The following is a 230686-nucleotide window of genomic DNA, read 5'->3' as shown; positions in this document are numbered from 1 at the left end:
TTAGCACTGACGCGAAAAGAATCGGCCAACACCGACGAAATCTATCAATACTGGTTAACCCCCGACCTGATTTCCCCTTTCATAGAGCAAGCGCAAAGCCAATTACAGCAAGAGCAAGCTGAGGCGCTCGCAAAAAAATTAGCCATCGAAAAAGCGGAAAAAGAGAAGATGTTGACGGATATCTACAATCAGCGTGAGCACAGCTGGCAGCAAGCACAAGAGCAAGCGAATCGCACCTGCGCCAGTGGCTATGATGAGGCAGCACGCTATTTGCATCAGCTGTTTGAGGCCTATCAGTTTAAAGCGGATAACGTGGCGTTTGAGCAACGTTTTAAGCGCTTTGTTGTGACTAATAATGGTCGTAAAGCGCTGTTAAACCGGTTAAGTGATTTGCTTTAAATAATGGGGTTACAGACAGGCCAAGCGTTGTTAGCAAAAAATATCGTTCAGTTTTGATTGGCTGAAAGCTTGTATGCTCCTTAGGTCTACAGATTGTTACTCATAAAGTCACTTTGTGTAGACCTCGGGATGCTAAGCAAGGCTCTTTACCATCTCTGTGGTAAATACTGGGTGAAATACAAAGGCATTACAATATTGGTTTGTTCTAACGCCGATGAGCCTTGTGTGCCAGTTAACTTAAAGGTTTTACTTGGAGCACATTTTTCAACGTAGGATGCCAACGATTTAGCTCTGGTACGTTTGCCACTTTTGACTTCAACAGGGATGATATCGCCTTCATCGGTTGCCAAAATAAACTCGATTTCGGCGCGAGCGTCATTCCATGAATAGCTTGGGTCAACGCCAATAGCAGTGAGCTCTTGTTGTACAAAGTTTTCAGCCACATAGCCTTTGTATTCGTAATTTTGTTGCTTAATCTCTTTATAACTGCTGCCCAGCATATGATTGAGCAGCCCCACATCAAATAGAAACAATTTAACCATATTTTCTTTTTTATAGGCCGCCAGCGGCGATTTCGGCAGCCCTTCAATAGGGTAGTTTGGCAAGGCTAAGCGGCAGCAGTGAAGCCAATGGATCGCGGTCTCAAAATCGCTATAACGCGATTTACGCTCATGCACATGTTTAAATTTAAAGCGTTTAACGGACTCATCGCTGACAAGTGATAGCTGCGCTGGAATACTGTTAAACACAGATTCAATCAGTGTGGCATCGACCTTGCCCGCGTACTTGCCAAAATCGCGGCGATAACCTTCAACTAAATCGGCATGAATTTTTGTGACTTTTTCAACCCGCTCTAAAATGCTCGCATCTTTCAACCTATACCAAGCGGAAACGGCTTCTGGCATACCACCGGTAAAAAAGTAATCTGTAAGTTTATCCATCAATTTAGTGTGCACCGCCGGTGTGCTTGCTTGGGCTTCAAACGCTTTGATCAGTGCTTGCTCGTTGGATGCGTAAATAAATTCTTGGAAGGTCAGAGGTCGTAAATTGTATTGTTCTACCTTACCTACAGGGAAGGTGTTGAGCAAACCAATGTTCGAGCCGCTTGCCGCGACAAAATAGGACGGTGCTTTTTCAGCAAAATACTTTAGTGAGGTAACGGCACGCTCACATTCGCCAATTTCATCTAATATCAGCAGATCGGTTTCTGGGTTGAACGCCTGATTGGTCAACAGCTCAATGTTCATTATTAGCTCGTCAGGTGACAGTGAGCCATCGAATGCTTGTTTGTAGGCGGGATTTTCAAGAAAGTCGATACGCAGGATGTTGGTAAAGGTGTTACCAAACAACTCTTGCAGCAGATAGGTTTTACCCGTTTGCCTTGCGCCATCGATCAATAATGGCTTGCGCACAGGTTGGTTTTTCCATGCTATTAAGGCGTTGAGTAGGTTGCGCTGCATTGTCATTTCCCGTCAATTAAGATTGTTAACGGCCTATACTATAACTCATTCTACACTTTTGTGCGCATAAAAGTGCGGAATTTTACACTTTTATGCGCATAAAAGTGATGGCCCGATCTGTTTCATGCATGTTACTCTTTATTTAATTCAAAATTAACGAGTTACCGATTGTTCAATTTATAAAATCAAAGTCAAAGTCGTGGGGTTTCATCCCCTGATTTTTAATCAAGAGTCGACCAAGAAGGACTGCTCGTCCTATCCTCCTTTGATTATGAAGTTTGCTATTGGTCACTTAAAGCATCAAAGAGTTGTGGATGTTCTGTTTCACCCACAAAATTTAACAGTGGGTGTCTCGTTAAACTCTTTCGCTGCCAAGTGACTTGTCGTTGCTGCCTGCCCCAAAAAAGTACATTATGTTGCTGTTTTATAATGGATGGCCTGATTTATTGGTTAAATAGATTCTAGGAGGCTTCATTGAAAGGTTGTGCACTATTTCAGTTCTTTTACCCTGGAAATATTCGAGTTCTGCCCGGTGAAGCTTCATTCGATTATGAAGGGGAGTGTTTTGTTCTGGGCATTGGTAAGCCTATGAATTCCGTAAACACCTTATCAGTGAATGACAGGATAATCAAAGTTGAACATGATAACTCTGAGGGCTTCAAATATGCTTTTGAAGCATCACGACAGACAGGAGACAACCAGATTTGCAACGCTGTTCAGCGGGATGATGGTTCAATTGATGTTAGTTTATTAATGGATACTGAAAATGGGCACACACAGTTTAGTAGCTCCAGTATCACCACACTTGTGCGTGTTGCCGTTGAAGCCGATGGCCTTTCCGAAGATTTAGAAATTAAAGCTTTAGATGCCCTGAATCATTTTATCAGGGTCTATCGTTACGCCACACTAGACACGTCAATCAAGGAGGTAGCCTTTATGACGGGCTTTAAACCCTACATTGTTACTGGGTTTAAGCCGTACAACGAACAACACTTGGCGAAAGACCCTGATCAACGAGTCAGTGAACTGTTCGATGATTGGGAGCCTGATGCTCAAAGGTTCACTTCTTTACAACCGATGAACCTAGCAGATCATGAATTGCCTAACTTCAACCGTGCTAGAAGCACTAGACACATTGCCCATTACCTTACGACAGGGGACTTTCCTAGCTGGCGTGTAACTCTGATGCGGGCATATGAAATGGCGAATGAACAAGATAATTACAGTGCGGCTGTGTTGGAGTCATTCATTGCACTTGAGTTGTCTTTGTACAACCTACTAAACGTCTACAGAGCTAAAGGTAATAAGATCAAAAAGTATGGGCGCATTCATGATGTGATAACTGAAGCTTTGCCAAATTTGTTTAATAAAGAAGTGGATGGTTTGGTGAAGCAATTGCTTAGGTTCAAGGATATAAGGAACGACGTCGTTCATGATGGCTATAAACCAACTGAAACAGAGTGTTCAGAATGTCTTTCGATAGCTGATGAAGCATTCCATTTTTGTGATTCTAAAGCCTGATTATTGAAGGCAAACCAACCAAAAAAATCTAAGGGAAGCACCAAACAAATTAACGAGCCACCCATTGTTAAATTTTCAGAGTGCATGCTTGTAAGAATGGGTTCAGATTACTGTTGGGGTTGGCAAGATTAAGCGCTGTCATGGAAGTGACCGTTGACGGCATGGATGCCGTCGTCGAGCCTATAGGGACATATTCACGGCGTGTCACTGGAATGACAGTGCTTAATCGTTGAAACAGAATGATGAACACCCTTTCTATGAATCATTAATACAGCTTTGCCCTTGTTTAATTCCTACTCGAGACAAAGAGCTGGATTCCCGCTCACAAGCATTGCGGGAATGACAGTGCTTAAGAATGGACTGTTCCATACCGATCATCTTATGGCTATTGTCTCGTACCTCTTGGCTTATGCCTCTTGTCTTGTGGATCAGGCGCGCAGGTGGGATTTCTTCTGTTATAATGCCCCCTCGATTTTTTGGAGGCGAGAATGGACGTATCTTCTTTACTAGACGGCCTGAATGATAAGCAGCGCGAGGCTGTCGCGGCACCGCAATCTAGCATGTTAGTGCTTGCGGGGGCGGGCAGTGGTAAAACGCGGGTGTTAACCCACCGTATCGCGTGGTTAATGCAGGTTGAACAGCAGAGTCCTTACTCGATTTTAGCCGTGACGTTTACCAATAAAGCTGCGGCCGAGATGCGTGAGCGGGTTGAAAAAGTCGCTGGCACCAATATGGGGCGGATGTGGATTGGCACCTTCCACGGGCTGGCGCATCGTTTATTACGCACTCACTTCCAAGATGCGGGTTTACCGCAAAGCTTCCAAATTCTTGATTCAGACGATCAGCTGCGCTTGCTGAAACGCATCCTTAAAAGTTTGAATCTGGATGAAAAACAATATCCTCCCCGTCAGGCGCAGGGTTATATCAATGGTAAAAAAGACCAAGGATTAAGACCAAAACATATCGATGCGGGTGGTTTTCCGATTGAACAGAATCTACTGAAAATTTATCAGGTTTATCAAGAGTCTTGCGATCGCGCTGGCCTTGTCGACTTTGCCGAAATCCTATTACGTGCCCACGAGCTTTGGCTCAATAAGCCGCATTTGCTGGCACATTATCAAGAGCGCTTTAAGCATATTCTGGTAGACGAGTTCCAAGATACCAACGCCATTCAATATGCCTGGATCCGCGTGCTGGCCGGCCAAACTGCCAATGTGATGATAGTCGGTGATGACGACCAATCTATTTACGGTTGGCGTGGCGCTCAGGTTGAAAACCTGCACCGCTTCCTGAAGGATTTCCCCACGGCGACCACGATTCGCCTCGAACAAAATTATCGCTCCAAGGGCAATATTTTGAAGGCGTCGAACGCCCTTATTGCCAATAACCCCGAGCGTTTAGGTAAAGAGCTGTGGACCGACGAAGCCGATGGTGAGCCGATTTCCCTCTACTGCGCCTTTAACGAAATGGACGAGGCGCGCTTTATTGTCGGCCGGATCAATGATTGGTACGAAAAAGGCGGCAATTTAAGTGATTGCGCGATTTTATATCGCTCAAATGCCCAGTCGCGTGTGCTCGAAGAAGCCCTATTACACAAAGGCTTAGCCTATCGGATTTACGGTGGCCTGCGCTTCTTCGAACGCCAAGAGATTAAAGACGCTATGGGTTATATGCGGCTAATCAGCAATAAAAATGACGATGCCGCCTTCGAGCGCGTGGTGAATACGCCGCCCCGTGGCATTGGCGATCGCACTCTAGATATTTTACGCACTACCGCGCGTCAGCAAGAGCTCACGTTATGGCAGGCCTGTTTACGGCTGCTGGATGAAAAAGTGCTTGCGGGCCGCGCAGCCTCAGCGGTGAGTGGCTTTATGGATCTTATCGTCACCCTGCAGGAAGAAACTCAGGATATGGCGCTGTACCGGATGACGGACACAGTGATCCAAGCCTCTGGCCTCAAAGCCATGTACGAAGCGGAAAAGGGCGAAAAGGCCCACGCTCGTATCGAAAACTTAGAGGAACTCGTCACCGCCGCGCGCACCTTCGAAATGCCTGAAGAACTCGAGGATATGGGTGAGCTTAACGCCTTTTTATCCCATGCGGCCTTAGAGGCGGGCGAAGGTCAGGCCGACGCCTTTACCGATGCGGTGCAACTGATGACACTGCACTCGGCCAAGGGGCTGGAGTTTACTATGGTGTTTATGGCGGGTGTCGAGGAGGGGATTTTCCCGAGTAAGATGGCGCTCGAAGAGGGCGACAGACTCGATGAGGAACGCCGACTCTGTTACGTGGGCATGACCCGCGCGATGGAAAAACTCTATATCACCTATGCCGAGTCCCGCCGTATTTATGGCCGTGAAGATTACGCCCGTCCATCGCGTTTTATTAAGGAAATCCCGCCGCAATATGTGGACGAAATTCGCTTAAAGGCGCAGGTGTCGACGCCGATGGCCAATAATCGCTTCAGTGCGCAAAAGTCGGCGGTCGCCAACGATACTGGCTTTAGCGTCGGCCAAAGAGTGCATCATCCAAAGTTTGGTGACGGCAAAGTGACTAACTTTGAAGGCAGTGGCGCACAGGCGCGGGTACAGGTGAATTTTAGTGATTTTGGCAGTAAGTGGCTGGTGGTGGCTTACGCGCGCTTAGAGGCGCGTTGATTGGTATGAATGTCATGATTTTGTGACAGTTTCAGCCTGCGCAAATTCGCTTAAAAGGGGGCTAGGGTATATGATGTTTACCCTAGCAACCGAGATAAAAAATTAGGTTTGGGAGTAGTTAGTTAATGAATCTAAAGCAGAAGTGGGACGTGTATTCCCGCCTGACTCGACTCGACCGTCCTATCGGCACCTTGTTATTACTCTGGCCGTGTTTGATGGCGCTGGTGCTAGCAGCAGGTGGTATGCCCGATCTTAAGGTACTCATTATCTTCATTATTGGTGTGGTGATTATGCGTGCCTGTGGCTGCATTATTAACGACTATGCCGATCGCGATCTCGACTCCCATGTTGAACGTACCAAATCCCGCCCTCTCGCCAGCGGCGAAATCAGCACCAAAGAAGCGTTATTACTGTTTGTGATCTTAGGTTTAGCCGCTTTTGGTTTAGTCTTACTGCTCAATGGCTTAGTGGTTAAATTATCCGTTGTAGGCATTATCCTCACCATTATTTACCCCTTTACTAAGCGGGTAACAAACATGCCGCAGATGTTTTTGGGTGTGGTATGGAGCTGGTCTATCCCCATGGCCTATGCGGCGCAAACCGGTGAAGTGCCCATCGAAGCCTGGTGGTTATTTGCGGCGAATTGGTTTTGGACTGTGGCCTACGACACCATGTACGCCATGGTCGATAGGGATGATGATTTAAAAGTCGGTATCAAATCAACCGCCATTCTTTTTGGCCAATATGACCGTCAAATCATTGGATTATTTCAACTGGCTGCACTGCTGTGTTTTATCGCCGCGGGTTGGAGTGCCGACCGTGGCCTGCTTTATGGTCTAGGATTGCTGACCTTTGTTGGTTTTAGCACTTACCAACAGATGTTGATTTTTGGCCGCGAAAGAGCCCCTTGTTTTAAAGCCTTTCTCAACAATAACTGGGCAGGATTAGCACTGTTTGTTGGTTTAGGTGCCGATTACCTGTTTTAGTTTTCCTCACCGTTTGAATGAGTGCTATCAGGCGTGTCGCCTGATAGCCGCTCAAAAATTAGCTCAAGCCGCGACTCACTGACTCGAAGTGGTATCCTGCGTCGCATCAATTTGCGGATACTGACTGGCTGAACTTTGGATGTCAGAGCATTGGTAAGCATTTCCCATCATAGTCACAGAGCCTAAAAACTTAAGCGGTTGATAGAGATAAACAGTATCGGCGCCGAGCGCATGGCTTTTGATGCGCATCTCGTTGAGTGTACCCCACACCATATCCCTATCACTGTGCAGCCAATAATCATAGAAATGCCCCTGCGAACCAATCACTGTGCCTTTATAAGTACAGTTTTCAATAGCTGCGGAGTTTTCCCATAATATTTTAACGTGTGCCGATTCCTCAGTAGGAAAGGTAACACACGCTGTTACATTAAGGCCGAGTAATAACATTAATATTGTGCGAAAATTCATTTGTTTATGACTCATATTCAGACTATTAATAAAAATCGGCTAGCTGAAAGAATATTATTAGCTGATTAATACTTATTGTTGATGACTTAAGTTATTTACGTCCTAATACTTTTATCCCAGCTTTACTACGATCTGAGTTTCCATATACTTCAATTTTTTTAACACAGCGGCGGGAGCCTAATGATTTCCATTCCGAGTGTTCGTCTTTCTCGATATCGGTATCAAATTTGATGGTGCGGGTTTTATCATCCCCATAGGTGACGACAACGCGATCGATACTCACATCTCTTTCTGCTTTGATTTTGATATATTTTGCCTGTCGGCAAATGATCAAAGGTATGGTGGCTGGATGATCGCCAATGCCGAGTAATATGGTGCGGCCAAGGGTGATTTCATCGTCATTATCATCTTTTTTTGCATAGGCAACGGATGTGGTAAACATCAAGAGTAAGCAGATAATTATTCGATTAATATTGAACGTCGAAAATAGACTAGATTTTATTAACATATGGCCTCCAAAAAATGGGGGCGAATCATAAAGTATTTAATGTAACCTAAATAGTTTTTTTATCGCTTAGTGCGGTTGATATCACGGGTTTTATTTGAATAAGGTCAATAAGTGTTTTGCATTATGATACAAATGTAATTTAAATTATGCCGATATTATTTTTACTTTTAATTAGACTTAAATATCCCTTAAGGCATGACATTTTATGATCTAAGCCAATTTACCGATTTTCAATATTTGGCAAATACTACAAGTTGCGTGCAGTTTTCTGGTAGATTGTGATAAATGCCACTCAGTTTGGTGGTAGTCGTTGTTTAAGCTGGCGGTCTCGGAGTGAGTAACTGCTGCGGAGTGAGTGACAGCAGGATTAAGTTCAAAGGAGGTGAAGTACTGAAGGATCCCCTCATAAATCAGCCATAGCATAGCCATATTTGAGCAACTGATTGGCGAATAATACCCAGGCCGCCAGCAATTCTTTCTCCGTGATTTGATAATCAGGCCGCCTGAGCACCTCCAATCCCAAGCGAATCGTTGAGAGTACCGTTCGATGCCCAATGGTATTGGCCTGAAAATGCTTATCCCAGCCCTGTTGCTGTGCGTGTAAACCAACTAGCCACAACAGGCATTGAACCATCAACGCTATCAGTAGGATGATGTCGAATCGCTCTGGACTGTTGGTACGACTTTGGCGTAAGCCAAAGCCGTATGCCGGGCTTTTGAGGTCACGAAAGGTTTCCTCTATTTGCATACGTTTGGCGTACAGGTTTACCAGCTGCTTTGGGCTCCGAGATTCTGGTGGTAAATTGCTGGCTAACACCCAAGGCTCTTTCGCCGATGTTGAGTACGTTTTTGCCGATGGATGGTGGCAATTAGTCCTCGTTGAACGCTGATTTGTACGCCCCTTAGGTTTGCTACGATAAAGCGTGAGATGGCAATTGATAGGGTTAGTTTTGGTCAAGGTCTTACAACCCAGGCTCTTCGCTTGACCGTTGGCCAAGTCATGTGTACTGCGAACTGCACGCCAATTTTCAGCGCCAATATCTGCAAATTGAACTGTACCGCGAATACGGCTTAGCCAAAACCAACCATGCGCCTCAACCTCTTTGTACCAAGGCACTTTGAACCCCGCGTCAGTCACGATGAGAGGGGTAACATGCAAAGGTAAAATCTTGGCTAAGTCCGCTAAAAAACCGTTGTGGGAGGCCTTAGAGCATTGTTCTGATAGGGGATAGGACTTCTCATACAGGGTAATAGAGCGGCCATTGAAGGCTATTGAGGCGCGCAGAGCCATGATGCGTTTATGCTCTCGGATGTCTGACCAATCGACGAGCACAATCGGCATAGGGTTACCAGAACAGATGAGGCTGGCATGCCATTGGTAGACAGCTAACCGTTCTTGATGCAGATGCGTGTTGCCGAGCAAACGATCAATGCGCTTGATGTTGTGCTTGGTTCGGGCCGTGGTTGGTAAATTTCGACCTAACTCAGTCAAGGTCAGTGTCTTACATTCAATCAGTGCCTTAGAGGCCAGCATCAAGCTGTTTAATCGTTTTAGGTGAAGTTCTGGGCAGTATTGGTGTAAAGAATGTTGTAGGATATTGGCTTCGCGCATCTTGTTGTCCAAGTGTAGTTTTTAGCGAAACCATTTGATCATGCAACAAGATGCGCTTCCACTCTAATTTGATGATTTATTTGTAAATCATCAGGGGATTCTTCAGGGTGAAGTATGCCGTGTCGACTTACACGATTATTTGGGATTGAATTTCCGATTATTCAAGCGCCTATGGCAGGAGTGCAAGGCAGTACGCTTGCTATCGCCGTGTCTGAGGCGGGTGGTTTAGGTTCATTACCTTGCGCCATGTTATCCCTCGAGGCGCTTGAAGCTGAGTTAACCGAAATCCGAGCTAACACGACTAAACCTATCAATGTGAACTTCTTTTGCCATAGCGAGCCTCTGCCACAGGCGGCCAAGCAAGCGACTTGGCTCGAACAGTTAGCCCCCTATTTTGCGGAATTTAATCTCGACTCAAGTGTGCAGCCTGCTGGCACCCAGCGTACACCCTACAGCAAGTCACAGGCCGAGGTGTTAGCCAAATTTAAGCCCGAGGTGGTGAGTTTTCACTTTGGTTTGCCCGATGAAGAATTGCTGCTGGAAATTAAAGCTTGGGGATCAAAAGTTATCTCTACGGCGACAACCGTCGAGGAAGCACTCTGGCTTGAGGCCCACGGCGCCGATGCGATTATTGCCCAAGGCCTTGAGGCGGGTGGGCACAGAGGACACTTTTTATCCGAGGATTTAACCGAGCAGCTCGGCACTTTTAGCCTACTGCCGCAAATTATTGCGGCGGTGGATATTCCTGTGATTGCCGCAGGTGGCATTGTCGATGTAGCCACAGTGCGCGCAGCCATGACGATGGGCGCTTCGGCCGTGCAGGTGGGGACGGCCTATTTGCTCTGCCCTGAGTGCAATACCAGTGCAATCCATCGTGAGGCGTTGCAAAGCGATGCCGCGCAACATACAGCGCTGACTAATTTATTTTCTGGTCGACCTGCGCGCGGCATAGTAAACCGCTTTATGGCTGAAATGGGGCCGATGAATGAGGCTGTACCGGATTTCCCCTTGGCATCCTCAGCGGTTGCAGGCTTAAGGACGGCGGCGGAGCGACAAGGATGTGGCGATTTTAGTCCGCTGTGGTGCGGGCAAAATGCCAGTGGTTGCCAAAACATTCCCGCAGCTGAACTGACACGGCAATTGGCTTTAGGCTTTGGGTTTAATATCCAATAAATAGTTACAGGTGCAAAGCCTGCATCTACTGTTTACTTCCAAGGCTCAAGGCCGCGCCATAAGGATTTTCAGCCATTCGGCCTTCGAGACATTCGAATACCTTTGGGGATGCAAGCACCACTGATACACTACTCACGCTTTTGTTAAATGTCGTTGCCCATGGAAAGCACTGCGCAATAAACTGGCTAACAGAATGGGGAAGACCCAAAGGCTGGTTGTTGCTTGGCACTCTGCCGAGTTTTTCACCTTGTTGTTGGATTCTATTGTGGGAGTATGTGGATGGCACAGATTATCAGTAATGCTGCGGTGGGTCGTACCCTATTGATTTTATTGCTGTGTGCTGGTGTTTTCTTTTTTATCGATTTTTTAGTTCCCGCCTTGGCCGCCCTGATTGTCTGCTTCTCCAGTTGGCCGCTGTATCAAAAATTATTGGTTAAATGCGGTGGTCGCTCGGCGCTGTCTGCCACTATCGCGTTAGTTTTGATTATTGTCGGGCTAATTACACCGCTGATATTTGTTTTTTCCTATGCTTTACAAGAGATTAGGATATGGGCTGAATGGTTGGTGTATGCTAACCAGCATGGCGCGCCCGTTCCCCTTTGGATTAAGGATTTACCTTGGGTTGGTGCGTGGTTTACCCAGCAATGGCAACAGTTTATCGGTGAACCCCATGAACTGGGCAAGATAGTCAGTGCAATTAGCGGACAAAATTTGACAGGCATTTCTCGTTGGGTGCTGCAATTGGGCTGGAATACTTTAGGCTTGCTGCTGACCTTGTTGTTTATGCTGATCACCTTGTTTTTCTTATATAAAGATGGCGCGTCGGTGGCGAAGCAGATTGATATTGTCGGTGAGCGTATTCTACCCGCCCGCTGGTATCGCTTTTCCCGCGTGGTGCCCGCGACGGTAAGTTCAACCGTTATCGGCATGACGCTTATCGCCATCGGTGAAGGCATAGTGCTGGGGATTGCCTACTGGATTGCTGGCGTGCCTTCGGCCGTGGCCTTTGGGGTGTTGACTGCTTTTATGGCCTTAGTGCCAGGCGGCGCGCCAACCATGTTTACCCTGATCTCACTGTATTTAGTTGGCACTGGCGATATGACCGCTGGGATCGGCTTATTCCTCTGGGGCAGTATCGAGCTGTTTATCGTCGATAAAACCCTGCGCCCTAATCTGGTTGGTGGGCCTATTAAGCTGCCTTTCTTACCGACTTTTTTCGGCTTGATTGGTGGAGTGAAAACCATGGGCTTTGTGGGTCTGTTTGTCGGCCCCGTGTTGATGGCGCTGTTAGTCGCTATCTGGCGCGAATGGTTAAGGGATGACCCTGATAGTTCGGTTGTAACTGAATCCCTTGAATCACCGCAGGAACACGGTCATTCAAATTAAGGATGAGTGAGTGCTTGTTTGCGCTCCTCGGTATAAAACCACCAAGGTTGAGGATCGTCGCCCGCCATAAAGCGGGTAATCGAAATAAACACATCGAGCATACAGGGATCGTGGATTTGCCCCGTTTTGTCACACAGGGTTTGATACATTTCATAGGGATTTCTCCCAAGCAATTGCGCCGGAGTCTCTATGCCGAGCAGACGTAGATCCGCCGCGCTCGCTTTACCAATATTCGGTAAATCCGTTAATTGTTTGACCTTGGCACGCACCACTTTTGCTGGATTCATGTAGTTTTCCTAGTGATAAAAGCATTGGCCGCCAGTGCAAGAGAAGATTCACTACACGTTACGCTTTTACTAACTGAGTTAAATCCGCTGGGCGATAGTACACCGACTTTAATACCTTGCCTTGGCGCACGACTTTACCGGCCATTTCTACATCTTTAGCGCATTTGGCGATGATAAATTCGCCCTTTTTACTGCCGACGATGTCAACGCCTTGCTCGGCATAAAAAGCAATGGTTTCGGCTAGCTCTTGCTCGTTGCGGCACACTTTGCTCATATTGCTCGAATGGACTTCGTCCCAGCAGGCGATAAAGTCAATTTCACGGTTTTTGGCGACACACAGCAGCAAGTCGATAAGGTAGCTGATTTCTAATTTGTCATGCATGTGCTCGGCGCCTAAGTGCACTAAACGCCCCATCAACACATACACTGAATCGACAATCGCATCGGCTTGTTCGATACGGCTATCAGCTTCGGCAAGTTCAGTTAACTCTTCAATAATCAGCGAAGTATGTAAGGTGTCAGCCTTATCATCTAATGAGCTGGCATCGTTGACGGCGAGGTCGAAGGTACTGCGAAACTCACTGATATCACGATACAAGTGGTCATAAATAGGTTGAGTTAAACAGCTGAGTTTCATCGGAGTGCCTTAGATTTTATCAATAGGTTTTACAAATAGATTGGTGAAATCGATTTATGGATAACTGCGGCAATTCTAAAGAAAGGTGGCGCAGAATACAAAGTGTGCTGGCCTTGAAGTAAAAAATACCCGCTGCCAAATCGGGGAGCAGCGGGTTTCGGCAAAGATTAGGGTGGACACCGAATGGAGATTTGATTAACAGGCTCGGACTAAGTCACTAAAGACCTCGTCATTGACCGCTGGGTTAACGGCTTATTGCGCGTATTTGGCGATCAGCTTATCCAAATAAGGGGCAACCTCTTTGTCAGACCAATCTAAATAGCCACGAACAAATCCAACAAGATTACCTTTTGCATCAAATAAATAAGTCGCAGGAACCACATTGGCAGGAATGATCTGCTCGATATTTTTGTTGGGGTCGAGCCAAGTGCTGTATTGATTAAAACCATGCTGATTAAGAAACGGGCGTACTTCTTTTATCTCTTCATCAATTGAAATTGGCACAATAGCGATTTTTTTATCGGCAAATTGCTGTTGTAGTTTTTGCAGCTCGGGGATTTCCCTTAAACAAGGGACACACCAGGTTGCCCAGAGGTTTACTAGCGTAAGCTTACCTTGATGTTGTTTGAGGCTTTGTGCTTGCCCAGCTTCATCCATAAAAGGCACTTCGGGTATCCCGCGGGCATGTTGCATCTCAATAAAACCCGTCATGACTCGTGGTTTTGGAATTGCTTCGCCAGTGTCATAGAGTTTGTTTTGCAGAGAATGGGCTTGCACGACGCAGCTCAGCAGCAATGAAGTGCAAAGGAGGGTGAGCTTGGCTGTGGATGATTTCATGGGTTTGTCCTTATATTCAAACTGAGCGAGTCGCGTTGTTAGCGGCAGGTGACTTGCGTTTTATCAGGGTAAGACCTAAGCCTAACCCTATGATTAATAACGCCAGTGGGCCTAGCCAAAGCGCCAGTGTTGAGGGTTTTAATTCTGGCTGATAACGGATTTTTTCACCGTAGCGCTGTACCATAAAATCGAGGATCTCATCCCGTTTATAGCCTTGTTCAAGCAGCGAAAAAATTTGCCCCTTGAGCTCATGGGCGATAGGTGCCTGTGACTCGAATAAGGTTTGGTTGGTCGCCATTGGGCAACGCAGTACTTTGCTGATCGCTATTGCCTGTTGCTGATAGGATGTGCCCATATCCGAGCTTTCCTGTGCCGTCGCGAGAAAGGTTGTCCCGCCAAAACAGAGGATGAGTGACAACAACCAAAACAATAAACTCAAATAGGGGGAGCGAAATAATGGATTCATGGGGTTACAGTCTCCCTAGCTGAGGGGTGCCTGCTGCCCTCAGTGCTTCTGTGTGTTCGACATGGCGAACTTGTCTGACGGGCCACGCAGCGATTGCTCCTGCGAGCATCATCAACATGGCGCCTAGCCAAATCCAAGTCGCCAATGGTTTATAGCTAATGCGGATCAGGTACTCAGTGTCGCTCAGTTGCAGTCCCATTGAGACGTAAATATCGCGCCAAAAACCGTGGTCGATGCCCGCGTGGGACATTTCCATACCATTGCTTTTAAAGGTTTGTCTTTGTGGTTGGATATAGCCCAGTACTCGATCGTCCTGCTTGGCATCGCGTACACTGATATTGGCTTGAATAGCAGTAAAACTTTGGCTCTCAACTTGCTCGGTACTCTCATACACCAGCACATAATTCGCTAACGGTTTACCCTGGCCTGGCCCCATTCGTAGCAGGGCTTCCTGTTCGAAAAAAGACACCGATGTTGCGCCGATAATCGTCACTACAACCCCGAAGTGTCCGAGCATCATGGCGACCCTTGCGCGCTTTGATGCTGACGGCTGGATTGGTCGTGCTGTGGGTAAGCGTTCTGGGGCGCCGCGTGGTGGCTTGAGTATCATCTTTAGACTCAAACCAAGGCATAACAATAAAAATAACGCGCTGGCACTGCCAAGAACGAGGAATAATGCGCCATCGCCTTTAGCTTGATAACCCAGCACTGTTGCAATAATGGCAATGGCTACAGTGGGGACAGCCAATACCTTGAGTGGTTTGTGGGTGGATTGCCCCCAATTGAGTAGCGGGGCGAGGCCCATTAAGACGACAGCGATAAAGGTCAATGGGACAAAAATCGCATTAAAATAAGGTGCGCCCACCGATAAAGTACCTAGGTTTAACAGCTCATATATCAGGGGATAAAAGGTGCCAAGTAGTACGGAAAAAGCCGCGACTACCAGCACGATCACCCCAAGCAGTAATAAGGTCTCTTTGCTTAATAGCGCATGGGTGACTTCTCGTCTCAGTGCGGGGGCTTTTATCGCAAAAATAAATAGGGCAGCACCAACAAAAAGCACTAATAAACATAGGATTGACATACCTCTGGTTGGGTCAGCAGCAAAGGCATGTACCGATTGCACGATACCGGAACGCACCAAAAAGCTGCCTAACAAACTAAGGGAGAATGCTAATAAACATAAAAACAGTGTAGTAAGAGTAAAGCCCTGTGTTTTTCGGGTGAGCACTAAAGAATGCACCAGCGCTGTCGCAACCAGCCAAGGAATAAATGATGCGTTTTCAACGGGATCCCAAAACCACCAACCGCCCCAGCCCAGTTCGTTATAAGCCCACCAAGAACCAAAGGCATTGCCCCCTGTGAGGAAAATCCACGCCAATAGCACCCAAGGGCGCATGTATTCGAGGTGGCGAGTCGGTAACTTTCCTCCCAGTAACGATGCCAGTGCTGCGGCAAAGCAAACCGTTAGCCCGACATATCCCAAAAACAGCATAGGTGGATGCAGTATTAAGCCTATGTCCTGCAATATGGGGTTAAGGTCGCGCCCTTCGACTGGAATATTTGGTAGCAAGCGGGCAAAGGGATTGGAGGTAAAGAGTAAAAACAAATTAAAGCCGAGGATCACTAAGGCCAAAATTGCGAGGACTCGGCCAAAGTAAGCCTTATCAGCCTGTAAACTGGCACTATCGAGATTAACCTTATTCGTTGCTTGGCGCCAATTGATCACTGCGCCCCATAGGGCAATGGCGAACACCCAAAATAACATTGAGCCTTCATGGCTGCCCCACACGGCCGCAATTTTATAGCCCACAGCGAGTTGACTATTAGAATGGTTGGCAACATAGGCGACTGAAAAATCATCGCTAATAAAGCTAAATATTAAGCTACACAGTGCGGCAAATAAGGTAATAAATAGTGCGTAAAATAATTTATTGCCAAAGTGGATTAGGTAAACGTTATTCCGATAGCTACCAATTAAATGATTCGTTGCCGACAATAATGCAAAAACAGTGCTCATGATTAGCAATATGTGCCCTATTTCTGGAATCATATTTATCATTGATATTTCCTGCATGGCATTAGTTATCGATTTACATTAATACTGAAATTAATGAGAGGTTACTTTTTAGCGGTTAATCGGTACAGACTTATTTGTTTTTATCTAGGTAAGTTAGATGTGAAGTCTTTACCCATTCCACGATTGGCTTGCAGGGTAACTGAGTTTTAACGGAAGGAATGTGATCTGTCTCGGTATTAAAATCGTCATTTGTGGCTTTGGTTCTTTTTGAAAAATCAAAGCTGTTTTTAGGTTTTTTTAGATGTAAAAAAACAGATTTAAAATCTAAAAAATCACTAATAAAATTTTATCAAGTTTATGATTTGTTTGTATTTTTTGGTTTTTAGCTCTATTGATTTCTGAATCAAAATTTAATGTGCTCTAGCGCAGATTTTTTGCTTTTTCTCTCATTCATTATGCCGTCACTGGTCAATTGTTTATGTCGTTCAGTGAACAGTTAGGTTCAGTGGAAAATATAAAACTAATGATAAATTAGGAGTGAATGATGAAGCGATGGAAAACCAAAACAGCCTTAGGCGTGCTGTTTTGTTTAGGTTCTGCCGTAAGCGCTACCACAATCGCATCCGATGCTAAATCGGATGGTAAAGTGGTCCCTGGTGTGGGTAATAAACAACAAACTCACTATACTCAAGATATCTTGGCTAACCCCAATTTAAATGAAAATTTAATGGAGAAATCCCGTGGTGTTAAAACACTGCAGGATTATATTGTTCAAGAGCAAGAATTGTTTGATTTTCTATTTGAAAATCACCCAGTTTTTAAATATGACGCAGAAGGTCGTTTAAAAGGCACTTATAAAGTCAGTGATCGTGGTGAAGAATATTTACACGGTGGTGACAGTGTTGCTTACAGTAAACACAGTAAAGAAGTGAACTCAACTGATGGCACCGCTGTACGTTATAGTTCTTATAACGATGGTCAGCGTCCAAAAGCACTGCAATACCGTTTAGGGGCAAAATCGATTTTAGATTTCCCTAACAAGTTTGTGGGCCCAGAAAAATGCGGTGAGTGTCATGGGCCGCAATACGAAAAATGGAGACGTTCACGTCACTCTAAGACGATTCGCTTCCCTGGCGAACATCCAGAAGTCGATAACGACCTGAAAAAAACCATGTATACCACCAAAGATACCACGATTCTGCCATCGGGTATTACGCCAGACGCTATCTACGCGACTGTGGGTACGCCACGTACTAAATATGGTTTTATCGACGCCTACCTAGTGCGCGGTACTTACCATGTGAAAGACGGTCTGTTGAAAGATGGCACTGGTACTATGGTCGCTGGTGGTAACCAATTCTCCCGCGGTTGGGCTGAGTGGTTAACTCCTGAAATGGCTGCAAAAATTAACAAAGCTATTCCAAGTTTCCCCGTCAAAATGGAAGATTTTGGTACCAGCGGTTCACACCAATGGGGCATGAGCTCATACGGTGCTAAGTATGAGAAGGAATTCCTATTCCAACCAGCTAGCTCCTATTGCGAAATGTGCCATAGCTTCAAGTTTGACTTCCAAACGAAAGATGAATTCTTCGCTGCTTTAGGCAACCCGAAAGAGCTGCAAAAACACACGATTTCTAAAGGGATTACCTGTGAAGAGTGTCATGGCGCAGGCGGCCACTTAGACGGCGGTATTGGTGGCGGTATGCCATCTAACTGTGAACGTTGTCACCAACGCTTCAACTTTGTTGAAGAGTTAGCTGAAACGCCACAGGGTAAAGAGAAGCTGGAATATGCCTTCAACGTGAAGATGAAATCTTCTTGCCCATCTTGCGGTACTGAAGGTTCACAAATGTTTGCCTCTGCTCACTATGACAAAGGTATGCGTTGTTCAACCTGTCACGATCCTCACGAAGTGACCGATGGTGATTGGAAGTCAGGCATTACTAAACCAAAAATCATCAAAGAGTGTACTGAGTGTCATACGGCTCAAGCCGAGATTGCTAAGAACACTAACACCCACAGCAACCAAACTTGCCAAAGCTGTCACATGCCAAACATGGGAAGCTGTGAAAACTTCACTGCGATCCAATTCCCAGATATGGCGGGCTTCGACAACGTTCGTAAGTCACACATGTGGAAGATTGATGTCGATCCACTGCGTAAGACCCTTAACCCACCAGAAGGTAAGTCTCGCGATGCGACGACCAAAGGTTGGACTGTGGCGAAAGATGAAAACGGCTACAACTACCTCGACCTAATGTGGACCTGTGCCCGTACTTCGGCTTCAGACCACGATGTAGTGGAAAACAAAGGTTGTCACAGCCAGTTCCAATCTGAACTTGAAGTGGGTCTGCACTTTGAAGACCAGATGGAAATCTACGGTGAAGTTCAAAAGTGGCAAAAACCAGTTAAAGAAACTTTTGCCCAAGTAGAACAAGCCCTTGCCCGTATCGACAAGCTGTTAGAAGTCACCAAGCTGTCGGTAGAAGACAAGACTCAAGTGCTGATGTTGACCGACAAAGCCCAAGATGTTGTTCGCCTGATCAAGGCTGACGGCTCATGGGGTGCGCACGGCCCAACTTACTCACTGAAACGTCTCGATGCAGCCTTAACCTATGTCACTCAAGCCCAAGCCATTATCGATGGTAAAGGTCTGAGCGCACAGAAAATCTAGTTCGACTCGAGTCTAACTTGTCCCCGGCACATCCGTGCCGGGGAATATACGAGGCCAAATAATGAATAACGTGATCCGACAAAGCCTGATAGGCGGCTTAATGGCACTGAGCTTGGGTGGCATCAGCCTTCCAGCCATTGCAGGGGGCGGTTCTGATATTTCTGAAGCACCCTATAACGAAATTCAGTTGAATCCTATTTCCATGCGGGAAGCAGAGACCTTAGTCGGTAAGCAAGGGGTTTATTTTTTCGACGTAAACACGCTGGAAATCTGGGCGGAAGGTTTTATCCCCGGGGCGGTTTTTTTCAATGTTCAAAATTGGAGAGAGTTACTTCCAAAGAATAAAGATGCGGTGATGGTGTTTTATTGCGCTAACCGCCTTTGTACCGCCAGCAACATGGCTGCACGGGAAACCATGAAGCTAGGTTACACCGGTGTACGCCATATGGCCGATGGTATTTTCGGTTGGCGCATGTCTGGAAGAACAACAGAAAAACCCTAGTAATCAAATAAATATATTAATCGGTTATGGGCAATGTCCATACGTTTTCGGCTAACGCACCAAGCCCTAGGGCTAAATTGTAGAGAACATAAAATGAAAACATCTATGCCAACGTCTTTTATCCCAAAAACCATCACAGTGGCGACCTGCGCCGCACTGTTTGTGTCTATGGCGAGCTTTGCCGCCCCAAGCCTTAAAACCGATGCAGATAAAGCGTCTTACAGTATCGGTGCCTCTGTCGGTAACTACATTTCTGGCCAGGTTTATAACCAAGTGGAACTGGGCGCAGAAGTGAATGTGGACTTAGTGGTTCAAGGTTTTGTGGACGCGCTGAAAAAACAACAGCAATTAACCGATGAAGAAGTGGTGACGTATCTCAATCAACGCGCCGAAGAATTAAATCAAGTGAGAAAAGCCAACGCTGAAAAATTAGCTGCTGAAAATACCAAGGCGGGTGAAGCCTTTCTTGCTGAAAACAAAAAGAAAGCTGGCGTGATTGTGACTGAATCTGGCCTGCAATATGAAGTGTTAACCCAAGGTACCGGTAACAAACCTAATCCTGAGGACGTGGTCACCGTTGAATACGTTGGCAAGCTTATCGATGGTACTGAATTTGAAAACACCGTTGGCCGCAAAGACCCTACGCGTTTTGCCTTAATGACGGTAATCCCTGGTTGGGAAGAAGGCTTAAAACTGATGCCTATGGGCTCTAAATACCGCTTTGTTATCCCAGCAAACTTAGCCTATGGCAATGAATTTGTGGGTGAAATTCCACCGCAATCTACCTTGATCTTTGAAATCGAACTGAAAAATATCGAAAAGCCAAGTGAGAAAAAAGAAGCCCGCATGATGGGCATGATGCCTGCTCACTAAGAGCAAACATCGGGGACTGAGCGTTCGGTTTTGTTCGCTCAGTCATAAGCTTGGAGCGGCAAGCAAAGAGGTTAGGTATGGCAAGTTTAGGGTTCACCATCGCACTCCTATTAAGCGGATTTGTTGCTTGGATATTTTGGCAACACGCACGCTTAAATCAACAGCAAACCGTTGCGGGGCTGCCTTTAGTCTCCTCTGGGTTGCCAGTGCTGTGCAGTGGTGTATTGCTTGCTATGACGCTCGCTATCTACAGCCAAACGGGGCGTTACCAGGATTGGGATAAGGGCATAGTCAATGAACATATTGACTACTTAGTGGCAGCCGATATCACCAAAGCCGTTCGCCTGGTGGACGATCAACCACAAAACCCGCTGGCATTGATGTCACTTGCCCAGGCCTATAGCGCGGGTGGTTTATATAGCGATGCGGTGCAGACCTTGGACAAGTTGCTTGCGTTGGTGGGAGAGGATGCCGAGGTGCTCGGTGCTAAAGCGAATGCACTCTATTACCGCGATGGTCGCCAAATGACGCCGCAAACCCAAGCGCTGATTGCACAGATCTTGGCATTTGCGCCCTTTGAGCCGCAGACCCGCATGTTACAGGCCACCGATGCGTATCTTCATGGGCGTTACCAAGAGGCGATAGACCATTGGCAGGCACTACTGTCACAGCCAACGGCAGAGATTAATCGTGAGGCCATTTTAAACGCCATTGGCAAGGCCCAAAGCAAATTGAATGAAAGTGGATATTAATCAAGTCGCTAGCCATTTTCAGGCATGTAGGAACGATAACGATATAAATAAAAACGTCGGTATAAAACCGATAGATGGAGGATGTTGTGAGTGAAAATATAGAGAGACGGAGGTTCCTTAAAAGCGCTGGCATGTGCTCTTTGATGTTAACACCTTTAGCGGGTTGTTCGGTCAAAGAAGATGCTGACAGCGCCCATAAGTCCCATTACGTCATGGTGTTTGACCAAAATAAATGTGTCGGTTGTGGTGATTGTAAAACCGCCTGTAACCAAGCAAACAACTTACCCGCGGGTGTTTCTCGGGTGATCCTTGAGCAGCAAAGTGGTCGTGTTGAAGGCCAAGCCTGCCCTCATTGCGGCAAGATGAGTTGCGACTGTGAGCGTAAGTTTGTGCGGGTTTCCTGCCAGCAGTGTAAAAACGCCCCCTGTGTCACTGTTTGTCCAACGGGCGCGGCGCACCGCGACGCGAAAACGGGCATCGTGACTATGGATGCGAGCAAATGTGCGGGTTGTAAGTACTGTATTGGTGCTTGCCCTTACAACGCTCGTTACATCAACAAAGAGACGGATGTGGCGGATAACTGTGACTTCTGTTTGCATAGCAAGCTGTCTAAGGGCGAGCTACCCGCCTGCGTGCAGAGCTGTAAGTACGACGCGCTGATCTTTGGTGATGCCAATGATCCTCAGTCCTATGTGAGTAAGTTATTGGCGGTAAAAGACTCAGTGCGGATTAAGCCGCAGTTTGGTACTGAGCCGAGCTTACGTTACATACCAATCGTCAAACTGGGAGTGTAAATATGGATACCAGTATGGAATTTACCCTCGGCTTATCCCAAGGCGTTGCTTGGCCTTGGCCGATTGCAGTGTATTTATTTTTCGCGGGGATTTCGGGCGGGGCGTTAACCATTGCGCTGGCGCTGCGTTTTTACCTAGGCCAGGTTGAAAATACCGCCTTCTTAAAAGCCGCGACCTTGCTGTCCTTTGTGACCATAAGCTTAGGGATGTTATGTCTGGTACTCGACTTGACTAACCCCTTATTCTTCTGGCGAATTTTGGTGTTTTATAACTTAAATTCTGTGATGTCGATTGGTGTTATTGCGCTGTCGGTATATATCCCGTTAGTGGCAGTGGTAGCACTTTTAGCCCTCGAAAAAGAGCTGATGGCCATCCCACAATTGAAGTTTTTAGCGCCGATTATTGCCAAGTTAAAAGGCTTTAGACGCCCAATGGAAGCGCTCGTTTTAATACTGGCGTTATCAGTGTGTGCTTACACAGGCTTCTTGATTTCTGCGCTGATCCGCTTCCCGCTGATCAACACCTCGGTACTCCCTGCGCTGTTTATTGCCTCGGGTCTATCCGCGGGTGGCGCTTCAGCCAAAATGCTGGCGGTGTGGTTATTTAAAGAGCCCCTGCACAGCGGCGAAATGAAGATCCTGCACGGCGCTGAGTGGCCCATTATGTTTGCCGAAGCCATGTTTATTTTCATGATCGCGACAGCACTATTAACGGGTAATGCCGGTGGTCAATTTGCTTTTGCCGCCTTCCATGAAGGTGTGTGGGCAAGCGTATTCTGGATTGGTGTTGTGGGTATCGGCTTTGCCGCGCCACTGCTACTGAACTTTGCGACGGGTAAACATTTTAGCCATTCGGCCAAAGCGTTTTATATGTCGGGAATGTGTGCGGTAGTGGGGATGATGTGTCTACGACTCTTTATCCTGTTAGCGGGCCAAAACTACGCGATTTAACGATGTACTAAGGCCTCGGCCTTTGATGAACCATTTTTTTATCAACCCTCGTCGCAAGAGGTCTGTCCCTGCAAGGTGCCTTGGCGAGGCGTTGATATTTTTCAAAGGATTAACAGTATGAAAAAGTTCTTTGGGTTGTTACTACTCGCTCCTTTGTTATTAGGCTGCAATAAGAGCGAAGCGACCGATCACCAACACAAAGCCGAGATGATCCACGAGCATGATCGTTGCCACCTATGCGGTATGGTGATCACTAAATACCCTGGACCAAAGGGGCAAGTACACCTTAAGGCCGAGAAGATGGTGCCTAAGTTTTGCTCTAGCCGCGATATGTTTAACTTTGCCTTACAGCCTGAAAATAAAAGACAAATTGCTTACATGATGGTGCATGACGCCGCGACAACCGATTGGGAACAGCCTGACGATGGCGCCTTTATCGATGCCGCCAGCGCATTTTATGTTTACGGCACCAGTAAAAAAGCCGTGATGGGGCCAGCCGTCGCACCTTTTAGTACTAAAGCCGCCGCCGAAGCCTTTGCAAAGGAATACGGTGGACGCGTATTAACCTTTGAAGATATCACTCTCGAATTACTCGCTGGCGATAAGTAGGCGATTGATCATGCTGCGTTTATTGCTCCTCTGTTGGCTCTGCACCTTATCCTTTATCGGTGTGACGCAGGAGTTAAGGGTTAAAGATACTGCCTCTTTAACCCAAGCATTGGCGCAGGCGCAGGACGGTGACACACTCGTACTTGATACCGCAGTGTATGAAGGTAATTTCAGTGTCACCCGCTCCATTCATATTAAGGCCGAAGCGGGCGCGACCCTCGATGCCCTACGCCAAGGCAGCGCCCTCACCATTACTGCACCCAAAGTGATTGTCGAAGGACTCAATATCCGCCATTGGGGGCGGGATCTTTACTATCACGATGCAGGCATTTTATTGCTGCCTGGGGCTGACGAGGTGCTAATCAAGGGCAATCGTTTCGTCGGTGATGGCTTTGGGATTTATGGCGAACAACTCGCATCGCCCCGCATTCTTGAAAATAGCATCAGTGGCAATGGCGCCATCTATGTCTTGGACAGGGGCGATGGGATTTTCCTTAAGCATGTGACCGCGCCCGATGTGCAACAAAATCATGTTATCTTTGTCCGCGATGGGGTATATCTCGAGTCGGTGACGGACAGCAAAATTCACCATAATCAATTCGCTAAGCTTCAATACGGCATCCACTACATGTATACCCGAGGTGATGAAGCCTCAAACAATCAAGCGATTAGCGTCGACGGCGGCTACGCATTGATGAATTCACAACAAATCTACCTGCACCATAATCGCGTCAGCCAAGCGCGGGACTTTGGCATTCTGCTCAATATCACCAACGACTCTCATATTCAGGCGAATATCGCTACAGACGTGAAGCATCCCCAAGGTTCGGTAGAACTCGGTAACGAAGGCAAGGGCATTTTTATCTACGCCGCGCAGAATAATCGCATTCAAGATAATGAATTTAGTCACAGTGATACTGGGATCAGCATGGCGATGGGCGGTGAAGCAAACCGCCTTTGGCATAATCGTATTTTGGCCAATCAGACCCAAGTTAAGTACGTCGGCGAGGCGCAGCTGGAGTGGAGTTATCAGGGGCAGGGCAATTACTGGTCTGAATACCGCGGCTGGGATGCTAATGGCGACGGAGTGGGGGATGTTACCCACAGACCTAACGACAATTTAGACAAGCTATTTTGGCTCTATCCCGAGGCGAAACTACTGATGGAAAGCCCGGTGGTATTGCTGCTGCGTTGGGTAGAGCGGCAGTTTCAGCCAACGAGTGTCAGCGGTGTGAGTGATAGTTTCCCCTTAATGCGACTGACCACAGAGGGAGATGGAATATGAGCCATTTTACCAACAACGCTATTAATCCACAGGCACTGACATTAATGACAAAGCAAACTGCTGCCCAAGGGCAAGTGGCTGTTAAGGCCGTGGGATTGAGTAAGCGGTATGCTGAGTTTGAAGCGGTAAAAGATCTTAATTTTGAGGTGTGTACAGGCCAAACCTTAGCGCTGCTAGGCCATAATGGTGCTGGTAAATCTACGCTGATCAAAATGATTTTAGGCTTGGTATCCCCAAGCGCGGGCCAGTTATTTGTGCAGGGGCAAGAGGTACAAGCCAAGCGGGTCAATGCGAGTTTATCTTTAGGCTATTTGCCTGAAAATGTAAGCTTTTATGACAATATGACGGCGCATGAACTCTTAAGCTACTTTGCCAAGCTTAAGGGCGTTGCACCTGTGCGAGTCAACCTTTTACTGGAAGAGTTTGGCCTGATGGCGGCTAAGGATAAACGGCTGCGCACCTTTTCCAAGGGGATGCGCCAACGTTTAGGCTTAGCCCAAGCGGTGCTTGCTGATCCTAAAGTGTTGCTGCTGGACGAACCGACAGTCGGGCTCGACCCTCTGGCATCGGCCTTTTTGTATCAAAAAATGGCGCAACTTAAGGCCCAAGGCTGTGCGATTATTATCAGTACCCACGAGTTAGGTTTAGTGCAAGATCAAATGGATAGCGCGCTGATTTTAGGCCAAGGCCAGATGCTTGCCTCAGGGAATTTGCTCAGTCTTAGGGCTGCAACCTCGCTACCCAGCCTGATTGAATTGCATCACTTTACGCCGCTGCAATATCAGCAGTTGCTAAGCCAAGCGTTGTTCGCCTCACTGTTAGAACCCTCAGCCTCAGACCGAGTGTGCTTAAGGGTGCCTGATGCGCTAAAAGCCAAGGTGATACAGCAATTACACTCCCTGAAGATCCATGAGTTTTCTATTGTGCCGCCGAGTTTACAGGATATTTTTCATTGTTATATGGCGAATCTTCACCCCCAGAGCGCGTCCAGTTGCAACACCTTTGCTGGTACAGAAAACCTTAATTCGGAGTTAGTGGCATGAGCCAAATCTGTCAGTTAGAAAAGCAGCAAGGCTTGTCGAGTTTTCGTCCTCCTATGGCGCTGACATTGATTCAAGCCGTTGCGGTAAAAGAATTTAAAGACAATCTGCGTAACCGTTGGTTATGGCTTATGGCGGGTATGTTATTGATTCTTTCGCTGTGTGTGAGTTTTATGGGCAGCGCAGTATCGGGCAGTTTAGTGGTATTTGAGAGCGCGCAAATTTTTTCTGGTTTAGTCACGCTCGCGGTGTTTATTTTACCTTTGGGTGCCATTTTACTGAGCTACGATAGCTTTGTTGGTGAGCGGGAATCGGGCACCTTGCTGTTGTTGCTGACTTACCCCTTGGCTCGTTGGCATTTGGTTTGTGGCAAATTACTCGGCCACGCCTATGTGATGGCCACTGCCTGTTTATTGGGATTTGGCTTAACGGCCTTGTTGCTGCTTGTCCTTGGAGCCGAACACGCACGGCTGGCCTTAGTGATTGGCTTTATTCATCTGATGGGTAGCGGAATTTTATTGTCCTTAGTGTTTGTACTCTTAGGTTACTGCGTGAGCCTGTGTGTGCGGGAAAAAGCCAAAGCTTTAGGTGTATTACTGCTGCTTTGGTTTGTGTTGGTGTTGGTCTACGATTTGGTACTATTAACAGCCCTCGTCAGTATGGCTGAAGTACTGAATCGTCAACTATTTAACCTATTGATTTTAATCAATCCTACCGATCTTTTCCGGGCTTTAAACTTACTCGCAAACCCTGCCGATACCTTATCGGCAAAGAGTACTCTCGCCCTAATTTCCCAAACGGGTATGGGCTTGCCCTTAATGTATGGTGTATTTGTGGGCTGGTTGACTGTTTTGCTACTGGTTTGTTGCGTTATTTTTAATCGCCAAGAAGTTTAGATACCCCTGCATTAGTTTAAATTTACGCTTAAAAAACAATAGGTAAACTGAGTGTAGAGTCACAGTATTTTATGTTGTTAAAAGGTAAAATAAGCCATCTTGATTTGGTAGCCACAAGTCACGGTTGCTCTCGGGTGAAACTGAGTTTCACTGTGTTTGCCCGTTGTTAGCGCAATCATAGTCTATTGTTTTGGCTTAGTTTTGGGCGCTTAACATGCATAAAATTACTTCATACCTCATGCTAGATGAACAGGCCAAGCTGCTGGTTGACCATGTTCATGGAACCGAGATCGGCCTGACTTTTTCAGAAGCCGCCGTACTCGTGTTGCTGCTGTCATCGCCGAATGCCATTTTTACCAAGGAAGAATTGCTGCAAGTAGGCTGGCCAGATCGCGTGGTCGCACCAACCTCTTTGACCCAATGCATCAGCACATTACGTAAAAAATTAGAGCCTTATACCGAGGTACAGCTCAAAACTGTGGCGCGCCGCGGTTATCAATTACATGTCTCAGAACAGTCCCATGTAAAAATGTTGGCGATTAACGATGCCGATGCTATCCGCGATGCGATTGTGGGTGTCTCTGCTTGGACTAAGGTTGCTGGTATCGTCATGCTGGGGATGATCCTCACCTTGATCTGGTACTGGAGCGATCACCATGCTGTGGTGAAGCATGTCGCGAAATGGAATGCCGATAAATATATCAGCCTGAATATTGGTGGCACCTTAGGTACGGCGCAGGTGTTGTATATCGATGATGAAGAGCATTTACACCCCTCGTGGTGGCAAAAACATTTAGCCCCAGAAGGCAATCATATCGATGGCTTACCTTATTTCAGTGCCTTTGCGTCAACGGATGGTAAAAACTATTCGATGGCAATATGCCCTGCGTTAGATGCCAAGGATTGTACTGGCAAAGGCATCATCAATATCACTTCGATTGATGCTAAACCCGCTGGCCTGAGTATGGCGGAATTTATTCCACTTAGTAAAAAGATGGAAGAGCGGATCCGCTATAACCGCGTAGTCTTACCTGTTGATGATAAAGGGGTTGGGGAGCTACTGGAGCATAACTACCATGCGGATATTTATTTTCCGGTGGCGGGTGAGTTATTGGTTCGCACGGATCTCAGCATGTCGCTGGTGTACGAGGGGCAAAGTCGAGGCAAGTTTTACTCCACCTCATGCATTACCGATCAGGACTGTTTAACCACACCGATTAAGTACACCATTCGGGGCGATTTTGAGCAATATCAAACCCAGATAGGTGATCTCAATGTGGATGTTTTTCATGTCAAAGTATCACAAAAAGAGCTGACCAAACCCGATGAGGTGAGTCACTCGGCCATGCAATTTTACCGCGCGATTCGTAAGCACGATATTCGCGATGAAGATCTGTTCTATTATCGGGTTTATCAAAATAAGGACACTGCCGTTTGGATAGTCCCGCAAATGGGGCAACTGCTGGCGTGGACTCAGTACACTCAAGTTAAGCTCTAACTGCTCATGTTACTCAAACAGCCGATAGTCATCGGCTGTTTTGTTTTGGGCTCGCCGCTCAAAAGCGTGTATTAAAGACTTTGCATTAACTTTCTATCATAAAGTGTGAGTTTCTTTTACATCCCACCATATCGCCAGTTACACTGCCAGACCATGCTAGCAAGCATCTAGATTAGCCAAAATACCAAAAATACAAGAATAACAACGGAAGGAGTCTCTTATGTCGGACCGCCTGATCCCCGCCTTATTACTGTCAACAACAGTACTGACGGGATTAACTGCCTGTGGTGATAACACCAATCAAACCGTCGCCAGCGACAATGCTGCAAAAGTACAAACCAGTGCTGTGCCCGACGCCAGCGAACCCGCTATGCCGATTGGCATTAACCTCGCGGCCATGTCGCCCAAGGTGAAACCCGGTGATGACTTTTATACCTACGCCAATGGCGAATGGATGAAAACCACAGAGATCCCCGCCGATCGCTCAAGCACGGGCGCCTTTTTAGTGGCTTTCCAAGAGACGGAAAAGCATAAGACCAGCCTGATCGCCGACTTAGTCAAGGCCGAACACGCCGCTGGCAGCGATGATGCGCGCATTGCCGATTTCTACAAGGCGTACACTAACACTGCGGCAATCGATGCGGCGGGCATAAAGCCAATGGAAGCCGATTTAGCCCGTTATCAAGCCATTGCGGACAAAAAAGACCTGTCGGCGGCGCTCGGGGCCAATCTGCGCGCCGATGTGGACCCGCTCAATGCCACCGACTTTTTCACCGAAAACCTCTTCGGTATTTTCGTCACCCAAGGTCTGGCGACTCCGGGTGAAGTATTACCTTATTTTCTCCAAGGCGGTTTAGGTTTACCCGAGCGCGAATACTATCTGTCGGACGATCCTAAAATGGTCGAGATCCGCACCGCTTACCGCGCTTATATCGAAACCCTGCTGACCGATGCGGGTATTAGCGATGCTGCTAGCCGTGCAGATCGTATTTTTGCTCTCGAACACAAGATCGCTAGTGCCCACGCCAGCCGTGAAGACAGTGAAGATTTCACTAAGGCATCGGGTGTGTGGAGCCGCGCCGACTTTGACGCTAAAGCCCCGGGTATAGACTGGGCCGCCTTTTTAGATGCCGCCCAGCTTGGCAAGCAAGACAGATTTGCCGCTTACCATGCCAGTGCCATTACTGGCCTGTCGGCGTTGGTGGCCTCTGAGCCGTTGGATGCGTGGAAAGACTGGCTGGTGTTCCACCATATCAACAGCCACGCCGATGTATTGCCATCTGCTATCGATAACGCTTCTTTTGCCTTTAATGGCACTAAGCTGTCAGGCACACCCGAGCAGCGCAGCCGTGATAAACGCGCATTGAGCGCCTTGGATCAATACCTTGGAGATGCCGTGGGCCGCGCCTACGCCGAGCATTATTTCCCGGCCTCGGCCAAGGCCGAAGTCAGCACTATGGTGGATAACATCGTCAGTGCCTTTGGTAAGCGGGTCGAAAAACTCGAATGGATGGACCCTTCAACCAAGAAGGAAGCCTTAGCTAAGGTCGCGACCATCGCCGTTGGCGTGGGTTACCCTGATAAATGGCGTAATTATGATGCTTATGCCGTATCGCCAACCAATGCCTACGCCAATGCCATCAATGGTGAAAAGGTGGAATATGCCCATCAACTCGCCAAAATCGGCAAACCAATGGACAAGGGCGAGTGGTGGATGACGCCGCAAGTGGTTAACGCAGTTAACCTGCCGGTGCAGAATGCGCTTAACTTCCCTGCGGGGATTTTACAGCCGCCATTCTTCGATGCTAAGGCCGATACCGCCTACAACTATGGTGCGATTGGTGCTGTGATTGGCCATGAAATCAGCCATAGCTTCGATAACAATGGTGCGGCGTTCGACTCGACGGGCGCGATGCGTAACTGGTGGACGCCAGCGGACTTTGCTCAGTTTGCCAAACAAGGTGAGGCACTGGCTAAGCAGTTTGATGCCTATGCGCCATTCCCAGATTTGCATGTAAACGGCAAGCTGACCTTAGGTGAAAACATTGCCGACGTGGCGGGCTTAGCGGCCGCACTCGATGCTTACCATGCTTCACTTAATGGCAAACCCGCGCCGGTTATCGATGGCTTTACCGGCGACCAACGCTTCTTTATCGGCTTCGCCCAGACTTGGGCAACCAAGATGCGTGACGAAGCCCTGCGTGCCCGCGTGGCGACCGATGGTCATGCCCCTGGCATGTACCGCGCGCTGACCGTGCGTAACTTAGACGCTTGGTACACCGCATTCGATGTGAAGCCCGGCGATAAGTTGTACTTAGTGCCAGAGGATCGTGTGAAGATCTGGTAAGTTCATCGTCTTAAACAGCATCAACTAAGGGGAACATATTGTTCCCCTTATACTTTGCGCTATTCAGCTATTAGAATATTTAGCGGTTCGCCGAAGTCCTGTAAGATGATGCTTGAGTATTTACATTGTGATTAAGGGATGAGGCATGAGTGTAGAAAACCGCTATTTTTACGAGCCGAGTAAGGGACATGGGTTATCGCACGATCCCTTAAATGCCATTATAGCCCCCAGGCCCATAGGTTGGATCTCCTCCCGCAATGCACAGGGGCAGCGTAATCTCGCGCCCTATAGTTTTTTTAATTGTTTCAACTACAAACCACCGATCATTGGCTTCGCTAGTACGGGCTGGAAAGACAGTGTTGCTAATATCGTCGAGACAGGGGAGTTTGTGTGGAACCTCACTACCCGCAGCCTTGCCGAGAAAATGAATCAAACTTCCGCCATGTTACCCCGTGGGGAGGACGAGTTTGCCTTTGCCGGACTCACCCCAAAGGCTGGCACTATCGTTCAAGCCGAGCTGGTGGCCGAAAGCCCAGTGAATTTTGAGTGTAAGCTTTCTCAATGTATTCAATTAACTGCCGCCAATGGCGACAAGATTGATACTTGGCTAGTCTTAGGTGAAGTGGTTGCCGTACATATCGCCAAGCATTTACTCGATAGTGAAGGGGTGTATCAAACCGCCCTCGCCGAACCCGTACTGCGCGCCGGCGGCCCATCCGCCTACTATGGGATTTCGGAAGAATTAAGGTTTGATTTGCATAGACCTCAGGTGTAAGGGTTGCTCTGGTGCCGCAGGGCTGTGGGTGTTCAAACTTCATTTGAGTTTTAGGCATTAGTTTAACTGTTAACTTTTTAAATCAAAATCTAAGTCAAAGTCGTGGGGCTTCACCCCACACCCGACCAAGGAGGACTGCTCGTCCTATCCTCCTTGGATGCTCCAAGACGCCCCTAGCGAAGTTACATGCATTGATTAGTGGCTTCGTGCTTATTCGAAAATCGCTAACGCTTCCGATGGGTCCGCTTTACATCCCTGTAAAGCACTCCAGTTCGGCAGTCCCTGCCTCTCGCTCATAAGCTCGAAAATCACTGATTTTCATTCGCCCCTTCCCCGAAAGCTACGCAGACTTCCTGTCTGCGTTACGCGATTTTCTTCAACGCCCTTCAGCAACTTCGCAGGGGAAGGTGAACTTCTGTAACCTTGGTGTATTGTTCATCTCCAAAGAGTTATGCCAGTCCTATCTTTTTTCTGTTAGATCCTCTCGACCCATCCAATCAAGAGGGGATGCCAACTCGACAAAGTCTTTATATTCATCCATACCGATATCTTCGAACTGATTTCTAATATAGAGAAAATTAGCCCACAGAATAGCTGACGTTTGGAATAGATTATCATCGTATTTAGAACTACGACTTTTCTCAATAAGGGCCCTACAAGATTTCTGTAACGGAGTGTCTTCTCTTTCTGTATGTCGGGACGTATCGTTTATAAAAAAAACAGAAAGATGTCTAGTTGTTGAGCCAAAGTGAGAAGAGAAAATTTCTTTCAGGTATTCAAGTAAATTAAAACTATATGAGCCTGAGTGATAAGGTATATTCATCGACTGACGATGTGAACCATATGTAAACAGATTATCCGCATATTGCTGTGGGTCGAAGTTCATTTCAATAAGGCGGTTATGAGAACTTGTTGGTATGTAACTTTCTATCCACTCAGCTAAATAGATAGTTTTAGTACCATCACCTTTCTGGATAACTTTTTCAAACTTGCCATTTACGATTTCTTCAAAAAGTTTATTGTCCTTTTCTTTAATACAAAGCAAAGTCGTCAACATCAATATATCGAGCTTGGAACCTCTGGGCATGTTTGATATGGTCGCCAGTATTCTATCTGTGATTTGAATTGCTGTGCGCGGAGAGGCATTAAAGGCCTCAAGAACAATTGATATATTTTTAAGTGTTATTTTAGCATCAATATTAGGAGGGAATATTTCAATGTTGACTCTCTTTAAATAATCCTCTGAAAGCTTGTTGGCATCGCTGTGTACGTCTAAAAAATTTTCTAAATTAGGTGACTTGAGGCTATAACGACTATTGAAAAAGCGGCCTAGGTAAATTTTGGCGTCAAAACCCTCGCCGTATACCGCTTTAACGGCATGCTGAAGCTGCTCTGTGTCTGTTGCAACGACAAATACAACCCCTTCAATATCAAAAATATGTTTAATGGTTTCTAGCATTTCAACAGCATAGCTAGGCCTGCAACGGTCTAGTTCATCAATAAAAATGAAAGCGGGATAGCTATTTTGTTTATGGCCTACAACAGCTCCAACCCATTCAGATACACTTTTTTTAAGGCTATCAATCGCTTTGGATTTTGCATCATGTTCATCAATTAGATACTTAACCGCTTCTGAAGCGGCAAAGCTCATATCAATTGGGTTACTATTCGTATCTAATAGATCTTGGCCATTTTCCCCCTTGATGTGACCAATATTTTCATTATCGTCATCTGCATTCATAATTTCGACAGGATCTATGCCGACATATCGCTTAAATAATCCTCGACCAATACCAGGGGCCGCTGCCTTTAATAAGCCGATCAACTTACGAGGAGCTTTGAATTCTGGAGAATCTTTATCTTTTCCTGCTTGCTTTCTTAATTGGTCAATAATGGATGAAATGACTGTCATCAAAGGGTCATCTGAGTAGTCCTTTTTCCATGCATCTACATATACGACAGGATAATGCTCTTTTAGGTCTTCGGACCAGCGTTTGAGAAAGTAGGTTTTGCCTGCACCCCACTCAGCATTGAGATTAAGCACATAATTCCGTTTTTTGTCACCATCAGTTCTCTGGTCATCATAACCTTGAGAGGCTAGCAGTTTAGTTAGAAAAGTAGCGTACTTTTCTCTTCCTAGCTTATCTTCTGGAAAGAATTCATCATCAATAATTTTTCCTTGAGTCCAATCCAAGATAACTTGCTTAACCATTTAATTATCCGAGTGTTATTATTTAATAAGTTCGGAGTTTATGACTATTTATAACAGGCTGCAAAATATATTTTTGGGTAGTTGATTGATACTCTTTGATATTAAATTTCGCGCATATATTAAAATGGTTTCGTTCAAAGAAATATCGGACTTGCACAACTCTTTTGAGATTGAGGGCCAATGCCGAGATCACAGAAGTTCACCTTCCCCTCGGGATGCCGCAGGTACTGGTCCTGCTGCATTTAAAACAACCCTACTGCGAAAAACGGTATATCTGCAATCTTCTTTAGTGAAATGTTGTGTTGGGTATTATTTCATATGAAAGATGTTGTGTTAGCGCTATGGCACATACCTAGTTTACAGATAAATGCTTCCACGACTTTCTAATCGCTAAAATCTAGGTTATTACCCGACATTCCGCAGCTAATTTAGGAATAAACTACCTCATAGAATCTACCGAGTAATTTGAGTAGTTGTGTTTGGTGATCTTGAAGTCCAGTGATGAACCTTTGGCCGTTAATCTCTAGCGTATCTATGCCTTCGAATTGCAAGAAGACCCAACGTGCCGTCGGTCTGGAGGTCGTCTTGTTCTTTACCATACTTGGGAAGAACGCTTCGGTTTGTGCGAGTTGTTCTCTGATTTTGTGTTCTAAACTAGCGTAAACAAGCAAGCTCAACGTCATTATCATTAGCAACGCTTCAATGCGCTCAGGCTTTTTCAAGAAGATGGAAGAGGTTAAAAACTCAGGGCTTTTTAGAAAACGGAAGCCGCGCTCGACTTTTTGTTGCGATTTGTAATGTGCTAGAAGAGCCGCCATGGTGAGTGCTTCATTGTCGGTGTCATTCGTCGCGAGGATAAACATGCCTACTTTGAGCTTAGCCAGTTTTACTTTTTCTAGGTCGGTGAAGGGGGCGGCTTCGATAAAGTATTGGTATCCTGTCGGTGCTTCATCTGTCTTTGGGCGGCCCGAATGAGAGTAAGTCGGCTGTTTGATGAGAGTGCCTTGTTCAAACCCAAGTAAGTCACATTGTTTCTTGAAATCGTTAAACGCTAATTCTGCGTCAACTTCACAAGCGAATGGTTTTTTACTTAGCTTTTCCAACGCTTTGATTTCTTTTGCTATGTTTTTCTCTAAGTTCTTGAAGAAAGTGATTTCTTCCCGCTTGGTGGCCTGTTCACTGTGAACGAGCAACCAACGTTGATTGACCTTTCCGTAATCCGAGTCTATCCAACATCCTGAGTAGCCATGACCGATAGTGCTTAATTGCTCTGGCTCTAGCGCAAGTAGTGCTTGTTTTGCGAGCTTGATGGTCATGGGGACACGGGTAATGAATTTTTGATTTTGCTCATCTAGCGAGGAGATGCTTTCTTCGGTGTACAAAGCGGCATCAGCGATAAAGTAACGACTATTTTGCGCGGCTTTTAGGCAATGTATGTGTCTTTTAGTGACTTCAGCGAATGCCTTGGCATCATTGGTGTTACCACTCAGTGCTTGCATGTAAACAGGAATACCTGCTTGGTTTTCACAGATGAGTTCAAGCACGACTTGGTTAAGCTCTGGCCTATGATCCCGACTATAACCTCTTACAAGCTTAATCACGTTGGTGTTTTCATCTTGTGCATACTCACCATCAACGTGGAAGCTAGTGATATCAAGATGAACAGAATCGGTCGTCAAGCCCAGTTTATCAACAACACGCTCAGCAATAACCTGATAGAGCGCTGAGACATCGGCTTCGTATAGAGCATCTAATGTGCGGCCTAGTACATCATCAGTCAGGTGGTGTGCTTCAATGTCTTTGGCGAGTAGCTTAGATACAGGCTTGGTCTTAAAAAAGTCCGAGAACATGTGCAGTGTTCTGCTATGAAAGCCAAGTCCATTTAGGAGCATGGCCAATACCGCGTCACCATGAGAAACATTGTGGTCAGAATATTTTGGGATAACGGCATCTATCATCCGTGGCAGGCCAATTTCGTGACAAAAGGCGGCAATGAGACCAAGGTGATCTAAGCGTTTAATAACAGGATGGGTAGACATATTTTGAGACCGTCAAATAGCAGTAATAGATCAAAACTGTCGATCGCGGTCAAGATGGTGTCGTAGTTTTTATGAAAAGCTGATCGCCAGATCACACTATTTAAATTCTGGAATTAGCTGCGGAATGACGGATTACTATTCTATCAGTAAGATAAAGTGAGTTCTGTTGTCACTGTTTGAGTCGTCGATACGGGCTGCCTTGTCGTGTCCACTGTGGAAGGCTGTTGGTTGGAATACTACCTAGGAGAAGGCCCGCTTATCGCGGTGTTCATCCTAAAAACAAATTATTAATCAGTGCAGGAGCAAATATGAAAAAAGTGGTAATGATTGCCATGGCGACGGTCTTACTGGGGATGGGTGGATGCTCGGTAAAGGAAAGGGCGATGAGTGGGTTTCAAGTTGTGCCCTTTGATGCGTTCAAAACGAGTGAAACTAATCCCAATCAGCGTATTTATAAGGAGCAGGGTGTAGATCTGCGCCAGTACAATCAAGTGTTGCTCGATCCATTACAGTTTATTCGTCAAGAGAATGGCCAGTGGTATCTATTAACGGCTAATGAGCAGAATGAGATTGGCCGTTATTATCATACGAAGTTTAAAAATGAATTGACGAAAAATGGAGTCAAGATTGCGACTGAGTCGGGCCCAGGCGTGATTAGAGTTCAGGCTGCGGTGACAAATTTCGATTTAACTCGACCAGAGCTTAAATTACGCGATCTATTACCCGCGAAGATTGCCATTGATGTGACAAAAGAGGCAATAGGTATGGAGCCTTACTTGCTCAAGGTTGGCAGCATGTCGCAATTGCTCGACTCACAAAGCGGTAAGTTATTAGTGCGAGTTTTAGATGCTCGCGAGAGTGAAGACACTACCCAAAAAGATACCCCAATTAGTGCAAGCGAGCTGGAAAAGATGATTGACCAGTGGGCTGCGAGTCGCGCTAAACAGTTAGCTGATAATTTGGGAAAATAAGCGTACAAGTCTATTCCTAGCCATCAGTGATACTTGTCGTTGTTGATCAATTAATATAAACCCCAGTAAAAACTGGGGTTTATATTTTATCGATAGGATAATACTCGAGCCGTGACAACAAAAAAAGCATGCAGTGGATAACCTGCCTTTAGTGATGCTCACAGATATTGAGCGTTAGGTTGCTGGGTAAGGCGAGCCAGCGTATTGCGGAGCATAAAACGTCCTTGTTTAATGCTTGTGCAAGACACTTCGGAGATTAGCAAGTAGCAGTATGAAGGTGTGTTTATGCCTCTTCCTCTATTTTAGGGCGCTGGGCACTGCAACATTGATCCTGTAAAAAATGTACGAGTCCTTGTAATAATTGATAATCGGGTACGCAGTACAATACTCTTCCTTCACGTCGCTGCGAGATAATCCCCGCTGATACTAAGGCGCTAATATGATGCGAGAGTGTAGAACCCGGGATCTGCAACTCTTCTTGTAGTTGCCCCACGGCAACGCCTTCGTAGCCACCCTTAACCAATATCCTGAACAGGGCAAGACGAGTAGGATGTCCGAGTTCTTTCAATACTTTAGCTGCATTTTCAATATTCATATTGATACTGTTGTTTTCGTTCATGCCATCAATTTATTCGATAATACCAGAATTATCTATCTTTAAGCGGCTTCAAAAAGCACTGCCATCCCCAATGAGTATGAACTTTATCTGTTGTTGATACTGTGTTCACACTATATTTCTGCATTTATGGAAATTTAGTGTTGAAAATTGTCGTTATCATAACTATTATTCTAGAAAATTCGAAATGTTTTAAGGGTAGAAATGAATCCACAGCTCATCACTATGCTAAAAGAAACGGTAAATATGTTTGCGTTTCTTGCGCTTGAGTTAACCTTGTTATTCCTTGTGATTAGCTATCTCGTTGGTATGCTTCAAGAGTTTGTTACCCCTCAAAAAGTGCAATCCATTTTGAGTTCGCGTAATGGCAAAGGATATTTGATTGCTGCTTTACTTGGATCTATTACGCCATTTTGCTCTTGCTCAACGATCCCATTCTTAAAAGGTTTACTCAGGGCTCGTGCTGGCTTTGGTCCTATGATGGTGTTTCTATTTGCTAGCCCATTACTAAACCCTATCATTGTGGGATTATTCGTGGTCACTTTCGGAGTGAAAGTCGCGGTATTTTACTTTGTCATGGCAATGGGAGTATCGGTCATTGCGGGCTATACCCTTGAAAAACTAGGATTCGAACGATATGTGCGTAAAGAGGCTTATGGTCAAGAAAATGTAGAGCACTCAAGTTGCTGCGATACAAAAGCAGCACCAGCCTTATCTTCATGCGTTGAAACCACTAAATTAGCGCCGATTGTATCCCTGTGTAGTGATGTAAAGTCTTCACCTAAGATGTTCCTTTATGCTGATGTTAAGCCTACTTCAGCACTATCTTCCTGCTGTGAAACCAAACCTGCACCGTTAGCATCTTCCTGCTGCGAAACCAAGCCTGCACCGTTAGCATCTTCCTGCTGTGGGACAACATCGGCGTCGGTTACTCCTGGTGCTGATATCCCGACTGTACCGCCTAAACTCGATATTGTGAGTCGTTCATTGCGGGTTTGGCGCACCACGTGGAAGGACTTTAAGCATGTATTACCCTATCTTTTTGTCGGGGTGTTACTCGGCTCATTTATCTATGGCTTTATTCCCACTGAATTTATCGTGAACTATGCCGGCGAGGCCACTTGGTATGCCATTCCTGTTGCTGCGGTTATTGGCATTCCCCTTTATATTCGTGCCGAAGCCGTCATCCCTCTCACTGCGGCATTAGTTCAAAAAGGTATGGCAATGGGCTCTGTGATGGCATTTATCATCGGCAGTGCTGGCGCGAGTATCACTGAAGTGATTTTGTTAAAAGCAATCTTTAAAAATCAAATGATTGCTGCCTTTCTCGGCGTTATTTTAGGTATGGCTATCGCATCAGGATTTCTTTATGGTTTAGTCTTTTAAATTAAGCCTTCTATCCACAGTAAACCTAATACGCTTTTGATGTGTCTTTAAGTGGTGCGAATGGAGAGGCTTGGGGAGTAACCAAGTCGTTAGATATGGGCGTTGTTCGACAAGGACTCTCGTTCGTGAGTCGGTTAAAAAAGCGATCAAACCTAAAAGCAAAACCCCAGTTTTCACTGGGGTTTATTGTTTGAGCCTAGGTTGGCAAAGGTTATCCTGCCAAGCTAATCAATGCGTTATTTGATAAACGCGAAGGCATCGCCGTAGAGATGGGCTTCTTCAACACCCATTTCGCGGAAGATTTCGCGGGCGGCACCGACCATATCGAAACGACCTGCGATATAGATGTCATAGCCATTGAGGCTAATAAAATCCTGTTTGATTTGCGCGAGCAGATTGGCGGTTTTGCCTTGCCAGTTTGCTGGGGCCTCTTCAATAACGGGCACAAAATGCAACCAAGGGTGAGCGTCGTGCCATGCGCGGGCGATGCTTTCGTAGTACATCGCATCTTGGGTGCGGCAACCCCAATACAAGGTTGTTTCGACCTGTTGGCCGAGGGCGATTTGTTGCTCGACAATACTCTTGATGTAAGAGAAGCCTGTGCCACCGGCGATCAATAAACGTGGGCGCAGGCTGTCGTGGCGTAGGTGAGCGTCGCCACCTGGCGCTTCGATGTCGATATGCGTGTTATTACGCAATCTTTCAACTACTTGCATTGGATAACTTTCGCTGACGGCCGCACCAATATGAAGCTCAATCACTTCGGCATTAGGGGCGGACGCGATAGAGAAGGGACGTTTATCTTTTTCACCCATCACAACACACAGGTATTGTCCCGCTTGAAACTCCAAGGGGGTATCAGGCTTTAACCACACCTGATATACGGCGTCGTTAAAGGGGGTTACTTTCTCTATCTTACAACGTATGGTTTTCATCAAACTTCCTTTGCACCTTTTTATCTAGTTAGAGGTGTCACATTAAGGCCATTCGCGGCCAATTCTCTTGGCTTAAGTGGGTACGTCGTGCTTAAGCTGAATTATAGGGTTGGGCTGTCGTCTATGCCTAACTCATCCCAGATTGAGTCGATCTTTTGCTTAACCTTAGGGTCCATCACAATCGGCGTACCCCATTCGCGGGTGGTTTCGCCTTCCCACTTATTGGTGGCATCGAGACCCATTTTGGAGCCGAGGCCCGCTACGGGAGAGGCAAAGTCGAGGTAATCGATAGGGGTATTATCGATCATCACGGTGTCGCGTTTCGGGTCCATACGGGTGGTAATGGCCCAAATCACATCGTTCCAGTCGCGGCAATTCACATCGTCATCGACCACCACAATAAATTTGGTATACATAAACTGGCGCAGGAAGGACCACGCGCCCATCATCACCCGTTTCGCATGGCCGGGGTATTGTTTGCGAATCGAGATCACCGCCATCCGGTAAGAACAACCTTCAGGAGGCAGATAAAAATCAATAATTTCAGGATATTGCTTACGCAAAATCGGCACAAACACTTCGTTGAGTGCCACGCCTAACATGGCGGGTTCATCCGGTGGACGGCCAGTGTAGGTGCTGTGGTAAATCGGATCTTTACGGTGAGTAATATGGGTCACAGTAAAGACGGGGAATTTATCCGTCTCGTTGTAGTAACCCGTGTGGTCGCCGTAGGGGCCTTCTTCGGCCATTTCGTCAGGATCGATATAGCCTTCAAGGATAATCTCGCTGCTGGCGGGCACTTCTAAATCGCAGCTTAAGGCTTTGCAGACTTCGGTGCGTTCACCGCGCAACAATCCCGCAAAGGCGTATTCGCTCATCGCATCAGGTACTGGGGTTACCGCGCCTAAAATAGTCACTGGATCTGAGCCTAAGGCTACAACTACAGGGTAACGCTCACCGGGGAATTGCTCTTTAAAATCAGCAAAATCAAGCGCGCCACCACGGTGGGATAGCCAGCGCATAATGAGTTTATTCTTACCTAGCAATTGTTGGCGATAGATCCCAAGGTTTTGGCGATTCTTACGCGGGCCTTTAGTAATGGTTAAGCCCCAAGTGACCAGTGGCGCGACATCGCCCGGCCAACAATGCTGAATCGGTAACTGGGTTAAATCGACTTCATCGCCAGTTTTTACCACTTGCTGACAGGCGGGATTACGCACCGTCTTGGGCGGCATATTCAAGGCTTGCTTGAACATAGGGATTTTTGAAATCGCGTCTTTAAAGCCGCGTGGTGGCTCAGGTTCTTTTAAAAACGCTAATAGCTCACCGACTTCGCGCAGCGCTAACGGGTCGTCTTTACCCAGCGCCATGGCGACACGTTTTGGAGTACCAAAGAGGTTAGCCAGCACTGGCATGGAATGATTGGTTGGATTTTCGAACAGAAGTGCAGGGCCTTTGGCACGCAGAACGCGATCGGCGATCTCTGTCATTTCTAAATGAGGATCAACGGGGTAGCTAATGCGTTTGAGTTCGCCATTGGCTTCCAGATGATCGATAAAGCTGCGTAAATCCTTAAAACTCATGTGGAAATAGCCTCTGCAGTGGAAATCCGTGTGGCGCGCACTATAGCATTTTTCTGTTTTAGGGTTAACCTATTCAGTGATCTTCCAGCTTTGGAAGCGTAAAATACTTGTCCTAGGTCGGTGTTTATTTGACCAACGCCCGGTATATCGAGGTTTATATGAGATTCTATTCATTCCTTGCTAAAGATAAATGCCTTAAACATCAATCGGTTTGCTTAAGTAAGCACGCGGAGCCTTGGCATAAAACAGGCTTGGCTTTGTCTTTACTCGGCGCCTTGTTGATCGGTGGTCTTGCCGCGCCAGATTGGGCGATTGCGGGGGATCGAGGCACAAATGATCGCTATAGCGAGAGTTATGGGCGCCAAGATAATCACTATAAAAAGCATCATAAACATAGTGATAGCCATCGTTACTATCGCCCATATTACCGTCCCTATTATCCTTGGGGATTGGGTTTAGGAGTTGGCTTAGCGACGGGCTGGAACCTTGGCTATGGCTGGAATGATGGGATATGGAATGACGACTGGCGTTGGAATCGCGAGCGTTACTGGCATTCGCCTTATTCGGGCATCGGTTTGTCGATCCCGACGGGCTATGATGATACGCCAGTGGCCATTTCTGCGCCTGTGCGTGTTACCACCAGCATGCAATATTCGCCGAGCGAAGGTCGGATGGTGTCGAATATGCCAACCAATAGCGCAACTGTAATGTCGGCGGCCTCGACGGCGAGAGCTTCAACAGTCTCAGCGGAGCCAACTGCCGCAGTTCCCCGGGCGCGGGCGGCGCGCAGTGTATCTAGCCTGCCGAGCAATGCCAGAATAGTGCAGCAAGATGGCCGTACCTTATATGAATGGCAAGGCACGCTTTATGCCTTTGATTGGAATAGCCAAACCTATCAAGAACAGTTAGTTAAGTAATCCTTTTTTATCAACGCTTCTATAACTGGAGCCCCGAGTGGGCTCCTGTTTTTTTCTTAGCCAGTTGTCGTTTTACAGAATCGCGGAGAAATCGTTTGCAAGCAGTTCAACCCAACTCTCAACCCCCAGCCCAAAGCAGCGCGCTTTGGGTGTTGTTAGCCTTGGCATTAGGCACTTTTGCCCTAGGCACCACAGAATTTGCCGCCATGACCTTAGTGCCTTATATCGCCAGCGATTTAAGTGTCGATGTCGCCCATGTGAGTTATGCCATCAGTGCCTATGCCCTTGGGGTGGTGGTGGGATCGCCCATCATTATGGTGCTGGGGGTGAGGATTAAGCGGCGCACGCTGTTAATCGCCTTGGCCGCCATGATGGCGGTTGCTAATGGTTTAAGTGCCTTGGCGCCCAGCTTGAATTGGTTAGTGTTTTTCCGCTTTTTAAGTGGCTTGCCCCATGGTGCATATTTTGGTGTCGCTATGTTACTGGCGGCTTCCTTAGTGCCGCCAGAGATGAAGGCTCGAGCGGTTTCTCGGGTGATTATCGGCTTAACCTTAGCCACTATCGTTGGCGTGCCCTTTGCGACTTGGATGGGGCAAACCGTCGGTTGGCGCTCAGGTATCGGCATAGTGGCGATTATTGCCGCCGTTACCGCCGTGATGCTGTATTTTCTCGCGCCGAATGTCGCCGTACCGCAAAATGCCAGCCCTAAAAAAGAGCTGCAAACCCTTAAGAACCGTGAAGTTTGGCTCACGCTCGGCATTGCGGCTATCGGTTTTGGCGGGATTTTCTGTGTGTATACCTATCTGGCCGAGACACTGATCCAAGTCACCCAAGTCGAGCCCTTTAAAATCCCGGTGATGATGGCGGTCTTTGGGATTGGTGCCACCTTAGGCACTTTAGTCTGTGGCTGGGCGGCGGATAAGTCGGCGCTGGCGGCGGCATTTTGGTCGCTGGTGTTAAGCACCTTAGTGTTGGCGTTGTATCCAAGTTTGACGGGATCTTATTGGGCATTAATGCCAATTGTATTCTTTGTGGGTTCGGGGATTGGTCTGGCAACCATAGTGCAGGCGCGATTAATGGATGTGGCCCCCGATGGGCAAGCCATGACGGGCGCTTTAGTACAATGTGCCTTTAACCTTGCTAATGCCATTGGCCCTTGGGTTGGCAGCTTAGTGATCTTATCTGGCCAAGGTATTGCCGCGACTGGCTATGCCGCAGCACTTTTATCCCTCGGCGGTTTAGTCATGTGGTGGTTAACCCACAGAGAGAGCCGCCGCGCTGACAATCTTTGTACTGCAAACTGCATTGATTAAGCTGACCATGACGGCGCAGCTCTATATCTGCGCCGCCTATCGGTTAACTCTTAACTTCTTTGAATGGTGATATCGGCGATATAACCGTGCTCAGTAGCGAGTAGCGCTTGTTTTAGCATGCCTGCGGCCTCATCGGCGGACATAAAGCTTGAGGTATCTAGACTCTTACCACTGCTTGGCCAAAAGCCGGTATCCATACCGCCGGGATAAACTGCTATCAACTTCATCGGACTTTGCTTGAGCTCCAAACGTACCGATTCGATAAAGCCCCGCACCGCCCACTTGGCGGCGCAGTAGGTCGATTCACCCGCTTTGGCGGCGAGGGCGGCGGTGGACATAACGATCACCACCTTAACCGCTTGCTGCTTATAGCGTTTCACCAATTCACGCACCAGCAGAATCGTTGAGGTGACATTGTTATTCAGCAGCGCTTGGATTTCGCTCGCACCTTGGGTTTCCAGTGCGCCAAAGTAACCACTGCCAGCGCAGTGGATAACCGTATCGGGGGCATCGGTAAGGCCATCGAATAGCGCTTCGACACTCGCTTCGTCTGCTAAATTGGCACTGATGGCGCTAATGCTTTGATTCGAAAATGGGCTGAGGGCATTAGCCACAGTATGAAGACGGTTGGCATCGCGTCCCGTCAGTGTAAGTGCTTGGTTATCCTTGGCATACAGGGCGGCTAATGCTGCGCCTAAGCCACTGCTTGCGCCAGTAATCAGTATCATCTTTACCTCTAAATTCTATTTCGAAGTCTAAGTTTCGATCAGAGTGAACAGCGGCTGGTCGAAGGCGACCTCATCTCCGTCTTTCACCCAAATAGCGCCGACTATACCGTCACGCTCGGCCTCGATGGGATTTTGCATTCGCATGGCTTCGATAATGCAAAGCGTGTCGCCGCGAGCCACCCGTTGACCGATGCGCACCAAGGGCGCCTCGGTTTGGCCTTGCGAGGTATGGAAGGTGCCCACCATGGGCGATACTTGCACAAAACCTTCAATCACAGGTAAGGCGTCACGGGTTTTGGCAGGCTTTGGGCTCGATGCAGTGGAAGGCGGAGGATTATGCGCGCCTTCGAGTGTGCTTACTGTATGTGGGCCGTAGCGGGTGATGCGAATGGACTCTTCCCCTTCGGTAATCGCCAGTTCTGCAATCCCAGATTCCTGCACTAATTCAATCAGTTTTTTGATCTTTCGAAGGTCAACCGCCATGGCTTGTGGCTCCCTGTACTCACGCTAATCGCGTTTATGCCTTCAATCTCTTAATCGCCGCCGCGAGGGCAAACTCATAGCCCTGGGCGCCGAAACCACAAATCACCCCAATGGCCTTATCGGACAAATAGGAGTGGTGGCGGAATGGCTCGCGGGCATGGACATTGGATAAATGCACTTCAAAGAAGGGAATATCCACCCCGAGCAGTGCGTCACGCAGGGCCACACTGGTGTGGGTAAAGGCTGCGGGGTTGATAATAATCATCTGCGCATCGGTAGCATGGATCGCGTTGATCAGTTCAAATTCGGCATTCGATTGAATATGCTCAAGTTCAACACCTGCTGCTTGAGCTTGTTCACTCAAAATGGCAACGATATCGGCTAAGGTTTGATGACCGTAAACACTGGGTTCGCGGCGGCCAAGGAGGTTTAAATTGGGGCCATTGATGAGCAGAACTTTATGATTCATTACGCTTTCCTTTTACGACATGCCTTAACGGGTTGAATGCCATTAACTTAACCTGTTCGGGCGGATTTTGCATTATGAATATCGTTACTGTGCAAGCTGGGTTAATCCAACTTAATCTGGCGCATAGCCTTAGTGGCACCACGTTGTTTTTTGGTGTCTAAGCGTTTGGTTTGGCTGCTTTTGGTCGCACGGGTGGGGATACGTTTTTTGGGCACTTCGGCCACGCTGGCAACTAGGGCGATAAATTGTTCCAATGCGGTTTGCCGATTCGCCTCTTGGCTGCGGCTCGCCTGACATTTGATAATGATTTTGCCGCTGGCGGTAATCCGATGATCGGCTTTTTGCAGCAGGTGCTGCTGATAAAACTCGGGTAATGACGAGTTTCTGATATCAAAAATCAATTGGGCGGCGGTGGAGACTTTATTGACATTCTGCCCGCCAGCGCCGCTTGAGCGGATAAATTGCCACTCGATTTCATTTTCCGGAAGTTCCACACGGTTTGAGATTTTTATCATGGCAGACTTAGGGTTTTGTCCAATTGCTTTGAGAAGCGAGCAATAACTGCTTATGGCTTTTCAATAGATTTGTTATCATCGGGCGCATTCTTGCAGGGCAGGCGTGGTTGCCCGTTCGCAAAATAGTGTTCTCGTTTCGGAGTGCCTTTATGTTATGCCAAATCCCCGATATTGCTAAGGGTGTTATCAGTCTTTTCGCCAGTGGTCGACTCTCTTCAACCGATTATCGTACCCGCTTACAGCCGGCCATTAAGAGTTACCGCAAGGATTGGGGACAGGTTTGCCTGTATATTGAGGCGGACGTCTTACTTGAAGGTTGGGAATTTGAGTCGCTAACGGGCAGTGGTGAAGTCCAACTTCCTAATTTTGAAGCTTTAGTATTTGTTGGCGGCCCAGATTGGGTGGGTAACGCTGTGCGCTTACTCGGCCCCTTTATGCAGGGCGAAGTGGCTTGGTTCCCCTTGGAGCAGAAAGCCAAAGCCATTGCGTGGATCGCTAAACGTTCAACTTTTTAATGACCCATGGTGGGTATAACTTATAGGGAATTAACTATGTCTTTGTTGAAAACTATGACTGCCAAACCGACCGCTAAATTAGGCGCTATCGCCCTAGTGTTGGCCTTTACCGCAGGCTTAAGTGCCTGTGCGCCAGAGGTAGGTAGTGATGCTTGGTGTAAACAAATGAAGGAAAAACCTAAAGGTGATTGGACTGCGAACGAAGCGGCCGATTACGCCAAACACTGCGTGTTTAAGTAAGTTTTTCAAGCGAATAGTGTCACAGCTTGACAGATTAATCCTTGCAAGCTGTGAACTTATGCTTAAAATCCCTGTCTTAAGTTTGCACAAGCTATTGCTGAATTATGACTAAATCGTCCAAAGGTGATATTTGATTTCGACCGCTAAGCCATTCTTTAGCCGAATGGTGACCCTACTGATAGCCATTATCGTGCTGCAATTTGCGGGCGCGAATTTGGGTGCCCATCAGTTACATGCGGGCAATGGCGTAGAAGAAGCCGAGAATCATCCCCACCTACAATTTAGTGCTCCTGTGACCACCTTAGCTCAATGTGTGGATTGTGTGTGCCCCAATGAGCAGACTCCCGGATTCAGCACCGAGCAGTTTGGTGAAGCCGCATTCAATGCGGGCGTATCGACTGCCAGTGCTAGTAGCCACTCTCATTTAGTGCAAACCACTGAAATTCAAAACTTTGACCTTTGCCTTGATTGCCAATGCCATGGCGGCCATGTGGCGTTACTATCTCATTTTGAAAGCCAAACCCTAACGGCATTCGAAACGGCTTACATGCCAACGGATTTAGCCTATTTCCCTCCAGATCAATTACCTAAGTACCGCCCACCCATCGCTTAACCCTCAATATCTGCTTATTTCTGGTTGCGTATCTATTGTTCGGGCGCGCCGCAATAAGCCCTTAATTTATCCCCAAAGCAAAGGTTTTATTAACCTCGAACGTGTTTGGCTCGCGCTAGCGCTTTGAGCTTATTCGACATTTTGCCTCTGGGGAGCATTCGATTGGTATCCGCACGTCGATGGCGTAGGGCCAATCCTATTTAGATATTGTTAGGAATTGCGATGAAGAAAACCATTATCGCCCAGACCTTGTTTGGCCTGTTGAGTACGCTAGTGCTCGTTGGTGGACAGGTGAATTACGCTGTTGCAGCAAGCTCAAGCCTAGACGTCAAAGAGCTAGATGCAGTAGCGCAAGGTGAACTTTTAACCCAAGAAACTCAAACCTCGCTGAATCAGTGGTTACCAGAGTTACTCAAGCAAATTAACCAGTTGCCAGAGGTGCAGGCGCAAATTGCTCGGCAGCAACAGGCGGAGCTGGTGATTGCCGCGGCGGATCGCGCCGTCTATAACCCTGAACTTGGACTCAATTATCAAAATGCCGACACAGATACCTACAGCCTAGGGCTGAGCCAAACCATCGATTGGGGCGATAAGCGTGGCGTAGCAACCCGCCTTGCCCAGCTTGAGGCGCAGATCCTGTTAGCGGATATACAGTTAGAACGCAGTCAGATGTTGGCCGAGCGTCTATTAGCGCTGGCCGAGCAGTCGCAAAGCCACAAGGCGCTTACTTTTGCAGAGCAGCAATTAAGATTTACTCAGGCACAGCTCAATATTGCCGAGCAGCGCTTTGCCGCGGGAGATTTGTCTGATGTTGAGTTGCAACTGCTTAAACTCGAACTGGCAAGCAATACCGCCGACTATGCTCTAGCCGAACAAGCGGCCTTAGTCGCCGAAGGTAAAGTGATTGAGTTACTTGGGGTTGATAAGCTCAAGTTTAGGGAGTTCATCTCTGATATTGGCCAATTTGTGTCGATGATTGCCCCGAGAGCGGAATTACCCGCATTGACCAGTGCCCATCAGCAGGTGTTATTGGCAAAGGCCAATGCCATGAAGGTTAAGGCTGATACAGCGGCGGATCCCACCATCAACCTTGGTCTCGAACGGGAAGGCTCTGACAACAAGTTTGGCGTCGGTGTGGCTATCCCCTTGCAGGTTCGTAATAACTACAGTGAGTTACAGTCGGTTGCAGATAAGGGCATCGCTATCGCAGAGCAGTCCTACTTAGCCCGTGAGCGAGTGCTTACTGCTAAACAGGCGCAATTTAACAATGCCTTACCCCGTTTACTGGCTCGTTACCAAGATTGGCGTGAGCGAGTCGCAGCCTCGGGGAGTAAAGCCGCTAAATCCTTAAGTGAACAGTGGCGCTCGGGCGATGTGAGCACCAGTGAGTATTTACAGAGTCGGCGACAACTTGCGGCCAGTTATTTGGTCGGTTTAAACCTCGAAACGGCGATTTATCAGAGCTGGTTAACCTGGATGGGGGACAGCGGTCAACTGCTGCCCTTTATCGATTCGTTAACAGCCACTTCTCCCACTAACGCCGTGCCAGCCAAGTCAATCGTGAGGTCACACTAATGAATTCAACTTTTCCTAAATCTGTTTTTCACTCTTTCGCCAATGTGTCTGCAGCAGGTTTCATATCGGTGTTTACGCCATCACGTTTAGCGTTGGCACTGATGCTCACCTCGTTAACCTTGATTACGCCAACGTCAGCATTTGCTGGTGACGGCCATGATCATGCTGGCGAAAAACAAGTTAACAACGCAGCGAAGAGTACTGCTGCCGAGCAAGCACCGGATGACCATAGCGAGCAAGCGTTAACCTTTACGCCGGCACAGTTGGAGCTGGCGGGAATTCGTTTGTTACCCTTGAGCAGCGATAGCTTAAGTCTTGCCAATTTAAACCTCGATGTTCGAGCAACGGCTTCTTTAGTGGTTGACCGTGATAGAACCGCGACCTTAGCGCCACAGCTCGATGTTCGCGTACAAGCGCGCCATGTGGTACCAGGCCAAGAGGTGAAAAAAGGTGAGCCTTTACTTACCTTGGGTGGCGCAGCCGTTGCGCAGGCACAGGCGGACTACATTAATGCCGCTGCTGAATGGAGTCGAGTCAAGCGCATGAGTGAAGGCGCTGTGAGTGTGAGTCGCAGAATGCAGGCTCAAGTCGATGCCGAACTGAAACGGGCGATTTTAGAGGCGATAAAAATGACCCCTGAGCAAATTCGTACCTTAGAGTCGACCCCTGAAGCTATCGGTAGCTATCAACTGTTGGCGCCTATCGACGGCCGTGTGCAGCAAGATATCGCCATGCTAGGCCAAGTGTTTAGCGCAGGCACGCCATTAATGCAGTTGACCGATGAGTCGCACCTTTGGGTTGAGGCTCAGCTAACGCCTGCCCAGGCAGTCAATGTGAAGGTGGGTGCCCCAGCGCTGATCCAAGTGGGAGATAAAACCTTAGCAGGTAAGATTATCGGCCGCTCCCACGAGCTGGATAGCGTGACACGTACTGAGCAAGTGTTAGTCAGTATGCCTAATCCTGATCATGTGTTGCACGCTGGGCAATTTGCCGAGCTGTACTTTGCCGATGCCTCTCAAAACATGGCTGCGGCGAGTAGCGGGTCAGGTATTTCATCGGGAATTGTATTACCCGATGCAGCGTTAACCCGTAGCAGTGATGGCGATTGGCAGATTTTTATTCAGGATGAGGATGGTTTTGAAGCCATTGAGGTGGAGCTGGTGCAGCGTCAGCGCAGCTTGAGTTTAGTGCGTGGCAGTGAGCTGGATAAAGCACGGCAGGCACAATTAAAGGTGGTAGTTGCAGGGGCATTTTTCTTGGCATCGGAGCAGGCGAAAGCTGGTTTTGATATTCATGCCCACTAATCGCGATGCCTATCACTGTGCCTATGATTCTCGCTTAAGGAATTCTTATGTTGCAAAAAGCAATCGAAGCCGCGATTAAAAATCGGCTATTAGTGGTGTTGGCGCTGCTGGCGGCGGTCGCTGCCAGTGTGGCCATGTTGCCCAAGTTGAATCTCGATGCCTTTCCCGATGTCACCAACGTACAGGTGACCATCAATACCGAGGCTGAAGGTTTGGCTGCTGAAGAGGTAGAAAAACTCATCAGTTATCCGGTCGAATCGGCCATGTATGCTTTGCCAGCGGTGACTGAAGTGCGTTCGTTATCGCGCACTGGCTTGTCCATTGTGACGGTCGTCTTTGCTGAGGGCACGGATATTTACTTTGCCCGACAGCAAGTGTTTGAGCAGTTACAGGCGGCGCGGGAGATGATCCCAAGCGGGGTGGGTGTGCCAGAAATTGGCCCTAACACCTCTGGATTGGGGCAGATTTATCAATATATTTTGCGGGCGGATCCAAGTGCAGGCATCAATGCCGCCGAGCTGCGTAGTCTTAACGACTACCTCGTCAAACTTATCTTGATGCCCGTTGGCGGCGTGACCGATGTGTTATCTTTTGGCGGCGAAGTTCGCCAATATCAAGTGCAGGTCGACCCTAATAAGTTGCGTGCTTATGGCTTGTCGATGGCGCAGGTGAGTGAGGCGCTCGAAAGCAATAACCGTAACGCTGGTGGCTGGTTTATGGACCAAGGCCAAGAGCAACTAGTGGTTCGAGGCTATGGTATGTTGCCCGCCGGAGAGGCAGGGCTTGCCTCAATTGCTCAAATTCCACTCACTGAAGTACGTGGCACGCCTGTGCGAGTGGGTGACATTGCAAAGGTCGATTTTGGCAGTGAGATCCGCGTAGGTGCCGTGACTATGACGCGCCGTGATGAGGCGGGGCAGGCGCAAGCCTTGGGCGAAGTGGTCGCTGGCGTAGTGCTTAAGCGCATGGGCGCTAACACTAAGGCGACGATTGATGATATCGATGCGCGGATTAATCTGATTGAGCAGGCGCTGCCGAAGGGCGTGTCCTTTGAGGTGTTTTACGATCAAGCGGATTTAGTGGATAAGGCCGTTACCACAGTGCGCGATGCGCTGCTGATGGCTTTTGTGTTTATCGTGGTGATCTTAGCGCTGTTCCTTGTGAATATCCGCGCCACCCTGTTGGTGTTGCTGTCTATCCCTGTATCCATCGGTTTGGCGCTGATGGTGATGTCCTATTACGGACTGTCGGCCAACTTGATGTCCCTTGGTGGTTTGGCGGTAGCCATTGGTATGTTGGTCGATGGCTCAGTGGTGATGGTTGAGAATATTTTCAAACATTTAACCCAACCGGATCGCCGTCATTTAGCTGAGGCAAGGGCGCGTGCCGATGGTGAAACTGACCCGTACCATGGTGATGAGGATGGGGGTGTTAACGCTGATGATGACGAACATCAGGGGAATATGGCCGTGCGCATTATGCTGGCAGCGAAAGAAGTGTGCAGTCCTATCTTCTTCGCGACCGCCATCATCATTGTGGTGTTTGCGCCGCTATTTGCGCTGGAAGGAGTTGAGGGCAAGCTGTTCCAACCTATGGCCGTCAGCATTATTTTGGCGATGATTTCCGCCTTGCTGGTGGCATTAATTGCGGTGCCAGCCTTAGCGGTATATCTGTTTAAACGTGGAGTTGTGCTGAAAGAAAGTGTGATCTTAAGGCCGCTGGATAGTGCATATCGCAAACTGCTCAGTGCAACGCTAGCGCGTCCTAAAATGGTGGTACTCAGTGCGGCGCTGATGTTTGTCATGAGCATGACATTGCTGCCTAGACTCGGCACCGAGTTTGTGCCCGAGTTAGAGGAAGGCACGATTAACCTGAGGGTAACGTTAGCACCCACCGCCAGCCTTGGCACCTCTTTGGATGTCGCACCTAAGCTTGAGGCTTTGCTGCTGGAATTCCCCGAGGTGGAGTATGCCTTAAGCCGAATCGGTGCGCCCGAATTAGGCGGCGATCCTGAGCCTGTCAGCAATATTGAAGTCTATATCGGCCTAAAACCCATCGAAGAATGGCAATCGGCCAGTTCGCGTTTGGAGTTGCAACGGCTGATGGAGGAAAAGCTCAGTGTCTTCCCTGGGCTGCTACTCACCTTCTCACAACCGATTGCGACTCGGGTCGATGAGCTGCTTTCGGGGGTTAAGGCGCAGTTAGCGATTAAACTCTTTGGCCCCGATTTAGAAGTCTTATCTGAAAAAGGCCAAGTGCTGACCGATCTGGTGGCGAAAATCCCTGGTGCTGTGGATGTGTCCCTCGAACAGGTGAGTGGTGAGGCGCAGCTGGTAGTGCGGCCTGACCGTTCGCAGCTTGCCCGTTATGGCATCAGTGTTGATCAGGTGATGACACTCGTCAGCCAAGGTATTGGTGGCGCCAGCGCTGGCCAAGTCATCGACGGTAACGCCAGATACGACATTAATTTACGCCTTGCCGCCGAGTTTCGCAGCAGTCCAGATGTGATTAAGGATTTGCTCTTGAGTGGCACCAATGGCGCAATTGTGCGCTTAGGCGAAGTGGCCAGCGTTGCAGTGGAAATGGCGCCGCCGAATATTCGCCGTGACGATGTGCAGCGCCGCGTGGTAGTGCAAGCGAACGTGGCGGGGCGAGACATGGGCTCTGTGGTAAATGATATTTACGCGCTGGTGCCAAAGGCCGATCTACCTGCTGGATATACTGTGATTGTGGGTGGTCAGTATGAGAATCAGCAGCGGGCACAGCAAAAGCTGATGTTGGTAGTGCCAGTCTCAATCGCCTTGATTGCCTTGCTGTTGTACTTCTCCTTCGGCGCGGTTAAGCAGGTATTACTGATTATGGCGAACGTGCCGTTAGCACTCATCGGCGGTATTGTGGCGTTGTTTGTTAGTGGTACTTATCTGTCGGTGCCAAGCTCCATTGGCTTTATCACGCTGTTTGGGGTGGCGGTGCTCAACGGAGTGGTATTAGTGGATTCGATAAACCAACGCAGGCAGAGCGGCGAGTCGCTCTATGAATCGGTTTATGAAGGCACTGTGGGCCGCTTACGACCAGTATTGATGACGGCATTAACCTCTGCCTTAGGGTTAATTCCGATCTTAGTGTCATCGGGTGTGGGCAGTGAAATCCAAAAGCCGCTAGCGGTGGTGATCATTGGCGGTTTGTTTAGCTCAACGGCGTTGACCTTATTGGTATTACCGACCTTATACCGCTGGTTATATCGACACGATAAATTGCTTGACTAGTTGGGGCTGAGTCTTGGCATGATTTTGTGGTAAGTCTCAATGTTAAAGTTTAAAAATCAGCGAGCTATAGTGTGTGATATAGGCTAGGCTTAGCGCTGGTATTAAGGATAAGTATCTCTGGAGAGAGTATGATCGCAGTCATTTTTGAAGTCGTTCCCACGAAAGAAGGAAAGGAAGAGTATCTGCATGTGGCCGCTGAAATGCGCCAGTATTTAGAAGGCCGCAAGGGATTAATTTCGATTGAACGTTTTCAGAGCTTAACCGACGATGGTAAGGTGCTGAGCTTATCGTTTTGGGATGATATGGCCTCTATTACCCAATGGCGTAATCAAATGGCCCACAGCATTGCCGAGCAGACTGGCATAGTTCCTTGTTTGTTTAACGCTTATCGCATCCGTGTCGCCGAAGTGGTGCAAGATTATAGCGAAACCGTGCACGAAGCCGCAGAGTAATCGATACCTGACAGGTTAAAAACAAAACCCATCGAAATCGATGGGTTTTTTATGTTCAATACTCTGCCTAAGTGACTTTTGAGGCTTATTTTTCCTGTTGAGCTTTAAGCAGATCGCGGATCTCAGACAGTAGTTCTTGATCTTTGGTTGGTGCGGGCGGAGCAGAAGGCGCTTCTTCTTGTTTACGTTTTAAGCTGTTAATGGCTTTTAAGCCCATAAAAATCGCGAAGGCGATAATGGTAAAGTCGATAACGGTTTGGATGAATTTACCGTAAGCGATGACGACCGCAGGTGCATCACCTTGGGCAGCGAGGAGCACAACGCTCAGATCACTAAAATTCACCCCCCCTAAAATGATCCCAATCGGCGGCATAATGATGTCGGCCACAAAGGATGAGACTATCTTGCCAAAAGCGGCACCGATGATTATACCCACCGCCATATCGATTACATTGCCACGGGACGCAAAAGCCTTGAACTCTTTAAGTAAGCTCATTAGGTTTCCTCCGAAAATATGATTAAATGTTAAATTTTATTGTATTAACTGTATCAGGAAAACCTTAGGGTCTTTTGCTGCCTGTTACCTTGCCAAGCTTATAGGGGCTTAAGGATTAAGGCAATTCTGAGATTAAGGATTTATTCTGTACTGGCAGATTTCACACTCTCAAGGTTACAGTTGTTAATTTGGGTGTGAATGGGTCTATTTTTGCTGACCGATAAATTCTGGCACTTCTAATACTTGTGATCCCCAGCGTTTAAACAAAGAGGCGTAGATAAACTCGATAAAAACGCGGTATTTGCGCGGCAGATAGGCTCGCTTGGGATAGCTGAGTACCACCTTGGTTTGCACCATAGGATAATCGTCAAGGAGTCGCACTAAATAGCCTTTCTCTATCGCCTCTTGGGCAATAATCGACGGCACGGCCGTAATGCCAAGCCCTGCAATGGCAGCTTCGCGGGCAATGGTGACATTATTCACTGTTAATTGCGTGACGGGCTCAATGACTACCCAAGTTTTACCATCAAATAGCTTCCATGCCCCTTCAATATGGGCCGACTGTAAACGAATCGCTTTATGTTTAGCCAAATCCTGTGGCACTTTGGGCGTGCCATGTTCGGCCAAATATTTAGGGCTGGCCATTAAGGATTTATAGGCGTTAACTAAGGAATAACTTTGTAGGCGGGTATCACTCGAGTCAGCGATTTGGAATAGCAGATCCACACCTTCTTCTATCACATCCACTTTACGGTTAGTGAGCTCGGCTTCTATGGTGATATCGGGATAAAGGGTTAAAAACTGGGCGAAGATCGGCCCAAGAAACAGTTGACCTAATTCAATAGGGCATACGATTCTTAGGTTACCTTTGATTAATTGCTGGTGGGCACTGAGCTGATTTTCGGCGCTTTGAAGATCACTTAAGATCTTATTGATTCGATTGTAATAACTCGAACCCGCTTCTGTGAGTTTGAGTGCGCGAGTCGTTCGGAATAATAGCTGAGTACCCGTATCGGCTTCTAGTTCGGCAATTTTGCGACTGACTGTTGCCTTAGTGAGTCCGAGGGCTTTAGCTGCCCCAGTAAAACTACCTTGCTCTACCACTTGAGCAAATATTTGCACCCGATTGAGATCCATGATTGTTACACCTGTGAAACAGTGGGTTGATTTTTAACTACCTAATAAACTTGATGAGACAGTAGTACACTAGTACTCACTAATCAAGGAGTCATTCATGTCCAAAAGTAAGCTTATTATCGCCGTTCCACTTTTACTCGCCGCCGCTGCGGGTGGCGGCTATTACTGGTGGACGCAAGTACGTTTTATCGAAACCACTGATAATGCTTATGTTGAGGCCGATATCTCCCATGTGAGCGTAAAAGTACCAGGTTATGTGGTGTTATCCGATGTGACCGATAACCAGCATGTGCGTAAGGGCGAGTTATTGGCGCAACTTGAAGATAACCAGTTTAGCGCCAAAGTCAGCCAAGCTGAGGCTGCACTTGCCAGTGCCAAAGCCGATCTACAAACCTTAGCCGCTAAGGTGGATCTGCAACATGCGCTGATCAGCCAAGCGAGTGCGGGTGTGGTGGCGGCGCAGGCTGATAAAATTCGTGCCGAGCAACAATTAAGCCGAGCGAAAAAGTTAAAAGTCAGCAATTACAGCTCACAGGACGATGTCGACCAATTACAGGCGGGTTTTGATTCTGCTGCTGCGCGCCTCGATGAAGCCAAGGCGCTGTTAGTGGCTAAAGAACGTGAGCTTGCTGTGTTTAATGCTCAGCTTAATCAAGCCAGCTCTGTGGTTGAGCAGTCGAATGCGGCATTGGAGCTAGCTAACATTCAGCTCAATGATACCCGTGTGACCGCGCCCTTCTCTGGGGTGATTGGTAAACGCGGCGCGATGGTGGGGCAGTATGTGCAGCCCGGCCAAGCACTCTTTAGTTTGGTTCCGGACGGGGCTGTGTGGATCTCGGCGAACTTTAAAGAAACCCAAATCCAACATATGCAACCCGGGCAGTCGGTGCAGGTCAGTCTCGATGCGTTTCCCGACAAAACCTTTACAGGTGTAATCGATAGTCTGTCGCCAGCGTCCGGAGCCAAATTTAGTCTGCTGCCCGCCGAAAATGCCACGGGTAACTTCACCAAAATCGTGCAGCGTATTCCAGTGCGGATCCGTTTAGAGCTCTCAGAAGAAGAGGCGCGAGTGGTCCCCGGGTTAAGTGCGGTGGTGAAGGTCGATACTGCGTCGCATCCGACGACAACTATCGCTGCAAACGTCGGTCGCTAAGTAGGTCGTTAACATGAGCACAATTGCTGCTGCACCTGAGGCTATCGCCGCGGGGGCTACGCCGAGCGAATATGAGCGCGGTAGTCGCCGTTCGTGGATTGCCGTTTTTGGTGGTTTGATTGGCGCCTTTATGGCGATCCTCGATATTCAAATCACCAATGCCTCGATGAAGGAAATCCAAGGCAGCCTTGGGGCAACGCTTGAGGAAGGCAGCTGGATTTCAACGGCTTATCTGGTTGCCGAGATGATTGCGATTCCGCTCTCGGGCTGGTTAAGCACAGGGCTCTCGGTCAGGCGTTATCTGCTGTGGACCACAGCTGCCTTTATCTTTGCTTCTATCCTGTGTTCGATTTCGTGGAACCTCGAGGCCATGATCGCCTTTCGGGCGTTGCAGGGCTTCTTTGGTGGCGCGTTGATCCCGCTGGCCTTTCGGCTGATCTTAGAATTTTTACCCGAGAATAACCGTGCCGTGGGGATGGCGCTCTTTGGTGTGACAGCCACGTTTGCGCCCTCGATTGGCCCAACCTTAGGTGGTTGGTTAACTGAGCATTTTAGTTGGCATTACCTGTTTTATATCAACGTACCGCCCGGATTGCTGGTGATGGCGATGTTGGCCTATGGTCTCGAGAAACGGCCTGTGGTGTGGGATAAACTGAAAAATGCCGATTTAGCGGGCATTGTCACTATGGCGCTGGGCATGGGTTGTCTCGAGGTTGTGCTTGAGGAGGGCAACCGTAAGGATTGGTTTGGCTCGGATTTGATCCGCAATCTCGCCATCATTGCCGCGGTGAATTTAGTGCTGTTTGTGTGGATCCAGCTCAACCGTAAAGATCCTTTAGTGAATTTACGCTTACTCGGTAAACGTGATTTTGTGCTTTCAACCGTGGCGTATTTTTTACTGGGGATGGCGCTCTTTGGCGCGATCTATTTGATCCCACTTTATTTGTCTCAAGTGCATGATTACACACCACTGGAAATTGGTGAGGTGATTATGTGGATGGGCTTTCCACAGCTGTTGGTATTACCCTTAGTGCCACGTTTAATGCAACGATTCGACGGACGTTACTTAGCCGCCTTCGGCTTTTTTATGTTTGCCCTAAGTTATTACATGAATAGCCAAATGACCGCCGATTACGCTGGGCAGCAGATGATTGCCTCCCAAGTGGTACGCGCCTTAGGCCAGCCGTTTATTTTAGTGCCTATCGGAATGCTCGCGACTGCGCATTTAAAACCCCATGAAAACCCATCAGCTTCGACCGTACTGAACGTGATGCGTAACTTAGGTGGGGCCTTTGGTATCGCGTTGGTGGCGACCTTAACCGATAACTTGGCTCGCAGCCATTTGGCCCATGTGAAGGAATCTTTGCCAGCGGTCAGCACGCAGGCGCAGGACTATTTGAATCAGAGTGCCAGTATGTTGCAACAGGGTGGCTCGGATCCCTACACCGCCTCTATGCAGGCCAAGGCATTGTTAGGGCAAACCATGAGTCAGCAGGCCTATATTCAAGCCTATAACGATGTGTTTTTGATTATGGGGGCCCTGTTGTTAATTGCCGTGGTGGCTGTACTGCTTATCCGTAAACCACAAGGCCCAGTCGCCCACGATGCGGTGATCGAATAACACTGAGTCAGTTTTCGCAATGCGTAACCCTTGCGTCTTAATTCCCCCCAGAATTAAGGGCGCTTTTTTATGCGCTGAGCTGTGATAGACTCGAGCTCTTTTCCTGTTGTACGCAGAGCCTTTTTATGTCTATACAAGATTCAGTTGAGTGGCACATTCTTAAATTTAATCAATTAACTGCCAACACCTTATATGAAATCCTTAAACTGCGAGTCGATGTGTTTGTGGTCGAGCAGGCCTGTGCTTATCCAGAGCTTGATGATAAAGATAGACACCCTGAAACCCAGCATTTAATCGGCCTATCACCTGCGGGCGAGTTACTCACCTATGCCCGTATTTTGCCTCCGGGGCTGAGTTATCCCGAGGCCAGCATTGGCCGAGTGGTGGTGTCACCTGCTGGACGAGGTAAAGGATTGGCAATGCCGTTGATGCAGCGGGCGATCAAATCTGCACTCAGTACTTGGCCCAAGGCGGGGATCCAAATTGGTGCTCAGGATTATCTGAAAAACTTCTACCAAAAACTCGGGTTTAACATCTGTTCTGAAATGTATTTGGAAGATGGCATTCCTCATATCGACATGCGCTACCAGCCTAAGTAATCTAGTTTTAACTAGCTGAATTTACATCTTATTAAGGAAATCAAATGACTACTGTTGCGGACTATAAAATCAATCAACAACAACTCGTTTGCGTCGCGAGCTTTTTAGCTAAGGAAGGCAAAACCGAGGCCTTGATTGCGGCGCTCGCCTCGCTGATCCCCGATACACGCCGTGAAGCCGGTTGTATTCGGTATGAGCTCAACGTCAGCCGTGATGAACCGCGCCGCGTGACCTTTGTGGAGAAGTTTGTTGATATTACTGCCTTCGATGAGCACTGCGCTAAAGAGGCTATTCAACATTATTTCCACCAAGTGATGCCTGAGTTGGTTGAGTCGTTCCAAGTCGAAACCTATCATCAGGTCATCGTCTAAGTGTTTTACCGTGTTATCGCTTAATAAACCTTATGTCGTCAGTAGAATGTATTAATTTACATTGTCTTTGCAGTTTATAGCATTGTATCAGGAGATTTTATTGGTTAGCTTACTGTCTTCGCTATTCAATGCCGCAACAAAATGTTAAAAACCAATTAACTCACGGATGTATACAATGCTAAAAACATGGACACTGAGCCTTATTCCCCTCGTATTTCTCGGTTTGAGCGGTTGTGCATCGACAAATGCTGATACTAACTCTAACTCGAAAGTTACAAATACTGCTGAAAAGAAAGCTGCCAAGGAGTGTGACAAAGTTGCATCTATTGGCTCCAATATTGGACGTTGCAAAAAATAACATCCTGAAGCTTTGGGTTATAAGCATTCTCAATTCAGCTAAATCTGCAATCAATTAGATCAAATTTGTGCGACTGTCTGGTTTGCGATCAGCAGCTACTGATTGACTCCTAAAACACCTGATGAACCCCATCGGGTGTTTTTATTTAAAGGTGTAATTCGGCGGTTAATCGCTCAAAGGAAATGGCAAAACCTGACGCATCAATCAGCTTTATTTATTAAAAATCAATTGTTTAATTTTTTGTATGGTTGATGTTTAAGAGTATGGTGCAGAGAATTGAGCTTAACTTATTAGATAATACTGATATTGAGTTGATTCAATCAGTCGTCAAGAGTTGTAATGGAAGAATTTGGCATTACAGTAAGTAGGCTTATCAAACTGTAATGCCAAAATTTATCGCGGGCAGTACTAAGCGTTATTTTGCCGCTTGATATACCTTAATTCGATTTCTTTCAAACGACGATTAAAGTCTTCTAAATGTGCCAACATGGCGGCTTCGGCTTTGGCTTCATCTTTTTCGATAACGGCTTGAACGATAACATCGTGTAAGCCTAAGGGATGGATTTCATCCGTTGGTGGCTCAAACTTTATTGTTTGATTTTTAAGTAAAATCAATAGTGATTTTACAATTGCCTCTAAGAAACGGTTGCCTGACATTTCTGCTAATAAATAATGCACTTCAGAGCGTAAAGCGACAGTCTCGGGATATGCGTACGAGTCATTTTCATGTCGCAATGCTTCATGCAGCGCAATTGCTTGTGCTGGTGTGCAATTTTTAGCTGCCATTCTGGTGACTTGAGGTTCAATCAAAATGCGCGCTTGGCATAATTCGGGGAGTGATAACTTTCCCATCATAAACATGTCATGGCAGGCATCACTTAAACGCTCAAATGTCAGATGTTTAACAAATGCACCACCCGTTGCACCTTGGCGAATTTCTACCAAGCCGCTCGCTTCAAGGCTCTTAATGGCTTCCCTGACAACGGTTCGACTCACTTGGAATAATTCTATGAGTTCGCGTTCGGATGGTAGTTTATCACCAGCTTTATAATCGCCACCTAAAATAGCATTTTTTAGCTGTTGTCCAACTTCACTAGATGCTTTTATCTGCTTAATTGGCTTGAAGTTATGCACTAGTTTGCCCTCAATATGCTTAGTTCCGCCATCTTAACATAAAAGTACTTTTGAGGCAGAAAATGTACTCTCGCATTTCCTATATTAGTGATTAAAAAACATTCATTTTTGTTGATCGAAGTAACATCTCTATAAATTTCGCAACTAGTTTCTCATATTTGTTCAGTCTTCATTGTTAAGTAAGGTTATACGTCATACATTTCTCCAAAGTGGTTTGGAGTCTGTTTCTTAACCAGTATAGGCATGGCAAACATGTCAACTAATAACAGGAAGATGATGATGAAAATGAAAAGCCTATCTTTTTTTGTGCTGTCTGCTCTTTCTGTATCTGCGTTCGCAGATACAACGATTGATAAAATGTTTAGCGATGGAACTGTTAAAGGAGAATTGCGGTTATTTGATTTTACGCGTGATTATGATGGCGCAACGAATAAAAAACATGATACGTCATTAGGTGGGCTGTTTTATTATAATACTGCTAAAGTTAACGGAATTAGTTTTGGTACTAGTTTTGCCTCTGCTAATCCTATTTGGACTAATGATTCTGATAGTGTTTATGGTTTGGTTGCTCGAGATGAAAATGGCGACCATGATAGTGTCAATCGATTACAAGAATATTTTATTCAAGGTGATTGGTGGAATACTAAATTTAAACTTGGAGCTCAAGAATTAAGAACTCCGATGATGAATCCTCACGATATTAGAGCCATTCCAAGAACCTTTCGTGGTTTTTCTGTTGAAAATAATAGCGTAAATAATCTCACTCTTTCCGCATTGTATATTACGGATTCAATGGGATGGTCTGATAACAGCTTCATATCGGTTAAAGAAGCTGTACAAAGTGAGCTAGCCAGAGCGGGTGTGATTACTGAGGTGGCAGATAACCCTGTTTATGCTCTGGGTGCTAAATATCAGTTACCTTTCGAAGCGGTCAAAACCGAGGTTAATCTTTGGCATTACCGCATGGAAGATGTTTTTAATCAAACCTATGCAAAAGTAAAATTTTCCACTGACATCAGTGCAGTTAATTTTTATCTCACTCCATCTTACTTAACTCAGAAAGCAACGGGTGATGAAACTGGCGGCCCACTAGACACATATCAATATGGTTTCCATCTCGGTGCCAAGTTTGCTGGTGCTGATATCACTTATCTATATGCTAAAACTGGTGATGACACTGTGCTCTGAAGGATCCCCTCATAAATCAGCCATAGCATAGCCATATTTGAGCAACTGATTGGCGAATAATACCCAGGCCGCCAGCAATTCTTTCTCCGTGATTTGATAATCAGGCCGCCTGAGTACCTCCAATCCCAAGCGAATCGTTGAGAGTACCGTTCGATGCCCAATGGTATTGGCCTGAAAATGCTTATCCCAGCCCTGTTGCTGTGCGTGTAAACCAACTAGCCACAACAGGCATTGAACCATCAACGCTATCAGTAGGATGATGTCGAATCGCTCTGGACTGTTGGTACGACTTTGGCGTAAGCCAAAGCCGTATGCCGGGCTTTTGAGGTCACGAAAGGTTTCCTCTATTTGCATACGTTTGGCGTACAGGTTTACCAGCTGCTTTGGGCTCCGAGATTCTGGTGGTAAATTGCTGGCTAACACCCAAGGCTCTTTCGCCGATGTTGAGTACGTTTTTGCCGATGGATGGTGGCAATTAGTCCTCGTTGAACGCTGATTTGTACGCCCCTTAGGTTTGCTACGATAAAGCGTGAGATGGCAATTGATAGGGTTAGTTTTGGTCAAGGTCTTACAACCCAGGCTCTTCGCTTGACCGTTGGCCAAGTCATGTGTACTGCGAACTGCACGCCAATTTTCAGCGCCAATATCTGCAAATTGAACTGTACCGCGAATACGGCTTAGCCAAAACCAACCATGCGCCTCAACCTCTTTGTACCAAGGCACTTTGAACCCCGCGTCAGTCACGATGAGAGGGGTAACATGCAAAGGTAAAATCTTGGCTAAGTCCGCTAAAAAACCGTTGTGGGAGGCCTTAGAGCATTGTTCTGATAGGGGATAGGACTTCTCATACAGGGTAATAGAGCGGCCGTTGAAGGCTATTGAGGCGCGCAGAGCCATGATGCGTTTATGCTCTCGGATGTCTGACCAATCGACGAGCACAATCGGCATAGGGTTACCAGAACAGATGAGGCTGGCATGCCATTGGTAGACAGCTAACCGTTCTTGATGCAGATGCGTGTTGCCGAGCAAACGATCAATGCGCTTGATGTTGTGCTTGGTTCGGGCCGTGGTTGGTAAATTTCGACCTAACTCAGTCAAGGTCAGTGTCTTACATTCAATCAGCGCCTTAGAGGCCAGCATCAAGCTGTTTAATCGTTTTAGGTGAAGTTCTGGGCAGTATTGGTGTAAAGAATGTAGTAGGATATTGGCTTCGCGCATCTTGTTGTCCAAGTGTAGTTTTTGGCGAAACCATTTGATCATGCAACAAGATGCGCTTCCACCCTAATTTGATGATTTATTTGTAAATCATCAGGGGATTCTTCAGCACTGTGCTCACTCCATGGGGAGATGAAAACAGGGCGACCGCATGAGTGTCTACATTTTAACCACATGACTAAAACCAGCGCTTAATACCTCCTCTAGCATGGTTGTGCTCATCATGCATCGCTTTTGTTTACCAACAATGCTTAGCTTGGTTGGCTCTGCTCGAAGCATATTCAAACTCATATGGCGTAAGCAAGACAGATTTTCTGCACCATGACCTTTATATATCTGGCACGCATCTTCATTCATGGTGACATCAAGCACCCAGTGCATTGACTCTATGCCCCAGTGGTCTCTGACTGCTACCGCAGCTTGCTCTGCACTAAGCGCTTTGGAACTGATGTAATAACGGTACTCTAGCTCGACAGATTTGCCTTTCTCAAAGCGGAAGTTTTCAACCATGATAATGTTCTTCAACCCTTTCCAGCGAGAGAAGTCACCATCAAGGTTGGTACTGGCCAAAACATAGCATTGGCGAGACTCTATACGTCCATGCCCCTGTTCAAGGTTGACAGTGTCTGCCACATTGGCTCGCTGAGATGAGAATGCTTTTTCCATCGCTTGTCGGAGTTTTCCTTGATTGCTCTTTACTGCAAGCAAGTAATCACCACCTTGCTCTACAATGGCTTTGGCTATACTAGTCTGACAAGCCATTGCATCAATGGTGACTAGGGCTCCCCTGATATCAAGCATCTTTATCAGCTCAGGAATGGCCGTTATTTCATTACTCTTTTGCTCAGTTTTTAACTGTCCCAACACAAGTTTGTTTGATGATGCATAAGCACTGATCATATGGATAGTGCTCGACCTATCTTCGCGATTGTATGAGCCTCGAAGTGTTTTTCCGTCGATCGCAACGACTTGACCTTGGGTAAGAGTATGTACTGACGACATCCAGTTGATGAAGCACTCATGAAACGACTCTGGTTCAATCGTCGATATTATGCGAGCAATAGTGTCATCAACAGGAATGCCGTTCACAAAGAGGCCATTACGCTTAAACCAATCATGATGACCGAGAATGTATTCACGAATATCAAACCAGCCTTTCGCGCCTGCAATCACCGCACATAGCGAGCCAAAAAGGACTTCAAACAGGCAATATGTGACCTTTGCACCTTGGCGTTGGTCGATAATCGTTTGAAAATGTTCTTTGAAGTGGTCAATGTGCATGGTGCTCTCCCTAAAAAGGGAGTATATGATCACAGCTAAATGTGATCGTCAAATCGATCATGAATTTGGTTAAAAAGTGTTCGCGATCTCACCCTGGAGATGAAAAAGTGGTTATTCAACAGGTATATCAATCTGCGCGTGCTGATGAAGAAGTCAATGCATTAAAACTAGCCTATGATTTTGAGAAACTGGGCCTTAATGGATTAGAGGCCTATGCATATTATGGTCAATATGATGTGCCAGAAAATGCTGGTAGTGATTTTAGCGAAATGAACTATTCAATTAGTTATAAATTCTCTGGAGCACTTTCCGGTTTAGGGTTAAAAGCTCGTTATGCCACTATTGATTTTGATCAAGGTGAGAATTTCAATGATGTTCGGTTCTATATTAACTATAAATTTACTTTAGGTCATTAGTACTGAAAACTGCTCCCCTGCAACTTTTTAAGGGTATACCATTTTTTTGGGTATACCTATTTTTTCTTGTGAAATGAATTTTAAATTACTTTTTAATTAGATAATTAAAATTAGAGTATTTATCTATTAAATGGTGAGTTTGAAAATAGTCTGAAGTTGCTTATTAAATAAGGTTAGTTTTTCCATAAATTAAATATTTTGTGAAGTACTGCAAAGATGTTGCTAATACCTCTTTTTATGTATTGTCATATGTCATACATTTAATTGTCGATTGATTGGGTGTTCTTAAGTCAACGCAGCGGTTTTTAGCTTCTAAATACACGTAAAAAATCTGGGCACGAATAGACCCAGCACCATTGTGAGTGCAATACCACTCGCAATGAGGGCAAAGGAGTATCAAATGAGTAATAAATCGAAAGAAATTGATCAATACACAGCGAGTGTGCTTCAAAACGGGATCTCTCGAAGAAGTTTTCTGACTCGGGCGGCAATGGGCAGTGGTGGTTTAGCTTTTGCCTCTTTAGGAATGGGGTCTGCCAGTGCTGCACCACTGCAAGTGGGTGCTGAATGTGCCGAGATTGGCGGTGCTGCCTTAAGTTTTTTACCTAAACCTAAACCGATCGCAGATAAAGATATCGCAACGACTCAAACCTTTGACGTTGTTGTTGTTGGTGCCGGAGCTTCTGGTGTTCCTGCGGCATTATCTGCCAGAGAAAATGGCGCCACAGTTGCCTGTTTACAGAAACAAGCCATTCCTGTTTCACAGGGAAACACTGGTGCTGGTATTGATCTGAAAAACAGTGATAAAGCGGCTATTGAGGCGTTAGTAAGCCGTTTGATGGCTGATAATGCTCACCGCTCGCATCCTGGTTTATTAAGACAATGGGCTTACAACTCCGGTGAAGCAGTCACTTGGGTGATTGATCGAATGAAACAAAGTGGTGGCCAAGTGGTCGATCAGGGTACCAAGGTACAACATGGTATTCGTGGTATTGCGGACCAATCTGATCGTTTAAATTTTGTGACCTCATTCTGTGGCCCTAAACCCTACACAACCGGTGATGGTATTCGTGCACTGGCAAAAACAGCGGAAAAGGCAGGTGTAAAATTCTTCTTTAACACTCCTGCACAACAACTGATCCAAGACGAATCAGGCAAAGTGATCGGTGTTATTGCTCAAACTCGTGATGGTAAGTACCACAAATACATGGCGAAGAAAGGGGTCATCCTGTCTTCTGGTGATTACCAAAATAACAAGGCCATGTGTGATTTCTTTATTCCAGATTTGAAAAACTTTGAACGCAAACAAATGGACCGTACGGGTGATGGCTTTGCCATGGCGTATTGGGCCGGTGGGGTTATTGAACCTGTTGGTCATACCAAAATGTTGCATGACTTCGACGCGGGCCCTGCTTCAATGTGCGATATGCCTTTCTTAGCCGTTAACCGTAAAGGCGAACGCTTCGTTAATGAAACAGTTGAAATGTCATTAATGAATAACTACCTGAAAGATGAGTATAACGCGGGACATTACTCTCAGGTATTTGATTCGGATTACATGACACAAGCGAAGGATTGGCCTGGTCATCTTTATTCTCCAGAGGAGCTTAAGGTTTATATGCCTGAAGTGCCCGGCGAGAAAAAAGGTGTATTCCCTTCTTTGACCAATACCTACGCCGCCAACACCTTAGAAGAATTAGCTGTGAAGCTAGAATGTGATCCCAAAACCTTTGTTGCAAGCGTGAATCGTTACAACGAATTGTGCAAAAAAGGTAAAGACGAAGATTTTGGTAAACCAGCCAGCAAAATGGTTCCAGTGCTTAAACCGCCGTTTTACGGCATTCATCGTCGTATGAGAATTTCAACCTTATGTTCAGGAATTCTGGTGAACGAAAATCATCAAGTACTGGATGCGGATGGTAAAGAAATTCCTGGCCTGTTTATTGTCGGCAACTTGGGTGCGGGCTTCTATGGTGGTGTTGATTACCCATTAACAGTATTCGGTCTGTCTCTGGGACGTTGCTACACCTTTGGCTACTTAGCGGGCAAATACGTCGCGAAACTTTAAACGCCAAATTATCAATAGCGGCTGCTTTTAGTTGGCATCCAGTGACATGAATGATGGAATTTAAAAATGAAAAATCTCACAATTATTTTGGCTCTTGTCTTGGGCATTTTCGCAGCAAGTGCGATAGCAAAAGACAATGTTCTACTCGATCAAACCCATGCTGCAAAAGGGATTAAATGTAACAGTTGCCATGGAACAGGAGAGCGCCAAGCTGTGCCTATGCTTAAGTGTGTGCAATGCCATAACACTGAAAAGCTGGCGCTAAAAACTGAAAACCTGAAACCGACTAACCCCCATAACAACCGTCACTTTGCTACCGAGACGGATTGTGCTAAGTGTCACCACGTACACCAAAAGTCAGAAAATTTATGTGTAAGTTGTCACCCAAGGTTTGATTTGGTTACTCCCTAGAACCTTATCAGCATTAACTTGATATAAAGTATTGCAAATCGAAAATGCCAGTTAATGCTAACTGGCATTTCTTTTGGTCGGGTTTCACGACTTTATGCCTGAGTAACCATTTTTTAATCGCCTTTCCAATGGGTTATTTTCGTACCTACATCATCATCTTCAACGGTTAAGGTATTTATTTTTATGTTTGTTTTATTAAGCCAGTGAGTGGTTTCTACAAAAATAACTATACATATATGTTTTTTCATATATATTAAATTCCATATGTAATTTTATCTACCTTTGGACTAAACCATGCAACCTGTCGCATTTTTTAAGGCGCTTGCCGATGAAACTCGGTTGAAATGTCTGCTGCTGATCCAGCGGGAAGGGGAATTATGCGTGTGTGAACTGATGGCTGCGCTGTCTGAAAGTCAGCCCAAGGTTTCGCGCCACTTGGCTCAGTTAAAAAAAGCCCGGCTGTTAGTCGATCGACGTCAAGGACAATGGGTGTTTTATCGGATTAATACTGAGATCGCGCCTTGGTGCCAGCAGGTACTTGCCCAAACCTGTGATGATAACGACATCTTTTTGCAGGAGAACCTGCGTAATCTCTGTCAAATGGGTGGGCGGCCTGAGCGAGCAAAAGCGTGTTGTTAATATAGCTTTTGAAACGTACTGGATTGGAGTTTGTCATGGCGGCTATAGAACAATATGTGGAGCTAACCCCCGATTTTAACGTGCTTTTTTTGTGCACACATAATGCTTGTCGGAGCATTTTAGCGGAGGCTATTGCTCGGCAACTGGCATTGGGGTTGCCACTGACTTTTATGAGTGCTGGCAGCGCTCCGTCGGGCAAGGTCCATCCTATGACCCTGAAACATCTTCAGCTACAGGGGTATTCAACCGCAGGCCTTCACAGTAAAAGTTGGGAGGCGTTAGCTGACTTCTCGCCGGATCTGGTTATCACCGTTTGTGATAGTGCAGCGGGCGAAACTTGCCCTTTATGGCTAGGAAATACCCCGAAATTGCACTGGGGATTACCCGATCCAAGCCAGCTGAACGTTGAAGATCAGGATGTCTTATTTTTTAAAATAATCAGATTGTTAGAGGGACGGATAGGTGCTTTGCTGCGTGTTGATTTAAAGGCCGAGCCTAGGGTTTTATCGGCAGCATTACAGCAAATTGTACTTGCCCACCCGTTAGTCGATTAAGAGGTTTATATGGGAATTTTTGAGCGTTATTTAAGTGTTTGGGTCGGGCTGAGCATTATTGCTGGGGTTGTGTTGGGGAATGTTGTCCCCGGTGTATTTGCTGCTGTAGCCGCGCTTGAATATGCCCATGTTAATTTAGTCATCGCCCTGTTTATCTGGGTAATGATTTATCCCATGATGGTGCAGATTGATTTTTCTGCGGTGAAAGATGTTGGCAAAGCGCCGAAGGGATTGATGTTAACGCTTTTCATCAACTGGCTCGTTAAACCTTTTACTATGGCATTGTTAGGCTGGTTATTTTTCAAGTTGCTATTTGCCGACTGGGTTGATCCACAAACCGCCAGTGAATATATCGCGGGAATGATATTACTCGGTGTGGCGCCTTGTACTGCAATGGTGTTTGTGTGGAGTCAACTGACGAAAGGTGACCCGAACTATACGCTAGTGCAAGTCTCTGTTAACGATATCATTATGGTGTTTTTATTTGCGCCACTCTCGGCATTATTACTCGGTGTGAGCGATATTCAAGTGCCATGGGAAACTCTGTTACTTTCGGTTGTCCTCTATGTGTTATTGCCTTTGATTGCGGGTGTTGCGACTCGAAAACGCCTTGAGACGCGCCATGATACGAGTGCTGTGCCGCTGTTACTGGCTAAACTCAAACCTTGGTCTGTGATTGGGCTACTCGCGACGGTTGTGCTGTTATTTGGTTTTCAAGCGAAGACCATTGTGAGTCAACCACAGAATATTCTACTCATAGCTATCCCTTTGATTATTCAAAGCTATGGCATTTTTATCTTGGCCTATTGGCTAGCCTTAAAACTAAAACTTACCCATGCGATTGCGGCACCAGCGAGCATGATTGGCTCTTCTAACTTTTTTGAGCTGGCGGTCGCTGTGGCTATTTCATTATTTGGTCTGCACTCGGGAGCGGCTCTCGCGACTGTGGTTGGGGTATTAGTTGAGGTGCCTGTGATGTTGTCGCTGGTGTATTTTGCGAATCGCACTCGGCACTGGTTTCAATCTTAATAAATCGCAGGGTGTAGGTCTGCATTGTTTTAAGGAGCGCTATGTTCCAAATATTTACTGATTTTGCGACTTGGCTAGTGTTTGGCGTGTTTGGCCTCGATGCTGGTTCGGCCTTGGGCGACGCAGTGCATTTTTTTGTTGAAGATGTCAGTAAAATTTTCGTATTGCTGGTGGTGATGATTTATGTGATCGCCCTGCTGCGGGCGTCCTTAGATGTTGAGCGAGTCCGCAATTATTTAGCGGGCAAGAATAAGGGCATGGGTTATTTGCTGGGGTCGATTTTTGGCGCCATCACGCCTTTTTGTTCTTGCTCTAGCATACCAGTGTTTTTAGGTTTTACCTCGGCGGGTATTCCCCTTGGGATTACTATGGCCTTTTTGATCACTTCACCTTTGATCAATGAAGTCGCTGTCCTATTACTCATGAGTTTACTCGGTTGGAAATTTACCTTGCTCTATGTGGCTGTGGGGATGGCAGTGGGTATGCTCGGCGGATTATTGCTAGATGCGATGAAGGCTGAGCGTTGGTTGCAATCCTTCGCCGCCGAAGCCCTCGTTCGTGGGCGTCAGATGACAGCATCAAATGCTGTTTCAACGACTCAGCGAGCCCTCTCTTTTTCTGAACGTCACCAATTTGCCAAAGCTGAGGCGATTGATATTTTTGGCCGCGTCTGGAAGTGGGTCATTATCGGCGTAGGTCTTGGCGCTGCCCTGCACGGTTTTGTACCTGAGGGTTGGGTTGAAACCCACTTAGGTCAAGGCCAATGGTGGTCAGTGCCCGCGGCTGTATTAATCGGCATTCCCCTTTATTCGAATGCGACAGGCATTATTCCTGTCATGGAAAGCTTGCTAGCAAACGGTCTGCCAATTGGCACTACGCTAGCATTTTGTATGAGCACTGTGGCAGCCAGTTTCCCCGAATTTATTTTACTCAAACAAGTTATGCAGTGGCGCCTGTTGGCGCTGCTGTTGATTGTGCTATTAACGGCATTTACGTTAGTAGGTTGGATGTTTAATTTTGCAGCACCGTATCTTTAAGGAAATAACATGAAACAAGTCAAAGTATTAGGTAGTGGTTGCGCTAAATGTAGTAAAACCGCTGAAATGATTGCGGATATATCTGAAGAAATGGGTATAGATGTGATTGTGAAAAAGGATGCCGATCCGCAAACCCTATTGAAATTTAACGTAATGAAAACCCCAGCGGTTGTGATCGATGGTGAGTTAATCCACAGCGGCTCAGTACCGACCCGAGATGAAATTGAAGGATGGCTAAGGGAGTAAATTAGTAGCCATTATCATTGAGCAAGACTTGCTTTTGGCCTAGCAATAATCGTCGTTAACAAGATGCGCCATTGTCATCCAATAGGGTTGGCAATGGTGATGTTATCGATTAAGTAAAAAGTCCGTCTTATTCATAACATATTAAAAATTAATAATATAAAACTCACAATCAGCATATTGGAATATCAGCATGGCAATCAAAATCGGCATTAATGGCTTCGGCCGTATGGGGCGTTTAGCCCTGCGCGCGGCATGGGAATGGGATGAGGTGGAGTTTGTGCAGATTAACGATCCCGCGGGGGATGCGGCCACCTTAGCCCATTTGCTTGAGTTTGATTCTGTCCATGGCCGCTGGTGTTATCCCGTGACAGCGAATGCCGATGCGATCCAGATCCAAGATAAAGCCATTCGCACCACACGTAATAAAACGATTGCCGAGACCGATTGGTCTGGATGCGATGTAGTGATTGAAGCCTCTGGGGTGATGAAAACCAAAGCCTTATTACAAGCCTATTTAGATCAAGGTGTTAAGCGGGTTGTAGTCACTGCGCCAGTCAAAGAGGAAGGAGTGTTAAATGTGGTGATGGGGGTGAATCACCAGTTGTACGATCCGGCTATTCATCCGATTGTGACCGCGGCTTCCTGTACCACCAACTGCCTTGCGCCTGTGGTTAAAGTGATCCACGAGCAGATCGGCATCAAGCACGGTTCTATGACTACGATCCACGATATTACTAACACCCAAACCATTCTCGATGCGCCACATAAAGATTTACGCCGCGCCCGCGCCTGTGGTTTGAGTTTAATCCCCACCACTACTGGCAGCGCGACGGCGATTACCCATATTTTCCCCGAGCTTAAGGGCAAGCTAAATGGCCACGCCGTGCGGGTACCACTGGCTAATGCCTCGCTGACGGATTGTGTATTTGAGCTTGAACGCAGCGTGACCGAAGAAGAAGTGAATGCGCTGCTACAAACCGCCGCTGAGGGGGAGCTTAAGGGGATTTTAGGCTATGAAGAGCTGCCGCTGGTGTCGGTGGATTACAAAACCGATCCGCGATCGAGCATTGTCGATGCGCTCTCGACCATGGTGGTGAATGGTACTCAGCTAAAACTCTACGTGTGGTACGACAATGAATGGGGATATGCCAACCGCACCGCCGAGCTTGCCCGTTTAGTCGGTCAGCTTGATGTGCCACGTTAGGAGAGCATAGTGCCTGCTGCCAAGCTATTTGAACAACTGATGCAATTGCCCGCCGCCGTGCGGCAATATTTGCTGATCACCTTCAATTATTGGAGTTTTACCTTAACCGACGGCGCGCTGCGGATGTTGGTGGTGCTGCATTTTCACGATCTCGGTTATACGCCATTCGCGATTGCGATGTTGTTCTTGTTCTATGAGATTTTTGGCGTAGTGACTAATCTGCTTGGCGGCTATCTCGGTGCGCGTTTAGGGTTAAATCGCACCATGAACCTAGGTCTTGGGATGCAGGTGTTGGCATTAGGAATGTTATTGGTACCTGCCGCCAGTTTACCGCTGTGGCTCGCGGGCGTGCCTTGGGTGATGGCGGCGCAGGCGCTTTCTGGAGTTGCTAAAGATCTCAATAAGATGAGTGCTAAAAGCGCGATCAAACTGCTAGTACCAAAAGGCGAGCAGGGCAAGCTTTATAAGTGGGTTGCCTTGTTAACGGGTTCTAAAAATGCCCTCAAGGGCGCGGGATTTTTCCTCGGTGGTGTTTTGCTTGCCTTACTTGGATTTGAGCTGGCGATCGCCACTATGGCGAGTATGCTCGGACTCGTATGGCTACTTAGCTTAGTGATGCTGAAGAAGGATTTAGGTAAAGCCAAGAATAAGCCTAAATTTACGGAGATTTTCTCTAAGAGTCGCAGTGTGAACATTCTCTCGGCGGCACGATTATTCCTGTTTGCCGCCAGGGATGTGTGGTTTGTGGTGGCGCTGCCTGTGTATCTAGCGAGTAAATTTGGCTGGGATCATTGGGCGGTGGGCGGCTTTTTAGCTGTGTGGGTTATCGGCTACGGTATAGTACAAACCTTGGCGCCTAAGATCACTGGGAATCACCAACACCAAAGCTTAGCCGTCGGTGCTGTACCCGATGGTCGCAGCGCGTTAATTTGGGCCAGTATCTTGGCCTTTATCCCAGCATTGATTGCCAGCGCGATACAGTTCAGTTTTTACCCTGAAGCCAGTTTGTTGCTGGGCTTAATGCTATTTGGTGCTCTGTTTGCGGTGAACTCGTCGCTGCACAGTTATTTGATTGTGAGTTATGCCAGCGAGGAGGCGGTATCCCTCGATGTTGGATTTTATTATATGGCCAACGCTATGGGGCGTTTGGTGGGAACCGTGCTTTCTGGCTGGGTGTATCAGAGTCATGGGCTGGTGGCCTGCTTATGGATGTCGACAGCCTTTATCGCGACTACGGCCTTGATTTCTATTAAGTTGCCTCGACAATCGAAGGAATAATAAGATGTTAATCTGGCGAAAGCACTTCAAGGGGAAGAGTTCGATTGGCTTAGTCTGTATTGTTTCGCTACTTGCAGCCTTTGTTGCGCCACTCTGTGCATCGGTTTCCCCAACGTTAAGTCCCAAAGAGGCCGACATGCCCAATCTCGCTTCAACATCCATTCGAGATTGGAAAAATCCAGCCTACATCACCCAAGCTTTCGATGAGATAGCCCTTAAAAATGAATACGATAAAGATAAGCACCGAGTACGAAAATGGCATAAACCCGTGCGCGTCTTTGTTGAGCACCAAGTTGGCGACAATGTGCTGCATGCGCAATTGGTGCAGATGCATCTAAGTCATCTTGCGCAAATCACGGGTCACAGTATTTTGCAGGTAGATAAGCTCGAAGAGGCTAATTTACATTTAGTCTTTACCCGCCAATCCCAATGGGCCGATGAGGTGATGCGCCTCATGGGCGCGAGTGCAGCCAGTAATATTCATGGCTCTGTTTGTATGGGTAAATTTGCCCTCAACTCTCAGAATGAGATTGAGCGCGCCTGGGTAATTATTCCTGTGGATCAGGCAAAAATGCATGGTAAGTTAGTGGCTTGTATCGTCGAAGAAATCACTCAAGTACTTGGGTTACCCAATGATTCTGAAAAAGTATTTCCGTCCATCTTTAACGATAAAACCCCGCAGGACTTACTCACTGGGCTCGATTATATTTTGCTGAAATTACTCTACAGTCGCCAGATTAACGCGGGGATGACGGCAAAAGAAGTGCAACCCATCATTCAAGAGCAACTCGTTCAATGGCAGCGTGATGGCACCTTAATCAATGCCGATAAAACCGTGCGCCAAGGTGAGTTGTACCCGCTATTAGGTTATTGATGCTTGAGTGTTACGGCAAAAGTTGACATTGCTCGCATGCGACTAATTATTGCTTTTTGTTTTAGGAATAAGGGCATAGTCTAGCTTTATACGAGGTAATCACGTTGGAGGCACACCATGCGGATGACACTGCAGTTTTTAGGGGCGACAGAGGAAGTGACCGGCTCATGCCATTTGCTCTCGGTCGATCATGAACACTTATTACTCGATTGTGGTTTAATCCAAGGTGGTAAAGCGGATGAATTGCGTAACCATGAGCCCTTCACCTTCGATCCTGAGTCTATTTCCGCAGTTGTACTCAGCCATGCCCATATCGACCATTCAGGGCGTTTACCACTCTTAGTCAAAGCGGGTTTTGATGGGCCAATCTATACCCATAAAGCCACAGCAGATCTGTGCGCGATCATGCTTAAAGATGCGGCAATGCTGCAGGTGCGCGACACTGAAAGAACCAATAAAAAGCGTGCTAAACATGATCTTGACCCCCTAGAGCCACTATTCACCGTCGAAGATGCCGAACAGGCCATTAGTCAATTTGTGTCGCTGGAATACGGCCAAGTGACTCAGGTTATTCCCCATGTGGATATTTGCCTCTCAGATGCGGGGCATATTTTAGGTTCTGCCTTAGTCGAGTTATGGTTAGGCGAAGGTAAGTCCCAGAAGAAAATCGTCTTTAGTGGTGATCTTGGCCGGGCGGGTATGCCGATATTACGTAATCCCACCTTAGTCGACACCGCAGATTTAGTGTTAATGGAAAGCACCTACGGCGATCGTTTCCACCGAAGCTGGACTGATACTCTGGCCGAATTAAAGGCGATTTTTGCTAAGGCAGTCACCGAGAGCCGCGGTAATATTCTTTTGCCAGCCTTCTCAGTAGGGCGAGCGCAGGAGCTTTTATATCTATTTCATTTATATGCTAAAGATTGGGATTTATCTCGCTGGAAAGTCTGCCTCGATAGTCCAATGGCGATTGAGGCAACACGGGTATATGTTAATAACTATCCGTTAATGGATGATGATTTTAAGCGTTTTACTCGCCAGCATCCGGGGCAACATCCCTTATTATCGAATGTCGAATTTATTCAAACTACTGAAGAGTCTATCGCATTAAACGATGTGCATCAGGGCTTGATCATTATTGCGGGTAGCGGCATGTGTAATGGTGGCCGTATCCGTAGTCATTTGGAACATAATCTGTGGCGGCCAGAATGTGATGTGATTATCTGTGGTTTCCAAGCGCTTGGCACGCCTGGACGAGCCTTGGTCGATGGCGCTGAGGAGCTCACTATCCATGGTAATAGCGTCAAAGTTGCCGCCAAGTTACATACCGTCGGAGGCTTATCGGCCCATGCGGATCAGGCAGAGTTGCTACGTTGGTATCGGCACTTTGAAGATCAACCACCTTTAGTGCTAGTGCATGGCGAGGCCCAAGCACAACAGGGATTAGTGACCGTCATGAATCAAGATCCGAAAACTAAACCTAAGGCACTGGCTATTGCCACCCGTGGCGATAAGTTGGATTTGAACGCCTTACCCAAACTGATGTGGATAACAACTTAAGCGATAGGCCACAGCCCGAAGAGGGCTGTGGCAAAATGACTTGATTAGTCCGAGTTATTATCAAACTCTGTATCGTCGAATAACTCTAAGCTTGGATCGATACTAGGCACATCTTTAAATAGGCGAGTGAAGTGACGTTGCACCCCTTTCAGATCGATACCTGCCAATCCTGAGGCGAAACCAAACCAAGCATACAAGCCGCTAAAGTTGTCGAACATGGGCGGTAAATATTTTGGCGGCGTAATTATACCTTCTTGGCAGGCTTGATAGAGAACGGGAATATCCTCAATGGCGAGTTTGCCCAAAAACAGCATAGGGATAAGTTCGGGTAAACCCGATGTGATGGCGCTGCGGATAAAGTTGATGTTCTCAACATAACCACGCACATAGGAAATATCTTTGGTAAAAAAGCTGCCGCCTTCGACCATACCGCCACGAAACACCCTTTGTGTGACTCGATAACTATCCTTAGCGCTAAGATTTAACTCTCTAAAATAGTTAAATACTTCAATAAAGTTGGCCCCATTTTCCGCCATATCTACCGCTGCGACACGGTCGCTAATACGGCGGGCACGGCCTGGGTTTGAGCTTAGGGTGAGCATTTCGAGTAATACAGCAAGCCCTTCTTGGGTGGCAGCTACGCGGGGTGAGCCGACGCTGAGCCAAGTAGCATGGGGTTGAGCCCGACCATTCAGGGTGGTGCCCACATGCACCCAACCTTCATGAACTTCGTACACATTGAGATCTGACTCGCTGAACATGGCCTTACTATTGAGTTTGACCGTATCGCCCCCCACTGCGGCGTCAGACACAATCCCGTCACTCAAACGCACCCGCATATCATCGCTATGGAAGTATTTTTCCAATCGCTGGCTCAGCACATTCACGGCTTCGGGGGCACTGATGATTTTAGGGTGATGCTTATTCATATGCCGCGCAGCGGGCAATGAGAAGATATAACTGAGTTTATCGCCCAATTGACGTAGAGTGTGGCGATCGCCATGTAATCTGTGGCTGGCGCTGCCGTAGAGTTCTTGGCTAAGCTGACCAAAGACAGGGGTCCCTCGATGACCCAGCATATCGACCACCAGACGATACTGGTCTACGTTAGCGACTAATATCTTGCCCAGCTTGTCTTTTTTGCCTAAACGTCGATGAATGTCTTGTTTGAGCGAAAGTAATTCAGCCTGTGTTTTTACGGGATCGAAGGGCAGAGCAATTTTTTGATAAAAATCCTGTGTAATTGCTGGCAGAACCGTGCCTTTACTAGAAAGAAAACGCTCCTCCATTTCCCGCGGCCATTTGATGGCGTCTAAAATCTTGATCGGGGTTTGAATGCGGATCAGCTCATCGGAAAAGCGACGTAAATCTTCTTGGTACTGGGCTAATGACTCTGACATTCCCGAAATCCTGTTGCTACTTAGGCGCTAAAATTAGTTCAATCATAGCGGTAAAGTCGTTGTTTTTATAGGTTTCTTACCCAGAACAATTAAATCTTGTCGATTAAGTATCTTATCTGCTATCGATTTAGTGAATCATTTTGGTGCAATATGAATTGTTTTAGCCTGAAAATGGCGAATATTTTTTATGCAAGTAACTGTTAAATATTGTGTTATCCCAATGAGATTAAGACTAATTAGTTTATGCTAAAAGGTTATAAAGTCTGTGTGAGATGATTATGGCTGCACTGTGCTATTTGAGAAACGATGCAGCAGTGCATGTGTTGGTTGTGTCGATTTAACGGTAGCTGATAAAACTAGGCTGACACAGGTTTATAAAATGAGGAAAAGTCGGCTTGGTAAATCAGTGTTAACGTTTGCACCCAGCCCCAAGGAGCTGGGTGAAGGTTTGGATAACAGTCGTGAACTTAAACGACCATAATGCCTTATGGGAGTAGGAAGTTTAGAAAAAGTCATCATCTCCTAATGCGCGTCGTAATTCGGCACGTTCGAGATAATCTTCTAAGCGTTTCTTGATTTCACGCTTATGCTGCATTGCCTCTGCTGCTTTGCTATTTCTAGGGGTGGTCATTGCCTCAATTTCAGTATCGTTGGGCACGACTTCAGTAATATGAGCCATAACGAATTCCTCATGTTGTTCCTAACGCCTTTCTATCTAAAAAGAGTGTGGCAGAAAAGCAAAAAATTTTACTCATAAACGCAAATTTTTTTTCCCATACGACAGTGTGTTACTCCTATGGCATTACTGGATTTTTAGGGGAGTTAAGGCTATTTAAGTTTTTGCTGAATTTTGTGATTTAGCGCATAACACTTTCTTTTTATATTGATGTTAAGTCCTACTTAAATAGTCGGATAAACTTGAATTTGCATAAAAATCGAACAACACTTGGGGAAGACACTCAAATGTAACTTTGCTAGGGAAGCTAATATGGACACGGACCGTTTTCCTGAATCTTTCGGCCCCCCAAAAAGTTTTTTCGTTAGTGTGATTCGTTCAAGTTGGCTGATGTTATTTGCCGCGCTGACTTTTATGGGTATTTCTTGGTTTGTTTTAGAGGAATATTTAAGAGATCGAGGCGAAGAGCGGTTTAATAATAATGTGCAGGATTTGTCCGAAGCCGTTACCCGAAGAATGACGGCCTATGAGCAAGTTTTACGTGGTGGAGTAGGGCTTTTTTTGTCCTCCAACGGCGTCACCCGCAGTGAGTGGCATACCTATGTAACCAATGCTCGTTTATCTGATTATTACCCAGGAATTCAAGGTATTGGTTATGCTGAGTTAGTTACGCCTACTATCTTGGATCAATTTACCCAGCAAGTCCGAGAGGAGGGATTTACTGATTTTCGCGTCACTCCCACAGGTAATAGAGAGCTTTACTGTGTTATCAAATATTTAGAACCATTCGACTGGCGAAATCAACGGGCATTTGGTTTTGACATGTGTTCCGAATCAACTCGTCGCACTGCAATTCTAAACGCTATTGCTTCGGGACAAGTTAAGGTGTCTGGCAAAGTTACCTTAGTGCAGGAAACACCCGATAATTCTCAGGCTGGTGTATTGATGTATGTTCCTTTTTATCATGGTCAACCCGTGACAGAAGCGGAACGTCTACAGCAAGCGATAGGTGTGGTTTACGCACCTTTTCGGATGGATAATTTAATGCAGGGCATTATGGGAAAACGTTTTTCCGGTCTAAAACTTGCCATTTATGATGGTTCAGAGGCAAATCATGCCAGTTTAATGTTTAGTTCCCACAAAGCGCTTCCCTCTCCGAAGGATGTTTTTTATCAATCAAAACTAGAAAACATGGAAGGGCAAGTTTGGCGAATAGATGTTTCTTCTGAGTCGCGCTTTATTTCAATTGCAGAGCAAACCCAAAGTATGTGGCTGCAAGTGATTGGCTGCGCCTTTATTCTTGCCTTACTTTATGCAGTGATCAGTATGGCTCGTAACCGTTACCAAGAGTCAATGTTAACCGCCGAATTAATTGCCAATGAAAAACGCTTTCGTCTAGTCATCGAGGCTTCTCCGAGTGCACTGTTTATGGTTGATAAAACAGGCGCGATTACCTTAGTCAATACCCATGCCGAAAGGCTTTTTGGTTATACGAGGGAGGAGTTACTTGGACGTTCAATTAATATGTTACTACCTGAATCGCTTAGGGAAATTCATAAAAAGCATCTATCTCATTACCTGCTTCATCCCATCGCGAAGAATATGTCGATGCGGGATGATCTGTTTGGTTGCTGCAAAGATGGTACACGTTTGGCGATCGAGGTCGGATTAACTCCTATTCACTTTAGTAATGGGATCTACATTTTAACGACGATCAATAATATTTCTGAACGTAAGCGGATTGAAGCGCAGCGTATCGAGCATACGACAGAGTTGGAGCGTATTAATCAAGAGCTAGATAGATTTGCCTATATTGCTTCCCATGACTTGAAGTCGCCCCTCAGAGGTATTGAGCAACTAACCCATTGGTTAAGTGAAGATCTTGCTGATAACACTAATGAAAATGTCCAAAAATACTTAGGTTTAATTCAGAATCGTATCCAGAGAATGGTGTTATTACTCGACGGGTTGTTAACGTTTTCACGCATTGGGCGTGTTGATATTGAAATGGTTGACACTGATTGTCGACAACTGGTCGAAGATATGTTCGCTTTGGTCGCTCCGCCTCAGGGATTTGAATTGGTCATCGAAGGTAATTTTCCACGATTTAAAACGGTTAAAACGCTCTTAGAACTAGTCGTTCGGAATTTAATTAGCAATGCCATTAAACACCATGATAGAGGTGGTGGTGTACTTAAGGTGCAATGTGAAACAAAAGGCCACTATTACTGGTTTAGCGTGATTGATGATGGACCTGGAATTTCTGCCCCGTTTCACCAGAAAGTATTTGAAATGTTTCAAACTCTTAGACCAAGAGATGAAGTCGAGGGAAGCGGTTTGGGATTGTCGCTTGTCAAAAAGACGGTTGAAAGTCTAGGGGGAGAAATTCTACTTGAATCAGCGGGGCGAGGTTGTTGCTTTAGGTTTAGCTGGCCGATGCACATAGTCAACAAGGAGGCGGTATGAGTAATAGCCATGACTATAAACAAGTGACCATTCTGTTAGTTGATGATGATGATGTGGATTATATGGCGGTGCAGAGGTCGATGAAGCAACTGCGTTTGCTTAATCCTCTTGTGCGAGCGAGGGACGGGCTTGAAGCACTTTCAATTCTGACGCATACCAACGCTATCAAGGGGTCATACTTGATCTTGCTCGATCTCAATATGCCCAGAATGAATGGTTTTGAATTTCTTGAACATATTCGTTCTGATCCGACGTTGTCTTCTTCCGTTGTGTTTATGCTGACGACTTCTAGTACCGATGAAGATCGGATGAGAGCCTACCGTCACCATGTGGCTGGTTACATGGTTAAAACAGATATTAAAGATGGTTTCCACAATATTTTTAATATGTTGGAAGGCTACTGGCGCATCGTTGAGCTTCCAAGCGTATAGGATGTGTATATGGATTTACTACTTATCGATGATGATGAAGTTGATAGAACCGCTATTATTCGAGCGCTACGACAGTCCAAGTTAGCTTTTAATGTGGTTGAGGCAAACTGTGCTTTTGATGGATTGAATCTTGCCTTGGAGCGTCATTTTGACGGGATTCTACTCGATTACCTATTGCCCGATGCTAATGGCTTAGAAGTGCTTATCAAGCTCAATTCTATGACTCAAGATCAAACTGTGGTGGTGATGTTGAGCCGTTACGAAGATGAAAAACTCGCTCAGCGTTGTATTGAGTTAGGTGCCCAAGATTTCTTACTTAAAGATGAAGTTAACTCAAGAATCCTGAGTCGTTCAATTCGTTACGCTAAACAGCGCGCCTCAATGGCACTTGCCCTACGAAATAGCCATCAGAAACTGAAAGAACTGGCGGAGCACGATTCACTCACCAAGTTGATGAATCGTTATGGATTTGAGCTGTGTTTAAATCGCGCCATTGCAAGAGCAAAACGCAGTAATGATTTTTTAGCCGTGATTTTACTTGATCTTGATGATTTTAAAGCGATTAATGACACGTTAGGTCACCAGACTGGTGATATTTTGTTGGTGAAAGTCGCATCTAGACTCAGTGCCGTGTTACGGGATGGTGACGTCATTGCTCGTTTAGGCGGGGATGAATTTGTGGTGTTAGTGACTGACAATGACTACAAATATTTCCCCATGATAGTGGCTAACCGTCTACTTAAAGCTTTTGAAGAAGTGTTTTGCCTTGGAGATAACGATGTGATGATTGGCGCCAGTATTGGCGTGGCATTTTATAATGAAGCCGCCTCCGATAGCTCTGAGTTAATGAAATGCGCCGATATCGCCATGTATCGTGCTAAGAAAATGGGGCGCAATCAGATCCAGTTTTATTCCGAGGCGCTAGATAAAGAAGTCCGCTACCGCAATCATATCGAGTCCAGCTTAAAAATGGCCTTAAGGCAGAATCAGTTTAAGGTTTATTATCAGGTGCAAGTTGACGCGCAAACACACCATATGGTGGGAATGGAGGCGTTAATTCGTTGGCAGCATCCCGAAGATGGTTTGATTTCTCCGGACCAATTTCTGCCCATAGCGGAAGAAATTGGGTTAATGGAAGAAATCGGTGACTGGGTATTGTATGAAGCCTGCCGACAGGCCCAATATTGGCTGAGCCAATTAGCATCAACAGGGCATCGCTTTACCATTGCAGTGAACTTATCTGCATCTCAAATTGGGCATATCAACTTATATGAGAAAATCGCCCATGTTCTTAACGTGACAGGGCTAGCGCCCAGTGCACTTGAGTTGGAAATTACTGAAAACTGTTTGATTGAAGAACCCCACGAACATGCCAAGATCCTCGATAAAATAGCCCAACTTGGAGTGCGATTTGCGTTGGACGATTTTGGTACCGGATTTTCATCCCTTGAACATATAAAGTTGTTCCCCATCAGCGTGTTAAAAATCGATAAAAGTTTTATTGCTTCCTACGATAAGGACGAAAAGGACACTCGTTTACTCACAGCGTTGCTTAACTTTGCCTATGGCTTTAACGTCACCTCTGTTGCCGAGGGAATTGAAACCCTCGAGCAAGCGGAGTTTTGTACAGTAAGGCACTGCAATCTATTACAGGGATACTTCTTTTCTCGTCCTCTAGAGGCAAGCGAATTTGAAGCAAGGTTCATTACACCGTTAGTCACTAAATTGTGAAGATTATCTTACGTTTGACTAAGGCTTAGGTTTTCGTCTGGTGAGGAATATTTTCTTGCTTTACACTGAGCAATAGACAAATATCAGCGCCCCTTTCTGATGCAATGTGCTCAGAGCTTCAATCACTGTGTTTAATTTGGTCATTTAGTAATGAAAATCGGTATTTTATCTCAGTTTCCAGAATTGTATTCCACCCGACGTTTAGTGGCCGCCTGCGAAAGCCGTGGTCATGAGGCTGTGGTGATTAATACCTTGAATTGCTACATGAATATTAATTCCGTTAAACCTAGCATTCATTATCAGGGAGAAGAATTAACAGGGTTTGATGCCATTATTCCGCGTATTCATGCCAGTGTGACCTTTTATGGCTGCGCAGTGGTGCGCCAGTTTGAAATGATGGGTGTATTTGCCGCCAACGATTCAATTTCGATAGCACGCTCGCGGGATAAGTTACGTGCTCTGCAATTACTTTCACGCAAAGGCATTGGTATGCCTATCACTGGATTTGCCAATAAACCCAATGATATTCCTGATCTCATTAATATGGTGGGCGGTGCTCCTTTAGTGATCAAGTTACTCGAAGGTACGCAGGGGATTGGGGTGGTATTAGCGGAAACGAAAACCGCCGCTGAGAGCGTGATTGAAGCCTTTTTAGGGCTCAAAGCCAATATTTTGGTGCAAGAGTATATTCAAGAGTCCAACGGCAGTGATATTCGTTGTTTTGTGGTGGGTGATAAAGTGGTGGCCTCGATGAAGCGTCAGGGGCCAGAGGGCGATTTTCGTTCAAACTTACACTTAGGCGGCTGTGGTGAAAAAGTGAAAATTACGCCAGAAGAGCGCAAGATGGCCGTTGCCGCTGTTAAAGCGATGGGATTAGTCGTTGCAGGCGTGGATATTTTACGTTCGAATCGTGGCCCGTTGATCCTTGAGGTGAACTCAGCTCCCGGTATCGAAGGTATTGAGCAAACTACGGGTATTTCGGTAACTGAGCCTATTGTGGAATATATTGAGAAAATGGTGTTAGCACGTAAGTCGAATCGGGCGGTGATCGCTTAATAAAATACGCCGCGATTAACGCGGCGTGTTTCTTAGTTCTTTATTTTATAAATCAAAGCTATAGGAGTAACCTAAAGCGATTTTAGCATCGTCATCAGCCAGATCAGTATCTGATACCATAAAAGAGACTGTGCCCATGCTGGTATCTGCACTAAGTGTTAGGTTGTAATCGGCATAGTTATCCTCACCAAACCAAGCTTCAACCACATCTCCTGTGGAGTAGCCATAGTGGAATGACAGGCTAAGTTTCTCGGTTAAAGGGAAAGATGCTGTGGCGGCAAGATAACTCATATCTTTGTTATCGAGTGGTTCCGCCGCTACGTCATCACCCGCATTGATCACGTGGGAATAACTAAGTTCGACCCACTTCCAGGTAATAGCCCCGTGGAGCTCACCAAAATCGATGCTGCCTTCGGCATCGGGGTAGGCATAATAGAGATAGCCAAAATCATAGCTGAGATCGTCGGTGATGTTGCCACCGTAACCAGCATAGAGGTCTAACTCGTAGCTAGTGTCATTGCCAAAATCGACATTTGATGCCCACGTACCCGCATAAAATCCTGAGTCATGACTGTAGTCAAGACCGCCTTGGATCGCCACCGCATCATTGGTTTGAGTCACTCCGCGCCATAGATAGTTTGATGTGCCGCCAATATTGCCGGATACCGCCGCAAAGACGTTAGTGGTTAGTAATAATCCCGTCGATAATGCCAAAACGCTGTACAGTGATTTTCTCATACTCATCCCCTCGATTGATTTATTTATCGATTCACTCATGCCACTTAAATACGGCGGCATTGGTGCATCATGGTTTTTTCTGATAAGGGAGTTGCTAATCACATGCCATTATTTGAACATCTTTAAAAACAACTGGTTACATAATTTATGTTAATTAAATGTTTTAAAGCGCTCAAAAATGGAGCGGTGGACGCACTGTGTTTGTGCAAAAAATCATCTTTTATGCTTTCGTGAGGGAAAAAAAACGCCTCACAGAGGAGGCGTTTTATAAAATCAATGTCGAGCGAATTAGTTCACACTATCACGCAAGGTTTTACCCGCTTTAAACTTAGGCACAGTGGCTTCAGCGATCTGGATTTCTTTGCCCGTTTGTGGGTTACGACCAGTACGAGCTGCACGAGTCGCTGTTTCAAAGGAGCCAAATCCGACGATAGAGATTTTGTCACCGTTTTTCATTGATTCAGTAATCGCCGCTTCGAAAGATTTCAATGCTCGTGCTGCTTCAGCTTTAGTGATATCGGCATTTTCTGCAATTTTGGCGATAAGTTCAGTTTTGTTCATTTTTATTGTCTCTTCTTTCCGTAGATTTATGTAAGTCAGCGAGCCTAACATGCCACAAGGTTAAAGCGTTGGAAAGCCCTTTGCTGCGGGCTTGTGTCATCGAAGTAACAAAATTGGAGGGTATTTGCGCCATTCGTGACTTAGGTTTTATTCTTCGAGCAACTGATATAAGAGTTGCTTAACCAATTTGGGTTCGAAGGGCTTGTCGCACAGGGCATTCACCCCAGCCTGAGATACATTACTTAAATGTGTATCGTTAGCCTCAGACGAGACCATTAAAATAGGCACGTGGGATTGTTGACTTTCATTACGGATAAATTGCGTTAATGCCAGTCCATCAACGCTGGGCATATTGTAATCAGTGATAATTAAATCAAACATATTATGACGCATTAATTCAATGGCTTGCGCACCATCTTCTGCTTCGGTAATCAGTTTTATCCCCAAATTACCAATAGTTCGCTTGATCACATTACGTGCCATGCGACTGTCATCAACCACAAGCACGCGTACATCGTGCACATCGAAGTGGCTTAAGTCGAGTTCATCGTGGCTGAGCAAATCGATGGTCGCATTTAGCGCCTTGCCTAAGTGTTCGGCATTAAAAGGTTTTGGCAGAATCGCGACTACGCCAGACTGGCGGAAAATCTCCAATTGTTCACGGCGACATTCACTTGAGATCAGCATAAATTGAATATCTTTATATTCACTTTTGCTGCGCAGGTAGTTCAAAAACTCGGTCGCTGTTCCATCTTCAAAATGCATTGCACTGGCAATGAGATCGGGTTTGTGTCGAGCAATGAGTCCTTTAGCCTCTTCAATATTGGCAGCATTTTCGATGCTAACAATGCCTTCTTGCTGTAAGCGCTTGATGATAATGCGGCGCTGGGTTTCCGATGGCTCAATAATAAGCATCGATAATTCGTTAGGCGATAAATGAGTCATAGTCACAAGCTATTGGGCTTTTTTAGAAAGGCGTTAACTTAGGCGAGAAATAACTGCTTCGCAACACATTAAATCAAGCTTTCAATTTTGCAGTTAAATAATCACGGGTTACCCGTGAAAATGCGATCCAATACTGTACTAATAGCAGGGCAATGATAGACAGCACCAGCGGTAACATCGGGATGTTATGACCCTCTACCACCACTTTAACGTCTTGAGGTGTAATCTGATAGGCGATAATGGCAGTCCAAGTGCTGACAGGCCTAAGGTTTGTAATCCAATATAAATTTTGAGCACTAAGCTAGACCAAGGTGCTTGTGTCAGTATGCCAAACAAAACGGGTAATACACCTAAGGTAAACAAATCGAAGGAGGTGGTGGCGACAGCCCGTAATAGGGCAACAATGGCAAACAGAGTATAAAGGGTTATCAATAGGATTAGGCGTTTAGGCATAAAGTTAGGGTTACTGGCTAATGTGAAGTGGAGCAAGTGTAGGAAATGCCCCGAACTGAGTCCAGCATAACCGTATTATCATGTAGAATACGCCTTTGCTTGGGCATTAAATTAGGTTAAGTGATGACAGAAGTAGAATTTTGGGACTTAGTGACCCGCAGTGAACCAGCGCAATCCCAAGAGTCTTTGGTTGAGGCATTAAAGCTGAAACTGAGTAAACTGAGTGATGAAGAGCTAAAAGTCTTTGATAAGCTGTTTGGTCAACAGATGCGCCGAAGTTATTTATGGTCGGTTTGGGGGGCGGCTTATATCATTACGGGGTGTGATTCTGATTATGCCTTTGCCGAATTTCGCGCTTTTCTGATTTCACTTGGACAAGCCAGTTATGAGGCTGTGATTGCCCAGCCTGATTCGTTAGCGAAGTTAACTGCATGGCCAGAAAAGGATGGTTATGCCTATCCCTTTATTGAAGATTACGATCTTATTGCAGGGCAATTATACGAAGACCGAACGGGTAAAGAGTTGCCTTTTATGCCTTCGGGTAAAGCGACTCCCGTAGGCAAAAAATTTAGCACTAAACCCAAAGACTTAAGACAGCAATATCCTGAGCTTAGTGCGCGTTTTCCGTTTTAATTCGCCCTAAGAGCGCAAACATGCGTTACTGGTAACGTCGAAGGTCATGCCGTATTGGGTACACGTTTGGCGCATGAACTGATGCTCCTCCTGTGCTAATTGGCGGGTAAATTCTTGATCGAGCTGCTCAGTCAGGCGTTGCTCTGCAACTTGCTGTGACTGGGCCAGTTTATCGAAGTGCGATTTTACTGCTTGTTGCTGTTCGGCCGTCAGTGTCGCTGCATGGCTAGATAAACTGATCAGTGTGCTGAGTGTGAGCAGAGTGCATAAGGTAAACTTTGTTATCACTGCATGGCGTATGGGGGCCGTTTTTAGCTTCATAGATAAACTCCAAATTAAAATCACCAGAACTCGGTTGGTTTTTAAATCGTCGTTTGGCTTTCATCGTGCATATATGGACCCATCCGGTTTGCAAGACATTCGATAACGATTTTGAGAAGAGTTCATTGCACCCATATATCCGGCCTGTTATTGAGGGATCCCTCTGGCCCTGATGGATATCTGCTTCTACAGTCCTTATCATCCCTGCGGCTTCGTAATGAGCCTATGCCCGACTAAGGTTTTTAGTAGATCAGTCTGACTGTCTCATCATCAAATCAAGTGTCTTAGCAACTTGCTGGTTGGTTAATTATTCACGTTTATTGAATCTATTCAGTACTATACTGGAAGCCGATACTCTTCCTCACGCGCCGCGATAACCCATGCCATTCTCGCGAGTTTATTGGCGACGGCCACACAGGCTCGATTAAAACCTCGGCGCTCTGCTAACTGTATTGCCCAGCAGCTAAATTTATCCTGTTTATGACAACTGTGCTGCAACACCGCTCTGGCGCCGTGAATAAACAGGGTACGTAAATACGCATTTCCCCGCTTGCTTATCCCAAGGAGGTTATCTTTACCTCCGCTGCTGTGTTGCTTGGGAACCAAGCCACACCAAGCTGAAAAGTGTCTACCATTACTGAAGTCTTTACCCTCTCCAGCAGCCGCATAAAAGGCCGTAGCGGTGACGGGACCAATACCTGGGATAGTCTCTAAACGCTGGCAAATCACATTGTTTTTCGTTTCAGTGAGTACTTGGGTATCACAATCCTTAAGCCGTCTTTCTATATCTGTAACCTCTTCATATAACTGATAAAAAATTGTTCGACCTTTGGTAGTCAGCGCATTGGTTTCGTTAGTCAAAATCTCAGGAAACTGTACTTTAAAAGCCGATTTACTTTTGGCTATCACGATGCCGTATTCAGCTAACATACCTCGCACTTGGTTGATTAAGGCTGTTGATTGCTTAGTTAATCGTTCGCGCATTCGGTGGAGCAGTTGCACATCTTGCTGCTCGACGCTTTTGGGTTTTACAAACCGCATGTTGGGTCGCTGCGCAGCCTCCGCGATGGCTAAAGCATCATTGTAGTCATTTTTGTTACCTTGCCGAAAAGGCACGACAAATTGAGGAGCAATTAACTTGACGCTGTGGCCCAACAGCTCAAATTCTCTGGTCCAGTAATTTGCGCCACTACAGGCTTCCATCACAATCAGCAAGGCTCAATTTTCGCGATAAAGGGAAGCAAGTCTTTGCGTCTAAGCATTTTCTTTTTAATTAACTTGCCTGCTTTATCGACGCCAACAGCATGAAAAACAGACTTTGCGATATCTAAACCGATTGTAGTAATCTTCATAGGTGGACCCGTCCTCTTTCTGATGAGTTTTAGCGACTACATCGTGGCCCATTGCGAGGCCGATTTAAAGTGGATGGGTCCATTCCATTATCCATCCATGACCAACAAAACCAAAGGTATTGCTTAGAAATTAAGCTTACCTAGGATATCTTGAACCTTGGCTGAACCATAACCTTACTGCTCGTTACGCATCTCTTGGCATTGAAATCCCTGTTTACGGGAGTCAAAACCACATTTTAGACCGCATTCCCAAGGCACGTTATCGTAAAAAGATGATTGCTCTTTGGCAAAGTCTCGACAGGCCTCATAGCTGTTGAAATTATCAGTTTTTTTATACTTACCAGAATCATAACCATGGGTATAAATAAAAGATGACCAAGTTTCTGGGCGCGTGTCTTTCTCCCCTGAGGAGATAAACCAAATCGCGCTGGTAAAACAGGAAAGTAGGATCAATACAAATACAGGTACAACGGGGAATTTCATTTTTAATTAGAGGTCATAAAACAGTGTGCGAAGGATAATACTTTTTTAGGTAATATGCGCGTTAAAAAGTCACAAATTAATAACTTTATCCCTTATTGGGTATTGGATACAAAAAGATACGATATCATCTGAAATTTTCTATCATATTTACTAATTTATACAAAAGCTTACTGATTATGTGCTGTTAAGGGGAGCGTTTTGCATTAAGCTCGAGTTCAGGTTAGATTTTGTACGGTATAACGCAGAAACTATTAGGCTTAGGAGGCAAATATGAAAGTCCAGTTCCTATTACTCGCCGGTGTGTTGAGTTGCAGTAGTGTGTGGGCCGCCGATGAGGCGAAAACTGACCCTGTGACTGAAGACGGAGTGGTGAAGATTGTTTGGCAAAATCCAAAAGATTTTCGTGATATTAAATCTTCGGGCGAAATTCAGTCCCGTTATGAAAAGCGTTTATTCGATACCTTAACCACAAATATCAATAAAGAAGCCGTAAAAGTCTTAAAACCGAACCAAAAGTTGGAGATGACAGTTACTGATGTCGACTTAGCGGGCGATATGCGTCCAACCTTTGGGGCGACAGCTGATGATTTACGGGTGATAAAAGATCTTTATCCACCCCGTATAACCTTTAGTTATCAAGTGCTTGAAAATGACAAAGTGATCATCGCGGGGGATGAAAAACTCTCCGACATGGGCTTTATGTCCGGCATTCAGTCAGTGAATGACAAGCCATTTATGTATGAAACAAAAATGCTCAGCGATTGGTTGAAAAAAACCGTTGCGCCTAAGTTGTAGGCATTAGTCCCATCTAAGCACTCAAGGCTTGAAGAGTCTCTTCTTGTTCTTCTAACAGGCAAAATCCGTTACTTGCGGATTTTGCCTGTTTTTTTGCCTTGGCACTTAAGGTCGATAGGCTGTGTTCATTGCAGTTAAAGGTATGGGCTGGTGTGAGTACGCCGACGCATAGGCTGATCAACTTGTGATAACAAGCTTGTCCTTGCCTGTCATCTGCCAGCATTTCTTGGGCTTGCCAATGTTCGGCACTATAGAAGAGAGGTTTATTGGTTTCAAAATCCGTCAATATCCGTTGGCAACGATCGATAAGTTGATTGCAGGTACTGATCACCACAAAGTCATCGCCGCCCACATGGCCAATAAAGCAGTTGTCCGTCTTGTATTTCACTAATAGATTGGCGACCTCGCAGATCACCTCATCGCCGCGGCAAAAGCCGTAAATATCGTTGTAAGGCTTGAACTGACACAGGTCAAAATAGGCCAAGTAGAAAGGCTTTTGTTGAGTTCTGAGACGTTTTAGTTCTTCTTGGATCGGCACATTACCGGGTAAATCAGTTAAGGGATTGGCATGCCTTGCCATCTTGATCCTGTGCTCGGTGATCCGCTGGAGCAAATCTTTGGTGTGGCCAATCCCGAGTAATTGCCCTCGGCGCAGAATAATAAATTGCTGGGCGACGGTATTGGCGCTCTCCGAGGTCAATAACTGACTCACAATGGAGAGCGGTTCGTTAGCTTCAATTTGTAGCACTTGGTGATCCATCACCTCGCTAACCGCATGATTTTCATGAAGCGCCCGACCATAGGGGGTACTGAAAAGTTCGAGCAGAGTGGCTCGGCTAATAATCCCCAGCGGCAGTTGATCTTGCGCCACAACGACAGCTTGTAAGGTGGGTTGGGCGCTAAAGGTGTCGCTTAGGTGCTTCAGCTTGAGTGTCGGCACCACTGTTAGTGCACTGGTACAGAGGCTTTCAGCGGATTCGCTATATCTTGGCTGAATTTGGGTGTTGTTAGGGACTAAGGTCGCTTTCATTGCGCGACTTGGTTGTGCCTCTGGACGTCCAAGCAAATAACCTTGGCAATAAACAATTCCTAGCTGTTTAAGTACGGCTAGTTCTTCTTGGGTTTCAATTCCTTCGGCAATCACTTTACAAGTAAGGCTTTGACAGAGTTCGACAATCGAGCGCACAAACTCTTGTTTAACTGGGGTCGAATCAATTTGGTGGATAAAGTGCCGATCGATTTTTACATAGTCGGGGGATAACTCTGACCACAGCCGTAAACCCGAATAGCCTGCACCTAAATCATCAATAGCCGTCATAAATCCTTGGCTACGATAGTGATTCAGGCAAGATTTGAGTAAATCAATGTCATCGGCGGGATATTGCTCCGACAGCTCAATTACCACTTGTGAGGGTGAAATCCCGAGTTGTTGCAACAGTTGCAGCGTCATACCTTTAGGGTGAGCCGGATCGAGCAGGGCTTTTGGGGAAATATTGATAAACAAGCGCCCTTGAAACTGACGTAGCTTAAATTGCTCCAGCGCAATACGGCGGCATAAGGTTTCTAACTCACTCAACTTGCCTTGATGCTCGGCGGTTTTAAAGAGGGGAACGGGTGAATAAAGTGGGCTGTGTTCTGGCCCACGACTGAGCGCCTCAAAGCCGTGGATCTTATGTTCCAATATATTGAAAATGGGCTGAAATAGGGGGCTGATTGCCCCCTTCGCAATTATCTTATCAAGCTCTTGTGCTAGATCTAAACTCGTCATTACTTCTGCCCCCGCAACAATGTTTGCGGAGTCTATGACTTAGAAATGACAAAATGATGACAATTTGTGCGGCTGAAAATCCACTCGTGGAAATGGAATTAACTTTGCTTTTTAAAGGCGTGCAGCGTTTGCAGCAGCGCGGCCAGTTGACGCACTAAGGTTTCGAGTGCGACGGGGTCAAGGCTAGTGTGTTGCTGCAATTTAGTTAAGTCATCGACCAGTTCTTGCACGTATGGCAAAAAGCGATTGCTTGAAACCATAAACCCTTGTTCGGCTGTAAAGATACTCGTGAATTTTCCATGGCCAGCTTTTTTCAATTCATCTAACTTAGCGTCGGCATCGATGGCTTGGCGATAGGCGATTTGAAGATTTTCTTTCAGTTGCTCTATAACCTTAGTGTGTGGCATAACAGCGTCTCATTGCAAAATTTGCAGGAATTATAAGGGGCAAAGGATATGGCAACAAGTCGGTGGCGACTATTACTCGTACTCTTAAGTGTTACGCTGTTTGCAGGTGGGATAACTTGGGCTGCACCTTCGGATAAACCGCCATTTTATCGTGTGCAATGGCAGGGGAAATCAGCTTATCTGCTGGGCTCTATTCATATTGGTCGTGCTGATTTTTATCCTATGCCTGCACAAGTTGAGGCGGCGTTCGCCAAATCCAAAGGACTTGTTGTCGAAATCGATATGAATAAGGTTGATAGCCGTGCCTTATTGCAAAAATACGGTATGGCAAATTCAGCGCAAGGGCTTGATTGGCAAAGTAGAGATAAACAAACAGTCGCTACAATGAACCAATATTGTGGGGATAAAGCGAGTTTATGTCAGTCAATTCAAGCTTTCGCGCCTTGGCTACAGGCATCTCAACTTAATCTATTACGCTACAATGGCTTAGGTTTTAGCACCGATTATGGTGTCGACATGCAGTTGCTTGGGCGCGGGGATAAGCCGGTTTATGAGTTAGAGACGGCTGACTCACAGTTTCAATTACTTGCCTCCTTCGATAGTCAAATCCAGTGGGCAATGGTACGTGAAGCTATTGATGCGCCGGATGCTGAGCTGCTCTCACTGGTTGATGCATGGCGCAGTGGTGATGAAGCCGCGCTGGATACGCTAATGCAGGAGCAACTGGGTGGCGAGGGTGATACACAGATGCTGGATAAAATTCTCTGGCAGCGTAATAAAGTCATGGCTGATGGGATAATAAGATTGATGGGTTCAGTAACTGCTAGCGAGCCTTTATTTGTAGTGGTGGGAGCGGGCCATGTGGTTGGCGATAAGAGTGTGGTGCAACTCCTTAAGCAGAAGGGCGCGACAGTAACCGCCTGTTGGCGTGAGCAATGTGACTGATCATACTGATATTTAGTGATTTGACTGGGATTGTGCTTGGGACTCTGAGTTTTAACGCACTTGGTGCACTGAGTTAGGAGCAAATCATCGGGTGATTTAATAATACAGGACGCCAAGGCGTCCTGTATTATTTCGCGATATTACTCAGATGCTTGGGACGTTGCAGCGCTTTGCCCTAAAAAATGCACATAACGACCGAGCGAAATATAGGGCTCGCGTTGCGAATATTCGAGCTCCATCGCCAGCAGTTTTTGATAGTCAAAATCCGCAGCTTGCTGTTTTTTCAAATAATCGTGAATGACTCGCACGCCCGACTCGCGCAGCAGGGTCATGTGCCATTCGGCAAACCATTGTTTAACATCATGGATATAAAGCGGGTGCGTTGGCGTGAGGCGTACCTTCTTCTTCACTTTTAGATCGGCGGCCACATAGTCGAAATTACCCGACACGAGCGCATGGAATCGCATCGCTTCTTTATTATAAAACATCAGCGAAAACAGCCCATTGGGCTTAAGCATGGTCAATAAGCCTTCCATGGTGGTCTTGGCATCGACTAGCCATTCAACCACGGCATGACAAAGGATAAGATCGAACATGCCATGTTCAGCAATCGATAAGGCTTGAATGGGCGAATGTACTAAGCTGATGGCCAATGGCGTGTCGCTGGCATCGATTTGCTCTTTCGCTTGGGCGAGCATTTCGGCGGAAATATCGCACAGTACGACTTCATGTCCGAGGCGTGCTAGCTTTTGGCTGAAGTAACCAAAACCGCCGCCGGCATCTAAAATTCGTAATTTTTTATCGCCAAATTGCGCTAATGCAGGAGCAAGATCGCGCCATAGCACGGCAGCACGGATTTCACCTTTAGGCGTGCCATAAATATTCTTCGCGAATTTTTGCGCGAGTTTATCGAAATTCTTATCTTGCACGGGTTAACTAAGTTAAAGACTGGGGGCGATAGTGTCGCACAGGCGGCATATTTTCGCACTTTTCCTGTAGCTGCGATGATTGTTGCTTTAGGAGTTGAGTGTAACTTTTTGATTTTAAAGGTAGTAAAAAATCCTACTTTACTTAGGGATACCCAGAACTCGATCCTCTAGGGTATAATCATGCCGTTTTCGATAAACCTGACTCTAATATACCCAAGCGACCTGAAGATATGAGTTTCAGAGCGTCTAGGGGGCTTCAATTCAAGGCGCATCAATGAAGGAATGTGAACACCTTGTGAATTGATGCAACACCGAAGTGGAGTGCCCTAGGCGCTCCGTCTCGGCGGGTTTTAACGCTCTTTATGCTGTGTTGGTTATTTTTAACTTAGTCCACTAGGTCCGCAAATAACCGCCTTGCCTAAAGAGCGTTACATTCCCGCTGAATCCTCATCTTCAGGTTGTTTGGGTATAATTGTCCATTCGGAGAGTCAGCATCAGCCCTTTTAAGACACTGTTTTGCCTGTTTTACACTCGTGATTTTTTGATTTTCCAGATGTTATGCATCTGTCCGAGGGTATTGCTGGCTATCCGTGCATAGGGATAGTTAATTAAAAGGTACTCAGACTTGAATAATGCATATTGTGTTGAATTGAACGCGATGCCGTCGCTGTTTTCTCTTTATCGCAAGATTTTCTTTGGCCGTAAACCCGGTTGGGATCAACAGCCGCTGCCTTATATCAAGGTGAGCGCGCCCAATGTGAAGGTGTCCGAGGCAAAAGTCAGCCAATATGCGCAAGTGTGTGGTTTTGATTTCGACGGTAAAATATTACCTCCCACCTACCTTTATGTGATGGCATTTCGCCTGCACGCGGTGATTTTTACCCATGATGGCATTACCTTCCCGTTACTTGGGATGATCCATTTAAAGAACCGTATTCAAGTTTATCGCCCGACGACGGTCGATGACGTGTTTTCCCTGGAATGCGCGCTAACAACCAGCCGTGAAACTGATTCGGGCTTAGAATTTGAGTTTGTTTCTAAGGCCTTTGTGGGCGAAGAATTGGTGTGGGAATCGCTGTCGACTTACCTCTATCGCATAGAGACTGCCGGTCGTCGCGTTCGTCCTCCAAAGGCACTTGAAATGGCTTGGGACTCGCCTCAATCATGGGAGTTGAGTGAAGATTTAGGTCGTCGTTATGCCAAAGCGTCGGGTGACTATAACCTGATCCACTTGCATCCGGTGCTGTCGAAACGTTTTGGTTTTGACCGAGTGCTGGCCCATGGTATGTGGTCTAAGGCGCGCTGCTTAGCGGAATTGATGCCTGAGATTGGTGAGCGCCCCTTTGTGGTCGATGTTGCCTTTAAGCTGCCGTTACTGATGCCTGCCGAAGTGGGATTTGGTTACGAAAAGTCGCCAGACAAGTGGGTGTTTGAGCTGCGAGACAGTAAAGGTCGCAGACCGCACCTCAGTGGTGAAGTACAGCTTTAAGCAGGATCAAGATAACGGCGCCAAGTGCGCCGTTATTGTTGGTGTTGTTTGAGGGGGGGGGGCGTGGGTTAAGGCACGCTGTGTCCGGTTGATGCTTGCCAGATACTAAACCATTGCTGCCGGTCTAATGTGAGCGTCCGTGCGGCCACCGCGGTTTTTATCCTCGCGATATTACCACTGCCAATAATCGGTACGGGTCGACTCGGTAACATCCGCACCCAAGCATAAATCACTTGGCTGATATCTTGGGCGCCAATCTCATCGGCGATGACTGCTAAGGTTTGTTGCAAGCGAATGGCCTGTGGATGGCTATTGTCAAAGATTTTTCCGCCGCCTAAGCAGGACCAAGCCATCGGCCGAATGCGCCGCTCCTGACATAAATCGAGACTGCCATCGTGTAAACTCGCCATCATTAGCGGAGAGATCTCCAGCTGATTAGTGACTAAGGGCTCAGTTAATCTCGACTGCAATAATGACAACTGCGCATTGGTGAAGTTAGATACCCCAAAATGTTGCACTTTCCCAGCTTGTTTTAAGTCAGCAAAGGCATCGGCCACTAGATCGGCGTCCATTAAAGGATCGGGTCTGTGGATCAGCAACAGATCTATATAATCGGTTTTAAGCGACTTTAGTGATTGCTCCACGCTGGCAATAATATGCGCTTTGGAGGTGTCGTAATGGTTCACGTAGCGCTCGGGACGGCAATTGAAGGCGGGTTTTATGCCGCATTTGCTCACTAATTGCATCTGCTGTCTTAAGGCGGGTTTTAGCGCTAATGCTTCGCCGAACAGGGCTTCGCACTGGTATTGGCCGTAAATATCGGCGTGGTCCATAGTGGTCACACCTAGGTCTAAATAGTGTTCTATCAGATTAAGTCGCTCGGCGGGTGACATTTGCCAATTGTGCATTCGCCAAAAGCCGGCAACAAACTCTGAAAAAGTAAAAGGGGATCCGTTCATGTTGTTTCTCTTTTGGGAATCTGTATTTTGTAGGGTGAAGGGCCTTGGTCGATTTATTTGATGCAGATTAAGGAATCGCTCATTAACCCTTTCGATGGCTATATATCTTAAAGCTAATCACCTACTATCCGCCATATTCAATCAGCGGTGGCTGATACAAACTGTTTGCACGCTTTTGTTCCGTATACTCATTTCCTATAAAAGTTTGTATACCAAAGTTCCAGAGGAAAATATTACCCATGCTAACCGATATGGAGATTTCGCGCCGCGCGCATCTAAAAGATATCGCACAACTTGGTGCAGAGTTTGGGTTGTTGCCCGAAGAGATGCAGCTATTTGGTCATACCAAAGCTAAGGTGGAGCCACAAGTACAGCAGCGCTTAGCCGGGCAACCAAAGGGGAAGCTGATTATTGTGACCGCAGTGACGCCAACGCCCCATGGTGAAGGCAAAACCGTGACGACTATTGGTTTAACGCAATCGCTCAAGGCGCTCGGCAACAAAGTCTGTGCCTGTATTCGCCAGCCAAGTATGGGGCCTGTATTTGGGGTGAAAGGTGGCGCCGCAGGCGGTGGTTACGCCCAAGTGGTGCCCATGCAGGAGCTGAATTTGCACCTAACAGGCGACATTCATGCTGTGAGTAGCGCACATAATCTTGGTGCAGCGGCGATTGCTTCTCGGCTTTACCATGAGACGCGTTTGGGGCGGGCGGAATATGAGCGTCAATCGGGATTAAGGTATTTAGATATTGAGCCTAAGGGTATTCGTTGGCACAGGGTGGTTGATCATAACGACCGTTGCTTGCGGGAAATTGAGGTGGGATTGGGTGAAAACAACGGTCCTGCTTATCATTCAAGATTTGATATTACTGCCGCTTCAGAGTTAATGGCGATTCTGGCGCTGAGCGGCAATCTGGCGGATATGCGCGCACGTATAGGTAAGTTAGTGCTAGCCCTTAATCGTCAAGGGGAAACCATTAGCGCGCAAGATCTTGGTGTCGCAGGTGCGATGACAGCGATTATGGCGGAGGCGGTAAAACCCACTTTAATGCAGACCTTAAACGGTGCTCCTTGTCTTATTCATGGGGGCCCCTTTGCCAATATCGCCCACGGTAACTCATCGGTGATTGCTGATGATATTGCGTTAAAGTTAGCCGATTTTGTGGTGACCGAAGGTGGGTTTGGTTCCGATATGGGCTTTGAAAAGTTCTGTAATATCAAGGCGCGTCAGTCGGGATTAACCCCGAGCGCCGCGGTATTAGTGACCACTTTGAAAGCACTTAAGGCCAATAGTGGCCTATCGTCCGATGCGGATATTAATGCACCAGACCAAGTCCGTCTTGAGGCGGGTTTTGCCAACTTAAACTGGCATATCAACAATGTAGCGCGTTACGGTATTCCCGTTGTTGTTGCTATCAATCGTTTTGCCACCGATACGGACGCCGAGCTTAACTGGTTAATTGAGGCTGTAAGTGCTACCGCGGCATTTGGTTGCGAACTTAGCGAGGCTTTTAGCCAAGGTGAAATAGGCGCCATTAGCCTCGCACAAACCGTAATCCGTGCCTGTGAGCAGCCAAGCGAGTTTCGGTTGTTATATCCTGATGATATGGACTTAGAAGCTAAATTATCGATCTTAGCTGAAGTGGGTTATGGCGCCGCAGGGGTGAGCTTATCCGATGCGGCTAAGCTGCAATTACAGGAACTCAACTCGCTTGGTTATGGGCATTTACCTGTTTGCATGGCGAAAACACCCTTATCCATTAGCCACGATCCTCAGCTTAAAGGTGTGCCCCAAGGTTTTATCGTGCCTGTGCGTGAATTAGTGTTAAATGCGGGCGCTGGGTTTATCACTGCGCTGGTGGGCAATGTGATGACCATGCCAGGGCTTGGGTTAAGTCCTGGTTATTTAAAGGTAGATATCACCGTAGATGGTGAGATTACTGGATTAGGTTAGTTTGTTAGCCATTTGAATGTAAAGATGAAAAGGCGCAATCAAAGATTGCGCCTTTTGTTAAGAATTCGCTTTGACGAAAGACTATTTACTGGTTTGGTAAATATGCACATCGCGCTGTGGGAAAGGAATGCTGATACCCTCAGCATCGAAGCGCATTTTCACCTCACGGGTGATATCCCAATATACATCCCAATAGTCTTCTGGTTTTGCCCAGGGGCGGACGATAAAGTCGACCAAGGATTCTCCTAATACGTGCAACTTAATCAGTGGTGCAGGCACTTTTTGTACTTTAGGATGCGCCTCAACAATCGATTTTAGTACCGCTTCGGCCTGCTCAATACTATCGCCATAGCCGATGCTAAATGTCATATCGACTCGGCGCTGGTGCTCGGCGGTAATATTGTTGATGGTATCCCCCCAAATCTTATTGTTGGGAATGATAAGTCTCTGGTTATCTAATGTTTTAATGGTGGTAGAGACTAGGCTCATATGGCTAACGCGCCCCGATACGCCAGCCGCATTAATCAAATCGCCGACATCATACGGACGATAGATCAAAATCATCATGCCTGAAGCGAAGTTGGATAGAGTATCTTGCAGGGCAAAACCGATGATCACACCCGCGATACCAAAGCCAGCCAGTAAGGGGCCTAATTCGATACCAAGCTGGGATAAAGCAATCAGTACGCCGATAGTAAATACTGCCTTGCCCGAGAGTGAGGTAAAGAAGTCTTGTAGTAACTTGCTGAAATTCAACTTAGAGTTGCTAACGGTATTACTGACTATTTTTTTCACCAGTTTGCCTGCAAGGCCAGCGACAAACAGGATCAGAGAGAAGATAAATAACTTAAAGACCAATGTTGGTCCATGATTAATGGCTTGATCCTTCGCAGTATTTAGCCATTGCTCTATTAAGCTCGATGCCACATCAATGTTTAATACGTCCTGCGTAATATCACCTGAAATACTAAACAAGGTCTTTTTGAGCAAGGCGGTATTTTGCCCTAGTGCATCCAGTAACTCGATATTGGTGCTGAGGCTCTGGCTGTTTTGTGCTAAACGTTCTTTTAGTTGTATCACGCGACTGGTTTGCGCTGCGGTAACGTCTTTCCCTGCATTGGTGGCATCATTGACCGCATTTTGTAACTGTTGTTGGGTGTAAGTGACAAAGCTGTCGAAGTTATCGGCGCGGTTAAGCAGGAGTTGGGTGAGCTGTGTTTTTTCAGCTGTTACATCTTGGCCAATTTGGATTAGCCAGTTTAAGGTCTCAAGCCGTTGCTTATAGTTATTGTCTTTGTCGAGTTCACGTTTTGAGATCTCGAGTAAGGTGGCTTCATCATCCGCCGTGCCAAGTTTTTGAGCCAACTTGGTGATGAGATCATTAAAGTAGTCGTTAATTTTCAGATTAAACTGCAATTGCTCTTGGATTAGAGCCAGCATAAAAGTTTTATCGTAAGTATTATCATCCAAGAGTGCTTTAATCTTATTGCGTAACTGTAAGGTCTTATTTTGAATGCGATATTCAACAATGGTGCGTAATTCACCTTGGTATTGACCTAAGCGCGCAATGTCCTCTTTAATGGCGGTCTGAAGTGTGGTTAATTCACTTTGGGTTTCGTTTGATGCCGAAGCGGTTGGGCTGGTTGTAATGGGGTCTGGATCTGCAGCGAATACCTTGGCACTCATCAGTAGTGGAAAGCTTAGGGCAAGTATCAATATTAGCGAGCGGCGCATAGACGTTATCTTCCACAAAAAGAGGTAGGTATATGATAGGTGTCGAGCTAAACCCTGTAAAATATCAACAGCATAATAGACTAACAATGTTTAAAATTTGTGCGCCAGTTTACAGCTTTAGGCCATAGAATGAAGCTCTGAAACCTCGACGCTAATTAGTTCGACGGAATGGGATAAGGATCTGATAAACTTAGCGCCCCATAGTTAGGAATGTACTTTACATGCTGTGCTCCCATTGTCATCAGTCGATTAAAATTGCCCAAATTACCCAGCAGCGCGGAAAGGGCTTTCACGCCCAAGTCCAATGTCCCCATTGTTCAGCGTGGCTTGGTCATAGTCCTAAATTATTGAAGTTAAAGTTGTTTGGTTTTTATGCGAGTGTTCTGACGGGCTTATACAGTTACTTCGATGCCTCGACGCGGCATTTTTTGATCCCTGTGATGATCTTCTGTGTGATGTTGCTGTTGGTGAGTCATTTTATGGATCAGCTGCAAACGATTGAGGCACCAGAGAAGGAAGACGATAGCGATCAACGGCAAAAGTATCGCTAGAGATGGGATGACACTGGTTTAACCCTGTCGAGCCGTTTAGGGGCCTACCACTGAGGCTCGACATTGTTTTACAGGGTAAACCTGTTATTGAATAACCTGTTCTTGACTCTCTAATGAGTGTTCTACGTAATAAATCCCGCCCAAAATGACTGCGCCGAAAATCACTATCCCTAAGATTAATCCTAAGTTTTCACGAAAGAATGCTAGCATTTTGGTTGCCTTTTGCTGGGTTGAATAGAATTAAATATTTAGCCTGTATAACACTGGGCACATAATAGATTCACTGACTTAAGCTAATCTTAAATAACTCTTTTTGCCAATAATGTGCTCTTTTTAAGGCGTCATCAGTTGCAATGGTAAATATCTTGTAACGCATTGCTTGACCATTACCTTATTGCAACTTACTAGCGGCCTGACTTAAACTTGTGCCACTTTTTACTATGGGGACGACTGAGTGAGACTAGATAGTCACTTAAGACGCACAATTTCGATATGGCTTGCCGCCGTATTGATACTGCTGTCTTTTGTTGCCTCAGCCCATAGTGTGACTCACCTTGATGATGGGGCGAAGACGCACTGTACGCTCTGCTTCCATCAACATCAGCTAAATAAAATTCTGTTCACAGCTCCGCAGACGTTAAATTTAGCGATACAGCGATTTGATGTTTGTGAGTTTGTCTTACCCGTTACCTTCTTCAAACACGTCAGTGTTTACCTAAGCCGTGCGCCGCCTGTTCTCCATTAAATCAACTTTAATATTTTAACTTATTGTATTTCTTGATGACTTAACTTAGTCATCGAGTGCTAGTTGTATTTTGGAGATATCATGACTGTTTTTAACAACCGAATTTCTTTGGTGGCCTTGGCGTGCGCATTTGCTTCGCCGACGTTATTTGCCGCTGACTCAAGTTTAACCAATCCAGCGATCAGTGCGGTGCTGAATGGCTATTATCAAACGGCTGAACGCCCATTGGCAGAAACCGCCGAAGGATTTGGTTTAGGTGAAACTGAGTTGGCGATGAGTGCCAATATTGACGACATGTTCTACGGCAAAGTGACCGCCGTCGTTGAGATGCATGATGGTGAAACCGAGCTTAATCTTGAAGAAGCCTTTATCCAAACCATGGCAATGCCTGCGGGTTTTTCCATCCGTGGCGGACGTTTCCTGTCGGATATCGGTTATCTAAATAACCAGCATTTACATACCGATTCATTCACCGACCGCCCGATTGCTTACCGTGCATTTTTCGGCGGCCACTACTTCGATGATGGCGTGCGCTTAAACTTTGTTGCTCCAACTGATTTGTATTGGACCATTGGCGCTGAAGCGTTCAAGGGCGAGAGCATGCGCGCCGCCGATGAACATGGCGAACGTGAGTTTAAAAATGTCGGTGTGTACACCTTATATTCAAAAATCGGTGGCGATATAGGGGATAACAGTTCATGGCAGGCGGGATTGAGTTACTTACGTAACGAAAACGGTCAAGTCACAGCCCATGAAGAAGGCGATGAGCACGAAGACGAAACTGCCGAGGAAGGCCATGACCACAGCCATGCGGCATCTTACACAGGTAAAAACACCTATGGTGCTGATTTTGTGTATAAATGGGCGCCAAATGGTAACTATAAATACCAAAACCTGACCCTGAGCGGCGAGTATTATCGTGTGACTGACTTTGTGCCGAGCGACCTTCATCCCGAGGATGCGCCGAGCAAGGATTATCATCAAGGTTGGTATCTGAGCAGCGTATATCAATTCACGCCTAGCTGGTCTGCGGGTGTGCGTTACGGCGAGGTGGATACCCAAGAGCTCCATGGCGATCATTTCCATGGACAGAAGTTAAAGGAATCTGAGGTGAGTCTGGCGTGGCATTCGAGCCATTTCTCGACGGTACGTTTCCAGTACACCAATCAGAAGGGAACTAACTTCGATGGAATCGAAGACGACAATGTTTTCACTGTTCAATACATTATGTCTCTGGGGGCTCACGGTGCGCATCAATTCTAATTTTGTTAAAGCGGCCGCAGCGGCCCTGTCTTTCGCCTGTTCAGGCTTTGCCCATGCAGAGCTGAATGTGTTTGCCTGTGAACCCGAATATGCCGCATTGGCAAAAGAGTTGGCTCCAAACGCCAGCATTTATTCGGCAACCACGGCCTTACAGGATCCGCATCAAGTGCAGGCGCGTCCGAGTTTGATCGCCAAAATGCGCCAAGCGGATCTGGTGGTCTGTGCGGGCGCCGATTTAGAAATCGGTTGGCTGCCAATGCTGCAAATGAAGTCGGCTAACGCTAAGGTTCGCTCTACCGATCAGGGGTTGTTTTTCGCCGCCGATCAAATCGATACCTTAGATAAGTTAGCGAGTGTGGACCGCAGCATGGGTGATGTGCATGCTCAGGGAAATCCGCATATTCACTTCGATCCGACTCGTTTGCTAAGCGTCGCGAATGCGCTCAGCGCTAAGATGAGTCAACTCGACCCGAGCGAGGCGGCGAATTACCAAAAGGCATTAGCGGATTTTAGCACTCGTTGGCAGGCGGCGATCCCTCGTTGGGAAGAACAAGCCAAACCGTTAAAAGGCAAAAAGGTCATCGCCTATCACACCAGCTTTAGATATCTGTTCAACTGGTTGGGGATTGAACAAGCTGCTGATCTTGAGCCTAAACCCGGTCTGGCGCCGACTAGCGGCCATTTAGCGAGTTTGCTGAGCCGTGCTGAGCAGGGCGATATTCTGGCTGTAGTTGTGGCGTCCTATCAGGATGAGCGTGGTGCTAAGTGGTTGGGTGAAAAGGCTAATCTACCTGTGCTTATGTTGCCAATGTCGGTAGGTGGCAACGATGCGAGTCAAGATCTCTTCAGCCTCTACGACAGCGCGATAGCCCTCTTAAACGGGGTGAAATAAGCCTATGTTGGATCTGGAACTGATGTCGATCCTGCTGCCAGCGCTGGCGGCGGGGATCTTAGTGCTCTCAACGCATATTGTACTTGGCAAACAAGTGCTTAAGCGTGGGATCATCTTTATCGATTTAGCCATTGCGCAAGTCGCCGCGTTGGGGGCGATTGTGGCGCACATGGACCACAGGTTAGAAGAGATGCCATTTTCTAATGCGTGGATGCCGGCCTTATTCGCCCTTGCGGGGGCGGGGTTTATCGCTTGGTTATCTAAGCGAATGGCGGGTGAGTTAGAAGCCATGATCGGTTGTTTTTATGTGCTATCGGCCGTGGCCGCTATGCTATTGCTGGCGAACGATCCCCATGGTGCAGAGCTGCTAAAACAATTGATGTCGGGCCAGATCCTTTGGGTGAGTTGGTCGCAATTAGTGTTACCGACAGTGGTTTATGCTGGGGTGTTGGCGTTGATTTTTTGGCGGCCACAAATATTAAATGGTGCCGGATTCTATCTCCTGTTTGCCCTAGTTATTACGTTGTCGGTTGAGCTGGTGGGCGTCTATTTAGTATTTAGTACCTTGATTTTACCTGCACTTGCTCTGAATAAATACCAAGGTAAAAACGGCTTGTTTTACGCCTATCTGGTCGGCCTTATGGGTTACTTACTTGGTCTGGTATTATCGGCAACCATGGATTTACCGAGTGGGGCGGCGATTGTCGCAACCTTGGCAGTCAGTGCACTGGTATTTCGTGTAGGCTTAAGCAAAATGGCTACAGTGAGTCAGATCTAACGCTAGGTTTTATGCTGAGTGTTAGGCGTTGATATTGATTTAAAAGCCCATCGATACGCTTATTGCGTGAGTAACGATGGGCTTTTGTTTGATTGTTAGCAACTCAGCTAACAGATGTAAACATTATATTGAGTCCCTAGGGCTGGGTGGCTATACTGTCGCCACTTTCACCCTTGGAGTATGTCGTGCTATTAATTGTCAGATCTGTGTTGTTGGCGGTGTCATTGTTACTTGCATTTATTTTTGGTGGTTTGGTTTGCCTATTACGACCTCGTCACCGTGACAATGTACATATGTTCGCCAAGATCTTTTCATCCGCAGCGCCGATTTTAGGGCTTAAAGTCATAGTACGTCGGCCTAAGGAAGTGCAGGATGGCCCCTATATATTTCTTGGAAATCATCAAAATAACTTCGATTTATTCACACATACTAAAGCGGTACCTAAAGGCACTGTGAGCTTAGGGAAAAAGAGCTTAGTGTGGATCCCCTTGTTTGGCCAGATCTATTGGCTTTCAGGTAATATTCTGATCGATAGAAAAAATCGCAATAGTGCTTTTGATACCATGGCGAAAACGGCGGAAAAAATTAAGCAGAATCGTCTTTCCGTGTGGATTTTCCCTGAGGGTACGCGCTCACGGGGGCGCGGACTGTTGCCCTTCAAAGCGGGAGCTTTCCACACTGCGATTGCGGCTGGTGTGCCAGTCGTACCCGTGTTGACGTCATGCCAAAGTCATATTGATTTGAACCGTTGGGATAATGGTGTGGTGATTATTGAGATGATGGCGCCAATCCCGACTGAAGGTTTGGATAAAGCTGACGCGAAAGCCTTTTCGGCACAGGTGCACGAGATTATGTCGGCAAAATTTAACGAGATAAATCGCGAAGCGGCAACATTAATGGGTAAAACTATCCCGGCTGATGACGTATAATAACGCCAATTTGAGCCAGTTTTATCTTAACGGAGACAAGTCCATGTCTATTGAAAGTCAGTTAAAAGCCCAATTCGCCGAGAATCGTGACATAGTGCAAGCCTTGCTCGACGATGGCTCAGAGCCAGATGCTGAATACACCATTGAGCACCATTTTTCATCGAGCAATTTTGAGCGCTTAGAAAAGGCTGCGGTTGATGCATTCAAACTTGGATTTGAAGTCAATGATGCTGAAGAAATGGAATTGGAAGATGGTTCGGTGATTTTCTGTTTTGACGCTGTTGCTTATCACAAGTTAGAAATTCCATTATTAGACAAAGCGACTGAACAGTTATTGCAACTCGCAGCCAAGCAAAAAGTGGATTATGACGGTTGGGGTACTTACTTTGTTGGCGATGAAGAAGATGAAGACGAAGAAGATGACGAACAGGACGATGGTTTTCCACATTAATACGTTGTCATAATTCTTATAAAGTAAAAGCCCATCAATGATGGGCTTTTACTTTATTAAGCCTAATTAAGTGGAAATTGCTGCTGCATGTAGGACGCTACAATTTCGGCCTTTCTGTTTGGCCTCGTAAAGCGCTTTGTCTGAGCAGGAAATCCAACTTGAACTGCTCGTAATATGTTTGCCTATTTCACATACGCCAAGGCTGACAGTCACTTTAATCTTCAGCCCCTCATACACTACGGTGGATTCAGCGATCTTTTCCCTCAAACGCTCGGTAAAGTTGAGGGCATCGGTGCCACTGGTATTGGGCATGACTACCGCAAACTCTTCGCCGCCATAGCGACCGACACAGTCGGTTTCCCGCAATGAATGACTCAGAAGATGGGCGATATGTTGAATAACCTTGTCACCTGCAAGGTGGCCGTAGGTGTCATTGATATTTTTGAAATGATCAATATCAATCATCACCAAGCTTGCTACACCGGAATAACGGGCATAGAGATCGTACTCGTGTTCCAAGCATAGTTGCCAATGGCGGCGATTATGCAGTTGCGTTAATCCATCGGTTTGACTAAGACGCTCTAACTGTTCGTTGGCGGCCTTGATCTGCAACTTATTCACGGCGATATCGGTGACATCATAAATAATCACACTGATATGGGTAATTTTGCCTGTTAATGAAGCGAGAGGCAGCAAAGTTACGTTCTGGTACATAAAATCGGCGCGCCCAGTAATTGGACGATAGTTTTTAAACTGAAACACGTAAGGTCTTTGTTCCCAACTAATAAATGCTCGATTTTTGAGCATAAAAACCGATTCCATTTTTTGCTTTAGCCAAGTAGCTGGCAAATCTGGGAAGCGGCTAAACAGGTTTTGACCTTTAATAGAATTGGGTGAAACGCCACTATGGTTTTCCATAAAGCCGTTCCACAGTTGGATATTATAATCGCGATCTAATACCACGAGACCCACTTCTATGGTTTGTACCATATCGATTAGCCAATGGAGTTCGTTCATTGCGCTTTGATCGTTTGACATAAGGTAAAGTCCAACTGATTAATCGAGTAAATAACCGAGTTTGTAGCTCAGTGTCGGAATAGAGTCTTCGGTAAAGAGCAACAGTAAGTCGCATTGAATATTATGATTTTCAATACGATAGTTGATTTCCATCGCTAATGTTCTGTGCCATTTTTCCGAATTATCATGGATAAGATCATTCACTGTACAGTGACGGCCCAACACCACAGGATGGGCTTGGCTGAATTTCATATCGAGTTGTTCTGAGATCCCATTCAGGAATGCACCAATCAATACGTTCCCCGTGTCGATCAGTACTTCAATCTCGGTATTCTTATCCTCAGGATTTGCAACCCCCATGAGCTTGGCCATATCTTTAAAGCTTGAATCATGGAATAACAACAGTGCTTCACCCGCAACGCCTGCACCAATAAATCCTTGGCAAAGTGCTGAAACAGTTGAGCTTTCTTCTGTTGCTTTCAGAGCCATGGTCAGTTCGCTGACTTCGAGCACGTTCACATTGGGGATAGGTAATAGGACAAATACGTCGAGTAATTTGGCGAGCAAATCGGCTGCACGGCCCATGGCAACGTTAGCGATCTCTTGGCAGGCATCACGCATATCGACTTTGATCATCGGCGTGTCTTCCACCTGATCTTTCTGCGTTAGGGTAAGAATGCCGTACTCTTGGAGGATATTACTGATGGCATCAGCACTGACGGGTTTTTGGATAAAGTCCAATGCACCTAGAGCTTTAACACGTTCATGAGCTTTGATTTGTATATCACCCGAGACCACAATGATAAGGGCGGGGAGATCGTTTTGTTGAACGGTTTGTAGTACTTCATAACCATCCATTACGGGCATATTGAGATCGAGGAAGACCACTTCGCCTTTACCTGCGCGAATGGCATCTAACCCTTCGGCACCATTGGTCGCGTAGGTAATCTCGACATCCCACTCTTTGGGAAGGGTGCGAGCCATTTGTTTACGCGCCATAGCGGAATCGTCACAGATGAGTACAGAGATTGTCATGCTGACTACAGATCCTTATTTGCCCATTTATTGAAGATAACACTAATTCTTCATGTTTGAGTGACGAATTATGTGCTTCGGGCAAGTTTGATTTACATCATCTATATATAACTTATAGATTTAATTAGCTAATTTTATTTATCTTGCCATTAAATTCTAAAGGCATAGTGCGATTAAAATTGTGGTTAGCTAAGTTAACTTCGTTATTTATCGCAAAAAATACCTCGATTTTGCGACCATCTATATGCTTAATCCATCAACAGATGTCTACAGTATCGATCCTCTATCTGCACAGGTATACATGCTGTAGGTAAGCGGAGTTGCTAGAGATGCATTTTGTTCAAATTAGACGCTGGCATGGGCTGAACAGCATCGTAAATTTATTCTAACAGCTTCATAAATCAGAATTTGTTAGGTTTTAGATTGCAGCCTAACATAATCGCACACTAATACTTAACGGTGACTGACAATATTTTGACTAAAGTCAAAATTCGGCCTTATGTTACATGTTTTGGTTAATCATGCCAAACATGTTAACATTTGGTCTGGACTGACCAGTAGCAGGATATTTCATGGGTGAGCGTTGTGTGCAAGTTACGGTTGAGAATGGCATCGCAAATGTTGTGCTTAATCGTCCAGAAAAGTTCAATGCAATTAATTATTTGATGTTTAGCGAACTCGATAAAACCATCAAAAGGATTAAATCAGATCCGCGTATTCGGCTAGTAATTTTATCTGGCGCTGGAGGTCATTTTAGTTCTGGCTTGGATGTCAAAAGCGTGATGTCGGCGCCGATGCAAGCAGTTAAATTGCTGTTTAAAGGGTTGCCAGGCAATGCCAACCTAGCCCAAAGAGTATCCCTTGGCTGGCAGCGTTTACCTGTACCCGTTATCGCGGTATTGGAAGGCTGCTGTTATGGTGGAGGAATGCAAATCGCTTTAGGTGCGGATTTTAGGATAGCAAGCCCTGACAGTAAGTTATCCATTATGGAGGCCAAATGGGGGCTGGTGCCCGATATGGCAGGCCTAGTGGCATTGCGGCAAATTATGCCAAAGGATCAAGCGATGTTACTCAGTCTCACGGCAAAAGTGCTCTCTGGCGAAGAGGCTAACACCTTAGGTTTAGTGACTCAGTTAAGTGATAACCCAATGTTAAGCGCGCAACAATTGGCGGAAGAACTCCTCAATACCTCCCCCGATGCGGCTGCGGCAATTAAGCTGAGTATTAACCGCAGCTGGACTGCTTCGGTCCGTGCGTTGCTATGCCGCGAGTCATGGAGTCAAGTGAGATTACTGCTTGGCAAAAATCGTACTATCGCTGCGGTTCGTCAGTTAAAAGATCCCACTAAACCCTACAAGGATCGCCAGTCTGGCTGGTAACTTGGTTGATGCCATTAGCGAGAAAGCCATGTTAAAGACTTCCTCAATGCTGAGGCTGCGTTGCTGTGTCGAGCTTTATTTTGTTCTAGCAAGCCGTGCTCGTAAAATCAGGGGGATTAAAATTTCAATAGGCGCCGCTCATTCGGGCGGCGAATCCTCTAATGGCCGATAAACAATTCTGCCAAGCGCTTTCATTATCCAGATTCAATGCCAGCGTTGTCTGCCGATAATTGGGTGCCTCTAAGGTCACTGCCAGCGTTTTACGTTGTTCAGCCGTTTCTAATGAGGCGGGGTGACCATCGGGTGATTGAATGTCGAGTATCGGCATCGTGAGTTTAGCGAGCTTCTCGGCTATGGCTTGGTTGCGCGTTTCGTCTGCACTGTAGGGATTGATGACAATCAATACATCGGGATCGGCAATTTTCTTTTGGCTTAATAGGCTTATCAATAATCCAGCACTTTGATCGGCGGTGATCAGTACTCGTTTGCCAGGATAATCGCTACCAACGCTGTCGAGCTGTGACATGCTTTTAACGAGAAAGTCTTCTTGCTCAAGGAGATGCTTATTACTGTCTTCAGGCTTTACCTTTTGACTTGGTTTATTGGAAGGCGTGGTTAATTGCGCTGACCCCGCAGTCGCGACTTCAGTTGCTGGGGTGGCAAAATTGGGCGCTGGTGGTTCTGTTGGCGGCGTGAGGCTTAAGCTCGCCCAGCCGGCAGCATTGATATTACGTCGGACAAAGGCCATTAATCCGGGCGCATCGGCGGTGCCATTAGTGGCGGGTAAAATAATGGCTGCACCGAGTTTTTTTCGGCCTTCCCACGAGCGGACTAAGAGTTCAAGTGGTTGGTCATCAATGGTGATTTGTTTGATCTCATTGGCGGGTAAATAGCTGCTCGCTCTTTTAACGGGCGTCGGTTTGTTAGGATTAGACTGAGCTACTTCGGCGCTAGGCTCGGGAGTTTGGCTACTGGGATCGGCGGCGAGTAAGCTCGCACTGGCGAGAGCTAAGGTGAGGCTCAATACCGAGGGAATGATACGCGCCATAGAATTGATAACCACCTGTGTAGTCTTATAAATTCAATTAGCTAGAGTATAACCTTAAGCAGCGTAGCAGAAGCAATTTTTGCTTAAGGTCGTGACGGCGACCGCGCACTGCGGCGCCTAGACAGACTTATGCGAAAAAAATGTTTATACAACAGAGAAAATAAAAACGCCCAGCGATTGGCTGGGCGTTTGTGTTTTAGCTTAAGCGAGCCGGATAAGGCTCGGTTTAATGCCAATCAAGATTAAACATGGCTAACTAGCACCATACGAATCGCATCAAGCTGCAACTGACTCGCATCGAGGTAAGTGGTCAGCTCCCGTATTTGGTTGCGTAGGTATTCTAATTCTTCCTCACGGATATTGGGGTTGACCGCTTTGAGGGACTCTAAACGTTCGAGTTCGCCTGTAAGCTGGCTGGTCATCTTCTCGCGCGCTTGAGCCACTAATTCATTGACGGCCACTTGGGCATACTCTTCGCCTTTAGCAAATAACGGATGCAGAATTGGCTGTGAGGCCGTGACTAACTTGCTACCAATATGACGGTTTACCGCGCTTAACTGTTTGTCAAAACTGGTGTAATCGACCTTGGCTGACAGATCGTTGCCATTTTTATCCAGCAGAATACGGATTGGCGTAGGCGGTAGATAACGATAGAGCTGGCTCGATTTAGGCGCCGAGGCATCTGCCATATAAATCAGTTCTAAAAACAGGGTGCCCGCAGGCAATGCCTTGTTTTTTAATATCGCAACACTTGTGGTACCGGTATCCGAGCTAGTGATCAAGTCGAGGCCGGTTTGCACCAGTGGATGCTCTTGGGTGATCAAGGCAATATCATCACGGGAGAGTGCGGTATCACGGTCGAAGGTGACGGTAACGCCATCCTCATGCAGGCCGGGATAAGTCGGGAACATCATATGCTCGCTTGGACGCAGGATGATCGAGTTTTCGCCTTTATCTTCCTGGTCGACACCGATAATGTCCCACAAGCGGATCACCGAACCAATCAGCTTAGTATCTTGATCGCTTTGGGCTAAACGCTCGACAATCGCTTTGGCTTTATCGCCGCCATGGGAGTTGATTTCCAGCAGTTTATCACGGCCTTGCTCCATGGCGTGTTTCAGTTCTTTGTAACGGCTTTGGGTGTGGTTGAGCAGATTGGTTAGCTCATCTTCATCACCGCCGACAAGGACATTTAACAGATCTTCGGCAAATTCACTGAAAAGTATATGGCCGCCAGGGCAGGTAAGCTCGAAGGCATTTAGACCTTGGTGATACCATTGGAGTAAACGCTCCTGTGCCGTATCTTGCAGATAAGGCAAGTGAATTTGGATATCGTTCTTTTGACCAATACGGTCCAAACGGCCGATACGCTGCTCCAATAAATCTGGGTTTAATGGCAGATCGAACAACACTAAGTGGCTGGCAAACTGGAAGTTACGACCTTCAGAACCAATTTCTGAACAGATTAACGCCTGAGCGCCGCCGTCTTCTTGGGCAAAGTAAGCACCCGCTTTATCGCGCTCGATGATCGACATGCCTTCGTGGAATACGGTCGCTTGAATGCCTTCACGGGTACGCAGGGCTTCTTCTAAGCTCAGGGCGGTATCGGCGCCACTGGCGATAATCAGCACTTTCTTGCTGCGGTGCGACTTTAAAAACTCGATTAACCAATCCACGCGAGGATCGAATTTCCACCAACTGGCGCTGTTGTCTTCAAATTCTTGATAGAGTTTTTCAGGGCTTAAGGCTTGTGCCGCTTTCGCTTCTAAGGTTTTACGACCGCCCATCATCTCATTCACGCGTGCAGCGGTAAGATACTGCTCAGGCATCGCATGGGGATAGGCGTTGAAAATACGTTTCGGAAAACCTTTTACCGAGGCGCGGCTGTTGCGGTAAAGCACGCGGCCAGTGCCGTGGCGATCAAGCAGTTCTTGCAGTAATTCGCTGCGCGCCGCTTGTTGCAATTCGCTGTCGATGCCTTCGGCTTGAATTAACCGAATGCTCGGCGCTATGTCTTTTTCGCTGAGTAATTCGGTTAAGCTGTTGATAGCGGTATCGGATAATTTGCTTTCGCCCGCTAAAGCTTCGGCGGCGATGGCGACATCTTTGTAGCTGTTTTCTTCAGCAAGGAAGGCGTCGTAGTCATAGAAACGATCTGGGTCGAGTAGGCGCAAGCGCGCAAAATGGCTCTCGTGACCGAGTTGATCCGGTGTTGCGGTCAGTAATAATACGCCCGGTACGACTTCGCTTAAGGCTTCAACCACTTGGTAGGCGCGGCTTGGGGCGTCTTCGGTCCACTCTAAATGGTGCGCTTCATCAACCACTAACAGATCCCAATCGGCATCGAGTGCTTGGTCGAGACGTTTCTTTTTGCGCAGTAATTCGAGTGAACAAATCACTAACTGTTCGGTATAGAAAGGGTTGTCATGGTCGGCAAAGGCTTCAACGCAACGGTCTTCATCAAACACGGAGAAGCGCAAGTTAAAGCGGCGCAGCATTTCCACTAACCACTGATGGCGCAGGGTATCCGGCACAATAATCAATACTCGTTCGGCACGGCCTGTCAGCAGTTGTTGGTGGATAATTAGCCCTGCTTCGATGGTTTTACCCAAACCCACTTCGTCGGCCAGCAACACCCGCGGCGCATAACGGCGACCCACTTCATGGGCAATCCACATTTGATGGGGGATAAGACCAACGCGTGGCCCTTGTAAGCCGAGTAAATCAGAGGTCGCCAGTTGATTGCGCAGTAACTGGCATTGGTAACGAATGCCGAAACGATCGAGGCGGTCAATCTGACCCGCAAACAGGCGATCCTGCGGTTTGTTAAAACGAATGTTGTGGTTTAACAGGGTCTCACGCAGGCTGGTTTTCTCACCTGTTTCGCTGTGGATTCCGTGGTAGACGACGAGACCGTCTTTTTCGGTGAGTTCTTCGACCGAGAGACTCCAGCCTTCATGGCTTTCAACCGTATCGCCAGGGTTGTATATGACGCGGGTCAGCGGGGCTTCGTTACGCGAGAACATACGGTTCTCACCAGTCGCAGGGAATAACACTGTGACCATGCGGCCTTCAACTTGTACGACTGTTCCTAAACCAAGCTCTGACTCGGTATCACTTATCCAACGTTGTCCTAAGGCAAACGGCATCTTAAATTCTCATCTCTGGGCGGACTCTAACAAAGGGCGCGTATGTTATATCAATACTAGGGATATTTGAATCGCCCTCTCAACCGTTAGAGACTAATTCTCCACACAGCAGATTACAAATTGAACAGTGAAGAAAATTCTCTGTTGCAGCTCGAGGTTTTGTCATGCTTCTGTCATATCGAGGGACCTACACTGCTTTCGAGTCTCTGATGATTTGGTTGGCATTCATTGAGAATGGTGCCAATATTAGTGTAAGCCGCTAGCTATCTTTATTCGGTAGAGGCTTGAACTTAAAGATCATTCTTAACCTAACGCCAATCAGCAAAGGAGCCATATCCACTCACTGGGAACGAGATATAACATAAAAACAATCGAGCACTCTGGAGGCGCCATGGAACAAGACGACAGAAAGTTGTTTGTACTGGATACCAATGTGTTACTACATGAACCTTTGGCGATCTATTCGTTTAAAGAGCACGATGTAGTCATTCCGATGACTGTGCTAGAAGAGCTAGACCAGATTAAAGATCGAAAGAGTGATGTGAGTCGCGATGCGAGAGTTGCCATTCGGGCATTGGAAGATACCCTCGGCGGCGATACAACACCGGAACAAATTATTAATGGCGTCCCTTTGCCAAGTCGAGAAGGGCATGCCGATGCAATAGGCTCACTTTCTATTTTCCCTGACCATCTTGTCGATTTTACCTTAGGTGCCCTGCCGGGGGATGGCAACGATAACCGCATTATCAATACCGCACTACATCTACAAAATCTTCACCATCCACGCACTGTGGTACTCGTCACTAAAGATATCAATATGCGTCTTAAGGCCAAGGGCGCGGGTATTCAATTGGTTGAGGATTATCGAACCGACCAGCTGATCGACGATATTCGTTTCCTCAGCAAGGGCTTTTATCAGTTCGAAGGTAATTTTTGGGAGCATTTAAACAAAGTGTCCACCGAGCGCCACGGTCGGCATACGATTCATGAAGTCCCACTGAAAGATTTAGACAACGAACCCTTTTACATTAACCAGTATCTGATTGACACCGAATCTGATTTTTGTGGGCGCGTCACCGAGCGTAGCGATACTCATCTGCATATTTTGGATTTGGGCCGCGAGCGCTTAAAAAACCTCGAGGCGTGGGGCGTTAAACCTAAGAATGTTTACCAAGGCATGGCGCTGCAAGCCTTGCTCGATCCCGATATCGATCTGGTGATCTTAACGGGGCCAGCGGGTTGCGGTAAAACCTTACTGGCAATGGCGGCTGCGCTTGAGTTGGTAGTGGAGCGTAATCGCTACGATAAGGTGATTGTGACTCGTAATACGCCAGAAATTGCCGAATCGATAGGTTTTTTACCCGGCACCGAAGAAGAAAAGATGATGCCATGGCTCGCGGCCATTACCGATACCTTAGAAGTGCTGCATAAGAATGATGTCAATCCGACCGGCAGTTTGAACTACATCATGGAGAAGGCGAATATCCAATTTAAGTCGATCAACTTTATGCGCGGCCGCTCGATCCAAAACTCCATTGTGCTTTTGGATGAATGTCAAAACCTGACGGCGTCGCAGATCAAAACCATGATCACTCGGATGGGGGAAGGCACAAAATTGATTTGTTGCGGTAACTTAGCGCAGATCGATTCCAATTATCTCACCGCAGTGACCTCGGGTTTAACCTACATTGTTGAGCGTTTTAAAGACTTTGAAGGCAGTGCAAACTTGTACCTGAATGGCGTGGTGCGTTCACGCTTAGCTGAATACGCTGAAGAACATCTCTAACCATTAACTAAATTGTTACAAAAGGTCTCACTTGTGGGGCCTTTATTTTTAGCCATTTCTATGATTTTTCAGTTAGCTAACCATAGACTTTGCTAGTCTGAGAGCGGCAATTATTTGATGTGACTCGGGGTTTCTTCCTGCTAATATAAGGACCCATAAATGAACTCCGTAACTTTTGCCACCGATGGCTAAATCAAGTGCTGCAATCAAGGGTAGTGGATGAAATCGAGTGAGCCGGATCTCCAGCTAAAATCGCCGATCCAAAAGAATTATAACCGTGCCGTTTTTTATACTTATATCGGTGTAATTGTCCTGTCGTTGCTGACGGCGTGGATGTTTTTCGATCGCCAGAAAAGCCAGCAGATGGATCAGCGTGAAGAGCAGGTTGAACGCCATGTATTGCAAATTGACTTACTACTGGAGTCGAGCATTCGTGCGGTGAAGAGCTTGCGGGATGTGGCAGTGGATCATCTACGTTTAGGTGAGTTAGTGCGTAAGGATCGCTTACCGCAGTACGGCAAATTTAACGAAAGTGGTCAGTATTTTACCTTAGAGCCTAATTACGCCAAAGGTGGCAAGCCATTCACTAATATGGGGCGGATCACGGGCGCGGGTTCCCTCGATGGTCGCAGTGATAAGTTCTACCAAGAGCTGGAAATGCTGTTCGAGTTATCGCTGTCTTTCCCTGTGGCCAAAGAAGCCGCACCCAAAGCCTCGGCAATTTATTATCTATCGCGCCAGCGGATGATGTCCTACTTCCCTTGGACCAATGATGATCAACGTTTTAGAGACGAGTTGCTCAATAAAAAACAATTCCAATACGCGACGCCAGCGATGAACCCGCAACGCAGCGTGTTTTGGAGTGAGGCCTACGTCGACTCCACAGGTAAAGGCTTATTGACCACCTTAGGTGTGCCCGTTTACCTCGACGATGAGTTTATGGGCTCGATAAACCTCGATATGACCTTAGCCTCATTGGCGCGGCAAATTCGGGTGTACTTCAAAATGCCGGGGACGGTCATCCTGCTCGATCAGCAGAATAATATTTTATCCCACAGTGATTTTGATGGCTCTGATATCAATCGGGTGTATCACATAAGCCAGCGCATTCCTTCTGAGCTGCATTCGTTGCCTGAGTCTGAATTATTCGACGCCCACGAAGGCATTATTCGTAACGGTTACTATATCCACTCGGTTGCGCTGCATAATGCGCCTTGGCGCTTGTTGTATCTGCAAAATGAAGACGATCTGTTCCAAGATTCGGTCGAAAAACTGCAACTGACCTTTATCCTTGTGGTCATCGCTCTGTCGGTGCTGGTGACCATAGTACACTGGCAAACGCGCCGCTCTTTTGTGAGCCCTGCATCGCGGCTGTTATCCCACTTAGAGGGCTGCTCCCAAGAACCGCGTAAACCGCCGGAAAAAATCACCCCTGGTTGGGAGCCTTGGTTCCTATTGGTCAGCCGCATTTTTGAGGAAAACAAGCAATACACTCACCATCTGGCCGAGCAAAATAAACGACTCGATAAACTGGTCGCGCGTCGTACTGAGCGGTTAAAAGATGCTACCGAGCGCCGCGAACGTGAATATGCGCTATTGCGGTCCTTACTCGACTCTATCCCAGAAGCCATTGTCTTTAAAGATAAAGAGGGCAATTACCTCGGCTGTAACAAGGCCGCCGAGCGGATGTTGGGTTACACCGAAAGCGAGATGATCGGTCTGTCGTCGGAGGATTTAACCTCGCCAGAGATGGGCATTCGTATTCGTGCCGAGGATGAGCAGATCCTAAAAGATCGCACGCCGCTGCGTTATCAAGAGAAGGTCGAGTTAGCGGGCAAACCTGTGTTGCTCGACACCCTGAAACTGCCTTTCTATAACCGTCGTGGTGAGCTGCAAGGCTTAATTGCCGTGTGGCGCGATGTCACGCGTGAGTACGAGTCCGCCGAACAGTTACGTCTGTCGGAAGAGCGTTACCACTTAGCGATGGATGCGGTAGAGGACGGTCTATGGGACTGGTATTTGGATTCGGAGCATATTATTTGCAACCCATCCTATTATTCGATGCTGGGGTATAAACCCAATGAATTCCCTGCGTTATTGTCGGCGATTGATCAACTGACGCATCCCGACGATAGAATTCGCGTCGAAGAATATCGTAATCAGTATCTGCAAAACCCGGTCGATGCTTATGAAATCGAGTTTCGGATTTTAGGTAAAAATGGCAGTTATCACTGGGTGCTTTCCCGTGGACGGGTAGTGGAATTTACCGCCGATGGTCAGCCTAAGCGTATGGTCGGTACCCATAAGGACATCACGCGCCATAAGAGTAACGAAGTGGCGCTGTTGGAGGCGAAGCAGGACGCGGAATTGGCCAACCTGTACAAGAGTGAATTTTTGGCGAATATGAGCCATGAAATCCGCACGCCAATGAACGCTATTATCGGTATGTTGCAGTTGGCGCAGCGCACCTCGCTGACGGCGCAGCAGAAGGATTACCTCGAAAAAGCCGGTTTCTCGGCGCAGTCGTTACTGCGGATTATTAACGATATTCTCGACTTCTCTAAGATTGAGGCGGGTAAGTTAGAGTTGGAGCGGGTGCCGTTTCCGCTGGATAAAGTGCTCGATCATGCCCTCGATCTCAACGCGCTTAAGGCGCAGGAACAAGGCGTTGAATTATTGCTGTATGCGCCAGTGACGGCAGGGCTCATTCTTAAGGGCGATCCACTGCGTCTAGGCCAAGTGCTGATCAATTTGTTGTCTAACGCGGTGAAGTTTACCCAATCCGGCGAGATTGAACTGGGATGTGAAGATGTCGGCGAGCGCGATCACCGGATTACCTTAAAATTCTGGGTGCGGGATACCGGTATTGGGATCAGTAAAGATCAGCAGGAAAAGTTATTCGATGCCTTTGCCCAAGCCGATGGTTCGACGACCCGTAAATACGGCGGCACAGGCTTAGGTTTATCGATCAGTAAGCATTTGGTCTCCATGATGGGTGGCAAGATGCAAGTACAGAGTGAGTTAGGCGTCGGCAGTACCTTTAGTTTTACCATCAGCTTTGAGATTGCTGAAGAGGCCAAGGTTGAGCCCTTAGTTGTGCCTGAAAAACTCAATAATTTACGCACACTTGTGGTGGATGATAACCCAACGGCGCTGCAAATTTACTCAGCGTTGATGCGCGATTTCCACTTTGAGGTGGATACTGCCGCGAGCGGCGCCGAGGCGCTGTATAAGTTGTCGCGAGATCCTATCGATTTATTGTTGCTCGACTGGATGATGCCAGAAATGGATGGCAGTGATGTGATTAGCGCCATCGATACCATGGTGGCCGAAGGTCGGATCGCGAAACGGCCAATCATTATTATGATGACGGCCTATGCGGCTGAACCTTTGCAACTTGAAGTCGATAGTGCCAATGTGTTTGCTGTGTTGCAAAAGCCCTTTAAGGCCTCGAGCCTGTTCGATGAGATTATTGCCGCCTTTGCCGACGAGCCAAGGCTCAATGTCGCACAGCCTATTGCTGAAGTGGCTGTCGAAGAAGGTGAGCACACAGGTTTAGTGCTCTTGGTTGAAGATAACTTTATCAACCAACAGGTTGCGACAGAGCTGTTAAAGAGTGCGGGTTACGAAGTCGTCGTTGCAGGAAATGGCCAAATTGCGTTGGATATTATCGACTCGCGCCCCTTCGATGCGGTATTAATGGATATTCAAATGCCAGTAATGGATGGTTTAACGGCGGCGCGGGCACTGCGTGAACGTTACAGCGCTGATGCCTTACCGATTATCGCCATGACAGCCCATGCGATGTCTGGTGATCGGGAAAAGAGTCTCGCCGCAGGGATGAATGCCCATATTACTAAGCCTATCGTGCTATCCGAATTATTTGAAACCTTAACCCATTGGATTAAGCACAAACATAATCACCATTAATTGTTCGCCCGGGGCCAGTGATGGCCCCGCGTGGTTAGTTTCATAGCGTGACCACGTAGACAGCCAGTTCAGGAGGAAAGATGAAACCCCATAGCCTAGCCCTCGCCATCCTGCTCTTAGGTTTGCCAGCCCTTAGCGTTGCCGCTACTCTGCCGAGCACTAAAATTGTTAAACAAAGCCAAGTAGCCAAGGGATTTCTCAATTTTTACTATGAACCGAGCGAAGGGGAGTTATACCTTGAGGTGAGTCGCCTCAATCAGCCCTTTCTCTTGGTGACTAGCTTACCTGAAGGGGTTGGCTCTAACGATATCGGCTTAGATCGTGGCCAGTTAGGTCAAACCCGCATGGTGCAGTTTGAACGTCAAGGTCCCTACATCCAGCTTAAGCAACTGAACACCCAGTATCGCGCCAATACCCAAGATGCCGCCGAAAAACGAGCAGTAGAGGAAGCCTTTGCCGATTCGGTATTGTGGCAGGGAAAATTGCTCGAAGGTAAGCCGGATATGGTGGCGATCAGTGAGCTAGTGCTTAATGATCTGCACGGTGTCTCACATGTGCTGCAACAGACGGGACAGGGCAATTATCATCTCGATTTAACCCGCTCGGCGATTTTGCCCGCAGGAGTTAAATCCTTTGAAAACAATAGCGATGTAGATGTGCAATTGACCTTTAAGGGCGATGTTGCTGGCGAGCAAGTCGCTAAGGTCACGCCCGATGGCACCTTTATGTCAGTACGGATGCGTTATTCTTTTGTTGAATTGCCAGGCGAAGGCTATCAAGTTCGCGCCTATCATCCGATGAGCGGCTATCTATCCGATGAGTACCGTGACTATGCGACGGATTTTTCTGAGCCTCTGGTGCAGCGGTTTATTTTGCGCCACCGCCTGCAGAAGGTGAACCCAGGCCCAGCGCCGAGCCAAGTGGTAAAGCCCATCACCTATTACCTCGACCCTGGCGTGCCTGAGCCTATTCGCTCGGCACTGCTCGATGGCGCACGCTGGTGGGAAACGGCCTTCACCCAAGCGGGATTTATCAACGGTTTTAAAGTTGAATTATTGCCGCCCGATGCCGATCCGCAGGATATCCGTTACAACATGATCCAGTGGGTCCACCGTGCGACGCGGGGCTGGTCTTATGGTGCAGCGCTCACCGATCCGCGTACTGGCGAAATCATCAAAGGCCAAGTGACCTTAGGGAGCTTGCGGGTACGCCAAGATTATTTGATTGCCAAAGGATTAACCGCAGGGTGGCAGGATAGAGCGGCGGCAGAGAAGGCCGCTAATGAGCTGGCTTTAGCGCGTATTCGGCAACTTGCTGCCCATGAGGTCGGTCATACCTTAGGGTTAGATCATAACTTTGCCGCCTCAACCAATCAGGATGCCTCTGTGATGGATTACCCCCATCCCAAGCTCCAGCTGAAAGGCAATGATATTGATATTTCAGCACCTTATGGCGTTGGTGTCGGGCCGTGGGATAACTTTGCCATCGCCTACGGTTATAGCGATGAAGGCGATGTGACTGCCCAGTTGACGCTGCAGAATCAGTTGTTGGCCGAGGTCGCGCGTAAGGGACTGCGTTACATCGGTGAAGCCGACTCACGCCAAAAGGATGCCAGTCACGCCTATGCAAGTTTGTGGGACAGTGGTGATGATCCAATCGCTCAACTATTGGAGCTAAATCGCATTCGTGCCAAGGCGATTGAAGGTTTCAGTCGAGCGGCCTTATTGCCTGGCGAGCCGCTTGGTGAATTGGTCGATGCTTTTGTACCTATCTATTTACTCAATCGTTACCAAATCGAGGCTGTCGCAAAATTTATTGGCGGCACCGACTATCACTATTTGTCTATCGGTGAGGGCGGTCGCTGGAGCTATATTGCACCGCCATTACAATTGTCGGGTCTCGATGCGTTGTTAAGCACCTTAGATGCAGCCAGTCTAACGGTCCCACAAACATTGTTAGACACTTTAGTCCCTAAAGCGGGTAATTATCAGCCAACGCGGGAGTCGTTTGAATCGGGGCTTGGGGTGGCGAGCGATCCCCTTGGCATGGCAGAAGTGTCTGCTCGCCACACTGTAAGCTTACTGCTCATGCCAAAACGCTTAAATCGTGTGAGCCAAGCGGCGATGGCCGATAATGAGCAACTCTCGGTTGAGACCCTACTGAATAAGTTGTTTGCCGCCACGTTATATCAGGAAGATAAGCTTGGCTTAGTTGAAGGTGTGTGGATGCGCGTTAATGCGGTGGTGATCGATGAACTCTTGTCGACCTACCATGATCCGCAAACTGCGCCAGAGGTTAAGGCTGCGCTCTTTGAACGTGCTCAATTTGTGATAAAGCAGCTCAAAGCCAAAGCTAACCGAGCCAATGCTAAAGTGGCTGCCCACTATAACGGTTTGGAGCAGGGCCTTAGTGCGGGGCTCTTGGATGCTAATAAAAAGCTTATCCCTAAGCCCTTAACTTTACCGCCAGGCTCGCCTATCTAGTCTTGGTTTGGCTATCAGCATAATAGGCGCTAGCGAATAGAATCGTTAAGCGCCTATTTCTTTTGGATTTTTAGGATAAAAATACTCGGGCTTACGTTCAATATGGGTAAAGCGACGGGTATTTTTATAGGGCAGTTTCATAAAGCCGGAAACGCCATGACCTTGAATTTTACCGACATAATGCAAAATGCGGTCGAGGCTGGCGCGAAACGCCGCCTGTTTACGCGGGTTGAGCAACTTTAAGTAGCTGTGGATCTTTAAGTGGTTCGGTAGGGCTTCAAAAATAATGCAACCCGTATGGTGGATTTGGTTGATGCGTGCCAATTCCTCCATAATTTCGTTCGGTAGTTCAAGGTTTTCATCCGGATCCTTACCATCTTCAAAGTAAGAATGCAGCCGCGATTTATCCTCGAGGGTTGGCACATCGCCCACTTCAAAGGGCAGTTGTAAATCGGCACTGGCGACAAAAGGTTCGTGAATGTTTTCACGCTCGATATGCAGCGTATCCCTGGCGTTAAAAAAGCAGGCCTTAAAGACGCCGATCCGTTTAATTCCCCGTGCGAGGGTCACCATATTATTAACGGCGATGATGAGCGCGCTTTTTTGTTTGGCATCGTAAATGGCAAGATTAGAATCAATAAACACGCCGGTTTCTTGCCAATGAATCGCTAGTCCGCCCACGATCGGATATTGGCCTAGACGACCCACGGCGGCGATAAAGCCTTTTTCGGTGTCGCCCATGCCAGCTAAGAAGTTGCGATAGTATTTTTCGAGTTGAATATCGTCCATCTTGGCGATGGGATCGTAAGCATTATGTTCTTTTAAGAATGATTTACGCGAACTGTAACTGACGGTTTCGACATCTTTTTCACGGGATTGGACCCAGACGGGGATGTCCCCCATCAGCTCAGCTTTTGGCAATTCAGGTAAGTGCAATCTATGGCTGTGGCGCATGCTTTTGAGAAAATAATCTCCCGCTAGATTGCGCTGCACGGCATCACTACTGAGCATGCCTTCCAAGGTGCGTGCTAATTCCATCGGTAAGCCAATGCTGGTGGGCGGGATAACCTGCGCACCGAACCGACTGGCTTGTCCTGAGGCTAAAGCATATAACGTTGCTGCGACGCCTTGCTCGTCAAAGCGTGGGCTGGAGAGTGCGCCGTTTAGCTGTTCTTCGCCAATAAAATACACATCTCCCATGCGGGCATTAGTGTGTTGCTGATCGCTCGACATCAGTGTCATCACATTGTCTTCGACGGCCTTGTTATGTTCATCCCGTTGCGCAAACACGGCGGAGCCCCAGTCGATTAAGGATAAGTGTTGGCTTTCAATATCATAGACAAGGTTTGAAGGCTTAATATCGCCATGTACTAAGGGTTTGCCAGTGCGCAGATAGTAGAGAATATCGGCGAGTTGGCGGGCGATACTCATTACCATTGCGGGAGGCAGAGCGCCTAAGCGGCGGCAAAGTTGCTCCAAATCTTCACCTTTAGCCCGCTCCATCACTAAAATCCCTTGTTTGCCGACCCGCTCAAATTTGATCGTCCCCGGAATGTTGGGGTGTTTGAGCAAGGACAGCATAAAGGCTTCTTCCTCTAAGCGGTCTTGAATATGCTGCGGCAGATTAATTCTTGAGAATTTAAATACATGGGCTTCGTCGGCCTGATTAATTCCCGCAAACACAAAGCCATAAGCCCCCTTACCGATAAACTCAATGTCTCGATAACCCAACTTACTTAACTGTTGTTTACATAAACGGATCCATGCCTTGTGCTTGCGGGCATCGTTAGCCTTGAGCAAATAAATCGATTGCTCTTCGGAAATGTAAAAATGTTGTAGTTGGGGTGTTTGCAATGCGAGGCTCCTTGTTTGGGTTATTTAAACAGCAAGCGGGTATGTTAAGCAAATAGGAGCGGAGATTTATTTTAAGAGGATAAAATGCGCACTGTTTGCGGCTCACCTATCCCATCATTTCGTCGCTGACTTTGATTTATATCAAGTTAAATCGTATAGAGTCTAGGTAATCTTAAGCACATTGGATTGGGATATATTTTTGTTAAATTTCCCGTGGACAAAGTGGATTTAAGGAGGGCATATGCCCGCCCCAGATAAGGCTTTATTGATCGAGTTATTAGAGTTTCCGCGTAAGCGAATTTTACAGTCAATGGAAGTGACTCATTGTCCACATGCGGTATTTTTTAATGATAGCGATGAGCAGTGTCTAACATGCCACCAAGGCATGGAGTGTATCTGGATGAACCAGAATGATGAGCTGGTGGCCGTCGAACAAAAATCCATCTCCGAGCTTAAGCAACAATTGCTTATTGCCGTCGACTTTATTGATTCTTCACTCAGCCCACACCATCTTTCCCGTCGCCAATGCCAATGTGATAACTGTGCTTGGTTACGCCGGGTGCAAGAAGCATTGTCTTAATCATTAACTATTTCCATCGCTATGATTAACTTGCCGTATTTGAGATTTTGCATCCACTCGTAAATGCCATTAGAGTAAGGATAACTTTAGCCTTTTGAGATATACCTATGGAACCTGGTTTTTGGCACGAGAAGTGGCAGCAACAACAGATTGGTTTTCATCAACAAGACGTTAATCCTTTCCTCGTCACGTATTGGCATCAATTGGCGCTTCCCGCCGATGCCAAGGTTTTTGTTCCCCTGTGTGGTAAGTCTTTGGATATGTGTTTTTTAGCCGAGCAGGGGCATCAAGTGATTGGTTGTGAGTTGAATGAACTCGCTGTGCAACAGTTTTTTAGCGATAACCAATTGCCAATGCAGCAAAGTGCAGAAGGCGAACATCAGCATTACCAAACCGAACAGATAAGTTTGTATCAAGGCGATATCTTCACCTTACATCAGTCTATTACGGCGCAAGTGAGTGGTTTTTATGATCGCGCGGCCTTGATTGCCTGGCCTGAGAGTATGCGGGCGCAATATGCCAAGCAATTAGCGCAGTTATTGCCTTCGGGCAGTGTTGGTTTATTGGTGACCTTAGACTACCCGCAGGACGCTTTAAGTGGGCCACCTTTTGCGGTGTCGCCAACTTGGGTAGAAACACATTTAAGTGACGATTTTGAAATCCAGCTCTTGGATTGTCAGGACGTGCTTGCGGACAACCCGAGGTTTGTTAAGAAAGAAGTCCCTTGGTTGAATGAAGCTGCGTATTTATTAAAACGCCGATAAACAGAGTGCATCCCATTGAGCGACAAGCATTTGTGCTGTTGACTGAGTGGGATGTCCCATTAAGGGGATGTGCGGCAATATCTGTTTTTAAGCTTGATATTGTGCAATATCTCAAAACGATGTGGATGTTAGCGATTAGGAATAGCAGTGAGCACAAAAATGATGTTTTGCTTAAAGGGGTTGAAGATTCTAAGTTAAGCGACTTCGTAGTAATTAGGTTCGATTTCGAGTTGGTTTTGGATGATTTGTACGGCCATTCTTGCGCATTTGCCGCATTGATCGGCAACGCCTAAACGCTTTTTAACGTCAGCAAGACTTGTATCGCCTTGGCTTACTGCGTTTTTGATCTGAGTATCTGTGATGGCGTGACAAAGACAAACGTACATTTTTGGAACTCCAACATAAGTTGGGCTAATTCTAAATGAAAACGCTTATCAAATGCAATATTGTTGGTGGTCTTGTTTTCTCAATTTTCTATTTTGTTACCTTTAGCACATTTTTTGAGCTAATCTCAAAGAGCGTGAATCAAGGCTGAGTGTTTAGATCAAAATGGATGATTGAATTGGTATCAGGGAAGGATAGCTCATGGATGACTGAATAATAAATTCATAATAGATCCAAGGGTTATCATGAGAAAAAATTTGCCTGTAACACAACGTGAATATGACTATCCAGCGGATTGGATTTTACTGTCAACCACAGACACTCAGAGTCATATAACCTACGCCAATCAATCCTTTTGCACTGTAGCGGGATATACCCTCAATGAGATGTTGGGGCAACCCCACAATATGGTGCGTCACCCCGATATGCCCCCTCAAGCGTTTGAAGACCTCTGGAAAACCATTCGTAAAGGTGAGCCTTGGAAAGGCATTGTTAAAAACCGCTGCGCCAATGGTGACCATTATTGGGTTGATGCTTATGTATCTCCCATTGTTATTAATGGCCAGGTGGCGGAGTTTCAGTCGGTACGGACTAAACCCAGCCGCGAACAGATCAACAGAGCAGAGGCGGCCTACGCCGAGTTAAATAAAAGCGGCCATGTTAACGCGTTAAAACGAATCTTGGATATGCCAACTAAGTTGGCGCTTTTAGTGTTTGCGGCTTTGTTGCCCATGCTGTATTTGGCGCTGCAAGTGGGAGTGGTGGGATTTATGGCGCTAGCCATCAGTGCCTTAGTGCTGTTTATTGGCGGTAATTTGATTTTAGGTCGGTATCGGACTTTGGTCGCTAAGGCGAAGAAAATCTACGATAACCCTTTAATGGCATATATCTACACTGGACAATCCGATGATGTTGGCGCGATAGAGCTTGCACTGCAAATGCAAAACTCTGAGTTAAAATCTGTGCTAGGTCGTGCCCGTGATTCCTGCGATAAGGTGACTCAAGAAGCCAAAGTATCAGCGGCAAAAGGCGAAGAAATTCAAAATACAAGCCAGTCACAGCTTTCTGAGATCGAGCAAGTAGCAACTGCAATGCAGCAAATGACAGCGACCCTTGGTGATATGTCTTCTAACTGTGCCGATGCGGCGAGCGCTTCACAGATGGCATCAGAGCAAACAATCAACGGCGATAAAACTGTGCTGAGTACGATTCAATCTATTCAGGCCATGGCGCAACAGTTGCACGAAACCTCGAAAGTTATCAGCGAATTAGAAGGGCATAGTAAAGATATTGGTAGGGTGCTGGATGTCATTCAAAGCATTGCAGAGCAAACAAACCTATTGGCATTAAATGCCGCCATTGAAGCTGCGCGGGCAGGGGAGCAAGGACGTGGTTTTGCGGTTGTTGCCGATGAGGTGCGGGCGTTAGCGAAACGTACCCATGATGCAACAAAGGAAATCCACAGTATGATTAATCTGTTGCAGCAGGGGACAAATAAAGCTGTGCAAAGTATGCATGAAGGGGTTGAAGCTGCCTCCGAATGTATTACCACAGCGGATTTAGCGGGTGCGGCGCTGCGTACCATACGTGAGGCCATAGTGACCATTACCGATATGAATCACCATATTGCTAGTGCGGTGGAAGAGCAATCGAGTGTGGCAAATGAGATGAACCGAAGCGTGGTTAATGTGTCACAGTTTACCCATTCCAGCCACCAACTCGGCTGTGAAATGGTTGACCTCAATGATGAAGTGATTAGCGAAATGGATTCCCATACCGTGTTGGTTGGGCAGTTTTTAAAACGCAGTTTTAAAGTTTAGTCCCGTCGCTATCCAAGCGTTTGTATCAAAAGGCAATCAATCTTTGATTGCCTTTTCTTTTCTGCCATAGGGATTGAGCCTCGATTAATAGCCCTGAGTAAAATTGACCTGATTTTGCAGAGGCTCTGCTGCTATATAGCGGCGATAGTTATCGCTAAAAATACCGACGATTTGCTCAGGTTGACTCGGCGCTGAGATATGGGGCGTGATAATGACGTTTGCCCTCTCCCAAATCGGATGCGTTGCAGGGAGTGGCTCCTGCATGAACACATCGAGAATGGCTTGCTGCGCAGGTTGGGCAATCAGCTGGGCATTGAGGGCATCGAGATCGAGTACATCACCGCGGCCAACATTTACCAAAATAGCATCGGCTTTGAGCTTAGCAATCATTGACTCATTCAGAAGCTGGCGCGTTTCTGGTGTACTTGGCAGTAAGTTAGTGACCACATCGCTGTGGCTTAAGCATTGTGCGAGCTGTGAGAGCGGCAAAATTACATCAAAGCCTTCGACCTCACGGCCGCTGCGGTTTATCCCAGTAACATGCATGCCGAACTGTTTAGCCGTCTTGGCAACATGCTGGGCGATGGAACCTGTGCCTAAGAGTAATAATCGCATCCCTTGTAAACTGGTGCGCGTAGCACTTTGTACTTGCCAAATTTTTTGCCGCTGTTGCGCTTGGTAGAAATGGTGTCCTCGCACGTGGGCGAGCAGATAACCGAATAGATATTCGCTCATTAAGGGGCCGAAAATCCCTTTGATGTTGGTGAGTTGATAATCCTTTCTTGCCCTTGGCCCCATCAGGGCATCAATGCCCGCAAAACTGGATTGCAACCATTTTAGCTCTTTGGCATGGGGCACTAGCGGTGCGGCAAGCTTAGGTTCGGCAAGCCAGATATCGGCCTGTGCAATATTCGCAGGATTATCATCAAGCAACTCAAGGTCGGGCAACTGCTGCGCCTCAATGAGCTGGCGATATTGTTCATTCGCCTTAGTGAGTAAGAGTAACTTGTGCCCCATGTCGTCTCCCTTTATGCTTGGTTGTCTTTATTTTTCAATATGCTGCTGTCTTGTTTTAATTTTTGCAGCGCTATTTAGGTTGAGTCTTATGTTTGATCAGTTAGTCGCCATTATTGGCCATTTAGGAAATATGTTGCGTCCTTGGTCCTTCGATATCGCCACGGCCATGGTGGTGTGTTTGATTTTAGTGTTTTCAGCCGATATGAATCGCATCATCAGACGGCATTTAGTTGGTCACTCTTTTATCCTGCGAACCTTGGTTTTTATCATTGTGAATGCCTTTGGTTATGGCCTATTGATCGTTAAAGCTACGCCTTGGGTGGCAAGGCAAATCGTTGCCATGCCATCCCATTGGATGTTTTTGCTGATCGTCGCCATGTTTATTTTTATCGGCTATTGGGCACAGCGAAATAGCCAAGCTTAAGGCGTTAAGTCCGTGAAATGCGGTTATTCGAAATAACCGCGATAGTCTGTATTGGTCGGGTGTGCTAGCGCCTGCATCGCACGATCGGGGTAATTGCTGAAGATGCCATCGACACCAAGTTGCTTAAGTGCATGAATATCATCGCTGTGATCGACGGTGTAAACATAAATCTTAGCACCTCTTTGGTGGGCGTCATCCACTAGAGCTTGGCTGATAAAACTCACATCTAAATGCAAAGAATATGCGTTTAGCTCGCTTACGACCGCTGCGCCATCGAGGGGAATACTGGCGAGCAAGGGCGCCACTAATGCCTGTGGCAGAGCCTGTTTAACTTGCTGTAAATAAGGATGATTAAAGGAGGAAATCAGTAATTGCTCGGTACTGAACCCTAGCTCGGTGATGGCTTTTGGATAAAGTTCGAGGAGTGGCGTTACTGTATTTACGCCTTTAAGTTCAATGTTTACTGTGGCGCGACCTGCGACCAGTTCGAGCACTTGCCAAAGTGTGGGAATGGGTTCGCCTTTAACTGTGACTTGCTCTAGGTAGTCCCTACTTACTAAATGGATAATGCCTTGGCCTGAGCTTTTATTGTCGAGCCTGCGGTCATGAAATACGACTAACTCACCTTCGACATTGTGCACATCCAACTCAATGGCTTTGGTGCCTAATTCAATCGCTTTGGCCATGGCGGCTAAGGTATTTTCCGCCACATAACCGCTGGCACCACGGTGAGCAAAAATAAGCATGTGATTTTTCCTATTAACTGCGGATTATGCCGACCTGATCGCGAGTTTGGCCATTTTTAATATGGATTTCCATTTGCGGATAGGCGAGTTCCAAGTTGTTTTCTTTAAGCTTACGGGTAATACGTTTGTGCAGATCGTGGCGTAGTGGCCAGCGTGCCGACATATCTTTTGCATAGGCTCGTACTTCATAGTCTTGAGTATGTTTACCAAAGCCAGCAAACCACACTTCTGGCTCTGGATTCGGCAACGCATCTTCGCATTCCTGAACAGCTTGATAAAGCGTGGCTTCCACTTTTGCTGGATCCGAATCGCGGGCAACCGACACATAAACAATGACACGGGTAATAGGATCCGACAGCGACCAGTTAATCAATTGCTCGGTAATAAAAGCCTTGTTAGGAATGATAATTTCCTTTCTGTCCCAATCGATAATGGTGGTGGCACGGATCTGGATTTTACTCACAGTCCCGGTGAGATCGCGGATTGTCACCGTATCGCCAATACGCACTGGCTTTTCGAACAGAATAATCAGGCCCGAGATAAAGTTGGCAAAAATCTCCTGCAAACCAAAACCTAGACCCAGTGACAAGGCGGCAATCAACCATTGCAGTTTTGACCATTCCATCCCGAGATTCGAAAAACCAATCAACAGGCCTAAAAACACCACTAAGTAACGACTTACTGTGGTGATGGCAAAGCCAGTACCGGGTGTTAAATCGAGCCGCTGTAGGATCATCAGCTCAAGCAAACCGGGTAAATTGGTCGCAATCATCAGCGAGAAGCCAACGATGATTAAGCCGAATAACAGCGATTTCATGGTGATGGGGAGCTGCTGCTCGACACCATTGACGCTGGTATTGGTGGTCCAGAGGGTGATGCCATCCAAGAAGGAAAACAGCGCCGTATGGGTTTGCGTCCACAGGCCAATCAAGCTGGCTAAAAACGCCAGTAGCAATAAGGAACGCACCAATCCAAGGGACTGACTCGAAATGGTTTCGAGGTCGACTACGGGTTCTTCGTAGGTATCTAAGCCATCATTGGAGCTATGGTGTGTTTCGCCCTTTTCCCGTTGGGCTAAACGCTCAGCCCGTTTCGCTTTCGCGCGGTCGAAGGCAATGCGGCGGCGCTCAATCAACATCCAACGTTTAATTAATTGATAGAGCAGTAAAAAGCTTAATCCCAATATGATCGATAGCTGTAATTGCAACAGCATTTGGAATGCGGTGAAGTAGTAGCCCCTAAAGGCGAGCCCAGCGCTCAGCAGGGGAACAGCGATCAACAATGCCCAGAGCAATTTTTGGATCAGCCGTTTGTTCTTCCCCTCTTTTTGAGCAACGCTATTTTGCCGGCTTAATAGCAAAATATCCTTGTATAACAAGAATAACACCACACAAAAACAGATAAATGCGCCGCGGCCAATGCTGTTGCGGATAAGCGAGGCATCGAGTATTTCGGTAAAGCCCATAATGCCAAGCAAGGGACTGGCGACAAATACAAAGTGTTTGAGCCTGAGCTGGCCTGCCTGAATCAGTTTTGAGGGGCGTTTGAAGTGGCCTACCAATACGCCTTTATCTAGAGCAAGAATAAAAATCAATCGATACAATAGGTAAACCAATCCTATTGCTAAAATCCCCATGCCGACCGCTTGCACAAAGTTACGGTCTGATTGATAGAAAATCCATCCTGCTGCCACTATGGGTAGCGGTTTGATGAGGGCATAACCTAGGCTAAGGACTAAGGATTTGAAGGTATAAATAAATTTATCCTGAGTCACATTACCTACATAGGTTGCATAGTTGCCGAGTAATCGATTGAATTTAGGTTTTATTAAATCTTGAACCACTAAACAGAGCACTAGCAGAATGATCCACCATGACCAATAGTCGTTTTGCTCCTGCCAAGCTTTGCTCAGTTGTCCCCATTGTGCCTGTTGGATTAGCCATAGGGCGCTACGTTGAATATCGGTGAGCCAGAGCTTGTTAATGCTCGCGGCATTAGGTACCCAAAATAGATGTTCGTTTAGGGTGTTTTTTAGCGTCAGGTGCTGTTGGCTAAGCTGCTGATAATTCACTTTAAGCTTGCCTAGTTCACTCAAATACTGGTCATAACTCTGCATTAGCTGAGTCAGCAATGCTTGTTGTGAGCGCAGCAGCTTAATCTGCCCCTCATTATAGAGATTGGCTTGTTCGAGTTCTTGTTCGTTGAGCGCCTGCTGTTGCTCTAGGTGATATCTGTCGAGACGCGCATCGGCGATAAGAGTTTGTAGTTTTTCATGGTTTGGCGGCTTAGGCAGCGATTGCAACATCTGCAAAAAGCGTTCGCCAAAGGCGGAGTTCATTTTGACCCAAGTAATTTGCTCTTGGATATTAGCAAGTTGCTTGGCTTGAGATTGATATTGGAGCTCAGCCTGTTCTTGCTGCTCTACCACGTTATTGATTTGCAAGGTTAAGGTTTGCAGTTTTTGGCCGTAGATCTGATTGGTATCGGCGATATTGCGTGTAATCGGATCGATGACTTTAGTGGTATCAACTAAATTCTTGGCCAGCGTGGCATCGGTTTGTTGTTGGCGCTGCTTGTTGATCGCCTTATTGATAGTTTCGATAAAGGCTTCTTGCTGGCTCAATTGCTGGCGAACTAACTGTAACTGTAGCTGGGTAAGTTCGATACGCTTTTGGCTACTGGCAAGCTCGGCCTCATGGGTGGCAAGGCTCTGTTCGAAGAAAATCCGCTGTATTTGTTGTAATTCACCCGCTGGCGTATCGATAGGCGCCAATTCCGTTTTTTTATTTTGCAGCACATTTTGTCTTGCATTGGCAATGACGGAAGGCAGTAGATTATGGCGCTGTAGTAGTTCGTTGACTTGATTGCCGAGAGCCGCCTCGCTCTCTTTTAACTCAGATAGGCGCAAATAAGCCATCGAGGCTTGCTGGTTAAGATCTGTTCCTTTATCCAGCTTTAATGGCTTAGTGGCCTCTTTTAAGCCCTGATCGATGACCTTTTTATTTTTTTCAAAATCCAGCTGCGCCTGCTGAAAACTGCTCGCATTGGCCGCCAGTCTGTCAATGTTGTTTTTAAGCTCAACAATTTGATCGTCAATGCTAATATTTTGTTGCTGATTTTGGTTGTTTAGGCCAAGACGCTTGTCCAATTGCAAGGGCGAATTAGCATGGAGAGAAAAAGACAAAAAAGCAATAACGAACAATAAAATACGTGGCATATAGGCAAAAGCAATTAGAGGCGAAAGACGCACTCATCTTAGCCAACTTGGGCCAAGATTGGTATGTTTCAAATGTTCTTTTTTCGCCGTTGTGACTGGTGGGATTGATGGGTTTCAAAGATGGCGGTGGCGACTATGATGGTTCCGCCTATCAAAGTATTTACATTCAGTGCTTCACCTAAAATCAGCAAAGCCAACATGGCCCCATAAAAGGGTTGAAGGCAGGAGACTAGCCCTACTGTTTTAGCACTTAATTGGCGCAATGCCGAGGTGAACAGCGCATGGGGCGCGGCAGTAAACACGACCCCGAGCAGCACAATCAAACCCCAGGTCTCGAGGGAGATAGTCTGTAACTCAGTTTGATGCCAAGGCATAAGAAACACCGCCGCCACTAAGGTTTGATAAAACATGGCGTGGGGGCCACTATACTGGGAAAAATAGCGTTTTTGCAGTAGGTTACGGGCGGTAAATAACATTGCCGACAGAATACCGATTGCAATTCCTAGAGTCGTGTCGTTGCCAAGATTGGCTTCGGGGATCAGCAGTACAACACCTATCAGCACGAAAATGCCGCTGATAATATCCATCAGCTTGATTTTATTGCCCGTTAATAATGGCTCGGCAATCACCGTCATCACTGGATAGGTGAAGAAGGCGATCATGCCGATGGCGACCGATGAGAGTTGCATCGCGGCAAAGTAGGTGACCCAGTGTAAGCTGACTATCACTCCTAAGCCGATAGCAACCAGATAATCCTGTTTGCTGGCAAGGCTTAAGTATTTACCGCGGAATTTGATGAGCAATGCCAACACTAACGCCGCGACTACACATCTTAGGAAGGTAATATCGAGTGCGCTTAAGGGGATTAACTTTGAAAACAACGCTGTGCCGCCAAACATCAGCACAGCTAAGTGTAATTCGATTAATCCCGAAGGTTTACTGGTCTGGCTCAATTGGGTCGCCGTAGTTAGTCGGCTGACGCCTGATTTTTCAGATTAGCAAAGGCTTGACCCATACGCGTCACGGCTTCTGGCTCAACGCCTTCGGCGAAGGTATCGATAGCATCTTTGGCAAACAGCATGACGACGGTACTGCCAAGCTTGAAGCGACCCATTTCTTCGCCTTTCTCTAAGGTAATCGCGTCAGGGCCTACCGTTGGATATTCCCAAGTGAATACTTGCTTACCGGTTGGCGGCGTAATAGTGCCTGCCCAAACGGTTTCGATGCTCGCCACAATAGTTGCACCTACTAATACCATAGCCAGTGGGCCAAGCTCGGTTTCAAAAATTGCCACTACACGTTCGTTGCGAGCAAATAGGCCCGGCACATGGCGCGCCGTCAGCGGGTTAACGGAAAACAGCTCACCTGGCACATAGGTCATCTTCGACAGCGTGCCTTTAATCGGCATATGGATGCGGTGATAATCCTTAGGAGCCAGATAAATTGTCGCAAAATCACCACCTTCGAAGCGTTTGGCATCTTCGGCTTGGTCGCCAAGCAAAGTGAGTGAAGAATAGTGATGGCCTTTAGCTTGGAAAATACGCCCATCCTTGATGGGACCAAGTTGGCTGACGGCGCCATCAACGGGGTGCACCATGATGTTGGCCGCAGTATTAATTGGGCGAATACCAGGCTTAAGTGCACGGGTAAAAAAGTCGTTGAAGCTTTTATAAGCCTCAGGTTCGCTCTGAGCCGCTTCGCTCATATCGATTTTATATTGCTTGATAAACCATTTAATCGCGGCAGTCGTTAATGCGCCAGCTTCGGAAGCGGCAAGTTTACCGACTAAGCGAGATAACAGGTGCTTTGGCAGCATGTACTGCAGCGCAATTTTAACTTTATCCAATTTGTGTTCCTTTCCTTTATGTTGCTCAACTTAGGTTGAGACTTGTTTTGCGTTAATTCTATTCGTTGTGATGGCTTTGTTGTACTCGTTATTCATCGCTTTGGGCGCGAAATTGCCGAGCGTGACGCTGCTCATCAAGGCTTGCGATAATACGATGGTAGTTATTAAAGCGATCTTCACTAATCTTACCCGCTTCGACTGCGGCTTTTAAGGCGCAGCCTGGGTCATCGCCGTGTTTACAATCGCGGAATTTACAGCCACCTAAAAAGTCACGAAATTCGATAAAGCACCAACCGACACGTTGGGCGGGTAAGTGCCAGAGGGCAAATTCGCGCACGCCGGGGGAGTCGATTAAATCACCACCACTCGGTAAATGTAGCAACTTAGCTGTGGTCGTGGTGTGTTGTCCAAGCCCAGAGTTGTCGGAGACATCGCCTACCAGTAGCTCGGCTTCGGGCAGTAAGGCGTTGACCAGAGAGGATTTACCCACACCAGACTGGCCAGCAAATACGCTCACTTTATCTTTCAGCAGGGCTTTAATGGTATCTAAGCCTTCGCCTAACTTACTGCTGACCTTATATACTGGATATCCAATGGCTTCGTAGCGCTTTAAGGCAGCTTCGATGGCGGGTGCTTCTTCCGGCGTTAACAGATCAATTTTGTTCAAAATGATGATCGGCGGAATATCCGTGTCTTCGGCTGCCACTAAATAGCGGTCAATAATCTGGGTGGTAAAGCTAGGTAATACGGAAGACACAATCAAAATTTGGTCGATATTCGAGGCGATAATTTTCACGCCATCGTATAAATCGGGGCGCGAGAGGGAAGAGCGTCTTGGATGCACTGCTTCCACAATGCCAGCTATACCACTATTTGCTTGGCTTTCAATAGCTAAGCGTACAATCACTTTATCGCCAGTCACTAAACTGCTAATGGTGCGGCGAATGTTGCAGCGCACAATCAGGCCATCTTCGGTTTCAATATCGGCATGTTGACCAAAGCGGGAGATCACGGTTCCGCTCTGTTCTGGGCCGAGTGAGCTATCCTGTAACTCAGGCGCATTTTTATCACCATTGTCACGATTGAGGCGTTTCTCGTGATTGGCGCGCATACGGCGTAATTGGCCTTGGCTTAGGGGTTTCTTTTTACTCACTGGTTTGTCTTCGTCAATTAGGTGATATTTTGTGTTTGAAAAAAGCAGTATGATACACGCTCTTGAATAAAAAAGCCTGAATTTAGGCTAACTGACATGATAAGGCGCAATTATGGCGGCAGACGCAAATAATCTCATTTGGATCGATCTCGAAATGACTGGGTTAGAACCCGATGTCGATAGGGTCATTGAAATTGCTACCTTAGTAACAGACCAAGAACTCAATATTATCGGTCAGGGGCCAGTGATTGCTATTCATCAATCGGATGAAGTACTGGCGGCCATGGATGATTGGAACCAAAAACATCACGGTGAATCGGGCCTCATCGATAGAGTGCGTGCCAGCCAAGTGAACGAAGCGCAGGCTGTTGCACAAACCATCGCATTTTTAGAGCAATACGTGCCTAAGGGTGTCTCGCCTATGTGTGGTAACAGCGTGGGTCAGGACCGTCGCTTCTTAAATCGTTATATGCGTGAATTGGAGGACTACTTCCATTATCGCAATCTAGACGTAAGCACGGTTAAGGAGCTAGTGAAGCGTTGGAGCCCTGAAACTATGGCAGGTTTCAAAAAGCAAAACACTCATCAAGCGCTGCAAGATATCCAAGAGTCGATCGCTGAATTACAGTATTACCGCAGCAAAGTATTTAAAATTTGACCGATCAGCAGATAAATCTGCAAGAAGGGGTTGCAGCCGCATAAATTTTTCATATAATGCGGCCTCAACTTTTTGATGCGGGCATGATTGTCTCGTCAAATAAGTAAAGGCGACATTAGCTCAGTTGATAAAGGTTAGGAGACGATACCTTTGTGAATGTTGAAGGCAAATGTGGCAGCGATACAAAATGCGACATTAGCTCAGTTGGTAGAGCGATACCTTGCCAAGGTATAGGTCATCGGTTCGAACCCGATATGTCGCTCCAAATTACAAATTTAGTGATTTACCAAGTCATTAAATGCAGGATATGCGACATTAGCTCAGTTGGTAGAGCGATACCTTGCCAAGGTATAGGTCATCGGTTCGAACCCGATATGTCGCTCCAAATACAAATTTAGTGATTCACCAAGTCATTAAATACAAAATTATGCGACATTAGCTCAGTTGATAAAGGTTGATAGACGATACCTTTGTCGATGTTGAAGGCGAATGTGAAGCACTAATTATGCGACATTAGCTCAGTTGGTAGAGCGATACCTTGCCAAGGTATAGGTCATCGGTTCGAACCCGATATGTCGCTCCAATTTCAGACGGTTACAGTCTTAAAATGTAAATGCGACATTAGCTCAGTTGGTAGAGCGATACCTTGCCAAGGTATAGGTCATCGGTTCGAACCCGATATGTCGCTCCAATTTTCTAAATCTCCCCATAATCAAGTACTCAATTAGCATTAGCTCAGTTGTGCTTTTGATATTGCGATACCTTTCTTTTTCAAGGTATAGGTCATCGGTTCGAACCTGATATGTCGTTCCAATTTTTCTCGTTAGTCTCCCCATAAAATCTTCATCATTTCAAACTAAGTTATCGCAACTGACATAGCGCTATTTTACTTTTCTGTACACTTAACATGTCTGTTCCGTTGTTGATTATTCCAAGCATTTTTGAGCACGTTCATCGCTGCAATTTATTAACCTTTGTTTTCGTGGTTATTTTTAATACTAATGTGGTTAAGTGTTGCAGGATTTACCTGCCCTGCGGCTGTTGTCGATGATGTTTTCTATTTTGTAAAAAACCTCAGATCTGGTTAAGCCAGCACTAAATTAGAGCTATCTAACAGTTCAAGCTCCTGAGCTGTTAGATTTAACGATGGCTTTTCTTCTTTTAAACAATATGCAATCAATCCACCAAGTAGATTGAGCATGAACCCATGCTCGCTGCGGTGTCTTGAGTGTTCAATATAGGAAATGTTCTTCAATTGGTCATTCACTGTTTCAATGATGAATCGCTTTTTTAAGATTGCTCTATCCCATAGAGAAATAAACTTTTTCTTCATGTTCTTACGAACTGTGGTGATTAACTCAACGCCCTTTTCCAAAAGCTCACCTGTTAGGGCTTGGCTAATATAGCCTTTATCACCATAAAGCTTACCAAAAAGAGACTCAGCCATTTCACTGACAGGTTGCCTGTCATCGACATTACCTTTCGTCAGTTTTAACGCTACAATTTCACCCAAGTGATTGATAATAAGATGCAGTTTAAATCCAAACGACCAGCCCATAGTTCCCTTTCCATGTTCGGCAATGCCTTCAAAAACCTTATTTCGCTTCGCTCGAATAATATGACAGACTTCAATTTTAGTGGAGTCGACAAACTGAATTCCCGTTGGCTTTCCAAGCTTTGAAGTCAGATAGCTACACATAGGGACAACGACGCTAGGCATTAATGCAAGGAAACGAGTGTAGCTCAACAACTCTGGAAAATAGGGTTTTAGCTGGCGACAAACATAGTGCAGATAATAATTTTTGAAATCTCGGTAATGTGATTGATGGAAATGAATGATAATGGTCATCACTTCTGCGGGAGAAAGGCGACAAGGTCTATTACGCTTCATTTCACCATTATCAAGCAATAAGCGTTGCCAATGTGGGATAAATAACTGACAGAAATCATCGACATCACAGTAAGTTTCAACTAGTTTGTTCATGCTCGTTCCTTTTTCTAATCACTCTTGGTCGAATGATCGGATCAGGGAACGAGCATTTAGTTCCTTTTGGGAGCTAAATTCTTATCCGAAGCTCAGGTTAAAAAATAAAACAGCAAGGTTAATGCGTGATCTGCACCTTGTTTCTTCAAGATTTCCTAAATTAGATGGCGTTGCGAAAGTTAAATTATGACCTTGTTCAAATATTCGTAACGCTTTTACTTACATAATGAATCCAGACAAAGTTAATAGCGCCAAGTAGTTGGCTTAACACTGGAGTGCATTATATGCGTATTCAACAATTACGTGATTTACTTGAGTATGTGGCGAACTGCCGCTTAGATATGGCGCAACTCTATGGCCGACTGAACAATCATGCTGACTCCGCTCGAGTAAAGATGATGCTGGAGTATTTTGAATCTCATCAAAAGCATGTCGCTGAAAAATTGCGTGATTATATGGATGAGGCGCCAGCGAGGGTTCTCGATACTTGGTATAAAGACTTTGTGTTTGAAGATTTTACTAAGCGTTGCCAAGATACCATGTTACCCGCCAATATGAACGAAGATGATGTGTTGAATTTACATCTCGACTTGGAAAATCGTCTGATTGGCTTATTGGAAAAAACCGTCAACTCAACCACTGCTGAAGATGCGCGTGCGGCATTAGAAGGCTTAATTCGAGTTGAGAAAACTCAACAGCAACGATTAGTTCACAGCACTATCCGGATGGACGATATTTAACCTATCGATACCTCATCTGTGTTCGTGTAAACGAGGGCGTTCAAAATTCTGTGTCAGGCTAATTTTTAAATTTCCAGCACGCTATCTAAACGTCCTTCAAAATAAATCGCTAACTGAGATAAACAAAGGCTCCAATTGTGGATTGGCATGGTCCATTTATCTGAGGCGTTTAATATGCCTGCGTAAAGTAGCTTCAACAAGCTATTTTCATTAGGAAAAGCACCTTTGGTTTTGGTGAGCTTTCTAAATTGGCGATGCACAGCCTCAACCGCATTGGTCGTGTAAATCACTTTCCTGATATGTTCTGGGTACTTAAAATAATGGGACAAATTATGCCATTTGCGACGCCAAGAGTTGATTACCAGCGGATAAGCATCACCCCATTTGGCCTCCAGTTCGTCCAATGCCATCTCTGCGGCTTCTTTACTCACGGCTCGATACACAGGCTTTAAATCAGCCATAAACGCTTTCTGATTTTTTGAGGCGACATACTTCATTGAGTTGCGGATCTGGTGGATAACACATAGCTGTGTTTCCGTATGAGGGAAGATACTGGCTATGGCCTCAGGGAAACCGGTCAAACCGTCAACACAGGCGATAAGAATATCTTTTACACCACGATTATTAAGATCGGTCAGTACGGATAGCCAGTAATTAGCGCCTTCATTTTCGGACAAGTGAAGCCCTAAAATTTCCTTTTTTCCTTTCATATTAAGCGCTAACAATGTGTAAACGGCTTTACTGACGTAACGCCCATCCTCTTTGACTTTGTAATGTATCGCATCAAGCCAAACGATAGGATAATGGCTATCTAATGGGCGCTGTTGCCACGCTTTAAGTTCGGGGATGAGTTTGTCAGTGATAGCACTGACTGTTGCGTTAGACACATTGAGCCCATACATATCTTCAACATGTTGATTAATATCGCGATAGCTCATACCTATACTGAACATCGATAACACTTTACGTTCGATTTCATCGGTTAGCGTAGTTTGATTTTTCTTAATCAACTGAGGCTCAAAGGTGCCATTGCGGTCTCTAGGCGCGTCTAACTCAAAGTTACCGGACGGATACTTAATGGTCTTAGAGGTTTTGCCATTTTTACGATTAGGCTGAGGATCATGCGCTAAATGCTGCTCAAGCTCAGCCTGGAGAGCCGCTTCAGTGAGTTGCTTGATCAGTGGACCAAGAATGCTGTCTTTACCTGTGAGGCTTTTACCTGATTGCAGATCTTTAAGGGCTTGTTCGAAGTTAAAAGGTTGGGTCATGTGTCATTCCTGTTTTTGAATATTTTACTGAAATGACACAGAATTATGAACACTACCGTGTAAACACCGAAAGCCAGCTAAATGCTGGCTTTGTTGTTTTTGGATGATAAGTGTTGTCCATATTCACTGCTTTTTGCATGGCATCTGATTTACGTCATAACTTTTCTCGAAGCTTTTTGCTACTTTCTTGATCTCATTAGTTGATTTGACCATTAACTGTTTAGTGTTCATCCATAGCGATGGTCGATTAGATGAGTCACCCTTTTGTTATTTTGTCGCGCAGGAGATCCTCTATGGCACAAGATTTATCGAGTTTACCCACAGCGCTTTATACGCAAGAGCAGGTGCGAGCGGCGGAACTGCTCGCAGTTTCAGAAGGGGAAGCTACGTTGTATCAATTAGTTGAACGTGCTGGATGCGCAGCGTTTAACTATTTAACAGAGCAGATAGCATGCCAGCCTAAGCTTGGGGCTATGCCATTATTGGTACTCGCAGGTAATGGTAATAACGGTGCCGATGCCCTCGTTTGTGCTCGTCTAGCTCTAGAGGCAGGACATAAGGTTCACGTTTTTTTACTAAAGACCAAGGGTACGCCAGAATTTGAACAAGCGCTTTCTGCTTACCTTAATCAAGGTGGGATAGTCGATTCTCCTAATATTGATGCGATCTTACAGGCGTCAATCCTTATCGACGGATTGCTGGGGACTGGCGTTCAGGGCGCGGTGCGAGAACAGGTTGCTGCGCTTATCCATGCCATTAATCAGAGTAATGCTTGGGTGCTTAGTTTGGATCTCCCCTCGGGGATCTTGGCCGATACCGGTGTTGTCGCTCAAGTCGCAGTGATGGCGGATGCGACTTTATGCTTTGGCGGTTTAAAACAAGGCCTACTCACCAGTAAGGCAAGACATCACTGCGGTCATCTTGCTTTTGCCGATCTGGGATTAACTCCCTTTTTTAATGGTGAAAGCGCGACTCGAGTGGGTGGTGAAATCCTAAAAAGCTATTTTGCCGCCAGAGCAAGGGATAGCCACAAAGGTCAATCGGGTAAAGTGACCCTGATTGGTGGTGACTTTGGCATGGCTGGGGCGATTCGGCTTGCCAGTGAAGCTTGTTTGCGTGCGGGGGCTGGATTAGTCACAGTGATCAGTCGGCCTGAGCACCAACTTACGGTAAATGTATCTCGACCTGAGTTAATGTTTTGGGGTTGTGAGCTAGTCGATATGGAGGTGTATCTGCGCCTTGGTTGGGCACAGGTGGTTGTGCTTGGCCCGGGGTTAGGTAAACACGATTGGGGTTATAACTTGTTTAAAGCCGCGGGGTTAAGCGATAAACCCTGTGTACTCGATGCCGACGCCCTGAATCTGCTCAGTCAAGAACCGCGCAGGCAAACTAACTGGGTACTCACGCCCCATCCGGGAGAGGCCGCACGACTGTTGGGATGCAGTGTCGCTGATATTGAGCATGATCGATTCGCAGCCGTGCGTGCTTTGCAGCAAAAATACGGTGGAGTAGTCCTGCTTAAAGGGGCTGGAACCATTATTTTTGATGGAAAACAGATGGTCGTGGCGCCAGTTGGTAATCCTGGTCTTGCGAGTGGTGGGTGCGGTGATGTGTTATCTGGTATTATAGGCGCCCTTATGGCTCAAGGTATGGATAACATGCAGGCGACAGTCGTTGGCGTTGTCGTTCATGGTTGTGCGGCGGACCTTGCTGCGGTTCAAGGTGAACGGGGCATGTTAGCCAGCGATTTGATGCCTTTTATTCGCCAATTAGTAAATAGTGATTTACTCTAGGCGCTGTAAAATTTAAGCGCGGGTGGACTGCCGCGCTTAAATTGCCTCCTTAATCGATAACGGCAGTGATATAAGCGGACATGACAGAGACAGAGTTAACCTTTCAATTACATAATGAAGACGAGACTATTGCGGTTGGGCAAAAATTGGCTCGCCATATTCAAGCGCCTTTGACTCTGTATTTAACGGGGGATTTGGGGGCGGGTAAAACCACTCTGAGCCGCGGTTTGATTCAAGGATTAGGACATAAAGGTGCAGTCAAAAGCCCAACTTACACTTTAGTTGAACCTTATGAGCTCGACGGTGTCGAAGTTTATCATTTTGATTTGTATCGTTTAAACGATCCCGAAGAGTTAGAGTTTATGGGGATCCGTGATTACTTTACCCAGAGCAGCCTCTGTATCGTAGAATGGCCTGACAAAGGTGAAGGGTTGTTACCCGATGCTGATATCCACCTACATTTAAAATATTTTAACCAAGGACGTGAAATCCATATTCGAGCCTTAACCGAATCAGGTAAAACGCTATTAGCCGCGATAAAATAAAAACAAAGATGACTAAAAATAAGTATTACTTTCAAAGAATTATTCTTTTTTTATGCGCGTTTTTTGCTGTTGCAGCCCACGCGGCCAACCAGCTCGAAGGTGTGCGTATTTGGGCCGCACCCGAGTCGACACGAATTGTGTTCGATTTGAGTGAGGTGCCCAATTACAGTTATTTTTCCCTCGATGGTCCTCATCGTTTAGTGGTCGATCTAAAAAAGGCATCAACTAAACTGAGCCTGAAAAATATCGATAACAACAGTAAGTTAGTCAAAGGCATACGAGTCAGCAAATCTCCGACGAAAGGCGATTTACGTCTGGTTATTGATTTGGTTAAACCCTTAAATGCGAACTTATTTTCGTTACCCGTGACGGCCCCTTATGGTAATCGGCTTGTGGTTGACCTAGAGGATAAAACTGTGACGGCTTCGCCGTCAGTCACGAGTTCAACTTCAGTTAAAAAATCCGTTAATCAAAGTGTGCCATCTTCCCGCGATATTGTTATCGCGATTGATGCTGGGCATGGTGGTGATGATCCCGGCTCGATTGGACCATCCGGTCTCTATGAGAAAAAAGTCGTGTTCGAAATTGCAAAACGGTTATCGAGCAAAATTAACGACACACCTGGAATGCGTGCAGTGATGATCCGCACTGGTGATTACTTTGTGAATTTGAATAAACGCTCTGAACTTGCTCGTAACAGTAAGGCAGATTTGCTGATCTCTATTCATGCGGATGCTTTTACATCACCCAATCCACGAGGTGCATCTGTGTGGGTATTGTCGATGCGCCGTGCAAACAGTGAAATTGGTCGTTGGTTAGAACAAAAAGAGAAACACTCAGAGTTGCTGGGAGGCGCAGGGGAAATTATTCAAAATACTGATAATGAACAGTATCTTGCTATGACCTTACTCGACATGTCTATGAACAGCTCTATGGCCATTGGTCACTCGGTTGCTGGGGATATTTTAAAAGATTTAGGTGCAGTGACGGAGCTGCATAAGAATCGTCCTGAATCAGCCAGTTTTGCAGTGTTAAAGTCTCCTGATATTCCGTCAATCTTGGTGGAAACGGGCTTTATCTCGAATCCGAAAGAAGAGCGTTTGCTGAGCAGCAACCGTCATCAAGAGAGTATTGCCACTGCGATTTACAAGGGCGTTAATCGTTATTTCCAAAACAACCCACCGGCTGATACCTTATTGGCCAAGCGCAATCATGGAAGTTCAACGGCGCCATCAAGTACTCAATCTGCGGGAAATATTAAGCATAAGGTGAGTCGGGGGGAGTCGCTTTCTGCTATTGCCCAGCGCTATAAAGTCCCGATGGCTAGCATTATACGTGCTAATGGCATGAAGACTGATGTGGTACAGCTTGGGCAGACACTCGTGATTCCTGAGAGCTAAATAGGATGAAGTCTATGGGGATCCAGATCCTTCCACCGCAATTGGCGAACCAAATCGCCGCTGGCGAAGTTGTCGAAAGACCTGCCTCAGTGGTGAAAGAACTCGTTGAGAACAGCTTAGATGCTGGCGCAACCCGTATCGATATCGAAATCGATAAGGGCGGCAGTAAGCTGATTAAGATCCGTGACAATGGTTCGGGGATCCCAAAGGATGAATTAGCCTTGGCGTTGTCGCGCCATGCCACCTCGAAACTGCATTCCCTTGACGATCTTGAAGCTATCCTCAGCTTTGGCTTTCGCGGTGAGGCTTTAGCAAGTATCAGCTCCGTCTCCCGTTTAACCTTAACGTCGCGCACTGCTGAGCAAACCGAAGCGTGGCGAGCTTACGCTGAAGGCGTCGATATGGCTGTTAAAGTCATGCCTGCGGCGCATCCGGTGGGTTCAACCATTGAAGTCGTTGATCTATTTTTTAATACTCCGGCGCGTCGACGCTTTTTAAAAAGTGACAAAACCGAATTTACTCATATTGATGAATGGTTAAAGCGAATTGCTTTGGTGCGGGGGGATATCCATTTTACCCTGATACACAATGGTAAAACCGTGCGCAACTATCGCCCTGCGATGAATGAGTCACAATATTTACAACGACTGACCCAGGTTGCGGGCCGGCCGTTTGCCGAACAAGCACTTCGAATCGAATGTCAACACGATGATTTACGTTTAAGTGGTTATCTGCAATCGCCTTGGTCAACCGTGCAGACCGATACTCATTACTTTTATGTGAATGGCCGTCTAGTGCGCGATCGTTTAGTCAATCATGCGGTACGTCAAGCATTTGCACAAAAGGCCGAAGTAGAACAACCCGGCTATGTGCTGATGCTGGATATCGATCCTCATCAGGTGGATGTGAACGTGCATCCAGCAAAACATGAAGTGCGATTCCATCAAAGCCGTTATGTGCATGATTATATTTTGCAGGCACTGCAATCGGCCTTAGAAGAAGCGGGAGAGCTTAGTTTTGAACATCCTGTCGAGCTTGGTTCGCCCCAAGTGGAGGATGATGTTTCAGAACCCAAGTCTGAACATACTGCCTTCGAGCTGCAATCTCCGAAAGCTAACTTAGCTTGGACTAATACTCCTCAACCTGAAAATTATCTAGGGAGTCAAGTCGATACGGCTATTGGTGAGTCTCGTGCTCGAGATATTGCCACCGTACGGGCGGGGACTATGGTACAGAGCAATGCCTATGGAAGCATGGCGGTACCTAGGGAGTCACGCAGTAGTTCGGCTGGAGAAAGCCGTGCAAGAGCTGAGCTGCCTTCTAAGACAGCGATTGCCAGTTATGGTGCATTACTGGAGACCCCATCTTACAGCGTACAGGACAAGGCTTATCAAGCTGTTTTACCTATGCCATCGATACTCGATGGACAATTTTGGGTATTTAGTGATGGGCCAAAATTAAGTTTATTACGTATTGAGTCTGCAGCATTAGCAGTCCGTAGCCATGAGATTGAAATAAAACTGGCGACAGGGTTGATTGGGCAGCCTTTATTGATGCCAGTATCGGTCGCCGCTGATCCTGATTGGGCAGCGTTACTCGAAGAGCATGCAACACTTATCCGTCAACTTGGTTTAGAGCTAACAATTCGTTACCAGCAGTTGATTATTAAAAAAGTGCCCCCATATCTGAGGGACTGTCAGTTAGCGAAGATCATTCCTGAGTGGTTACAATCGCTACGTTTTGAAGCGCCAGCACCCAATGCATTAGCGTTATGGCTGGCAGAGCAGAGCCTAACTGGATTTATCTCGGCACCCGATATTTGGGCCGCTTATTGCCAGTTAACGGAAGATAAAAGACAGCAAATTGCCAGTAAAGCAGTATCCTTACCTTGGCAATCGTGGCTAGAAGAGCAAGCAATTGAATAAAGAATTACAGCCTAAAGTGGTTTTTTTGATGGGGCCAACGGCGTCAGGAAAAACGGCTTTAGCTCTTGAATTAGCCGAAAAGCATAATTGCGAAATTATCTCGGTTGATTCAGCATTAATCTATCGCGGCATGGATATCGGCAGTGCTAAGCCCTCTGCCGAGGAATTAGCGCGAGGTCCGCATCGTTTGATTGATATTCGCGATCCGAGTGAAAGTTATTCGGCTGCCGATTTTAGAGCCGATGCGCTGCGCGAGATTGAACAGATTATCAGCATGGGCAAGACCCCTTTATTAGTGGGCGGAACCATGATGTATTTTAAGGCTCTATTAGAGGGATTATCGCCGCTACCCAGTGCTGATGAGGCTATTCGCGCCGATATTCAAGCCGAGGCGGATACAAACGGATGGGAAGCGCTGCACGAGCAATTGAGGGAGATAGATCCCGTCTCTGCAGAAAGAATTCATCCTAATGATCCACAAAGGCTTTCAAGAGCGTTAGAAGTCTATAGAATAAGCGGTAAGAGTTTGACTGAGTTAACAATGACCAAGTCGACTCCTTTACCCTATGATGTGGTGCAATTTGCCATTGCACCGCGAGAGCGTAAAGTGTTGCATGCGTTAATCGGGCAGCGTTTTCGCATAATGTTAGAGCAAGGCTTTATTGATGAAGTCGTCCAGCTTAAAGCGAGAGGTGACTTGCATTTAGATTTACCCTCAATGCGTTGCGTGGGATATCGACAATGTTGGCAATATCTCGATGGTGAATTTGACTATGATACTATGGTCGAAAAAGCCGTTGCCGCTACTAGGCAATTAGCTAAGCGTCAATTAACATGGTTGCGTAGTTGGCCAGAGTTGAATTGGCTGGAAAGTGGTGCTGAGGGGAATTTAGTTACACTTATGCGTCAATGCCGCTAGCTTATTAGCCCTTGCTGTATAATACTAAAACTAAACAAAAAACTTCACTGATATCGATTTATTTTTATATAAATTAAAAAGGAAATAATAAAATGGCTAAGGGGCAATCTTTACAAGACCCATTTTTGAACGCACTACGCCGCGAGCGCGTTCCTGTATCTATTTACTTGGTAAACGGCATTAAACTCCAAGGACAGGTAGAGTCGTTTGATCAGTTTGTCATTCTGTTGAAAAACACAGTGAGCCAAATGGTTTACAAACACGCTATTTCTACTGTGGTTCCTGCTCGTCCATTTAACGTTGCTGGCCATCAAAATGCCCAGGGCGGTTATGGCGCGCAAGACGATATGCCAAGTGGCGAATAAAGTTTAGTTAAGGAGTTTGCTTCTTGTTTGATCGTTATGAGGCGGGAGAAACAGCGGTTCTTGTCCATATCGACTTTTCCGATGAGGAACGCCGAGAAGACTTAGTGGAGTTACAGCTATTAGTCGAATCAGCTGGAGCACGCTCAGTCGGGGTCATTACTGGAAGTCGACGCTCACCAGACCGTAAGTTTTTTATTGGTTCTGGTAAAGCCGAGGAGTTAGCCGCCTTAGTGGCAGCCACCGAGGCTAATGTGGTTATTTTCAATCACGCCTTGAGTCCAGCTCAGGAGCGAAATCTTGAACAGGTATGTCAGTGCCGAGTATTGGACAGGACATCACTGATCTTAGATATTTTCGCCCAAAGAGCTCGGACTCATGAAGGTAAGCTGCAAGTGGAGCTAGCGCAATTGCGCCACATGTCGACTCGCCTAGTGCGTGGTTGGACTCACCTTGAGCGCCAAAAGGGTGGTATTGGTTTACGTGGCCCAGGGGAAACCCAACTCGAAACAGATAGGCGCTTGCTTCGGGGGCGCATTAAAAATATCAACAAACGCTTAGAGCGTGTTGATAAACAACGTGAGCAGAGTCGCCGCGCCCGTAAGCGTAGTGACATGCCAACCGTCTCATTAGTGGGTTATACCAACGCGGGCAAGTCGACGCTGTTTAATGCCTTAACCTCATCTGATGTTTATGCAGCTGACCAGCTATTTGCGACTCTTGACCCTACATTGAGAAAGTTAGATCTACCCGACGGTGCCGTAATTTTAGCGGACACTGTAGGTTTTATTCGTCATTTGCCACATGATCTCGTTGCTGCATTTAAAGCAACATTACAAGAGACGCGTCAAGCAGATTTGTTACTGCATATTGTTGATTGTGCAGATGAAAATATGGCGGATAATTTTGAGCAAGTGCAATCAGTGCTTAAAGATATCGATGCTGATAAAGTGATGCAATTGATTGTTTGCAATAAAATTGACTTGCTTGAAGATGTTACGCCGCGTATCGAATATGATGAACGCGGTAAGCCTGTACGAGTCTGGGTTTCGGCACAAAAGCGTTTGGGGTTTGATCTGCTCTTGAAGGCGATCACTGAGTTAATTGGTGAAGTTATTCATGAGTTTACACTTAAGATTCCGGCAACTGCTGGACATTATCTTGGCCAGTTTTATCGACTGGATGCGATACAGCAGAAAGAGTACGACGATCTGGGGAACTGTATTTTGTCTGTTCGTTTATCGGATGCCGATTGGCGCCGATTAGCTAAACAGAGTCAGGGTGAGTTAGAAACCTTTATCTACGATGCGTCGATAGAAAAGGCTGTTTGTTAATAATCTAATTTATTTCATCCACTTATGGAGTGCTAAATGGCTTGGAACGAGCCCGGTAACAAGGGTAATGATCCTTGGGGAAATAAAGGTGGTAACGACAAAGGACCACCGGACCTTGATGAGGTTTTTCGTAATCTTTCAAAACGCTTTGGCGGCAAAGGTAATGGCTCTTCTGGCCAAAACTTTAGTTCCTTTAGCTTAATCATCATTCTTGCCATCGCTTTTGTTGTTTGGGGACTTTCGGGTTTGTACACCATTAAAGAAGCCGAGCGGGGCGTAGCGTTGCGTTTTGGTCAACATAATGGTGAGGTGGGACCGGGTCTTCACTGGAAACCAACGTTTATCGATGAAATTTATCCTGTTGACGTGCAATCAGTTCGCTCTGTGCCATCATCTGGCAGCATGCTAACTTCTGATGAAAACGTCGTGAAGGTTGAGCTAGACGTGCAATATCGTATTTCTGATGCGTATGCCTATCTTTTTAGTGCGGTAGACGCCAATGCCAGTTTACGTGAAGCCACTGACAGTGCGCTGCGCTATGTCATTGGTCACAACAAGATGGACGATATTCTGACCACAGGCCGTGATGCTATTCGTCGCGATACTTGGAAAGAATTAGAACGCATTCTTGAGCCGTACAAGTTGGGCTTGGCTATTGTTGACGTTAACTTCTTGCCAGCGCGTCCGCCTGAAGAAGTGAAAGATGCATTCGACGATGCCATTTCAGCGCAAGAAGACGAACAACGCTTTATTCGTGAGGCTGAAGCCTATGCCCGTGAGATTGAACCGAAAGCACGTGGTGAAGTCGAGCGCATGGCGCAACAAGCTAATGCTTATAAAGAACGTGAAATTTTAGAGGCGCGCGGTAAAGTGGCTCGTTTCGAGTTGCTCTTACCTGAATACCAAGCTGCGCCTGAAGTGACCCGTAAGCGTTTGTATCTCGATGCAATGCAACAGGTGATGACTGACACTAACAAAGTCATTATCGATGCTAAAAACAACGGCAATTTAATGTATCTGCCACTAGACAAGTTTATGAAAGAGAAGCCTGCGACTATGCCAGACGTTGAGCCTAAACCTCAACAGAATGTCAATTCTTCATCTATTTCAACGACACGCATTGGTGAGCCTTTGAGTGAACGCCCATCTCGCGAGGAACGTGCTCGCCAGGGGAGGGAGTAATTCATGGGTAGATTAAGTATTGTTCTGATCGCCGTTATATTAGGCATTGGTTTGTCATCTGTGATGGTGGTTAACGAAGGCGAACGTGCGATTGTGGCGCGCTTTGGCGAAATCGTTAAAGATAAAGTTGATGGCAAACAAGTAACACGTGTTTTCGGCCCAGGTTTACACTTTAAAGTGCCTGTGATCGATAAAGTGAAGTTGCTTGATGCGCGTATCCAAACCTTAGATGGTGCTGCAGATCGTTTCGTCACCTCTGAGAAAAAAGACTTAATGGTCGACTCCTATGTGAAGTGGCGTATTTTTGATTTCGAAAAATACTACCTCTCTACTAATGGGGGGATTAAATCGAATGCTGAGACCTTACTGCAACGTAAGATCAACAACGATTTACGTACCGAGTTTGGTCGTCGTACGATCAAAGAGATCGTTTCTGGGCAGCGTGATGAGTTACAAAATAACGCGTTAGCGAATGCTGCTGAGAGTGCTAAAGATTTAGGTATTGAGGTTGTTGACGTGCGTGTTAAGCAGATCAACCTACCCGCAAACGTGAGTAACAGTATTTACCAACGTATGCGCGCTGAGCGTCAAGCTGTGGCTAAAGAGCACCGTGCTCAAGGTAAAGAGCAATCTGAAATTATTCGCGCTACGATTGATGCCAATGTTACTGTTAAAATTGCGGAAGCAGAGCGTAAAGCCTTAACCATTCGTGGTGAAGGTGATGCATTAGCTGCAAAAATTTATTCGGATGCTTATAACAAAGATCCTGAATTTTTTAGCTTTTTGCGTAGTTTAGATGCTTATCGTGCGAGCTTCTCCGGAAGTTCAGACGTTATGGTGTTAGAGCCAGATAGCGAATTCTTCAAATACATGAAGAGTAGTGCTACTAAGAAATAAGCGATGCTAAATCGTTCAGAATGGGCCCCAATCACTGGGGCCCATTTTTTTATCCTAAATGAAAACAGTAAGTGACAAAGTGAGCGCTAAAATTACATTAGCAATGCATTGTTTATGCCTATCACACAGTCAATATGCTCAAAAAACAGTTCAAAACGATTAAAATTGCTTAACAGCTGTACTTTTTTTGCCCTTTTTTTAAAAAACTCGCAATCTCCCTAACTTACTTGCGTGTTTTCACTATGATCTGCTTCTAATTTTTAGCTATAATGAGCCCCGCTTCAAACTTCGATTTTTGCCCATGGTGATAACTAAGAGGCAAAAAGTCTTTGAAATATAAAAATTCCAACACCCTCTGGGAGATAAGTGGATGAGCAATGCGCCAGTCGATACCGGACGTCGCAGATTCCTGACAGCCGCAACCGCCGTAGTAGGTGGTGCTGGTGCCGTCGCTGTAGCGGTTCCTTTCATCAAGTCATGGAATCCGAGTGCCAAAGCGAAAGCTGCAGGTGCACCGGTCGAAGTAAATATCAGTAAAGTAGAGCCAGGTCAGCTGATCCGTGTTGAATGGCGAGGAAAACCTGTATGGGTTGTTCGTCGCACTGAAGCTGTGATCAATGAACTGCCAACACACGACGATAAGTTAAGAGATCCAGCGTCTGCTGAAATGCAGCAGCCTGAATATGCAACAAATCCTCTGCGCTCAATCAAGCCAGAGTATTTTATTGCTGTCGGTATTTGTACCCACCTAGGATGTTCACCCACTTATTTGCCAGATTCATTTGCTGAGCAAGTTCAAGGTGTGACTTCTGGTTTCTTCTGCCCATGTCATGGTTCTAAGTTCGATATGGCGGGCCGCGTGTTCCAAGGCGTTCCAGCTCCATTGAACCTAGTTATCCCTCCACATCAATATGTTGATGATGGCACTGTTATCATCGGTGTAGATAAAGGAGTGGCGTAATGGTTAAGAATTTAATTAATTGGATTGATGCTCGGATCCCAATGACGGCGACGTATAATCGCCATGTGGGTCAGTATGCTACGCCAACTAACTTTAACTTTTGGTACTTTTTTGGTTCGCTAGCGATGTTGGTATTGGTTAACCAATTACTGACGGGTATCTGGTTAACGATGAACTATGTACCCACAGCAGAAGGTGCTTTCGCCTCTGTTGAATACATCATGCGTGACGTAGAGTACGGCTGGTTATTGCGTTATATGCACTCAACGGGTGCGTCTGCGTTCTTTGTGGTGATCTACTTACATATGTTCCGTGGTCTGATTTACGGTTCATATCAAAAGCCTAGAGAACTGCTGTGGCTATTCGGTATGTTGATTTTCCTCGTGCTGATGGCTGAAGCCTTTATGGGTTACTTGTTGCCATGGGGACAAATGTCTTACTGGGGTGCGCAGGTAATTATTTCTCTGTTCGGTGCTATCCCTGTTATCGGTGATGACTTAACTCTATGGATCCGTGGTGACTACGTGATCTCTGGCGCCACACTGAACCGTTTCTTTGCTCTGCACGTTATCGCACTGCCATTAGTGTTAGTGGTTTTAGTGTTCTTACACTTAATCGCTCTGCACGAAGTGGGTTCAAACAACCCAGACGGTATCGAAATCAAGAAGAACAAAGACGAGAATGGCTGGCCAGTTGATGGCATTCCATTCCACCCATACTACACAGTTAAAGATATTATGGGCGTTGCAGGCTTCCTGATCGTGTTCTGTTACGTACTGTTCTTCATCCCTGAAGGCGGTGGTTACTTCCTTGAGAAGCCAAACTTTGAAGCGGCTAACCCAATGAAGACACCGGAGCACATTGCACCAGTATGGTACTTTACACCTTTCTACGCCATCTTACGTGCTGTTCCCGATAAATTGGGCGGTGTGGTAATGATGGGGCTGTCGATTGCAGTACTGTTCGTATTGCCTTGGTTAGACCGTTGTAAAGTGAAGTCAATTCGCTACCGCAGCACGCTGCACAAGTTGAACATCGCTCAGTTCGCTGTATCGTTCATCGTCTTAGGTTATTTAGGCGCTGTACCTGCAACACCAGAGCTGACTATTGTTGCACGTATCTTCACTGTGACGTATTTCGGCTACTTCTTATTACTGTGGTTATACAGCAAAAATGAGAAAACTAAGCCTGTTCCAGCGAGGTTGACACACTAATGAAAAAATTACTGATTGCATTAGTTACATTGATCCCGACGCTGGCGATGGCCGCGAGTGGACACAATGTACATTTAGAAAAAGCCAATGTTGATCTGCATGATAAAGCTTCTTTAGAGCGTGGTCTGGACATGTTCCAACACTATTGCTCTGGTTGTCACAGCACTCAGTATCAACGCTATGAGCGTGTGGCGAATGATCTCGGTATTTCTGCCGATGATATGCGTAGCAAGTACATGTTTACCGATGCCAAAATCGGTGAGCTGATGCAAAACGCAATTCCACATAAAGATGCGGCTAAGTGGTTCGGTGCAACACCACCAGACTTAACCTTAGTCGCACGTGTTCGTGGCGAAGATTGGGTGTTTTCATACCTCAAAGGCTTCTACAAAGATCCAAGCCGCCCATTTGGCGTAAACAACACTGTATTCCCTTCTGTGGGTATGCCACATGTTCTTGAAGAACTGCAAGGCACGCCTGTTAAGCAAGAAGATGGTACAATTGTGGTTTCTGGTGGTAAGTTAAATGCTGAAGAGTATGACCAAGCGGTACGTGATATCACTGGTTTCTTAGTTTATTCAGCTGAACCTGTTAAGTTAGAGCGTCAAGCTTTAGGTTGGTGGGTGCTCGGATTCCTGTTTATATTCTTTATTGTGGCCTACCTCTTGAAGAAAGAGTATTGGAAAGATGTACACTAGGCACCAATAACGGGTAAAATATAGTATCCGCATAGTGTAAACGGGGGGCTTTGCCCCTCGTTTACTTTTGTTTTATTTCGACTCTGGAGGGTATCAATGGCTGTTGCTGCCAACAAACGCTCTGTCATGACACTGTTTTCAGGTGCTGATGATCTTTATAGCCATCAAGTCCGTATCGTGTTAGCTGAGAAAGGGGTTACTGTTGATGTTTTACAGGTCGACCCTAATGAAATGCCAGAGGATTTACTCGAAGTAAATCCTTATAACTCAGTACCTACTTTATTAGACCGTGAGCTCGTACTCTATGAGTCACGTATCATTATGGAATACTTGGATGAGCGTTTCCCTCATCCACCTTTGATGCCTGTTTACCCTGTATCTCGTGGTCAAAGCCGCTTGATGATGCATCGTATCGATACTGATTGGTACTCACTCGTCGCACGTATTCGTAAAGGTGACCGCGCAGAGGCTGCTCGTAAAGAGCTGACTGAAAGTTTACTGTCAATCGCGCCAGTATTTGCTGAAATGCCTTACTTTATGAGTGAAGAATTTGGTTTAGCGGATTGTTACCTCGGCCCATTATTATGGCGTTTGCCTGTATTGGGTATTGAGTTAGACAGCCGCGTAGCAAAAGACATCAAAGCTTACATGACACGTATTTTTGAGCGTGAATCTTTTAAAGCTTCGTTGACTGAAGCTGAACGCGAAATGCGCATGGGTATGTAATGAAAGCGTTGACTCCAAATCGTCCTTATTTACTCAGGGCTTACTACGATTGGTTGATGGATAACCAATTAACACCTCACGTTGTGGTTGATGCCTTTGTCAAGGGCACTCAAGTACCGCAGCAATATGTGAAGGATGGCCAGATTGTATTAAATATCGCGGCTGGTGCAGTGGGCAATTTGCAAATTGGTAATGAATTTGTGGAGTTCAATGCGCGTTTTGGTGGTGTACCTCAGCAGGTATTATTGCCAATGGCTTCGATTGTGGCCATTTACGCTCGTGAAAATGGCGCTGGGACTGTCTTCGATATTGAAGATGCGTACTTAGTCGAAGAGGAAGCCGAATCGGCCTTGTCTATCATTGAGACAAAAGACAAGCCAACCGAACCAACGGATGAACCGCCTAAGCGTCGTAGCCATTTAACCTTAGTCAAATAAGTTACTTGTGCTCTGATCTATACTATGGAAAGCCAGTCAATTGACTGGCTTTTTGTTTTTTTAATGCTTAATCCCAAGCTGGTGCTGTGGTAGCATTTGCGCCGCATTTCAGCCGTGGAGTGCATCGACTTCCCATTTGAGCCAATGGATTTTGTATGTTGCTAATGATCGACAATTACGACTCTTTTACCTTTAACTTAGTGCAGTATTTTCAGCAGTTAGGGCAAGAGATCGTGGTTAAACGCAATGATGAAATCAGCTTAGCGGAAATCGAGGTGTTATCGCCGAGTCATTTAGTCATCTCTCCTGGCCCTTGCTCACCCAACGAAGCGGGGATTTCCTTGGCAGCAATTGAGCATTTTGCTACTCGTTTACCGATCCTTGGCGTGTGCTTAGGACATCAAGCCATGGCGCAGGTGTTTGGGGCCAAAGTTGTGCGAGCACAGCGGGTGATGCACGGTAAAGTTAGCGAGATTACCCATACTGGTGAGCGCCTGTTTAAAGGGTTAAACCAACCATTAACGGTAACTCGCTACCATTCATTACTGGTTGATACCATACCTGACGGTTTTGTGCTGGATGCTTGGTTTGATGACCCGAGCCATGGACGCGAAATTATGGCGATGAGTCATAAAGAGTTGCCGCTCTTTGGTGTGCAATTTCACCCCGAGTCGATTCTGACCGAACAAGGGCATGAATTGTTGGCAAATTTCTTATCTCAATCGGCTTAGGTTGAATCCAAAAAATCGATTTTGCTCTACTCTTTGTTACAAGATTTCTCCTTCATTTAAGCAAATATGTCGCTCAAGTGTGATATAACTGCCGCAAAACGATGCCTGCTCACGTACTCATGGAGTTAGCTCCAAAGTGTAACTAGGGCTGCGATAACAATAAAAGGAAGGACAAATGAACAGCGTAATGCGAAATTTGGGTTTAAGTGCGTTAGCCGTTGCGGTATTGACGAGTTGCGCCGCCACCTCAACCGAAACGGCAACTCCCGCGACCACACCACAGGCTTATCAAGTCCCTTTAGCTCAGCCTCCCCAAGTTTCACAACCGCTTACGCTGAATCAAATTATGGCGAACCCCGATTGGATGGGGATTTTCGCTAAGGAAGCCTACTGGAGCGATGACAGTCAGAGCGTTTTCTTTGCGCGCCAACCCAGTGCATCGCCATTACGGAATTATTATCAGCAGGGCATTAATGACAGCCGCGCCGTTGAACTGGCCATCGATAAGCTACATGCGGCTGATCAACAGTTTGGTGTGTTCGATAGCACTAAAGCTAACAAGGCGTATCTCTACCAAGGCAATATTTTTGTTAAGCATTTAAGCTCTGGCAAAATCACCCAGCTTACCCGCCAGCGCACTGCCATCAGTGGCCTGCGTTACCTTAACAATGGCGATATCGCCTATTGGCAAGGGGATAATGTTTTCCAAATCCATCAAGACAGTGGATTAGTGGAGCAGTTGGCTGAAATCAAAATGGCGAAAGCGCCTGAAGGTGTGAAAGAACCCAGCAGCTACTTAGCCAAGCAGCAGCACAGACTCATTCAATATGTGGCGTTGCAGCAGGAAAATGCCAAAGCCAAAGAACAGTTTAAGAACGAGCTGCAAAAGAGCGATCCGACCCTCGCCGCTAACACTTGGTATCTAGGTGATGCCGAGGTGGTGTCTGAGCTAAGTCTGTCGCCAGACGGTCGCTATCTGTTTGTAGCCCTAACCGATAAAAATTACACCGGCAGCAGTGAACACGACATCATGCCAAACTACCTCGGTAGCGAAGGCTATATCGACCCTGTGCCCGTGCGTGCCCGTGTCGCGGAAGATAATCCACCAGGACAGCGCTTTTTGGTGTTAGACCTCAATGAGCATAAACAGATCGATGTGACTATCGAAGGCTTAACTGGCTTCGATGAAGACGTTTTAGCTCAGGTTAAGAGTGAAAACGCTAAAGCAAAAGGTGAGTCATATCAAAGTACTAAGGCTCCACGTAAAATCCAGCTGATGCAGGATTGGGGCTGGACTCAAAGCGCGATTCAATGGCATGAGTCTGAGAACAAATTGGCGGTGATGGTCGAAGCGACCGATAACAAAGATCGTTGGATTGCCAGTGTCGATCTGGCAAAGGGCAAGTTTATCACCGAGCATCGCCTGCATGATGATGCTTGGGTGAACTACGACTATAACCAATTTGGCTGGTTACCCGGTACTGACAGTCTGTACTATCTCTCTGAAGAAACAGGTTATTCCCAGCTTTATATCAAGGCTCGTGGCGAAAAGCCCCGCGCTTTGACTCAAGGTAAGTTTGTGGTGAGTGATATTACCCTATCGCCCGATGCAAACTACATCTACTACAAGGCTAACCAAAGCCACCCTGGTATTTACAATGTTCACCGTGTGAATATCGCCTCGGGCAAAAACGAGCAATTAACTCAGTGGGACGGTAACTTAGATTACAGCTTAAGCCCCGATGGCACTAAGTTGCTGCTGAATGCCTCTCGCCGTACAGAGCCGAATGAGCTGTATGTTCAACCGATTGGCGGTGAGTTAAAACAGCTCACGTCATACACCAGCGATGCCTTTAAGCAATATCCATGGCAAGCGCCCGAAGTGGTAGCCGTACCTTCTAATCATGGCGCTGGCCAAGTGTATGCGCGGGTTTATTTGCCGCAGGGATACGACAAATCCCGCGCCGAAAAATATCCTGCCGTTATCTTTAACCATGGCGCAGGTTACTTACAAAATGCCGATTATGGTTTCAGTGGTTACTTCCGTGAGTTTATGTTCCACAACCTACTGACCCAACAAGGCTATGTGGTGATGGACATGGATTATCGTGGTTCTAAAGGCTATGGTCGCGATTGGCGCACGGCGATTTATCGCAATATGGGGCATCCTGAAGTCGAAGATTTAAAAGATGGCGTGACTTGGATGGGCCAAAATGCCAACGTGGATATTAAGCGCGTCGGTACCTATGGCGGTTCTTACGGCGGTTTCTTAACCTTTATGTCCTTGTTTACTGAGCCGGAATTATTCCAAGCAGGCGCTGCACTGCGCCCTGTGGCGGATTGGGCACATTACAACGCGCCATACACCTCCAATATTTTAAACACGCCGGATGTTGACCCTATCGCCTATGAGCGTAGCTCGCCTATTGAACATGCCCAAGGCTTGACTAAGCCATTACTGATCATGAGTGGCGTGATGGATGATAACGTGTTTTTCCAAGATAGCGTGCGCATGGTGCAGCATCTTATCGAGCTGGAAAAACCGATGTTCGAAACGGCGATTTATCCGGTTGAGCCCCACGGCTTCCGTCAGCCATCGAGCTGGTTAGACGAATATCGCCGTATTTACAAACTCTTTGAACAAGAGCTTAAGTAAATCTCGCGAAAGTATTAAGGCCTCAATATGAGGCCTTTTTGTTGCGTGGATTTCGGCGCGAGTGAATCTAATCAGGATTGTAAAATAGTCACTTGTTTGCTTATTGCCAAGAGGTAACCTATATGCTGAAATTGCAATGTTTTTAACGATTTTAGCGTATGCGCGCCACTTAGCACGGGCGAGATAGGAAAGGTAAACTGTGGCGATATCGGTAGCGGGCGGCGTCAGACCTGGCAAAATTTTAGAGATAGAACATAGGCTCTATCAGCAACTTATTCTCGGTAAACAAAAAGCCAGTCCTACTCTATTGGATGATTTAGACCAAGAGCTTGAGGCTGATGCTAATAAACTCGATGTAGAGCGAGAGGCGATACTGTCACGGCTACTTAAACAAATTCAAGCTCGAGAAGTATTTGAGGCCATTTCAAAGCAACTTATTGACACAGTGAATAATGCTATTGAGCATCAATTAGCTTCCCCTGAGTTAGTGCTAGCCAAGTCGGATATTAACGAATCGCAACTCCTGTTACTTGAATTACTGCTGGCTAAAAATCTTGATGCCACAAGATTAAGACCTTTAATCAGCAATTTAAGCTGGTTATGCCGCGATTTAACCAATATGGTTAATAGTCCTGCATTTCGGGCGCGCCGCCCGCAGAGTTCCGATGTACGCGTCACCGATATCAAATTAGTGATGAATTACATTGGCATCGAAAACCTGCGCACTATTATTCCTTATTTTTGCCTGCGTAATTGGCTGCCCAGTGGCAACGCTAAGTTACTCTGGACCACCCGCAAGTTGTGGCGCTATAGCATTGTCAGCGGAATAGCAGCGAATGCGTTAGCGCAGCTTCATAATACTGACTCAGCACTCGTCTATAGTGGTGCATTAATGAATCAGTTGGGCACTTCAGTCGTGCTGAGTCTTAGTGCGCGTTTATTTGATAAAACTTGGGGCAATTGGATCCGTGAGGCAAGCTCGAGTCGAGATAAAGAAGTGTACGATGCTGTAATTGCCACCGAATTCCCTGCTAAAGTGGTTTTTGAGCAAGTGTTAGCCCATGGACATAAGCTTAATTGGCAACTATTAGAGTTACTTAAGTTTGAACAGAGTCCATTAACTCAATTGCTTAAAGAGTTGGACCAAACCTTAACTTACCGCGAACTCTCGATGCCGGCCGCATTAGTGGCACGGGCGAATTGTTATGCTAAGGTGCTGTTGCTTGAAGAGATGCGCCAAATCGAGCCGCAGGAAAAACGCTTAATGTTCGATTATTACGAGCTCAGCGAGCAGGAAGTGCTGCGCCTAAAAGCACAAAATTATCGGAAGTTGGATCTGCTGTAATCTGCACGCCGTTCCCATCGGTGTCCAATTGCGGCACTGATGTGGAGGACGGAAAATGCCAAGCTGGCAAGCTTCTGTATTAAATACTATTTTATCCTATGTGGCACGGCCATCGATCAGCCGAGGTAAAGCCAAACTTCCCCTAAGCCAAGTACGGCAACGTTTATTAGAGCTGGATAAGCGCTGGTTGCCATGGCCTGAAAAGCTCGTTACTGCCTCAATTCCCTTACAACATTCCACACTACTGCATTACGTGCTGCTCGATGACACGCCGCGTTTGGGCAATCTATTTTACATTCGTGGCGGCGGATTCTGTTTTAAAACTCCCCATGCCCACGCAAGACTGGTGGCCGATATCAGCGAACGTTGTCGCCTTGATACGTTTATCCCTGATTATCGTTTAGCGCCGGAGCATCCGTATCCCGCGCCCTGTGACGATGTACTCGAGGCATACCTGCACTTAATTGAGTTGAAAGGGAGCGATAACCTAGTGCTGATGGGCGATTCTGCCGGCGGTAATTTAGCCTTAAGTCTGTTGCTCGAACTTAAAAAGCGCCATCTGCCCATGCCTAAAGCCTGTGTGTTGTTGTCACCCGCGCTGGATTTAGCGATTACCGGCGATACCGAGCTGATTTTAGGCGCGGATGATCCGTTCTTTACCATTGAGTCGCTATTGCGGCTGCGCGGGGCGTATCTTGCTGGGGCGAATCCTATGTCAGAACGGGTTTCACCTTTACAGGGGAACTTGGCAGACTTGCCACCACTCTTAGTGATTGCCGGTACGCGTGAGTTGCTTTTACAGGACTCAGAACGACTGGTTATGCAAGTTAAGGCCAGTGGTGGCGCGGTAGAATCGCGTTTTTATCACAACATGCCCCATGTTTTTCCCCTGTTCCATCTGTTGCCCGAAGCGCTTGAGGCGAGGGAACAAATTGCGGATTTTGTGCTTTCACAGCTGATTCGTTAAAATTGTGTAGTTATTCATATTCGGTGAATAGCTAGCAAAAATAGAGGTAAATAACTTTTTTTCTGACTAAATATGCTAAATGCCTCTGGCGTAAACGCTTGTATAGTTCTTAAACTGCAATCTTTATGCACTTTGGCCTTAAGCATGGTGAATGTTGTTTGTGAAAAACTGGTATTTTGATCACAATTTCGCTAATAATGGCTATTAATAGACACAAGCATACCCTGTATCACTAACTCAAGATAAAGATACGTTGGGGACTCAGACGGCTCCCGATGCCGTTACATTTAAACAAAGGATGAAGAAGAATGAGCGTTGATATGAAGTTGAATCGTGCCCAGTTTGATGCGGTTATGGTGCCTAACTATGCGCCTGCTGCCGTGATCCCAGTACGTGGCGAAGGCAGCCGTGTATGGGATCAAGAGGGTAACGAATTTATCGATTTTGCTGGCGGTATCGCGGTAAATTGCTTAGGTCACTGTCATCCTGCCTTAGTGAATGCCTTAAAAAACCAAGGCGAAAAATTATGGCATCTGTCTAACGTCATGACCAACGAGCCTGCACTCGAGCTGGCCACTAAGTTAGTCAATAGCACATTTGCTGAGCGTGTCTATTTTGCCAACTCTGGCGCCGAAGCCAACGAAGCGGCACTGAAATTAGCCCGTCGTTATGCTTTAGAAAAATACGGCGTAGAGAAAGATGAAATCATCGCCTTCGATAAAGCCTTCCACGGCCGTACTTTCTTCACCGTGAGCGTTGGTGGTCAAGCGGCCTATTCCGATGGTTTTGGTCCAAAACCGCAAAGCATTACCCACTTACCTTATAACGATGTTGCGGCATTAGAAGCGGCCGTATCGGATAAAACCTGCGCCATCATGCTTGAGCCGCTGCAAGGTGAGGGCGGTATTATTAATGCTGATCCTGCGTTCCTCAAAGCGGTGCGTGAACTGGCTAATAAACACAATGCACTGGTGATTTTCGACGAAGTACAAACTGGTGTTGGCCGTACGGGTGAACTTTATGCTTACATGGGCACCGACATAGTGCCGGATATTCTTACCACGGCTAAAGCACTTGGCGGTGGTTTCCCTATTGCAGCTATGCTGACTACTGCGGAAATTGCTGAGCACCTAAAAGTGGGGACTCACGGTTCAACCTATGGTGGTAATCCATTAGCTTGTGCTATCGGCAACGCGGTATTAGATGTGGTTAACACGCCAGAAGTCTTGAATGGTGTGAAACATCGCGAGCAATTATTACGCGATGGCTTGAACAAAATTAATGAAAAATATCACGTTTTCTCTGAAGTTCGCGGTAAAGGCTTACTGTTAGGGGCGGTTCTTAATGAACAATATCAAGGTCGTTCACGTGACTTTTTAGTGGCATCTGTTGCTGAAGGCTTAATGAGCCTGATGGCGGGGGCCAACGTAGTTCGTTTTGCACCTTCACTGGTGATCCCTGAGGCAGATATTGCAGAAGGTCTGGCACGTTTTGAACGTGCCGTGGCGAGCATCGCCGCTGCCTAAGGACCAAAGGAGTGCTGAATTTTATTCGCACTCCTTTTTTGTCAGGGAATTCTTGCAGATATCATTCCTGTCTTTTGAAGATAGGCGCATTGGTGCACTGCAAGCTTAAGTGAGGAGACACTAAGATGTTAATCATACGTCCTATTCGGGCTGGCGACTTTGAATCTCTATACCAAATTGCCGAAGAGTCTGGTCATGGTTTTACCTCATTGCCAGTCAATGCCGATTTGCTTCGGCATAAAATTGCCCGTGCTGAAGCCTCTTTTGCCAAAGTTGTCGATAAGCCCTTTGATGAAGGTTACTTAATGGTGCTCGAGGATACCGCGACCCGTGAAGTGGTCGGCACCTGCGCGATTGAAGCCGCAGTCGGTATGGAAGATGCCTTCTACCATTATCGCCTCGGAACTGAGGTGTACCATTCTGAGCAAATTGAAGTTCGCAACGAGGTGGAAACCTTAACCCTTTGTCACGATTACACCGGCGCCGCTGAGCTTTGTACCCTGTTTTTACGGGAGCCTTATCGTAAGGGGAATAATGGCCGCATGTTATCCCGCAGCCGTTTTCTGTTTTTGGCGCAGCATGCCAAACGCTTTGGCGAAACTGTGATTGCTGAAATGCGTGGTGTGAGTGATGCAGATGGTCATTCTCCCTTCTATGGTTGGTTGCAAAAAAACTTTTTAGGCATTGATTTTATTCAAGCTGACTACCTGTCTGGCTTAGGTAAAAAAGCCTTTATGGCGGAGATGATGCCCCGTAACCCTGTGTATGTTTGCCTGCTGCCAGAAGAAGCGCAAAAAGTGATCGGCGAAGTACACACTAATACGCGTCCGGCCCTAAGCTTGCTGCAGGCCGAAGGTTTTAGATGCCGCGGTTATGTGGATATTTTCGATGGTGGCCCAACGGTCGAGTGCCGTTTAACCGATATTCGTGCTGTGCGTGAAAGCCGTCTACTGACGGTCGAAATTGGTGATATGCCAGAATCCGATAAGCAATTTATTATCTCTAACACTCAATTAGCCAATTACAGAGCGACCGCAGCTTATCTCTGCGTTGATGATAAAGCTGAGCAGGTGGTAATTAGCCCAGAACTCGCCGAAGGTTTGTTACTCGCAAAAGGCGATCAAATCCGTATTTTGGCAATGTAGGAATAGCAAATGACACATTTTATTAAAGGCCAGTGGCACGCTGGCAAGGGTCATGATGTGACCTCTAGCAACCCAGCAAATGGCGAAATTATTTGGCGCGGCCAAACGGCGACAGCCGATCAAGTCAACGCTGCCGTCGATGCCGCCCGTGAAGCTCAGTTCGATTGGTTTATGTTAGGTTTTGATGCGCGTCTAAAGATAGTTGAAGCTTATCGTAGCCAACTCGAAGCGAACAAAGCCGAATTAGCCGAAACGATCGCTCAGGAAACCGGTAAACCCCAGTGGGAAACGGCGACAGAAGTTGCTGCCATGATTGGTAAGATTGGCCTGTCGGCAACGGCTTATAACAAGCGCACCGGCACTGAAGCCAATGACACGCCAGCAGGGCGCGCCGTGCTACGCCATAAGCCTCACGGTGTGGTTGCTGTGTTTGGGCCCTATAACTTCCCTGGGCATTTACCCAATGGTCATATAGTGCCAGCATTGCTTGCGGGCAATACCGTGGTGTTTAAGCCCTCTGAATTGACGCCTAAAGTGGCCGAGTTAATGGTCTCTCTCTGGGAAAAAGCGGGTCTGCCCGCGGGTGTAATCAACTTAGTCCAAGGTGAAGTCGATACGGGTAAAGCGCTGGCGTCGCACCCACAACTCGACGGCCTATTCTTTACTGGTAGCTCTCGCACTGGTCACCTGTTGCACCAGCAATATGCGGGTCATCCGGGTAAGATCCTCGCCTTAGAAATGGGCGGTAATAACCCGCTGATTATTAAAGGCGTCGCCGATATTAAAGCGGCGGTGCACGATATTCTGCAATCGGCCTATATTTCATCAGGCCAGCGTTGTACCTGTGCCCGCAGGCTCTATGTTGAGCAAGGCGAGCAGGGCGATGCCTTGGTCGCCAAGCTGGTTGAAGCGGTGAAGCAGATTAAAGTCGGTCCTTGGAACGCGCAGCCACAACCATTTATGGGCTCAATGATTTCCGAAGGCGCAGCGAAAGGTATGGTGGCGGCGCAGGCTAACTTGCAGAACTTAGGCGGCGTGTCACTGGTTGAACTCACTCACCTGCAAGCTGGAACAGGCTTAGTCTCACCCGGGCTTATCGATGTCACTGCGGTGAGCGAGTTACCCGATGAGGAATACTTTGGACCACTGCTGCAATTAGTGCGCTACAGCGATTTTGACCAAGCGATTAAGCTGGCTAACCAAACCCGTTATGGCTTATCTGCGGGTATCTTGGCCGATAGCCGTGATGATTATGAGTATTTCCTTGCCCGCATTCGTGCGGGGATTGTGAACTGGAACAAGCAGATCACTGGTGCCTCGGGTGCTGCGCCCTTTGGTGGCGTAGGTGCTTCGGGTAACCACAGGGCGAGTGCATTTTATGCCGCCGACTACTGTGCTTATCCCGTTGCCTCCGTTGAGGCGGATGCGGTGAGCTTACCCGCAAGTTTAAGCCCAGGGTTAAGTTTAGAGTGACATCATTGAGGAAGAACCTAGGTTCTTCCTTTTTCATCACAAGCAGTAACGTTACTTGGGCTGCTACTGAGCGCCGTTGTGCAGCAAGTGGCTAGGGTCGTTACATTGAGTGCGAGCGGCAAAACAATACTCACTATAGTCGCAGCACAATAAAAGGAGTTTTTATGCACACAGATATCAATGCGTTATTTGCCGCCCTCTGGCAAGACTATATTCAAATGACCCCATCTGCGGCCAAGGTGCACGAGCTACTTGGACACGGCAAGCCGATTATCAACGACCATATCGCTCTGCGTACTTTTAACATCGCTAAGGTGAATTTAGCCGTATTAGCAGAGCACTTTACTTCTTTAGGTTATGTGGCCTGCGGTGACTATAAGTTTGAACAGAAAAAACTGGTAGCAAAGCATTTTGAACATCCAGATGCGACTCAGCCTAAGGTGTTTATTTCTGAGCTATTGGTCGAAGAGTTTAGCCCAGCACTGCAAAGCACTATCCAAAGCTTAATTGCCCAAGTGGATGAGCAAGCGACGAAAGCGGATAACTTTATCTATTCGGGTCGTCATTGGACGCTGGATGCTAAAACCTACGAGACGCTGCTCGAAGAGAGTGAATATGCGGCTTGGGTCGCAGCCTTTGGCTACCGCGCCAATCATTTTACAGTCTCTATCAACCACCTTGAGGGCTTCGAGACATTAGAATCTGTGAATGAGGCGCTTAAGCAAGCGGGCTTTGTGCTCAATAGCTCAGGTGGCGAAATCAAAGGTTCACCAGAGGTGTTACTGGAGCAATCATCGACTATGGCCGATAAAATCGCTGTGGCATTTAGCGATGCAACGGTTGAGATCCCAAGCTGCTTTTATGAGTTTGCCCTGCGTTATCCAAAGGCGAATGGTGAGCTGTATACGGGATTCGTGGCCGCATCAGCCGATAAGATTTTTGAGAGCACCAACGCGAAAAAAGCCTAATGAATTAGGTTGTTGCTGACTTAATCTCAAACAAAAACGCCATCAATTGATGGCGTTTTTTATGGGTGGCACTTAGAGCAAATAGCTAGGACAACAATAGTTAGCTCAACACATGTTCGCTAAGCACGCTTAGCTAAGCACTCGTTAGCCAAAGACTAGTTCAATACTGAGGCCAGATAAGTGGCTGCTGTGTTTAAACTTAAGTTCAATGCCATATTGCTCGGCAATTTCTTTCACTATCGATAACCCTAGGCCATGACCCATGACGGATTCATCAAGGCGCGTGCCCCTTTGGGTGAGTTTATCGAGTTCGTCGTCAGCAACACCTGGGCCATCATCATCGATGCTAAGGCAGAGTTTGTTTTGCGCCTTCCACAGTTTTACCGTGACTTGGCTACCCGCCCATTTAAAGGCGTTATCGAGCAGATTCCCTAAGAGCTCCATACCATCTTCCCTATGAATAGGCAGGCGTTGGATACTAGGATCGAGCTCAAAGTCGCAGTTGATGTTTTTGCTTCTGTGCACTTTGTTAAGGGTATTGGCGAGGCTGTGAAGATCCCTCGGCACCACTAACTGGGCGGCAGGTAACATATCACCGGTGATCCGCGCCGCCGCAAGCTTACGCTCGACCATTTTATGGATAGCGTCGAGTTGCTGTTGCAACGCCATGGCTGTATCGGGATCTTTTAGCCCCAAGGCTTCTACCTGTTGCTGCATCACTGCCAGTGGGGTTTTGAGCCCATGGCTTAAGTTGCCTAAGTTATTGCGGCTACGTTCTATTTGCTTGGCGGTGTATTCCAATAACTCGTTGTAGGTCTTCGCCAGCGGTTGCACTTCGGGCGGAATGTTATTCAGCTCTAAGGCGTTAATCTCGCCTTCTTGTAGGCGTGACAGTGCATGTTGGATCTGTTTAACGGGTTTAAAGGATTGGCGCAGGATCAGGAATATACCCGCGATCATGGCCACTAACATGGCGAGGTTAACCCCAAGCTTAGTGCCGTAGACTTCACTAAATACCCGCCGACCAATACTCAAATCTTGTGCGACAGTAAGCGTAGCGGTCACATTGGCACTGCTGGAATTTAATCCAAGAGATAACAACTGCATATCATTATTTTTAGGTCCCTTTGCCTGCCAGACACGGGTCTGGTTTGGCGCTAAAGGTTCGATATCGAGCTGCATATCCCACAGGGAGCGGGAGCGGATCACTTCATTGGGCAGGTTTAGCTGGAAATAACGCCCCGAATAGGCGGGGCGGTAGAAGCTCGACAGTTGGCTCTGATCGATGTGGATTTCCCCATTATTGAAATGGGTTGCCAGCATAATGTGTTCTAAATCTTCTTCTAAGCGATTGATAATCGAGTCGTGAAACGCTTGGCGCAGCATGGACTCAAATAATACGAGTCCAACCACTGTGCCTAATACCAATAAGCCCGTTAACCATAAACTGAGCTTAGTGCGAATCGAGATCATGCAGTCACGCCGTGGAAGATATAACCTTGGCCGCGGCGGGTTTCTATCGCAGTTTTACCGAGTTTTTTGCGCAGATGAGTCACGTAAACTTCAACCACATTACTCTCTTTCTCGTCGTCAAACTGATAGAGCTTGTCCGTCAGTTGAGCCTTAGATAACAGCTTCTTAGGTGACATGAGGAAGATTTTTAACAGCCTGAATTCCATGGCAGTCAATTCATATAAATGCTCGCCAACGCTGACGGTTTGTTCGGCTTCATCTAAGGTGACGCCGCCATAGCTAAGTTGCTTGCTGGAATTATTTAAACGGCCATGGGCGCGATGAATAAGCGCTTGGATACGCGCTAATAACTCCTGTGCGTGGAAGGGTTTTCCTAAATAATCATCGGCACCGGCATTGAAACCTTCGACCTTTTCATGCCATTGGCTGCGGGCGGTTAACATAATAACAGGAGTGCTAATGCCTTGATTACGCCAGCCTTCGAGTAATTCCAGCCCATTGCCATCGGGGAGACCAATATCTAAGATCACGCAATCGTATTGGGTTTCTTTAACGAGGTAATCGGCTTCAACCGCTTTGTCAGTAATATCGGTAACGTAGCCAGCCTGTTTGAGTTGTTTCTCCAGTTCGGAGACCAACATCGGATTATCTTCAACGAGTAGCAGTTTCATGTTTTCGACATTCGCTCGGTAGTGCGGTGGAGTGTTCAAGTTGACCGTTGGTGGCATCAATACTCAGATTCACTATTTGGCCGCGTTGCACTTTGATTTGCAAATCATAGCGCCATTTATGATCTTCTTGATAGAGATGTGCGTCAATTAGTTCACCTTGGCAGAATTGATTGACCACGGCTAGGGTGCCATTGAGTGATAGAATTTGCCCAGAGTTGACTAAAGCCTTGGCTTGATAATGTTCTAATTCAATCGGTTCGGCGTTAATTATTGTTGGATGCACCAGCGTAAACAGACTGAAAAAACAGATAAATAACAGCCGTTTCATTTATGCTCCCCAATAAAAAATGGCCTAGATTTTATGCTAGGCCACTTTAATGAAACAGGCTTAAATCAAGCTGAAGTCTAACTTAACGGGTGCCATATACCACAATGGTTTTACCGTGTGCTTGAATGAGATTTTGTTCTTCAAGCATCTTTAAGATACGACCCACAGTTTCGCGGGAACAACCAACGATCTGACCAATTTCTTGGCGAGTGATCTTAATTTGCATGCCGTCTGGGTGAGTCATGGCATCAGGTTGTTTTGCTAAATGCAACAATGTTTGGGCAATACGGCCTGCCACATCGAGGAATGCTAAATTACCGACTTTCTGGCTAGTGCTCTGTAGGCGGTATGCCATTTGAGCCGAAAGCTTCATCAGAATTTCGGGGTTAACTTGGATTAATTGCTTGAACTTCTTGTAAGAGATTTCAGCAATTTCACATGCTTGTTTTGCACGAACCCAAGCAGTACGTTCAGCTTGTTCTTCGAACAATCCTAACTCACCGATAAAGTCGCCTTGATTAAGATAAGATAGGATCATTTCCTTACCTTCTTCATCTTTAATCAATACCGCAACAGAACCTTTTACGATGTAATAAAGGGTATCTGAGTCTTCACCAGCATGGATCAAGGTGCTTTTAGCGGGATACTTATGAATGTGACAGTGTGATAAAAACCATTCCAAAGTTGGGTCCGGTTTTGGCTTACCAATCAGAGCCATGTCGATGTTCCTCGATTGATTAAAACGAAAGTAAGAATATTCTAAATAAGCATTTTACGTCAATTACACCCATAAAAACTTGATGGACATCTTAGTTTAGAATGAGTGAATAAATGCAATTAACCAACTAAAATTAGAGCTTATTTTGCTACTTTAGTGATATTAGTCAACTAAATCGGTGTCAAACTCACTGGATTCACTTAACTCTGTAGAGTTAATCACATCTTATAAAGGCTTTTAAGGGTTTTTTGTGAGTAAAATAATCGTAAACCTTAGTGGCCTGACATGGTGAGTCGAGCAATTTAAAAATCAGCGGTGATTTTTCCCTTTATTTAAGGTCAATTGAACCTATTTAGACTCGACTTATAGGGTTAATTCTGGCTAACTTGGGGACGCGGTTGTTTTTCGAAGAGGTTACCACGTGAAATACAGACAATGGGTTTTCGGTGCAGGATTGACTTTATCCGTTGGATTAAGTTCTGCTGCATACGCATTTTCTATCCCGCAGCCCGCAAATGAAATTGCGGCGAGTAAATTTGTGCATATTCAAGTTCAGGCGGAACAAGGTGATGCCGATGCGCAATTTTTACTGGGACTGATGTTTCTCTCTGGACGTTATGTGCAGCAAGAAGTGCCATCAGGACTGCACTGGATAACTCTCGCCGCCGAGCAACAACACGAAAAGGCGCAGCAAACTTTGGCGGATCTCTCTTTTGAAGGCCAATTGATTAAACGAGACTTAGCTGTGGCCGAGCGTTGGTATAAGGATATGGGCGAGCGAGGTAACCGTTGGGCACAGTTCCGTTTAGGCTTTATTTACGCTTCGGGTGGTGATGGCGTTAAGCGCAATTGCGGCAAAGCGGTAGAGCAATTTTCCCGTGTTGGCGATGATATTGCCCTTGGCAATGTGGCTTGGATTCTCGCAACTTGCCCAGAGGCCGAATACCGTGATGGCAATAAAGCGCTTCAGTTATCTCTACAGCTCCTTAAGGTCAACGAAAATGATCCCACTAATCTCGATAACTTGGCCGCGGCCTATGCGGAAGTGGGCGATTTTGGCGCAGCCGTTTCGACGCAACAAAAAGCGATTGCAGCTTTGAAGATGACGGCTGAAGCGACTAAAACCGATGAATTTAAGCAGCGTTTACATAGCTATGAGCAGAAACGCGCCTACCGTGAGACACTGCGTTTGCTCGATTAAACCCGTTAGTGTTTTATTATCTTTATCAGCCCGGGCTATGCTCGGGCTGATTGTTTCTGGCGTTTTATTTATTGGGCGGATTCAGGCTGTTCGAGCGGCCAAGAATGTAAGATGTGATATTCCACCCCACGATTACCGCTTGACGAAAGGTACAAATGAAGCTGCTCGGGAGCGAGCGTGAATGCAGTTATCGGTGTATTCGCTAGATCCTTGAGGGGAAGCTCGTTATCAAAGGTGCTCAATGACTTGGCTTTTCTAAACAAGCTGACATGCGGTCGAAATGGATGTTCGCTCTGATGCAATTGCAACTGCTGCGCTAAATCTTGCGCCTGCGATGCCAATAACGCCAACGCAGGGCTAACCCTATCTCCCTTTAAACAACATACCTGTGCCTTGGGCCAAACGGCGAGCTTATCCAGTTGTACAGTAAATCGTGGCCGATGCAGTTTATCAACGGCTTCGAGCAGTTGCGTCTTTTGAGACTGATGGGCTAAGCCTAAAAAAGCGAGGGTGAGATGAAAATTCGCTTTGCTTACGGGTTTTGCATGGGGCGTTAACTGTTGTGCTAAGCATTGCTGCAATTGCAGCAGTTGCATGCGTTGAGTCTCATTAAGGGCGAATCCAAGAAATAGTCGTTGTAACACTCTTTATCTCCGCTACCTGCTCAAATGCCAAACATAAGCTATGCTTTTGTTTGGTAATACAGAAAGGCCCGTGGTCATTATTCATCATCGGCTTTCGATGACTTGAATTTGTTTCTGGGAAGTGTAGCAATAATACCTTAAATGGAATTGTAGGTAAGGAAATCCCTTTTCATGTCAGATGGTTTAGCAAATTCACTCCAACAGGCATTAGTGACGATTTTTAGCGAAACGCCGCTAGAAACCCTAGAGCAAAATGTTGATAGAGCATTAGAGGCGATTACACTTCAGTTGCACTGTGATGGGGTGTTTGTGCTAACGGGGAGTTTATCCCTCGACCATTTACGCACCCGTAATTTGTATTTAAAACCGCAATTTAGCCAGGGCCAGCAGACTCGCGTTTGGCCGCTCGCGCGTATGCCTTTTTTTCGCTCCCTTGTGAGAAACCCCAAGCTGCTGAATCTACCCGATGTGAATACATTACCGCCAGAAGCTCAAGCGGAGCGGGCATTGTTACGGGATTGGGATGTCAAAAGTCTACTGGTGTTACCCCCCGTCGTATTTGGAGAAACCCGTATTGCCCTTGGGGCGGTAAATTGCTCCGAATGCTGTGAGTGGACTGAGGAATTTATTCAGGAGTTTCAACATGCGGCTGTGATGATTGGTTCGGCGATGGAGCTGACCCGTATCGCCCATGATATGTTAGCGAGTGAAAACAAATATCGCGAAGTCTTTAACCAATTACCCTTGGCTTGTGCTTTGCTCGATAAACAAAATCAACTGACGATGTTGAACAAAGTGGCGCTGCAAACCTTGCCAGTGCAGCATGGATACGATTTATTCAGCATGGTGCGAGATGAAGAGCACGCGATGCTCTCCGATACGTTGCATATGGTGCGTGAAGGCGTATTAGGACAAGCTTGGTGCGAATTGCCGCTTAAATCGCTGCATCAATTAGAGTGGTTAAGGCTCAGTTTTAGTCAGATCCACGGTGATAAGGACACCCTGGTTATGATTGCCGAAGATGTGAGTGAAAAGTATCGGCTGGCCGATGAGCTCTCTTTTCATGCTAACTATGATGCTCTTACCGGATTGCCCAATCGGCTGCACTTTGAGGCATTACTCGATAATTTGCTGCATAGCAAAGATGATATGCCAACCTGTGTAGCCTTTATCGATGTCGATCAATTTCAAGTAATCAACAATGTTAGCGGTCATCAAGCGGGGGATAAGTTACTGTGCCAGTTAACATTGCGGCTTAAACAACTGGTGCGCAAGGGCGATATTGTTGCTCGGCTTGGTGGTGATGAGTTCGGTATTTTAATGCATTACTGCAATGTGGATTCGGCGCAGCATATTGCTAAGCGGATTTGTACTCAGTTAGCAACTCACGAATTTATCTGGGAAAACCGCTGCCACAATGTCAGCGTCAGTATGGGGATAGCTAAGTTCGATAGGTCGGCCTCTGATATTTATACCGTGATGAGCCATGCTGATGCGGCCTGTCGACTCGCCAAAGATAAGGGGCGAAATGGCTGGCATTTATACAGTGCTAAAGATCCTAAAATGACCCGTCTTTACACTGAAATGATGGCCTCGGTAGATATTGTTAGTGCCCTCGCGTTAAATCAATTTGAGCTTTATTTTCAAAGTATTGCACCACTAAATTGCGAAGAGCCAGGATTACATTTAGAAGTGCTGCTCCGTATGGTGCAGCCCAATGGCAACATTGTTTCGCCAGCAATTTTCCTACCTGCCGCTGAGCGCTATAACTTGGCCGCCAAAGTAGACTTGTGGGTCATTGATAATCTGCTGAAGTGGGGGAGTAGCCATTTAGCGATTTGGCAGCAATTGGGGCTGGTATCCGTCAACCTTTCGGCGACGTCTTTGGGTGATAGCGAGTTTATGAATTGGCTTGAAATGCGGCTAATGACTGAACCTGAGTTGGTGGATAAACTCTGCATTGAGATCACCGAAACCGCCGCCGTAAGCCAATTAGATCAAGCAACTAAATTGATTGAAGTGCTTAGGCCATTAAATTGCCAGCTCGCGCTGGATGACTTTGGTGCGGGATTTTCAAGTTTTGCTTATCTCAAACGTTTAAATGTGGATTACGTCAAAATCGATGGTCAGTTTGTTATCAATCTGTGTGACGATGATGCGGATCAAGCAATCATCAAAGCCATCTGTCAGCTCGGACAAGATATGGGATTTGATGTGGTAGCCGAGTTTGTTGAATCGACAGAAATTGGTTTAAAATTAAAGAGCTTAGGAGTGGATTATGCTCAAGGTTATGCGATTAATAAACCCGCGCCATTGCTAACATTAACCTCTGGATTGGCCGAGCCTTGGCTGCTGTAACGGCAGTTATCCTTCATGTGAGTTTTTATACTTCTGCAATTCTTAATTTGTAAGTGACTCATTTATCAATATTTACCTTAATGTGAGCCCATGCAACTTAGGCTGCGACAGATTGTCGCGCCAAGCTGAGTTTTGATTGCACTTATATCACCAGTCATAACAATACCCCCACAAAAATCATTAAAAACAATATGTAGGGGAAATTTGTGCCATATCAACCGATCAAATTAGCGCTAATTTTAGCGAGTATTTTAGGCTCCACTTTGCCTCAGTTGGGCTGGTCTACAGAGGCGACCGACTGTGGTGATGACCAAAAATGTAAAGATTATCTGCTGGTTACCGCTGATGTGATGCGTCAGCCAGTACACTTAGTGAGTGATCCCAAACAAAATCGATTGCCATTACCCGCCTATGATGGCTCAGGGTTTTTACGCACGATTCCGGGATTTAATATCACCCGTAAAGGCGGCTCTGGCGGCGATCCGATGTTTCGTGGCTTAGGTGGTTCGCGCTTAAACATCGTTGATGATGGCCAGCATGTGTATGGTGCCTGTGGTGGACGTATGGATCCGCCAACCAATTATATTTATCCCGAAACTTACGATCAGATAACGGTTATTAAAGGCCCGCAGACGGTGAAATATGGCCCTGTCGGCACCGCGGGCACAATTCTGTTTGAGAAAAACCGCCATCGTTTTAATCAAGCGGATCTTGAAGGGCGTGCCAGTGCGACGGGTGGCAGTTTCGATAGACGAGATGCCATGGTGGAGTTGAGTGCAGGGGATAAAAATTACTACCTTGATTTTGATATTAATCAATCGAGTAGTGATCATTATCAGGACGGCAATGGCAATAAGGTGCAATCCAGTTATGACCGCCAAAACGCCAATCTTGCCCTAGGTTGGACACCTACTGAGCGTACCGTTGTGGAGTTAGCTTACGGTGAGTCGAGCGGTGAGGCAGAGTATGCCGACAGATTAAATAAGGCTCGCCAAATTGATAACCGTGATGCGGCGGTGCTCATACAACATGAGTTTGAGTCGACCTGGCTGGCCGCAGTCGAGTTACAAGCCTTTAGCAATAAGAACGACCATATTATGGACCGATTTGATGAAGGGGTGAATTCTGGCTCGAATGTGCGTCGGATGACCGACGGTGGTCATCTTTGGTTTGATTTAACCCCGCTCGATGGCCTCGAATTAACACTAGGGCTGGATTATATGTCTAGCGCGCATGATGGCCGCAGCATGGCAATGGGAGATGTTGGTTTAGACGACTTACTCAATAAGCCGTTTAAGGAAGATATGCGCTATAAAAACTATGGCCTGTTTGCCGAATCCCGTTACGGCTTTGATAACCAAGGTTCAGGTAACAGTAGTTTGCACGCAGGACTGAGAGTTGATCGCTGGGATAGCGAATTGTTAATCGCCCAGCAGGGTGAGCGGGAGGATACCCTCTACAGCGGTTATGTGCGTTATGAATATCAACTCGATGCTCATCAATACTATGCTGGATTTGGCTCGGCGCAGCGCGTGCCAGACTATTGGGAGATCATGAAGGCTAGTGCCGATAATCACGCACAAAAAGCCTTTGATCTTAAGGCTGAAACGACCAATCAATTTGATATAGGCTGGATTTACCAAGGTCCGGTAGAAGCGTCAGTGTCACTCTTTTATGGTGAGATTAATGACTATATTTTGATTGATTCGACCAGCAACACTAGGGTAGCCCGTAATATCGATGCCAGCTTATTTGGTGGCGAAGCAAGCCTAGACTATGCGCTTAATGAGCAGTGGTCGACTCAACTTACCTTAAGTTATACCCAAGGTGAAAACGATACCGACAAGGTCGCACTTGGGCAAATATCGCCGTTAGAGGCAAGATTAATTGTTAATTATCAATGGCAAGCTTGGACAATGGCGGCGCAGTGGCGGCTAGTTGCATCGCAGGATCGTTATACCTTAGGTCACGGCAATATTGTGGGCCAAGACTTAGGCCCAAGTAGTGGGTTTGGTACCTTGGCACTCAATGCTTCTTGGTCATACAGCAAGGATTTATCCTTTATCTTTGGTGTCGAAAACCTGTTTGATGCAACCTACGCAGAGCATGTGAGTAAGGCAGGTACGGGTAATGATCTGCCTGGCAGTGAGGCCATGTTTAGGGTTAATGAGCCGGGGCGTAATCTCTGGGCTAAGCTGACCTATCAGTTCTAACTCGGCTTATTTGTGCTATTAGCGCCCCGAGAGCCTTGCTGTCGGGGCGATGCTATTTTTAGCAAGCCAATGCCAAACTGCGACGTATCAAAGCCGAGGCTGCGGGAGGGACACTGCCAAAGGCCTATGTTAAACTGCCACATCATTTTTCCCTGTTGATACTGTTGCATTGAACAATCTACCTATTCATTCCTTACTGCCATCTCTGCGTGATGCCTTTGCAACGCATGCCCAAGTGATCCTCGAGGCACCCACAGGCGCGGGTAAATCTACCGCATTGCCTTTAGCCATCTTGGATTGGGCTGAGGTTTCTGGGCGGATTTTAATGCTGGAACCTCGACGTGTGGCCGCTCGCAGTGTGGCGCAATTTATTGCCAATTGTCGGCAACAGGCGGTAGGGCAAGAGGTCGGTTTTAGGGTGCGTGGCGAGGCCAAGGTCAGTGGTGAGACTCGGCTTGAGATCGTTACCGAAGGGATATTAACCCGAATGATCCAGCAAGATCCTGAATTGACGGGGATCGATATGATCATTTTCGATGAGATCCACGAGCGACATTTGACCACAGATCTTGGTTTAGCCTTGGCTCTTGAAGTGCAAAGCTCACTGCGGGATGACTTAAAAATCCTCGCCATGTCGGCAACCTTATCTGGCCTTGCGCTCAGTGAGTTAATGCCAAACGCAGCCCTGCTTAAGAGTGAGGGGCGCAGTTTTCCGGTTGAAATCATCTACCGTGCAGTCGCGGGCCAGCAGCATTGGCTCGACCATCTGAGCCGCGTTGTGCTCGATGCCGCGACATCCGTAGGTGATAACGGCCCGCAGGATATACTGGTGTTTTTACCCGGTAAGGCGGAAATCCTCAGGGTGGCGCAGTATTTGGCGGAGCGCCTCGATGGTAGCCGTGTGGCAATTTGTCCGCTTTATGGCGAGTTGTCCGCGCAGGAACAGGATAGGGCGATTAAGGCAGACGCAAGTGGCAGGCGTAAAATAGTGCTCTCCACCAACGTTGCCGAGTCGAGCCTCACCATTGAAGGCATTGGGCTGGTTATCGATAGTGGCTATAAACGCCAAGCGAGTTTTAACCCTAAAACGGGGGTTACGCGCTTAAGCCTTAAACGTATTAGCCAAGCCTCGGCAACCCAACGAGCTGGCCGCGCTGGCCGTTTAGCGGTGGGCGTGTGTATTCGATTATGGGGCCAAGAAGAGCATCAACGTCTGCTCAAAGCCGATGAGCCCGAAATCAGCCAAGCCGATTTAGTCTCAATGGCCCATGACTGTGCCTATTGGGGCGCTAAATCCTTCAGCGATTTGCTGTTATTGACAGCGCCGCCGAGCGTGAACGAAGCGCTGGCGTGGCAACTGCTGCAGCGCTTAGGCGTGGTCGATGGGCAAAACAAACTCACTGCGCACGGCAAAGCCGCCTATGAGCTGGGCTGTCATCCGCGCCTCGCGCACATGTTATTAGCTGCTAAGTCCCATTCTACAGAACTTGCGGCCTTGGCCTGCTTGCTCGCGGGTATTTTAGAGGCGCGGGGATTGCCACGCAAAGGCGCAGATATCATGAATTACTTGCATTTTGCCACCCAAGGCAGTGCCGGGCAGCAGGCCAAACAATGGCTTAAAAAGCTGGCGCTAGATAAGCAATTCACTCAGGCCGATTTAGTGGCCATCGCCTCCCATGCGCATCATCAGGATGTCGGTTTACTGTTGGCGCAGGCTTATCCCGATCGCATCGCCAAATCCCGCGGTGTCGAGGGTTATCAATTGGCCAATGGCACGGGTGTGGTGCTCAACGCTGAAGATGCCTTAGCGCAAACGCCTTGGTTGGTGGTGGCTGATTTTCAAGAAACCGAAGGTAAAAATGCTGGGCGGGTCTATTTAGCTTGCCCGTTACAACCGAGCCTATTTGATCATGAGTTAGCCGACTTAGTTGATACTCATGAGCAGTGCGGTTGGGATGAAACCAAAGGTCGCGCTGTTGCTGAGCGGCAAGCAAAAGTCGGGCAGATATTACTGAAATCCGAGACGATTGCTAACCCTAATCGGGCGCAAATTGTGGCGGCATTAGTGAGTTATATCCGTCAGCAAGGCTTACAAATTCTTAATTGGCACGATAACTTAGCGCAGTTTCAAGCGCGATTGCATTTAGCGCGTGAGTTAGATCCGAATGCTGATTGGCCGGATATGAGCGATGCCGCGCTGCTGGCAAACCTTGAAACATGGCTGGCGCCTTACCTTGAAAATGTGAATAATCTGCCGCAATTACAAAAACTCGATTGCTTTAGTTTAGTGATGAATCAATTGAGTTGGTCGCAGCAGCAGGCGCTTGATGCACTGTTGCCGACCTCATGGCCTTTAGCCACGGGCACTTTCGCGCCCATAGTTTACGAGACTTCGGGTCGCGCCTTACTGCGGGTTCGCTTGCAGGAAACCTTTGGTATGGCTGACAGCCCGCTACTAGCCCAAGGTAAGCTGAAGGTGACGATGGAGCTGCTGTCTCCGGCGCAGCGCCCTTTGGCACTGACGGCAGATCTCGCCAGTTTTTGGCAAGGGCCCTATGTTGAAGTGAAAAAAGAAATGCGTGGGCGTTACCCTAAACACCTGTGGCCGGACGACCCTGCCAATACGCTACCGACAAAATATACCAAGAAAAAAACCTTAGGTTTATCTCAGTCATAGCCTTTAGACTGCCTTGATTTACAACCTTGTGTTGTGCCTATGACTGATGCCGTTAACGCATAAATGATGAAGTAGATATGACAACTCATACGACAAAAAAAGCGCCAGCCCAACGTAAAGCGAAGCGAAGCCGTGGCCTATTTGGGCAAATTTGGTCGCTCACCTGGAAGCTCGCCTTAATCGGCCTCGCCGTTGTGACCTTCTACGGTATTTACCTCGACCAAATTATCGCCCGTAAGTTTGAAGGGCAAAAATGGCATTTACCTGCACAAGTTTTTAGCCGCTCCATGGCGTTATACCCAGGAGCTGCGGTGAGTCATCCACAGTTAATGGCCGAGTTAAAACTACTTGGTTATCGCAAAGTGGCGAACCCCCGCGAGGTAGGCGAGTTTTCGGCATCGAGCACCAAAATCGAATTATGGCGTCGACCCTTTTTACATCCCGAAGGCGATCAGCCAGAACAGCGAGTGATGATCACCTTCGATAGCGAAGGCGTCAGCGCTATTGCCCGAATGGAGGATAAGCGCCAATTAGCGGTATTCCATTTAGAGCCCGTTTTACTTGACCGCATGATCACCGGCGATGGCGAAGACAGGCTCTTTGTCTCTACCGAAGATATGCCCAAACATATTGTGCAGGCGCTATTGCTGGTGGAAGACCGCAGTTTTTACGAGCACCACGGGGTGAACCCCTTCGCAATTCTGCGTGCGGCTTTTGTAAATATCAGTGCGGGGCGTACCGTGCAGGGTGGTTCGACACTGACCCAGCAGTTGGCGAAAAACTTTTTCCTTTCGAGCGAGCGCTCGTTGCTGCGTAAAGTTCGCGAAGCCTTAATGGCGGTGATTATCGATTTTCGCTACAGCAAGGAAGAGATTCTCGAGGCTTATCTCAACGAAGTGTATATGGGGCAAGATAAATCCCGTGCCGTGCATGGTATGGGGCTGGCTTCGCAATTCTATTTTGGTCGTCCCATCGGTGAGTTAACCACGGCGCAGCAAGCCTTTTTAGTGGCGGCGATTAAGGGGCCATCTTACTACAACCCATGGCGTTACCCTGAGCGCAGCTTAGAGCGCCGCGATTTAGTACTGCGGTTATTGATGGAGTCGGGCGAGCTGACTACCGCGCAATATAAGGTGGCTGTGGAGTCGCCCTTAGGTTTGCGTAATGCCAATAAGCCTGTGCATCAAAAATTACCTGCGTTTTATGCCTTGGTTAAACAAGAGGTTAATGAGCGCTACGGCGATGCGTTATTAAAACAATCTGGGGTGAAGATTTATACCACTCTTGATCCTATGGCGCAGGAAGCCGCCGAAATCGCTGTGACTCAAACCTTTAAGAGCTTAGATAAGGGCAATAAGTCGTTGCAGATTGGTATGGTGGTCACCGACAAATACACTGGCGGTATCGCGGCTATGGTGGGTGATAAAACGCCGGGCTTTGACGGTTATAACCGCGCAGTGGAGATCCGCAGACCGATTGGCTCGCTCATCAAGCCATTTGTGTACGCCACCGCTTTGGCACCAAATAGTCAATTTACCTTGGCATCGCCACTCAAAGATCAGCCGATTACCTTGAAAAATGAGCAAGGCAAAACCTGGTCACCGCAGAACTTTGACAAGACCTTTAGCGGCCAAGTTTCCTTGTTAACGGCGCTTAAAAAATCGATGAACGTGCCGACGGTAAATCTTGGGATTGCCGTTGGGGTCGATGCCGTGGTGACGACGTTAGCCAAATCGGGCTGGTCAGAGCCGCTTAACGAATATCCATCGATGCTACTGGGCGCGGTGAATGGTTCGCCATTAATGGTGGCGCAGGTTTATCAAACCCTCGCCGATAGCGGCGCTTACCGTAAACTCACCACAGTCACCGCTGTGCTCGATAGTGATAATCAGCCTTTGCCCGTAACGCGTTCAGCCAAGGAGCAAGCGATTACGCCGGATACCGACTTTTTGGTGCAATACGCTATGCAGCAAGTGGTGCGCTCGGGTACGGCAACGCGCTTAGGCAATGCCTTCCCCGGTGTGGCGCTGGCGGGTAAAACCGGTACCAGTAACGATAGCCGTGATTCTTGGTTCGCCGGTTTTGATGAGCGTAACGTGGCGGCGATTTGGGTAGGACGCGATGATAACGGTAAGACCAGTCTCTACGGTAGCAGTGGCGCCATGGCGGTATACCAAGCCTTCTTGAAGGAACGACCACCCATTGGGCTGCGTTCTATTCCGCCATCGGGTGTGATCCAAGGCTATTTTGACCGAGATACGGGTGAAGCCAAGGAAGCAGGATGCAGCAATACTGAGGCATTACCCGCCCTGAGAGGCACTTATAATCCAGCTAAAAACTGCGGCGAGCCGTTGCAGTGGTGGCAGAAGATTTTGGGTCAGTAATACTTATTTTTAATAGGTAAAGCGATAATAGCGGTGCAATTTAATTGCACCGCTGTTTTTGATAAAGAGAGTACAAGATGTTTAAAACCGCAGCCGCAGTGCATATCCTTGTTAAACACAAAGAGCAGGCGGAAGATATTATTAAGCAATTGAATAACGGTGCTAATTTTGGCGCCTTAGCGAAACGCTATTCCTCATGTCCCTCAGCGAAAAAGGGTGGCGATCTCGGTGAGTTTAAGCGTGGGCAAATGGTGCCGCAGTTCGATAAAGTCGCTTTTTCCGGTGAGCTACTGGTGCCACATCTCGTTAAAACTAAGTTTGGTTGGCATGTGGTTAAGGTGCTGTATCGCACTTAACTACTTAGCTCGCAAGTCTTTAGTTACTGTATTTTTTGTATGTTTCGTCTTATTTTTCTATCGCCCGTTAATAAAGTCAGTTTTATATCATGAGCAAAAATAGTCATAACAAGCTGCGTCATTTGCAGTCTTCGGCTGCGTCGATGCTCACAAGTTCGCGCGCTTACGCGGGTTGTTATATTTCTGGAGAGTCATGGCTACTTGGCAATTTTTAGTCGTATTAATCCCAGCCACTTGGGCTGAGGAAAATAGCTATAGCTCATCTTCACTTTACGATGAAGAAGGCTACGATACCGAGATTGCTTGGAGAGACTGGAAGCTTGACTCAGCGTTTCAAGATGTACTTGGAGACATTCTACCTCCATCAAAGTCATGGCATAAGAAGCTGCTGACCTGGGGAGGTGAAAAATATAGCGACATTCAGGTATGGTTAAAGGACGATGCAATCGATGGTATCCATATACGGCTGGATCTGAATCAGGAGCTAAACGAAATTATTATCAAGGTGGTTAAAGCGGCCAATTCTCTCAATTGTGCGTTATTCTTCCCAGAGCTTAAGTCAGTGGTTGAGGCCAACGAGTTCGAGTTAAAAAATGCCATTAAAAAGTCCAATGCAGCTAAGTTCGTCCATAATCCGCAAGAGTTTCTAAATGAAATTAGCAAGAAAACATAACAAATAAGGATAGGCCGCGCGTAGCCGCGATCTTATCCCAAGTGTTGAGCAGGCAAAACAGGCAAAGGCAAAACTGGACACCCAGCCTTAATCGCGCGGTAGTTAACCTTCGACTATGCTTTGGTTAAGCATTGAACAAGGAGGTTTGTATGCCGCGCCCTCGTAGAACTCAGATAAGTCTTGAACTCTCACCTTAACATCAGTCCCTATTACCATTGCTGTAGCCGCGTTGTTCGGCGGGCTTTTTTATGTGGCGATGATAGTTACTCGGGTAAAAACTATGACCATCGCCGCGCTTGGGTAGAATCGCTACTGCTTGAACTTGAAACTGTTTTTGCTATTGATATCGCGGCCTTTGCGGTGATGTCGAATCATTTGCATGTGGTGTTACGAGTCGATATAGACAGTGCCAATCGCTGGACTGACCGCGAAGTGCTTGAGCAATGGCATAAGTTGTTTAAAGGCGATGAATTAACGCAAAAATTCTTTAAAGGTGAGTTAGTTGAAGCCTATGAGGTCAGCAGATTAAAGCATTCAATCGCCCTTTATCGCAGTCGTCTGTGTGATATTTCATGGTTTATGCGATGTCTCAACGAACCGATAGCAAGACAAGCCAATCAAGAAGATAACTGCATAGGCAGGTTCTGGGAAGGTCGGTTTCCCCATTTATTTTATAGAGAATCAAGCCCTACTCGATGAAGCTGCGGTGTTAGCCTGCATGACTTATGTTGATTACTCTTTATTAAAAGAAAGTCCCATTAGATCACAACTCGCTGATACACCTGAACAATCCGACCATACCAGTATTCAACTACGTATTCGGGCCGTATTAAAAGGTGAGCAGCCGAGCAATCTCCTGCCTTTTATTGGCAACGAGTTCAACAACCAACCCAGTGGCATTGCGTTTTCATTAACTGATTACCTTCAATTGGTGGATGATACCGGCCGAATCATTCGCAATGATAAACGTGGTTGCATCAGTGAAAATAGCAGTAAGTTACTGACTAGATTAAATATCTCCCATGATAATTGGCTCAAGCTGACCACCGAGTTTGGCAAACTATTTCACGGGCCAGTGGGCACGCTGCAAGAACTGAGCGATTACTGCGAACATCTCGAAAAGCGACGACGGCACTTTGCGGCAAGCTGTCAGCACTTGCGCTGCAACTGACAACGACTTATATAACTTCGAAAATAATCACCGCCTAATATCTCTCAATCACTATGGGATGGCTTGCCATGCCTGAAATGCACCATTTTTGAAAGAATTAACTCAATTTATTGCCTCAGATACTGCCCCTGTGACTTTTGCTCTCTCTCATTTAGGCAATTTTCAGATCTTACAAGTTGTAGACAAACGTAAAGTACATTATGTTGTTGATTAAAAATGGGTGGCCAGATTTATGCTTAGATTTATGCTTTCCGCGCTAAATTTGGGCGTTATGACTACTGAGACCTGAAAAATGAATTGTCCATCGTGCTCAAAAAAAATCCATTGGAGTAAAATTACATTTTCTGCAATACCTGTGTGGATTACTTGTAAATCATGCAGCGCTAAGCTGGTTGGAAATAAACTTATAAAAATTCAGACTATCGCTGCAACAATCCTAGCATTATTTCTGGGCATAGGTGTTGCAAGCATGAGCATTGACCTAACTTACAAATACTTATTACTCACAATCGGCATTATTGTAATAGTAGTGCCAAATGTCATATTGACTGTAATTAAAGGGAAATATTACGTCAGGCCGTCATAATAAGCTGCTCAAATCGCTCACTTTATTCACGGAACGAGCAAGACCGCTCATTGCCTCGAGGGTCGTGCACGACGAACCAGTCATAACAAAGCAAAACTTGGACACCAAGCAAAACTTGGACACCCACCCTTAATGGCGCTGTAGCTAACCTCCGACTATGCTTTGGTTAAGCATTGAACAAGGAGGTTTGTATGCCGCGCCCTCGTAGAACTCAGATAAGTCTTGAAGACACTCCATATTACCATTGCTGTAGCCGCGTTGTTCGGCGGGCTTTTTTATGTGGTGATGATAGTTACTCAGGTAAAAACTATGACCATCGCCGTGGTTGGGTAGAATCGCTACTGTTTGAACTTGAAGCGGTTTTTGCTATTGATGTGGCAGCCTTTGCGGTGATGTCGAATCATCTACATGTGGTGCTGCGGGTGGATATCGACAGTGCAAATGGCTGGACTGACCGCGAAGTGCTTGAGCAATGGCATAAGTTGTTTAAAGGCGATGAATTAACACAAAAATTCGTTAAAGGTGAGTTAGTTGAAGCGCATGAGGTGAGCAGATTAAAGCATTCAATCGCCCTTTATCGCAGTCGATTATGCGACATTAGCTGGTTTATGCGCTGTCTCAATGAACCGATTGCAAGGCAAGCAAATCAAGAAGATAACTGTACAGGTCGTTTCTGGGAGGGGCGGTTTAAATCCCAAGCATTACTCGATGAAGCCGCTGTGCTAGCTTGCATGATTTACGTCGATTTAAATCCCATCAGAGCGCAACTCGCTAATACACCAGAACAATCCGACCATACCAGTATTCAGCTACGTATTCGGGCGGCATTAAAAGGTGAGCAGCCGAGCAATCTCCTGCCTTTTATTGGCAACGAGTGCGACAACCAACCCAATGGCATTGCGTTTTCCTTAACCGATTACCTTCAATTGGTGGAAGATACAGGCCGAATCATTCGCAATGATAAACGTGGAAGCATCAGTGAAAATAGTGGTAAGTTACTGACCAGATTAAATATCCCCCATGACAATTGGCTCAAATTGACTACCGAGTTTGGTAAGCTATTTCATGGTCCAGTAGGCACATTACAAGAACTGACTCATTACTGCGAACACTTAGAAAAGCGACGACGGCACTTTGTCGCAAGCTGCCAGCACTTTTACAGTGACTGACAACTGCTTATATCCCTTCGACAACAATCATTGCCTAAAACTTCCCAAGCACTATGGGATGACTTACCTCGTCTGAAATAAACCATTTTTTAATGAATTAGCTCAATCTATTACCTCAGATGCAGTCTCAACGACTTTTGATGACTCTCATTCAAATCATTTGAGCTAGAGCTGGTTGCAGGCAAACGGAAAGTGCATTATGTTGTTGATTTAAAATGGGTGGCCGGATTTATTTTGCACTTTAACAGTAACTGACAACGACCGACATCATTTCAAAAGCCCCCATCCAGAACACATCCCAAGCACTATGGGCCTATTTACCTCGTCTGAAATACCACATTTTAGAAGGAATTAGCGCAATTTATTGTCTTATATGTAGTCCCTATGACTGTTGATGACTCCCAGTAACGTTATTTTAGCTCGCACAAGTTGTAGACAAACCGAAAGTGCATTATGTTGTTGATTAAAAAATGGGTGGCCAGATTTATTATCTCACCGAAGTTGTCTTCTGGAGATGCAGCTACCAAAGAGATGCATCTTGAAATGTTTGGTGAAAAGATTGATGGGTACAAATATTCCCAATCATGCAAAGAGCTTGTGGTTGGTGGTGACGATTGTGACCCGATTTATGTTTTTTTTAACCATAAAACCGGCGTTCTTAATTGGTCACGCCTATAACAAAGCAATCAATTTGACTGCAATATGCTGCGCTCCTTGCAGCAAATTATTGCGGCGTTAAAAGTCTCTAGGAACTATGGCTCGTAGAAATGAATTAGGAAGTATAGCAAGTGGATTAATCGGCTCTTTCAATAGCCGAAATAATGATGTGGATGGCTATTGGGGAATTGGGAAGTTACACAAGTTTGTACAGAATGATTCTAAGAAAGAAGTATCAATCGATTTGCTATCAGGAATCATAAAGCCTGAAACCAATGAGTTTGACTCACTTATCAAGTTTTATCGAAATAGATTAGAGGCTCACTTGAAGGCTAGGTCAATTCCGAACTCTTGGGTTGTTTCAGTAGAGTTTACCGCCTTATTCGAGACTGAATATGAAAAGAAACACCACTATTGGCGCTCGGGTTTAGGTAAGCCTTACAAATTAAAGTGCGATATCCTAGATGATAATCGTAGGCACCATATCGCATATGCATACAATAATAGTCGGCCACATGATCCTAAAAGAGAGACCAGGAGCTGTCGTGACATAGCAAATCTGGACACCCACACTTAATGGCGTTGCCGTGGCTGTGTCAGATTAACTTCTACTTATAATCGCGGTTAACAATGGCTGGTTTACTAAGCAATCGACCACGCAGAGTGTGAGTTTGAGGCAAGGCTAAAGCTAGAGCTAAAGCTAAAGCTAAAGCTGCCTTAGTGTGCTAACCGATTGAAATAATAAAAATCCCTGCTAGGCAGGGATTTTTGCTTTTAGCTTATACCGCAATAGCGCGGCTGATTAACGTAAATCTACTTGAAGGGCCACACCTGTACTTTGGCCTTCACTTTGGAGCGTAATGTAATACCAGCCAGCACTGGGATTATTGACCTTGATTTGCTCCGTAGTGCTGCCAGCGTTTGTTGAGGCGGCTTCATATTGCTGGGCATTGGCCCAGCTGCGACCCGAGTAAAGGCTGACATCTCCAGTTCCGTGGGCCGAGCGTACTTCTAGTTGGCTTGTCCCTTCAGGAATCCAAAGGTAATAGTCATTACGGCCATTGGCGCTGCAGACGGCATCACCCGGCGTGAGTTGGGTATAGCTCACGGGTGATTTAGTCGCACAGGCATTGGCAATTTGATTAGGAACGCTACTGCCACCACCGGCTTTAAGGTTGAAGTTCACGCCACTAAATTCACTCGTGGTATCAACAGTGATATATCGCCAGCCACGGTTTGCCGTAAAGCTAAAGGACTCTTTGTTGCCTGGATTTACACTGCTGGCTTGGGCATTGCTCGCGCTTGCCCAAGTATTGGCATTAAAGTAAATATTGGCATCGCCTGTTCCCCCGGTTGTGCTGACACTAAATTGGCTGTTGTCAGCATCGACCCAGAAATAAAAGCTATTACGGCCGCCGCTAATACATTCATCTTTTCCGAGGGTTAACTTGCCGTAATTGATGGTTGCGGCACCGCAATTGCTGGGCACTTCACCGCCTGTATCGCCACCATCACCTAAATCGGGATCGGTATCGGCAACTAATTCTGTGGTACTCACTAGCATATCAACACCACCAAAATCCCCTTCTAGGGTGATATAGTGCCAATACTCATTCGGGTTTAGGCTCACTTTGATTACTTGGTAATTACCATTGCCGATGCCATAGCCCTGATTTTTTTCAGCACTTGCCCATCCCCTTGAATCGTAATAAATGTCGGCATCACCCCAACCACCGCCAATTTTGATCCAAATATCCTGAGCCGAGCGGTCAGTATTGGCAAAGCTAAAGCTGGCTCGGCCTTGTTTGGCGTCAATACACTCCATGGGAACCTCAAGACTGAGGCTGGCAGACTCGCTATAGCGGTATGCTTCGTTACTGACTTGGCAGGGTGAGTAATCCTTGCTGATGGTGCCAGTCGGGCCTGCCCAGTTGCCTTCGCGACCACTGGCATTAGCCTGTTCATCACTTGGGCCTTTATCGACAATACCATTGTTGGTGGTGCTTAAACCGCTGGTGAGCCAGCCGCGCCATTCGTTGTCATAGCGGGTGCCAATGGAATCCATAAATGCTTGATATTCAGCATATTGGTTATTACGCAGGAAGGTTAGGATCTGGCGAACATCATCGCGGTGATTTTCAAACATAAAGCGTACGGCGAGGTAACCCCAACGGTAGATGCGGTCTTGGCCAGAGTCATAGGTGTTTTTAAAGATGGTTGAGAGCATAAACTCGCCCGTTTCACCCATGGCGATGGCAGCGGGGTTGGCATCTCGGTACGAAATATATTCCGCTAATCCTTCAATCCACCAAATTGTGTTGGCGGATACGCTGCGGCTGAAGTCGCCAAACAGGTTGTAGCGACCATCAAGGTAATGCACGTATTCATGCTGTAAGTTCCACACATGAAAATCTGGGCGACGCCATTCGGCCTCATAGGCAATAAAGCGCGCTTGGTTTTTAAGTCCTGCGGGAGAGCCTTCTAAATACATGCCGCCATTGTTGGTATTGATCCCAAAAATGCTGTTGGCAAGGGATTGATATTCTGACGAGCTGCCAAAAATCACCAGCTCTAAATCATCATTGTTATCCTGTGCGACCGCCTGCATTCCCGTTTCGAGTATCGTGTGGAAATGGCTTTCTTGCTGACTTAATACTCCGCATGCCCATTTTGCTTGATCTTGGTAAAGATCTTGGGCGCGGATCTTGAGGCTGTCGGAGCATTTCCAATTGAACGGTAAGCTATCGGCAGCTAATTGCGCCTTGAAACCACAGATCTGATAAGCATTACAGTTGCTGCGATCGTAGTAATCTGCCATCTCGGCGGCAGCAAACCACAGCACTTTACTGGGATCATTTTTGCTGGTGCTATTTAAGATATTTTTGACCAATTGGGTCACTTTAGGGCGCATGGCATCAATGTAGTACAGTCTAGATAACTCTCTGACAGCATTGACTAAAACATATTCAGCATTGGTGCCGAGTAAGTCCCTATGGTTAAGTTGGAACTGGTTGAGCGCATCCAAAATGGCATGATCTCGGGCAAACAGCGCCTGCATGTCAGGATTCCACTGGGCGCGGAATAAGGTGGTAAACACGGTATTGGCGGCCGCATTCATCGCAAAGCTGGCTTGCCATGTGCTGTTGTAGTCATTGAGCACTTTGAGGGTGACAAAGTTAAAATCAGCCCCCAGTTCAGCCGAATCAATCAGGATCAGTGCTTCTTTGAGCACGCTGGCATTGGCATCGGAGAGTGTCCAAATGGTGTTATTGGCAAAAAGCGCATTAAGCGCTGATTTTAAATTGTTTTTCACCGCACTGCTGTAGGCGGGCACGTCGCTAGGGTTGTAAAACTGCACATAAAGCGCGGCGCGCACAAAGTAAATATGTGACTCAATGCCTTGGTTATCCACGCCAGTGTATTCGGGCGCCTTGGCCGCAATCGCATTAGCAACTGTGGATACATTCGCCTCACTAAATACGCTGCTTGCGTCACTTCCCTTGAGATTAAATAGCTTACCGACACACTGTGGTGTGGACTGCGTTAGCTCATCTAACAGGGCTTGGCCCGATTTACCGACAAAGTTACTACAGTCGGCATTGGCGGCAAAGCTGCTGGTTTTTGATCTCGGAGAGTTCTCGAGCAACGCTTGCTGTTGTGAAGAATGTGCATCGAGGTACTCAGAGTGTGTCGGCTCGTTTGGGGAGGCTATCAAGCTGTTGCTGGGTAATAACGGCCGATGGCTGACATCAAAATTGAGTGGCGCTGACGGCGAAGCTAACGGTGCTAGCGCACTAGGGATTGCTGTGTTTTTCGCTTGTATTGAATGGTTTGGATCTTGTTGTGAATGGTTATGGGCGAGCGAGGGTGTAGCGATGGCTAAGCTAATAGCCGCGAAAAGTAGGGTCTGTTTCATGGTGTATCCATAGTTATTTTTATCTGCAAAGCAGATCTTCCTTGGGCGTTATCCGATGTATTACAGCAATTAACCTCGGACCTCATTGGTCCAACTGAATTTAATGCTTGTCTAATTCAGTTAGCGCCGAAATATCATGAAATAAATTGCATAAAATATCCAATATAAATCGATAAAAATTTACAATTTTTTCACATTATTTTTATCGTTATGTTTTTATTGTATTTTTTATTGAACTATCGTGCGGTTAATAAAGATTGGTAATGTAGACGGCAATTGTTTTAATGTGGCATCGTTTCATTCAAGTTGCTGGCGTCCCTTTGTTACCTCGCTAACGGTCAACAAAGTTCATTCCAACATTGTTTGGGTTAATATGCTTTAACCTGAGTATGATGCCGCTATGTTTGCAGCGATAAGCCGAAATCCCAAAGTTGTACAAGGAGTTAGCTATGTCAGATTTACCAAAAGATTATGCCCATATTCATATTGAACAACCCGGTGAGCCAGAGGTGATGCAACTTTCCCGTTCACCCTTACCGGTTGTCGGGGACGGACAAGTTCTTATCCGAGTAAGTGCGGCTGGGGTGAATGGACCGGATCTTAAGCAAAGGGCAGGAGCCTATCCGCCACCACCTGGAGCATCGTTAATTTTAGGGCTTGAAGTGGCTGGTGAAATTTGCGCCATAGGGGAAGGCGTGACTCAATGGCAACTGGGGGATAAGGTTTGTGCTTTAGTCCCTGGTGGCGGTTATGGCGAATACACCTTGACCTATGCAGCTCATTGTTTGCCGATTCCAAAGGGATTTTCCATGGTGCAAGCTGCCGCGTTACCTGAAACCTTTTTTACCGTTTGGGGTAACTTATTTATGCGCGCCGGACTCAAGGCGGGCGAAACCGTTTTGATACACGGTGGCTCAGGTGGCATTGGCAGTACGGCGATTGCGCTGGCGAGTCGTCTTGGTGCGCAAGTGATTGCGACTACTGGGCAGGATGAAAAGCGTGACTATTGCTCAGGACTAGGTGCCCATCTGGTTGTCAATTACAACACTCAGAATTTTGTCGAAGAAATCATGAGCTTTACGCAGGGTAAAGGCGTTAATGTGGTATTTGATATCGCGGGTGGCGATTTTATTAACCTCAATTTGCAAGCGCTTGCGTTGGATGGGCGTATGGTGTCGGTCTCAACTCAACGTAGTCCTAAAGCTGAGGTTAATATTCTCCAACTGATGGCTAAGCGAATTGTCTGGACAGGTTCAACCCTAAGACCACAAACGGTTGAAGCCAAAGCTGAAATCGCAAGGCAATTACACGAACGTGTTTGGCCATTACTTGATAGCCAGCAAATCGTGCCACATATTTTTGCAACGTACCCATTGAACGATGCGCCTAAGGCCCATAGATTAATGCAGTCGGGCGAACATAGGGGTAAAGTGGTATTAACATTTTGAATTAACTCAGCTACAAGCTGTAACCTCTTATCGCTTCAATAATTTAATGGTTATAGGTGCATAATTAAAACTTGATGTGATGTTTTTTTAGACTAAAGTCGTTAGTGACAAATTTTTTTAGAGACTTTGGCCGAAATTAATGCGTAATAAGTGAAAATTTCATGGTTTGAGGCATTGATTATCGAAAATATTCTGTAAAAATACCCAGTTGAAAACGTCAGAGACTTTCCGGCGCTATTCGTGGATCAAAGCAAGCGTCGCTTCGCTTATTCAGACTAAAAAACTCATAGTGTATGTGTTGATTTAAGGGTATTGGCATATATGTATAACACAGCAAAGAAACAGGTTTGGTATGGTGAGCTGAGAACATCGAAGGGCAATGCGATTGTCGTCCACGACAACCAGCTGCCAGAGGCTTCCCCTGGACGAATTTACCTCTACAATACCGACCGTGATGCCATTGTTGAGTATGTAGAAGACATAGTAAAAGTGAACCTATACGACTTAGATGAGGCCGCATTAAAAGCTGCTGAGGCTAAGTTTAGCGGTGCATGGAAAGCGGCTCGCGCTCAATTTATGAGCAAGCATCAAGCTCGTATTGATCTGAACAACGTTAAGGATTCTGGCCCAGTACGTAAGGCTAAACCTGAGGTTGAGCCTGAAATCGAAACCGATGCAATTGGTGCTGATTTCGATGAAGATTGGGGCGATGATTTCGACGATTAATATCCAATTTGCTTCGGCAACATTGGATAAAGGTAAGGAATGAAACGACTTTATTCCTTACCAGCCTTTATTTTTAATTCCTACAGATGCTCATTTCAACTTTAGTCAACAATATCAAATTGATATCGACTAATATGATGATAGATTTTCCCTGGTACTAACCAGGCATCATCACCCAATTGCGGTTGATTGGGCGAGTCAGGCAGCTTTTGCGGTTCAATACACACGCCCTGATATTGGTGCAAACTTTGTTGGTTTCGTCCCACGGTTCCCGCTAAAAAGTTAGCGCAGTAGAGTTGTACGCCAGGCTGATTGGTAAATACCGTCATGGCGCGGCCGCTGACAGGACTGCTTAAACAACCAAAGCGGCGTAGTGAACCATCGGGGTTATCCATCAGATAGCAATGATCATAACCTTGGGTGCTTGTTAGTTCGGGAGCGTGAAGTTTTTCGCCAAGGGTAACACTTTGAGTTAAATCGAAAATACTATCTTTAACCTCAGCAATTCCTGTCGGGATGCCGACTTCATTCATCGTCAAATAGCGTGTCGCATCGATTTGCATCTGGTGCTGATAATTATTGCTCGTACCATCCAGATTAAAATAGCTGTGCTGCGTCAGGCTCACCGGACAAGGTTTATCCACGGAGGCCAGTATTTCTACATAGAGATTATTGGCGGCAAGGCGATAGTCTAATTGCACTGTGCAATTACCGGGGAAGCCCATATCGCCATCTGGACTCACTAAGGTTAATCTTACTCCATCGGGAAGCGGGCCTAAGTGCCAGTTCTTTCTGTTAAAACCTTCGCGGCCACCATGTAAGCAGTTGCTAGCCTGATTGATATCCAGTTGATAGGTTTGCCCCTGATATTGCAGCTTGCCAAGGGCGATACGATTGGCAAAGCGGCCTGCAATGGCGCCAAGGTGGGCATTTTGATTCAGGTAATCTTCGGCACTGTCGCAACCTAGAACGATATTGGCGCGCTCACCCTGTTTATCGGGTGTCCAAAGCGCGCGAATAATGCCGCCTAAACTGAGCACTTCCAAGGCGATGATGCCATTGTCTATCCGCACGCGTTCAATTTCGCCGCCGCGGGGATCGGTCCAAGGATCTAATACACTGAAACGCACCATTTAGTTTCCCTCAATGTGTCATTTAACCGTTTGATTTTGCCTCTTAAAAATGACAAATACCACACAATTCATGGTTGAATTCGTATGGTATTCGTGGCGGAGTTAGCTGGTGCGATTAAGTGTTTAGCTGTCGATACGGCCCGCGCCAGCACTCGCTGAACAGAGATAAACGGTTGCATCTATCCCTGTTTGCTCGAAAAATGTCTGTTCGACCGCAGAAACTACCGCATCGGTAAGCTCATGGTCGACGAGCGCGACCACGCAGCCATCGGTCATGCGTATGCCACCGCGTTCGCCAATCACTTGGCTAACAATATCCACCAAAGTGTCAAATTCAGGCAGTGTTACCTCAAAATCATCTCGCAATGATTGATGAGACTGAGCCATTAATAGGCTGAATTTAGAAATATTATTTTGCTCGAGTGCCCGTGCAGCACTCTGAGTGCGTTTATTCTCGGTGACTACGTGTTTGGCGCGGCGATAAAGGGTTTCATCCAATTTATCCTTGGCACTTTCAAGCTGACGCAGTTCAAGATGGCGCAGAGCGTCTAAACCAAAAAATTCGGCAGCTTGAGCGCATTCCTCACGTCGCTGCTGGCTAATCGCCGCTAATCGTTGTTTCTCAATATGCGCATCAATGATGATCAGGCTGAGATTCTCAGGGATTGCAATCGGTTCGCTATCAAGGTCAAGGCAGTCGATGAGCAGGGCATGATCCGGCTCACCCATCGCGCAAACCATGTGATCCATAATGCTGCAAGCCGATGCGACATATCGATATTCGCCACGTTGCGCTAATTGTGCCACTGCCATCGGTGAGAGATGCAATTGGCTGCTGTCACTAATAGCTGTACCAAAGGCGACGACCAAGGCGCCAGAGGAAGATAATCCTGCTGCGAGCGGTACATCGCCTACCACGGCTAAGTCTAAGCCCTTGGCAATGAGCCCTGTGTTGGCCATCGCCGCTGTGAACCCTTTTAAATAATTTACCCAACCGTCCTCAGGATGGATTTCGGTTTCTTTGCCGAAGGTCCATTCTTTAATTTGCCCGGGAAAGGCATCAGCAACGGCGCGAAACTTGTTGTCTTCACGGCGTTTAACGGCAATCACCGTATGAAAATTAATGGCGGCAGGCAAAACAAAGCCGTCGTTGTAATCCGTGTATTCACCGATCAGATTTACTCGACCTGGGGCTTGATATAAATCATCGGCTTTAGTGCCAAAGGTTTGGACAAATAACTTGGTGGCGCGCTGCGCAGGGTTCGACATGCTGAGAAGACTTCCAAAAAAGCTGGGCTAATTTCGTTCTTGTCTTCGATTTATATCACGACTAAGTCGGCGATGTAACTGAGATTTTCTATGGCATTGACGATAAGCTTGTCAGAGAAAACCGATAGTCAAAAACGCCGCAATGTTTGAGCGTGTCTAAGTGCGTTAAGGTGATTGATTTTTAGTGGTTTTGATAGGTTTTATCGGGTGAGGTAATGACTCAGGTTAATCCCTTTCCTGAGTCATTTTTAACCTAAATAGGATGAGTTTTATTCATGATAACAAACGTAAACACGCCTTAAACCGCGGCAGAATGTTGTTTGTTGTCATCGTCTAGGTCGGCAACTGCCTTCGTTTCAGAGTCTGGTAATAACTCATGAACTACATGGTCGACAAAACCCGCACCCGCCGCTTCGTATAGGTTGTAAACGCTATGCACGCCAGAACTTCTGAGTGATGCAGCATCCTCACCATATTGTACGATTGCACTTAGTTTACCTTGATAATTCAGCTTTTTAAGTTGCTCAACGGCGAAGAGATTTCCCGCATGATGCGGCATTGCTAGCAGCACTAATTCAAGATTGGGCGCTTTATCAAGCTTCTCCCAAAAGTCGGTATCGGAAGCGTCCCCTTGCACAACATTACGGCCTTTAGCGCGGTGTAAATCGACCAGGTCTTGCTTATGCTCAATCCCGAGGATCTCACCGTCGAACCGGGCACGCAGTTCATCGTAGGCTCCACTACCGATACGCCCCATCCCTAGGATTAAAAAGCGTGGATTACCAATGGCAATGGGTCGATCTTCTGGGTGCAATGGGCGTTTTTCTAACCTAACGAGTCGCTGTTGGAAGCGTTGATAAATATTTCCGACCGTAGCATTGAGCGGCGCTGCTAATAAAAAGCTAAAGCTTAAGGCTACGGCAATAATCACCAACCATTGTGACGGTAGCCAGCCTTTGCTGGTGGCAACCGCAGCGACGATCAGACCAAACTCGGAGAAGTTACCTAGGTTAAAGGAACCTAACATCGAGGTGCGAGAACGTAATTTAAAGCGAGTAAGAATATAGACAAACAATAAGATTTTTAGCGGTACTAACAGTACTAATAATGTAGCCAGCACGATATCCGAAATCGTGGGTAAGCCATTGAGACCAATGGTTAAGAAGAAGGCGACAAGAAAGAGTTCTTTAAAATAGAACAATGATTTAGCCAGCTCAGAGGCTTTTTTATGTCCTGCGAGCAGAATACCAATAACTAATGCGCCGAGATCCGGTTTTAAGCCAACGGATTCAAATAACCAAGCGCCGACAACCAGTGCCATTACTAATCCAAATAGCACTAATAATTCACCGTGGCCAACACGGTCAAAGGCTTTATAAATCAGTGGTTTTGCCAGAGGTAATAACAATAACGCAAATGCCCACACTGAAGGCACATCGCCCTTAGAAATGGTTAAAAAGAGTACGGCAAAAATATCCTGCATAATCAGGATACCAATAGCAACACGGCCATACAGGGATTGCATATCCCCTTTATCTTCTAAGACCTTTACCGCAAAAACGGTACTGGAGAAGCTTAACGCAAATGCCAGTAAGGTTAACTGCTCAATCCCTAAACTGGTCAGTTGAGATAATCCTAATAACCCTAATATTTTGAGAATAGGGACGAATACTAGGATCGATAGCATCAAATGCACACTCGACCCCGCCCACACTTCAGCCTTAAATAGGCTACGAATATCGAGTTTTAAACCAATCGCAAACAGCAGTAGCGTAACCCCTAAATTGGCGAGTTCTTGCAGCAGTGGCAGGCTTTCTTTTTCAATACCTAATACAAAGAGTACAAAGCCCGCCACTAAGTAGCCGATGAGTGGGGGCAGTCCTATACGGCTAACGAGCATGCCGCAAATAAGGGTGATAATGAGGATAGCTGGTTCCATAATGCTCCAATCTAAAAAGTCCACGATAAACAAGGATTGTATAAGAAATCGATGACAGCGCGATAAAAAAGCGGACTTTTAATGAAAAAAGTCCGCTTTTTGTTGATTTTACGCTAAAACGCCGCAGAGGAGTGTTAGCGTTTAGTCGAGATTATTTCACCAAGTGATCTAAATGAGCTGCAAACTCCTTGGGACCCATAAAGCCGGTTACCCTTAAATCTTCTCGCTGTTCACCTTGCTCGTTAAACATCAATAATGTCGGTAAACCGAGGACATTGTATTTTTCAAGCAGAGCGACATCCACAGCATCACTCTTAGTGACATCGGCTTGCAGCAGCACGATTTTGTTCATTCGCGCTAATACTTCGGCGTCTTTAAAGGTAATGGCTTCAAACTCTTTACAAGCCACACACCAGTCAGCGTAGAGATCCAGCATCACAGGCTTACCAACTGCCGTGGCAGCGGCAATTTCGCGGTCCAAATCTTCAATGGATTTTATCCGTTTAAAGCCATGCGCTTGCTCAGTCGTTGTTGCAGTCGCAACCGGACTGTGGCTAAAGCCAAAGTGACCCATCACAGCTTGGAAGCCATAGGAGAAGCTTGCCAGCAGGGTTAAGGTGAGTAGCACTGAGCGTACGGTTTGTTTCCAGTTAAAGGCGCTGAGCTTATTTTGGTGCATCAGGTAACCGGTGAAGCTAATGCCCCAAAGCGACCAAAGCACATCGGAAACCACGCCCGTCCAAATACGGCCAAGCATCACAATCGATACCGCAATCAGCAGGAAGCCAAACACGGTTTTAATGATATTCATCCAAGCGCCAGCGCGAGGCAGTAACTTACCACCCGAGGTGCCAATGATAAGTAGTGGTACGCCCATGCCCATACTCAGCACATACAGGGCGAGGAAGCCTTGTAATAAATCCCCGGTTTGCGCCACATAGACTAAGGCGCCAGAAAGTGGAGCCGTGGTGCAAGGCGAGGCAACCAATCCTGAGATTACCCCCATCAAAAACACGCCAACTAAATTGCCGCCTTTTTGATTGTTGGAAATCGAGTTCATCTTCTCCTGCCAGCTTGAAGGCAGTTTGAGATCGTACAAGCCAAACATGGATAAACTGAGTACAAAGAACAGGATGGCTAATACCACGAGCACCGCGGGATGTTGCAGCGCCGCTTGGTATTTCATCCCCGCCGACGCGACGACTAAACCTAAAATCGAGTAGGTGATTGCCATTCCTTGCACATAGGCCATCGACAGGGTGAAGGCTTTGGCGGTCGACAGTTTTTGCCCTTGACCGACAATAATGCCCGATAAAATCGGATACATGGGGAACACGCAAGGGGTGAGTGCAAGCCCAATCCCTAAACCGAAGAAGATCACTAAGGTCCAGAGTAAACTGTCGTTAGACAACATCTGGCTTAGGCTATCCTGCTGAGTAATCGGCTTAGCAGGGGCGCTGCTTGCTTTGGCATCTGTGTCAGTGGCGGCAGGCTTGGTATTTTCGCCGCTATCTGCGCTAGAGGCGATTTGCCCATCATTAGCTGCCACCGCTTTTAAGCTGACATCTCGCTTGGTTGGTGGATAACAGAGTTTACCCTCGGCGCAGCCCATAAAGGTGACGCTTAAGGTGCTGTTGTCATTGGCTTGCTTTAGGCCAACGGGAATGTCGATATAGGTGTAGTAAACCTCTTGTTCACCAAAATACTCATCGTTATGAGGTTTGCCCTTTGGTAGGTCAATGGCGCCCAATTCAGCGCCATTGACACTAAATTTGAGTTTATCGCGGTACATGTAGTAGCCGTCGGCAATCACCCAATTAAGGGTAACCTTATTGCCTTCCTGCTTAAAATCAAAGGCAAAGGCTTGATCAACGGGCATTAACTCAGGTTCGCTTTTTAGAAAACCAAAGTTATTCGCAAAAGCATTGCCACTTAGAGTGAGAGGCGCGAGGAGCAATAATGCAGTAAAGGTAAGGCTAAGTAGTTTTTTCATGGCTGAGTGTTATCTTTTATCCAATCTAAGTAGGCTGGTAGCCCGTGAGTGACGGGTACGGCAATAATTTCAGGCACTTGATAAGGGTGAAGTTTAAGCACAAGCTGTTCTAACTCTGGATAGCGAGTTTGTAAACATTTAATGTGTAAGCTAATTTCTTGCTCTTCACAGATTTTTCCTTCCCACGTATAGACCGAGCGGATGGGTGCTGAAATATGCACACAAGCCGCGATACGCGCTTCCACTAACGCATGGGCGATGCGATTGGCATGAACGTCGTCTGGACAGCTAGTGCTGACCATTAAATACTGAGGTTGCATAGTGTGGGTATCGTCCCCTAACAATCTTAAACTTCGCTTAAGCCTATTAGGCTAAGCTACTTTACGTGTTTTTATGGTCTCATACATTAACGGCTTAACGAAAGAGTGAGCTAACTATCAGAAGTTTCACCGCTTTAGCGCAGTCTGCGCCCTAATGACTTGAATTAAGACCGGATTGCCCCCATTTAGTTTTCAAACGAGCAAGATAAATCTGAGGTCGGTATGTTTTTAATCCTATTTTTATTATTTGTGCTGATCCCAGTTGTTGAGCTATCAGTGTTAATCCGCGTGGGTGAAGTGCTGGGTACTTGGACCACTATTGGCCTTGTATTATTTACTGCTGTATTGGGCGTGTCTTTAGTACGCAGTCAAGGATTAAGTACTCTAATGCAAGTGCAGCAAAAGCTCGCGCGAGGTGAGGCGCCAGGGCAAGAAATTGTCGAAGGTATGATGCTAGCCATGGCGGGGGTGTTGCTGGTTATCCCTGGATTTGTGACTGATTTTATTGGTTTATTGTTGCTCACTCCTTTAACCCGTCGTCCGATAGCAGCCTTAGTGTTTAAACGTATGCAACTGCGAGTGGTGTCGGGCTTACAAGGCGGTATGCACGGCGGTTTTGGTGCGGGTCCCTTTGGCTCTCATTCTGGCTCACAAACAAATCCTTTCGAGCAACCTCCCTTTGAGCAAAATAAACATGCCGATGGCAATGTGTACGAAGGCGACTTTGAACATAAGGCCGACCCTAGCGATAAACGTCCTGAAAGCCACCAATTGGTGGATAAAGACGAACATCCTAAAGATCCAAAGGCGTAATCCGCTTTTCAGCTCGACTTTCTTTCCTCTGTGTAAAGCCTCAAGTTATCGGGGTTAGCCGCTATTCTTCGACATCCCAATATGAAAAGGCCAATCGATGCTAATAAGCAGCATCGATCGGCCACGCCGGGAAGCGTTTAGGGGGAGTGGCGGGCTAGTGTTTCTCGCTCGCCACCGCATTCGGTTTGATGTTAAAGGCCAAGCTGTACATCACTGGCAGTACGATAAGGGTCAGCAGCGACGCAAAACCTAAACCAAAGATGATAGTGATCGCCATGGAGCCGAAAAAGGCGTCGGGGATCAGAGGTATCATCCCGAGCATGGTCGTGATCGCCGCCATCATCACAGGGCGAACGCGGCTGACACAGGAATCGATTAAAGCTAAATAGGCGGCTTTGCCTTCACTGAGTTCGAGGTTGATCTGGTCAACCAATACAATACCGTTTTTAATCACCATGCCCGATAGACTCAGTAGTCCCAGCAGCGCCATAAAGCTAAAGGGCGCGTCGAAAATCAATAATCCCGCCGATACCCCAATCAAGGCCAATGGCACGGTAAACCAAATCACTAACGGTTGGCGTACCGAGTTAAACAGGAACACTGTGATTAAAAACATCGCTAAGTAACCCAGTGGAATTGAGCTAAATACCGCGGTTTGGGCTTCGCCCGCCGTTTCATACTCGCCACCCCATTCTAAGTGGTAACCCGCAGGCAAGCTGATAGCTTCGACCTTAGCTTTGACTTTACGTAATACTGAGTCGGCGGTTTCATCGCTACCCAGTTTAGGATCGGCTAAAACGGCTAACATCCGCATCCGATCGCGACGTTTTACTAAGGGGTTTTCCCATTGAGTATCGAAGCTGCTTACAACTTGCGTTGCTGGTACAAAGGTGCTGTGCTCGCTACTCCAGATTTGCAGTTTCCACAGGCTGTCCGCCTGTAAACGCTCCTCGGCGGGTGCGCGGGCAACGATGGGGAGTAAATGGCTGGTTTCACGGTACAGGCCAATCTGTTTGCCGCTAAAGTTAACTAACAGTGCGTTATCCAGATCCTGTTTACTGATCCCCGTTTCCCTTGCTTGAGCATTTTCTAATTGCGGACGAATTAAAGTCACTTGGTTGCGCCAGTCATGGCGAATACCGTCCATACTCGGCTCCGCATGGAAGATGGCTTCGGCTTGAGCGCCTAGAGTACGCAGTACTTCGGGATCATCACCGTAGAAGCGAGCCTCAATCTTCGCGGCGGGAGAAGGGCCGTTTTCCATGTTCTTTAATCTGAACTGTGCCTGCGGGAATCTCTGATTTAAAAAGGTTTCTAGCTCTGGCATATAGACTTTTAAGGAGGCTAAATCTGCCATTTCAATAATGAGCTGCGCATAGGCTGGATAGCCCTTTTCGGGTTGATAGGGCAACACAAACCGCTGCGCACCTTGGCCAATGACCGTTGTTAAGTGTTTTAAGCCACTATGTTGTTCCTCGGCTTGCTTGAGTAACTGCTGCTCAATATCGGCGGTAAAGCGTTCAGTGCCTTTAATATCTGTACCTTCTGGCATCCAAATATCGACAAAGAAGATGGGCGTATTAGATGCTGGGAAGAACACATTCTTGATATGACCAAAGCCAATCACTGCGCTAACGAGCATGGCACCGACTAATAAAATGCTGGCGATTCTAAAACGTAGGGCAAAGGTTAAGCTCGCGCGGTATATGCTAAAAAACCAGCCCTTGTATGGGTCCTGCTCTTCCTCATCTGCGGGGGCATCTTTAAACAGCAAATGGCAGAAGAAAGGCGTCAGGGTGATCGCGGTAATCCAACTGATAAATAAGGAAATCATCAACACTTGGAACAGTGAGCGACAAAACTCCCCCGCGGCATTTTGCGATAAGCCAATCGGTGCAAACGCGATAATCGCAATAACGGTGGCGCCAAGCAGTGGCCACTGAGTTTGCGACACAATTTGTTTGGCGGCTTCAAGGCGAGTCTTACCGCGACGCAGACCAATCAAAATGCCTTCGGTAACGACAATGGCGTTATCGACCAACATACCCAAAGCGATAATCAGCGCGCCGAGGGAGATCAGTTGCAGCTCAATACCTAGCACTTTCATCACGATAAAAGTACCGAGAATGGTCAACAGTAAGATGACCCCCATCAATAAACCTGAGCGTAAACCCATAAACAGCAAGAGTACGGCAATAACGATGGCAATCGATTCTAATAGATTGATCAAAAAGCCATTTACTGTGTCATCCACCGCCAAACTTTGGTTATAAACCGTGTCTAAGCTCATCCCTATTGGGCGCTGTGACTCCAGTTCGGCAAGGCGCTCGCTAACGCTTTTACCCACTTCGACCACGTTAACGCCACTTGAAAAGGAAATCCCAAGGGAGAGGGCGGCTTCGCCACGGTTGTGATAGAGCACGTCAGGGGTTTCATCATAATCTTTTTCTATATGGGCAATATCGCCAAGATAGATAAGCTCAGTGCTGCCGGGCGGGCTGACGATCAGACGCGCGAGATCCTGCACACTGCTAAATTCTCCGGTGGGATGGATGCGAATACGATTATCGCCCACCACTAAACTGCCCGCGTTGGAGACCACGTTTTGATTGTTAATCAGGCCGTGGATATAGCTTTGATCTAACCCCAGTGCCGAGAGTTTTTGTTGGGATATTTCAATCACAACCTGCTCGGTTACGCTGCCCGCAACTGAAACCTTTTTGACCCCAGGCACCAGTACCAGTTCGCGGCGCAAATAATCGGCATAGTTGCTTAATTCGCGGTTGCTATAGTCAGGTCCTGAGAGATTAAACAAAATGCCGTACACATCGCCAAAGTCGTCATAGACTTTGGGGGTGCTAGTACCGGGAGGCAGTTGTCCTGCGGTGTCGTTGACCTTACGACGTACTTCATCCCACACCTGCGGCAGGCTCGTTTTATCATAGGTTTCTTTGACCTCAATTTGGATCTGCGACAAACCCGCACTGTTAATGGAGGTTACGTGCTTAACCGCATCGAGTTGCTGTAAGGCATCTTCGAGGGGAAGGGTGACTTCTTCTTCCACTTGCTCTGGCGATGCACCCGGATAGGCGGTGATCACTAGGGCTTCTTTAATGGTAAATTCGGGAAACTCTAACTGCCCAAGACCGGTAAAGCTCACACTACCGCCCACGAGTAGCAGTAATACAAACATCCAACTGATGACTTTGTGGCGGATTGAATACTCAGCAATATTCATGGATTAAACTCCGCGCTGCCAGCGTAGTGGTTTGACTTTCATCCCGTCGGATAATTGGGATACACCTGCACTGACAATTAAATCGCCATTATTAATACCGCCAAGCACTTCAACCCCTTCACTGGTGACTCGGCCTAAGGTGACAGCAGCGGGTTTCACTTCGCCCGATTGCGTTTGATAGACCCACACTTGGACTCGGCCATCCTGATCGCGTTTATCGATAGCGGTGACTGGCACTATGGCCGATGCTGCTTGGTCTGGGCTTTTCATTAAGGCCAGGGTTAATTCAGCACTCATCCCTGGAAGTAATTGAATATCCTTGGGTTGTGGTAGGGAAAACACCACTTCATAGGCCTGAGTACCGGGCGTGACTTGGGTGGAGTACTCCTTGAATTTCGCATCAAACTCCATGCCTGCTAATGCACTAAAACGCACTTTAGCGACAAACTTTTGCTGCTGGATATAAGTGTTTAAACCCGCGGCCATCGACTCGGGTACTTGGATACTTACATCGAGCAAATGGTTGTTTTGTAGGGTTAATATTCCTTGATTAGCCTGCACAATTTGGTGGTTATCCACTAAACGTTTGGCCACAGTGCCACTAAAAGGGGCGATAAGCTTGGTATAACTTAACTGGTCACGGGCGGCAGCTAAGGCGGCTTTGGCCGATTTAAGCTGTGCTTGGGCGCTATCAAACTCGGCTTGGGAGATTAATTTACGCTTTAGGAGTTCAGTTTTACGCTGAAAATCCGCCGCTAACAGTTCATGGTCTGCTTCGCGGGTCATTAAATTGTTATAGGCATCCCTGTCGTCCAGTTTAGCCAATAGGCTACCTTGGTTAACACTTTGCCCCTCTACCAGCGCCAACTCTGTAAGTTGCCCAGAAATGCGAAAGGACAATTCTGCACGACTATTGGCGCTCACCCGCGCGGGGAAGGTTCTAAAATCTCCGCCCTCGAGTTTGGCAACCTCAAACAGTTTTACGGGTCTGATGACACTCGCCTGTACCGAGCTTTCCGCTGGCGTGCAGGCTGTAAGCAGGGCTGGCAATAACGCCGCCAAGGGAATAAGTCGATAAGCTTTCATGGTGGAGAGTCCTCAATAACAATTTATCAACATTTCAGGGGCGCGAAGATATCAGCTAAAGTTGTTGCAATAAACGGGATACTTTGGGATTATCAATCCCACATAATGAGATTGATATTAAGTTAAAAATGAATACAGAGGACCTCGCGTTATTTCACCGAATCGCTGAAACCGGCAGTTTGATTGAAGCGGCGGATTTGCTTAACTTACCAAAATCGACCGTGAGTCGGCGTTTACAGGCATTGGAAGATGAGCTGAATATCAAGCTATTCCACCGACAGAGCCGCTCGATGACGCTGACCTCGGCTGGAAGCCATTTTTACCAACGTTCACAGAATATCTTGGCGCAGCTCGATGAAACTCTGTTTGAGATGACTAACGAAGATGCTGAGATCAGTGGCCATCTCCGCATTCAAATGTTTCCTATCCACAGTATGAATGTGTTGATGCAAGCCATTTTTCGTTTTATGGATCTGCATCCCAAGCTCACGGTTGAAGTGATTAGTAGCGCAGAATCTGTTGATATGGTGAAGAATAATCTCGATGTAGCCTTTGTGGTCGAACCCGCATTAGATTTAGTGGTGCGGCCGATATTCACCACGGATTTGCGTTTTTATGCCAGTCCCCAATACCTAGTGCAACATGGTATGCCGCAGACTCCACAGGAGATTGAGTCCCATAATGTGGCTTTATTTAGGCTCTCAAATGGCAAGATCTTTAATGAGTTATGGATTGGTGCAGAACAGGAAGTTCGGGTTCGGGGGAATTTCTGCTCCAACAGTGTCGAGGTCGCGGTAGAGTTTGCTCTGCAAGGGCGCGGCATTGTGTATGCGCCTGCGGAAGTTGTGGCTGATTTTGTGGCTTCAGGGCAGCTAATTACCCTGTTACCTGAGATAGAGTCCCATCCTGGCGAATGCTATTTGGCCTACCCATCAAGGCGTTATGTAAGCTTGGCCAGCAGACGCTTTATCGACTTTATTATTAAAGAACTGGCGCCGAAAGGTGTACCAACTAATCTCAGCACGCAAAGTGTGCGCCGAGTTTGTAAGGCATCGGAGGAGCCCTTCCCACCCAATGATGTGCGTTTTAGCCTAAAAAGCACAACCTAAATAGCGTCGGCGGTCGTGACCTTGGTCGGCTCGCAAATCCGTTGCGCTAAGTAATAACAGGCAATCCCCATCAAGAGGTTGGTGATGGGGAGCGCGAGTAATAAGCCTTTTACGCCATCAATATAAGATCCCAGCGCCGCCAGTGGCAGCATCAATAGCACTAAGCGGCACAGGTTAATCACTAACGAACTCATCGGCCTATGGTACGCATTAAGCGCCGTGGCAAAGATAATCACAATTCCCAGCGGGCCGTAGGCGCAGGGTAGCACCAGAATATAAAAACTTAACCACTCTAGCACCTGCGGATCGGTACTAAATAAATTCGCGAGTGGCTGGGCCAAAAACGCCAGCGGAATATAAAGTAAGGTTTGGAATACAAAGATAAATTTAAGCGATAGCAGCAAAGCCTGCTTCGCCCTTTGGGGTTGGCCAGCACCGAGATTTTGCGCAATAAACGGCATGAGACTCGATGATAATGCCATCACCACAATCAACAGCACCGATTCTAAGCGTGTGCCCGCACCAAACGCTGCCACCGCGCTGTGATCGATATGGGCCAGCATCGCCATAATCACCGCATTGGCGAGCGGATTGATTAAATTCATCAAGGCCGCAGGCTGGGCAATATGGGCAAGTTTACTCCAGTTGGCACGCATTCTATCGATATCAAATACCGCCCGCTCAAGCATTCGCCGCTTGATGATCAGCAAATACCCCGAGAGCGACAACGCGACAAGCCATGAGAACAGGGTTGCAATCGCTGCGCCTTGGATCTCTAAACGGGGAAAAGGCCCAATACCGAAGATAAGCAAAGGATCGAGGATTAAGTTAATCAGCGCCGCCAGCATCATAATCATCGCTGGTGAGCGAGTGTCGCCCGTGGAGCGTAAGCCTTGGTTGCCCACCATCAATAACACCAACAGCGGCGCGCCCACATACCAATACATCATATAGTCATGAATGAGTGGCAAGCTGGTTTCATTGGCGCCAAGTAAACTAAACAGTGGCTCGATAAAAATACTGCCAAGGGCGGATAAACTGGCGATAAGGATAAAGGTCAGCAGCAGCGCATCGTGCAAAAACACCTTGGCACGTGGCGCATTACCCGAGCCAATCAGCCTGCCAAGGTTAGTAGAAACGCCTGCACCAATCCCAATAGCAATGCTGGAAATAATTAACGTTACCGGAAAGGTAAAACTGATTGCAGCTAAAGGCTCTGTCCCTAATTGGCTGATAAAAAAAGTGTCAGCGAGGCTAAAACCTAGAATGGTCATAATGCCAATCAAGTTAGGGAGGCTCATGTTGAGCAGTACACGACCAATTGGCGCGCTAAGCAGCCCGTGTCTGTCTTTCATGGGGAAAATAGTGCCTTGTTTGCGAGCGGAGGCGAGATTCTAGCAGGATTGTGCCCGCTTGAAAAAACCGACATCAAAAATTTGAATTTTTTTTTGTAAAGGCACTTGGATCTGGCAGGGGTTAACCCCATATCACACACATCAAAGGGGAAGGCGGAAATGCCTCCTCTTTTTCATCACAAAATCGCCTCGATTGTTGGGCATTAAATCATTAGGAGAGTTCATAGATGAATATTCGTCCATTACATGACCGCGTAATCGTTAAGCGTTTAGAAGTTGAATCAACTTCTGCGGGTGGCATTGTATTAACAGGCAGCGCCGCCGAAAAATCGACTCGCGGGGAAGTCCTTGCAGTAGGTAATGGCCGTATTTTAGAAAACGGCACTGTAAGACCTCTGGATGTGAAAGTGGGTGATGTAGTGATCTTCAATGAAGGTTACGGTGTTAAGAAAGAAAAAATCGACGGTCAAGAAGTCTTGATCCTGTCGGAAGCTGACCTGATGGCCATCGTAGGTTAATCCACGACATCAATTCGACATTCCAATTAATCATTAAAAATGTAAAGGATATTCAATATGGCAGCTAAAGAAGTTGTATTTGGTAACGACGCACGCGTAAAAATGCTGGCTGGTGTAAACATTCTCGCGAACGCAGTTAAAGTGACCTTAGGCCCTAAAGGCCGTAACGTGGTATTAGACAAGAGCTTTGGCTCACCACTGATCACTAAAGACGGTGTGTCTGTTGCAAAAGAAATCGAATTAGAAGACAAATTCGAAAACATGGGCGCGCAAATGGTGAAAGAAGTTGCTTCTAAAGCCAACGACGCCGCCGGTGATGGTACCACTACTGCAACTGTTCTGGCACAAGCCATTGTCACTGAAGGCTTAAAAGCCGTTGCAGCGGGTATGAACCCAATGGACTTAAAGCGCGGTATCGATAAAGCCGTGATTGCCGCCGTTGCTGAACTGAAAAACCTTTCTCAAGATTGCGCTGACTCAAAAGCGATCGCTCAAGTTGGTACTATCTCTGCAAACTCTGACGAGTCAATCGGCCAAATCATTGCCACAGCAATGGAAAAAGTCGGTAAAGAAGGCGTGATCACCGTTGAAGAAGGTCAAGCACTGGAAAACGAACTGGACGTAGTAGAAGGTATGCAGTTCGACCGTGGTTACCTGTCTCCATACTTCATCAACAAGCCAGAAACCGGCAGCGTTGAATTAGATCACCCATTCGTACTGTTAGTAGACAAGAAAATCTCTAACATCCGCGAACTGTTACCTATCCTTGAAGGTCTGGCAAAAACCGGTAAGCCATTACTGATCGTTGCCGAAGACGTTGAAGGTGAAGCCTTAGCTACGCTAGTTGTCAACAACATGCGCGGTATCGTGAAAGTGGCAGCGGTTAAAGCCCCAGGCTTTGGTGACCGTCGTAAAGCCATGCTGCAAGACGTAGCGATTTTAACTGGCGGTACTGTTATCGCTGAAGAAATCGGCCTAGAGCTTGAAAAAGCAACCCTAGAAGATTTAGGTACTGCTAAGCGTGTTGTGATCACTAAAGACAACACCACCATCATCGATGGTAACGGTGAACAAGCGCAAATCGAAGCGCGCGTAAGCCAAATCAAGCAACAAATCGAAGAATCAACTTCAGACTACGACAAAGAAAAACTGCAAGAGCGTATGGCTAAATTAGCTGGCGGTGTTGCGGTAATTAAAGTCGGTGCAGCGACCGAAGTTGAAATGAAAGAGAAAAAAGCTCGCGTAGAAGACGCACTGCACGCAACTCGTGCTGCGGTTGAAGAAGGTGTGGTACCTGGCGGCGGTGTTGCTCTGGTACGTGTAGCTTCTAAGATTGCTGACGTTGAAGTAGCTAACGAAGACCAAAAACACGGTGTGGTTATTGCCCTACGTGCAATGGAAGCGCCACTACGTCAAATCGCGACCAACGCAGGTGAAGAAGCCTCAGTTGTGGCGAACAACGTTAAAAACGGCAGCGGTAACTACGGTTACAACGCGGGCAACGACACCTACGGTGACATGTTAGAAATGGGTATTCTTGACCCAACTAAAGTAACCCGTAGCGCACTGCAATTCGCAGCGTCTATCGCAGGCCTAATGATCACCACCGAAGCAATGGTAGCTGAACTGCCAAAAGCTGATGCGCCAGATATGGGCGGCATGGGTGGTATGGGCGGTATGGGCGGCATGATGTAATTTTTGCTGGTTTAAATCGGTGATTACGGCGTTGCTGCTCGCTCACATACAAACAACGTATGCTACGCTCACAGCGCCTTGTACTAACACGATTTATCCTGCGCAAAAAGCATCTGTGGTCTTTAGCTTAATCGCTTAAAACCCAAATTCTTGTAAGAGAAAAATGAAAACCCCGACTCGGGTAACTGAGTCGGGGTTTTGTTTTTTTGGTCTAACTACGTGAGTAAGTTTCTGGTGTACTTACCTACACTTTTTGGGGTTTAAGCATTGAAAATTGCTTTTAAAGTGTAACATTGTACACTTTTAGTGGGTTTGTCATTATCAACAATCAAAAAGTGTACTTATATACACTTTTAGATTGAATGAGACTGTTATTAAGGCTAAGGTGTAGGAAGTTACACTTTTGGAGACGATAATGGCATCACCGCTAAATCAACAATCCCTCGGCTTGTTAATTAAAGAACGCAGGAAAAGTGCTGCTCTTACTCAAGACGTGGCGGCCATGCTGTGCGGCGTAACCAAAAAAACGCTGATCCGAGTTGAAAAGGGTGAGGATGTTTATATCTCAACCGTATTCAAAATCCTTGATGGTCTGGGGATTGATATCGTTTCGGCTCAAACCAGCAATACCGAAACTAACGGCTGGTATTAACCTATGAGTACAGCTAAAACGCTTACGCTAGAGATGCACCTCGGTGATTTAATGATCGGGGAATTATCCTTTGATGCCACGACCGACACCTTTGCGGTGTATTACACCAAAGATTGGCAGCAAAGTGGATTTCCACTTTCACCAACTAGTGTGATCGCTAGCAAAACTTGCTAGACATTGCGGCCTAACGGCCGAGGTGAATCAAAGTCGTGGGGCTTCACCCCCTGATTTTTTAATAAAGAGTCGACCAAGGAGGACTGCTCGTCCTATCCTCCTTGCCTATTGTTTTCACATCAGCCAAGACGCCCCTAGCGAAGTTGCATGCATTAGTTAGTGGCTTCGTGCTTATTCGAAAATCGCTAACGCTTCCGATGGGGCGTCCCTTCCCCCCGAAAGCTACGCAGACGTCCTGTCTGCGTCACGCGCTATCCTTTTAATAAAGAGTCTTCAACGCCCTTCAGCAACTTCGCAGGGGAGGTGAACTTCTGTGATCTCGGTGTTTGCTGTTAATCCCCAAGAATTGTGTGTCCTATCTTTTGATCTTTCTGATCTTTCAGTTCCTCTATAGTGCACTTAATTTATAGGTGCTAACTTATTGTTAACATTGTTGTTGCATGTGTGCGTTACTACATGTCTAATAATGCTGGGAACTCATGTGTACTAATAAATTGTTAGTCAATGATTAAAATTAAAGGAGAAATGAATGAGACAATATTTCATGGCGTTAACCCTAATATACCTTTGCGGTTGTGCAAACAATCCAGTTTCAAATAGTCAATTGCTTGCTAAGACTTCGCTTTATGATCCTCTCTTTCTGGTATCAACAGTAGGTATTCCTGACAAAGTTGAATTTAAGTCTCTTGCTATAATGTATCAAAATAAAATTCCAGCCTTTTACACACCAATGGAGCATATTGTTATAACTGAAAAAGGGGTTTTCTTTTCTGAATGGCAGTCATCTACTTATGAGTTTAAGCACAAACTTATGCTTTCTTTTGCTGAAATCGATTCAGTTTCAAATACTGTAATAGAAAAGGATTTACTACCAAATGCTGAGTATTTGGAAATCAAAACAAAGTCCGGAAGTATTCATAAGTTCTGGCTTCTAGACAAAGGTTCTAATTTTGCAAAGTCTTTAATTTTGCGGAGGCTTACAAATAGCTAATTATTGTTTAATGGGATTTAAGTTCAGGTAATGCGCTGTTTGTCTGTGTGAAGATTTAACCTTGGGTTGAGGGTGTGGCAACTTTCTTTATTTCCATCAGTCTTCTTTAGCTTATTTAGACTGTTGATGGTTTTTTAATAAAGTCAAAGTCGTGGGGCTTCATTTCACACTTGTTTATGTAGATGTATCGTCATTGCGGCCTAACGGCCGAGGTGAATCAAGGTCGTGGGGCTTCACCCACACCCGACCAAAAGGGGAAAAACGCCTGTTCCCCTTTTGGAAATCCCCCGGCGTCCCTAGCGAAGTTACATGCATTGATGAGTGGCTTCGTGCTTATTCGAAAATCGCTAACGCTTCCGATGGTACATCCTGTACCCCGAAAGCTAGCGAGGCATCCATGCCTCGCTCACGCGCTTTTCTTCAACGCTCTTCAGCAACTTCGCAGGGGATGGTGAACTTCTGTTGCCTTGGTGTTAGCTGTTAATCCCAAAAGATTCATGGATGTCCATCTTTGCTCTCGGTAAATAAAGTCTCGATTTTTCTGGATGAAAAATGTTGAAAGCCTATTGATACTGATGCTAACTTATTGTCATGATTAAGTTATTTACTTGCCAACTTCCTATATCTAACTCTATTCGGGTTGGGGTTTATTAGAAGAGCAGGTAATACACTGTTATGCCGCCAAGGACGAACTCAATGCAGTTATCTAAAGAAGCAATTAGAGCATTATGTGATGCCATCTTTGCATCAGAGAATCCTGTAGTAGTTGAAGCATATTCGGATTTTGACAAAGAGCCTTTGTCATTTAATCAGCCGGAAGAACTCGAAGTTTATATCTCGAGTAAAATAGAAATCCCAAAAGGTATGGCCTCCATTTTTGTGATTTACCCGGAGATGGAAGGACAGGCCCGACTGCGGAAAATAGAACTTGATCCAAAGAAGGTACCTAATCATAAGTTTCGCTATACATGGGACGGATGGGGATTAATTTCTATTCAAATCACTGCACCAGACCTTGGTATTCAATCTAACATCAATGCCAATTCCGAAACCGGAGCGAAGAAATGGGAAAGCACACATCCCGAATTCGAACCAACGTCAGTATGGAATTGGAACGTTGTTAACAAACATAAAAATCGGTTGAGGCGAGTTTTAAACAAATATGCATAACAAGGCCCGGCAACACGCAGCCTTCGGCTGCTGGACTCGCTACGCTCGCCGCTGCGGGAATCGTTAACATTCAAGGAGTGACTGTGTCTCTATACAAGTATTTGACACCTGAGAATACGTTGAGGGTTTTGGAAGGGAGTGTCAGATTTACTCAACCTGGGGCTTTCAATGACCCGTTTGAAATGGTTCCAGAATTACATGTTCCGGAAGATTTCGAACCCAAAGATATCTCTATCAGCTTTGATGTCATAGCACCGAGAAGGCTGCCAAGTGTTGGAGAATTGCCAATTGACTTTGAGTCTGACCATTGCAATGACATCAACTCTAGAAAGATTTTAAGCTCGCTGAATCAGTCCGTTGGTGTTCTATGCTTATCTAAAAATGAATCATCTCTACTAATGTGGGCACACTATGCTGATGAGTATTCAGGAGCTGTTATTGAGTTTGACGAAGAACATGAATTCTTCACGGGCCTATTTGATATAGAGTATCGAGAGCAAAGACCTAAAAAGGACATTAGTTCTTATTTAAGTGGTGAATCTCCAATTCCTATAGCGGAGCTTTGTGTAAAACCCAAAGATTGGGAATATGAGCAAGAATATAGAATTGTTAGAAAGCTATCGGATTGCAAAAAGGTTGGTGATTACAACGGCTTTCCAGTTTATGTAATGGATATCCCAATGGATGCGATAAAGTCAATCACTCTTGGCGAAAGAATGCCTCTAGAGCACCAAAGAGAGATTTGGAACAAAATTAAGAATACAAAGATTGCATTAAATTTGGCTGCTATCGCCAACTGGGGCTACGAGTTTAGAAAAGAACCAATTAAGTATAATCTTCCTGCCTCTGAAATGAACCCTTTAATAAGTCCGAGAACAGCCCATATATTTTCTGAACTCGAAAATGAGTTCGGTGAAATAGCTCGATGGATGATAAAAAATCACCAGTTGAGCGAAATTGCTAATGACACGTTGTAAAGTGTTAACAAGTAAAGGCAGCGAACCGCTAGAGCTGCCGCTGCTTTAGGCGTTAGAGCATTCCTCTAAATAAATACTTTATCTATTCAACCTTAGGATTAAATTAAATCGCACTCATCATGTATTAATCCGTGAATACATTTTTCATAACGCAGGAATGCGGCTTACTGAGCTAAATGAATTCACCAAATATGATTTTAGTTAGACACCACTTGATGAGTACGGTCAATTAAAGGGCAATAAAAACCTAGGTGTTTATTTGTACGTTTAATCGATATGAGTGCCTTGATGATGGAATGATTATTCCAACGTTAATGAAAAAACCATTATTATTTCTGCGTTATAACTCCCCTTGTGAAAGCTCGGACGGACACAACTCTTTTCTGATATACAGCCAACACAGAAGTTACAGGAGTTCACCATCCCCTCGGAGTTGCCGCAGGGCGTTGGAATAAATTGCGTGAGTCTGGACATGGTCGCTCTCGTGCATCTGATCCATAGGGAAATGGAAAATGTCAGTATGATGTATGGAACATCATTGACCATGCACTTCACGACATTCAGGCCTCCTTCCTATCAGATGTCCGGCTAGCTTTCGCAGGTGCAGGGGCGAATGAAAATCGGTGATTTTCGCGCTTATGAGCGAGAGGCTGGGACTGCCGAACGGGAGGGCTTTACATGGATATAAAGTGGAGCCTTCGGAAGCGATAGCTATTTATCCATAAGACCAAGGCTGATTTATAAATAAAGCGTTAATGCATGTAACTTCGCTAGGAGCGCCGAGGCTTCGCTTTATGAATCATTCAAAAGGGGAACAGGCGCTTTTCCCCTTTTGGTCGACTCTTTATTAAAAAATCAGGGGGTGAAGCCCCACGATCTTGATTCACCTTGGCCGTAAGGCACAATAACTGTGCAACTACATAAACAAGTGTGGAGTGAAACCCCACGACGTTAATCCAAACAAAGTTTGGATAATCCACCTTGATTCTCCTTGGCCATAAGGCTACAAACCATCTCCCTTTTCTAATCAATGGCTTGAAATTTTACTGCTTGCTAATACAAGTCACTTCTCTTGAGCTTTTGACTCAATTGTATTGAATGTAAACCTCGATAAGCATTGATGTAACTTAATGTTATCTGAATGGCTACGTTCAATGACAGTCGTCGTGATGAACACTAACTGAAGAGAATAACGGATGTTGCTGCGAGTGATTTATTCGGCGGGTGTGCTGATGCTCTTGTTACCAGCGGTAACCCACGCCGATGAGAGCAATAAATTATTGAATATGTGCAAGGCCTGCCATGGCGAGTCTGGCATGAGCCGTTTTGAACATATTCCGAATATCGGATGGCAAAACTCGGATTATCTGTTGAAGCAGCTTCGAGCCTTTAAGGCTGGCACGCGTCAAGACCCCACTATGACTAAAGTCGCTCAGTTATTGAGTGAGGCGGATATGCAGCAAATGGCGGAATACTTTTACCTCGGAAAGGACAAATAACATGGATCTTAATCGTCGAGTTTTTATAAAAGGTGCGGTAGCGACGTCGGTGTTATCCGCGCTGCCGGTTAAGTGGGTATTTGCTGATAAGCTGCCTGCTGGGGTGAGTGCTTTGGATATTTCGGCATTAACCTGGACTAAGGCTGAGGACTTACCGAGTTATTTCAAAGTATTAAACACTAATCCGCTGAATGCTTATCCGCCAGAGCATATGCTTGCGCCTGCGGTGACGCCTGCCGATGTTTCGTTTATCCGCTGGAATGGCATAGTGCCTGATTTTAAGACGCTGGATGCTAAAACCTGGACTTTTACAGTGGATGGCGAGTCGGTTATCACCCCTAAAACCTACACCATTGATGCGTTAAAACGCCGCTTTAAACATCACACCTTACAGCTATTGATTGAATGTGGCGGCAATAGTCGCGCGGGCTTTTTCCCGAGTACTAAGGGCAATCAGTGGAATAACTCAGCAGTATTTTGTTCCGAGTGGACAGGTGTGTTGGTGAGCGATGTGCTTAAGGATTGTGGTGTTAAAGCCGATGCGGTTTACACCGGCCACCACGGGGCTGATGTACATTTGAGCGGAAAAGGTGAGGCCATTTCCCGCGGTGTTCCTATCAAGGCGGCGCTCGAAGAGCTTGGGCTAATCGCATGGTCGATGAATGGTGAGGATATTCCTTACCTGCATGGTTATCCCCTACGTATCGTATTTGGTGGCCGGCCGGGATCGGTTTCGCAAAAAGCGGCAACGGGGATCAGTGTGCGTAATAAAGTCCACGACGGGCATAAAATGGCAGCGCCAGCGTATCAAGTGCCTAAATATCCGATTGCACCCGGCGAGACGGTTGCTGAAAAAGACTATCGAATTATTGAAGAAATGATCGTGAAGTCTTTGATCACTCAACCACAATCTGGCACTGAACTGGCTCAAGGGCAAAAACTGACGGTTGCGGGCCATGCGTGGGCGGGCGTGCGCGAAGTGGTGAAGGTGGAAGTGAGTTACGATTATGGCACCCGTTGGTTTGTCGCGGAGCTACAAAAACCGAAAAACGCCACCGCATGGCAGCAATGGAGCATTGAGTTGCAGTTGCCAACACAGGGCTATTACGAAATCTGGGCCAAAGCAACCGATAGCGAAGGTGATAGCCAACCGGTTGTACAGCCACAATGGAACCCTAAGGGATATATGTTTAATGGTTGCCACCGTATTGCCGTTAGGGTGGTGTGATGAGAGCGCATGTCAATAAGCTGATCATGTGTGGGCTGCTTTTCACTGGGGCGTCGTTCGCCGCCGAGTACCCCGTGGACCCTCAATCGGGCCTTATTATGGCGCCCGGTTGGGAGTTGGTGAATTATCAATGCAATGCCTGTCACACCAGTATGATTGTTACCCAAAATCGCGGTGATAAAGCCTTTTGGAAAGAAACCTTGCAGTGGATGGTGGATACCCAAGGCTTATGGGATTTGTCGGATACGTGGGAGCCGACGTTGAGCTACCTCAGTAGCTATTATGGTCAAGCTGAAATGGATATGACCCTCTTTAGGCGTTTGCCCCTTGACGCAAGCCAGTTACCACCGCCAGCTAAACCTGCCGCTAAGGGATCTCAATGAAAACGTTTATCGTCAGTTTGCTTGTCCTGTGCGGCTTATCCACAGCGGTTTATGCCGAAGGTTATCAAGCCGATATCGAGCGGGGTAAGGCACTGGCCACGGCTCAATGTGAGTCATGCCATGGGCTGGCGATGATCGCCATGGCTAAGCAATTCCCCAATTTAAGGGGGCAAAAACCGGCTTACCTTAATAAGCAGTTAGTCGATTTCAAAGCGGGCTTACGCCTCGATCCGTTAATGCAATCACAGGTCAGTGCGTTGACTGCCGAGCAATTACAGGATGTGGCGCTGTTTTATAGTCAGCAAGAGATCCCCAACCTCAGTGCAAAATAGTGCGGCTAGCCGTTTGCTTGCTGACAAGAGTAAGTTAAGCGGTTAGCATCATTGCCATCGGCTTATGGCGACGACACGGCTGGAAATGGCGTTGATAGGAATGGCATTGATAAATCGCAGAAAATTAGCATCTCTTATTGGCGTGCTGGTGTTATTGCCAGCATGGGGATATGCCCAGCAAGCGGAGGTGAGCGAAGCTAATCACTGCCAGCCTGTCAGCGGCTCTGAACAACACTCAGGTCAGTGTGAGCACAGCGCGGATAATACCGCCTACGATAAATTTGATGGCGTGGTATACCGTGGCGTCATCAATACTAAGCCCGTCACGCTGGAAATTATTGGTCAAGGCAACCAATATCGAATGACCGTTGATGGCTTGGCAACATTTGGGGAGTTGAATACCGAGCGCGGCTTTGAGCAGGATGAAAACGCTTCGCTCTTTATCCTTAACTGGCAACAGCCTGAAGCAGAACAGATAAAGTTTGTGAAATTATCCAAAGACCATTCAGTACTGGTGCGGGTTGATGCCAATGGCCAGCTCGATAACACCGCAACCCTGCATACGCGATAAAATGAGTCATTGTTGTTGCGAGCGCTTGATTACAAATCAGGGGATGAAGCTGCGATTTTGATTGAGTGTATGGCTCAGAGAGATTGCTAAACATTCCCCGATATACACCGGGGAATGCTTAGCAAGTACAACAGCTTAAATTAAAACTGATAATTCACACTCAGGTTGAAATAACGCCCAGGTTGGGTGAAATCATCCTTTTGCAAGTTCATGGTGCTATTGAGCAAGAACACGGATTGGCCAGCCACATCGGCGTAGTCAACATATTCCTTATCAAACAGGTTATACACCCCAGCACGCAGATGCAGATTGTCGGTAACGTGCAGGCCCATGGTTAAGTCAAACACGGCGTAACCGGCGGTGTTGTAGACTTCGTTAAAGCTTTCTTTAGGAATACATTGGCCCATTACGCAAATATCATCGATGGTCAGGTTGATATCGTGGGTGCGGTCCATCTTATCGGCCCAGCGTACTACTGCGCCAATATCGGTTTCCATTCCACCAATATTGCTATACCAATTCACCCCTAGGTTACCTTTTAGCGGGCTAACGCTGTTAAGGTATTGACCGTTTTCATCGGTTCCATGGGTATAGGAGATATTGCCCCATAGCTCTATGGTATCTGTCAGCCAATGGTTGGCTTGGGCCTCTGCGCCATAGAGGGTCACTTGATCGCGGTTGAAGTACTGGTATTTGAACTCCATGGGCTGCATCACCGGACCAAACACTGGCGGTTTAAAGCTGACATATTGCCAGTCAATAAAGTCGACCGCGTGGGTGTAGAAGGTGGTGAGCTCATATTGAGTATCTGCATGATTGCCACGGATACCCAGTTCCCAGGTGTGGGATTGCTCAGACTTTAAGTCATAGTTGGCTTGAATGATCACATCAGTCATCGAGCCGCCATCGACCTCTAACTCACCCCATTTTTGATCGGGCGTAGGCATTTTATAGCCATAGGCATATTGAGCGTAGGCGCTAACTGTGTCGGTAAGTTTATAAACGAGCCCCACTTTGGGTGACCAAAAGGTGTCGCTCATTACCGCAAAGTCGGCGGGATCTTTACCTGCTTCCATCGCTTGTTGTTGGTCGGGGCTGTTACGGAAATAGTCATAACGTAGGCCGCCAATCAGGTTTAAATCACCATTTAACAGGGTAATATCGTCCTGCAAAAATAGCCCTAAACGGTTGCTATCGGTATCGGCAAAGGTAAAGGGGGTTTCGGTTTGCCAATCACCGCCGCTGCTAGCGATATTGTTGTTGCGATGGCGCATCATTTTGGACCATTCATAGTCCATACCGTAGGTGAGCTGATGGCCATATCCCTCAGCGCCTAGATATTTGCTAAAGGTGCTGGTTAATCCAAGCCGTTGATCTTTAAATTTATAGTCGCGATATTCGGTAAGTGGGCGATCTAGTTTGAGTAAATCAAAGTAATCGCGATGTTCGAGTTGCTCCGTTTGGCCAAAATAGGCGGTAACGGTCAAATCATCGTGTAAATACGTGGCTTTATCGGAGCGCAATTGCAGGGCGCCGTTGATCACTTGGGTATCGCGATCGGTATCAATCCGCTCCTGCGGTACTTGGGCACGATTGAGCTTATCTTCCCAGCGTTCTAGCGTTTGCTCTAGGTAGTCGAGGGTGAGCTGCACTGTGGTGTGCTCATTAAAACGGTATTTGCTCTTGAATAGCAGGCTGTCTTGTAACAGATCGCTTTCAGGCTGAGTATCAAAGTAGTTCGGTAACTCTTCGCCTTTGCGGTGCTGATAGGTGAGCAAATTCTCAAAATCGCTATAGGCCGCGGCGCTGGTAAAGCCGCCGGAGTATTCGTTATTGATGCCTGTGTAACCCGCATTGAGCGACACATAATAATCTTCGCCTCGCAGGTAGTCGCTGGCATCTTTGGTACGCATCACGACTACGCCACCGAGGGCGTCTGAGCCGTACATAGTGGATGCAGCGGCTTTAACTACTTCAATTTGCTTAAGACTTTGCACTTCGGTTAAACCGCGGCCTGTGCCTTCAGCACCAGGGCCTAACGGCGAAGCATACTGGTTATTTACCCGTACACCATCTTTTACCATCATGACTCGGTTGCCGCCGATACCGCGAATGGTCACTGAGGTCGGTTTACCTGCACCACCCTTGATATCGACAGCCGATTCGTTACGGAACAGGCTACCAAAATCATTGCTCATATTACGTTCGATGGCTTGTTCATCTATCACCAAAATAGAGCCTGCCACCTGTTCAATGTTTTGTTCCATACGGGAACCTGAGACCACAATCACTTCTTGAATAAGTGGTTTAGATTGTTCGTCTGCCCAAGCGGGCAATGCACTTGCGACGGCAAGGGCACATAGACTGAGCGGCAATGGTTTCATCAATCACCTTTTTATAAATGAGAATTGTTCTTACCTTGAATATGCGCGATAGCTTATATGGAATTTACCTTGAGGTCAGGTTTTAATTGCCATTATGTGATCAAGGCAAAGCCTGTGAGTGATGTTTTAAAAGGGAATTATTGATTGATGCTTTATCACGGCTGAATGATGATAAAGCTGACACAATAATACCTATTCGAATGAGTCGGCAGAAAGCGATGACTCGCGCAGAGTTTTTTACTGCACATGCATAATTCGCCTTGTCCTTGGGTCGCACATGGGCTTGATGGATCATAGAGTCCTCAATGCGGGCAACCAGTTCAAGGGCGTTTTGCTGATATGAGTTTGGTCATTTATCTAACAACTCATATCAGGTAGGATAACTTTGCTATATTCTCAATCAATAACTTAGCTAGGCTGAGCCATCATATGAAAAAAGTGATTAGAGTTGCTATTGCGTGCAGTCTATTTTGCGGCGCCTTGAGTTGTATGGCTGCGGATAGTTTTTCCGAATTGCAGTCGGAAGAGCTGTCATCGATATTTGACCAAGCAATTGAGTCAGCCTATGACGCTCAATCTGTCATTTTGGAACAAGATCTCCCCACCTTAACTACCGATATTCAGAGTAGGAACAAACGTTACACGGGCTTTGATATCAACGAGTTTTGTTGCGGTGACGATATTGTCGGGTACAATGCTAAGGCATACCGAATTGCTTATACCTTATATTTTCAAACTGCCAGAGAAGTATGGGTTCCCCTAAATGGCAAAACTATAAATCAGTCATTTTGGCAGGTTGTGCATCCCAAACAGGAAACGTATGTGTGGACCTTTTACCAGAATGAGCATTAGTCGATACGGCTCTCCGAAGTAAAAATATCCCTGCAAAAATGCTTCCCCTTGAAAGTTATCTATCACTTAGGCCTATGTGTTGGTATCAGTCAGTTAGCTTTACTTTTCATATCAACCACATAGATGCTGAGGTGAATGATGAGCGATACGCAAAGAGGCTTGAGATGTCGCTATAGCCGCGGATCGGCCGATTGGCTCTCGACTTGGCCGATGACAGTGATATCACTCAAGTTTGATAGTTTGCCCCACTGCTGAATAGTCATCATGCCGGTGATTTCCTGGGCGCTGAAACTTAAGCGAATACCATCTTTGCGGTATTCCTGCGGTAGATTTTTAGGCAATATTTTTTGGCCGTTATCGGCAATAATTCCCCAAAAACCCCCTTCTAAATTGAGATATCTTACAGTGCCTTGCAGCATCATACCTTCTCCTTTAGGTGAAATACTTGGCTTGTTAACAACTTTGTCGTCAGTCGCCTGAAGTCGCTTATCCTCGCGCTTATCTATATCGACCGGATTAACCTCTGCTGTACTTGCTTGAGCCGTGCTTGTTTGTGAGGGGCTTTGCGTGGCGGGTTTGTCCATATCCTGCGCATGTTGCGCTTGAGTTTGCTTTTGACAACCCAACAACAGTACGGGCAGAAGTAGTGCAAATAGGCGAATAGGTTGGCGCATCTTGATTCCTTTCAATCACTTTGAGCTATTGATGGCGTGTTACCACACTCTAGCAAATATTGTCCGCGAGGGGCGATAAGGTTTTTATATCTTTGTGTAGCAGTGTGAAAGGGTAGAGATAACAATTTGAATATAAAGGCAAAGCCAATGCTGCTTTGCCTTTATAAGCCGATTGGCTGGGATAAATTACTTTTGTAGCTGCGCTTTAGCGGCTTCAACCTTGGCGAAATCTAAACCCAGCTCGAGTACCGCTTCTTTAATCACGGCGGGATTTTGCATTACCAGAGCCATCAGTTGTTGCAGTTTTTCAGGTGGAATACCGAGCTGGCCAATAATGCCCATCGCCATCAGGGGATTATCGGTTAATGCTTGAAAAAGCTCGTTAATTTTTGCATCAGTGACATTGTGTTCTTTTAAGATGGCAATAATCGGATTCATTGCAATACCTTATCAACGTTAACGGAAAACGGCCGCTATGCTATCACAGATAGCTAAACCTTTTGGATGAACAATTTTATACCATAGTCATTCCCTATAAGTTGACTACTAATACAGTATGGATTTCGGTAAGTGGCAACTTTCTTAATGCTTTCATAAATTAACCATCGTTAATCTATTTTCGCGATTCCAATCATCGGTATTAATCGTTTCAATTACTTAGAAGCCTGTCATTAGACTGCAATCTCGGTTGTGTTAACGGCATATGACAATTTTGCCTTGGAGTAACACAACGATAAGGATTGCTGTATGCCGTCAAGCAGCAAGCGGATGGCTCATTGTTAATACAAATCAATGGGCCGAACAGGACGAAACTAGGTAACTATCATGAAAATAAACACCCTTCCTACGCTATCGGCGTTAACTTTGGCTATGTCTCTCGCATTGGGGGCGGGAACGGCCACAGCGCAAGAGCAAGTCACAGGTAATCAATTTTGGTGGCCTGAAAAATTAAATCTCAGTCCATTACGTCAAAATGCGATTGAATCCAATCCCTATGGCAGTGATTATCACTATGCCGAAGCCTTTAAAACCTTAGATCTCGATGCGGTAAAAAAAGATATCAAAGCCTTGATGACAGAGTCTCAGGACTGGTGGCCCGCCGATTATGGTCACTATGGGCCTTTCTTTATCCGTATGGCGTGGCATAGCGCGGGCGTATACCGGATTTTTGATGGCCGCGGTGGTGCTGCGGGTGGCCAACAACGTTTTGAACCCTTAAATAGCTGGCCGGATAACGTGAGTTTAGATAAAGCGCGCCGTCTGTTGTGGCCTATCAAGCAAAAATACGGCAGCAAGCTGTCTTGGGGCGACTTGATGGTGCTAACGGGTAACGTGGCATTAGAGTCGATGGGCTTTAAAACCTTTGGTTTTGCGGGTGGTCGTGAAGACGACTGGGAAGCCGAAATGGTCAATTGGGGCTCAGAAAAAGCGTGGCTCGATAGTAAAAGACGCAACGAAAAGGGCGAATTGGCTAAACCTATGGGCGCGACCCAAATGGGCTTAATTTACGTTAACCCAGAAGGCCCGAACGGAGTGCCCGATCCCTTAGCTTCGGCAAAAGAAATCCGCGATACCTTTGGCCGTATGGCGATGAATGACGAAGAAACCGTTGCCTTAATCGCTGGTGGTCACACCTTTGGTAAGGCGCACGGCGCACACGATCCCGCAAAATGCGTGGGTGCCGATCCGGCCGCAGCAGGCATTGAAGAGCAAGGTCTAGGCTGGAAAAACAAATGTGGTAAAGGCCACTCTGAAGACACTGTTACCAGTGGTCTGGAAGGGGCTTGGTCATCCAACCCAACCAAATGGACCATGGAATATTTAACTTGGCTGTATACCTTTGACTGGGTACAAACCAAGAGTCCAGCGGGCCATATCCAATGGACGCCAGCCGATGATAAGGCGGCAAATCTAGTACCCGATGCCCACTTACCGGATAAGCGCCACGCGCCGATTATGTTCACTAGTGATATCGCGTTGAAGGAAGATCCTATTTATCGCGAAATCACCACGCGTTTCCTGAAAAATCCTAAGGAGTTTGAGCTAGCCTTCGCTAAGGCGTGGTTTAAGTTAACTCACCGCGATATGGGGCCAAAAGCGAGATATTTAGGTGCCGATGTGCCAGCAGAAACGCTGATTTGGCAAGATCCTATTCCTGCCCTTGACCATCCGCTTATCGATAACGCCGATATTAAAGCCTTAGGCAATAAGATCTTAGCATCTGGGTTAACAGTGCCTGAGTTGGTGAGAACCGCATGGGCGTCGGCAAGTAGCTTCCGTGATACCGATATGCGTGGCGGGGCAAATGGCGCGCGCATTCGTTTAGAGCCTATGATGAACTGGCAGGCCAACAATCCAAAAGAGTTAGCTAAGGTGTTGGCTAAGCTTGAGAAAGTCCAAAAAGACTTTAACGGTTCGCTCAAGGGCGGCAAAAAAGTCTCTTTGGCTGATGTGATTGTGCTTGGCGGTAGCGTCGCGGTTGAGAAAGCCGCCAAAGAGGCGGGAGTGATGATTTCGGTGCCATTTACCCCAGGTCGAATGGACGCCACACAGGCGCAAACTGATGTGAACTCCTTTGCGGTGCTTGAACCTGCGGCTGATGGTTTCCGTAACTATTACTCAAAAGACAACAGCTTGTCTCCCGCTGAGATGCTGATTGAGCGGGCCAATATGCTCAACCTGACCGTGCCCGAAATGACGGTGCTGGTGGGTGGTTTGCGTGCGTTGGATGCCAATAGTGCTGGCGTTAAGCACGGTGTATTTACCGATAAGCCAGGTGTGCTGAGCAATGACTTCTTCGTTAACTTACTCGATATGTCGACTAAGTGGAGCAAGTCGGCCAAGCAAGAGGGCATCTACGAGGGGCAAGACCGTAAGAGCGGTAAGCTTAAGTGGACAGCAACCCCAGTCGATCTTATCTTCGGCTCTCACTCTGAATTGCGCGCCGTGGCTGAAGTGTATGGCGCACAGGATGGTCAAGACAGATTCGTGCAAGACTTTGTTAAAGCGTGGAATAAAGTCATGAATGCCGATCGCTTCGACATCTAAAGTGAGCGGTTAACCTCAAGCCCATCCGCGCGTTTTCGTCGGGTGGGCTTTTTTATTTTTGTGGGTAATCAGTGTTTGAGCGATTGCTGGCTGGCATTCCATTCTGCTTATTTACTCAGTAGTATCAATGCCATGACAAATTTTACGCATATTCAGTCGAGTCAATGTTAATCGGGTTGAATACCTAAGGAAGTGGGATGGGTAATAGTGCTACGTACGGGGATAAAACGCTTGTTGTAAAAGGGTTGCGCTACGGTCGTGGCAATGAGCTGCTAGTCGTTGAAGATTGGCAGTTAATGCCGATGCAACATTGGGCCATTTTTGCGACCGACAGCTATAGCGGCTCACTCCTTGGGCGAATATTAGCGGGTGATATACAGCCTGATGAAGGCGAGATATCTGGATTACCGTCGCGAATTGGTTGGGTGTCACTCGGTTTACAGCAGGCATTACTTGAACGTGAGCTAGCAAAGGATGAACTCGACTATGGTTCAACGGTTGAATCATTAGTGCTGGAATCTTGTCTGCATACTGAACGTTTGAGCACCTTTTTACAAAAAGTGGAACTCGAACATTTAGCGCAAAGAGGATTTAGACAGTTATCGACTGGTGAAACCCGGCGGGTGATGTTAGCGAGGGCACTGGCAACTGAACCTGAGTTATTGATTTTAGATGACCCTTACGCTGGGTTGGATAGCGAGCATCAACTCAGCCTATCACGGCTGTTAGTTGAAATTGCCGAATATACTCAGTTGCTTATTATCACCTCCCGCCAAGAAGAGTTACCACCCTGTGTTAGCCATGTGGCACTGTTTAATAGCGATATGCTCAAATCGGGTCAGCATGTGCATCAACTCAGTACACCTATGTCGATTGAGCAGTGGCATAGTCACCCTGTGATGGCGCATCTAAATGCACTTTCGGCCAGCCGCAGTGCCGAGCTTTTAGCGCTGATGGAGCGTCAACGTCACAATGCTGAAGCCTTTGATCCCTTAGTTGAGATTAAAAATGGCAAGGTGGAATATGTTAGCGGCTTGATTTTTAAAGGTGTGAATTGGCGGATTAATGCGGGCCAACATTGGCAAGTGCGCGGGCCAAATGGTTGCGGTAAGAGTACCTTACTCGGGCTGATTTTGGGCGATCATCCCCAATGCTACAGTAACGATATCACCCTCTTTGGGCGTCCACGAGGCAGTGGTGAGAGTATTTGGCAAATAAAACAACGGATTGGCATAGTGTCATCGGCCTTGCATTTGCAATACCGAGTGAGTTGTTCGGCGCTCGATGTCTTGTTATCGGGTTTTTACGATTCTATCGGCCTGTACCATAAGCCCACTAAACCTCAGGTCGATTTGGCGAAGGAATGGCTAGCGATACTGCATATGAGTGAGTTTGCCAGCACGGGTTTTAAGCAATTGGATTACGGCCAGCAGCGGCTATTGCTTATAGGCAGGGCCTTGATTAAACAGCCGTTATTGTTGATTTTGGATGAACCCTACCAAGGGCTCGACTTTATCAATCGCACTTTGGTAATGCGGGCGCTGAATATGATTGCCGAGCACCATCTTAGCCAATTGCTTTATGTCTCCCACCATAGGGAAGATGCCTTGCCAGCCATTAAAAACTTTGTCGATTTTATCAAACAGGAAGAAGGTTATTCGGTCGAGATTAGTGAGGGTGCCGATGTGTAACTCGAATTAGCTATCGAGCCGAACCTTATCATCATGGTGAGTAAAACTGTGATAACAACCTCGGTTTAAAAGTGATAAATGACCATAATAGTTTTTGGCGTACGCCAAAAACTATTCAAAGGGAGCGTCAATACTCGATTGCTTTCTAACATTTGCCCCTGAGGTGCAATTACAAATGCCCAGACCCAAAAAGTGCCGTCAATTATCGAGTTGTGTGCCCTGTAGTCTGTTTAAACCTAATGGCATACCAGCGGCTAACTTATCCCAAATCCTTTTAGCTGCCGACGAGTTTGAAGCCTTGGAGCTTGGTGATGTGCAGCGCTTAAGCCAGCTTGAGGCCGCAGCGCAAATGGGGATCTCGCGGCAAACCTTTGGTTATCTGCTCGCCAGTGCTCGCCAAAAAGTGGCGACCGCCATCACCCAAGGGCTGGTGCTGAAATTACCTATTTCAAACGATAAGGACCCAATATGATTATCGCCCTGCCTATTAGCCGTGGACGGCTTGCCAGCCATTTTACTAAGGCGCAGCAAGTCCATTTTTATGATGAAAATCATCAGCTTTTACTTTCTATCCCGAACCCCGCCCTTGGCGGCAATTGCCAAGATAAAAAAGCCTTGTTAGATGCCATTCGCGCCCAGCACACCAGCATTGTGGTGGTGCAACATATTGGTGAGCGTATGCTTGGTAAGTTACTCGATGCAGGGATCAGTGTGAGCCGAGGGGATAATCAACTATCGATTGCCACGCTGCTTGCTCAGAGTAAAGAGGTGAATTTGCGCTTAACCGAGGCATCACAGGGGCGTGCATCCCTAAAACATTTAGCCAAGGGCGGATGCTGTGGTGCTAAAGGAAGTTGTGGCTGCGGCGGTAAGGCAAAGACAACTCAAACCTTGTTGAGCATGACTCAAGCGCAGCCAAGCTTAACCTTAGCTAAACCCATCGCATACAGTGGTTTTAGATTATCAAAATAGTCATGGCGTTATTGTAGGTGCGGAATAAAATTTGATACTAAACAATCAATTACCCCTGTGAGTACCGTTTAGATTAAACATGACCCAAAATAAAGATTTATACTAATTGCTACTACTCAGTCCGAATCGAGCTACAACCGAGTATTAAAGTATCATACTCGTTGTAGCTCACTTCGGGACAAAAGCGAAATAGCCTTTTATCTACTCAGGAAGTTTATTGCCATTGTTTCCAAAGTGACACGCCGCCTCTTTATTTAACATGAAGTATCCCTATAGGCTCGACGGCGACATCTGCGGTACAGGATGTACTAATGCAGCGATCACATGGATGTGAATGAGCTGCCATGTCGCCGACGGTCACTGTAGACCCAATGCTAATTTTAACTATCCATTTGCTATATGTACGTAAAAAGCACCAGCTGTATGCCTGCAAGTGATTGTTATACCTATATTTGCTTAAGATCATTACGCATTTGTTCTCGCAGTTCTTTCGCCTTGCTTTTGGCTAGCTCACCAACTCTCATAAGCTCAGCTTGATTCTCCGCCGCCAAGTCTTGGTTATTCTCTATCGTTATTTTGACCAAATCTGACATCATCTTTCCAGATATCGAAAAAAGCTGATCGTATAACTCCTTGATTTCGTCAAGCAACACTGCCACTTCGTCACTTGCCGTTAAACGAAGGCTATTAGTCTCGGACTCAATAACTCGAAGCTCTAGGAATCCGTCTCGAGTTATTTTTGATATTTCCTCAGAAAATCTAATAGTTGCAGTTGTTGCCTCAGCTTCATCGTTACGATCACAAGCATGCAAATACGATGACATAAACTGATTCATTATCGGGAGGAATACATTTTGATAATCAGTTTGGTGCCTATTGTGTATGGCATCAATGTGTCTGAAATATGATTCATATTGCGCTGCCTTCATTTCGAAGACTTTTTTTCTCCGTTCTAGATCAAGATCAAACGATTGCTTAACTGCAATAAGCTCTCGTTCGTGACGCTTCTTATTAAAATATAGAAAAGCTAACCAGAGTGCATTTACTACCCCAAATGCCCACGCAGCATATTCAGGTTTCTCTGAAATTATTTTGAATAATTCTTCCATTCTCGAAAATCTACTTTAGGTATAACGTCTTAGTATTTATGCGCTGCGCTGTTCCAAATAAATCGAGCAAATAAATCGAGCCACCCATTTTAAATCAATAACATAATGCACTTTCCGTTTACCTACAACTTGTAAAGTTAATATTGTTCAAAAAAGAACCATCAAAAGTCACAGGGATAGCATCTGAGGTAATAAATTGAGCTAATTCCTTAAAAAATAGTGTATTTCAGACGAGGTAAGTCATCCCATAGTGCTTGGGAAGTTTTAGGCAATGATTGTTGTCGAAGGGATATAAGCAGTTGTCAGTCACTGTAAAAGTGCTGGCAGCTTGCGACAAAGTGCCGTCGTCGCTTTTCTAAGTGTTCGCAGTAATGAGTCAGTTCTTGTAATGTGCCTACTGGACCATGAAATAGCTTACCAAACTCGGTAGTCAATTTGAGCCAATTGTCATGGGGGATATTTAATCTGGTCAGTAACTTACCACTATTTTCACTGATGCTTCCACGTTTATCATTGCGAATGATTCGGCCTGTATCTTCCACCAATTGAAGGTAATCGGTTAAGGAAAACGCAATGCCATTGGGTTGGTTGTCACACTCGTTACCAATAAACGGTAATAGATTACTCGGCTGCTCACCTTTTAATGCGGCCCGAATACGTAGTTGGATACTGGTATGGTCGGATTGTTCTAGTGTATCAGCAAGTTGCGCTCGAATCGGATTCAAATCAACATAGGTCATACAGGCTAATACCGCAGCTTCATCGAGTAGGGCTTGCGATTTAAATCGCCCCTCCCAGAAACGACCTGTACAGTTATCCTCTTGATTTGCTTGCCTTGCTATTGGTTCGTTAAGGCAGCGCATAAACCATGAGATATCACACAAACGACTACGATAAAGGGCGATTGAGTGCTTTAATCGGTTGACCTGATGGGCTTCGACTAACTCACCTTTAGCGAATTTTTGCGTTAACTCATCGCCTTTAAACAACTTATGCCACTGCTCAAGCACTTCGCGGTCAGTCCAACGATTTGCCGTCTCGATATCGACTCGCAACACCAGATGCAGATGATTAGACATCACGGCAAAGGCTGCGATATCAATAGCAAAAACAGCTTCAAGTTCAAACATTAGCGATTCTACCCAACCTCGACGATGGTCATAATTTTTACCCGAGTAACTGTCATCACCACATAAAAATGCCCGCCGCACCACGCGGCTACAGCAATGGTAATAGGGCGTGTCTTCAAGACTTATCTGAGTTCTGCGAGGGCGCGGCATACAAACCTCCATGTTTAATGCTTAACCAAAGCATAGTCGGAGGTTAGCTACCTCGCTATTAAGGTTGGGTGTCCATGTTTTGATGTTTTGCATGTTTTGATGTTTTGGGGGCATAAATGCTTTAGAAAAGGCTGTACACCGATGTGTTAGCTGCCTTTTCAGTATGATTCTTTATTACTTGGTGACAGTTATTCTGCATTCAGTAATTTATAGGGGCGGGCAATCGCTCCTTTTAGATCGCCGAGGGAAAACACCTTCGAAAAGCGCGCAAAGCTTTTGCCATAAAATATTGTTTCTACCACGGGCAGGCTAAAAACCTGGTATCTCGCGGCAAGCTCAAGGTGAGCTTCACAGTCGATATAGACTAGCTGCATTTTGGGAAAATCTTTGGCTAGCATAGCGGCGATTTGTGGTTTAAGCGCTTGGCACACGCCACAGCTTGGTGCACCAAATAGCAGTAATACCGCTGGATATTGCTTTAGTATGGCATCCAGTTGCTCGGGTGTTTCAAGGGTGTGGATAACGGCAGTCGGCATGGACAATCCTATCGAATTTGGGGTTTTACAGGCAGAGTATCACGGAATTAATCCCCTTTTTACGGCACTGCTGCCGATAAATGAGCCTACGAAAAATAGACCCACCGTCAGTATGATAATGCCGAATACTATTAGTCCTGCTATTTGTGCTCCGCTGAGCTTATCGATCCAATGCGAAAGCGTATTTATCATTTTTGTTTTACCTCGTTACAACATGGATGAGCTGCACCATTGGCTTTCACAGGGAATACCATCGCCATCACCATCCATTTGCGTGTTGGGACAATTTTGAATGTAAAAGGTCGCTTCGGCACAGGAGCGCATATGGCTGCAATGGGTTTTACCTGCTTCACAGTGAAATTGAGGTTCGACTGTTCTTGGAGATTGCACTTCGGAATAAGCGGCTGGTTTTTCCTCAACAATAGTTTCTTGCCGTTGTTGAAATTCCTTATAGCCAAATCCTGCGAGTGCAACAAGTAATAATAGTGAAATCAAACGGTTGAATGATGACTGAGTGTTGTTGGTGCTTTTGTTGCCTCGATTGACCTGCGGCGTTCGGCTTGCGGTTGTTGATGTGGGGGTTGCTGCTAGTACCGCAACGCCCTCTATTGAAGCGATTACAGCTTTAATTTTGCCGTCATTCTGGACTTCTGTTTGGTATAAAATGCTATCGCCGACTTTCGGTTTTCGCGCCATCTTCTTAAGCACTGAGATATGGATAAACACATCGCGATCACCACTTTTATCAGGCTGAATAAAACCAAATCCCTTTTCATCGTTCCAGCGTACTAGTACGCCTCTCTCCATGAGCATTGATTGTTTCCTTATGAGTTGATTCTGCGCCTAACTGGATTTACTTGCATAAAAGGCTGCCAGCTAAGTTACTCAAGTTACAGCCTTTTGGCAATTTGTATCTTAGTTGTCCCGTGATTGATGCACTTTGCTTTATGCGGGCAATGGCCTTAGTACCTTGTGGTTTATTTGATTTGAAAAACAAGTCACTAAACCGTTTTGACTAAATTTTGCGCTAAAAACTTGTCATATTACTGTGTGTCGCATAGTATTTACTGTGTGCCACATAGTATGTGTGGCACAGTGTTAATCATAGGAATTGATCATGACAAGTTCACAGCTAGTCAAAATGCGGCTCGAGTTACGCCGTGGCGTATTAGTGTTGGCGGTACTGGGATTATTAAAACAACCCCATTACGGCTATTCGCTCCGCAAACAGTTGCAGGACGGCGGTATCGATATTGATGAGGGGACGCTTTATCCCCTAGTGCGCCGTTTAGCCGAACAGGGATTGTTAGACAGTGAGTGGCGACAGGCTGAAGGACGAGAACGCCGTTACTATCAATTGTCATCATCGGGGGCTGAGCTACTTAGCCAACTAACCGAGGAATGGCAGCAACTTAATGGTGCCTTGGCATTTTTGCTAGGGCAGGTTACCGATGAGAATACAGAGGAAAACTGATATGGAATTAGTTGACCGTTATATTGCCGCTGTGCAACGGGAATTGCCCGAAGATAAACGTCAGGAAATTAGTCATGAACTCAAAGCTAATATCTGTGATCAATTGGATGCCCTTGCTGAACAGGGTGAGCTGTCGGAATCACAAATCGCCGCAGTGTTAAAGCAAATGGGACATCCGGCACAGGTCGCTTGGCAATTTGTGCCACCAAGCCCCATAGTGGCTAATGAAGATATCTCTTTGTTTAAGTACACCTTGTATATGGTACTGGGCGTCTTATTTGTATTGCAGGTGATTGGCGGTGCGACCCAATGGCTTGGGGTGAGTGAAGTGAGTTTATTGGGATTTTTGCTGCATATTGTCCATGGTTTTATCGGTGATGCTTGCTTTGCATTTACGGTAATTGTGTTGTCATTTTGGAGTTTTTCAATTCAGGGAAAATCAATTTCCGCTGGCTGTAGTAAAGACTGGCAACCGCAACAACTGCCCAAAGTGGCGCCTTCTTGGCAGCATATCCGCTTTAGTGACGTATTTTCTGATCTAGCGACTTATCTTTTTTTACTCATGGTAATTTGGAGTAGTGTCTGGATGAGTGCCGAGCAACTAGCGGCACGTTCAGTTATCTTCAGTGTTAATGTGCAGCAATTGCTGCAATGGTTTAGCCCCATTATTTTGCTGTCTATTTTGAATAGTTTTTGGCAACTGCGCCGTCAGGTGTGGACGGAAACATTATTGCTAACGAATATGGGGATTAATCTAGCCTATGCGTTATTTCTTGTTTTTCTGGCCTTTAACTCGCCATTGTTACAGGTTCAAGGATCTGACTTAAATGGCCTTTTTACAGTGCAACAGTTAGATAAATGGTTAAGTCATGCCCTGTTGGTTACCGCATTATTCCCCAGTTACGAATGTATTCGTGATCTGTTGAGGTGGCGTAAGTTAATCGCAAGCTAGAGGCTTAAATCGTGGCGTGATTCGTGGTGAGTGATTATTTGTTTTGCTTACTGCTAATACTGGCTTGCGCTTGTTGCTTGTAAAGTTCAAATAAACCCTGCTGCTTCATTTTTTTGAGTTGTGCAGCAAGGTTTATAGCCAGTTGGCTATGGCGCTCGTTTAAATAACCATAGCTTGTGACTGCCTCCAAGGTCGCTATCGGTTTTATCAGGCCATCTTTAAACTCAGGAGTTTGCTGAAGGAGTTGCGAACTTATTTCTGAATCGATGTAGATATCAATCCGGCCATGAAGTAATTTTCGAAATGAGTTAATGGGTGAAGATGATTCACTAAGCCGTGCTTCTGGGATAAGCGCTGTAAGGATTTGTTCTACTCGCAATATGCCTCGGTAATATTCAACCTTATAGTTTGCTGCGGTTAGTGATTGCCAATCAGCAAGCTTGATATTCGGATTATTACTAAAGGCGATTAAATGTGTTTCGATAATGGGTTCTTCAACCCTAATTGTTGGGTCCCTGATGATTGGTTAGACAATCGCAGCCATCGTTTGGTTAAATCTACTCGATGGATGGAAGACTTTATTAACCAACTTCAGGAACAGCTCCGTGAACATTAAACTCCATGCCAATGCGGCAACAACCCCAAAAACGCGTCAACTGATCCAACAGTCTACAAAGTCCGTTGCGGTGCTGGCCAAGGAGCTTGGTGTGTCTGAAACCACCATCCGTCGGTGGAAGGACCGCGATAATGACCAAGACCGCTCTCACACTGCACACCGCTTGCAGACGGTTATCAACCCTGTGCAAGAATGGCTAATTGTCGAGCTGCGCAAGACTCTCTTGCTGCCATTGGATGACCTGTTGGTTGTGGTTAGACGCTTTATCTTTCCTGAATTATCTCGCTCAGCCTTAAGTCGATGTTTGGTTCGCAATAATGTGGGTAATCTAAAAGCGCTGCTCCCTGAAACCGAGCCAGTCACTTCGCCTAAGTCCTTCAAAGATTATGAACCAGGCTATGTCCATATGGACATCAAATACTTACCTCAGATGCCTGATGAAACTCGCAGGAAGTACTTGTTTGTAGCAATCGACCGTGCCTCGAGATGGGTCTATCTTGAAATCCTGCCAGATAAGAGCGCCCGCTCTGCTAGTGGTTTCTTAAGTCGGCT

200 protein-coding genes, 4 tRNA genes and 4 pseudogenes (2 of these 208 running past the window's edge) are annotated in these 230686 nt (G+C 46.5%); 133 read left to right on the top strand and 75 right to left on the bottom strand.

From position 1 onward, the window contains the following. Positions 1 to 399, top strand: partial view of a hypothetical protein gene (locus CEQ32_RS13790; RefSeq protein ID WP_037413538.1) — the 3' end only. 720 nt of this gene lie to the left of the window's left edge; only the last 399 of its 1119 coding nucleotides appear in the window; its start codon lies beyond the left edge, outside the window; its stop codon occupies positions 397 to 399. A gap of 146 nt (positions 400 to 545) precedes the next feature. On the opposite strand, the gene CEQ32_RS13785 is transcribed toward CEQ32_RS13790, so the two are convergent. After that, entirely contained in the window at positions 546 to 1859 is a 1314-nt protein-coding gene (locus tag CEQ32_RS13785) for an ATP-binding protein (protein WP_088586205.1), read from the bottom strand. Between the two features lie 474 nt (positions 1860 to 2333). On the opposite strand from CEQ32_RS13785, the gene CEQ32_RS13780 reads away from it, so the two are divergent. The 3 genes from CEQ32_RS13780 (at position 2334) to ubiA (ending at position 7023) form a co-directional block, all read left to right on the top strand. Continuing rightward, on the top strand, positions 2334 to 3380 hold the full coding sequence (locus CEQ32_RS13780) for a hypothetical protein (protein WP_088586204.1): 1047 nt from the start codon (positions 2334 to 2336) through the stop codon (positions 3378 to 3380). Positions 3381 to 3868: 488 nt separating this feature from the next. Then, a complete protein-coding gene (gene uvrD / locus CEQ32_RS13775) occupies positions 3869 to 6037 on the top strand; it encodes a DNA helicase II (protein WP_088586203.1) in 2169 nt (722 codons plus the stop codon). Between the two features lie 125 nt (positions 6038 to 6162). Then, positions 6163 to 7023, top strand: a complete 861-nt coding sequence (ubiA, locus tag CEQ32_RS13770) for a 4-hydroxybenzoate octaprenyltransferase (protein ID WP_069453723.1) — start codon at positions 6163 to 6165, stop codon at positions 7021 to 7023. A gap of 75 nt (positions 7024 to 7098) precedes the next feature. Here ubiA and CEQ32_RS13765 read toward each other — a convergent pair whose 3' ends face one another. The 3 genes from CEQ32_RS13765 to CEQ32_RS13755 all read right to left on the bottom strand — a co-directional run bounded on the left by CEQ32_RS13765 (position 7099) and on the right by CEQ32_RS13755 (position 9611). Then, positions 7099 to 7491, bottom strand: a complete 393-nt coding sequence (locus tag CEQ32_RS13765) for a DUF4156 domain-containing protein (protein WP_047536811.1) — start codon at positions 7489 to 7491, stop codon at positions 7099 to 7101. Between the two features lie 91 nt (positions 7492 to 7582). Further along, positions 7583 to 7933, bottom strand: a complete 351-nt coding sequence (locus CEQ32_RS13760; protein ID WP_264291140.1) for a DUF2541 family protein — start codon at positions 7931 to 7933, stop codon at positions 7583 to 7585. 469 nt (positions 7934 to 8402) lie between these two features. After that, the gene (locus CEQ32_RS13755) at positions 8403 to 9611 is read right to left on the bottom strand and encodes an IS4-like element IS10A family transposase (RefSeq protein WP_001206290.1); all 1209 of its coding nucleotides are present in this window, start codon (positions 9609 to 9611) and stop codon (positions 8403 to 8405) included. A gap of 114 nt (positions 9612 to 9725) precedes the next feature. Here CEQ32_RS13755 and CEQ32_RS13750 point away from each other — a divergent pair, with 114 nt between their 5' ends. After that, positions 9726 to 10784 carry an NAD(P)H-dependent flavin oxidoreductase gene (locus tag CEQ32_RS13750; protein WP_088586201.1) on the top strand — a complete coding sequence of 353 codons (1059 nt, stop codon included), beginning with the start codon at positions 9726 to 9728 and terminating at the stop codon, positions 10782 to 10784. Between the two features lie 279 nt (positions 10785 to 11063). Then, positions 11064 to 12170: an AI-2E family transporter gene (locus tag CEQ32_RS13745; RefSeq protein ID WP_088586200.1), complete on the top strand. Its 1107-nt coding sequence runs from the start codon at positions 11064 to 11066 to the stop codon at positions 12168 to 12170. Here CEQ32_RS13745 and CEQ32_RS13740 read toward each other — a convergent pair. The 5 genes from CEQ32_RS13740 to CEQ32_RS13720 form a co-directional block, all read right to left on the bottom strand. After that, positions 12167 to 12457: a helix-hairpin-helix domain-containing protein gene (locus CEQ32_RS13740; protein WP_037427347.1), complete on the bottom strand. Its 291-nt coding sequence runs from the start codon at positions 12455 to 12457 to the stop codon at positions 12167 to 12169. The two genes, CEQ32_RS13745 and CEQ32_RS13740, sit on opposite strands and share 4 nt — an antisense overlap. Positions 12458 to 12515: 58 nt before the next feature. Beyond that, positions 12516 to 13094 (bottom strand): nucleoside triphosphate pyrophosphohydrolase family protein, encoded by a 579-nt coding sequence (locus CEQ32_RS13735; protein ID WP_037413877.1) that lies wholly within the window; start codon positions 13092 to 13094, stop codon positions 12516 to 12518. Between the two features lie 252 nt (positions 13095 to 13346). Continuing rightward, positions 13347 to 13931, bottom strand: a complete 585-nt coding sequence (locus tag CEQ32_RS13730) for a TlpA family protein disulfide reductase (RefSeq protein ID WP_037413878.1) — start codon at positions 13929 to 13931, stop codon at positions 13347 to 13349. A gap of 16 nt (positions 13932 to 13947) precedes the next feature. Continuing rightward, positions 13948 to 14397, bottom strand: a complete 450-nt coding sequence (locus CEQ32_RS13725; protein WP_055648686.1) for a cytochrome c-type biogenesis protein CcmH — start codon at positions 14395 to 14397, stop codon at positions 13948 to 13950. 4 nt (positions 14398 to 14401) lie between these two features. Further along, complete coding sequence (locus tag CEQ32_RS13720; protein ID WP_181159792.1) at positions 14402 to 16459, bottom strand: heme lyase CcmF/NrfE family subunit; 2058 nt, start codon at positions 16457 to 16459, stop codon at positions 14402 to 14404. A 502-nt stretch (positions 16460 to 16961) separates the two neighbouring features. On the opposite strand from CEQ32_RS13720, the gene sirA reads away from it, so the two are divergent. From sirA to CEQ32_RS13655, 13 genes are all read left to right on the top strand, one after another. Continuing rightward, positions 16962 to 19091 carry a dissimilatory sulfite reductase SirA gene (gene sirA, locus CEQ32_RS13715; RefSeq protein ID WP_037413884.1) on the top strand — a complete coding sequence of 710 codons (2130 nt, stop codon included), beginning with the start codon at positions 16962 to 16964 and terminating at the stop codon, positions 19089 to 19091. 61 nt (positions 19092 to 19152) lie between these two features. Then, positions 19153 to 19593 (top strand): rhodanese-like domain-containing protein, encoded by a 441-nt coding sequence (locus CEQ32_RS13710; protein WP_037427342.1) that lies wholly within the window; start codon positions 19153 to 19155, stop codon positions 19591 to 19593. Between the two features lie 93 nt (positions 19594 to 19686). Next, positions 19687 to 20466 carry an FKBP-type peptidyl-prolyl cis-trans isomerase gene (locus tag CEQ32_RS13705; RefSeq protein WP_037413888.1) on the top strand — a complete coding sequence of 260 codons (780 nt, stop codon included), beginning with the start codon at positions 19687 to 19689 and terminating at the stop codon, positions 20464 to 20466. Between the two features lie 77 nt (positions 20467 to 20543). Then, complete coding sequence (locus CEQ32_RS13700) at positions 20544 to 21218, top strand: tetratricopeptide repeat protein (RefSeq protein ID WP_037427341.1); 675 nt, start codon at positions 20544 to 20546, stop codon at positions 21216 to 21218. An 86-nt stretch (positions 21219 to 21304) separates the two neighbouring features. Further along, positions 21305 to 22012 (top strand): 4Fe-4S dicluster domain-containing protein, encoded by a 708-nt coding sequence (locus CEQ32_RS13695; protein WP_037427340.1) that lies wholly within the window; start codon positions 21305 to 21307, stop codon positions 22010 to 22012. A 2-nt stretch (positions 22013 to 22014) separates the two neighbouring features. Further along, entirely contained in the window at positions 22015 to 22962 is a 948-nt protein-coding gene (nrfD, locus tag CEQ32_RS13690; RefSeq protein WP_037427338.1) for an NrfD/PsrC family molybdoenzyme membrane anchor subunit, read from the top strand. A 117-nt stretch (positions 22963 to 23079) separates the two neighbouring features. After that, complete coding sequence (locus CEQ32_RS13685) at positions 23080 to 23571, top strand: nitrous oxide reductase accessory protein NosL (protein ID WP_037413896.1); 492 nt, start codon at positions 23080 to 23082, stop codon at positions 23569 to 23571. Positions 23572 to 23581: 10 nt separating this feature from the next. After that, the gene (gene nosD, locus CEQ32_RS13680) at positions 23582 to 24856 is read left to right on the top strand and encodes a nitrous oxide reductase family maturation protein NosD (RefSeq protein WP_037427336.1); all 1275 of its coding nucleotides are present in this window, start codon (positions 23582 to 23584) and stop codon (positions 24854 to 24856) included. Beyond that, the gene (locus CEQ32_RS13675; protein WP_088586199.1) at positions 24853 to 25899 is read left to right on the top strand and encodes an ATP-binding cassette domain-containing protein; all 1047 of its coding nucleotides are present in this window, start codon (positions 24853 to 24855) and stop codon (positions 25897 to 25899) included. The genes nosD and CEQ32_RS13675 overlap by 4 nt, the downstream gene beginning before the upstream one ends. Then, entirely contained in the window at positions 25896 to 26792 is an 897-nt protein-coding gene (locus CEQ32_RS13670) for an ABC transporter permease (protein WP_037427332.1), read from the top strand. Before CEQ32_RS13675 ends, CEQ32_RS13670 begins: the two co-directional genes overlap by 4 nt. A 214-nt stretch (positions 26793 to 27006) precedes the next feature. Continuing rightward, positions 27007 to 28290, top strand: a complete 1284-nt coding sequence (locus tag CEQ32_RS13665) for a winged helix-turn-helix domain-containing protein (RefSeq protein ID WP_037413903.1) — start codon at positions 27007 to 27009, stop codon at positions 28288 to 28290. A gap of 220 nt (positions 28291 to 28510) precedes the next feature. Then, positions 28511 to 30637, top strand: coding sequence for a M13 family metallopeptidase (locus CEQ32_RS13660; RefSeq protein WP_037427330.1), 2127 nt, complete (start codon positions 28511 to 28513; stop codon positions 30635 to 30637). A 145-nt stretch (positions 30638 to 30782) separates the two neighbouring features. Beyond that, on the top strand, positions 30783 to 31412 hold the full coding sequence (locus tag CEQ32_RS13655; RefSeq protein ID WP_055648679.1) for a flavin reductase family protein: 630 nt from the start codon (positions 30783 to 30785) through the stop codon (positions 31410 to 31412). A 460-nt stretch (positions 31413 to 31872) separates the two neighbouring features. Here CEQ32_RS13655 and CEQ32_RS13650 read toward each other — a convergent pair whose 3' ends face one another. Both CEQ32_RS13650 and CEQ32_RS13645 read right to left on the bottom strand, forming a co-directional pair. Next, complete coding sequence (locus CEQ32_RS13650) at positions 31873 to 33624, bottom strand: P-loop NTPase fold protein (RefSeq protein WP_037427328.1); 1752 nt, start codon at positions 33622 to 33624, stop codon at positions 31873 to 31875. 428 nt (positions 33625 to 34052) lie between these two features. Beyond that, positions 34053 to 35663: an IS1634-like element ISSpu7 family transposase gene (locus CEQ32_RS13645; RefSeq protein ID WP_011787758.1), complete on the bottom strand. Its 1611-nt coding sequence runs from the start codon at positions 35661 to 35663 to the stop codon at positions 34053 to 34055. Between the two features lie 308 nt (positions 35664 to 35971). On the opposite strand from CEQ32_RS13645, the gene CEQ32_RS13640 reads away from it, so the two are divergent. Then, complete coding sequence (locus CEQ32_RS13640) at positions 35972 to 36634, top strand: DUF3313 domain-containing protein (RefSeq protein WP_037413939.1); 663 nt, start codon at positions 35972 to 35974, stop codon at positions 36632 to 36634. Positions 36635 to 36917: 283 nt separating this feature from the next. Here CEQ32_RS13640 and CEQ32_RS13635 read toward each other — a convergent pair whose 3' ends face one another. After that, positions 36918 to 37229, bottom strand: coding sequence for an ArsR/SmtB family transcription factor (locus CEQ32_RS13635; RefSeq protein WP_037414026.1), 312 nt, complete (start codon positions 37227 to 37229; stop codon positions 36918 to 36920). A 225-nt stretch (positions 37230 to 37454) separates the two neighbouring features. Between CEQ32_RS13635 and CEQ32_RS13630 the strand changes: the two genes are divergently transcribed. Further along, on the top strand, positions 37455 to 38636 hold the full coding sequence (locus CEQ32_RS13630) for a permease (RefSeq protein WP_037427326.1): 1182 nt from the start codon (positions 37455 to 37457) through the stop codon (positions 38634 to 38636). Positions 38637 to 38872: 236 nt separating this feature from the next. Here the strand turns inward: CEQ32_RS13630 and fre are convergent, their stop codons facing one another. Together fre and ubiD are read right to left on the bottom strand one after the other, a co-directional pair. Beyond that, positions 38873 to 39571, bottom strand: coding sequence for an NAD(P)H-flavin reductase (gene fre, locus CEQ32_RS13625; protein WP_037427324.1), 699 nt, complete (start codon positions 39569 to 39571; stop codon positions 38873 to 38875). Between the two features lie 101 nt (positions 39572 to 39672). Further along, entirely contained in the window at positions 39673 to 41154 is a 1482-nt protein-coding gene (gene ubiD / locus CEQ32_RS13620) for a 4-hydroxy-3-polyprenylbenzoate decarboxylase (protein ID WP_037427322.1), read from the bottom strand. A 158-nt stretch (positions 41155 to 41312) separates the two neighbouring features. Here ubiD and CEQ32_RS13615 point away from each other — a divergent pair, with 158 nt between their 5' ends. After that, complete coding sequence (locus CEQ32_RS13615) at positions 41313 to 42071, top strand: hypothetical protein (protein ID WP_037427320.1); 759 nt, start codon at positions 41313 to 41315, stop codon at positions 42069 to 42071. 95 nt (positions 42072 to 42166) lie between these two features. Continuing rightward, entirely contained in the window at positions 42167 to 43384 is a 1218-nt protein-coding gene (locus CEQ32_RS13610; protein WP_088586198.1) for an MFS transporter, read from the top strand. Between the two features lie 50 nt (positions 43385 to 43434). On the opposite strand, the gene CEQ32_RS13605 is transcribed toward CEQ32_RS13610, so the two are convergent. The 4 genes from CEQ32_RS13605 to arfB form a co-directional block, all read right to left on the bottom strand. Continuing rightward, entirely contained in the window at positions 43435 to 44112 is a 678-nt protein-coding gene (locus CEQ32_RS13605; RefSeq protein ID WP_037428707.1) for an SDR family NAD(P)-dependent oxidoreductase, read from the bottom strand. Positions 44113 to 44139: 27 nt separating this feature from the next. Then, positions 44140 to 44595 (bottom strand): acetyl-CoA carboxylase biotin carboxyl carrier protein, encoded by a 456-nt coding sequence (accB, locus tag CEQ32_RS13600; protein WP_037428704.1) that lies wholly within the window; start codon positions 44593 to 44595, stop codon positions 44140 to 44142. Between the two features lie 34 nt (positions 44596 to 44629). After that, complete coding sequence (aroQ, locus tag CEQ32_RS13595; protein ID WP_037428701.1) at positions 44630 to 45064, bottom strand: type II 3-dehydroquinate dehydratase; 435 nt, start codon at positions 45062 to 45064, stop codon at positions 44630 to 44632. A gap of 101 nt (positions 45065 to 45165) precedes the next feature. After that, positions 45166 to 45579: an alternative ribosome rescue aminoacyl-tRNA hydrolase ArfB gene (gene arfB, locus CEQ32_RS13590; RefSeq protein WP_037428698.1), complete on the bottom strand. Its 414-nt coding sequence runs from the start codon at positions 45577 to 45579 to the stop codon at positions 45166 to 45168. A 149-nt stretch (positions 45580 to 45728) separates the two neighbouring features. Between arfB and CEQ32_RS13585 the strand changes: the two genes are divergently transcribed. The 7 genes from CEQ32_RS13585 to CEQ32_RS13555 all read left to right on the top strand — a co-directional run bounded on the left by CEQ32_RS13585 (position 45729) and on the right by CEQ32_RS13555 (position 53544). Beyond that, the gene (locus CEQ32_RS13585) at positions 45729 to 46094 is read left to right on the top strand and encodes an STAS/SEC14 domain-containing protein (protein WP_023268861.1); all 366 of its coding nucleotides are present in this window, start codon (positions 45729 to 45731) and stop codon (positions 46092 to 46094) included. Positions 46095 to 46130: 36 nt separating this feature from the next. Next, on the top strand, positions 46131 to 46334 hold the full coding sequence (locus CEQ32_RS13580) for a DUF3012 domain-containing protein (RefSeq protein WP_037428695.1): 204 nt from the start codon (positions 46131 to 46133) through the stop codon (positions 46332 to 46334). Between the two features lie 163 nt (positions 46335 to 46497). After that, the gene (locus CEQ32_RS13575; RefSeq protein WP_037428715.1) at positions 46498 to 46947 is read left to right on the top strand and encodes a hypothetical protein; all 450 of its coding nucleotides are present in this window, start codon (positions 46498 to 46500) and stop codon (positions 46945 to 46947) included. A gap of 222 nt (positions 46948 to 47169) precedes the next feature. Further along, the gene (locus CEQ32_RS13570) at positions 47170 to 48522 is read left to right on the top strand and encodes a TolC family protein (RefSeq protein ID WP_037428692.1); all 1353 of its coding nucleotides are present in this window, start codon (positions 47170 to 47172) and stop codon (positions 48520 to 48522) included. Beyond that, complete coding sequence (locus tag CEQ32_RS13565; protein WP_088586197.1) at positions 48522 to 49826, top strand: efflux RND transporter periplasmic adaptor subunit; 1305 nt, start codon at positions 48522 to 48524, stop codon at positions 49824 to 49826. Before CEQ32_RS13570 ends, CEQ32_RS13565 begins: the two co-directional genes overlap by 1 nt. Positions 49827 to 49873: 47 nt before the next feature. Then, a complete protein-coding gene (locus CEQ32_RS13560) occupies positions 49874 to 53092 on the top strand; it encodes an efflux RND transporter permease subunit (protein ID WP_088586196.1) in 3219 nt (1072 codons plus the stop codon). A gap of 128 nt (positions 53093 to 53220) precedes the next feature. After that, a complete protein-coding gene (locus CEQ32_RS13555; protein ID WP_037413966.1) occupies positions 53221 to 53544 on the top strand; it encodes an antibiotic biosynthesis monooxygenase family protein in 324 nt (107 codons plus the stop codon). An 85-nt stretch (positions 53545 to 53629) separates the two neighbouring features. Here the strand turns inward: CEQ32_RS13555 and mscL are convergent, their stop codons facing one another. Both mscL and CEQ32_RS13545 read right to left on the bottom strand, forming a co-directional pair. After that, positions 53630 to 54040: a large-conductance mechanosensitive channel protein MscL gene (gene mscL / locus CEQ32_RS13550; RefSeq protein WP_037413967.1), complete on the bottom strand. Its 411-nt coding sequence runs from the start codon at positions 54038 to 54040 to the stop codon at positions 53630 to 53632. Positions 54041 to 54244: 204 nt separating this feature from the next. After that, positions 54245 to 55177, bottom strand: coding sequence for a LysR family transcriptional regulator (locus CEQ32_RS13545; RefSeq protein ID WP_088586195.1), 933 nt, complete (start codon positions 55175 to 55177; stop codon positions 54245 to 54247). 97 nt (positions 55178 to 55274) lie between these two features. Here CEQ32_RS13545 and CEQ32_RS13540 point away from each other — a divergent pair, with 97 nt between their 5' ends. The 4 genes from CEQ32_RS13540 (at position 55275) to CEQ32_RS13525 (ending at position 58921) form a co-directional block, all read left to right on the top strand. Further along, on the top strand, positions 55275 to 56330 hold the full coding sequence (locus CEQ32_RS13540; RefSeq protein WP_055648665.1) for an HlyD family secretion protein: 1056 nt from the start codon (positions 55275 to 55277) through the stop codon (positions 56328 to 56330). A 13-nt stretch (positions 56331 to 56343) separates the two neighbouring features. Beyond that, positions 56344 to 57951 (top strand): DHA2 family efflux MFS transporter permease subunit, encoded by a 1608-nt coding sequence (locus CEQ32_RS13535; protein WP_055648664.1) that lies wholly within the window; start codon positions 56344 to 56346, stop codon positions 57949 to 57951. Between the two features lie 125 nt (positions 57952 to 58076). Further along, positions 58077 to 58550 (top strand): GNAT family N-acetyltransferase, encoded by a 474-nt coding sequence (locus tag CEQ32_RS13530; protein WP_088586194.1) that lies wholly within the window; start codon positions 58077 to 58079, stop codon positions 58548 to 58550. A 44-nt stretch (positions 58551 to 58594) separates the two neighbouring features. Beyond that, positions 58595 to 58921, top strand: coding sequence for a putative quinol monooxygenase (locus tag CEQ32_RS13525; RefSeq protein WP_037413979.1), 327 nt, complete (start codon positions 58595 to 58597; stop codon positions 58919 to 58921). A 766-nt stretch (positions 58922 to 59687) separates the two neighbouring features. Here the strand turns inward: CEQ32_RS13525 and CEQ32_RS13515 are convergent. Beyond that, complete coding sequence (locus tag CEQ32_RS13515) at positions 59688 to 60413, bottom strand: FadR/GntR family transcriptional regulator (protein WP_088586193.1); 726 nt, start codon at positions 60411 to 60413, stop codon at positions 59688 to 59690. A 252-nt stretch (positions 60414 to 60665) separates the two neighbouring features. Between CEQ32_RS13515 and CEQ32_RS13510 the strand changes: the two genes are divergently transcribed. Continuing rightward, a complete protein-coding gene (locus CEQ32_RS13510; RefSeq protein WP_226871828.1) occupies positions 60666 to 61601 on the top strand; it encodes an OprD family outer membrane porin in 936 nt (311 codons plus the stop codon). Between the two features lie 9 nt (positions 61602 to 61610). Here the strand turns inward: CEQ32_RS13510 and CEQ32_RS13505 are convergent, their stop codons facing one another. Together CEQ32_RS13505 and CEQ32_RS13500 are read right to left on the bottom strand one after the other, a co-directional pair. Beyond that, entirely contained in the window at positions 61611 to 62819 is a 1209-nt protein-coding gene (locus CEQ32_RS13505; protein WP_088585542.1) for an IS4-like element IS10A family transposase, read from the bottom strand. A gap of 156 nt (positions 62820 to 62975) precedes the next feature. Then, a complete protein-coding gene (locus tag CEQ32_RS13500) occupies positions 62976 to 64097 on the bottom strand; it encodes an ISAs1 family transposase (protein ID WP_088585462.1) in 1122 nt (373 codons plus the stop codon). A gap of 59 nt (positions 64098 to 64156) precedes the next feature. On the opposite strand from CEQ32_RS13500, the gene CEQ32_RS13495 reads away from it, so the two are divergent. From CEQ32_RS13495 to CEQ32_RS13485, 3 genes are all read left to right on the top strand, one after another. Continuing rightward, positions 64157 to 64513 carry an OprD family outer membrane porin gene (locus CEQ32_RS13495; protein ID WP_122040792.1) on the top strand — a complete coding sequence of 119 codons (357 nt, stop codon included), beginning with the start codon at positions 64157 to 64159 and terminating at the stop codon, positions 64511 to 64513. A gap of 400 nt (positions 64514 to 64913) precedes the next feature. After that, the gene (locus CEQ32_RS13490; protein ID WP_037413985.1) at positions 64914 to 66581 is read left to right on the top strand and encodes an FAD-binding protein; all 1668 of its coding nucleotides are present in this window, start codon (positions 64914 to 64916) and stop codon (positions 66579 to 66581) included. A 66-nt stretch (positions 66582 to 66647) separates the two neighbouring features. Next, a complete protein-coding gene (locus CEQ32_RS13485; RefSeq protein ID WP_037413986.1) occupies positions 66648 to 66992 on the top strand; it encodes a cytochrome c3 family protein in 345 nt (114 codons plus the stop codon). A gap of 113 nt (positions 66993 to 67105) precedes the next feature. Here CEQ32_RS13485 and CEQ32_RS23215 read toward each other — a convergent pair whose 3' ends face one another. Further along, entirely contained in the window at positions 67106 to 67240 is a 135-nt protein-coding gene (locus CEQ32_RS23215) for a hypothetical protein (protein WP_258195922.1), read from the bottom strand. Between the two features lie 46 nt (positions 67241 to 67286). Here CEQ32_RS23215 and CEQ32_RS13480 point away from each other — a divergent pair, with 46 nt between their 5' ends. From CEQ32_RS13480 to CEQ32_RS13440, 9 genes are all read left to right on the top strand, one after another. Further along, positions 67287 to 67631 carry a metalloregulator ArsR/SmtB family transcription factor gene (locus CEQ32_RS13480; protein ID WP_037413988.1) on the top strand — a complete coding sequence of 115 codons (345 nt, stop codon included), beginning with the start codon at positions 67287 to 67289 and terminating at the stop codon, positions 67629 to 67631. 35 nt (positions 67632 to 67666) lie between these two features. Next, complete coding sequence (locus CEQ32_RS13475) at positions 67667 to 68185, top strand: arsenate reductase ArsC (RefSeq protein ID WP_088586191.1); 519 nt, start codon at positions 67667 to 67669, stop codon at positions 68183 to 68185. Between the two features lie 9 nt (positions 68186 to 68194). After that, positions 68195 to 69214, top strand: a complete 1020-nt coding sequence (gene arsB / locus CEQ32_RS13470; protein ID WP_088586190.1) for an ACR3 family arsenite efflux transporter — start codon at positions 68195 to 68197, stop codon at positions 69212 to 69214. A gap of 41 nt (positions 69215 to 69255) precedes the next feature. Beyond that, positions 69256 to 70251: a permease gene (locus CEQ32_RS13465; protein WP_088586189.1), complete on the top strand. Its 996-nt coding sequence runs from the start codon at positions 69256 to 69258 to the stop codon at positions 70249 to 70251. 9 nt (positions 70252 to 70260) lie between these two features. Then, positions 70261 to 70497: a thioredoxin family protein gene (locus CEQ32_RS13460; RefSeq protein ID WP_037413994.1), complete on the top strand. Its 237-nt coding sequence runs from the start codon at positions 70261 to 70263 to the stop codon at positions 70495 to 70497. A 190-nt stretch (positions 70498 to 70687) separates the two neighbouring features. Further along, positions 70688 to 71701, top strand: coding sequence for an ArsJ-associated glyceraldehyde-3-phosphate dehydrogenase (locus tag CEQ32_RS13455; RefSeq protein ID WP_088586188.1), 1014 nt, complete (start codon positions 70688 to 70690; stop codon positions 71699 to 71701). Positions 71702 to 71710: 9 nt separating this feature from the next. Further along, a complete protein-coding gene (arsJ, locus tag CEQ32_RS13450) occupies positions 71711 to 72979 on the top strand; it encodes an organoarsenical effux MFS transporter ArsJ (protein ID WP_088586187.1) in 1269 nt (422 codons plus the stop codon). Positions 72980 to 72983: 4 nt separating this feature from the next. Next, positions 72984 to 73853 (top strand): DUF2927 domain-containing protein, encoded by an 870-nt coding sequence (locus tag CEQ32_RS13445; RefSeq protein ID WP_088586186.1) that lies wholly within the window; start codon positions 72984 to 72986, stop codon positions 73851 to 73853. Positions 73854 to 73970: 117 nt separating this feature from the next. After that, the gene (locus tag CEQ32_RS13440) at positions 73971 to 75413 is read left to right on the top strand and encodes an MBL fold metallo-hydrolase RNA specificity domain-containing protein (RefSeq protein WP_088586185.1); all 1443 of its coding nucleotides are present in this window, start codon (positions 73971 to 73973) and stop codon (positions 75411 to 75413) included. A gap of 44 nt (positions 75414 to 75457) precedes the next feature. Here CEQ32_RS13440 and CEQ32_RS13435 read toward each other — a convergent pair whose 3' ends face one another. Continuing rightward, positions 75458 to 76813, bottom strand: a complete 1356-nt coding sequence (locus CEQ32_RS13435; RefSeq protein WP_069453686.1) for a flavohemoglobin expression-modulating QEGLA motif protein — start codon at positions 76811 to 76813, stop codon at positions 75458 to 75460. 502 nt (positions 76814 to 77315) lie between these two features. Then, positions 77316 to 77492 carry a PA3496 family putative envelope integrity protein gene (locus CEQ32_RS13430; RefSeq protein WP_011621344.1) on the bottom strand — a complete coding sequence of 59 codons (177 nt, stop codon included), beginning with the start codon at positions 77490 to 77492 and terminating at the stop codon, positions 77316 to 77318. Positions 77493 to 77801: 309 nt separating this feature from the next. Here CEQ32_RS13430 and CEQ32_RS13425 point away from each other — a divergent pair, with 309 nt between their 5' ends. The 4 genes from CEQ32_RS13425 (at position 77802) to rimK (ending at position 83173) form a co-directional block, all read left to right on the top strand. Continuing rightward, positions 77802 to 79955 carry a CHASE domain-containing protein gene (locus tag CEQ32_RS13425; RefSeq protein ID WP_037428657.1) on the top strand — a complete coding sequence of 718 codons (2154 nt, stop codon included), beginning with the start codon at positions 77802 to 77804 and terminating at the stop codon, positions 79953 to 79955. Then, positions 79952 to 80386 carry a response regulator gene (locus tag CEQ32_RS13420; RefSeq protein ID WP_037428655.1) on the top strand — a complete coding sequence of 145 codons (435 nt, stop codon included), beginning with the start codon at positions 79952 to 79954 and terminating at the stop codon, positions 80384 to 80386. The genes CEQ32_RS13425 and CEQ32_RS13420 overlap by 4 nt, the downstream gene beginning before the upstream one ends. A gap of 9 nt (positions 80387 to 80395) precedes the next feature. Then, positions 80396 to 82117, top strand: coding sequence for a putative bifunctional diguanylate cyclase/phosphodiesterase (locus CEQ32_RS13415; RefSeq protein WP_037428652.1), 1722 nt, complete (start codon positions 80396 to 80398; stop codon positions 82115 to 82117). Positions 82118 to 82267: 150 nt separating this feature from the next. After that, positions 82268 to 83173 carry a 30S ribosomal protein S6--L-glutamate ligase gene (gene rimK, locus CEQ32_RS13410; protein ID WP_037414013.1) on the top strand — a complete coding sequence of 302 codons (906 nt, stop codon included), beginning with the start codon at positions 82268 to 82270 and terminating at the stop codon, positions 83171 to 83173. A 45-nt stretch (positions 83174 to 83218) separates the two neighbouring features. Here rimK and CEQ32_RS13405 read toward each other — a convergent pair whose 3' ends face one another. The 4 genes and pseudogenes from CEQ32_RS13405 to CEQ32_RS13390 all read right to left on the bottom strand — a co-directional run bounded on the left by CEQ32_RS13405 (position 83219) and on the right by CEQ32_RS13390 (position 85870). Beyond that, positions 83219 to 83911: a TorF family putative porin gene (locus tag CEQ32_RS13405; protein WP_037428649.1), complete on the bottom strand. Its 693-nt coding sequence runs from the start codon at positions 83909 to 83911 to the stop codon at positions 83219 to 83221. A gap of 288 nt (positions 83912 to 84199) precedes the next feature. After that, positions 84200 to 84472, bottom strand: a complete 273-nt coding sequence (locus CEQ32_RS13400; protein ID WP_037414018.1) for an HU family DNA-binding protein — start codon at positions 84470 to 84472, stop codon at positions 84200 to 84202. Between the two features lie 147 nt (positions 84473 to 84619). Beyond that, complete coding sequence (locus tag CEQ32_RS13395; RefSeq protein WP_037428647.1) at positions 84620 to 85417, bottom strand: response regulator; 798 nt, start codon at positions 85415 to 85417, stop codon at positions 84620 to 84622. Positions 85418 to 85490: 73 nt separating this feature from the next. Then, a pseudogene (locus CEQ32_RS13390) lies at positions 85491 to 85870 on the bottom strand (hypothetical protein). A 123-nt stretch (positions 85871 to 85993) separates the two neighbouring features. Between CEQ32_RS13390 and CEQ32_RS13385 the strand changes: the two are divergent. Continuing rightward, positions 85994 to 86503 carry a DUF4240 domain-containing protein gene (locus CEQ32_RS13385; RefSeq protein WP_037428645.1) on the top strand — a complete coding sequence of 170 codons (510 nt, stop codon included), beginning with the start codon at positions 85994 to 85996 and terminating at the stop codon, positions 86501 to 86503. 6 nt (positions 86504 to 86509) lie between these two features. Here the strand turns inward: CEQ32_RS13385 and CEQ32_RS13380 are convergent, their stop codons facing one another. From CEQ32_RS13380 to CEQ32_RS13370, 3 genes and pseudogenes are all read right to left on the bottom strand, one after another. Beyond that, complete coding sequence (locus CEQ32_RS13380; protein ID WP_037414024.1) at positions 86510 to 86824, bottom strand: hypothetical protein; 315 nt, start codon at positions 86822 to 86824, stop codon at positions 86510 to 86512. A gap of 336 nt (positions 86825 to 87160) precedes the next feature. Then, positions 87161 to 88176: pseudogene (locus CEQ32_RS13375) on the bottom strand (IS110 family transposase). A 174-nt stretch (positions 88177 to 88350) separates the two neighbouring features. Next, positions 88351 to 88659, bottom strand: coding sequence for a hypothetical protein (locus CEQ32_RS13370; protein ID WP_037430176.1), 309 nt, complete (start codon positions 88657 to 88659; stop codon positions 88351 to 88353). A gap of 270 nt (positions 88660 to 88929) precedes the next feature. Between CEQ32_RS13370 and CEQ32_RS13365 the strand changes: the two genes are divergently transcribed. After that, positions 88930 to 89454, top strand: coding sequence for a DUF3016 domain-containing protein (locus CEQ32_RS13365; RefSeq protein WP_037430174.1), 525 nt, complete (start codon positions 88930 to 88932; stop codon positions 89452 to 89454). A gap of 13 nt (positions 89455 to 89467) precedes the next feature. Here CEQ32_RS13365 and CEQ32_RS13360 read toward each other — a convergent pair whose 3' ends face one another. Further along, complete coding sequence (locus tag CEQ32_RS13360) at positions 89468 to 91222, bottom strand: GGDEF domain-containing protein (RefSeq protein ID WP_037430172.1); 1755 nt, start codon at positions 91220 to 91222, stop codon at positions 89468 to 89470. 98 nt (positions 91223 to 91320) lie between these two features. Further along, a complete protein-coding gene (locus tag CEQ32_RS13355; protein WP_037414094.1) occupies positions 91321 to 91629 on the bottom strand; it encodes a hypothetical protein in 309 nt (102 codons plus the stop codon). Between the two features lie 48 nt (positions 91630 to 91677). Between CEQ32_RS13355 and CEQ32_RS13350 the strand changes: the two genes are divergently transcribed. Beyond that, positions 91678 to 92574: a TraB/GumN family protein gene (locus CEQ32_RS13350; RefSeq protein WP_037430171.1), complete on the top strand. Its 897-nt coding sequence runs from the start codon at positions 91678 to 91680 to the stop codon at positions 92572 to 92574. 140 nt (positions 92575 to 92714) lie between these two features. On the opposite strand, the gene CEQ32_RS13345 is transcribed toward CEQ32_RS13350, so the two are convergent. Further along, complete coding sequence (locus CEQ32_RS13345) at positions 92715 to 93503, bottom strand: methyltransferase domain-containing protein (RefSeq protein ID WP_088586184.1); 789 nt, start codon at positions 93501 to 93503, stop codon at positions 92715 to 92717. A 658-nt stretch (positions 93504 to 94161) separates the two neighbouring features. On the opposite strand from CEQ32_RS13345, the gene CEQ32_RS13340 reads away from it, so the two are divergent. Beyond that, entirely contained in the window at positions 94162 to 94992 is an 831-nt protein-coding gene (locus CEQ32_RS13340) for a MaoC/PaaZ C-terminal domain-containing protein (protein WP_080612392.1), read from the top strand. Positions 94993 to 95060: 68 nt separating this feature from the next. Here the strand turns inward: CEQ32_RS13340 and CEQ32_RS13335 are convergent, their stop codons facing one another. After that, positions 95061 to 95951: an aldo/keto reductase gene (locus tag CEQ32_RS13335; protein WP_037430162.1), complete on the bottom strand. Its 891-nt coding sequence runs from the start codon at positions 95949 to 95951 to the stop codon at positions 95061 to 95063. Between the two features lie 239 nt (positions 95952 to 96190). Here CEQ32_RS13335 and CEQ32_RS13330 point away from each other — a divergent pair, with 239 nt between their 5' ends. Then, on the top strand, positions 96191 to 97903 hold the full coding sequence (locus tag CEQ32_RS13330; RefSeq protein WP_088586183.1) for a formate--tetrahydrofolate ligase: 1713 nt from the start codon (positions 96191 to 96193) through the stop codon (positions 97901 to 97903). A gap of 81 nt (positions 97904 to 97984) precedes the next feature. Here CEQ32_RS13330 and CEQ32_RS13325 read toward each other — a convergent pair whose 3' ends face one another. Next, positions 97985 to 99637, bottom strand: a complete 1653-nt coding sequence (locus CEQ32_RS13325; RefSeq protein WP_122040766.1) for a mechanosensitive ion channel domain-containing protein — start codon at positions 99635 to 99637, stop codon at positions 97985 to 97987. Between the two features lie 221 nt (positions 99638 to 99858). Between CEQ32_RS13325 and CEQ32_RS13320 the strand changes: the two genes are divergently transcribed. Then, a complete protein-coding gene (locus CEQ32_RS13320) occupies positions 99859 to 100188 on the top strand; it encodes a hypothetical protein (RefSeq protein ID WP_037430156.1) in 330 nt (109 codons plus the stop codon). Between the two features lie 84 nt (positions 100189 to 100272). Here the strand turns inward: CEQ32_RS13320 and CEQ32_RS23210 are convergent, their stop codons facing one another. Further along, positions 100273 to 100398, bottom strand: a complete 126-nt coding sequence (locus CEQ32_RS23210; protein WP_011621366.1) for a hypothetical protein — start codon at positions 100396 to 100398, stop codon at positions 100273 to 100275. Positions 100399 to 100642: 244 nt separating this feature from the next. Between CEQ32_RS23210 and CEQ32_RS23130 the strand changes: the two genes are divergently transcribed. The 6 genes from CEQ32_RS23130 to rraB all read left to right on the top strand — a co-directional run bounded on the left by CEQ32_RS23130 (position 100643) and on the right by rraB (position 105246). Beyond that, entirely contained in the window at positions 100643 to 100933 is a 291-nt protein-coding gene (locus CEQ32_RS23130) for a hypothetical protein (protein WP_037430153.1), read from the top strand. A gap of 81 nt (positions 100934 to 101014) precedes the next feature. Further along, positions 101015 to 102196, top strand: a complete 1182-nt coding sequence (locus tag CEQ32_RS13305) for a membrane protein (protein WP_037430151.1) — start codon at positions 101015 to 101017, stop codon at positions 102194 to 102196. Next, positions 102180 to 103088 (top strand): metal ABC transporter solute-binding protein, Zn/Mn family, encoded by a 909-nt coding sequence (locus tag CEQ32_RS13300; protein WP_037430150.1) that lies wholly within the window; start codon positions 102180 to 102182, stop codon positions 103086 to 103088. Before CEQ32_RS13305 ends, CEQ32_RS13300 begins: the two co-directional genes overlap by 17 nt. Before the next feature lie 4 nt (positions 103089 to 103092). Beyond that, positions 103093 to 103866, top strand: a complete 774-nt coding sequence (locus CEQ32_RS13295) for a metal ABC transporter permease (protein WP_037430149.1) — start codon at positions 103093 to 103095, stop codon at positions 103864 to 103866. 185 nt (positions 103867 to 104051) lie between these two features. Beyond that, positions 104052 to 104795: a 1-acylglycerol-3-phosphate O-acyltransferase gene (locus tag CEQ32_RS13290; RefSeq protein WP_037414070.1), complete on the top strand. Its 744-nt coding sequence runs from the start codon at positions 104052 to 104054 to the stop codon at positions 104793 to 104795. A gap of 43 nt (positions 104796 to 104838) precedes the next feature. Beyond that, a complete protein-coding gene (rraB, locus tag CEQ32_RS13285) occupies positions 104839 to 105246 on the top strand; it encodes a ribonuclease E inhibitor RraB (protein ID WP_037414069.1) in 408 nt (135 codons plus the stop codon). Between the two features lie 66 nt (positions 105247 to 105312). Here rraB and CEQ32_RS13280 read toward each other — a convergent pair whose 3' ends face one another. Beyond that, on the bottom strand, positions 105313 to 106284 hold the full coding sequence (locus CEQ32_RS13280) for a GGDEF domain-containing protein (protein WP_037430146.1): 972 nt from the start codon (positions 106282 to 106284) through the stop codon (positions 105313 to 105315). A gap of 18 nt (positions 106285 to 106302) precedes the next feature. Next, on the bottom strand, positions 106303 to 107298 hold the full coding sequence (locus CEQ32_RS13275) for a response regulator (RefSeq protein WP_037414066.1): 996 nt from the start codon (positions 107296 to 107298) through the stop codon (positions 106303 to 106305). A gap of 572 nt (positions 107299 to 107870) precedes the next feature. Between CEQ32_RS13275 and CEQ32_RS13270 the strand changes: the two genes are divergently transcribed. Then, complete coding sequence (locus CEQ32_RS13270) at positions 107871 to 108677, top strand: crotonase/enoyl-CoA hydratase family protein (RefSeq protein ID WP_088586182.1); 807 nt, start codon at positions 107871 to 107873, stop codon at positions 108675 to 108677. A gap of 124 nt (positions 108678 to 108801) precedes the next feature. Here the strand turns inward: CEQ32_RS13270 and CEQ32_RS13265 are convergent, their stop codons facing one another. Both CEQ32_RS13265 and rapA read right to left on the bottom strand, forming a co-directional pair. Further along, positions 108802 to 109725 carry a DUF3530 family protein gene (locus tag CEQ32_RS13265; protein WP_088586181.1) on the bottom strand — a complete coding sequence of 308 codons (924 nt, stop codon included), beginning with the start codon at positions 109723 to 109725 and terminating at the stop codon, positions 108802 to 108804. 242 nt (positions 109726 to 109967) lie between these two features. Next, the gene (gene rapA, locus CEQ32_RS13260; RefSeq protein WP_088586180.1) at positions 109968 to 112874 is read right to left on the bottom strand and encodes an RNA polymerase-associated protein RapA; all 2907 of its coding nucleotides are present in this window, start codon (positions 112872 to 112874) and stop codon (positions 109968 to 109970) included. Between the two features lie 391 nt (positions 112875 to 113265). On the opposite strand from rapA, the gene CEQ32_RS13255 reads away from it, so the two are divergent. The 3 genes from CEQ32_RS13255 to CEQ32_RS13245 all read left to right on the top strand — a co-directional run bounded on the left by CEQ32_RS13255 (position 113266) and on the right by CEQ32_RS13245 (position 121073). After that, positions 113266 to 114660, top strand: a complete 1395-nt coding sequence (locus CEQ32_RS13255; protein ID WP_037426948.1) for a PhoH family protein — start codon at positions 113266 to 113268, stop codon at positions 114658 to 114660. 219 nt (positions 114661 to 114879) lie between these two features. Then, a complete protein-coding gene (locus tag CEQ32_RS13250; protein WP_037414057.1) occupies positions 114880 to 118590 on the top strand; it encodes a response regulator in 3711 nt (1236 codons plus the stop codon). Positions 118591 to 118670: 80 nt separating this feature from the next. Then, a complete protein-coding gene (locus tag CEQ32_RS13245; RefSeq protein WP_037426950.1) occupies positions 118671 to 121073 on the top strand; it encodes a zinc-dependent metalloprotease in 2403 nt (800 codons plus the stop codon). Between the two features lie 45 nt (positions 121074 to 121118). Here CEQ32_RS13245 and CEQ32_RS13240 read toward each other — a convergent pair whose 3' ends face one another. Next, positions 121119 to 122927: a protein kinase domain-containing protein gene (locus CEQ32_RS13240; protein ID WP_037426953.1), complete on the bottom strand. Its 1809-nt coding sequence runs from the start codon at positions 122925 to 122927 to the stop codon at positions 121119 to 121121. Positions 122928 to 123168: 241 nt separating this feature from the next. Here CEQ32_RS13240 and CEQ32_RS13235 point away from each other — a divergent pair, with 241 nt between their 5' ends. Both CEQ32_RS13235 and CEQ32_RS13230 read left to right on the top strand, forming a co-directional pair. Continuing rightward, a complete protein-coding gene (locus CEQ32_RS13235; RefSeq protein ID WP_037414054.1) occupies positions 123169 to 123507 on the top strand; it encodes a hypothetical protein in 339 nt (112 codons plus the stop codon). Between the two features lie 107 nt (positions 123508 to 123614). After that, positions 123615 to 124271: a thiopurine S-methyltransferase gene (locus tag CEQ32_RS13230; protein ID WP_055646846.1), complete on the top strand. Its 657-nt coding sequence runs from the start codon at positions 123615 to 123617 to the stop codon at positions 124269 to 124271. Positions 124272 to 124465: 194 nt separating this feature from the next. On the opposite strand, the gene CEQ32_RS13225 is transcribed toward CEQ32_RS13230, so the two are convergent. Then, positions 124466 to 124657: a bacterioferritin-associated ferredoxin gene (locus CEQ32_RS13225; RefSeq protein ID WP_037414050.1), complete on the bottom strand. Its 192-nt coding sequence runs from the start codon at positions 124655 to 124657 to the stop codon at positions 124466 to 124468. 243 nt (positions 124658 to 124900) lie between these two features. Between CEQ32_RS13225 and CEQ32_RS13220 the strand changes: the two genes are divergently transcribed. Further along, the gene (locus tag CEQ32_RS13220) at positions 124901 to 126475 is read left to right on the top strand and encodes a PAS domain-containing methyl-accepting chemotaxis protein (protein ID WP_037426956.1); all 1575 of its coding nucleotides are present in this window, start codon (positions 124901 to 124903) and stop codon (positions 126473 to 126475) included. An 84-nt stretch (positions 126476 to 126559) separates the two neighbouring features. Here CEQ32_RS13220 and CEQ32_RS13215 read toward each other — a convergent pair whose 3' ends face one another. After that, positions 126560 to 127492: a D-2-hydroxyacid dehydrogenase gene (locus CEQ32_RS13215; protein ID WP_088586179.1), complete on the bottom strand. Its 933-nt coding sequence runs from the start codon at positions 127490 to 127492 to the stop codon at positions 126560 to 126562. Positions 127493 to 127580: 88 nt separating this feature from the next. On the opposite strand from CEQ32_RS13215, the gene CEQ32_RS13210 reads away from it, so the two are divergent. Further along, the gene (locus tag CEQ32_RS13210) at positions 127581 to 127916 is read left to right on the top strand and encodes a DUF3392 domain-containing protein (RefSeq protein WP_037414115.1); all 336 of its coding nucleotides are present in this window, start codon (positions 127581 to 127583) and stop codon (positions 127914 to 127916) included. 23 nt (positions 127917 to 127939) lie between these two features. Here CEQ32_RS13210 and CEQ32_RS13205 read toward each other — a convergent pair whose 3' ends face one another. The 5 genes from CEQ32_RS13205 to rsgA form a co-directional block, all read right to left on the bottom strand. After that, positions 127940 to 128662 (bottom strand): glycerophosphodiester phosphodiesterase, encoded by a 723-nt coding sequence (locus tag CEQ32_RS13205; protein WP_037426961.1) that lies wholly within the window; start codon positions 128660 to 128662, stop codon positions 127940 to 127942. A 13-nt stretch (positions 128663 to 128675) separates the two neighbouring features. Then, on the bottom strand, positions 128676 to 131879 hold the full coding sequence (locus CEQ32_RS13200) for a mechanosensitive ion channel domain-containing protein (RefSeq protein WP_088586993.1): 3204 nt from the start codon (positions 131877 to 131879) through the stop codon (positions 128676 to 128678). A gap of 68 nt (positions 131880 to 131947) precedes the next feature. After that, positions 131948 to 132778 carry a DMT family transporter gene (locus CEQ32_RS13195; RefSeq protein ID WP_229778065.1) on the bottom strand — a complete coding sequence of 277 codons (831 nt, stop codon included), beginning with the start codon at positions 132776 to 132778 and terminating at the stop codon, positions 131948 to 131950. A gap of 68 nt (positions 132779 to 132846) precedes the next feature. Next, positions 132847 to 133725: an archaetidylserine decarboxylase gene (gene asd / locus CEQ32_RS13190; protein ID WP_055646843.1), complete on the bottom strand. Its 879-nt coding sequence runs from the start codon at positions 133723 to 133725 to the stop codon at positions 132847 to 132849. An 88-nt stretch (positions 133726 to 133813) separates the two neighbouring features. Beyond that, positions 133814 to 134878, bottom strand: coding sequence for a small ribosomal subunit biogenesis GTPase RsgA (rsgA, locus tag CEQ32_RS13185; RefSeq protein WP_037426969.1), 1065 nt, complete (start codon positions 134876 to 134878; stop codon positions 133814 to 133816). Between the two features lie 112 nt (positions 134879 to 134990). On the opposite strand from rsgA, the gene orn reads away from it, so the two are divergent. The 5 genes from orn (at position 134991) to CEQ32_RS13160 (ending at position 136227) form a co-directional block, all read left to right on the top strand. Continuing rightward, a complete protein-coding gene (gene orn, locus CEQ32_RS13180; RefSeq protein WP_037426972.1) occupies positions 134991 to 135536 on the top strand; it encodes an oligoribonuclease in 546 nt (181 codons plus the stop codon). A 189-nt stretch (positions 135537 to 135725) separates the two neighbouring features. Further along, positions 135726 to 135801 (top strand) — tRNA-Gly (locus CEQ32_RS13175). A gap of 44 nt (positions 135802 to 135845) precedes the next feature. Next, positions 135846 to 135921, top strand: a tRNA-Gly gene (locus CEQ32_RS13170). Positions 135922 to 136043: 122 nt separating this feature from the next. Further along, positions 136044 to 136119: transfer RNA gene (locus CEQ32_RS13165), tRNA-Gly, on the top strand. Positions 136120 to 136151: 32 nt separating this feature from the next. Then, positions 136152 to 136227 (top strand) — tRNA-Gly (locus tag CEQ32_RS13160). 393 nt (positions 136228 to 136620) lie between these two features. Here the strand turns inward: CEQ32_RS13160 and CEQ32_RS13155 are convergent. Next, positions 136621 to 137520, bottom strand: coding sequence for an IS982 family transposase (locus CEQ32_RS13155; RefSeq protein WP_088585327.1), 900 nt, complete (start codon positions 137518 to 137520; stop codon positions 136621 to 136623). A 284-nt stretch (positions 137521 to 137804) separates the two neighbouring features. On the opposite strand from CEQ32_RS13155, the gene CEQ32_RS13150 reads away from it, so the two are divergent. Beyond that, entirely contained in the window at positions 137805 to 138260 is a 456-nt protein-coding gene (locus tag CEQ32_RS13150; protein WP_037426974.1) for a hypothetical protein, read from the top strand. Positions 138261 to 138325: 65 nt separating this feature from the next. Here CEQ32_RS13150 and CEQ32_RS13145 read toward each other — a convergent pair whose 3' ends face one another. Beyond that, a complete protein-coding gene (locus tag CEQ32_RS13145) occupies positions 138326 to 139528 on the bottom strand; it encodes an IS256-like element ISSod4 family transposase (protein ID WP_032482388.1) in 1203 nt (400 codons plus the stop codon). Between the two features lie 293 nt (positions 139529 to 139821). Between CEQ32_RS13145 and CEQ32_RS13140 the strand changes: the two genes are divergently transcribed. The 22 genes from CEQ32_RS13140 (at position 139822) to CEQ32_RS13035 (ending at position 164732) form a co-directional block, all read left to right on the top strand. Beyond that, complete coding sequence (locus tag CEQ32_RS13140) at positions 139822 to 141321, top strand: NAD(P)H-hydrate dehydratase (protein WP_088586177.1); 1500 nt, start codon at positions 139822 to 139824, stop codon at positions 141319 to 141321. Positions 141322 to 141401: 80 nt separating this feature from the next. Next, positions 141402 to 141866 carry a tRNA (adenosine(37)-N6)-threonylcarbamoyltransferase complex ATPase subunit type 1 TsaE gene (tsaE, locus tag CEQ32_RS13135; protein ID WP_037414194.1) on the top strand — a complete coding sequence of 155 codons (465 nt, stop codon included), beginning with the start codon at positions 141402 to 141404 and terminating at the stop codon, positions 141864 to 141866. 8 nt (positions 141867 to 141874) lie between these two features. After that, positions 141875 to 143266 carry an N-acetylmuramoyl-L-alanine amidase gene (locus CEQ32_RS13130; protein ID WP_069453623.1) on the top strand — a complete coding sequence of 464 codons (1392 nt, stop codon included), beginning with the start codon at positions 141875 to 141877 and terminating at the stop codon, positions 143264 to 143266. A gap of 5 nt (positions 143267 to 143271) precedes the next feature. Continuing rightward, positions 143272 to 145191, top strand: a complete 1920-nt coding sequence (gene mutL / locus CEQ32_RS13125; RefSeq protein WP_374926198.1) for a DNA mismatch repair endonuclease MutL — start codon at positions 143272 to 143274, stop codon at positions 145189 to 145191. Next, on the top strand, positions 145184 to 146110 hold the full coding sequence (miaA, locus tag CEQ32_RS13120) for a tRNA (adenosine(37)-N6)-dimethylallyltransferase MiaA (protein ID WP_082389612.1): 927 nt from the start codon (positions 145184 to 145186) through the stop codon (positions 146108 to 146110). The genes mutL and miaA overlap by 8 nt, the downstream gene beginning before the upstream one ends. A gap of 92 nt (positions 146111 to 146202) precedes the next feature. Continuing rightward, a complete protein-coding gene (gene hfq / locus CEQ32_RS13115; RefSeq protein ID WP_011070934.1) occupies positions 146203 to 146475 on the top strand; it encodes an RNA chaperone Hfq in 273 nt (90 codons plus the stop codon). Between the two features lie 23 nt (positions 146476 to 146498). Next, on the top strand, positions 146499 to 147806 hold the full coding sequence (hflX, locus tag CEQ32_RS13110; protein WP_047539763.1) for a ribosome rescue GTPase HflX: 1308 nt from the start codon (positions 146499 to 146501) through the stop codon (positions 147804 to 147806). 36 nt (positions 147807 to 147842) lie between these two features. Next, complete coding sequence (hflK, locus tag CEQ32_RS13105; protein WP_088586175.1) at positions 147843 to 148988, top strand: FtsH protease activity modulator HflK; 1146 nt, start codon at positions 147843 to 147845, stop codon at positions 148986 to 148988. A 3-nt stretch (positions 148989 to 148991) separates the two neighbouring features. Then, a complete protein-coding gene (gene hflC, locus CEQ32_RS13100) occupies positions 148992 to 149885 on the top strand; it encodes a protease modulator HflC (protein ID WP_037414182.1) in 894 nt (297 codons plus the stop codon). Between the two features lie 370 nt (positions 149886 to 150255). Further along, positions 150256 to 150846, top strand: coding sequence for a ubiquinol-cytochrome c reductase iron-sulfur subunit (gene petA / locus CEQ32_RS13095; RefSeq protein WP_037414180.1), 591 nt, complete (start codon positions 150256 to 150258; stop codon positions 150844 to 150846). Further along, complete coding sequence (locus CEQ32_RS13090) at positions 150846 to 152060, top strand: cytochrome b (RefSeq protein WP_011715793.1); 1215 nt, start codon at positions 150846 to 150848, stop codon at positions 152058 to 152060. Before petA ends, CEQ32_RS13090 begins: the two co-directional genes overlap by 1 nt. Next, positions 152060 to 152758, top strand: coding sequence for a cytochrome c1 (locus CEQ32_RS13085; protein ID WP_069453621.1), 699 nt, complete (start codon positions 152060 to 152062; stop codon positions 152756 to 152758). Before CEQ32_RS13090 ends, CEQ32_RS13085 begins: the two co-directional genes overlap by 1 nt. 96 nt (positions 152759 to 152854) lie before the next feature. After that, on the top strand, positions 152855 to 153484 hold the full coding sequence (gene sspA, locus CEQ32_RS13080; RefSeq protein ID WP_037414175.1) for a stringent starvation protein SspA: 630 nt from the start codon (positions 152855 to 152857) through the stop codon (positions 153482 to 153484). Next, on the top strand, positions 153484 to 153921 hold the full coding sequence (locus tag CEQ32_RS13075) for a ClpXP protease specificity-enhancing factor (protein ID WP_037414173.1): 438 nt from the start codon (positions 153484 to 153486) through the stop codon (positions 153919 to 153921). The genes sspA and CEQ32_RS13075 overlap by 1 nt, the downstream gene beginning before the upstream one ends. Positions 153922 to 154076: 155 nt before the next feature. Further along, entirely contained in the window at positions 154077 to 154652 is a 576-nt protein-coding gene (locus CEQ32_RS13070) for an anthranilate synthase component II (RefSeq protein WP_069453620.1), read from the top strand. Positions 154653 to 154827: 175 nt separating this feature from the next. Beyond that, positions 154828 to 157308 carry a S9 family peptidase gene (locus CEQ32_RS13065; RefSeq protein ID WP_088586174.1) on the top strand — a complete coding sequence of 827 codons (2481 nt, stop codon included), beginning with the start codon at positions 154828 to 154830 and terminating at the stop codon, positions 157306 to 157308. Positions 157309 to 157507: 199 nt separating this feature from the next. Beyond that, positions 157508 to 158653 (top strand): HDOD domain-containing protein, encoded by a 1146-nt coding sequence (locus CEQ32_RS13060; RefSeq protein ID WP_037414167.1) that lies wholly within the window; start codon positions 157508 to 157510, stop codon positions 158651 to 158653. A gap of 55 nt (positions 158654 to 158708) precedes the next feature. Further along, positions 158709 to 159620, top strand: coding sequence for an alpha/beta hydrolase (locus CEQ32_RS13055; protein ID WP_037427002.1), 912 nt, complete (start codon positions 158709 to 158711; stop codon positions 159618 to 159620). A 308-nt stretch (positions 159621 to 159928) separates the two neighbouring features. Next, the gene (locus tag CEQ32_RS13050; RefSeq protein WP_088586173.1) at positions 159929 to 161146 is read left to right on the top strand and encodes an aspartate aminotransferase family protein; all 1218 of its coding nucleotides are present in this window, start codon (positions 159929 to 159931) and stop codon (positions 161144 to 161146) included. Between the two features lie 125 nt (positions 161147 to 161271). Further along, complete coding sequence (gene astA / locus CEQ32_RS13045) at positions 161272 to 162291, top strand: arginine N-succinyltransferase (protein ID WP_037414161.1); 1020 nt, start codon at positions 161272 to 161274, stop codon at positions 162289 to 162291. A 9-nt stretch (positions 162292 to 162300) separates the two neighbouring features. Continuing rightward, entirely contained in the window at positions 162301 to 163764 is a 1464-nt protein-coding gene (gene astD / locus CEQ32_RS13040; protein ID WP_088586172.1) for a succinylglutamate-semialdehyde dehydrogenase, read from the top strand. Between the two features lie 164 nt (positions 163765 to 163928). Next, on the top strand, positions 163929 to 164732 hold the full coding sequence (locus tag CEQ32_RS13035; RefSeq protein ID WP_088586171.1) for a DUF1338 domain-containing protein: 804 nt from the start codon (positions 163929 to 163931) through the stop codon (positions 164730 to 164732). 144 nt (positions 164733 to 164876) lie between these two features. Here CEQ32_RS13035 and CEQ32_RS13030 read toward each other — a convergent pair whose 3' ends face one another. The 4 genes from CEQ32_RS13030 to crp form a co-directional block, all read right to left on the bottom strand. Next, a complete protein-coding gene (locus CEQ32_RS13030) occupies positions 164877 to 166205 on the bottom strand; it encodes an ATP-binding protein (protein WP_037427010.1) in 1329 nt (442 codons plus the stop codon). Next, positions 166202 to 166876 carry a response regulator transcription factor gene (locus CEQ32_RS13025; RefSeq protein ID WP_037414152.1) on the bottom strand — a complete coding sequence of 225 codons (675 nt, stop codon included), beginning with the start codon at positions 166874 to 166876 and terminating at the stop codon, positions 166202 to 166204. The genes CEQ32_RS13030 and CEQ32_RS13025 overlap by 4 nt, the downstream gene beginning before the upstream one ends. Beyond that, on the bottom strand, positions 166857 to 167204 hold the full coding sequence (locus CEQ32_RS13020; protein WP_037414150.1) for a PepSY domain-containing protein: 348 nt from the start codon (positions 167202 to 167204) through the stop codon (positions 166857 to 166859). Before CEQ32_RS13020 ends, CEQ32_RS13025 begins: the two co-directional genes overlap by 20 nt. Positions 167205 to 167286: 82 nt before the next feature. Further along, positions 167287 to 167922 (bottom strand): cAMP-activated global transcriptional regulator CRP, encoded by a 636-nt coding sequence (crp, locus tag CEQ32_RS13015; protein ID WP_011070954.1) that lies wholly within the window; start codon positions 167920 to 167922, stop codon positions 167287 to 167289. 421 nt (positions 167923 to 168343) lie between these two features. Here crp and CEQ32_RS13010 point away from each other — a divergent pair, with 421 nt between their 5' ends. Continuing rightward, the gene (locus CEQ32_RS13010) at positions 168344 to 169123 is read left to right on the top strand and encodes a tetratricopeptide repeat protein (protein WP_037414147.1); all 780 of its coding nucleotides are present in this window, start codon (positions 168344 to 168346) and stop codon (positions 169121 to 169123) included. Positions 169124 to 169191: 68 nt separating this feature from the next. Here CEQ32_RS13010 and thpR read toward each other — a convergent pair whose 3' ends face one another. Continuing rightward, positions 169192 to 169767: an RNA 2',3'-cyclic phosphodiesterase gene (gene thpR / locus CEQ32_RS13005; protein WP_088586170.1), complete on the bottom strand. Its 576-nt coding sequence runs from the start codon at positions 169765 to 169767 to the stop codon at positions 169192 to 169194. A gap of 171 nt (positions 169768 to 169938) precedes the next feature. Between thpR and CEQ32_RS13000 the strand changes: the two genes are divergently transcribed. The 9 genes and pseudogenes from CEQ32_RS13000 (at position 169939) to CEQ32_RS12955 (ending at position 184032) form a co-directional block, all read left to right on the top strand. Continuing rightward, a complete protein-coding gene (locus CEQ32_RS13000) occupies positions 169939 to 172125 on the top strand; it encodes a putative bifunctional diguanylate cyclase/phosphodiesterase (protein ID WP_055648512.1) in 2187 nt (728 codons plus the stop codon). Between the two features lie 206 nt (positions 172126 to 172331). After that, positions 172332 to 174338, top strand: a complete 2007-nt coding sequence (locus tag CEQ32_RS12995) for a TonB-dependent copper receptor (protein WP_088586169.1) — start codon at positions 172332 to 172334, stop codon at positions 174336 to 174338. A gap of 169 nt (positions 174339 to 174507) precedes the next feature. Further along, positions 174508 to 177015 carry an ATP-dependent helicase HrpB gene (hrpB, locus tag CEQ32_RS12990; protein ID WP_088586168.1) on the top strand — a complete coding sequence of 836 codons (2508 nt, stop codon included), beginning with the start codon at positions 174508 to 174510 and terminating at the stop codon, positions 177013 to 177015. Between the two features lie 77 nt (positions 177016 to 177092). After that, positions 177093 to 179399: a penicillin-binding protein 1B gene (mrcB, locus tag CEQ32_RS12985; RefSeq protein WP_088586167.1), complete on the top strand. Its 2307-nt coding sequence runs from the start codon at positions 177093 to 177095 to the stop codon at positions 179397 to 179399. Between the two features lie 77 nt (positions 179400 to 179476). Next, entirely contained in the window at positions 179477 to 179755 is a 279-nt protein-coding gene (locus CEQ32_RS12980) for a peptidylprolyl isomerase (protein WP_011070961.1), read from the top strand. Positions 179756 to 179948: 193 nt separating this feature from the next. Next, positions 179949 to 180428: a hypothetical protein gene (locus tag CEQ32_RS12975; protein ID WP_088586166.1), complete on the top strand. Its 480-nt coding sequence runs from the start codon at positions 179949 to 179951 to the stop codon at positions 180426 to 180428. A 149-nt stretch (positions 180429 to 180577) separates the two neighbouring features. After that, positions 180578 to 181599, top strand: a pseudogene (locus tag CEQ32_RS12970) (transposase). Positions 181600 to 182376: 777 nt separating this feature from the next. After that, positions 182377 to 183354: a transposase gene (locus CEQ32_RS12960; protein ID WP_088586164.1), complete on the top strand. Its 978-nt coding sequence runs from the start codon at positions 182377 to 182379 to the stop codon at positions 183352 to 183354. 453 nt (positions 183355 to 183807) lie between these two features. After that, positions 183808 to 184032: a hypothetical protein gene (locus tag CEQ32_RS12955; protein WP_122040765.1), complete on the top strand. Its 225-nt coding sequence runs from the start codon at positions 183808 to 183810 to the stop codon at positions 184030 to 184032. Between the two features lie 781 nt (positions 184033 to 184813). On the opposite strand, the gene CEQ32_RS12945 is transcribed toward CEQ32_RS12955, so the two are convergent. Continuing rightward, positions 184814 to 187927, bottom strand: coding sequence for a M9 family metallopeptidase (locus CEQ32_RS12945; protein WP_088586161.1), 3114 nt, complete (start codon positions 187925 to 187927; stop codon positions 184814 to 184816). 449 nt (positions 187928 to 188376) lie between these two features. Here CEQ32_RS12945 and CEQ32_RS12940 point away from each other — a divergent pair, with 449 nt between their 5' ends. Further along, positions 188377 to 189375: an NAD(P)H-quinone oxidoreductase gene (locus CEQ32_RS12940; protein WP_088586160.1), complete on the top strand. Its 999-nt coding sequence runs from the start codon at positions 188377 to 188379 to the stop codon at positions 189373 to 189375. Between the two features lie 321 nt (positions 189376 to 189696). Beyond that, positions 189697 to 190101 carry a hypothetical protein gene (locus CEQ32_RS12935; RefSeq protein ID WP_037414254.1) on the top strand — a complete coding sequence of 135 codons (405 nt, stop codon included), beginning with the start codon at positions 189697 to 189699 and terminating at the stop codon, positions 190099 to 190101. Between the two features lie 101 nt (positions 190102 to 190202). On the opposite strand, the gene CEQ32_RS12930 is transcribed toward CEQ32_RS12935, so the two are convergent. The 5 genes from CEQ32_RS12930 to cutA form a co-directional block, all read right to left on the bottom strand. Continuing rightward, positions 190203 to 191234, bottom strand: coding sequence for an aldose epimerase family protein (locus CEQ32_RS12930; protein ID WP_088586159.1), 1032 nt, complete (start codon positions 191232 to 191234; stop codon positions 190203 to 190205). Positions 191235 to 191357: 123 nt separating this feature from the next. Next, positions 191358 to 192503 carry a galactokinase gene (galK, locus tag CEQ32_RS12925; RefSeq protein ID WP_037430344.1) on the bottom strand — a complete coding sequence of 382 codons (1146 nt, stop codon included), beginning with the start codon at positions 192501 to 192503 and terminating at the stop codon, positions 191358 to 191360. A gap of 298 nt (positions 192504 to 192801) precedes the next feature. Next, positions 192802 to 194442 carry a cation:proton antiporter family protein gene (locus CEQ32_RS12920; RefSeq protein WP_037430346.1) on the bottom strand — a complete coding sequence of 547 codons (1641 nt, stop codon included), beginning with the start codon at positions 194440 to 194442 and terminating at the stop codon, positions 192802 to 192804. Between the two features lie 151 nt (positions 194443 to 194593). After that, a complete protein-coding gene (locus CEQ32_RS12915) occupies positions 194594 to 196435 on the bottom strand; it encodes a protein-disulfide reductase DsbD (RefSeq protein ID WP_088586158.1) in 1842 nt (613 codons plus the stop codon). Then, entirely contained in the window at positions 196432 to 196755 is a 324-nt protein-coding gene (gene cutA, locus CEQ32_RS12910; protein ID WP_037414243.1) for a divalent-cation tolerance protein CutA, read from the bottom strand. Before cutA ends, CEQ32_RS12915 begins: the two co-directional genes overlap by 4 nt. Before the next feature lie 222 nt (positions 196756 to 196977). Here cutA and CEQ32_RS12905 point away from each other — a divergent pair, with 222 nt between their 5' ends. Further along, a complete protein-coding gene (locus CEQ32_RS12905; RefSeq protein ID WP_088586157.1) occupies positions 196978 to 197568 on the top strand; it encodes an FxsA family protein in 591 nt (196 codons plus the stop codon). Between the two features lie 154 nt (positions 197569 to 197722). On the opposite strand, the gene CEQ32_RS12900 is transcribed toward CEQ32_RS12905, so the two are convergent. Both CEQ32_RS12900 and CEQ32_RS12895 read right to left on the bottom strand, forming a co-directional pair. Then, positions 197723 to 200806 carry an efflux RND transporter permease subunit gene (locus CEQ32_RS12900; RefSeq protein WP_088586156.1) on the bottom strand — a complete coding sequence of 1028 codons (3084 nt, stop codon included), beginning with the start codon at positions 200804 to 200806 and terminating at the stop codon, positions 197723 to 197725. 3 nt (positions 200807 to 200809) lie between these two features. After that, positions 200810 to 201892 carry an efflux RND transporter periplasmic adaptor subunit gene (locus CEQ32_RS12895; protein ID WP_088586155.1) on the bottom strand — a complete coding sequence of 361 codons (1083 nt, stop codon included), beginning with the start codon at positions 201890 to 201892 and terminating at the stop codon, positions 200810 to 200812. A 128-nt stretch (positions 201893 to 202020) separates the two neighbouring features. Between CEQ32_RS12895 and CEQ32_RS12890 the strand changes: the two genes are divergently transcribed. Further along, positions 202021 to 203001: a LysR family transcriptional regulator gene (locus tag CEQ32_RS12890; RefSeq protein ID WP_088586154.1), complete on the top strand. Its 981-nt coding sequence runs from the start codon at positions 202021 to 202023 to the stop codon at positions 202999 to 203001. On the opposite strand, the gene CEQ32_RS12885 is transcribed toward CEQ32_RS12890, so the two are convergent. Continuing rightward, on the bottom strand, positions 202998 to 204356 hold the full coding sequence (locus CEQ32_RS12885) for an MATE family efflux transporter (RefSeq protein WP_037414232.1): 1359 nt from the start codon (positions 204354 to 204356) through the stop codon (positions 202998 to 203000). The two genes, CEQ32_RS12890 and CEQ32_RS12885, sit on opposite strands and share 4 nt — an antisense overlap. Before the next feature lie 227 nt (positions 204357 to 204583). Here CEQ32_RS12885 and CEQ32_RS12880 point away from each other — a divergent pair, with 227 nt between their 5' ends. The 12 genes and pseudogenes from CEQ32_RS12880 (at position 204584) to CEQ32_RS12820 (ending at position 214546) form a co-directional block, all read left to right on the top strand. Further along, positions 204584 to 204874, top strand: coding sequence for a co-chaperone GroES (locus tag CEQ32_RS12880; protein ID WP_011071021.1), 291 nt, complete (start codon positions 204584 to 204586; stop codon positions 204872 to 204874). A gap of 57 nt (positions 204875 to 204931) precedes the next feature. Continuing rightward, positions 204932 to 206569, top strand: a complete 1638-nt coding sequence (gene groL / locus CEQ32_RS12875) for a chaperonin GroEL (RefSeq protein WP_037414230.1) — start codon at positions 204932 to 204934, stop codon at positions 206567 to 206569. Between the two features lie 415 nt (positions 206570 to 206984). Next, positions 206985 to 207221 (top strand): type II toxin-antitoxin system antitoxin HipB, encoded by a 237-nt coding sequence (gene hipB, locus CEQ32_RS12870; protein WP_047539109.1) that lies wholly within the window; start codon positions 206985 to 206987, stop codon positions 207219 to 207221. A gap of 3 nt (positions 207222 to 207224) precedes the next feature. Next, positions 207225 to 207368: pseudogene (locus CEQ32_RS12865) on the top strand (type II toxin-antitoxin system HipA family toxin); the annotation flags it as partial. A 556-nt stretch (positions 207369 to 207924) separates the two neighbouring features. Next, entirely contained in the window at positions 207925 to 208386 is a 462-nt protein-coding gene (locus CEQ32_RS12860; RefSeq protein ID WP_088586153.1) for a hypothetical protein, read from the top strand. 696 nt (positions 208387 to 209082) lie between these two features. After that, entirely contained in the window at positions 209083 to 209556 is a 474-nt protein-coding gene (locus CEQ32_RS12855) for a hypothetical protein (RefSeq protein WP_088586152.1), read from the top strand. Between the two features lie 83 nt (positions 209557 to 209639). After that, on the top strand, positions 209640 to 210533 hold the full coding sequence (locus CEQ32_RS12850; protein WP_088586151.1) for a DUF2971 domain-containing protein: 894 nt from the start codon (positions 209640 to 209642) through the stop codon (positions 210531 to 210533). 1196 nt (positions 210534 to 211729) lie between these two features. Further along, positions 211730 to 212032: a c-type cytochrome gene (locus tag CEQ32_RS12840; protein ID WP_037429997.1), complete on the top strand. Its 303-nt coding sequence runs from the start codon at positions 211730 to 211732 to the stop codon at positions 212030 to 212032. 1 nt (position 212033) lies between these two features. After that, a complete protein-coding gene (locus tag CEQ32_RS12835) occupies positions 212034 to 213260 on the top strand; it encodes a sulfite oxidase (protein WP_088586150.1) in 1227 nt (408 codons plus the stop codon). After that, positions 213260 to 213643 carry a cytochrome c gene (locus CEQ32_RS12830; protein ID WP_047539094.1) on the top strand — a complete coding sequence of 128 codons (384 nt, stop codon included), beginning with the start codon at positions 213260 to 213262 and terminating at the stop codon, positions 213641 to 213643. Before CEQ32_RS12835 ends, CEQ32_RS12830 begins: the two co-directional genes overlap by 1 nt. Next, complete coding sequence (locus CEQ32_RS12825; protein ID WP_088586149.1) at positions 213640 to 213975, top strand: c-type cytochrome; 336 nt, start codon at positions 213640 to 213642, stop codon at positions 213973 to 213975. The genes CEQ32_RS12830 and CEQ32_RS12825 overlap by 4 nt, the downstream gene beginning before the upstream one ends. 64 nt (positions 213976 to 214039) lie before the next feature. Then, the gene (locus CEQ32_RS12820; RefSeq protein WP_226871827.1) at positions 214040 to 214546 is read left to right on the top strand and encodes a hypothetical protein; all 507 of its coding nucleotides are present in this window, start codon (positions 214040 to 214042) and stop codon (positions 214544 to 214546) included. Positions 214547 to 214686: 140 nt separating this feature from the next. Here the strand turns inward: CEQ32_RS12820 and CEQ32_RS12815 are convergent, their stop codons facing one another. After that, on the bottom strand, positions 214687 to 216930 hold the full coding sequence (locus CEQ32_RS12815) for a TonB-dependent hemoglobin/transferrin/lactoferrin family receptor (protein WP_088586148.1): 2244 nt from the start codon (positions 216928 to 216930) through the stop codon (positions 214687 to 214689). A 429-nt stretch (positions 216931 to 217359) separates the two neighbouring features. Here CEQ32_RS12815 and CEQ32_RS12810 point away from each other — a divergent pair, with 429 nt between their 5' ends. Continuing rightward, on the top strand, positions 217360 to 217782 hold the full coding sequence (locus tag CEQ32_RS12810) for a hypothetical protein (RefSeq protein WP_088586147.1): 423 nt from the start codon (positions 217360 to 217362) through the stop codon (positions 217780 to 217782). A 170-nt stretch (positions 217783 to 217952) separates the two neighbouring features. Here the strand turns inward: CEQ32_RS12810 and CEQ32_RS12805 are convergent, their stop codons facing one another. Together CEQ32_RS12805 and CEQ32_RS12800 are read right to left on the bottom strand one after the other, a co-directional pair. Beyond that, positions 217953 to 218456, bottom strand: a complete 504-nt coding sequence (locus CEQ32_RS12805) for a hypothetical protein (RefSeq protein ID WP_088586146.1) — start codon at positions 218454 to 218456, stop codon at positions 217953 to 217955. 186 nt (positions 218457 to 218642) lie between these two features. Then, positions 218643 to 218894, bottom strand: a complete 252-nt coding sequence (locus CEQ32_RS12800) for a DUF2999 family protein (RefSeq protein ID WP_037414210.1) — start codon at positions 218892 to 218894, stop codon at positions 218643 to 218645. A gap of 387 nt (positions 218895 to 219281) precedes the next feature. Between CEQ32_RS12800 and katG the strand changes: the two genes are divergently transcribed. The 4 genes from katG (at position 219282) to CEQ32_RS12780 (ending at position 224167) form a co-directional block, all read left to right on the top strand. After that, on the top strand, positions 219282 to 221504 hold the full coding sequence (gene katG, locus CEQ32_RS12795; RefSeq protein ID WP_037429981.1) for a catalase/peroxidase HPI: 2223 nt from the start codon (positions 219282 to 219284) through the stop codon (positions 221502 to 221504). 197 nt (positions 221505 to 221701) lie between these two features. Next, positions 221702 to 223195 carry an ATP-binding cassette domain-containing protein gene (locus CEQ32_RS12790; protein WP_037429979.1) on the top strand — a complete coding sequence of 498 codons (1494 nt, stop codon included), beginning with the start codon at positions 221702 to 221704 and terminating at the stop codon, positions 223193 to 223195. Positions 223196 to 223370: 175 nt separating this feature from the next. After that, entirely contained in the window at positions 223371 to 223667 is a 297-nt protein-coding gene (locus tag CEQ32_RS12785; protein ID WP_037429976.1) for a DUF134 domain-containing protein, read from the top strand. After that, on the top strand, positions 223664 to 224167 hold the full coding sequence (locus CEQ32_RS12780) for a NifB/NifX family molybdenum-iron cluster-binding protein (RefSeq protein ID WP_037429974.1): 504 nt from the start codon (positions 223664 to 223666) through the stop codon (positions 224165 to 224167). The genes CEQ32_RS12785 and CEQ32_RS12780 overlap by 4 nt, the downstream gene beginning before the upstream one ends. Positions 224168 to 224613: 446 nt before the next feature. Here the strand turns inward: CEQ32_RS12780 and CEQ32_RS12775 are convergent, their stop codons facing one another. From CEQ32_RS12775 to CEQ32_RS12760, 4 genes are all read right to left on the bottom strand, one after another. Beyond that, complete coding sequence (locus CEQ32_RS12775; RefSeq protein ID WP_037429972.1) at positions 224614 to 225276, bottom strand: hypothetical protein; 663 nt, start codon at positions 225274 to 225276, stop codon at positions 224614 to 224616. 302 nt (positions 225277 to 225578) lie between these two features. Then, positions 225579 to 226556: a transposase gene (locus CEQ32_RS12770; protein ID WP_088586145.1), complete on the bottom strand. Its 978-nt coding sequence runs from the start codon at positions 226554 to 226556 to the stop codon at positions 225579 to 225581. A 188-nt stretch (positions 226557 to 226744) separates the two neighbouring features. Beyond that, positions 226745 to 227092, bottom strand: coding sequence for a thioredoxin family protein (locus CEQ32_RS12765; protein WP_037431766.1), 348 nt, complete (start codon positions 227090 to 227092; stop codon positions 226745 to 226747). Between the two features lie 207 nt (positions 227093 to 227299). Further along, positions 227300 to 227905: an excalibur calcium-binding domain-containing protein gene (locus CEQ32_RS12760; protein WP_088586144.1), complete on the bottom strand. Its 606-nt coding sequence runs from the start codon at positions 227903 to 227905 to the stop codon at positions 227300 to 227302. 304 nt (positions 227906 to 228209) lie between these two features. Here CEQ32_RS12760 and CEQ32_RS12755 point away from each other — a divergent pair, with 304 nt between their 5' ends. Continuing rightward, complete coding sequence (locus CEQ32_RS12755) at positions 228210 to 228566, top strand: PadR family transcriptional regulator (protein ID WP_039978743.1); 357 nt, start codon at positions 228210 to 228212, stop codon at positions 228564 to 228566. Position 228567: 1 nt separating this feature from the next. Further along, positions 228568 to 229518 carry an HAAS signaling domain-containing protein gene (locus tag CEQ32_RS12750; RefSeq protein ID WP_088586143.1) on the top strand — a complete coding sequence of 317 codons (951 nt, stop codon included), beginning with the start codon at positions 228568 to 228570 and terminating at the stop codon, positions 229516 to 229518. Between the two features lie 34 nt (positions 229519 to 229552). Here the strand turns inward: CEQ32_RS12750 and CEQ32_RS12745 are convergent, their stop codons facing one another. Then, positions 229553 to 229897, bottom strand: coding sequence for a hypothetical protein (locus CEQ32_RS12745; protein ID WP_226871826.1), 345 nt, complete (start codon positions 229895 to 229897; stop codon positions 229553 to 229555). A gap of 226 nt (positions 229898 to 230123) precedes the next feature. On the opposite strand from CEQ32_RS12745, the gene CEQ32_RS12740 reads away from it, so the two are divergent. Then, positions 230124 to 230686, top strand: the 5' portion of a protein-coding gene (locus CEQ32_RS12740; RefSeq protein WP_088586142.1) for an IS481 family transposase. It continues 412 nt past the right edge of the window; 563 of the gene's 975 nt are visible here — the first part of the coding sequence; its start codon is at positions 230124 to 230126; the stop codon falls past the right edge of the window.

Origin of the sequence: Shewanella sp. FDAARGOS_354, assembly GCF_002209245.2 — a bacterium.
In the GTDB taxonomy this organism is placed as follows: domain Bacteria; phylum Pseudomonadota; class Gammaproteobacteria; order Enterobacterales; family Shewanellaceae; genus Shewanella; species Shewanella xiamenensis.
This window is presented reverse-complemented; position numbering and strand designations above follow the sequence as displayed.

Excerpts from the sequence above, each read along its gene's own strand:
- CEQ32_RS13785 (WP_088586205.1), bottom strand. The coding sequence starts at position 1,859 with ATGCAGCGCAACCTACTCAACGCCTTAATAGCATGGAAAAACCAACCT.
- uvrD (WP_088586203.1), top strand. The coding sequence starts at position 3,869 with ATGGACGTATCTTCTTTACTAGACGGCCTGAATGATAAGCAGCGCGAG.
- ubiA (WP_069453723.1), top strand. The coding sequence starts at position 6,163 with ATGAATCTAAAGCAGAAGTGGGACGTGTATTCCCGCCTGACTCGACTC.
- CEQ32_RS13765 (WP_047536811.1), bottom strand. The coding sequence starts at position 7,491 with ATGAATTTTCGCACAATATTAATGTTATTACTCGGCCTTAATGTAACA.
- CEQ32_RS13760 (WP_264291140.1), bottom strand. The coding sequence starts at position 7,933 with ATGTTTACCACATCCGTTGCCTATGCAAAAAAAGATGATAATGACGAT.
- CEQ32_RS13755 (WP_001206290.1), bottom strand. The coding sequence starts at position 9,611 with ATGCGCGAAGCCAATATCCTACAACATTCTTTACACCAATACTGCCCA.
- CEQ32_RS13750 (WP_088586201.1), top strand. The coding sequence starts at position 9,726 with ATGCCGTGTCGACTTACACGATTATTTGGGATTGAATTTCCGATTATT.
- CEQ32_RS13745 (WP_088586200.1), top strand. The coding sequence starts at position 11,064 with ATGGCACAGATTATCAGTAATGCTGCGGTGGGTCGTACCCTATTGATT.
- CEQ32_RS13740 (WP_037427347.1), bottom strand. The coding sequence starts at position 12,457 with ATGAATCCAGCAAAAGTGGTGCGTGCCAAGGTCAAACAATTAACGGAT.
- CEQ32_RS13735 (WP_037413877.1), bottom strand. The coding sequence starts at position 13,094 with ATGAAACTCAGCTGTTTAACTCAACCTATTTATGACCACTTGTATCGT.
- CEQ32_RS13730 (WP_037413878.1), bottom strand. The coding sequence starts at position 13,931 with ATGAAATCATCCACAGCCAAGCTCACCCTCCTTTGCACTTCATTGCTG.
- CEQ32_RS13725 (WP_055648686.1), bottom strand. The coding sequence starts at position 14,397 with ATGAATCCATTATTTCGCTCCCCCTATTTGAGTTTATTGTTTTGGTTG.
- CEQ32_RS13720 (WP_181159792.1), bottom strand. The coding sequence starts at position 16,459 with ATGATAAATATGATTCCAGAAATAGGGCACATATTGCTAATCATGAGC.
- sirA (WP_037413884.1), top strand. The coding sequence starts at position 16,962 with ATGAAGCGATGGAAAACCAAAACAGCCTTAGGCGTGCTGTTTTGTTTA.
- CEQ32_RS13710 (WP_037427342.1), top strand. The coding sequence starts at position 19,153 with ATGAATAACGTGATCCGACAAAGCCTGATAGGCGGCTTAATGGCACTG.
- CEQ32_RS13705 (WP_037413888.1), top strand. The coding sequence starts at position 19,687 with ATGAAAACATCTATGCCAACGTCTTTTATCCCAAAAACCATCACAGTG.
- CEQ32_RS13700 (WP_037427341.1), top strand. The coding sequence starts at position 20,544 with ATGGCAAGTTTAGGGTTCACCATCGCACTCCTATTAAGCGGATTTGTT.
- nrfD (WP_037427338.1), top strand. The coding sequence starts at position 22,015 with ATGGATACCAGTATGGAATTTACCCTCGGCTTATCCCAAGGCGTTGCT.
- CEQ32_RS13685 (WP_037413896.1), top strand. The coding sequence starts at position 23,080 with ATGAAAAAGTTCTTTGGGTTGTTACTACTCGCTCCTTTGTTATTAGGC.
- nosD (WP_037427336.1), top strand. The coding sequence starts at position 23,582 with ATGCTGCGTTTATTGCTCCTCTGTTGGCTCTGCACCTTATCCTTTATC.
- CEQ32_RS13675 (WP_088586199.1), top strand. The coding sequence starts at position 24,853 with ATGAGCCATTTTACCAACAACGCTATTAATCCACAGGCACTGACATTA.
- CEQ32_RS13670 (WP_037427332.1), top strand. The coding sequence starts at position 25,896 with ATGAGCCAAATCTGTCAGTTAGAAAAGCAGCAAGGCTTGTCGAGTTTT.
- CEQ32_RS13665 (WP_037413903.1), top strand. The coding sequence starts at position 27,007 with ATGCATAAAATTACTTCATACCTCATGCTAGATGAACAGGCCAAGCTG.
- CEQ32_RS13660 (WP_037427330.1), top strand. The coding sequence starts at position 28,511 with ATGTCGGACCGCCTGATCCCCGCCTTATTACTGTCAACAACAGTACTG.
- CEQ32_RS13655 (WP_055648679.1), top strand. The coding sequence starts at position 30,783 with ATGAGTGTAGAAAACCGCTATTTTTACGAGCCGAGTAAGGGACATGGG.
- CEQ32_RS13650 (WP_037427328.1), bottom strand. The coding sequence starts at position 33,624 with ATGGTTAAGCAAGTTATCTTGGATTGGACTCAAGGAAAAATTATTGAT.
- CEQ32_RS13645 (WP_011787758.1), bottom strand. The coding sequence starts at position 35,663 with ATGTCTACCCATCCTGTTATTAAACGCTTAGATCACCTTGGTCTCATT.
- CEQ32_RS13640 (WP_037413939.1), top strand. The coding sequence starts at position 35,972 with ATGAAAAAAGTGGTAATGATTGCCATGGCGACGGTCTTACTGGGGATG.
- CEQ32_RS13635 (WP_037414026.1), bottom strand. The coding sequence starts at position 37,229 with ATGAATATTGAAAATGCAGCTAAAGTATTGAAAGAACTCGGACATCCT.
- CEQ32_RS13630 (WP_037427326.1), top strand. The coding sequence starts at position 37,455 with ATGAATCCACAGCTCATCACTATGCTAAAAGAAACGGTAAATATGTTT.
- fre (WP_037427324.1), bottom strand. The coding sequence starts at position 39,571 with ATGAAAACCATACGTTGTAAGATAGAGAAAGTAACCCCCTTTAACGAC.
- ubiD (WP_037427322.1), bottom strand. The coding sequence starts at position 41,154 with ATGAGTTTTAAGGATTTACGCAGCTTTATCGATCATCTGGAAGCCAAT.
- CEQ32_RS13615 (WP_037427320.1), top strand. The coding sequence starts at position 41,313 with ATGAGATTCTATTCATTCCTTGCTAAAGATAAATGCCTTAAACATCAA.
- CEQ32_RS13605 (WP_037428707.1), bottom strand. The coding sequence starts at position 44,112 with ATGATACTGATTACTGGCGCAAGCAGTGGCTTAGGCGCAGCATTAGCC.
- accB (WP_037428704.1), bottom strand. The coding sequence starts at position 44,595 with ATGGCGGTTGACCTTCGAAAGATCAAAAAACTGATTGAATTAGTGCAG.
- aroQ (WP_037428701.1), bottom strand. The coding sequence starts at position 45,064 with ATGAATCATAAAGTTCTGCTCATCAATGGCCCCAATTTAAACCTCCTT.
- arfB (WP_037428698.1), bottom strand. The coding sequence starts at position 45,579 with ATGATAAAAATCTCAAACCGTGTGGAACTTCCGGAAAATGAAATCGAG.
- CEQ32_RS13585 (WP_023268861.1), top strand. The coding sequence starts at position 45,729 with ATGTTATGCCAAATCCCCGATATTGCTAAGGGTGTTATCAGTCTTTTC.
- CEQ32_RS13580 (WP_037428695.1), top strand. The coding sequence starts at position 46,131 with ATGTCTTTGTTGAAAACTATGACTGCCAAACCGACCGCTAAATTAGGC.
- CEQ32_RS13575 (WP_037428715.1), top strand. The coding sequence starts at position 46,498 with ATGGTGACCCTACTGATAGCCATTATCGTGCTGCAATTTGCGGGCGCG.
- CEQ32_RS13570 (WP_037428692.1), top strand. The coding sequence starts at position 47,170 with ATGAAGAAAACCATTATCGCCCAGACCTTGTTTGGCCTGTTGAGTACG.
- CEQ32_RS13565 (WP_088586197.1), top strand. The coding sequence starts at position 48,522 with ATGAATTCAACTTTTCCTAAATCTGTTTTTCACTCTTTCGCCAATGTG.
- CEQ32_RS13560 (WP_088586196.1), top strand. The coding sequence starts at position 49,874 with ATGTTGCAAAAAGCAATCGAAGCCGCGATTAAAAATCGGCTATTAGTG.
- CEQ32_RS13555 (WP_037413966.1), top strand. The coding sequence starts at position 53,221 with ATGATCGCAGTCATTTTTGAAGTCGTTCCCACGAAAGAAGGAAAGGAA.
- mscL (WP_037413967.1), bottom strand. The coding sequence starts at position 54,040 with ATGAGCTTACTTAAAGAGTTCAAGGCTTTTGCGTCCCGTGGCAATGTA.
- CEQ32_RS13545 (WP_088586195.1), bottom strand. The coding sequence starts at position 55,177 with ATGGATCTCAATCGGGTGCAAATATTTGCTCAAGTGGTAGAGCAAGGT.
- CEQ32_RS13540 (WP_055648665.1), top strand. The coding sequence starts at position 55,275 with ATGTCCAAAAGTAAGCTTATTATCGCCGTTCCACTTTTACTCGCCGCC.
- CEQ32_RS13535 (WP_055648664.1), top strand. The coding sequence starts at position 56,344 with ATGAGCACAATTGCTGCTGCACCTGAGGCTATCGCCGCGGGGGCTACG.
- CEQ32_RS13530 (WP_088586194.1), top strand. The coding sequence starts at position 58,077 with ATGTCTATACAAGATTCAGTTGAGTGGCACATTCTTAAATTTAATCAA.
- CEQ32_RS13525 (WP_037413979.1), top strand. The coding sequence starts at position 58,595 with ATGACTACTGTTGCGGACTATAAAATCAATCAACAACAACTCGTTTGC.
- CEQ32_RS13510 (WP_226871828.1), top strand. The coding sequence starts at position 60,666 with ATGTCAACTAATAACAGGAAGATGATGATGAAAATGAAAAGCCTATCT.
- CEQ32_RS13505 (WP_088585542.1), bottom strand. The coding sequence starts at position 62,819 with ATGCGCGAAGCCAATATCCTACTACATTCTTTACACCAATACTGCCCA.
- CEQ32_RS13500 (WP_088585462.1), bottom strand. The coding sequence starts at position 64,097 with ATGCACATTGACCACTTCAAAGAACATTTTCAAACGATTATCGACCAA.
- CEQ32_RS13495 (WP_122040792.1), top strand. The coding sequence starts at position 64,157 with ATGAATTTGGTTAAAAAGTGTTCGCGATCTCACCCTGGAGATGAAAAA.
- CEQ32_RS13490 (WP_037413985.1), top strand. The coding sequence starts at position 64,914 with ATGAGTAATAAATCGAAAGAAATTGATCAATACACAGCGAGTGTGCTT.
- CEQ32_RS13485 (WP_037413986.1), top strand. The coding sequence starts at position 66,648 with ATGAAAAATCTCACAATTATTTTGGCTCTTGTCTTGGGCATTTTCGCA.
- CEQ32_RS23215 (WP_258195922.1), bottom strand. The coding sequence starts at position 67,240 with ATGAAAAAACATATATGTATAGTTATTTTTGTAGAAACCACTCACTGG.
- CEQ32_RS13480 (WP_037413988.1), top strand. The coding sequence starts at position 67,287 with ATGCAACCTGTCGCATTTTTTAAGGCGCTTGCCGATGAAACTCGGTTG.
- CEQ32_RS13475 (WP_088586191.1), top strand. The coding sequence starts at position 67,667 with ATGGCGGCTATAGAACAATATGTGGAGCTAACCCCCGATTTTAACGTG.
- arsB (WP_088586190.1), top strand. The coding sequence starts at position 68,195 with ATGGGAATTTTTGAGCGTTATTTAAGTGTTTGGGTCGGGCTGAGCATT.
- CEQ32_RS13465 (WP_088586189.1), top strand. The coding sequence starts at position 69,256 with ATGTTCCAAATATTTACTGATTTTGCGACTTGGCTAGTGTTTGGCGTG.
- CEQ32_RS13460 (WP_037413994.1), top strand. The coding sequence starts at position 70,261 with ATGAAACAAGTCAAAGTATTAGGTAGTGGTTGCGCTAAATGTAGTAAA.
- CEQ32_RS13455 (WP_088586188.1), top strand. The coding sequence starts at position 70,688 with ATGGCAATCAAAATCGGCATTAATGGCTTCGGCCGTATGGGGCGTTTA.
- CEQ32_RS13445 (WP_088586186.1), top strand. The coding sequence starts at position 72,984 with ATGTTAATCTGGCGAAAGCACTTCAAGGGGAAGAGTTCGATTGGCTTA.
- CEQ32_RS13440 (WP_088586185.1), top strand. The coding sequence starts at position 73,971 with ATGCGGATGACACTGCAGTTTTTAGGGGCGACAGAGGAAGTGACCGGC.
- CEQ32_RS13435 (WP_069453686.1), bottom strand. The coding sequence starts at position 76,813 with ATGTCAGAGTCATTAGCCCAGTACCAAGAAGATTTACGTCGCTTTTCC.
- CEQ32_RS13430 (WP_011621344.1), bottom strand. The coding sequence starts at position 77,492 with ATGGCTCATATTACTGAAGTCGTGCCCAACGATACTGAAATTGAGGCA.
- CEQ32_RS13425 (WP_037428657.1), top strand. The coding sequence starts at position 77,802 with ATGGACACGGACCGTTTTCCTGAATCTTTCGGCCCCCCAAAAAGTTTT.
- CEQ32_RS13420 (WP_037428655.1), top strand. The coding sequence starts at position 79,952 with ATGAGTAATAGCCATGACTATAAACAAGTGACCATTCTGTTAGTTGAT.
- CEQ32_RS13415 (WP_037428652.1), top strand. The coding sequence starts at position 80,396 with ATGGATTTACTACTTATCGATGATGATGAAGTTGATAGAACCGCTATT.
- rimK (WP_037414013.1), top strand. The coding sequence starts at position 82,268 with ATGAAAATCGGTATTTTATCTCAGTTTCCAGAATTGTATTCCACCCGA.
- CEQ32_RS13405 (WP_037428649.1), bottom strand. The coding sequence starts at position 83,911 with ATGAGAAAATCACTGTACAGCGTTTTGGCATTATCGACGGGATTATTA.
- CEQ32_RS13400 (WP_037414018.1), bottom strand. The coding sequence starts at position 84,472 with ATGAACAAAACTGAACTTATCGCCAAAATTGCAGAAAATGCCGATATC.
- CEQ32_RS13395 (WP_037428647.1), bottom strand. The coding sequence starts at position 85,417 with ATGACTCATTTATCGCCTAACGAATTATCGATGCTTATTATTGAGCCA.
- CEQ32_RS13385 (WP_037428645.1), top strand. The coding sequence starts at position 85,994 with ATGACAGAAGTAGAATTTTGGGACTTAGTGACCCGCAGTGAACCAGCG.
- CEQ32_RS13380 (WP_037414024.1), bottom strand. The coding sequence starts at position 86,824 with ATGAAGCTAAAAACGGCCCCCATACGCCATGCAGTGATAACAAAGTTT.
- CEQ32_RS13370 (WP_037430176.1), bottom strand. The coding sequence starts at position 88,659 with ATGAAATTCCCCGTTGTACCTGTATTTGTATTGATCCTACTTTCCTGT.
- CEQ32_RS13365 (WP_037430174.1), top strand. The coding sequence starts at position 88,930 with ATGAAAGTCCAGTTCCTATTACTCGCCGGTGTGTTGAGTTGCAGTAGT.
- CEQ32_RS13360 (WP_037430172.1), bottom strand. The coding sequence starts at position 91,222 with ATGACGAGTTTAGATCTAGCACAAGAGCTTGATAAGATAATTGCGAAG.
- CEQ32_RS13355 (WP_037414094.1), bottom strand. The coding sequence starts at position 91,629 with ATGCCACACACTAAGGTTATAGAGCAACTGAAAGAAAATCTTCAAATC.
- CEQ32_RS13350 (WP_037430171.1), top strand. The coding sequence starts at position 91,678 with ATGGCAACAAGTCGGTGGCGACTATTACTCGTACTCTTAAGTGTTACG.
- CEQ32_RS13340 (WP_080612392.1), top strand. The coding sequence starts at position 94,162 with ATGCCGTCGCTGTTTTCTCTTTATCGCAAGATTTTCTTTGGCCGTAAA.
- CEQ32_RS13335 (WP_037430162.1), bottom strand. The coding sequence starts at position 95,951 with ATGAACGGATCCCCTTTTACTTTTTCAGAGTTTGTTGCCGGCTTTTGG.
- CEQ32_RS13330 (WP_088586183.1), top strand. The coding sequence starts at position 96,191 with ATGCTAACCGATATGGAGATTTCGCGCCGCGCGCATCTAAAAGATATC.
- CEQ32_RS13325 (WP_122040766.1), bottom strand. The coding sequence starts at position 99,637 with ATGCGCCGCTCGCTAATATTGATACTTGCCCTAAGCTTTCCACTACTG.
- CEQ32_RS13320 (WP_037430156.1), top strand. The coding sequence starts at position 99,859 with ATGCTGTGCTCCCATTGTCATCAGTCGATTAAAATTGCCCAAATTACC.
- CEQ32_RS23210 (WP_011621366.1), bottom strand. The coding sequence starts at position 100,398 with ATGCTAGCATTCTTTCGTGAAAACTTAGGATTAATCTTAGGGATAGTG.
- CEQ32_RS13305 (WP_037430151.1), top strand. The coding sequence starts at position 101,015 with ATGACTGTTTTTAACAACCGAATTTCTTTGGTGGCCTTGGCGTGCGCA.
- CEQ32_RS13295 (WP_037430149.1), top strand. The coding sequence starts at position 103,093 with ATGTTGGATCTGGAACTGATGTCGATCCTGCTGCCAGCGCTGGCGGCG.
- rraB (WP_037414069.1), top strand. The coding sequence starts at position 104,839 with ATGTCTATTGAAAGTCAGTTAAAAGCCCAATTCGCCGAGAATCGTGAC.
- CEQ32_RS13280 (WP_037430146.1), bottom strand. The coding sequence starts at position 106,284 with ATGTCAAACGATCAAAGCGCAATGAACGAACTCCATTGGCTAATCGAT.
- CEQ32_RS13275 (WP_037414066.1), bottom strand. The coding sequence starts at position 107,298 with ATGACAATCTCTGTACTCATCTGTGACGATTCCGCTATGGCGCGTAAA.
- CEQ32_RS13270 (WP_088586182.1), top strand. The coding sequence starts at position 107,871 with ATGGGTGAGCGTTGTGTGCAAGTTACGGTTGAGAATGGCATCGCAAAT.
- CEQ32_RS13265 (WP_088586181.1), bottom strand. The coding sequence starts at position 109,725 with ATGGCGCGTATCATTCCCTCGGTATTGAGCCTCACCTTAGCTCTCGCC.
- rapA (WP_088586180.1), bottom strand. The coding sequence starts at position 112,874 with ATGCCGTTTGCCTTAGGACAACGTTGGATAAGTGATACCGAGTCAGAG.
- CEQ32_RS13255 (WP_037426948.1), top strand. The coding sequence starts at position 113,266 with ATGGAACAAGACGACAGAAAGTTGTTTGTACTGGATACCAATGTGTTA.
- CEQ32_RS13250 (WP_037414057.1), top strand. The coding sequence starts at position 114,880 with ATGAAATCGAGTGAGCCGGATCTCCAGCTAAAATCGCCGATCCAAAAG.
- CEQ32_RS13245 (WP_037426950.1), top strand. The coding sequence starts at position 118,671 with ATGAAACCCCATAGCCTAGCCCTCGCCATCCTGCTCTTAGGTTTGCCA.
- CEQ32_RS13235 (WP_037414054.1), top strand. The coding sequence starts at position 123,169 with ATGCCCGCCCCAGATAAGGCTTTATTGATCGAGTTATTAGAGTTTCCG.
- CEQ32_RS13230 (WP_055646846.1), top strand. The coding sequence starts at position 123,615 with ATGGAACCTGGTTTTTGGCACGAGAAGTGGCAGCAACAACAGATTGGT.
- CEQ32_RS13225 (WP_037414050.1), bottom strand. The coding sequence starts at position 124,657 with ATGTACGTTTGTCTTTGTCACGCCATCACAGATACTCAGATCAAAAAC.
- CEQ32_RS13220 (WP_037426956.1), top strand. The coding sequence starts at position 124,901 with ATGAGAAAAAATTTGCCTGTAACACAACGTGAATATGACTATCCAGCG.
- CEQ32_RS13215 (WP_088586179.1), bottom strand. The coding sequence starts at position 127,492 with ATGGGGCACAAGTTACTCTTACTCACTAAGGCGAATGAACAATATCGC.
- CEQ32_RS13210 (WP_037414115.1), top strand. The coding sequence starts at position 127,581 with ATGTTTGATCAGTTAGTCGCCATTATTGGCCATTTAGGAAATATGTTG.
- CEQ32_RS13205 (WP_037426961.1), bottom strand. The coding sequence starts at position 128,662 with ATGCTTATTTTTGCTCACCGTGGTGCCAGCGGTTATGTGGCGGAAAAT.
- CEQ32_RS13200 (WP_088586993.1), bottom strand. The coding sequence starts at position 131,879 with ATGCCACGTATTTTATTGTTCGTTATTGCTTTTTTGTCTTTTTCTCTC.
- CEQ32_RS13195 (WP_229778065.1), bottom strand. The coding sequence starts at position 132,778 with ATGTTTGGCGGCACAGCGTTGTTTTCAAAGTTAATCCCCTTAAGCGCA.
- orn (WP_037426972.1), top strand. The coding sequence starts at position 134,991 with ATGGCGGCAGACGCAAATAATCTCATTTGGATCGATCTCGAAATGACT.
- CEQ32_RS13155 (WP_088585327.1), bottom strand. The coding sequence starts at position 137,520 with ATGAACAAACTAGTTGAAACTTACTGTGATGTCGATGATTTCTGTCAG.
- CEQ32_RS13150 (WP_037426974.1), top strand. The coding sequence starts at position 137,805 with ATGCGTATTCAACAATTACGTGATTTACTTGAGTATGTGGCGAACTGC.
- CEQ32_RS13145 (WP_032482388.1), bottom strand. The coding sequence starts at position 139,528 with ATGACCCAACCTTTTAACTTCGAACAAGCCCTTAAAGATCTGCAATCA.
- CEQ32_RS13140 (WP_088586177.1), top strand. The coding sequence starts at position 139,822 with ATGGCACAAGATTTATCGAGTTTACCCACAGCGCTTTATACGCAAGAG.
- tsaE (WP_037414194.1), top strand. The coding sequence starts at position 141,402 with ATGACAGAGACAGAGTTAACCTTTCAATTACATAATGAAGACGAGACT.
- CEQ32_RS13130 (WP_069453623.1), top strand. The coding sequence starts at position 141,875 with ATGACTAAAAATAAGTATTACTTTCAAAGAATTATTCTTTTTTTATGC.
- mutL (WP_374926198.1), top strand. The coding sequence starts at position 143,272 with ATGAAGTCTATGGGGATCCAGATCCTTCCACCGCAATTGGCGAACCAA.
- hfq (WP_011070934.1), top strand. The coding sequence starts at position 146,203 with ATGGCTAAGGGGCAATCTTTACAAGACCCATTTTTGAACGCACTACGC.
- hflK (WP_088586175.1), top strand. The coding sequence starts at position 147,843 with ATGGCTTGGAACGAGCCCGGTAACAAGGGTAATGATCCTTGGGGAAAT.
- hflC (WP_037414182.1), top strand. The coding sequence starts at position 148,992 with ATGGGTAGATTAAGTATTGTTCTGATCGCCGTTATATTAGGCATTGGT.
- petA (WP_037414180.1), top strand. The coding sequence starts at position 150,256 with ATGAGCAATGCGCCAGTCGATACCGGACGTCGCAGATTCCTGACAGCC.
- CEQ32_RS13090 (WP_011715793.1), top strand. The coding sequence starts at position 150,846 with ATGGTTAAGAATTTAATTAATTGGATTGATGCTCGGATCCCAATGACG.
- CEQ32_RS13085 (WP_069453621.1), top strand. The coding sequence starts at position 152,060 with ATGAAAAAATTACTGATTGCATTAGTTACATTGATCCCGACGCTGGCG.
- sspA (WP_037414175.1), top strand. The coding sequence starts at position 152,855 with ATGGCTGTTGCTGCCAACAAACGCTCTGTCATGACACTGTTTTCAGGT.
- CEQ32_RS13075 (WP_037414173.1), top strand. The coding sequence starts at position 153,484 with ATGAAAGCGTTGACTCCAAATCGTCCTTATTTACTCAGGGCTTACTAC.
- CEQ32_RS13070 (WP_069453620.1), top strand. The coding sequence starts at position 154,077 with ATGTTGCTAATGATCGACAATTACGACTCTTTTACCTTTAACTTAGTG.
- CEQ32_RS13065 (WP_088586174.1), top strand. The coding sequence starts at position 154,828 with ATGAACAGCGTAATGCGAAATTTGGGTTTAAGTGCGTTAGCCGTTGCG.
- CEQ32_RS13055 (WP_037427002.1), top strand. The coding sequence starts at position 158,709 with ATGCCAAGCTGGCAAGCTTCTGTATTAAATACTATTTTATCCTATGTG.
- CEQ32_RS13050 (WP_088586173.1), top strand. The coding sequence starts at position 159,929 with ATGAGCGTTGATATGAAGTTGAATCGTGCCCAGTTTGATGCGGTTATG.
- astA (WP_037414161.1), top strand. The coding sequence starts at position 161,272 with ATGTTAATCATACGTCCTATTCGGGCTGGCGACTTTGAATCTCTATAC.
- astD (WP_088586172.1), top strand. The coding sequence starts at position 162,301 with ATGACACATTTTATTAAAGGCCAGTGGCACGCTGGCAAGGGTCATGAT.
- CEQ32_RS13035 (WP_088586171.1), top strand. The coding sequence starts at position 163,929 with ATGCACACAGATATCAATGCGTTATTTGCCGCCCTCTGGCAAGACTAT.
- CEQ32_RS13030 (WP_037427010.1), bottom strand. The coding sequence starts at position 166,205 with ATGATCTCGATTCGCACTAAGCTCAGTTTATGGTTAACGGGCTTATTG.
- CEQ32_RS13025 (WP_037414152.1), bottom strand. The coding sequence starts at position 166,876 with ATGAAACTGCTACTCGTTGAAGATAATCCGATGTTGGTCTCCGAACTG.
- CEQ32_RS13020 (WP_037414150.1), bottom strand. The coding sequence starts at position 167,204 with ATGAAACGGCTGTTATTTATCTGTTTTTTCAGTCTGTTTACGCTGGTG.
- crp (WP_011070954.1), bottom strand. The coding sequence starts at position 167,922 with ATGGCTCTGATTGGTAAGCCAAAACCGGACCCAACTTTGGAATGGTTT.
- CEQ32_RS13000 (WP_055648512.1), top strand. The coding sequence starts at position 169,939 with ATGTCAGATGGTTTAGCAAATTCACTCCAACAGGCATTAGTGACGATT.
- mrcB (WP_088586167.1), top strand. The coding sequence starts at position 177,093 with ATGACAACTCATACGACAAAAAAAGCGCCAGCCCAACGTAAAGCGAAG.
- CEQ32_RS12980 (WP_011070961.1), top strand. The coding sequence starts at position 179,477 with ATGTTTAAAACCGCAGCCGCAGTGCATATCCTTGTTAAACACAAAGAG.
- CEQ32_RS12975 (WP_088586166.1), top strand. The coding sequence starts at position 179,949 with ATGGCTACTTGGCAATTTTTAGTCGTATTAATCCCAGCCACTTGGGCT.
- CEQ32_RS12960 (WP_088586164.1), top strand. The coding sequence starts at position 182,377 with ATGCCGCGCCCTCGTAGAACTCAGATAAGTCTTGAAGACACTCCATAT.
- CEQ32_RS12955 (WP_122040765.1), top strand. The coding sequence starts at position 183,808 with ATGTTGTTGATTAAAAAATGGGTGGCCAGATTTATTATCTCACCGAAG.
- CEQ32_RS12945 (WP_088586161.1), bottom strand. The coding sequence starts at position 187,927 with ATGAAACAGACCCTACTTTTCGCGGCTATTAGCTTAGCCATCGCTACA.
- CEQ32_RS12940 (WP_088586160.1), top strand. The coding sequence starts at position 188,377 with ATGTCAGATTTACCAAAAGATTATGCCCATATTCATATTGAACAACCC.
- CEQ32_RS12935 (WP_037414254.1), top strand. The coding sequence starts at position 189,697 with ATGTATAACACAGCAAAGAAACAGGTTTGGTATGGTGAGCTGAGAACA.
- CEQ32_RS12930 (WP_088586159.1), bottom strand. The coding sequence starts at position 191,234 with ATGGTGCGTTTCAGTGTATTAGATCCTTGGACCGATCCCCGCGGCGGC.
- galK (WP_037430344.1), bottom strand. The coding sequence starts at position 192,503 with ATGTCGAACCCTGCGCAGCGCGCCACCAAGTTATTTGTCCAAACCTTT.
- CEQ32_RS12920 (WP_037430346.1), bottom strand. The coding sequence starts at position 194,442 with ATGGAACCAGCTATCCTCATTATCACCCTTATTTGCGGCATGCTCGTT.
- CEQ32_RS12915 (WP_088586158.1), bottom strand. The coding sequence starts at position 196,435 with ATGAAAAAACTACTTAGCCTTACCTTTACTGCATTATTGCTCCTCGCG.
- cutA (WP_037414243.1), bottom strand. The coding sequence starts at position 196,755 with ATGCAACCTCAGTATTTAATGGTCAGCACTAGCTGTCCAGACGACGTT.
- CEQ32_RS12905 (WP_088586157.1), top strand. The coding sequence starts at position 196,978 with ATGTTTTTAATCCTATTTTTATTATTTGTGCTGATCCCAGTTGTTGAG.
- CEQ32_RS12900 (WP_088586156.1), bottom strand. The coding sequence starts at position 200,806 with ATGAATATTGCTGAGTATTCAATCCGCCACAAAGTCATCAGTTGGATG.
- CEQ32_RS12895 (WP_088586155.1), bottom strand. The coding sequence starts at position 201,892 with ATGAAAGCTTATCGACTTATTCCCTTGGCGGCGTTATTGCCAGCCCTG.
- CEQ32_RS12890 (WP_088586154.1), top strand. The coding sequence starts at position 202,021 with ATGAATACAGAGGACCTCGCGTTATTTCACCGAATCGCTGAAACCGGC.
- CEQ32_RS12885 (WP_037414232.1), bottom strand. The coding sequence starts at position 204,356 with ATGAAAGACAGACACGGGCTGCTTAGCGCGCCAATTGGTCGTGTACTG.
- CEQ32_RS12880 (WP_011071021.1), top strand. The coding sequence starts at position 204,584 with ATGAATATTCGTCCATTACATGACCGCGTAATCGTTAAGCGTTTAGAA.
- groL (WP_037414230.1), top strand. The coding sequence starts at position 204,932 with ATGGCAGCTAAAGAAGTTGTATTTGGTAACGACGCACGCGTAAAAATG.
- hipB (WP_047539109.1), top strand. The coding sequence starts at position 206,985 with ATGGCATCACCGCTAAATCAACAATCCCTCGGCTTGTTAATTAAAGAA.
- CEQ32_RS12860 (WP_088586153.1), top strand. The coding sequence starts at position 207,925 with ATGAGACAATATTTCATGGCGTTAACCCTAATATACCTTTGCGGTTGT.
- CEQ32_RS12855 (WP_088586152.1), top strand. The coding sequence starts at position 209,083 with ATGCAGTTATCTAAAGAAGCAATTAGAGCATTATGTGATGCCATCTTT.
- CEQ32_RS12840 (WP_037429997.1), top strand. The coding sequence starts at position 211,730 with ATGTTGCTGCGAGTGATTTATTCGGCGGGTGTGCTGATGCTCTTGTTA.
- CEQ32_RS12835 (WP_088586150.1), top strand. The coding sequence starts at position 212,034 with ATGGATCTTAATCGTCGAGTTTTTATAAAAGGTGCGGTAGCGACGTCG.
- CEQ32_RS12830 (WP_047539094.1), top strand. The coding sequence starts at position 213,260 with ATGAGAGCGCATGTCAATAAGCTGATCATGTGTGGGCTGCTTTTCACT.
- CEQ32_RS12825 (WP_088586149.1), top strand. The coding sequence starts at position 213,640 with ATGAAAACGTTTATCGTCAGTTTGCTTGTCCTGTGCGGCTTATCCACA.
- CEQ32_RS12820 (WP_226871827.1), top strand. The coding sequence starts at position 214,040 with ATGGCGACGACACGGCTGGAAATGGCGTTGATAGGAATGGCATTGATA.
- CEQ32_RS12815 (WP_088586148.1), bottom strand. The coding sequence starts at position 216,930 with ATGAAACCATTGCCGCTCAGTCTATGTGCCCTTGCCGTCGCAAGTGCA.
- CEQ32_RS12810 (WP_088586147.1), top strand. The coding sequence starts at position 217,360 with ATGAAAAAAGTGATTAGAGTTGCTATTGCGTGCAGTCTATTTTGCGGC.
- CEQ32_RS12805 (WP_088586146.1), bottom strand. The coding sequence starts at position 218,456 with ATGCGCCAACCTATTCGCCTATTTGCACTACTTCTGCCCGTACTGTTG.
- CEQ32_RS12800 (WP_037414210.1), bottom strand. The coding sequence starts at position 218,894 with ATGAATCCGATTATTGCCATCTTAAAAGAACACAATGTCACTGATGCA.
- katG (WP_037429981.1), top strand. The coding sequence starts at position 219,282 with ATGAAAATAAACACCCTTCCTACGCTATCGGCGTTAACTTTGGCTATG.
- CEQ32_RS12790 (WP_037429979.1), top strand. The coding sequence starts at position 221,702 with ATGGGTAATAGTGCTACGTACGGGGATAAAACGCTTGTTGTAAAAGGG.
- CEQ32_RS12785 (WP_037429976.1), top strand. The coding sequence starts at position 223,371 with ATGCCCAGACCCAAAAAGTGCCGTCAATTATCGAGTTGTGTGCCCTGT.
- CEQ32_RS12780 (WP_037429974.1), top strand. The coding sequence starts at position 223,664 with ATGATTATCGCCCTGCCTATTAGCCGTGGACGGCTTGCCAGCCATTTT.
- CEQ32_RS12775 (WP_037429972.1), bottom strand. The coding sequence starts at position 225,276 with ATGGAAGAATTATTCAAAATAATTTCAGAGAAACCTGAATATGCTGCG.
- CEQ32_RS12770 (WP_088586145.1), bottom strand. The coding sequence starts at position 226,556 with ATGCCGCGCCCTCGCAGAACTCAGATAAGTCTTGAAGACACGCCCTAT.
- CEQ32_RS12765 (WP_037431766.1), bottom strand. The coding sequence starts at position 227,092 with ATGCCGACTGCCGTTATCCACACCCTTGAAACACCCGAGCAACTGGAT.
- CEQ32_RS12760 (WP_088586144.1), bottom strand. The coding sequence starts at position 227,905 with ATGCTCATGGAGAGAGGCGTACTAGTACGCTGGAACGATGAAAAGGGA.
- CEQ32_RS12755 (WP_039978743.1), top strand. The coding sequence starts at position 228,210 with ATGACAAGTTCACAGCTAGTCAAAATGCGGCTCGAGTTACGCCGTGGC.
- CEQ32_RS12750 (WP_088586143.1), top strand. The coding sequence starts at position 228,568 with ATGGAATTAGTTGACCGTTATATTGCCGCTGTGCAACGGGAATTGCCC.